This is a genomic window from Streptomyces parvus (assembly GCF_032121415.1).
Classification (GTDB): Bacteria; Actinomycetota; Actinomycetes; order Streptomycetales; family Streptomycetaceae; genus Streptomyces; species Streptomyces globisporus_A.
The window spans coordinates 282038-506697 of the sequence record NZ_CP135079.1; the positions used below are offsets into that span (position 1 = coordinate 282038).

Annotated in this window: 202 protein-coding genes and 11 pseudogenes (2 of these 213 running past the window's edge); 104 read left to right on the forward strand and 109 right to left on the reverse strand. The window is 72.3% G+C overall.

All coding sequences use genetic code 11. The features are described from left to right. From RNL97_RS02210 to RNL97_RS02240, 7 genes are all read right to left on the reverse strand, one after another. On the reverse strand, nt 1-1182 hold the 5' portion of the coding sequence (locus RNL97_RS02210) for an acyl-CoA dehydrogenase family protein (RefSeq protein ID WP_313751599.1). It extends 831 nt beyond the left edge of the window; only the first 1182 of its 2013 coding nucleotides appear in the window; it begins with the start codon at nt 1180-1182; the stop codon falls past the left edge of the window. 73 nt (nt 1183-1255) lie between these two features. Beyond that, a complete protein-coding gene (locus RNL97_RS02215) occupies nt 1256-2512 on the reverse strand; it encodes a beta-ketoacyl-[acyl-carrier-protein] synthase family protein (RefSeq protein WP_313750299.1) in 1257 nt (418 codons plus the stop codon). Further along, complete coding sequence (locus RNL97_RS02220) at nt 2496-3530, reverse strand: beta-ketoacyl-ACP synthase 3 (protein WP_032766032.1); 1035 nt, start codon at nt 3528-3530, stop codon at nt 2496-2498. Before RNL97_RS02220 ends, RNL97_RS02215 begins: the two co-directional genes overlap by 17 nt. A 199-nt stretch (nt 3531-3729) precedes the next feature. Then, nucleotides 3730-4662, reverse strand: a complete 933-nt coding sequence (locus tag RNL97_RS02225) for a carbohydrate kinase family protein (RefSeq protein ID WP_313750300.1) — start codon at nt 4660-4662, stop codon at nt 3730-3732. Further along, entirely contained in the window at nt 4646-6073 is a 1428-nt protein-coding gene (locus tag RNL97_RS02230; protein WP_030587097.1) for an MFS transporter, read from the reverse strand. Before RNL97_RS02230 ends, RNL97_RS02225 begins: the two co-directional genes overlap by 17 nt. Next, nucleotides 6070-6678 (reverse strand): helix-turn-helix domain-containing protein, encoded by a 609-nt coding sequence (locus RNL97_RS02235; RefSeq protein WP_313750301.1) that lies wholly within the window; start codon nt 6676-6678, stop codon nt 6070-6072. The genes RNL97_RS02230 and RNL97_RS02235 overlap by 4 nt, the downstream gene beginning before the upstream one ends. Before the next feature lie 78 nt (nt 6679-6756). Then, nucleotides 6757-7326, reverse strand: coding sequence for a PadR family transcriptional regulator (locus RNL97_RS02240; protein WP_030587107.1), 570 nt, complete (start codon nt 7324-7326; stop codon nt 6757-6759). A 151-nt stretch (nt 7327-7477) separates the two neighbouring features. Between RNL97_RS02240 and RNL97_RS02245 the strand changes: the two genes are divergently transcribed. Further along, on the forward strand, nt 7478-7903 hold the full coding sequence (locus tag RNL97_RS02245; protein ID WP_030587110.1) for a nuclear transport factor 2 family protein: 426 nt from the start codon (nt 7478-7480) through the stop codon (nt 7901-7903). Between the two features lie 10 nt (nt 7904-7913). Here the strand turns inward: RNL97_RS02245 and RNL97_RS02250 are convergent, their stop codons facing one another. Further along, nucleotides 7914-8786, reverse strand: a complete 873-nt coding sequence (locus RNL97_RS02250) for a substrate-binding domain-containing protein (protein ID WP_243313111.1) — start codon at nt 8784-8786, stop codon at nt 7914-7916. Between the two features lie 224 nt (nt 8787-9010). On the opposite strand from RNL97_RS02250, the gene RNL97_RS02255 reads away from it, so the two are divergent. Next, a complete protein-coding gene (locus RNL97_RS02255) occupies nt 9011-9868 on the forward strand; it encodes a M12 family metallo-peptidase (RefSeq protein WP_030587116.1) in 858 nt (285 codons plus the stop codon). 19 nt (nt 9869-9887) lie between these two features. Here the strand turns inward: RNL97_RS02255 and RNL97_RS02260 are convergent, their stop codons facing one another. The 7 genes and pseudogenes from RNL97_RS02260 to RNL97_RS02290 form a co-directional block, all read right to left on the reverse strand. Next, nucleotides 9888-10865, reverse strand: coding sequence for a YihY/virulence factor BrkB family protein (locus RNL97_RS02260; protein ID WP_234313442.1), 978 nt, complete (start codon nt 10863-10865; stop codon nt 9888-9890). A 138-nt stretch (nt 10866-11003) separates the two neighbouring features. Continuing rightward, nucleotides 11004-11321 (reverse strand): cupin domain-containing protein, encoded by a 318-nt coding sequence (locus RNL97_RS02265; protein WP_243313115.1) that lies wholly within the window; start codon nt 11319-11321, stop codon nt 11004-11006. An 83-nt stretch (nt 11322-11404) separates the two neighbouring features. Continuing rightward, nucleotides 11405-12409 (reverse strand): annotated as a pseudogene (locus tag RNL97_RS02270) (LacI family DNA-binding transcriptional regulator); the annotation flags it as partial. Nucleotides 12410-12567: 158 nt separating this feature from the next. Then, entirely contained in the window at nt 12568-16578 is a 4011-nt protein-coding gene (locus tag RNL97_RS02275) for a discoidin domain-containing protein (protein ID WP_243313116.1), read from the reverse strand. A 215-nt stretch (nt 16579-16793) separates the two neighbouring features. Then, entirely contained in the window at nt 16794-17984 is a 1191-nt protein-coding gene (locus RNL97_RS02280; protein WP_030587130.1) for a S8 family peptidase, read from the reverse strand. A gap of 99 nt (nt 17985-18083) precedes the next feature. Continuing rightward, nucleotides 18084-19217, reverse strand: coding sequence for a type III polyketide synthase (locus tag RNL97_RS02285; protein ID WP_267882068.1), 1134 nt, complete (start codon nt 19215-19217; stop codon nt 18084-18086). Between the two features lie 19 nt (nt 19218-19236). Next, the gene (locus tag RNL97_RS02290) at nt 19237-20457 is read right to left on the reverse strand and encodes a cytochrome P450 (RefSeq protein ID WP_030587136.1); all 1221 of its coding nucleotides are present in this window, start codon (nt 20455-20457) and stop codon (nt 19237-19239) included. A 479-nt stretch (nt 20458-20936) separates the two neighbouring features. Here RNL97_RS02290 and RNL97_RS02295 point away from each other — a divergent pair, with 479 nt between their 5' ends. Then, the gene (locus RNL97_RS02295; RefSeq protein WP_030587139.1) at nt 20937-21470 is read left to right on the forward strand and encodes an EF-hand domain-containing protein; all 534 of its coding nucleotides are present in this window, start codon (nt 20937-20939) and stop codon (nt 21468-21470) included. A gap of 87 nt (nt 21471-21557) precedes the next feature. On the opposite strand, the gene RNL97_RS02300 is transcribed toward RNL97_RS02295, so the two are convergent. Beyond that, nucleotides 21558-21974: an acyl-CoA thioesterase gene (locus RNL97_RS02300; protein ID WP_030587142.1), complete on the reverse strand. Its 417-nt coding sequence runs from the start codon at nt 21972-21974 to the stop codon at nt 21558-21560. A gap of 200 nt (nt 21975-22174) precedes the next feature. Between RNL97_RS02300 and RNL97_RS02305 the strand changes: the two are divergent. Together RNL97_RS02305 and RNL97_RS33020 are read left to right on the forward strand one after the other, a co-directional pair. Further along, a pseudogene (locus RNL97_RS02305) lies at nt 22175-23877 on the forward strand (carbohydrate binding domain-containing protein); the annotation flags it as partial. A 9-nt stretch (nt 23878-23886) separates the two neighbouring features. Further along, nucleotides 23887-24150 carry a hypothetical protein gene (locus tag RNL97_RS33020; RefSeq protein WP_391738045.1) on the forward strand — a complete coding sequence of 88 codons (264 nt, stop codon included), beginning with the start codon at nt 23887-23889 and terminating at the stop codon, nt 24148-24150. A gap of 25 nt (nt 24151-24175) precedes the next feature. Here the strand turns inward: RNL97_RS33020 and RNL97_RS02310 are convergent, their stop codons facing one another. The 6 genes from RNL97_RS02310 to RNL97_RS02335 form a co-directional block, all read right to left on the reverse strand. Beyond that, complete coding sequence (locus RNL97_RS02310; RefSeq protein ID WP_030587146.1) at nt 24176-25240, reverse strand: aldose epimerase family protein; 1065 nt, start codon at nt 25238-25240, stop codon at nt 24176-24178. Between the two features lie 31 nt (nt 25241-25271). Next, nucleotides 25272-26303 carry a LacI family DNA-binding transcriptional regulator gene (locus RNL97_RS02315; protein WP_030587149.1) on the reverse strand — a complete coding sequence of 344 codons (1032 nt, stop codon included), beginning with the start codon at nt 26301-26303 and terminating at the stop codon, nt 25272-25274. A 43-nt stretch (nt 26304-26346) separates the two neighbouring features. Then, nucleotides 26347-27396 (reverse strand): ABC transporter permease, encoded by a 1050-nt coding sequence (locus RNL97_RS02320; protein WP_243313117.1) that lies wholly within the window; start codon nt 27394-27396, stop codon nt 26347-26349. Continuing rightward, the gene (locus tag RNL97_RS02325) at nt 27393-28367 is read right to left on the reverse strand and encodes an ABC transporter permease (RefSeq protein ID WP_030587155.1); all 975 of its coding nucleotides are present in this window, start codon (nt 28365-28367) and stop codon (nt 27393-27395) included. The genes RNL97_RS02320 and RNL97_RS02325 overlap by 4 nt, the downstream gene beginning before the upstream one ends. Beyond that, nucleotides 28364-30010: a sugar ABC transporter ATP-binding protein gene (locus tag RNL97_RS02330; protein ID WP_243313118.1), complete on the reverse strand. Its 1647-nt coding sequence runs from the start codon at nt 30008-30010 to the stop codon at nt 28364-28366. The genes RNL97_RS02325 and RNL97_RS02330 overlap by 4 nt, the downstream gene beginning before the upstream one ends. A 134-nt stretch (nt 30011-30144) precedes the next feature. Then, the gene (locus RNL97_RS02335) at nt 30145-31227 is read right to left on the reverse strand and encodes an ABC transporter substrate-binding protein (protein ID WP_243313119.1); all 1083 of its coding nucleotides are present in this window, start codon (nt 31225-31227) and stop codon (nt 30145-30147) included. Between the two features lie 574 nt (nt 31228-31801). Between RNL97_RS02335 and RNL97_RS02340 the strand changes: the two genes are divergently transcribed. Further along, nucleotides 31802-34150, forward strand: a complete 2349-nt coding sequence (locus tag RNL97_RS02340; RefSeq protein WP_313750302.1) for an AbfB domain-containing protein — start codon at nt 31802-31804, stop codon at nt 34148-34150. Nucleotides 34151-34271: 121 nt separating this feature from the next. Here the strand turns inward: RNL97_RS02340 and RNL97_RS02345 are convergent, their stop codons facing one another. Both RNL97_RS02345 and RNL97_RS02350 read right to left on the reverse strand, forming a co-directional pair. Beyond that, nucleotides 34272-35900, reverse strand: coding sequence for an alpha/beta hydrolase (locus RNL97_RS02345; RefSeq protein WP_234313448.1), 1629 nt, complete (start codon nt 35898-35900; stop codon nt 34272-34274). 265 nt (nt 35901-36165) lie between these two features. Beyond that, nucleotides 36166-39531, reverse strand: coding sequence for a LamG-like jellyroll fold domain-containing protein (locus tag RNL97_RS02350; RefSeq protein ID WP_313750303.1), 3366 nt, complete (start codon nt 39529-39531; stop codon nt 36166-36168). 224 nt (nt 39532-39755) lie between these two features. On the opposite strand from RNL97_RS02350, the gene RNL97_RS02355 reads away from it, so the two are divergent. From RNL97_RS02355 to RNL97_RS02370, 4 genes are all read left to right on the forward strand, one after another. Further along, nucleotides 39756-40172 carry an ATP-binding protein gene (locus tag RNL97_RS02355; RefSeq protein WP_030587168.1) on the forward strand — a complete coding sequence of 139 codons (417 nt, stop codon included), beginning with the start codon at nt 39756-39758 and terminating at the stop codon, nt 40170-40172. A gap of 92 nt (nt 40173-40264) precedes the next feature. After that, complete coding sequence (locus RNL97_RS02360) at nt 40265-42628, forward strand: FHA domain-containing protein (RefSeq protein WP_243313122.1); 2364 nt, start codon at nt 40265-40267, stop codon at nt 42626-42628. Between the two features lie 9 nt (nt 42629-42637). After that, nucleotides 42638-43471 (forward strand): hypothetical protein, encoded by an 834-nt coding sequence (locus tag RNL97_RS02365; RefSeq protein ID WP_032766037.1) that lies wholly within the window; start codon nt 42638-42640, stop codon nt 43469-43471. A 6-nt stretch (nt 43472-43477) separates the two neighbouring features. Continuing rightward, nucleotides 43478-44491 carry a serine/threonine-protein kinase gene (locus tag RNL97_RS02370; protein ID WP_243313123.1) on the forward strand — a complete coding sequence of 338 codons (1014 nt, stop codon included), beginning with the start codon at nt 43478-43480 and terminating at the stop codon, nt 44489-44491. A gap of 64 nt (nt 44492-44555) precedes the next feature. Here the strand turns inward: RNL97_RS02370 and RNL97_RS02375 are convergent, their stop codons facing one another. After that, a complete protein-coding gene (locus tag RNL97_RS02375; RefSeq protein ID WP_313750304.1) occupies nt 44556-45854 on the reverse strand; it encodes a streptophobe family protein in 1299 nt (432 codons plus the stop codon). Nucleotides 45855-46044: 190 nt separating this feature from the next. Between RNL97_RS02375 and RNL97_RS02380 the strand changes: the two genes are divergently transcribed. Further along, nucleotides 46045-47412 carry a DUF6777 domain-containing protein gene (locus RNL97_RS02380; RefSeq protein WP_030587177.1) on the forward strand — a complete coding sequence of 456 codons (1368 nt, stop codon included), beginning with the start codon at nt 46045-46047 and terminating at the stop codon, nt 47410-47412. A gap of 30 nt (nt 47413-47442) precedes the next feature. Here RNL97_RS02380 and RNL97_RS02385 read toward each other — a convergent pair whose 3' ends face one another. The 4 genes from RNL97_RS02385 to RNL97_RS02400 form a co-directional block, all read right to left on the reverse strand. Then, nucleotides 47443-47784, reverse strand: a complete 342-nt coding sequence (locus tag RNL97_RS02385) for a DUF1232 domain-containing protein (RefSeq protein ID WP_030587179.1) — start codon at nt 47782-47784, stop codon at nt 47443-47445. A gap of 72 nt (nt 47785-47856) precedes the next feature. Next, entirely contained in the window at nt 47857-48129 is a 273-nt protein-coding gene (locus RNL97_RS02390) for a WhiB family transcriptional regulator (protein WP_030587181.1), read from the reverse strand. 131 nt (nt 48130-48260) lie between these two features. Continuing rightward, nucleotides 48261-49364 (reverse strand): PP2C family protein-serine/threonine phosphatase, encoded by a 1104-nt coding sequence (locus RNL97_RS02395; protein ID WP_030587184.1) that lies wholly within the window; start codon nt 49362-49364, stop codon nt 48261-48263. 52 nt (nt 49365-49416) lie between these two features. After that, a complete protein-coding gene (locus tag RNL97_RS02400) occupies nt 49417-50250 on the reverse strand; it encodes a Scr1 family TA system antitoxin-like transcriptional regulator (protein ID WP_030587187.1) in 834 nt (277 codons plus the stop codon). Between the two features lie 213 nt (nt 50251-50463). Between RNL97_RS02400 and RNL97_RS02405 the strand changes: the two genes are divergently transcribed. After that, complete coding sequence (locus RNL97_RS02405; protein ID WP_030587190.1) at nt 50464-50829, forward strand: ATP-binding protein; 366 nt, start codon at nt 50464-50466, stop codon at nt 50827-50829. Nucleotides 50830-50845: 16 nt separating this feature from the next. On the opposite strand, the gene RNL97_RS02410 is transcribed toward RNL97_RS02405, so the two are convergent. Beyond that, entirely contained in the window at nt 50846-51571 is a 726-nt protein-coding gene (locus RNL97_RS02410; protein ID WP_243313128.1) for a ribonuclease H family protein, read from the reverse strand. A 63-nt stretch (nt 51572-51634) separates the two neighbouring features. Then, nucleotides 51635-52429 carry an SDR family NAD(P)-dependent oxidoreductase gene (locus tag RNL97_RS02415; RefSeq protein ID WP_313750305.1) on the reverse strand — a complete coding sequence of 265 codons (795 nt, stop codon included), beginning with the start codon at nt 52427-52429 and terminating at the stop codon, nt 51635-51637. Between the two features lie 190 nt (nt 52430-52619). Here RNL97_RS02415 and RNL97_RS02420 point away from each other — a divergent pair, with 190 nt between their 5' ends. Continuing rightward, on the forward strand, nt 52620-54518 hold the full coding sequence (locus RNL97_RS02420; protein ID WP_030587198.1) for an ABC transporter ATP-binding protein: 1899 nt from the start codon (nt 52620-52622) through the stop codon (nt 54516-54518). Between the two features lie 87 nt (nt 54519-54605). Here the strand turns inward: RNL97_RS02420 and RNL97_RS02425 are convergent, their stop codons facing one another. Continuing rightward, nucleotides 54606-54872, reverse strand: a complete 267-nt coding sequence (locus tag RNL97_RS02425; protein ID WP_030587200.1) for a hypothetical protein — start codon at nt 54870-54872, stop codon at nt 54606-54608. 153 nt (nt 54873-55025) lie between these two features. Between RNL97_RS02425 and RNL97_RS02430 the strand changes: the two genes are divergently transcribed. The 3 genes from RNL97_RS02430 (at nt 55026) to RNL97_RS02440 (ending at nt 58136) form a co-directional block, all read left to right on the forward strand. Then, complete coding sequence (locus tag RNL97_RS02430; protein ID WP_030587203.1) at nt 55026-55679, forward strand: class I SAM-dependent methyltransferase; 654 nt, start codon at nt 55026-55028, stop codon at nt 55677-55679. A 318-nt stretch (nt 55680-55997) separates the two neighbouring features. Then, complete coding sequence (locus RNL97_RS02435) at nt 55998-56594, forward strand: carbonic anhydrase (RefSeq protein WP_030587206.1); 597 nt, start codon at nt 55998-56000, stop codon at nt 56592-56594. A gap of 72 nt (nt 56595-56666) precedes the next feature. Next, entirely contained in the window at nt 56667-58136 is a 1470-nt protein-coding gene (locus RNL97_RS02440; protein WP_030587209.1) for a SulP family inorganic anion transporter, read from the forward strand. Nucleotides 58137-58379: 243 nt separating this feature from the next. Here RNL97_RS02440 and RNL97_RS02445 read toward each other — a convergent pair whose 3' ends face one another. Then, complete coding sequence (locus RNL97_RS02445) at nt 58380-58940, reverse strand: TetR/AcrR family transcriptional regulator (RefSeq protein WP_030587212.1); 561 nt, start codon at nt 58938-58940, stop codon at nt 58380-58382. A 114-nt stretch (nt 58941-59054) separates the two neighbouring features. On the opposite strand from RNL97_RS02445, the gene RNL97_RS02450 reads away from it, so the two are divergent. From RNL97_RS02450 to RNL97_RS02475, 6 genes are all read left to right on the forward strand, one after another. After that, the gene (locus tag RNL97_RS02450) at nt 59055-59747 is read left to right on the forward strand and encodes an SDR family oxidoreductase (protein ID WP_243313130.1); all 693 of its coding nucleotides are present in this window, start codon (nt 59055-59057) and stop codon (nt 59745-59747) included. A 153-nt stretch (nt 59748-59900) separates the two neighbouring features. After that, a complete protein-coding gene (locus RNL97_RS02455) occupies nt 59901-60905 on the forward strand; it encodes an NADP-dependent oxidoreductase (protein WP_243313132.1) in 1005 nt (334 codons plus the stop codon). 225 nt (nt 60906-61130) lie between these two features. Further along, nucleotides 61131-61409 (forward strand): hypothetical protein, encoded by a 279-nt coding sequence (locus RNL97_RS02460; protein WP_030587221.1) that lies wholly within the window; start codon nt 61131-61133, stop codon nt 61407-61409. Further along, nucleotides 61402-62454 (forward strand): polyprenyl synthetase family protein, encoded by a 1053-nt coding sequence (locus RNL97_RS02465; RefSeq protein ID WP_243313133.1) that lies wholly within the window; start codon nt 61402-61404, stop codon nt 62452-62454. Before RNL97_RS02460 ends, RNL97_RS02465 begins: the two co-directional genes overlap by 8 nt. Before the next feature lie 36 nt (nt 62455-62490). Continuing rightward, nucleotides 62491-63654 carry an oxygenase MpaB family protein gene (locus tag RNL97_RS02470; RefSeq protein ID WP_243313136.1) on the forward strand — a complete coding sequence of 388 codons (1164 nt, stop codon included), beginning with the start codon at nt 62491-62493 and terminating at the stop codon, nt 63652-63654. A gap of 203 nt (nt 63655-63857) precedes the next feature. Beyond that, nucleotides 63858-65726 (forward strand): glycoside hydrolase family 18 chitinase, encoded by a 1869-nt coding sequence (locus RNL97_RS02475; RefSeq protein ID WP_243313138.1) that lies wholly within the window; start codon nt 63858-63860, stop codon nt 65724-65726. Between the two features lie 210 nt (nt 65727-65936). Here RNL97_RS02475 and RNL97_RS02480 read toward each other — a convergent pair whose 3' ends face one another. From RNL97_RS02480 to RNL97_RS02490, 3 genes are all read right to left on the reverse strand, one after another. Further along, nucleotides 65937-66374 (reverse strand): DUF2267 domain-containing protein, encoded by a 438-nt coding sequence (locus tag RNL97_RS02480; RefSeq protein WP_030587228.1) that lies wholly within the window; start codon nt 66372-66374, stop codon nt 65937-65939. Between the two features lie 102 nt (nt 66375-66476). After that, nucleotides 66477-66875: a DUF2267 domain-containing protein gene (locus RNL97_RS02485; RefSeq protein WP_030587230.1), complete on the reverse strand. Its 399-nt coding sequence runs from the start codon at nt 66873-66875 to the stop codon at nt 66477-66479. Nucleotides 66876-66973: 98 nt separating this feature from the next. Next, nucleotides 66974-67405 (reverse strand): Hsp20/alpha crystallin family protein, encoded by a 432-nt coding sequence (locus RNL97_RS02490; protein WP_030587232.1) that lies wholly within the window; start codon nt 67403-67405, stop codon nt 66974-66976. A gap of 139 nt (nt 67406-67544) precedes the next feature. Here RNL97_RS02490 and RNL97_RS02495 point away from each other — a divergent pair, with 139 nt between their 5' ends. Then, nucleotides 67545-68225 carry a hypothetical protein gene (locus RNL97_RS02495; protein WP_030587234.1) on the forward strand — a complete coding sequence of 227 codons (681 nt, stop codon included), beginning with the start codon at nt 67545-67547 and terminating at the stop codon, nt 68223-68225. A gap of 61 nt (nt 68226-68286) precedes the next feature. Here the strand turns inward: RNL97_RS02495 and RNL97_RS02500 are convergent, their stop codons facing one another. Then, a complete protein-coding gene (locus RNL97_RS02500) occupies nt 68287-69069 on the reverse strand; it encodes an SAM-dependent methyltransferase (RefSeq protein ID WP_030587236.1) in 783 nt (260 codons plus the stop codon). A 132-nt stretch (nt 69070-69201) separates the two neighbouring features. After that, entirely contained in the window at nt 69202-69357 is a 156-nt protein-coding gene (locus RNL97_RS02505; protein ID WP_199814225.1) for a hypothetical protein, read from the reverse strand. 350 nt (nt 69358-69707) lie between these two features. Between RNL97_RS02505 and proP the strand changes: the two genes are divergently transcribed. Further along, nucleotides 69708-71216 (forward strand): glycine betaine/L-proline transporter ProP, encoded by a 1509-nt coding sequence (proP, locus tag RNL97_RS02510; RefSeq protein WP_243316271.1) that lies wholly within the window; start codon nt 69708-69710, stop codon nt 71214-71216. A 48-nt stretch (nt 71217-71264) separates the two neighbouring features. Here proP and RNL97_RS02515 read toward each other — a convergent pair whose 3' ends face one another. Beyond that, nucleotides 71265-72218 (reverse strand): 5'-nucleotidase, encoded by a 954-nt coding sequence (locus tag RNL97_RS02515; protein ID WP_030587242.1) that lies wholly within the window; start codon nt 72216-72218, stop codon nt 71265-71267. A gap of 210 nt (nt 72219-72428) precedes the next feature. Here RNL97_RS02515 and RNL97_RS02520 point away from each other — a divergent pair, with 210 nt between their 5' ends. After that, complete coding sequence (locus tag RNL97_RS02520; RefSeq protein ID WP_243313145.1) at nt 72429-74489, forward strand: neutral/alkaline ceramidase; 2061 nt, start codon at nt 72429-72431, stop codon at nt 74487-74489. Nucleotides 74490-74504: 15 nt separating this feature from the next. Here the strand turns inward: RNL97_RS02520 and RNL97_RS02525 are convergent, their stop codons facing one another. The 4 genes from RNL97_RS02525 to RNL97_RS02540 form a co-directional block, all read right to left on the reverse strand. Beyond that, on the reverse strand, nt 74505-75005 hold the full coding sequence (locus tag RNL97_RS02525) for an NUDIX hydrolase (protein ID WP_030587248.1): 501 nt from the start codon (nt 75003-75005) through the stop codon (nt 74505-74507). Nucleotides 75006-75035: 30 nt separating this feature from the next. Then, the gene (lnt, locus tag RNL97_RS02530; protein ID WP_313751601.1) at nt 75036-76628 is read right to left on the reverse strand and encodes an apolipoprotein N-acyltransferase; all 1593 of its coding nucleotides are present in this window, start codon (nt 76626-76628) and stop codon (nt 75036-75038) included. 126 nt (nt 76629-76754) lie between these two features. Next, nucleotides 76755-77318, reverse strand: a complete 564-nt coding sequence (locus RNL97_RS02535) for a hypothetical protein (RefSeq protein WP_030587255.1) — start codon at nt 77316-77318, stop codon at nt 76755-76757. Nucleotides 77319-77416: 98 nt separating this feature from the next. After that, nucleotides 77417-78202 carry a glutamate racemase gene (locus RNL97_RS02540; RefSeq protein ID WP_030587258.1) on the reverse strand — a complete coding sequence of 262 codons (786 nt, stop codon included), beginning with the start codon at nt 78200-78202 and terminating at the stop codon, nt 77417-77419. Nucleotides 78203-78260: 58 nt separating this feature from the next. On the opposite strand from RNL97_RS02540, the gene RNL97_RS02545 reads away from it, so the two are divergent. Beyond that, nucleotides 78261-79433, forward strand: a complete 1173-nt coding sequence (locus tag RNL97_RS02545) for a glycosyltransferase (protein WP_313750306.1) — start codon at nt 78261-78263, stop codon at nt 79431-79433. Nucleotides 79434-79478: 45 nt separating this feature from the next. Here RNL97_RS02545 and RNL97_RS02550 read toward each other — a convergent pair whose 3' ends face one another. Then, nucleotides 79479-80786: a TerD family protein gene (locus tag RNL97_RS02550; protein ID WP_313750307.1), complete on the reverse strand. Its 1308-nt coding sequence runs from the start codon at nt 80784-80786 to the stop codon at nt 79479-79481. A 259-nt stretch (nt 80787-81045) separates the two neighbouring features. On the opposite strand from RNL97_RS02550, the gene RNL97_RS02555 reads away from it, so the two are divergent. The 3 genes from RNL97_RS02555 to RNL97_RS02565 all read left to right on the forward strand — a co-directional run bounded on the left by RNL97_RS02555 (nt 81046) and on the right by RNL97_RS02565 (nt 84921). Next, the gene (locus RNL97_RS02555; RefSeq protein ID WP_030587266.1) at nt 81046-81531 is read left to right on the forward strand and encodes a DUF6643 family protein; all 486 of its coding nucleotides are present in this window, start codon (nt 81046-81048) and stop codon (nt 81529-81531) included. 172 nt (nt 81532-81703) lie between these two features. Continuing rightward, a complete protein-coding gene (locus RNL97_RS02560; protein ID WP_030587269.1) occupies nt 81704-82324 on the forward strand; it encodes an Rv1733c family protein in 621 nt (206 codons plus the stop codon). A 167-nt stretch (nt 82325-82491) separates the two neighbouring features. Then, a complete protein-coding gene (locus RNL97_RS02565) occupies nt 82492-84921 on the forward strand; it encodes a right-handed parallel beta-helix repeat-containing protein (protein WP_243313151.1) in 2430 nt (809 codons plus the stop codon). Here RNL97_RS02565 and RNL97_RS02570 read toward each other — a convergent pair. Continuing rightward, nucleotides 84888-87332 (reverse strand): hypothetical protein, encoded by a 2445-nt coding sequence (locus RNL97_RS02570; RefSeq protein WP_313750308.1) that lies wholly within the window; start codon nt 87330-87332, stop codon nt 84888-84890. The genes RNL97_RS02565 and RNL97_RS02570 overlap by 34 nt on opposite strands. 244 nt (nt 87333-87576) lie before the next feature. On the opposite strand from RNL97_RS02570, the gene RNL97_RS02575 reads away from it, so the two are divergent. The 5 genes and pseudogenes from RNL97_RS02575 to RNL97_RS02595 all read left to right on the forward strand — a co-directional run bounded on the left by RNL97_RS02575 (nt 87577) and on the right by RNL97_RS02595 (nt 91784). Further along, nucleotides 87577-88437: a DeoR/GlpR family DNA-binding transcription regulator gene (locus RNL97_RS02575; protein ID WP_030587278.1), complete on the forward strand. Its 861-nt coding sequence runs from the start codon at nt 87577-87579 to the stop codon at nt 88435-88437. A gap of 51 nt (nt 88438-88488) precedes the next feature. Beyond that, complete coding sequence (locus RNL97_RS02580) at nt 88489-88941, forward strand: SRPBCC family protein (RefSeq protein WP_030587281.1); 453 nt, start codon at nt 88489-88491, stop codon at nt 88939-88941. 122 nt (nt 88942-89063) lie between these two features. Continuing rightward, nucleotides 89064-89429: pseudogene (locus RNL97_RS02585) on the forward strand (hypothetical protein); the annotation flags it as partial. Nucleotides 89430-89694: 265 nt separating this feature from the next. Continuing rightward, entirely contained in the window at nt 89695-91239 is a 1545-nt protein-coding gene (locus RNL97_RS02590) for an SDR family oxidoreductase (RefSeq protein WP_030587287.1), read from the forward strand. A 65-nt stretch (nt 91240-91304) separates the two neighbouring features. After that, nucleotides 91305-91784 (forward strand): SRPBCC family protein, encoded by a 480-nt coding sequence (locus tag RNL97_RS02595; protein WP_030587290.1) that lies wholly within the window; start codon nt 91305-91307, stop codon nt 91782-91784. An 18-nt stretch (nt 91785-91802) separates the two neighbouring features. Here the strand turns inward: RNL97_RS02595 and cds1 are convergent, their stop codons facing one another. Then, nucleotides 91803-92936 carry an L-cysteine desulfhydrase Cds1 gene (gene cds1, locus RNL97_RS02600; protein ID WP_313750309.1) on the reverse strand — a complete coding sequence of 378 codons (1134 nt, stop codon included), beginning with the start codon at nt 92934-92936 and terminating at the stop codon, nt 91803-91805. A gap of 235 nt (nt 92937-93171) precedes the next feature. On the opposite strand from cds1, the gene RNL97_RS02605 reads away from it, so the two are divergent. Both RNL97_RS02605 and RNL97_RS02610 read left to right on the forward strand, forming a co-directional pair. Continuing rightward, a complete protein-coding gene (locus tag RNL97_RS02605; protein WP_006122602.1) occupies nt 93172-93489 on the forward strand; it encodes a hypothetical protein in 318 nt (105 codons plus the stop codon). 326 nt (nt 93490-93815) lie between these two features. Then, nucleotides 93816-94334 carry an ATP-binding protein gene (locus RNL97_RS02610; RefSeq protein ID WP_030587296.1) on the forward strand — a complete coding sequence of 173 codons (519 nt, stop codon included), beginning with the start codon at nt 93816-93818 and terminating at the stop codon, nt 94332-94334. 61 nt (nt 94335-94395) lie between these two features. Here RNL97_RS02610 and RNL97_RS02615 read toward each other — a convergent pair. Together RNL97_RS02615 and RNL97_RS02620 are read right to left on the reverse strand one after the other, a co-directional pair. Further along, nucleotides 94396-94530: pseudogene (locus tag RNL97_RS02615) on the reverse strand (SHOCT domain-containing protein); the annotation flags it as partial. 127 nt (nt 94531-94657) lie between these two features. Continuing rightward, nucleotides 94658-95872 carry an ROK family protein gene (locus RNL97_RS02620; RefSeq protein ID WP_030587299.1) on the reverse strand — a complete coding sequence of 405 codons (1215 nt, stop codon included), beginning with the start codon at nt 95870-95872 and terminating at the stop codon, nt 94658-94660. Nucleotides 95873-96111: 239 nt separating this feature from the next. Between RNL97_RS02620 and RNL97_RS02625 the strand changes: the two genes are divergently transcribed. Then, nucleotides 96112-97242 (forward strand): MFS transporter, encoded by a 1131-nt coding sequence (locus RNL97_RS02625; protein ID WP_030587302.1) that lies wholly within the window; start codon nt 96112-96114, stop codon nt 97240-97242. Between the two features lies 1 nt (nt 97243). On the opposite strand, the pseudogene RNL97_RS02630 reads toward RNL97_RS02625, so the two are convergent. Both RNL97_RS02630 and RNL97_RS02635 read right to left on the reverse strand, forming a co-directional pair. Continuing rightward, nucleotides 97244-97402: pseudogene (locus RNL97_RS02630) on the reverse strand (response regulator); the annotation flags it as partial. A gap of 79 nt (nt 97403-97481) precedes the next feature. After that, nucleotides 97482-98201, reverse strand: coding sequence for a TetR/AcrR family transcriptional regulator (locus RNL97_RS02635; RefSeq protein ID WP_030587304.1), 720 nt, complete (start codon nt 98199-98201; stop codon nt 97482-97484). 127 nt (nt 98202-98328) lie between these two features. Here RNL97_RS02635 and RNL97_RS02640 point away from each other — a divergent pair, with 127 nt between their 5' ends. Continuing rightward, nucleotides 98329-98784 carry a nitroreductase family deazaflavin-dependent oxidoreductase gene (locus RNL97_RS02640; RefSeq protein WP_030587307.1) on the forward strand — a complete coding sequence of 152 codons (456 nt, stop codon included), beginning with the start codon at nt 98329-98331 and terminating at the stop codon, nt 98782-98784. Nucleotides 98785-98839: 55 nt separating this feature from the next. Here the strand turns inward: RNL97_RS02640 and RNL97_RS02645 are convergent, their stop codons facing one another. Further along, nucleotides 98840-100054 carry a geranylgeranyl reductase family protein gene (locus tag RNL97_RS02645; protein ID WP_030587311.1) on the reverse strand — a complete coding sequence of 405 codons (1215 nt, stop codon included), beginning with the start codon at nt 100052-100054 and terminating at the stop codon, nt 98840-98842. A 195-nt stretch (nt 100055-100249) separates the two neighbouring features. On the opposite strand from RNL97_RS02645, the gene RNL97_RS02650 reads away from it, so the two are divergent. Together RNL97_RS02650 and RNL97_RS02655 are read left to right on the forward strand one after the other, a co-directional pair. Further along, nucleotides 100250-101614 carry a dipeptidase gene (locus tag RNL97_RS02650; protein WP_313750310.1) on the forward strand — a complete coding sequence of 455 codons (1365 nt, stop codon included), beginning with the start codon at nt 100250-100252 and terminating at the stop codon, nt 101612-101614. Between the two features lie 132 nt (nt 101615-101746). Continuing rightward, complete coding sequence (locus RNL97_RS02655) at nt 101747-102433, forward strand: MBL fold metallo-hydrolase (protein WP_313750311.1); 687 nt, start codon at nt 101747-101749, stop codon at nt 102431-102433. A gap of 6 nt (nt 102434-102439) precedes the next feature. Here the strand turns inward: RNL97_RS02655 and RNL97_RS02660 are convergent, their stop codons facing one another. Together RNL97_RS02660 and RNL97_RS02665 are read right to left on the reverse strand one after the other, a co-directional pair. Continuing rightward, the gene (locus tag RNL97_RS02660; protein ID WP_243316273.1) at nt 102440-103477 is read right to left on the reverse strand and encodes an NUDIX hydrolase; all 1038 of its coding nucleotides are present in this window, start codon (nt 103475-103477) and stop codon (nt 102440-102442) included. Nucleotides 103478-103848: 371 nt separating this feature from the next. After that, nucleotides 103849-104461, reverse strand: a pseudogene (locus tag RNL97_RS02665) (hypothetical protein); the annotation flags it as partial. A gap of 43 nt (nt 104462-104504) precedes the next feature. Between RNL97_RS02665 and RNL97_RS02670 the strand changes: the two are divergent. The 3 genes from RNL97_RS02670 (at nt 104505) to RNL97_RS02680 (ending at nt 106144) form a co-directional block, all read left to right on the forward strand. Beyond that, the gene (locus RNL97_RS02670; protein ID WP_234313444.1) at nt 104505-105239 is read left to right on the forward strand and encodes a hypothetical protein; all 735 of its coding nucleotides are present in this window, start codon (nt 104505-104507) and stop codon (nt 105237-105239) included. Between the two features lie 177 nt (nt 105240-105416). Beyond that, the gene (locus RNL97_RS02675) at nt 105417-105983 is read left to right on the forward strand and encodes an alpha/beta fold hydrolase (RefSeq protein ID WP_313750312.1); all 567 of its coding nucleotides are present in this window, start codon (nt 105417-105419) and stop codon (nt 105981-105983) included. After that, nucleotides 105980-106144, forward strand: coding sequence for a hypothetical protein (locus tag RNL97_RS02680; RefSeq protein WP_313750313.1), 165 nt, complete (start codon nt 105980-105982; stop codon nt 106142-106144). Before RNL97_RS02675 ends, RNL97_RS02680 begins: the two co-directional genes overlap by 4 nt. 163 nt (nt 106145-106307) lie before the next feature. Here the strand turns inward: RNL97_RS02680 and RNL97_RS02685 are convergent, their stop codons facing one another. Next, a complete protein-coding gene (locus tag RNL97_RS02685; RefSeq protein ID WP_030587332.1) occupies nt 106308-107237 on the reverse strand; it encodes an ROK family protein in 930 nt (309 codons plus the stop codon). Between the two features lie 208 nt (nt 107238-107445). Between RNL97_RS02685 and RNL97_RS02690 the strand changes: the two genes are divergently transcribed. Then, on the forward strand, nt 107446-108474 hold the full coding sequence (locus tag RNL97_RS02690) for a LacI family DNA-binding transcriptional regulator (RefSeq protein WP_030587336.1): 1029 nt from the start codon (nt 107446-107448) through the stop codon (nt 108472-108474). Between the two features lie 106 nt (nt 108475-108580). Here RNL97_RS02690 and RNL97_RS02695 read toward each other — a convergent pair whose 3' ends face one another. After that, nucleotides 108581-109414 (reverse strand): alpha/beta fold hydrolase, encoded by an 834-nt coding sequence (locus tag RNL97_RS02695; RefSeq protein WP_243313167.1) that lies wholly within the window; start codon nt 109412-109414, stop codon nt 108581-108583. Nucleotides 109415-109506: 92 nt separating this feature from the next. On the opposite strand from RNL97_RS02695, the gene RNL97_RS02700 reads away from it, so the two are divergent. Next, nucleotides 109507-110058, forward strand: a complete 552-nt coding sequence (locus tag RNL97_RS02700; protein WP_030587342.1) for a CGNR zinc finger domain-containing protein — start codon at nt 109507-109509, stop codon at nt 110056-110058. Nucleotides 110059-110317: 259 nt separating this feature from the next. Then, nucleotides 110318-110782 carry an NHL repeat-containing protein gene (locus RNL97_RS02705; protein WP_313750314.1) on the forward strand — a complete coding sequence of 155 codons (465 nt, stop codon included), beginning with the start codon at nt 110318-110320 and terminating at the stop codon, nt 110780-110782. 17 nt (nt 110783-110799) lie between these two features. Here the strand turns inward: RNL97_RS02705 and RNL97_RS02710 are convergent, their stop codons facing one another. The 6 genes from RNL97_RS02710 to RNL97_RS02730 all read right to left on the reverse strand — a co-directional run bounded on the left by RNL97_RS02710 (nt 110800) and on the right by RNL97_RS02730 (nt 115315). After that, nucleotides 110800-112098, reverse strand: a complete 1299-nt coding sequence (locus RNL97_RS02710) for a DUF6986 family protein (RefSeq protein WP_030587345.1) — start codon at nt 112096-112098, stop codon at nt 110800-110802. A gap of 170 nt (nt 112099-112268) precedes the next feature. Continuing rightward, the gene (locus tag RNL97_RS02715) at nt 112269-113231 is read right to left on the reverse strand and encodes an electron transfer flavoprotein subunit alpha/FixB family protein (RefSeq protein WP_030593797.1); all 963 of its coding nucleotides are present in this window, start codon (nt 113229-113231) and stop codon (nt 112269-112271) included. 69 nt (nt 113232-113300) lie between these two features. After that, nucleotides 113301-114086, reverse strand: a complete 786-nt coding sequence (locus tag RNL97_RS02720; protein ID WP_030593795.1) for an electron transfer flavoprotein subunit beta/FixA family protein — start codon at nt 114084-114086, stop codon at nt 113301-113303. A 196-nt stretch (nt 114087-114282) separates the two neighbouring features. Further along, on the reverse strand, nt 114283-114792 hold the full coding sequence (locus RNL97_RS02725; protein ID WP_030581084.1) for a flavin reductase family protein: 510 nt from the start codon (nt 114790-114792) through the stop codon (nt 114283-114285). A 43-nt stretch (nt 114793-114835) separates the two neighbouring features. After that, nucleotides 114836-114916 carry a putative leader peptide gene (locus RNL97_RS33025; RefSeq protein WP_351449023.1) on the reverse strand — a complete coding sequence of 27 codons (81 nt, stop codon included), beginning with the start codon at nt 114914-114916 and terminating at the stop codon, nt 114836-114838. A gap of 72 nt (nt 114917-114988) precedes the next feature. Continuing rightward, nucleotides 114989-115315, reverse strand: a complete 327-nt coding sequence (locus tag RNL97_RS02730; RefSeq protein WP_030581081.1) for a TlpA family protein disulfide reductase — start codon at nt 115313-115315, stop codon at nt 114989-114991. Nucleotides 115316-115545: 230 nt separating this feature from the next. On the opposite strand from RNL97_RS02730, the gene RNL97_RS02735 reads away from it, so the two are divergent. Then, nucleotides 115546-116268, forward strand: coding sequence for a lysophospholipid acyltransferase family protein (locus RNL97_RS02735; protein ID WP_030581078.1), 723 nt, complete (start codon nt 115546-115548; stop codon nt 116266-116268). Nucleotides 116269-116326: 58 nt separating this feature from the next. On the opposite strand, the gene RNL97_RS02740 is transcribed toward RNL97_RS02735, so the two are convergent. From RNL97_RS02740 to RNL97_RS02755, 4 genes are all read right to left on the reverse strand, one after another. After that, complete coding sequence (locus tag RNL97_RS02740; RefSeq protein ID WP_313750315.1) at nt 116327-116923, reverse strand: transglutaminase-like domain-containing protein; 597 nt, start codon at nt 116921-116923, stop codon at nt 116327-116329. A gap of 76 nt (nt 116924-116999) precedes the next feature. Continuing rightward, a complete protein-coding gene (locus tag RNL97_RS02745; RefSeq protein WP_199814179.1) occupies nt 117000-118061 on the reverse strand; it encodes a threonine aldolase family protein in 1062 nt (353 codons plus the stop codon). Further along, nucleotides 118058-118825: an SDR family NAD(P)-dependent oxidoreductase gene (locus RNL97_RS02750; RefSeq protein WP_030581069.1), complete on the reverse strand. Its 768-nt coding sequence runs from the start codon at nt 118823-118825 to the stop codon at nt 118058-118060. Before RNL97_RS02750 ends, RNL97_RS02745 begins: the two co-directional genes overlap by 4 nt. Nucleotides 118826-118851: 26 nt before the next feature. Further along, nucleotides 118852-120249, reverse strand: coding sequence for a DUF6421 family protein (locus tag RNL97_RS02755; RefSeq protein ID WP_313750316.1), 1398 nt, complete (start codon nt 120247-120249; stop codon nt 118852-118854). 294 nt (nt 120250-120543) lie between these two features. Between RNL97_RS02755 and RNL97_RS02760 the strand changes: the two genes are divergently transcribed. Beyond that, nucleotides 120544-121227 carry a glycerophosphodiester phosphodiesterase gene (locus RNL97_RS02760; protein WP_078651998.1) on the forward strand — a complete coding sequence of 228 codons (684 nt, stop codon included), beginning with the start codon at nt 120544-120546 and terminating at the stop codon, nt 121225-121227. Between the two features lie 32 nt (nt 121228-121259). Here RNL97_RS02760 and RNL97_RS02765 read toward each other — a convergent pair whose 3' ends face one another. Then, a complete protein-coding gene (locus RNL97_RS02765) occupies nt 121260-121805 on the reverse strand; it encodes a GNAT family N-acetyltransferase (protein WP_030581060.1) in 546 nt (181 codons plus the stop codon). Nucleotides 121806-121986: 181 nt separating this feature from the next. Between RNL97_RS02765 and RNL97_RS02770 the strand changes: the two genes are divergently transcribed. The 5 genes from RNL97_RS02770 to RNL97_RS02790 all read left to right on the forward strand — a co-directional run bounded on the left by RNL97_RS02770 (nt 121987) and on the right by RNL97_RS02790 (nt 125410). Continuing rightward, nucleotides 121987-122619, forward strand: coding sequence for a DUF5134 domain-containing protein (locus RNL97_RS02770; protein ID WP_313750317.1), 633 nt, complete (start codon nt 121987-121989; stop codon nt 122617-122619). Nucleotides 122620-122717: 98 nt separating this feature from the next. Next, on the forward strand, nt 122718-123653 hold the full coding sequence (locus tag RNL97_RS02775; RefSeq protein WP_030581054.1) for a M56 family metallopeptidase: 936 nt from the start codon (nt 122718-122720) through the stop codon (nt 123651-123653). 69 nt (nt 123654-123722) lie between these two features. After that, nucleotides 123723-124418: a phosphatase PAP2 family protein gene (locus RNL97_RS02780; protein WP_243313177.1), complete on the forward strand. Its 696-nt coding sequence runs from the start codon at nt 123723-123725 to the stop codon at nt 124416-124418. Then, nucleotides 124415-125107, forward strand: coding sequence for an HAD family hydrolase (locus RNL97_RS02785; RefSeq protein ID WP_030581048.1), 693 nt, complete (start codon nt 124415-124417; stop codon nt 125105-125107). The genes RNL97_RS02780 and RNL97_RS02785 overlap by 4 nt, the downstream gene beginning before the upstream one ends. Before the next feature lie 126 nt (nt 125108-125233). Next, nucleotides 125234-125410 carry a hypothetical protein gene (locus RNL97_RS02790; protein WP_199814176.1) on the forward strand — a complete coding sequence of 59 codons (177 nt, stop codon included), beginning with the start codon at nt 125234-125236 and terminating at the stop codon, nt 125408-125410. Nucleotides 125411-125707: 297 nt separating this feature from the next. Here the strand turns inward: RNL97_RS02790 and RNL97_RS02795 are convergent, their stop codons facing one another. Then, the gene (locus RNL97_RS02795; RefSeq protein ID WP_030581045.1) at nt 125708-127201 is read right to left on the reverse strand and encodes an LVIVD repeat-containing protein; all 1494 of its coding nucleotides are present in this window, start codon (nt 127199-127201) and stop codon (nt 125708-125710) included. A gap of 158 nt (nt 127202-127359) precedes the next feature. On the opposite strand from RNL97_RS02795, the gene RNL97_RS02800 reads away from it, so the two are divergent. Together RNL97_RS02800 and RNL97_RS02805 are read left to right on the forward strand one after the other, a co-directional pair. Continuing rightward, the gene (locus tag RNL97_RS02800; protein WP_030581042.1) at nt 127360-128046 is read left to right on the forward strand and encodes a DUF305 domain-containing protein; all 687 of its coding nucleotides are present in this window, start codon (nt 127360-127362) and stop codon (nt 128044-128046) included. Nucleotides 128047-128208: 162 nt separating this feature from the next. Further along, a complete protein-coding gene (locus RNL97_RS02805; protein WP_313750318.1) occupies nt 128209-129630 on the forward strand; it encodes an FAD-dependent oxidoreductase in 1422 nt (473 codons plus the stop codon). A gap of 14 nt (nt 129631-129644) precedes the next feature. On the opposite strand, the gene RNL97_RS02810 is transcribed toward RNL97_RS02805, so the two are convergent. The 3 genes from RNL97_RS02810 to RNL97_RS02820 all read right to left on the reverse strand — a co-directional run bounded on the left by RNL97_RS02810 (nt 129645) and on the right by RNL97_RS02820 (nt 131813). Further along, nucleotides 129645-130388 carry a class I SAM-dependent methyltransferase gene (locus RNL97_RS02810; protein ID WP_030581036.1) on the reverse strand — a complete coding sequence of 248 codons (744 nt, stop codon included), beginning with the start codon at nt 130386-130388 and terminating at the stop codon, nt 129645-129647. Between the two features lie 77 nt (nt 130389-130465). Further along, the gene (locus RNL97_RS02815; protein WP_030581033.1) at nt 130466-130924 is read right to left on the reverse strand and encodes a hypothetical protein; all 459 of its coding nucleotides are present in this window, start codon (nt 130922-130924) and stop codon (nt 130466-130468) included. A gap of 172 nt (nt 130925-131096) precedes the next feature. Then, a complete protein-coding gene (locus tag RNL97_RS02820; RefSeq protein ID WP_313750319.1) occupies nt 131097-131813 on the reverse strand; it encodes a cupin domain-containing protein in 717 nt (238 codons plus the stop codon). 230 nt (nt 131814-132043) lie between these two features. Here RNL97_RS02820 and RNL97_RS02825 point away from each other — a divergent pair, with 230 nt between their 5' ends. From RNL97_RS02825 to RNL97_RS02840, 4 genes are all read left to right on the forward strand, one after another. Next, nucleotides 132044-133129, forward strand: coding sequence for a WD40/YVTN/BNR-like repeat-containing protein (locus RNL97_RS02825; protein WP_030581028.1), 1086 nt, complete (start codon nt 132044-132046; stop codon nt 133127-133129). A 67-nt stretch (nt 133130-133196) separates the two neighbouring features. Beyond that, entirely contained in the window at nt 133197-133874 is a 678-nt protein-coding gene (locus RNL97_RS02830; protein ID WP_030581025.1) for a uracil-DNA glycosylase, read from the forward strand. Next, nucleotides 133871-134998, forward strand: a complete 1128-nt coding sequence (locus tag RNL97_RS02835; protein ID WP_313750320.1) for an N-acetylglucosamine kinase — start codon at nt 133871-133873, stop codon at nt 134996-134998. The genes RNL97_RS02830 and RNL97_RS02835 overlap by 4 nt, the downstream gene beginning before the upstream one ends. 176 nt (nt 134999-135174) lie before the next feature. After that, a complete protein-coding gene (locus RNL97_RS02840) occupies nt 135175-136107 on the forward strand; it encodes a sirohydrochlorin chelatase (protein WP_078651997.1) in 933 nt (310 codons plus the stop codon). 134 nt (nt 136108-136241) lie between these two features. Here the strand turns inward: RNL97_RS02840 and RNL97_RS02845 are convergent, their stop codons facing one another. The 3 genes from RNL97_RS02845 to RNL97_RS02855 form a co-directional block, all read right to left on the reverse strand. Continuing rightward, complete coding sequence (locus tag RNL97_RS02845; protein ID WP_313750321.1) at nt 136242-137303, reverse strand: lactonase family protein; 1062 nt, start codon at nt 137301-137303, stop codon at nt 136242-136244. A 153-nt stretch (nt 137304-137456) separates the two neighbouring features. Beyond that, the gene (locus tag RNL97_RS02850; RefSeq protein WP_030581014.1) at nt 137457-137726 is read right to left on the reverse strand and encodes a hypothetical protein; all 270 of its coding nucleotides are present in this window, start codon (nt 137724-137726) and stop codon (nt 137457-137459) included. Nucleotides 137727-137736: 10 nt separating this feature from the next. Beyond that, nucleotides 137737-139236 (reverse strand): FUSC family protein, encoded by a 1500-nt coding sequence (locus tag RNL97_RS02855; protein WP_030581010.1) that lies wholly within the window; start codon nt 139234-139236, stop codon nt 137737-137739. A gap of 310 nt (nt 139237-139546) precedes the next feature. On the opposite strand from RNL97_RS02855, the gene RNL97_RS02860 reads away from it, so the two are divergent. After that, entirely contained in the window at nt 139547-140056 is a 510-nt protein-coding gene (locus RNL97_RS02860) for an Lrp/AsnC family transcriptional regulator (protein WP_030581008.1), read from the forward strand. 252 nt (nt 140057-140308) lie between these two features. Then, entirely contained in the window at nt 140309-141529 is a 1221-nt protein-coding gene (locus RNL97_RS02865; RefSeq protein ID WP_462983223.1) for a serine/threonine-protein kinase, read from the forward strand. 31 nt (nt 141530-141560) lie between these two features. On the opposite strand, the gene RNL97_RS02870 is transcribed toward RNL97_RS02865, so the two are convergent. Further along, entirely contained in the window at nt 141561-142553 is a 993-nt protein-coding gene (locus RNL97_RS02870) for an aldo/keto reductase (RefSeq protein WP_313750322.1), read from the reverse strand. A gap of 104 nt (nt 142554-142657) precedes the next feature. Next, a complete protein-coding gene (locus RNL97_RS02875) occupies nt 142658-143563 on the reverse strand; it encodes a glycoside hydrolase family 16 protein (RefSeq protein WP_243313191.1) in 906 nt (301 codons plus the stop codon). A gap of 273 nt (nt 143564-143836) precedes the next feature. Here RNL97_RS02875 and RNL97_RS02880 point away from each other — a divergent pair, with 273 nt between their 5' ends. Both RNL97_RS02880 and RNL97_RS02885 read left to right on the forward strand, forming a co-directional pair. Then, a complete protein-coding gene (locus RNL97_RS02880) occupies nt 143837-144400 on the forward strand; it encodes a DNA polymerase ligase N-terminal domain-containing protein (protein WP_030580996.1) in 564 nt (187 codons plus the stop codon). A gap of 698 nt (nt 144401-145098) precedes the next feature. After that, entirely contained in the window at nt 145099-146475 is a 1377-nt protein-coding gene (locus tag RNL97_RS02885) for a geranylgeranyl reductase family protein (RefSeq protein WP_313750323.1), read from the forward strand. A gap of 213 nt (nt 146476-146688) precedes the next feature. Here RNL97_RS02885 and RNL97_RS02890 read toward each other — a convergent pair whose 3' ends face one another. The 4 genes from RNL97_RS02890 to RNL97_RS02905 form a co-directional block, all read right to left on the reverse strand. Continuing rightward, entirely contained in the window at nt 146689-147723 is a 1035-nt protein-coding gene (locus tag RNL97_RS02890; RefSeq protein ID WP_030580991.1) for a hemolysin family protein, read from the reverse strand. After that, nucleotides 147720-149078: a hemolysin family protein gene (locus RNL97_RS02895; protein ID WP_243313200.1), complete on the reverse strand. Its 1359-nt coding sequence runs from the start codon at nt 149076-149078 to the stop codon at nt 147720-147722. Before RNL97_RS02895 ends, RNL97_RS02890 begins: the two co-directional genes overlap by 4 nt. Nucleotides 149079-149453: 375 nt before the next feature. After that, nucleotides 149454-150389: a M56 family metallopeptidase gene (locus RNL97_RS02900; protein WP_030580985.1), complete on the reverse strand. Its 936-nt coding sequence runs from the start codon at nt 150387-150389 to the stop codon at nt 149454-149456. 2 nt (nt 150390-150391) lie between these two features. Continuing rightward, the gene (locus RNL97_RS02905) at nt 150392-150823 is read right to left on the reverse strand and encodes a BlaI/MecI/CopY family transcriptional regulator (RefSeq protein ID WP_030580982.1); all 432 of its coding nucleotides are present in this window, start codon (nt 150821-150823) and stop codon (nt 150392-150394) included. 245 nt (nt 150824-151068) lie between these two features. Here RNL97_RS02905 and RNL97_RS02910 point away from each other — a divergent pair, with 245 nt between their 5' ends. From RNL97_RS02910 to RNL97_RS02920, 3 genes are all read left to right on the forward strand, one after another. Further along, complete coding sequence (locus RNL97_RS02910; protein ID WP_030580979.1) at nt 151069-151644, forward strand: TerD family protein; 576 nt, start codon at nt 151069-151071, stop codon at nt 151642-151644. A gap of 32 nt (nt 151645-151676) precedes the next feature. Further along, nucleotides 151677-152258: a TerD family protein gene (locus tag RNL97_RS02915; RefSeq protein WP_030580976.1), complete on the forward strand. Its 582-nt coding sequence runs from the start codon at nt 151677-151679 to the stop codon at nt 152256-152258. Nucleotides 152259-152369: 111 nt separating this feature from the next. Further along, nucleotides 152370-153122, forward strand: a complete 753-nt coding sequence (locus RNL97_RS02920; RefSeq protein ID WP_313750324.1) for a hypothetical protein — start codon at nt 152370-152372, stop codon at nt 153120-153122. On the opposite strand, the gene RNL97_RS02925 is transcribed toward RNL97_RS02920, so the two are convergent. From RNL97_RS02925 to RNL97_RS02935, 3 genes are all read right to left on the reverse strand, one after another. Next, nucleotides 153040-153789: a gamma-glutamyl-gamma-aminobutyrate hydrolase family protein gene (locus RNL97_RS02925; protein ID WP_243313205.1), complete on the reverse strand. Its 750-nt coding sequence runs from the start codon at nt 153787-153789 to the stop codon at nt 153040-153042. The two genes, RNL97_RS02920 and RNL97_RS02925, sit on opposite strands and share 83 nt — an antisense overlap. Nucleotides 153790-153837: 48 nt before the next feature. After that, complete coding sequence (eat, locus tag RNL97_RS02930) at nt 153838-155307, reverse strand: ethanolamine permease (RefSeq protein ID WP_030580967.1); 1470 nt, start codon at nt 155305-155307, stop codon at nt 153838-153840. 152 nt (nt 155308-155459) lie between these two features. Next, the gene (locus tag RNL97_RS02935) at nt 155460-156254 is read right to left on the reverse strand and encodes a FadR/GntR family transcriptional regulator (protein WP_050500013.1); all 795 of its coding nucleotides are present in this window, start codon (nt 156252-156254) and stop codon (nt 155460-155462) included. A 73-nt stretch (nt 156255-156327) separates the two neighbouring features. On the opposite strand from RNL97_RS02935, the gene RNL97_RS02940 reads away from it, so the two are divergent. From RNL97_RS02940 to RNL97_RS02950, 3 genes are read left to right on the forward strand one after another with little or no spacing between them, the layout of a single operon-like run. Further along, nucleotides 156328-157692 carry a glutamine synthetase family protein gene (locus RNL97_RS02940; RefSeq protein ID WP_313750325.1) on the forward strand — a complete coding sequence of 455 codons (1365 nt, stop codon included), beginning with the start codon at nt 156328-156330 and terminating at the stop codon, nt 157690-157692. Nucleotides 157693-157742: 50 nt separating this feature from the next. Further along, entirely contained in the window at nt 157743-159125 is a 1383-nt protein-coding gene (locus RNL97_RS02945; RefSeq protein ID WP_313750326.1) for an aldehyde dehydrogenase family protein, read from the forward strand. 5 nt (nt 159126-159130) lie between these two features. Further along, on the forward strand, nt 159131-159916 hold the full coding sequence (locus RNL97_RS02950; RefSeq protein WP_030580957.1) for a 3-oxoacyl-ACP reductase: 786 nt from the start codon (nt 159131-159133) through the stop codon (nt 159914-159916). A gap of 64 nt (nt 159917-159980) precedes the next feature. On the opposite strand, the gene RNL97_RS02955 is transcribed toward RNL97_RS02950, so the two are convergent. Together RNL97_RS02955 and RNL97_RS02960 are read right to left on the reverse strand one after the other, a co-directional pair. Continuing rightward, on the reverse strand, nt 159981-161186 hold the full coding sequence (locus RNL97_RS02955) for a helix-turn-helix domain-containing protein (RefSeq protein WP_030580954.1): 1206 nt from the start codon (nt 161184-161186) through the stop codon (nt 159981-159983). Further along, complete coding sequence (locus RNL97_RS02960; protein ID WP_199814175.1) at nt 161183-161335, reverse strand: hypothetical protein; 153 nt, start codon at nt 161333-161335, stop codon at nt 161183-161185. The genes RNL97_RS02955 and RNL97_RS02960 overlap by 4 nt, the downstream gene beginning before the upstream one ends. Before the next feature lie 186 nt (nt 161336-161521). Between RNL97_RS02960 and pgfA the strand changes: the two genes are divergently transcribed. From pgfA to RNL97_RS03020, 12 genes are all read left to right on the forward strand, one after another. Then, complete coding sequence (pgfA, locus tag RNL97_RS02965; RefSeq protein WP_243313210.1) at nt 161522-162505, forward strand: cell envelope lipid trafficking protein PgfA; 984 nt, start codon at nt 161522-161524, stop codon at nt 162503-162505. 251 nt (nt 162506-162756) lie between these two features. Then, complete coding sequence (locus RNL97_RS02970; RefSeq protein WP_243313211.1) at nt 162757-163926, forward strand: glycosyltransferase family 4 protein; 1170 nt, start codon at nt 162757-162759, stop codon at nt 163924-163926. Then, the gene (locus RNL97_RS02975) at nt 163923-164642 is read left to right on the forward strand and encodes a class I SAM-dependent methyltransferase (RefSeq protein WP_243313213.1); all 720 of its coding nucleotides are present in this window, start codon (nt 163923-163925) and stop codon (nt 164640-164642) included. The genes RNL97_RS02970 and RNL97_RS02975 overlap by 4 nt, the downstream gene beginning before the upstream one ends. Beyond that, complete coding sequence (locus tag RNL97_RS02980) at nt 164639-168925, forward strand: alpha-(1->3)-arabinofuranosyltransferase domain-containing protein (protein WP_199814174.1); 4287 nt, start codon at nt 164639-164641, stop codon at nt 168923-168925. The genes RNL97_RS02975 and RNL97_RS02980 overlap by 4 nt, the downstream gene beginning before the upstream one ends. Continuing rightward, nucleotides 168925-170253, forward strand: a complete 1329-nt coding sequence (locus RNL97_RS02985; RefSeq protein ID WP_030580940.1) for a condensation protein — start codon at nt 168925-168927, stop codon at nt 170251-170253. Before RNL97_RS02980 ends, RNL97_RS02985 begins: the two co-directional genes overlap by 1 nt. Further along, the gene (locus tag RNL97_RS02990) at nt 170250-170975 is read left to right on the forward strand and encodes a class I SAM-dependent methyltransferase (protein WP_030580937.1); all 726 of its coding nucleotides are present in this window, start codon (nt 170250-170252) and stop codon (nt 170973-170975) included. The genes RNL97_RS02985 and RNL97_RS02990 overlap by 4 nt, the downstream gene beginning before the upstream one ends. 4 nt (nt 170976-170979) lie before the next feature. Beyond that, entirely contained in the window at nt 170980-171873 is an 894-nt protein-coding gene (locus RNL97_RS02995) for a hypothetical protein (protein ID WP_030580934.1), read from the forward strand. A 78-nt stretch (nt 171874-171951) separates the two neighbouring features. Further along, nucleotides 171952-172170 (forward strand): Trm112 family protein, encoded by a 219-nt coding sequence (locus RNL97_RS03000; protein WP_030580931.1) that lies wholly within the window; start codon nt 171952-171954, stop codon nt 172168-172170. Beyond that, nucleotides 172167-172937 carry an FkbM family methyltransferase gene (locus RNL97_RS03005; RefSeq protein ID WP_030580928.1) on the forward strand — a complete coding sequence of 257 codons (771 nt, stop codon included), beginning with the start codon at nt 172167-172169 and terminating at the stop codon, nt 172935-172937. The genes RNL97_RS03000 and RNL97_RS03005 overlap by 4 nt, the downstream gene beginning before the upstream one ends. Nucleotides 172938-172985: 48 nt before the next feature. Continuing rightward, nucleotides 172986-173717 carry a GntR family transcriptional regulator gene (locus tag RNL97_RS03010; RefSeq protein ID WP_030580925.1) on the forward strand — a complete coding sequence of 244 codons (732 nt, stop codon included), beginning with the start codon at nt 172986-172988 and terminating at the stop codon, nt 173715-173717. Nucleotides 173718-173884: 167 nt separating this feature from the next. Beyond that, on the forward strand, nt 173885-175180 hold the full coding sequence (locus RNL97_RS03015; RefSeq protein ID WP_313750327.1) for an amidohydrolase family protein: 1296 nt from the start codon (nt 173885-173887) through the stop codon (nt 175178-175180). A gap of 64 nt (nt 175181-175244) precedes the next feature. Continuing rightward, nucleotides 175245-176639 (forward strand): amidohydrolase family protein, encoded by a 1395-nt coding sequence (locus tag RNL97_RS03020; RefSeq protein WP_313750328.1) that lies wholly within the window; start codon nt 175245-175247, stop codon nt 176637-176639. Nucleotides 176640-176805: 166 nt separating this feature from the next. Here the strand turns inward: RNL97_RS03020 and RNL97_RS03025 are convergent, their stop codons facing one another. Next, the gene (locus RNL97_RS03025; RefSeq protein ID WP_313750329.1) at nt 176806-178704 is read right to left on the reverse strand and encodes a serine/threonine-protein kinase; all 1899 of its coding nucleotides are present in this window, start codon (nt 178702-178704) and stop codon (nt 176806-176808) included. 157 nt (nt 178705-178861) lie between these two features. Here RNL97_RS03025 and RNL97_RS03030 point away from each other — a divergent pair, with 157 nt between their 5' ends. Continuing rightward, entirely contained in the window at nt 178862-179623 is a 762-nt protein-coding gene (locus tag RNL97_RS03030) for an IclR family transcriptional regulator (RefSeq protein ID WP_030580912.1), read from the forward strand. 13 nt (nt 179624-179636) lie between these two features. Here the strand turns inward: RNL97_RS03030 and RNL97_RS03035 are convergent. After that, nucleotides 179637-180074, reverse strand: a pseudogene (locus tag RNL97_RS03035) (DUF1345 domain-containing protein); the annotation flags it as partial. Here RNL97_RS03035 and RNL97_RS03040 point away from each other — a divergent pair. After that, nucleotides 180065-180556 (forward strand): annotated as a pseudogene (locus tag RNL97_RS03040) (hypothetical protein); the annotation flags it as partial. The pseudogenes RNL97_RS03035 and RNL97_RS03040 overlap by 10 nt on opposite strands. Here RNL97_RS03040 and RNL97_RS03045 read toward each other — a convergent pair. The 4 genes from RNL97_RS03045 to RNL97_RS03060 all read right to left on the reverse strand — a co-directional run bounded on the left by RNL97_RS03045 (nt 180553) and on the right by RNL97_RS03060 (nt 185707). Further along, complete coding sequence (locus RNL97_RS03045) at nt 180553-180720, reverse strand: hypothetical protein (protein WP_199814173.1); 168 nt, start codon at nt 180718-180720, stop codon at nt 180553-180555. The pseudogene RNL97_RS03040 and the gene RNL97_RS03045 overlap by 4 nt on opposite strands. A gap of 3 nt (nt 180721-180723) precedes the next feature. Further along, on the reverse strand, nt 180724-183249 hold the full coding sequence (locus tag RNL97_RS03050) for an ATP-dependent Clp protease ATP-binding subunit (protein WP_313750330.1): 2526 nt from the start codon (nt 183247-183249) through the stop codon (nt 180724-180726). A 101-nt stretch (nt 183250-183350) separates the two neighbouring features. Then, nucleotides 183351-185075, reverse strand: coding sequence for an acyl-CoA dehydrogenase family protein (locus RNL97_RS03055; protein ID WP_030580901.1), 1725 nt, complete (start codon nt 185073-185075; stop codon nt 183351-183353). 65 nt (nt 185076-185140) lie between these two features. Further along, nucleotides 185141-185707 carry a PadR family transcriptional regulator gene (locus tag RNL97_RS03060; protein ID WP_030580898.1) on the reverse strand — a complete coding sequence of 189 codons (567 nt, stop codon included), beginning with the start codon at nt 185705-185707 and terminating at the stop codon, nt 185141-185143. 167 nt (nt 185708-185874) lie between these two features. Between RNL97_RS03060 and RNL97_RS03065 the strand changes: the two genes are divergently transcribed. Together RNL97_RS03065 and RNL97_RS03070 are read left to right on the forward strand one after the other, a co-directional pair. Further along, nucleotides 185875-186762 (forward strand): SDR family oxidoreductase, encoded by an 888-nt coding sequence (locus tag RNL97_RS03065; RefSeq protein WP_313750331.1) that lies wholly within the window; start codon nt 185875-185877, stop codon nt 186760-186762. 39 nt (nt 186763-186801) lie between these two features. After that, nucleotides 186802-187026: pseudogene (locus RNL97_RS03070) on the forward strand (ornithine decarboxylase); the annotation flags it as partial. A 5-nt stretch (nt 187027-187031) separates the two neighbouring features. Here the strand turns inward: RNL97_RS03070 and RNL97_RS03075 are convergent. Together RNL97_RS03075 and RNL97_RS03080 are read right to left on the reverse strand one after the other, a co-directional pair. Then, the gene (locus RNL97_RS03075; RefSeq protein WP_387977096.1) at nt 187032-187760 is read right to left on the reverse strand and encodes a GAF and ANTAR domain-containing protein; all 729 of its coding nucleotides are present in this window, start codon (nt 187758-187760) and stop codon (nt 187032-187034) included. Between the two features lie 580 nt (nt 187761-188340). Continuing rightward, a complete protein-coding gene (locus RNL97_RS03080) occupies nt 188341-188817 on the reverse strand; it encodes an STAS domain-containing protein (RefSeq protein ID WP_030580889.1) in 477 nt (158 codons plus the stop codon). A 199-nt stretch (nt 188818-189016) separates the two neighbouring features. Between RNL97_RS03080 and RNL97_RS03085 the strand changes: the two genes are divergently transcribed. From RNL97_RS03085 to RNL97_RS03105, 5 genes are all read left to right on the forward strand, one after another. Then, the gene (locus tag RNL97_RS03085; RefSeq protein WP_030580886.1) at nt 189017-189754 is read left to right on the forward strand and encodes a GAF and ANTAR domain-containing protein; all 738 of its coding nucleotides are present in this window, start codon (nt 189017-189019) and stop codon (nt 189752-189754) included. Between the two features lie 261 nt (nt 189755-190015). Further along, nucleotides 190016-190342, forward strand: a complete 327-nt coding sequence (locus RNL97_RS03090) for a hypothetical protein (RefSeq protein ID WP_030580883.1) — start codon at nt 190016-190018, stop codon at nt 190340-190342. Nucleotides 190343-190398: 56 nt separating this feature from the next. Then, nucleotides 190399-190875: a DUF5709 domain-containing protein gene (locus tag RNL97_RS03095; protein ID WP_243313230.1), complete on the forward strand. Its 477-nt coding sequence runs from the start codon at nt 190399-190401 to the stop codon at nt 190873-190875. 42 nt (nt 190876-190917) lie between these two features. Beyond that, nucleotides 190918-191586, forward strand: coding sequence for an HAD family hydrolase (locus RNL97_RS03100; protein WP_030580877.1), 669 nt, complete (start codon nt 190918-190920; stop codon nt 191584-191586). Nucleotides 191587-191757: 171 nt separating this feature from the next. Then, complete coding sequence (locus RNL97_RS03105) at nt 191758-192552, forward strand: SigB/SigF/SigG family RNA polymerase sigma factor (protein ID WP_030580874.1); 795 nt, start codon at nt 191758-191760, stop codon at nt 192550-192552. Nucleotides 192553-192582: 30 nt separating this feature from the next. On the opposite strand, the gene RNL97_RS03110 is transcribed toward RNL97_RS03105, so the two are convergent. Next, on the reverse strand, nt 192583-193767 hold the full coding sequence (locus RNL97_RS03110) for a zinc-dependent alcohol dehydrogenase (RefSeq protein WP_030580871.1): 1185 nt from the start codon (nt 193765-193767) through the stop codon (nt 192583-192585). Between the two features lie 154 nt (nt 193768-193921). On the opposite strand from RNL97_RS03110, the gene RNL97_RS03115 reads away from it, so the two are divergent. Next, the gene (locus RNL97_RS03115) at nt 193922-194458 is read left to right on the forward strand and encodes a cysteine hydrolase family protein (RefSeq protein WP_243313235.1); all 537 of its coding nucleotides are present in this window, start codon (nt 193922-193924) and stop codon (nt 194456-194458) included. 29 nt (nt 194459-194487) lie between these two features. Here the strand turns inward: RNL97_RS03115 and RNL97_RS03120 are convergent, their stop codons facing one another. Genes RNL97_RS03120 through RNL97_RS03135 form a run of 4 tightly spaced genes read right to left on the reverse strand, consistent with a single transcriptional unit; the run spans nt 194488 to nt 196760 of the window. Continuing rightward, nucleotides 194488-195519, reverse strand: coding sequence for an iron-containing redox enzyme family protein (locus tag RNL97_RS03120; protein ID WP_243313237.1), 1032 nt, complete (start codon nt 195517-195519; stop codon nt 194488-194490). Continuing rightward, nucleotides 195516-195758: a CDGSH iron-sulfur domain-containing protein gene (locus RNL97_RS03125; RefSeq protein ID WP_313750333.1), complete on the reverse strand. Its 243-nt coding sequence runs from the start codon at nt 195756-195758 to the stop codon at nt 195516-195518. Before RNL97_RS03125 ends, RNL97_RS03120 begins: the two co-directional genes overlap by 4 nt. A 13-nt stretch (nt 195759-195771) precedes the next feature. After that, nucleotides 195772-196491 (reverse strand): HemK2/MTQ2 family protein methyltransferase, encoded by a 720-nt coding sequence (locus RNL97_RS03130; protein WP_243313238.1) that lies wholly within the window; start codon nt 196489-196491, stop codon nt 195772-195774. A 44-nt stretch (nt 196492-196535) separates the two neighbouring features. After that, nucleotides 196536-196760, reverse strand: coding sequence for a hypothetical protein (locus tag RNL97_RS03135; protein WP_243313240.1), 225 nt, complete (start codon nt 196758-196760; stop codon nt 196536-196538). Nucleotides 196761-196908: 148 nt separating this feature from the next. Here RNL97_RS03135 and RNL97_RS03140 point away from each other — a divergent pair. Then, nucleotides 196909-197162, forward strand: a pseudogene (locus tag RNL97_RS03140) (DNA alkylation repair protein); the annotation flags it as partial. A 180-nt stretch (nt 197163-197342) separates the two neighbouring features. Here the strand turns inward: RNL97_RS03140 and RNL97_RS03145 are convergent. From RNL97_RS03145 to RNL97_RS03160, 4 genes are read right to left on the reverse strand one after another with little or no spacing between them, the layout of a single operon-like run. Further along, nucleotides 197343-198488: an XdhC family protein gene (locus tag RNL97_RS03145; protein ID WP_030580849.1), complete on the reverse strand. Its 1146-nt coding sequence runs from the start codon at nt 198486-198488 to the stop codon at nt 197343-197345. Further along, nucleotides 198481-200634, reverse strand: a complete 2154-nt coding sequence (locus RNL97_RS03150) for a xanthine dehydrogenase family protein molybdopterin-binding subunit (protein WP_313750334.1) — start codon at nt 200632-200634, stop codon at nt 198481-198483. Before RNL97_RS03150 ends, RNL97_RS03145 begins: the two co-directional genes overlap by 8 nt. Next, complete coding sequence (locus tag RNL97_RS03155) at nt 200631-201623, reverse strand: FAD binding domain-containing protein (protein WP_243313244.1); 993 nt, start codon at nt 201621-201623, stop codon at nt 200631-200633. Before RNL97_RS03155 ends, RNL97_RS03150 begins: the two co-directional genes overlap by 4 nt. After that, a complete protein-coding gene (locus tag RNL97_RS03160; RefSeq protein ID WP_243313245.1) occupies nt 201620-202204 on the reverse strand; it encodes a (2Fe-2S)-binding protein in 585 nt (194 codons plus the stop codon). The genes RNL97_RS03155 and RNL97_RS03160 overlap by 4 nt, the downstream gene beginning before the upstream one ends. 177 nt (nt 202205-202381) lie before the next feature. On the opposite strand from RNL97_RS03160, the gene RNL97_RS03165 reads away from it, so the two are divergent. Both RNL97_RS03165 and RNL97_RS03170 read left to right on the forward strand, forming a co-directional pair. Further along, a complete protein-coding gene (locus tag RNL97_RS03165) occupies nt 202382-202984 on the forward strand; it encodes a TetR/AcrR family transcriptional regulator (RefSeq protein ID WP_030580836.1) in 603 nt (200 codons plus the stop codon). 104 nt (nt 202985-203088) lie between these two features. Beyond that, the gene (locus RNL97_RS03170) at nt 203089-204189 is read left to right on the forward strand and encodes a hypothetical protein (protein WP_313750335.1); all 1101 of its coding nucleotides are present in this window, start codon (nt 203089-203091) and stop codon (nt 204187-204189) included. A 57-nt stretch (nt 204190-204246) separates the two neighbouring features. Here the strand turns inward: RNL97_RS03170 and RNL97_RS03175 are convergent, their stop codons facing one another. Then, complete coding sequence (locus tag RNL97_RS03175; RefSeq protein WP_313750336.1) at nt 204247-205233, reverse strand: alpha/beta fold hydrolase; 987 nt, start codon at nt 205231-205233, stop codon at nt 204247-204249. Nucleotides 205234-205374: 141 nt separating this feature from the next. On the opposite strand from RNL97_RS03175, the gene RNL97_RS03180 reads away from it, so the two are divergent. Beyond that, nucleotides 205375-205983 (forward strand): helix-turn-helix domain-containing protein, encoded by a 609-nt coding sequence (locus tag RNL97_RS03180; protein ID WP_313750337.1) that lies wholly within the window; start codon nt 205375-205377, stop codon nt 205981-205983. On the opposite strand, the gene RNL97_RS03185 is transcribed toward RNL97_RS03180, so the two are convergent. After that, nucleotides 205958-206881 (reverse strand): AEC family transporter, encoded by a 924-nt coding sequence (locus RNL97_RS03185; RefSeq protein WP_313750338.1) that lies wholly within the window; start codon nt 206879-206881, stop codon nt 205958-205960. The genes RNL97_RS03180 and RNL97_RS03185 overlap by 26 nt on opposite strands. Nucleotides 206882-207229: 348 nt before the next feature. On the opposite strand from RNL97_RS03185, the gene RNL97_RS03190 reads away from it, so the two are divergent. The 4 genes and pseudogenes from RNL97_RS03190 to RNL97_RS03205 form a co-directional block, all read left to right on the forward strand. After that, nucleotides 207230-208075: an MIP/aquaporin family protein gene (locus RNL97_RS03190; protein ID WP_030580819.1), complete on the forward strand. Its 846-nt coding sequence runs from the start codon at nt 207230-207232 to the stop codon at nt 208073-208075. A 28-nt stretch (nt 208076-208103) separates the two neighbouring features. Then, nucleotides 208104-209621: a glycerol kinase GlpK gene (gene glpK, locus RNL97_RS03195; protein WP_030580816.1), complete on the forward strand. Its 1518-nt coding sequence runs from the start codon at nt 208104-208106 to the stop codon at nt 209619-209621. A 54-nt stretch (nt 209622-209675) separates the two neighbouring features. Then, nucleotides 209676-210203 (forward strand): GNAT family N-acetyltransferase, encoded by a 528-nt coding sequence (locus RNL97_RS03200; RefSeq protein WP_313750339.1) that lies wholly within the window; start codon nt 209676-209678, stop codon nt 210201-210203. A 6-nt stretch (nt 210204-210209) separates the two neighbouring features. After that, nucleotides 210210-210794: pseudogene (locus tag RNL97_RS03205) on the forward strand (siderophore-interacting protein); the annotation flags it as partial. Between the two features lie 39 nt (nt 210795-210833). Here RNL97_RS03205 and RNL97_RS03210 read toward each other — a convergent pair. Together RNL97_RS03210 and RNL97_RS03215 are read right to left on the reverse strand one after the other, a co-directional pair. After that, nucleotides 210834-213110, reverse strand: coding sequence for a protein kinase domain-containing protein (locus RNL97_RS03210; protein WP_313750340.1), 2277 nt, complete (start codon nt 213108-213110; stop codon nt 210834-210836). Nucleotides 213111-213261: 151 nt separating this feature from the next. After that, nucleotides 213262-214224: an oxygenase MpaB family protein gene (locus tag RNL97_RS03215; protein WP_313750341.1), complete on the reverse strand. Its 963-nt coding sequence runs from the start codon at nt 214222-214224 to the stop codon at nt 213262-213264. A 143-nt stretch (nt 214225-214367) separates the two neighbouring features. Between RNL97_RS03215 and RNL97_RS03220 the strand changes: the two genes are divergently transcribed. The 3 genes from RNL97_RS03220 to RNL97_RS03230 all read left to right on the forward strand — a co-directional run bounded on the left by RNL97_RS03220 (nt 214368) and on the right by RNL97_RS03230 (nt 216540). After that, nucleotides 214368-214970 (forward strand): TetR/AcrR family transcriptional regulator, encoded by a 603-nt coding sequence (locus tag RNL97_RS03220; RefSeq protein ID WP_030580803.1) that lies wholly within the window; start codon nt 214368-214370, stop codon nt 214968-214970. A gap of 99 nt (nt 214971-215069) precedes the next feature. Further along, nucleotides 215070-216419: an OFA family MFS transporter gene (locus RNL97_RS03225; protein WP_313750342.1), complete on the forward strand. Its 1350-nt coding sequence runs from the start codon at nt 215070-215072 to the stop codon at nt 216417-216419. Next, nucleotides 216388-216540 carry an MFS transporter small subunit gene (locus RNL97_RS03230; protein WP_313750343.1) on the forward strand — a complete coding sequence of 51 codons (153 nt, stop codon included), beginning with the start codon at nt 216388-216390 and terminating at the stop codon, nt 216538-216540. Before RNL97_RS03225 ends, RNL97_RS03230 begins: the two co-directional genes overlap by 32 nt. A gap of 54 nt (nt 216541-216594) precedes the next feature. On the opposite strand, the gene RNL97_RS03235 is transcribed toward RNL97_RS03230, so the two are convergent. From RNL97_RS03235 to chvE, 4 genes are all read right to left on the reverse strand, one after another. Further along, on the reverse strand, nt 216595-218562 hold the full coding sequence (locus RNL97_RS03235; RefSeq protein WP_030580799.1) for an acyl-CoA dehydrogenase family protein: 1968 nt from the start codon (nt 218560-218562) through the stop codon (nt 216595-216597). A gap of 178 nt (nt 218563-218740) precedes the next feature. Continuing rightward, complete coding sequence (mmsB, locus tag RNL97_RS03240; protein WP_243313254.1) at nt 218741-219979, reverse strand: multiple monosaccharide ABC transporter permease; 1239 nt, start codon at nt 219977-219979, stop codon at nt 218741-218743. Then, on the reverse strand, nt 219969-221603 hold the full coding sequence (mmsA, locus tag RNL97_RS03245; RefSeq protein WP_030580792.1) for a multiple monosaccharide ABC transporter ATP-binding protein: 1635 nt from the start codon (nt 221601-221603) through the stop codon (nt 219969-219971). Before mmsA ends, mmsB begins: the two co-directional genes overlap by 11 nt. Next, the gene (gene chvE / locus RNL97_RS03250) at nt 221600-222709 is read right to left on the reverse strand and encodes a multiple monosaccharide ABC transporter substrate-binding protein (RefSeq protein WP_030580789.1); all 1110 of its coding nucleotides are present in this window, start codon (nt 222707-222709) and stop codon (nt 221600-221602) included. The genes mmsA and chvE overlap by 4 nt, the downstream gene beginning before the upstream one ends. A 277-nt stretch (nt 222710-222986) precedes the next feature. Between chvE and RNL97_RS03255 the strand changes: the two genes are divergently transcribed. Both RNL97_RS03255 and araB read left to right on the forward strand, forming a co-directional pair. After that, nucleotides 222987-224033, forward strand: a complete 1047-nt coding sequence (locus RNL97_RS03255) for a LacI family DNA-binding transcriptional regulator (protein WP_030580786.1) — start codon at nt 222987-222989, stop codon at nt 224031-224033. Between the two features lie 232 nt (nt 224034-224265). Next, nucleotides 224266-224660, forward strand: the beginning of a protein-coding gene (araB, locus tag RNL97_RS03260) for a ribulokinase (RefSeq protein ID WP_030580784.1). It continues 1318 nt past the right edge of the window; the window shows 395 of its 1713 coding nt (coding positions 1-395); it begins with the start codon at nt 224266-224268; its stop codon lies off the right edge, out of view.

Consider the following 224660-nt stretch of genomic DNA (forward strand, 5'->3'; position numbering starts at 1 on the left):
GTTGTTCTCCAACAACCCCTGGGCTCCGCACCGTTCGCGGCATTCGACGATGACGTCGCGGGCCTGCCAGGTGATCCATCCCTTGGCGACGGCCACCAGGCGTTCCGCCTCGTCCCGGTCGGTCTCGGAGGCCGACTCCCAGCCGTCCAGGGCCCTGCGGTGCAGCAGGCTCATCGCGTAGACGGTGGCCATCGCTCCGGCCAGCGGGCCGTGGTGGGTGCGGTGCGCGTACACCGGGATCCGCCGGGCGGCACGCGACCCGGAGATCATCCGGTGGCCGGCGTAGCGGACGGCGATGGCCAGGGTGACCCGCGCGGAGCCGACCGCGCAGGCGCTCATGGAGAGCTTGCCGGGGGTGACCCGGCCGATGGAGGTGAGGAACCGCCTTCTGCGGTTGGGGACTTCGCTGTGGAACCGGCCGTCGTCCCCGATCCGCCCCTGCTGTCCGGCGAGCAGCGCCGCGCGCGGGACGAAGCAGCGGTCGAAGGAGGTCAGGCAGTGGTCGACCGGGGAGCCCATCCGGGCGGGCAGCCGCCGCACCCGGACACCGGGCAGGGCGCGGTGGGCGTCGGTGAGCGGGGCGAGGAAAAGGAAGACCCCGTGGTCGGTGCCGTCGGCGAGCAACCGGGCCGCCACGACACCGGACTTGGGACCCCCGGCCGGGCTGGTGTTGGGCATGAACTTCTGCGCCCCGGCGTGCGGGGTGTGCAGGACGAAGCCGTCGCGTTCGCGGTCGTACGTCGCGGTCGTCTCGATGGCCGCCGCGTCGTTGCCGTGCGCCACCTCCGTACAGAGGAAGGTGCCCACGCGCCGCAGGGCGAGGAAGTCCGACACGTCGCGCCGGGTGTCCGCGTCGTGGTCGAGGAGGCTGCCGAGGAAGAGGTTGTAGTGGATGCCCGCCACGGTGGTCAGCGCCGGGTCGACGGGGCCGAGCCACTCGTGGAGGGCGGCGAGCGCCCGGGGGTCGGAGGCCAGTCGAGCGCCGCTGTCGAGCGCGTTGTTGAGGATGCGCAGCCGGTGGTAGGCGAGGGCGAGCCGTTCGTCGGGGGTGCCGCCGCCGGGGCGGCGAAACGGTTCTGTAGTCAGCAGGCGGCGCCAGAATCCGTGCTCCTGGCGGAAGTTCGGCCCGAAGAGCACTGCGGTGAGCAAATCGTTCGTGGACGGCGAGGCCGCGTCGTTCATGGTTACGGTCACAACACAGTAACGATCAAGGAACGGCGAGGACACCCCCGCCGTCCCGAAATGCCGCCGTATATCAGGCGCGTTGGAAGGCCAGTGCGACGTTGTGGCCGCCGAAGCCGAAGGAGTGGCTCAGGGCCGTCTCGACCCTCCCATGACGGGGTTCCTTCGTCACGCAGTCGAGGGGGAAGGCGTCGGGGAGCGCGTCCAGGTTGGCGATCGGCGGGACGGCGGAACGTTCCAGCGTCAGAACGGTGGCCACCGCTTCGATCGCGCCCGCCGCCGCCAGGGTGTGTCCGGTGACGCCCTTGGGCGCGGTGACCGGCGGCCGGTGCGGGAAGAGCCGGGAGATGAGGGTGGTCTCCATGGCGTCGTTGAGGGGGGTGGAGGTGCCGTGGGCGTTGATGTGGTCGACATCGCCCGGCGCCCAGCCCGCCTGGTCGAGCGCCGCCCGCACCGCCCGCTGCGCGCCCTGTCCGCCGGGGTCCGGGGCGGTGGGGTGGTGGGCGTCGGTGCTGGAGCCGGCCCCGGCGAGCAGGGCACGCGTCCGGCCGCCCCGGGCGCGTACCCCTTCCTCGCGCTCCAGGACGAGCATGGCGGCGCCCTCGCCGATGACGAAGCCGTCCCGGTCGGCGGCGAACGGGCGTGAGGCGGCGGCCGGTTCGCCGCTGCGGGTGGACAGCGCGCCCATCCGGGCGAACGCGGTGACGACCAGCGGGGTCAGCACCGACTCCGCGCCGCCCGCGACCACCACGTCGCAGCTGCCGCCGAGCAGCAGATCGCGGGCGACGGCGACGGCCGTGGCCCCGGAGGCGCAGGCGGTGGCGGGGGCGAGACTCGGGCCGCCCGCCTTCAGCGCGATGGCGACCTCGCCCGCCGCCGCGTTCGGGATCATCATCGGCACGAGGAGCGGGGAGACCGCCTCGGGACCGGAGGCGGCCAGCCTGGCCGCGTTGTCGACGAGTACGGAGACGCCGCCGACGCCCACGCCGAGCACCACACCGACCCGGGTGCCGTCCCACCGGGCCGGGTCCAGGCCGGCGTCGGCGACCGCCTGCCGGGCGGCCACCAGCGCCAGCTTCACGAACCGGGCCATCCGCCACACCGACCGGCCGCCCACCGCCGCGTCCAGGTCGATGCCGTCGACCGGACAGGCGAAGTCGACCGGCAGGCCGGCGAGTTCACCGATCCGCCGGGCGGTGGACCGCCCGGAGCACAAGCCCTCCCAGAAGCTGTGCTCGTCCGCCCCTGCGGGTGTCACGAGGCCGACCCCCGTCACCGCGACGGCGGTGCCGGCTCGGGCCTCGGTGCCCTGATCAGCGGGGAGCGACATGCTGTGTTCCTTCCATAGAGTCCATACACATGGTCTGCGGGGTCCCCGGCCAGCGAAGTGCCGCCGAGCCCCAGGTCAGTCCGCCCCCGAAGGCGGTGAGCAGCACCCGGTCGCCGGGGCGCAGACGCCCCCCGTCCGCCGCGTCGGCCAGGGCCAGGGGGATGGAGGCGGCGCCGGTGTTGCCGACCCGCTCCAGATGCGTCACGCAGCGCTGCGGCGCGATGCCGACCCGCTCGGCGACGGCGCGCAGGATCCGGGCGTTGGCCTGGTGCGGCACGAAGCGGTCGACCTCGGCCGGGTCCCAGCCGACCCGGTCCAGGAGCGTCCGGCAGGAGTGGGTCATCCGCTCCACGGCGTGCTGGTAGACGGTGCCGCCCTGCATCCGGAAGAACCCGTCGGCCAGGCCCGGCGGCTTCCCGCCCGCCCGCGCGCGGGCCCCGCCGCCGGGGACGGTGATCAGGTCGTAGCCCGTACCGTCGCTGCCCAGGTCGAACGCGAGCAGTTCCCCGGGGTCGCCGCGGCGCCCGGCCGCCACCAGTGCGGCGCCCGCCCCGTCACCGAAGACGACGCCCGCCGAACGGTCGGCCGGGTCGAGCCAGGTCGAGTAGACGTCGGCCCCGACGAGCAGGATCCGCCCGTAGAGGCCCGAGGTGACCAGCCCGTGGCAGACGGCGAGTCCGTAGACGAAGCCGCTGCACACCGCGGCGATGTCCAGCGCCGGTACGGTGCCGAGCCCCAGCCGGGCCGCGAGCGCGGGGGCGGTGCCGGGGCAGAGGTGGTCGGGGGTGGCGGTGGCGAGGACCACCGCGTCCACGCCGCCCGCCGCCGGGACGTGGGCCAGCAGCCGGGAGGCCGCCTCGAAGGCGAGGTCGCCGGTGGCGACGCCCGGTCCGGCACGGTGCCGGCTGCCGATGCCCGTGCGGCGGCGGACCCAGGCGTCGTCCACGCCCCAGTCGGCGGGGAGCCGCTCATTGCCGACCGGCTCCCCCGGCACCCACCCCGCCACGCCCTGCAGCACCGCCGTGCGCGCCCCGGCCGCTAAGCCGGCCGACCGCGTCCCCGGCTCCGTCCCGCTGTCGGCCGCCCGTCTCCTCGCCACCCGTCGCCCCGATGCCACCCGTCGCCCCGATCCCGTTGTCGTACTGCATCGGGTTGACGAACGGCGGAACGCCTCACGAGGGTGCGTTCGACTGCGCCGAACGGGTCATGACGTGGCGTCAGTTGGCACCGAGCGCCTGGCGCAGCTCGTCCGGCCCCGGCGGATTGGCCCCGGCCCGGGAGACGGTCACGGCGGCGGAGGCGACCGCGTGGCGCAGGACGTCCGCGACGGTGTCCCGGTCCACGGCGTGCAGCCGGTCCCTGGCGTCCGGGCCCAGGAGCCCGTGCGCGGCGAGGGCGTGGAGGGCCCCCGACATGAAGGCGTCGCCCGCGCCGACGGTGTCGGCTACCTCGACCGCCGGGGCCCCGATGGTGATCCGGCCGCCGGGGAAGAGGGCGAACGCGCCCGCCCCGCCCCGGGTGACGAGGACGAGCGCGGGGCCGGCGGCGAGCCATCGCTCGGCGATCCGCTCCGGCTCCTCGCCCGGGTGCAGCCACCGCAGATCCTCGTCGCTGGCCTTGACCACGTCGCTCAACTCCACACAGCGCTCGACGCGGTCCACGGCCCGGCCGCGCTCGCCCATCAACTCGGGCCGCACGTTGGGGTCGTAGCTGACGGTGGCGGCCGCCCGCAGCGACTCGAGCGCGGCCAGGACCGTCGCCGCGCCGGGCTCGACGACAGCCGCGATGGAGCCGGTGTGCACATGCCCCGGCGCCCGGTCGAGCGGAACCGGGCCCAGGGTCCAGCCGATGTCGAAGGCGTACGTGGCGTGCCCCTGGGCGTCCAGGGTGACCACGGCCGAGGGGGTCGGCCCGGCGGCGCCGTCGGTGCGGACCTCGACCCCGGCGGCGGCCAGATGGTCCCGGATGAGCAGCCCGTGGCCGTCGGCGCCCAACTGGGTGAGCAGAGTGGCGTGATGGCCGAGCCGGGACAGTCCGTACGCGACGTTCGCGGGGCTGCCGCCCGGGTGGACCCGGTCGGCCCGGTCCGGCAGCCGGACGATGTCGGCGACGCATTCGCCGATGACCAGCGGCTCAAGTCGGTCGAGCATGGGGGTGGGCCTCCTGGGGTGCGGTGTCGAGGGGTGGTCCGGCGGGAACGGGGGCGACGACCGGGCTCCGGGCCGCGCCCGGGGTGGCCGGAGCGTTCGCCGGGGCGGCACGCCGGACCCAGAGCAGCGCGCCGGCCAGCACGGCCGTGGCGGCCAGCAGCCAGGGCAGCGGGCCCGGGGGCAGGGCGCCCGCGCCCAGTCCGGCGCCGGCGGCGACCAGTTGCAGGGAGAGCGACTGGACGGAGAGGGCGGTGGCGCGGCCGGAGGCGTCGACGCGGCGGTGCAGCAGATCGTTCTCGTTGGGGCCCGCGGCTCCGAGGCCCAGGTAGACGAGTCCGTAGCCGGTGACGGCGACCGTCGTGGCGAGAGGGCTCGTCGTGTGCGTGGTGAGGCCGAGCAGGGCCAGCCCCAGCGTCACCAGCCCGAGGCTCGCGAGTACCGCGCGCTCGCCGCTGCCGGTGAAGCGGGCGACGAGCGGGGCGAGCTGGCTGCCGAGGGCGGAGGCCAGGAACCCGGCGCAGGCGAGCCCGGCGAAGACCAGGGCCCCGGATTCGGCGGCGCCCATGAGGGCGGCGGCCCGGCCGGGGGTGAGGAGTTCGACGGCGGCGAGGGCGGCCCCGGCGGCGCTCGCGGTGAGCAGGACGCGCCGGATCAGGGCGTCCCGGGCGCCGAGCCGGAGCCCGGCGGCGACGGCGGCGGGCACACCGCCCACGACCCGGCGCAGGGTGGTCCGGGGCCGGGTCGGTTCGGGCAGGGCGCTCAGCACGTAGAGCACGAAGACGCCTTCGACCAGCGCACCGAGCAGGGCGGGGACGGAGAGCGGGATGACCAGGCCGCCGGTCGCGCCGGCCAGCCACTCCCCCACTCCGGGGGCGAAGCCGAGCAGCCAGGGCAGCCCGCCGCCGAGCAGGGTGCCGAGCGCGAGGGCGGCCGAGGTGGCGGAGCTGCCGCGCGCCAGGCCCGTACGGAGATCGGCGTCGGGTCCGGCGTGGGCGTGGACGGTGTCGACGTACCAGGCCTCGGCGGGCCCGCTGGACAGGGCGCGGGCGAAGCCCATCAGGCCCATGCCGAGCGCGATGGCCCAGCCCGCCGCGCCGAGGCCGATGAGCGTGAAGGCGGTGAGGTTGAGCAGTCCGGCGATGGCCAGGACGGGGCGCCGCCCGATGACGTCGGAGAGGCCGCCGGTGGGCAGCTCCATCGCGGCGGCGGTGAGGGAGTGGACGGCGTAGAAGCCGGCGATGGCGGCGAGGCCCATGCCGCGTTCGGTGAAGAGGAGCACGCCCGTGGCGATGGACATGCCGATGGGGAGCCAGAAGAGGAAGGAGACCGTGACGTAGCGGCGGCGCGCGGTCGTGCCGTCCAGGCCGCCGTGGCCCGGGGAGACGGAGGCGGGGGCCGGCGCGCGGGTCATGAGCCGTCTCCGGCAGCCGTGGCCTCCGGGGCCAGCGGGAGCCCGGCGGTGAACAGCACGACCTGTTCGGCGCGGGGGTCCTCGGCGTCACGGGCGGTCAGCTCGGCCGTCTTCGCTCGGAGCACCTCCCACAGCTCGGCGAGGGACTCCGGGGTCAGCCGGGGCATCAGGTCGCTGACGCCCGACGGTTCCTGCCACTCCTCACTCAGCCGGCCGCTGGCCAGGTCCGCCTCGTGGCGGTCCAGGGACTGCTGGAGGTGCTCGACCTGGCGGCGGCGCAGGACGCTGAGGATCACGCTGCCGCCGGGGCTGCGGTGCATCGCCTCATTGCTCCACGAGGTGACGTCGTGCAGGGATTTCCAGCGGCGTTCCCGGCTGTCGCGGTGGTCGGCCTCGGCGACGAACGCGTACTTGGCGAGCACGCGCAGGTGGTAGCTGGTGGAGGCCGAGGACTCCCCCGTCCTGACCGCGAGCTCGCTGGCGGTGGCCGGGCCGTGCTGCCGCAGCAGTCCGAGCAGGGTGAGGCGCAGGGGGTGGGTGAGGGCCTTGAGAGCGGCCCCGTCCTGTACCGGATCGAGTACGCGACCTCTGTCTTCGCTGTCCATGGCAGCAGCGTAGGACGACAGGGGCACTTTCCCAAAGAGTTTTTGCAGAATATCTTTGGGAAAGGTGGGGACCGGATGTCAGCCCTCCTCCCCGGCCGCTCGCCGCGCCCGCAGCACCTCGATCACGTCCCGGCACCAGTCGCGGTTGGCCCGTTCGAAGTCCCGCCCGCGGCGGCAGGTGAGATACGGGCCGACGCGAGCCCCGCGGAGCAGGAACTCCGCCTCGTCCAGGCCGCCGCGCATCCTGCGCAACTGCTCCTCGAACAGCGCGGCCTTGGCCTCGGCGAAGGCGTACCGCTCGGTGAGCCGCTCGATCAGTACGCCGGTGCCGAGATGGTCGGCCGCCTGGACCTGGACCAGCAGGTCCTCCCGCAGGAACGCGGGCTTGGCAGCGGTGGACGCGAAGCTCTCCAGCTCGGCCAGCCCCTCCCGGGTGACGCGGAACAGCCGCTTGTTGGGACGCCCCTCCTGGACGACCTCGCGCCCGGCGACCAGACCCTCCTTCTCCAGCCTGGCCAGCTCCGCGTAGACCTGCTGCGGCAGGGCGTGCCAGAAGTTCGCGACACCCGCCGCGAACGCCTTCGTCACCTGATAGCCGCTCAGCTCCTCGTCGAGCAGCGCCGCCAGCACCGCATGGCGCAACGCCATCGGACCGCCTCCCTCTCAGCCGGGCCGGAGCAGATCCCCGTCCACCCCTGTCCGGAACGCCGGCCCTCATGATAGTCATGAAAATGACTAGTCACTTTCATGACTATGCGGCGCTCCTCAGCAAGGGCGCGCGCCTCATCGAGGAGGACACATGACCACCGCAGTGGACCGCTTCCGCACCGCCGTCGACAACCGCGACCTCGGCGCCCTGGACGATCTGTTCACCGAGGACATCCGGCTCTACAGCCCGGTGAAATTCACCCCGTTCGAGGGCCGGCCGGCGGTACTGGGGCTGTTCGGCGTCCTGCTGCGCACCTTCGAGGACTTCCGGTACGTCGGCGAGTTCGCGGGCGCCTCGCAGACGAGCGCCGACGGGAGCGAGGCCCCGTCGGCGGTCCTGCTCTTCAGGGCGACGGTCGCGGGCAAGGAGATCCACGGCATCGACCTGGTGCACCTGGACGAGGACGGACGCATCAAGGAGTTCACCGTGATGGTCCGACCCGCCTCCGCCGTCCAGGCGCTGGGCGAGGCGGTGCTCGCCGGACTGGTCGCCGACGGTCTCGCCCCCGCCCCGTAGAACCCGGGACTCAGCTCGCCCGCGCCGCCTCCAGGGCGTCCGCGACCAGGCCCAGGAAGCGGGCGTGGTCGCGGGGCCCGTAGAGGGGCTCGGGGTTCCAGGGGACGACGGGCGTCGGCGTGCCCTCACTCCCCCGCAGCTCTTCCAGGGGCGCGGCGTGTGCGCGGATGTCGGTCAGGATCACTTCGGGGCGCAGCGCGAAGGTGTCGGCGCGGTCGAGCGTGGACCAGTTGGCCCCCGGCCCCTCGGCGGGCTCCACGAGCCGGACGCCCAGTTCGGTGAGGACCCGCAGCTCGGGCCACATCCTGGGGCGTGCGACATGGGCCTGGTCCGGGCCGGCCGGGGAGAGGGCGAGCACCCGGGGCGCGTCGGCGGATGTGGCGGCGACGACGGTGCGCAGCCGCTCCCGGGCGGCGTCGAGGTCCTGGTCGGCGTCCGGTCGCCCGGGGGCACCGAGCGAGCGGGCCAGTTCGGCGAACCGGTCGCCGATCTCGCCGAACGTACGGGCCTGGCTGACGTCGAGGACGACCACCGGGACCCGCTCCTCCAGGGGCTTGGCCGTCTCGGGGGCCAACCCGTAGACATGGCCGCCGCCGTAGCTGACGGCCACCACGAGGTCCGGCTCGGCACTAAGCAGCCGCTCGACGTCCAGGGCGCTGCCCGCACCCACGTACGCGACGTCGGTGAGCGGCAGGCTCCCGGTCTTCGCCGTGTCGGGGCCGGGTCCGTCGTGGTCGGAGCCGAAGATCGCCACCGGCCGGATCCCGAGGTCCCACAGGGTCGCCCCGGCCTGGACGTAGGCCAGCACCCGTCCGGGCGGCAGGGGCGCCGTCGACTGCTGACCCCGGTCGTCGGAGAACCGCCATTCGCTCTGGTCCGTCACGTCACACACGCCCCTCTGCCGCCGACTGCCGTTCCACTCGTACGAGTTCGCACACGTGTACCTGCCCACCTCCTCATCGCCACACCCCTCTGGGCGTCGAATAGACGGCCCGCCGGCGGGGGCGGGCACAACAGGCGCGTGAAGTCACCGAGTGTTAGAAGTAAGTCACTCCCAGTTATCGGGCGGCGTCCCTGCCGGCCCCTTCCGGACGGAGTCGACTCCCCATGCGCGCGAACCTTGTGAAGGCAGTCCTGGCCGTCGGCATCGGCGCTTCGCTCTGCGCGGCTTCGGCGGACACGCCGGCCGCCGCCACGACGACCGCCACGGCACGCACGGTGACGGAAACGACGAGGGCGGCGCCCTGTCCCGTGGTCGACGTACTGGTCCTCTACACACCGAAGGCCGCGCGGCAGGTGGGCGGCGAGCACCGGGTGCCCGCCTCGGCCCAGCGGATCGCGACCCGGATGAACCGGTCCCTGGCGGGTGGCGGACTCTGCGGGATCATCCGCGTCGTCCACCCGCACACCGTGACCGGTTACCAGGGGCCGGAGGAGTTCCGTTCCGCGCACGCACTCCTCAAGGACCACACTTCGGCGGGGGTCGGACGCCATGCGCACGAACAGCGGGCGCGGTACGGAGCCGATCTGGTCACGCTGATCGTGGACCGGCCGGAGCGGGGCGGCGGCACGGCGGACTACACGCCCGCCCTGGACAGCTCCACGGACGAGTACGCCTACGCGGTCGTCGACGTGGACGGGATCGGCCTGGATTCGGCGAGCCACGAGATCGGCCACAACCTCGGCCTCGCCCACGACCGTACGACGCTGGCGGGCAACCCGGACGGATCGATGAGCGTGAGCCGGAACCGCCCGTACAACACCGGGTGGGTCACCGAGGACGGCAAGCGCTACACGATCATGGCGTACCGCTCCGCGTGCGGGGGCCACTGCCGCCGTATCAGCCGGTTCTCCAGCGCGACGGGGACGTGGCGGGGCCACCGGCTGGGCGACGCGGAGAACGACGGCGTACGGGTGCTGCGCGAGACCATGCCGATCGTCGCCGGGTACCGCACCAGGAGCTGAGCCGAGGGAGGCGCCCGGCTCAGCCCGCGGCCGGGACGGGCCCGTCCGCGTCCCCGCCGGACGCGTCCCCGTGCACGTCGGCCTCCTTCGCGCCCGTGCCGGGTTCCCAGCGCGGTTCGGGCCGCCGCAGCTCGACGTTGAACTGGGCTCCGGCCAGCAGTGAGAGGTTGGCGAACCAGACCCAGATCAGGAAGACGACGAGCCCGGCGAGCGATCCGTACAGCCTGCTGTAGCTGCCGACCTGGGTCGCGTAGAGGGCGAACAGCGCCGATGCGGTGAGCCAGCAGACCGCGGCGAGTACCCCGCCGGGCAGGCCCCGGCGGACGCCCCGCGCGGAGCGGGGGCCGGTGCTGAAGAGGACCATGATCAGGCAGGCGACGAGGAAGACCAGCAGCGGCCACTTCAGCGCCGCCCACAGGGTTTCCCCCTCGTGCGGCAGGCCGATGCGACGGCCGAGCCAGCGGGCCAGCGGGCCGGTCATGACGAGGGCGAAGGCACTGGTCATCAGGAGGAGGAGCAGGCCGATCGCCGAGACGGCGATGATGTGCGCCTGGCGCAGGGGCGGGCGGTTGTCCCGGACGCCGTGCATCGCGTGCATCGCCCGGCGGAAGACCGCGAGATAGCTGCACGCGGACCAGACGGCGCTCACGGACCCGGTCGCGACGAGCAGCCAGACGGCGGAGCGCTGCTCGGTGGCCGCCTCCAACGGCCTGCGCAGCGCCTCCCCGGACTCTGCGGGCGCGAACGCCGTGATGTCGGAGATCAGGGCGCTGGTCGCGTCGGGGTTGGCGAGGCCGATCACGGACACGGTGACCAGGAGCGCCGGGAGCAGGGCGAGGATGGCGTAGTACGTCAGGGCGGCGGCCCAGTCGGTGATGTCGTCGTTCCACAGCGAGACCGGGGTACGGCGCAGAGCGGTGAGCCAGGGGCGGGGCGGTGCGGCGTGCCCGTCGGTGGGGGCGGTGCTGTCCGCGGCGGACGCGATCTGGGTGGGCAAGCTGGCACTCCGGGGACGTGGGTGGCTGCGGCGACCGGGGTGACCTGCCCGTTCCCGGGCGTGCCGACCCCACTCGATCCTCTCCTGCCACGTCGCGGCCGGGGCACACCTGGGGGTGTGCCGACAGCCGGCGGCCGGTCAGTCGTTGACGGCGGTGAGCAGCACCACGGCGTCGCTGAGCGCCAGCAGCCCGTGCCGTTCCTGCGGGATCGGGTGCAGGGTCCCGGCAGGCAGTTCCGTGTCGCCGGACGCCGCGGTGAGGCGGACGCCGCCGCGCAGGACGAGGAGCGAGGCGGCGGGCGGCGCGTTGTGCTCGTCGAGCGCGGTCCCCTCGGTGAGGGCGATCACCGTCTGCCGCAAGGGGGGCTCCTGGAGCACGAGGTGGGCGCTGCGGCCGTGCGCGGAGGCGCGGGCGGCGGTCAGATGTTCCTCGGCGAGTGCGTTGAGGTCGTCCATGTGCCCCACTGTGCCGCAGCCGCACGCGCCCCGCGATCCTGGCGGGCCCCGACGGCGGCGGATGGACCGGCGGTCCGGACTCGCCGGGGCGCCTGCGCCGTGGAGCCCCGGACCACCAGCTCCGGCTCGAACAGCAGCTCGTCCGGCGGGAGCGATCCTCCCTGGATGCCCGCGCAGAGCAGTTCCACGGCGGCCCGGCCCATGGCCTCGATGGGCTGGCGGATGGTGGTGAGCGGGGGTTCGGTGCAGTTCATGAACGCCGAGTCGTCGTAGCCGACGACGGAGATGTCGGACGGGACGCCGAGGCCGCGCCTGCGGGCGGCGCGGACGGCGCCGAGCGCCAGGGGATCGCTGGCGCAGACGATGCCGGTGACGCCCCGCTCCAGCAGCCGGGAGGCCGCCGCCTGGCCGCCCTCCAGGGAGAACATCGAGCGCTCGACGTGCGCCTCGGCCAGCTCACCGCCGGTGGCCGACGCGACGGAGCGGGCCGCGGCGAGTTTGCGGCGGGAGGGCACATGGTCGGAGGGGCCCATCACGACACCGATGCGCTCGTGGCCGAGGGAGGCCAGATGGCGCCAGGCCCGCTCGATCGCGACGGCGTCGTCGCAGGAGACGCAGGGGAAGTCCAGCCCCTCTATGGGGGCGTTGATCAGCACGACGGGGATACGGCGCTCGGCGAGCCGGTGGTAGTGCTCGTGGGCCTCGTCGGCCTGGGCGAACAGCCCGCCGGCGAAGACCACCCCGGAGACCTGCTGCTGGAGCAGGAGGTCCACGTAGTCCGCCTCGGACACCCCGCCCTTGGTCTGGGTGCAGAGGACGGGGGTCAGCCCCTGCTGGGCGAGGGCGCCGCCGATCACCTCGGCGAAGGCGGGGAAGATCGGGTTCTGCAGTTCGGGCAGGACGAGGCCGACGAGCCGGGCGCGCTCGCCCCGCAGTCGGGTGGGGCGCTCGTAGCCGAGGACGTCCAGGGCCGTCAGCACGGACTGCCGGGTGGTCCGGGACACCCCGGGCTTGCCGTTGAGCACCCGGCTCACCGTGGCTTCACTGACCCCGACCTTCTTGGCCACCTGAGCAAGTCGTCGCGTCATGCCGCAAGGTTAACGCAATCAGCGCAAACAATTGACTTATCAACGCAAGTGATGCACGCAGAGGAGGCGCTTCCCAGCCATCGGGAAGCACCCCCCTTGCGATCACTCCGCGCCGTCTCTCCGCGCCGTCTCTCCGCGGGAGGACGAGCCCTCCCGGGTCACGGGTTGATATTGATCTTGAACCCGGGTGCGGTGTTCCTGATGTCCTGGGCGTTGTCGCTGAACTTCAGTCCGTTGAAGGTGACTTCACCGACGGCCGGGCCCTGCCCGGCCTCCGGCATCTCGTTGGCCCACAGCCCGAAGCCGGACTTGGCGTCGAACGCGTCACCGCTCTTGCGCGCCCCTGAGACGGAGATGTCGCTGAGCACGGTGTCCTTGATCGGGAACTGGGGCTGTCCGCCGACGTAGTTCGTCTGGAACATGATCCCGCTGTAGGTGGGGTCGACGATGTCCACGTTGTCGATGCGGATGCCCTGGAAGACCTTCGACGCCGAGAACAGCCAGATGCCGGGGAAGGTCTGCGATCCCCAGAAGTGCCCGCCCGCGCGCACGATCGAGACGTTCTCGATCGTCGTCGGTTCGCTGCCGAATCCGTTCATCGGGTAGCCGAAGTCCAGCGAGCTGACCGTGATACCGGAGTACACCAGGGTGTCGGCGATGTGGATGTTGCGGAACGTGTTGTCGTACCCGCCGTAGACGGCGATGCCCGCCGCACGCCAGGTGAGAATCGAGGTCAGGTTCTCGTAGACGTTGTTCTTCATGTCCGCTCCCCCGGCGTCGATCGCCGAGAAGAGCGCGAAGCTGTCGTCACCGGTGGCCCGCGCCTCGTTGTTGGTCACGAGGTTGTCGGTGGACCCGTTGGTCATGTTGACGCCGTCGGCGAACATGTTGCGGATCCGGGAGTTCTTGATGGTGATGCGGTCGGTGTTCGCGCCCCAGTAGAGGCACACCATGTGCTCGTTCCAGATGTTGTCGATCACGACGTCCGAGACGTTCGAGAAGTCGAAGACCTTGCCCGGCCCGTCGATCCGTGACGTGTAGTTGCCGAAGTACGCGAAGTTCGCGAACGACGACCCCTTGGCGCCGGCCTCGGCCCGGAAGCCGACGTCCGTGTTGTCCTGCGTCGCCGGGGCGTTGAAGCGGGTGTACCAGGGTCCGGCCCCGACGACCTTCACGGCCTTGCCGTAGACCTGGAACTTGCTCGCCGTCCTGTACTCCCCCGCCGGGAGGTAGACGCCCACCAGGGTGCCGGTAGTGTCCATGCGGACCTTGTCCAGGGCGTTCTGGACGTCCTGGTGGGTGAAGCCGGCCGGCACCGTGTACGTGGCGGGGTTCGGGTTGGCGACCGGGGCGACCTGCTCCAGGTTGATGAAGTCGATCGCGTACGTGGAGGTGTTGGCGCTGTCCTTCTGGAGCCGGATCTTCGACCCCGCCGGGACGGTCCTGCCCAGCATCACGTTCGCCTCGTCGTAGATGTGACGGGGCGCCCCGGAGCCCGGGGAGTTGCCGGGAGCGGTCTCGTTCCCGTACAGCCAGGCGTACTTCGAGGTGAGGTCGATCGCCTTGAGGAAGACGCCGTCGACGTAGACGTTCAGCGTGGAGTCGATGCCGCCGCCGCCCGGGGCGTCGGGGACGGAGAACCGGGTGACCAGGGTGTTGGTGGAGGCCCGGGTGGTGAACTCGACGTAGTCGCCGGTGTTGTCAAGGGTGACGGCCTTGCGGCCGGATGCCTCGCCCGCGATGTCGCCGACGGTCCGGTTCGGGCCGACGACCCGGGCGCCGCCGCCGGTCGTGCCGTCCTCCGCCTCGTACATGTCGTAGGGCATGCTCGCGCCGCGTCCGATGAAGAGGGCCTGGGTGGAGGTGTTGTTCCCGCGCTTGACCGGGAGTTCGTTGGCGTCGGCCGCGATCACGGTCCGTACGGAGTAGGAGCCGTTGGCGGCGGTCCAGGTGCCCAGCGGGACCGGTGCGGTGGTGGTGCCCGCCGCGATGGCCCCGTTGTGGGCCCCGGTAAGGGTCTTCACCGTGGCGCCCTTGCTGTCGACGAGGGCCAGCGTGATGCCGTGCGCACCGCTCGCCGAGGCCACCGTGCCCTGGTTCTTGAGGGCGACGGAGAAGGCCACCGTGTCGCCGGCGGAGGCGGCCGACGGCGTGGTGGTGACCGCGGCGGCCACGAGGTCGGAGCTGGAGACCGGCTTCACGACCAGCGGGGAGGCGCTGGTGTACGTGTTGTCGGTCTCGTTCTGCTCGATGACCTCACCCGCCGGGTCGGCGACCGCGCTCAACTCGTAACTCCCCGCGTTCCGCGCCCCGACGGAGGCGGTCACCTGGGTGGAGGCGCTCGACGCCAGGGCGCCGACCGAGGCGGTGGCGACCTTGGTGGAGCCGAGCCGGAGCTCGACCTTGCTCGCCGGGGCGGCGAGCGCTCCGGCGTTGCGGACGGTCGCGGTCAGGGTGATCTCGTCCGTCTCCACCGGGGCGGCGGGGGCGGCGCTGACACCGGTGACCTGGAGATCGGGGTTGGCCGCCGGGGCGCCCAGGACCTGGAATTCGGCGACCTGGCCGGCGCCGGAGCCGCTGTTGGCGGTGAACTTCAGCCGGACGTCCGCGACGCGGGCGGAGACCGGGATGAACACCGCGTTGCCGGACGCGGGGCTGAAGGCGTAATCCTTGGCGGCGGAGAGGGAGTTGAAGGAGGAGGAGCTCTGCTCCCGGCCGAGCACCTCGATGCGCTGCGTGCGCGGTCCCCAACTGCTGTCGGGGTTGAGCTTGACGACGACGCTCTCGGTATCGGCGTTGGAACCGAGCTTCACGGTGAGCGTGTTGGGGTAACTGCCGAACGCACCCTCCCAGTAGGTGGAGGTGCTGTTGTCGTTGGCGTTCTCGGCGACGTAGGTGTGGACCACGGAGGAGGCAGTGATCGGCTTGTTCACGGCGAGGTTGGACGCGGAACCGCTCTGCCCGTCGCGGGTGACGGTGTTGCTGTTGGCCGAGACGTTGCCCGCCGCGTCCTTGGCGCGGACGAAGTAGCTGACGCTCCGGCCGGCCGGACGGGTGTCGGTGTACGTGGTGACGTCACCGGCCACGCCGGTGAGCAGCGTGTCGTTCGCGTAGACGTCGTAGCCCGTGACGCCCTTGTCGTCCGTCGACGCCTTCCAGGTCAGCCGGATCTGGCCGGTGGCGGGCTCGGTGAGGGCGAGGTTCGTCGGCGCGGTCGGGGCCTGCGTGTCGCCCGTGGTGGGCCCGTAGATCTCCAGTTCGGCCACCTGGGCGGCCTGTGCACCGGAGTTGGCGGTGAACAGGACACGGACGTGGCGCGCCGTCGTGGCGTCGAAGCTGATCGTCGCCGACTGTCCGCCCGCCGCGTCGAAGCGGTAGGCCTTGGAGGCGGTGAGGTCGGTGAAGTCCGAGCCGTTGGCGCTGCTCTGGAGCTTCAGGGTCTGACTGCGCGCCGCCCACCCGTCGGGCAGTCGCAGCACCACCCGGTCCACGCCCAGCGACGCGCCCAGGTCCGCCTGGATCCACTGCGGGAACTGGTCGTCACGGCTCGCCCAGTGGCTGTCGCGGTTGCCGTCGTTGGCGTTGGCCGGGGTCTGTGAGTCGTTGCTGCTACTGGCGGTGAGGGGCTTGCCCGCGGCGAGGTCGGCCGAGGAGTCCTGGGCGCCCCGGACCTCCAGCTCGGAGAGCTGGGCGGCCGGCCAGCCGGTGTTGGCGGTGATGTTGACGCGTACGAAGCGGGTCAGGGTGGCCGGGAACGCGATGGTGACCTCGTTGGCGGCTCCGGGGGCGAAGGTGTACGTCGCGGAGTTCTTCAGGGTCGCGAAGCTGGTGCCGTCCGCGCTGCCCTGGAGGGACAGCGTCTGGGTGCGGGTCTCCCAGCCCGCCGGAAGAGTCAGCTTCACCTCGTCGACCCGGGTGCCGGCGCCCAGGTCGGTCTGGACCCACTGGGGCAGTCCGCCTCCGGCGCTCTCCCAGTACGTCGACCGGTTGCCGTCGGTGATGTTGGCCGCGCCGTACTCGGCGTGGGCGCTGCTCGCCGCCGCGGCCCGGCCTGCGGCGAGGTTGGGGCCGTCGGCCGCCGCAGCGGCGAGCGACGGTATGCCGATCATCAGAAGACTGGTCGTGACGACGGCGGATATCGCCCGCCACCTCCAGCGTTGGGCTCTCATAGCTCCCCGATCTTCGGCCTCGGCGCAGGGCGCGCCGAGGGCGCGGCTCTGTGACCGCAGCCAGGGAACACGGATTTCTGCATACGCTGCGGCCTGTTTTGCGTCGTGCCGTCAGAGAATTGCAGAGAAATGAGAGGCCGTCCACCGTTCCGACAACAGCCGGACGGGCAGTCCGGCCCCGTCGCGGGAGACCGGACAGCCCGTCCGACGGTTCGTCAGAGGCCGCCGGTGTACAGCAGGCGGTCGGGCGAGCCCTGGCCGAGGCCGGAGAGCACGTCGGGGGTGGCCGTGTCGTTGAGCCACCGCGCGACGGCGGCGGGCGAGGCGGAGGGGTTCTCCTGCTTGTAGAGCGCGGCGACGCCCGCGACGTGCGGGCTGGCCATGGAGGTGCCGTTCAGCGAGACGGTGCCGCCGCCGAGCCGGGCGGAGACGATGTCCGCCCCGGGGGCGTACAGCGCGAGGCAGGAGCCCCAGTTGCTGAAGGAGGTCTCCCCGTCCTGCCGGTCGCTCGCGCCGACCGCGACCACGCCGTCGGCGGCGGCCGGCGAGACGTCGCAGGCGTCCCGGTCGTCGTTCCCGGCGGCCACGACGGGCAGCACGCCCGCGTCGCCGACGGCCTCGACCGCCGCGTCGACCGCGCTGGAGCGGGCGCCGCCGAGCGAGGCGTTCAGCACACCGGGGGTCTTGGTGCGCTCGGCGTCCTTGGCGACCCAGTCGAGCCCGGCGAGGATGCCGGCCCAGGTGCCCCTGCCCTCGCAGTTCAGGACGCGTACGTTCACCAGCGAGGCGTCCTCGGCGACGCCTGAGGTCGCACCGCCCGCGGTGCCGGCGACATGGGTGCCGTGTCCGTTGCAGTCCATGCCGTCGCGGCCGTCGCCGACGGCGTCGTATCCCTTCACGACCCGGCCGCCGAACTCGCTGTGCGCGGCGTCGATCCCGGTGTCGACGACGTACACCTTCACACCGTCGCCGGTGGCCGTGGTGGTGAAGGTGTCGTCCAGCGGCAGGGCGCGCTGGTCGATGCGGTCGGTGCCCCAGCCGGCCGCGGGGGCCCGGAAGAGGCTTCCCGCCCTGGGCGCCTCCACGGCCACCTCGGCGTTCTCCTCGACGGCGAGGATGCCGGGAACGGTGCGTACGGCTTCGAGTTCGGAGGCGGTGAGCGTGGCGGCGAAGCCGTGCAGGACGTTTCCGTAACGGAACATGGGGCTGAGCCCGAGCTCCCGCAGGACGGTGTCCGGCGAGAGTTCGGGCTTCAGGGTGACGATGTACTGTCCGGGTACGGCCCGGGTGGACTGCTCCACCACGACCCCTTCCGGTCCGCTGTCGGCCGAGGCCGGGGCAGGGATGGCGATCATCGGGGCGATCAGCGGCAGGACGGCCGTGGCCCAGCGGGCGGGCAGGCGCATGCATTCTCCTCGGGAGGGGGATCCGTTCGCGGAGCGAGTGCATCCGCGAAGCGCGAACATCCGTTCCTTCGTCCCCGCCCGCCGGTCGCCTTAGCCGGTTCAGCCGGACAGCGCAACGCCGGCGGTCAGCTCCAGTTCGTCGAAGCCGGCTCCGACGGACGGGCGGAGGCCGTCGCGGGTCCAGCGGCCCACGGCCGTCTCGGCGGTGATGCCGGGTCCGAAGCCGGCGATGAGTCCCTGCGCGGACTCGGCGGCCCCGCCGTCGTCGAAGAGCCTGGCCAGCGCGTCGAAGACGACGGAGCTGGCGATGTTGCCGCGTTCGGTGAGGGTGGCACGGCTGTAGCGGAACATCTCCGGCGGCAGCTTCAGGAAGTGGCAGAGGTCGTCCAGGATGCGCGGCCCGCCCGCGTGGACGATGAAGAAGTCCATGTCCGGGACGGACCAGCCGTGCAGGTCGACCAGGTTCTGGAGGACCGGGGCGAGCATCTCCATGGTGCCGGGGACGCGCTTGTCCAGCAGGAAGTGGAATCCGGTGTCGCGGACCGCGTAGGAGATCCAGTCCTCGGTGTCGGGCACCAGGTGCGAGCCGTTGCGCTCCAGCCGCATACCGGTGCCGCCCTGTCCCCGGACGACGGCGGCGGAGAGCGCGTCCCCGAAGAGCCCGTTGGAGAGCAGCGAGCCGACGCCGATGTCGGTGGGCTGGTAGCACAGCGAGCAGAACTCGCAGGAGACGATGAGGACGTTGGCCTCGGGGTAGGCCACACAGAAGTCGTGCGCGCGGTTGATGGCCGCGCCGCCCGCCGCACAGCCGAGCTGGGCGATGGGCAGTTGGCGGGTCTCGGGCCTGAAGCCCATGGTGTTGATGAGCCACGCGGTCAATGAGGGCATCATGAAGCCCGTGCAGGAGACGTAGACGATCAGGTCGATCTCGGACGGGTCGGTCTCGGCGTGGGCGAGGGCCTGCCGGACGACGTCGGGCACCCGCCTCTTCGCCTCGGTCTCGTACACCCGGTTGCGGAGCTCGAAGCCGGGGTGCTTCAGGGTCTCCTCGATGGGCTGCACGAGGTGCCGGGTCTGGACGCCGGTGTTCCGGATGAGCCGCAGGACGAGCTCGCGCTGCGGGTGCCCGGCGTGGGTCTCGCGGGCCAGGTCCAGGGTCTGCTGCATCGTGATGACGTGCTCGGGCACAGCGATGGCGGGTCTGCACAGGGTCGCCATGGGTTCTCCTCGTATCTCGGAGCGGAGGCTCTCGTCACCAGGTGACGGGCAGAGCGAGCGGGTAGCGCCAGATGGACGTCGTGTTCCACTCGATGTCCTCGGGCGGCACGTCCAGACGCAGGGCCGGGAAGCGGGTCAGCAGGGTGGAGAAGGCCACTTCCAGCTCCATGGTGGCGAGCGGCGCGCCCAGGCAGTGGTGGGCGCCCCAGCCGAACGTCATATGGGGGATGGACGGGCGGTCGGGGTCCAGCTCGTCGGGGCGGTCGAACTTGGCGGCGTCCCGGTTGGCCGTCAGATAGGACACGTGGACCACGTCCCCGGCCTTGATGAGGACACCGGCGAGCTCCACGTCCTCCAGGGCGATGCGCGGGATGCCGACGCCCTTGCGGAAGGGGATGTGGCGCAGCAGCTCCTCCAGCGTGCGGGGCAGCCGCGCCGGTTCGGCCTGGAGGGAGTGGAGGAGTTCCGGGCGGGTGAGCAGGGTGTAGGCGATGTTGCCGAGCTGGTAGGTGGTGGTGTCCTGGCCGGTGATGAGCAGGACCATCGCCATGACGGCCAGTTCGTCGTCGTCCAGCAGTTCGGCGCCGTCCCGCGCGGTGGCCAGGGTGCTGATGAGGTCCTCGCCCGGGGAGCGGCGCCGGTCGGCGGTCAGCTCCTGGAAGTAGCCGCGCAGTTCCGCCTTGGCGCGTACGGCGTCCTGCTTGCCGGCGGCCCCGACGTTCATCATGGTCATGGCGTGGGCGCGGAGCCAGGGGCGGTCGGCCTCGGGGATGTCGAGCGCCTCGCAGATGGTGATCAGCGGCAGCGGCGAGGAGACCCGGGCGACGAAGTCGGCCGGTGCGCCCTCCTCGGCCATCTCGTCCAGCAGCCGGTCGACGACGCGCTGGGTCCCGCCCCGCATCTGCTCGACGCGGCGCGGGGTGAAGCTCTTGGCTACCAGGCTGCGGAGCCGGCTGCTGGCGGGCGGGTCCATGAGGTTGATGGACTCGGCCTGGACGATCGGCTCCGGGGTCATCCGGGGGAAGTCACGGCCGAGGACGGCGCTGCGGCTGAACCGCCGGTCGGTGGTGACCGTCCGGACGTCCTCGTAGCGGGTGACCAGCCAGGCCTCGCCCTCGCCGTACGCCATCCGGATACGGGACACCGGCTCCTCGGTCAGCAACTGCCTGAGCTGGGGGTCGAACTCGAGCTGCTGTGCGTAGTCGAACGGGCAGGTCCGTACGGTTTCCTTGTGTCGCACCGAGGTGTTCTCCACCGAGGTTCTCCCAATGACCGCTTCGAGGAAGGGGGGCGTGCCGGAGCGGGACCCGGCACCAGACCTCCCCTCTGTCCCCCGTCACCCTCCGAAACATGCAGTCACGCTGCGCAGTCAGCCGATCAGAGGGGCGCACGCCCCGGCGCTCGGCGCCGGGCGTCTTGCAGGTGGGCAGAGCGGCGTCGTCCTTCTCGTTCCAGCGGAGAAGATCACCTGGTGCGGAACCGCTCGCGGCGGGCGGGGCGCATCCGGCCGGGGCAGGGCGTTTCGTTCGGCTCACACCCGGGGGGCGTGCGGGGTCCGTGAGCGCCCTCCGTCTGCCTCGACTCGACGTTTACGCGAGAGGGGGTACGTCCTTCAGGTGAAGGGATCACCGCTTTCGCCGTGTACACCGCCGCCCGGCCGGAGAGTGGGTGGGCCGGCCCGGCAACCGGGCCGTGGCCGGCGGAACGTGACGTGCGGAGAAGGGTGACGGATTCATGGGCACTGAGGCCACCAGGCGGGTCGCGCTCGTTTTCTCCCTGTTCGACGCCAATGCCAACGGCGTCCTGGAGCAGGACGACTTCGATCTCATGGCCGAGCGGGTCGTCCGAGAGGCGCACGCGTCGGACCGGGCGGCGAAGGACGCGATGCGCGCGGCGTTCAGGCGGTACTGGACGACCCTGCTGACCGAGCTGGACGCCGACGGGAACGGCGAGATCAGCTTCGAGGAGTTCACGGCGTGCGTGCTGTCGCCGGAACGGTTCGACGCCACCATCGCCGTGTTCGCCGAGGCGCTGGCAGCCCTGGGCGACCCGGACGGCGACGGGCTGATCGAGCGCCCCCTGTTCATGGCGCTGATGCGGGCCATCGGGTTCGAGCCCGAGAACGTCGACGCGCTCTTCGACGCCTTCGAGCCGACGGACGGTGACCGGATCCGGGTGGAGACATGGGTCGCCGGGATCAAGGACTACTACGCCCCGGGCAAGGCCGGCATCCCCGGGGACCACCTGGTCGTCGGCACCGCGGTCTGAACGTCCGCCTCCGGGAGGGATGAGGGAGGCGGACGCCCCGCACTCCCGGGGGCTCGGGCGTCCCGTCGCGGCCCGCCCGTCAGCAGGTCAGCCCGTCAGCAGGTCCGGGTTGCCCGCCAGCGCGGCCAGGCGGCCCTGCGGGTCCGGGACGAGGCGGCGTTCGGTCAGGTCGAGGACGCCGGCCACTCCGGTGATCTCCGCGGCCACCGTGCCGTCCTCCTTGAGGATCTGCTGCTCCAGGGTGAAGGTCTTGCCCGTGCCGTAGGCGAACCGGCAGGTGACCCGTACGCGCTCGCCGCCGCGCAGCTCGCGGCGGTACTTGACCGTCACCTCCAGTTGCACCGGGCCGACTCCGTCGGCCAGCAGCTTCTCCTGGGGCAGTCCGGCGGCGCGCAGCAGTTCCCAGCGGGCGTGCTCCGCGTACTGGAGGTAGACGGCCTGGTTCAGGTGGCCCTGGGTGTCGAGTTCGTAGCCGCGCACGGTCACGTCAACGGAGAAGGTCATGACCGTGCGAACGCCTGGGCCCGGCCGTCCATTCCGGGGCCGGACCCGCGTGCCGGATCCCTTTACGCACCTGTCATGCACCGGTAACTTCCTCCCCCGCAAGGGATTGCAGCAACATTCCGGCAGAGCTTGCCGCCGGATCGTGTTCACTCACCGAACCCCGAGGCGCGTCAGGGTTCTCCCCTCCCCTGGAGACACGTATGAGACGCACTCCTCACCGGCTGCTGCGCGGTCCGCTCGCGGCTGCCGTGGCAGCGGCCGGGCTGCTGGGACTCCTCACCGCCGTACCGCAAGCGCGTCCCGCCCCGACGAGCGAACCCGTCGCCTCCTCCTCCGCCGCCGAGACCACGGCGACCGTCTTCTACTCCGCGAAGACCCGCGACTGGTCGGCCTACTACCTGCACTACTCCCCCGACGGCGGCTCCTGGACCAACGTCCCCGGCACCCGGATGGAGGCCGCCTGCGCCGGCTGGGCCAAGTTGACGGTCCCGCTCGGGGGGCGGGCGGACTGAGAGCGGCCTTCACCAACGGCTCGGGCACCTGGGACAACAACGCGGGCAGGAACTACGACCTCGGCACCGGGAACATCACGGTCCAGGAGGGGACCGTGGCGCACAGCGACCCCTGCGCGGGTGGGGGCCCTGAGGAGGCCGACGGCCCGAACACGGCCTCCGTCTACTACGCGACCTCAACCGTCGGCTGGTCCACCGTCAATCTCCACTACCGCCCCCACGGGGGAGCGTGGACGGCCGTCCCCGGCATCGGCATGGAAGCCGCCTGTACGGGCTGGGTGAAGCGTACGGTCGACCTCGCGACCGCCACCGGCCTCCAGGCCGCGTTCAACAACGGCAACGGGGTCTGGGACAACGACAACGGCGGCGACTACACCTTGGCGGCCGGGCTCACCACGGTGAAGGACCGCAGGGTGACGGCCTCGGCGAAGGACCCGTGTACTGCCGAGGAACCGGACACCGAGGCGCCGTCCGCACCCACCGCGGTGAAGGCCGCCGCCGACGGGGTGGCCGTCGTGGTCACATGGGAGCCCGCCACGGACGACCGGAGCGTGACGAAGTATCAGGTCACCAGGGCCGGTGGGACGAAGGGCACGGTGGTCACCGACACCGCCTCGACCGTCCTCTCCGACACGGGGCTTGAGTCCGGCACCGCCTACCGCTACACCGTCCGGGCCGTCGACGCCGCCGGGAACGTGTCGGCCGAGTCCGTCCCGGCCTCCGTCACCACCGGTGAGAAGCCCACCGCCCCGGCCACCGGCACACCGCTGGGCACCGACCCCCGGAAGGACCCGATCTACTTCGTGCTCACCGCCCGCTTCGACGACGGTGACTCCACGAACAACCGGGGCGGCAGCCAGCACGAGAAGTCCGGCAACGCCGCCGACGACGACCTCCGGGATGAACATCATCGACATGCGGATGCACATGAACTTCGGTGACGCTGACAACGCGTTCCACAACGGCAAGGACTCCGACGACGCGACCAACGACCCCACGTACAACGGCGTCTACGTCGACAGCCACGGCTACGGCCCCAACAAGAGCAGCGAGCGCTACACCGGCGGTACGGACGCCTGGGCCGAGAACATGTCGCTGATGTGGACCTTCCGGGGCATCCCGACGCTCTACTACGGCTCCGAGATCGAGTTCCAGAAGGGGATGAAGATCGACTGCGGCCCGACGTGTCCGCTGGCGACGACCGGGCGGGCCCATTTCGGGGACCACCTGGCCGGTGACGTGACGGCCTCGGACTTCGGCAAGGTCTCCTCCGCCACCGGCAAGGTCGCCGACACCCTGGCCGCCCCGCTCGCCCGCCACCTCCAGCGGCTCAACGAGATCCGACCGGCCGTGCCCGCGCCCAGATGGGCCAGTACTCCACGGAGGGCATCAGTGGCTCCATGGCGTACAAGCGCCGCTACACCGACGCGGCGACCGGCACGGACAGCTTCGCGCTGGTGACGGTATCCGGGAGCGCCACCTACACCGGCATCCCGAACGGCACGTACAAGGACGCCGTCACGGGCGGCACCGAGGAGTTCACCACGGGCATCCTCACGGTCCCGGCCCCCGGCAAGGGCAATCTGCGCGTGTACGTCCTGGACCTCGGCGGAAGGAACGCCGCGCCGGGGAAGATCGGCGCGGCGGGGCCGTACCTGAAGTAGCCGGCCCGGCCGCCCGGATGCGCGCCTACCGGGCCCGCAGGTGCGGGAAGCGCCATTCGGTGCGGCTGTGCAGGACGGTTCCGGGGCGCAGCACCGTGCTCGGGTGGCCGGGGCGGTTGGGTGAGTCCGGGAGGTGCTGGGTCTCCAGGCAGAGGGAGCCGTGGCGCTGGTGGCGGCGGCCGGTGCCGTCGGTGAACGCGCCGTCGAGCTGGTTGGCGGTGTAGACCTGGAGGCCCGGTTCGGTGGTCCACAGCTCCAGGGTGCGCCGGTCGCCGGGGGCAGAGAGGCGGGCGGCGCGGCGCAGGGTGCCGGGGGCCGCGGGGCGCAGGATCCAGCAGTGGTCGTAGCCGCCGGCCTGGTCCAGTTGGGTGTCCGGGTGGTCGAGGCGTTCGCCGATGCGGTGGGGGGTGGTGAGGTCGAAGGGGGTGCCGGCCACCGGGGCGGGCGGGCCTTCGGGGATGGAGCCGGCGTCGACGGGGAGGTAGGCGTCGGCGTCGACCTGGAGGGTGTGGCCGAGGATGTCGTCGTCGCCGAGGTTGAGGTAGGAGTGGTTGGTGAGGTTGACGACGGTGGGCCGGTCGGTGGCGGCCGTGTAGTCGACGGCGAGGGTGCCGGTGGTGTCCAGGGTGTAGGTGGCGGTGACGTCGAGCGCTCCGGGGAAGCCCATGTCGCCGTCGGGGCTGTGCAGGGTGAGCCTGAGGACGGCGGCGGTGCCGGTGCGGTGCCCGGTGGCCTCCCAGATCTTGGTGTGGAAGCCGTCGGGGCCGCCGTGCAGGGCGTGGCCGCGGTCGTTGGCGGGGATGTGGTGCGGGGTGCCGTCGAGGGTGAAGCGGCCGTGGGCGATGCGGTTGGCGTACCGGCCGACGATCGCCCCGAAGTACGGGTTCTTGTCGGCGTAGTCGTCGAGCGCGGGCAGCGAGCGGACGACGGGGCCGGGTTCGCCCGCGGTGTCCGGCACGGTGAGGCTGTGCAGGACACCGCCGTAGGTGAGGATCTCGGCCCGGACGCCGGTGCCGGAGTCGAGGGTCCAGAGGTCGGTCTCGCTCTGCCCGTGGGCGCGGCCGAACGGTTTGCGGTGCACGGTGGGCATGAGGAGTTCCTTGGGGGTGCGGAAGGGGCCGCTAGCGGGCCGGACCGGAGGCGTCGCGCGGCGTGGTGGATTCGCGGGCGACGAGGCGGTAGCCGGGGCGGGGCCGTCGGGGTTCGGCTACCGGGGTGCCGGCGAGGCGTTCGACGAGGCTGTCGACGGCGAGCCGGGCGATGGCCGCCTTGTCCGGCGCGATGGTGGTGAGGGTGGTGGCCCCGTACCGGCTCTCCTCGATGTCGTCGAAGCCGACGACGGCGATGTCCTCCGGGATGGTGAGGCCGCGTTCGGTGATGGTGCGCATGGCCCCGATCGCGATCAGGTCGTTGTACGCGAACACGGCGTCGGGGCGTTCGCCCCGGTCGAGGAGGGAGGCCATCGCGGCGGCCCCGTCCTCGCGGCCGTAGCCGTCGGTGACGACGATCAGGGACTCGTCGGGGGTGATGCCGGAGGCGGCCAGCTCCTCGCGCCAGCCGCGCAGCCGGAGGTGGGCGGGCTGGCGCTCCCGGCCGGTGCGGGAGCCAAGGAAGGCGATACGCCGGTGGCCCAGCGCGATGAGGTGGGCGACGGCCTCGCGGGCGGCGGCCACGTTGTCGATGGCGATGTGGTCGTACGGGGCCTCGTACTCGCGTTCGCCGAGCAGCACCAGCGGCGCGGTCTCGGTGCGGGCCATCAGGTCCTCGGTCTCCAGGTGGATGGGGCTGAGGATGAGCCCGTCGATGACATGGGAGCGGAACCCCTGGCAGACCAGCAGCTCCTTCTCGCGCTGGCCCGCCGTGTGGTCGACCAGGACGGTGTAGTCGTGCCGGGCCGCCGCGTCGACGACCTCACCCGCCAGCTCCGCGAAGTACGGGTTGCCGAACTCGGGGACGGCCAGCGCGATGATGCCCGTGCGGCCCTTGCGCAGATGGCGGGCGGTGAGGTTCGGCCGGTAGCCGAGCTCGTCGATCGCCTGCTGCACCTTGGCCCGCATCTTCGGGGTGACGTGCTGGTAGTTGTTGACCACGTTCGACACGGTCTTGATGGACACGCCCGCCCGTTGAGCTACGTCCTTGAGGCTGACGCCCACGGCACTCCTTGTACTTGGTTCGACTCGGCCCGATCCGTACGGCTCAGGTGGTTCTCCGGCTGCGTGCGAGGTAACGCTGCGCCACGACGACAACGATAAGGAAGCCGCCGCTGACCACCGACTGGTACGAGGAGTTGAGCGAGCCGATCTGGTTGATCAGGTTCTGGATCACGGCGAGCAGCAGGACACCCCAGAGGGTGCCGCTGACCGAGCCCGCACCGCCGATGAGGAGCGTGCCGCCGATGACGACGGCGGAGATCGCGTCCAGCTCCATGCCGACCCCGACGATGGTGACACCGGAGGAGAGGCGGGCGGCGTTCAGCGCTCCGGCGAGTCCCGCGAGCAGCCCGCTGAGGGTGTAGACGAGGATCTTCGTCCGGGCGACGGGCAGCCCCATCAGGGTGGCCGCGTCGCTGCTGCCGCCGACCGCGAACAGCGTCTGCCCGAACGAGGTCCGCTGGAGAAGGACGCCGCCCGCCCCGAAGAGGGCCAGCGCGATGAGGACCGGGTGGCCGAAGCCCCAGACGCTGCCCTGGCCCAGCTCGGCGAAGGCGGAGTCCTTGGGCACCAGGTAGGTGGTGGCCCCCTCGTCGGTGAAGGCGAGCAGCATGCCGCGCGCCGCGAGGAGACTGGCCAGCGTGACGATGAAGGGGGCCATGTTGGCGCGGGCGATGAGCACCCCGTTTACCAGGCCGATCGCACCGCAGACCACCAGGGGGACGAGCAGGGCGGCGAGGAAGCCCCACTGCGAGGCCCAGGCGGCGAGGACGCCGCCGAGGGCGAAGACGGAGCCGACGGAGAGGTCGATACCGCCGGTGATGATGACGAGGGTCATGCCGAGCGCGACGATCGCCAGGAACGAGGCCTGGACGGTGACGCCGCGGGCGTTGTCGAGGCTGGCGAACGTCGGGTAGACGAACGAGGCGATGAGGATCACGGTCAGCAGGACCGCGAGGACGCCCTGGCGCTGGACGAGTTCCCCGATGCGGGATCCGGTGGAGCGCTCGGGACGGGGTTCGGGGCGCGAGGGAGCGCTCTTGAGGGGCGCCGGGGCCTTCGCCGCGGGCACGGTGGCCGGTGTGGTCTTGTTCATCGGGACCTACGCTCCCGGGCGACGTAGACGGCGGCGATGATGATGGCCGCCTGGGCGATCTGTGCGGTGGAGTCCGGCAGGTCGTGCTTGACGAGGGTGGCGCGCAGCAGCTGCATCAGCAGAGCGCCGGCGACGGTCCCGAGCACGCGGATGGAGCCGCCGTTCAGCGGGGTGCCGCCGACGACGACCGCCGTGATGGCGGACAGCTCCATGAGGGTGCCGAGGGAGGACGGGTCGCTGGCGGTGAGCCGTGCGGTGGCGAGGATGCCGGCGAGGGCGGCCATCACACCGCAGAGGATGTAGACGCCGATCAGGACGCGCTTGACGGGCAGTCCGGACAGGGCGGAGGCCGAGCGGTTGCCGCCGATGGCGACGATCTGCCGGCCGAAGGTGGTGCGCTGTACCAGGAACGCGACGGCGAGCGCGAGGACGCCCGCGATGAGGACGACCGTCGGGATGCCGAGGAAGGAGCCGGTGCCGAGCGCGAGGATGTCCGGGTTGACGATCTGCTTGAGCCGGCCGTCCGCCATGACGAGGGCGAGCCCCCGGCCGCCGACGAACAGGGCGAGCGTGGCGACGATGGGTTGCAGCCCGACGAGGGAGACGAGCGTCCCGTTGATCGCGCCGACCACCGCCCCGGCGAGCAGGGCGATCAGGAGCGCGGGGACCAGTCCGTAACCGAGGTAGAGGGGCAGCAGGGCGGCGGCGAGCGCCATGGTGGAGCCGACGGAGAGGTCGATGCCCTCGGTGCCGATGACCAGGGCCATGCCGAGCGCGACGATCACGATGGGCGCGACCTGGACGAGCTGGGTGCGCAGGTTGTCGGCCGTCATGAAGTGTTCGGTGAACAGGGCGTTGAACAGCAGGACGACGGCGACGGCCGCGTACACCCCGTACTCCTGGTACCAGGCGGGGTCGCGGAGCCGGGCCGCCGGCTTCGCGGGGCGTGGCAGGGTGGCCTGGGTGGTCATCGGAGATCCTCCTGGCCGGCCGGGGCCTTCCCGCCGGTGTCGGGCGTGCGGTCGGCGGGCGCGGCGCCGGGTGTGTGGTCGGCGAGTACTTCGAGGAGGCGGCTCTCGTCCACCTCGTCGCCGGCGAGTTCACCGGCGACCGCGCCGCCGCGCAGGACGACGATGCGGTCGGCGCCCTCGATCAGCTCCTCGATGTCGGAGGAGATCAGCAGCACGGCGAGCCCTTCGCGGGCGAGTTCGTCGATGAGGGACTGCACCTCGGCCTTGGCGCCGACGTCGATGCCCCGGGTGGGCTCGTCGAGCAGCAGGACCTTGGGCTCCAGGCAGAGCCAGCGGGCGAGCAGCACCTTCTGCTGGTTGCCGCCGGAGAGTTCGCCGACCTTCTGTTCGGGGCTGGACGCCTTGATCCGCAGTCGTTTCATGAAGATGTCGACGATGCGGTCCTGCTTGGCGCGGGAGACGATCCCGGCCCTGGAGAGCCGGGGCATGGCGGCGAGCACGATGTTCTCGCGGACGGAGAGTCCGGGGACGATGCCCTCGGCCTTGCGGTCCTCGGGGAGCATGCTGATGCCCGCGCGGATGGCGGCGGCCGGAGTGGGGCGGCCGATGCGCCGGCCGTCGACGGTGATCTCCCCGCCGTCCAGGGGCAGCGCGCCGGTCAGCGCCTTCGCGGTCTCACTGCGTCCGGAGCCCAGCAGACCGCCGAGTCCCAGCACCTCACCGGCGTACAACTCGACGGATATGTCGTGCAGTTGGTGACGTCGGTCGAGGCCGGTTGCGGTGAGGACGGGGGTGCGGGCGGCATCGTGCCCCTCGGCGGCGAAGCCGGTGAGGCCGTCGCGGCGGACCTCGGCCATGTCGCGGCCGAGCATCATCGACACCAGCTGCATGCGCTCCAGCGGGGCGAGTTCGCCGGTGTGGATGTGGCGGCCGTCGCGCAGCACGGTGACCCGGTCGCAGATGCGGTACAGCTCGTCCATGCGGTGGCTGACGTAGAGGACGGCGATGCCCTGGCCGCGCAGGTTCTCGATGACCCGGAACAGGGTCTCGACCTCGCGGGGCTCCAGCGAGGAGGTCGGCTCGTCCATGATGACGACCTGCGCCTGTACGGAGACGGCCCGGGCGAGGGCGACCATCTGCCGGGTGCCGACGCCGAGCGTGTGCAGGGGCCGCTTGGGGTCGACCCGGACGCCGAAGCCGTCGAGGAGTTCGGTGGTCTCGCGGTTCATCCGGGTGAAGTCGATGAGCCCGAAACGGTTCTTCGGCTCCCGGCCCAGGAAGATGTTGCGCGCCACGCTCATCAGCGGGACGAGGTTCACCTCCTGGTAGATGGTGGAGATCCCTGCCTGCTGCGCCTCGAAGGGACGGGCGAAGCGGACGGGTTCGCCGTTGACGCGTACCTCGCCCTCGTCACTCCGGTAGACGCCGGTGAGCACCTTGATGAGGGTCGACTTGCCGGCCCCGTTCTCGCCGACGAGCGCATGGACCTCGCCCGCGCGCAGGGCGAAGGAGACGTCGTCCAGGGCGACGACGCCCGGGAACCGCTTGCTCACCGAGCGGGCTTCGAGTACGGGGTCCCCCACGGCGGTGGCCCCGGGCCCTGCGGTCTCCGGGTGCTGGGGTGCCTCTTGGGTTGGTGCCATGAATCCTGGCCTTCCGGTGGTACGGGAACGGTCCCGGGCCGCCGCGTCGCCCCCGGGGGATGCCCGGGGCCGAGGCGGCGGCCGGAGTGCCGGTCGGAGTGCCGGTGCGGGTTCCGGTGGGAGCGCCGGCCGGGTCAGTACGCCCCGCCGAGCGATTCCTCCGCGTTGGCCTCGTCGTACGCGCGGTCGGTGATGATGACGTTCTCCGGGATCTCCTCACCGGCGTAGAACTTCTGCGCGGTGGCGAAGGCGAGCGGACCGAAGCGGGGGTTGGACTCGATGACGGCGTTGTACTCGCCGTTGACCAGGGCCTGGACGGCGTTGCGGGTGCCGTCGACCGAGACGATCTTGACGTCCTCGCCGGGCTTCCTGCCGGCCGCCTTCAGCGCGGTGACGGCGCCGAGGCCCATCTCGTCGTTCTCGGCGTAGACGGCGGTGATGTCCGGCTTGGACTGGATGAGCTGCTCCATGACCTGCTGGCCCTTGTCGCGGGCGAACTCGCCGGTCTGCTGGGCGACGATCTCCAGGCCGGGGGCCTTCGCCTTGACCTGGTCGACGAAGCCCTTGGTGCGGTCGGTGGTGACGTTGTTGCCGGAGGCGCCGAGGAGGATCGCGACCTTGCCCTTGCCGCCCGTGACCTTGATCATCGCGTCGGCGGCGCGCTTGCCCTGCTCGACGAAGTCGGAGCCGAGGAAGGCCACGTAGTCCTTGCAGGCGGTGGAGTTGACCTTGCGGTCGATGGTGAGGACGGGGACCTTCTTGGCGGCCGCCGCCTTCAACGCGGGCTCCAGACCGTCGGAGTTGAGCGGGGCGACGATGAGGAACTGCGCGCCCTGGGACAGCATGTCCTGGATGTCGCTGATCTGCTTGGACAGCTGGGACTGGGCGTTGGTGGTGAGCAGCTTCCTGACGCCGATCTTCTTCGCCTCGTCCTTGATGGACTGGGTCTCGGCGATCCGGAACGGGTTGGCCTCCTTCTCCGACTGGGAGAAGCCGACCACGGCGTTCTTCAGGTCCAGCTCGGGCGCACCGTAGGTCTCCAGCGTGCAGCCCGAACCGGACGACGATTCGGGGGACTTGGCCTTCTGCGCCGCCTGACTGCTGTCGCCGCCCGCGTTGTTGGAGGTCTCCGACTTGGCGCAGCCGGCGGCGGCCAGCGTGGTGGCGGCGAGGACGCAGGCCACGGCGAGGGTACGGGATCGACGCTGGATCATCATGCGCGGAACGCTCCTTGGCGGGTTGACGGCACGCTGATCGGCGTGCGGTCGGGCATGCGGGACGAGGCATCGGCCACGGGGCAGCTGACGCCGCTGCATTCCTCACACCCCTGCTCCGGACTGCGGGAACAGCGGTCGTGAGAGCCTGCGCAGCCTGTCGGCAGCTCGGTTTACAACGTTATATAGGCGGCGCGGCACGGGCGGCAAGAGCGTTGTCGATGCGTTTCCAAAAAGTGTCGGCCGACCGCCCCGGCCGTCTCCCGGCCGACGACTCGCCTTGCGGCCCCGGCTCTGCGCGGGGTCTGGACACCCGCCCGACCCCGTGCTGTCATACCGCCGGACGCCTGATTTCTAACGTTGCAAGAACGGCTCTCGCCCGACCGCCCCGCCACGCGACGGCGGTCCTCGGCATGCGCAAGGTGCTCGGCGTGGACGGCAGGTCCATGGCTGACAGCGCGCACGTCGTCCAGTACGACGAAACGGGACGGCCGACCATCTCTGGCGGCTGCTCCGAGAGCCCTCCCCACGTACCACCCGCCCTTCCCCGTACGAGCGTAGAAAGGGACGTCCGACCATGCGACCAACACCCGCACCCCGCCGCCGCGCCTGGTGGCGGAGATTGACGGCCACCACCGGCCTCGCCCTGGTGGCCACCGCCCTCGTGGGGACCGGCACCGCCCCGGCCGCCGCCGCGCCCGCCGCCTGGGAGCCGAAGCCCGCGCCCATGACGACGCCGTGGACGAACCAGGTCCCCGTCGACAAGCCGCTGCCGGAGTATCCGCGCCCGCAGCTGACCCGCCCCGACTGGACGAACCTCAACGGCATCTGGGACTTCGCGGTCACCGGCCGTGACGCCGGGCAGCCCGCGACGTTCCCGGAGCAGATCCGAGTGCCGTTCGTCGCCGAGTCCGCGCTCTCCGGCATCCAGCGCCGGATCACCGAGAACGACAAGCTCTGGTACAAGCGGACCTTCACCGTCCCCGCGAACTGGAACAACCGCCGGGTGAAACTGCACTTCGGGGCCTCGGACTGGCACACCACGGTCTGGGTCAACGGCACCCGGGCCGGGGCGCACAAGGGCGGGTTCGACTCGTTCGCGTACGACATCACCCCGCAGCTGAGCGGCGGCACGAACACGGTCGTGGTCTCCGTCCACGACCCGAGCCAGACCGGCGGCCAGGCGGTCGGCAAGCAGCGCATCACCGATGTGAAGCCGCACCCGGGTGGCGGGATCTTCTACACCGCGGCCTCCGGCATCTGGCAGACCGTCTGGCTGGAACCGGTGGCCTCCGCCCACATCACCCGCCTCGACATGACGCCGAACCTGGGGAACAACACCCTGCGGGTGAAGGTCCAGACGGCGGGCGCGGCGGGCCGGAGCGCCCGGATCACCGTCTCCACCGGCGGTACGGTCGTGGGCACGGCGACCGGCGCGGTGAGCGGCGAGATCCCCGTACCCGTACCGAACCCCCGGCTGTGGACGCCCGAGGATCCGTTCCTGTACGACGTGAAGGCGGATCTCCTCGACGGCTCGGCCGTCAGCGACACCGTGGGCAGCTACACGGGCATGCGGTCCGTGGGCATCGGCAGGGTCGACAACGTCCTGCGGCCGTTGCTCAACGGGAAGTTCGTGTTCCAGACGGGCACCCTGGACCAGGGGTACTGGCCGGACGGCATCTACACCGCGCCGAGCGACGAGGCGCTGAAGTACGACCTCCAGGCGCACAAGGACCTCGGGTTCAACATGGTCCGCAAGCACATCAAGGTGGAGCCGCAGCGGTGGTTCTACTGGGCGGACAAGCTCGGTCTTCTGGTGTGGCAGGACATGCCCTCGATGGACACCGGAAAGGTGCCGGACGGGCCGGCGCGCACCCAGTGGGAGGCGGAGTACCGCGCCGTCATCTACCAGCACCGCAGTTCGCCCTCGGTGGTGATGTGGGTCAACCAGAACGAGGGCTGGGGGCAGTACGACCAGGCGAGGATCGCCGACGAGGTGAAGGCCCAGGACCCCTCGCGTCTGGTCAACAACATGAGCGGGGTCAACTGCTGCGGCTCGGTCGACGGCGGCAACGGCGATGTGGTGGACCACCACATCTACGTCGGCCCGGGGAACACCGCGCCGAGCGCCACGCGGGCGGCCGTGCTGGGCGAGTTCGGCGGGCTCGGCTACAAGGTGCCGGGCCACGAGTGGTATCCGGGCGGCGGCTTCAGCTACGAGGACCAGCCGAGCGTCGCCGCGCTCGACAACCGTTTCGTCGGGCTGCTGGACGCCATCCGGATCGGCCAACTGCCCGCCGGGCTCTCCGCGTCGGTCTACACCGAGATCACGGACGTCGAGAACGAGGCGAACGGGCTGCTGACGTACGACCGCCAGGTCGTGAAGGTCGACACCGCCCGGGTGAAGGCCGCCAACCAGGCCCTCGTCCAGGCGTCCCGCAACCCCGCTCCCCCGGTGAACCTCCCCACCGGGCAGAACACGTCGCTGCGGGTCACCACCCCCGGGCACACCACGAAGCATCTGCGCCACTACGACGGGCTGGCCTTCACCGAGGTCGTGAACAGCGGGAGTTCGGCCGTGCTGAAGGCGGACGCCACCTGGAAGATCGCCCCCGGGCTCGCCAACAGCAACTGCTACTCCTTCGAGTCCCGGAACTACCCCGGCGAATTCCTCCGCCACCGGGAGTTCCGGGTCCGCCGCGACGCCAACGACGACTCCGCGCTGTTCAAGGCGGATGCGACGTGGTGCGCGGTCGCGGGCGACGGCGGGGTGCGGTTCACCAGCGCCAATCTGCCCGGCAGCTATCTGCGCCACATCGGCTCCGAGGTGTGGCTCGCCACGCCGGGCGGCGGGCAGCCCTTCGACAACCCGGCGCTGTTCACCGAGGACACGACGTGGGCGGTGGACGCGCCGTGGGCGCCGTGAGCTGACCGGGGCAGGGGCCCGGCGGCGGTGGACCAGGTTCTCTCCGTCGCCGCCGGGCCCCTGCTGCTCGGGGTCCCTCCTGAGGGGGCCGGCCGGGTGCCGTACGGCCGGGCTCAGCGTGTCAGAAGCGGTTCGGGGCGCGTTCCGGGACCGGGGACCCGGGGAGCGCGTCCGGCTTCTCGTTCCGGCGTGCCTGCGCGTTCGACGCGGCGGTCGCCTTGCAGGTCACGTCCTTCGCGGGCAGCTTGCCGGTGGCCAGGTAGCGGTTGACCGCGCCGTCCGTGCAGGCGTTGCCGCTCGGGTAGACACCGTGGCCTTCGCCGCCGAGGACGGTGACCATCTTCGAGCCCCGCAGCTGGGCGTGCAGGGCCTGGGCGCTGGGCAGCGGGGTCTGCGAGTCCCACTCGTTCTGGACGACCAGGGAGCCGACCTTGTTCTTGATCACGGTCGCCGGCTCGGCGGACTTCCCCCAGAAGGCACAGGGCTTGATGCTGGACGCGAAGTCCCCGAAGAGCGGGTAGCGGCCCTTGTCCTCGATGGCGTCCCGCCGGTAGGTCTCCGGATCACGCGACCACGCGGCCGAGTTGTCGCCGCACACCACGGCCCAGAAGCTGGCCGTCATGTTGTCGGCGGGTGTCTCGGCGGCGAGTGCGGCCTTTCCGGCCCACTCGGGCGCCGGGGTGCCGTCGCCCTCGATGATCCGGGCGAGCTTCTTCGCGGCGGCGGGCTTGCCCTCCGCGGCCTTCTTCAGCTCCACGACCGCCTCGGAGGCGGACTGCGGGGTGAAGGCCAACGCGCGCATCCCCTGGCGGATGTCGTCGCCGTCGGTGGGCTGTCCGTCCACCTCGATCGGGTCCGCGTCGGCCCGCGCGACGAGCTCCCAGAAGGTCCGGTCGACCTTCTTGGGGGTGTCGCCGAGGCCGTACGTCTTCGAGCGCGCGGCGGCCCACTCGGTCCACCGGTCGAACGCGGGTTCCGCGCCCTCGGCCCACCACTGGATCATCCCGCGCCAGGCGCGCTGCGGGTCGACCGCGCTGTCCAGCACGAACCGGTCGGCCCGGGCCGGGAAGAGCTGGGCGTAGACGGCCCCCAGATAGGTGCCGTAGGAGTAGCCGAAGTAGGAGATCTTCTTCTCGCCGAGGATCGTCCGGACCAGATCCATGTCGCGCGCGGTGTTACGGGTCGTGATGTGCGGGAGCCGGTCCCCCGTCTTCTTGCGGCACTTGTCCGCCACCGTGCGGGCCCAGGCGACGTCCTTGGCGTACGTCTCCGCCCTGTAGGGCCGCAGCCAGTTCTCCTGCTCCTGCGTGAGGTTGCAGGTAACCGGGCTGGAGCGGCCGACACCGCGCGGGTCGAAGCCGACCAGGTCGTAGCTCTTGAGTACGGACTCGGGCAGCTCCTCCTTCATCATCAGGGGCATCCACAGCCCCTCTCCGCCGGGGCCGCCGGGGTTGGAGAGCAGGATGCCGCGCCGCTTGCCGGGCTCGGCGGTCCTGATCCGGGATATCGCCAGGTCGATCCGCTTGCCTCCGGGCTTCCGGTAGTCCAGCGGCACCTTGACGGTGGCGCACTGGTACGCCGCCGAGGTGTCGGGGTCGCACCGCTTCCACGTGGGCTTCTGCTTCGCGTACCGGTCGAGCACGCTTTTGGCGGCGGGCGAGGAGACGGCCGAGGCAGTCCCGGCCGAGGGGGCGGCAGCCGGGGCCGCGGTGGCCGTCGAGGCGGCGAGCGCCGGGGCCAGCGTCGCCATGGCGCTCACGGCCACCAGGGGCGCGAGACGTCGTCTGCGCACGATATCGATCCTTCCGGTCACATGTTCGGACAGGAGGATCTTGCCGGACCTGGCACGTCTGCGTATCCCTCCTGGGGCCTCACCTCTTCTACGCCTCGGGAATGACGGCAACGGGCGTGAATGGTCCGCGGGTTGGAGAACCATTCACGCCACGGCGGGGTCCGCTTCCCTCCCGGCGCGTCCGGTGGTTCCGGATGCGCCGGGAAGGGCCCCGTCCTTGCGGTTACGGCTTCTGACGGCCGTGGAGCGCGGACACCTCTTCGGCGGTCAAGGCCTTGTCGTGGACCTCGACCTGATCGACGGAGCCGTTCCAGAAGTCGGTCCTGGCGCCGTCGTACCGGGCCCGGCCGACGGAGAGCGGGCCGGTGCTCACATCGGCCGGACCGGCCTCGGTGGTGGCGGCGGGCTTCCCGTCGACGTACAGCGTGATCTCGTCACCCTTGCGGACCCCGACCAGGTGGTACCACTTCCCGGTCTCCGGGGTGAGCTCCAGGCGGGCGCGCTTGCCGCCCGGGGTGGAGAAGGCGAACGCCCCCTGGCCGTACTGGAGGTAGAAGGGGTTCTCGGTGCGCCGGCCGTCCTGGCTGACGACGGTGGCGTAGTTGGCGGGTACGGCGTCGAGCGAGGCCCACGCGGAGACGGTGTAGTCCTTGGTGGTGTCCACGACCGGACCGGCGCTCTGTGCGTAGCTCCCCTCGCCGTCGAACTTCAGCGCCGAGCCCGTCACGCCCGGGGCCCAGGAGGAGCCGCCCTCCAGGGTGAGATGGGCCTTGTTGGGGCCGCTGTCGCGGGCGGTCGTGCCCTTGTTGTCGTCGAGCGACCAGGAACCGCCGCCCTTGAGCTCGTCGCGCTCACCGGCGCCGGCCCCGGCGGCGATGACCTGGCGGTTGATCTCCCGGACCTTCTTCGGGTCGACCTTGATCTCTCGACGGTCGTACGTCCAGAACCCGTTGAGTTCGTTCTCCAGGTCGCTGACCTGGGTGTAGACGGACCCGGACAGTTCGGCGCCGGCCGCCGCCAGGTAGTACGTACGGGTGTTGTCGACGTACTTGGCGGTGAGGGCAGCCTTGTCCGCCACCCCGGAGTAGATGTTGGCCGGGGCGCCCGGCCACATGTGCCCCGGCGTCCGCAGCGTGAAGCCGCCGTGCTCGCCGTCCATCGCGGCGCGCCGGTCGTCCGGGAAGGCCGGGTCGTTGTTCACGTAGTCGTGGTGGTCGATGATCTCGCCCTTGCCGGAGTCACCCTTGGAGGCACAGCAGTTGACGCCGCTGTGTGCGTTGACCACGCGGGACGGGTCCAGCGCCTTGACGTCATCGGCGATCTTGCCGGTCTCCGTGCGGTCCCACTCGCCCCAGCCCTCGTTGAAGACGATCCAGCCGCTGATCGAGGGGTGGTTGTGGAACTGCTGCATCAACTCCTCGCCCTGGGTGAGGAAGGCGTTCTTGCCGGCTTCGTTGTCGATGTCGGCGTTGACGAAGTCCTGCCACACCAGCAGTCCGAGCCGGTCGGCGTGGTAGTACCAGCGCGGCGACTCGACCTTGATGTGTTTGCGTACGGCGTTGAAGCCGAGGTCCTTCTGAGCCTTCAGGTCGAAGGTGAGGGCCGCGTCGCTGGGCTGGGTGTACAGCCCGTCGGGCCAGAAGCCCTGGTCGAGCATGGCCAGGGAGAAGAACGGCTTCCCGTTGAGGACGAGCTTCTGGTAGCCGCCCACCTTGTCGACCTTCAACTGCCGCATGCCGAAGTAGCTTTCGACGCGGTCCTTGGAGCGGCCGTCGGTGAGGGAGACGTCGAGGTCGTACAGGTAGGGGTCGTCGGGCGACCAGAGGTGCTGGTTCGCGAGCTGGAGGCCGAGCTCGCGGTTGGCGGGGCCGCTGACCGTGCCGACGACCTTGCCCTTGCGGTCGCGGGCGACGGCGGTGATCCGGGCGTCGCCGGACGCCTTGGCGGAGTTGACGGTGACCGCGAGCCGGCCGGTGTCGATGTCCGGTGTGGTGGTCAGGGAGTCGATGGCTGCGGGGGCGACCGGCTCCATCCACACGGTCTGCCAGATGCCGGAGGTAGGGGTGTAGACGATGCCGCCGGGGTTGGTGGACTGCTTGCCCTTGGGCTGGTTCGGTCCCGTCGTGTCGGTGACGGCGACGACGATCTCCTGGGGACCGCTGCCCAGAAGCGCGTCGGTGATGTCGGCGCTGAACCCCGTGTAGCCGCCGGTGTGTTCGGCGACCTTGGTGCCGTTGACCCAGACGGTGGAGCGGTAGTCGACGGCGTCGAAGTTGAGCTTCAGCCGCTTGCCCTTGCCGCTGCCGTTCCCCTTGCCGCCCGTGCCGATCGACCAGTTCTTCGGCACGGTGACGAGCTTGCGGTAGAACATGTGGTCCTCGTCGCGCTCCAGGCCGGAGAGCTGGGACTCGACCGGGAACGGCACGGTGATCTTCTCGTCGAGCTTCTTGCCGAAAACCGGCTGCTCGCCCTCGGTGGCCCCGGCGAACTCCCAGGGCCCGTTGAGGTTCTTCCACTGGTCACGGACCTGCTGCGGCCGCGGGTACTCGGGCAGCGGGTGGTTCTTGTCCAGCTTGTCGCCCCAGGGGGTGGTGAGGCGGTGCGTGGAGAGGTTCTTCGCGGTGCGCCCGATCTCCGGGACCGTCTCGGACCCGGACTTCAGACCGGCCTTGCCGTCATAGGCGACCTTGACGCGCTGGTCCTTCTGGACCGGTGCGGCGAGATCGATGACCAGCGCCCTCGGGTTGTCCGAGGCACGGTTCACCGACTTCACCGGCATCGGGGAGGTGTCGACCTCGATCTTGAGGTGCTCCTTCACCTTCCGGTACTCCGTGACCCGGTCCCTGAAGGTGGCCTGGAGGCGCTTGCCGTTCCGCGCGACGCTCAGGGCGACCGGGTAGACCTCGAAGTCGGGGGGCGGGGTGAACGCGGACTCGGGGACGATCTGCTTCTTCAGGCCGTCGGCCTCCCAGCGCAGGAACATGCTGGCGCCGCCGGTGTCCTGGAACATCTCCAGCTTGAAGTCGTGCTTCTCCCCCGCCTTCAGGGCGATCGGCTCGCTGCGCTGCTCCTTGTCCCAGTCCGGCTCCCAGTGGTCGATGACAACGTTGCCGTCGAGGAAGAGCCGGAACCCGTTGTCGCCGATGGCGGAGAAGGTGTACTCGCCGTTCTCGGGGGCCTCGATCTGTCCGGTCCACCGGGCCGTCGTGTGCTCGGTCTTCCCGGTCGCCGACTCGAACGTACCCGTGAGTCCGGGGAAGTTGATCTCGGGGTCGAGGGTGGTGGCGCCGAGCTCGGCGAAGTCGCGGGCGCCCGGGGCGGACATGCTGAAGTACTCGCCCTTCAGCCCGCGGACATCGGTGACCGGGTCGTCGGCCTTGAAGGCCTGCGCGGTGGCTTCGGCCGGTACGGCGGGTGTGGCGGCCGCCGTCGGCACCAGGGTGGCACCGACCGGTACGAGCAGCGCCGCAGCGCAGATCAGGGCCCTGAACAGGGCGCGGGGGCGCGGGTGTTGTCGTCTCAAGGCGTCGTCCTCGTCGAAGAGCCGGGGGTGCCTCCGTCCAGCGAGGCACTGCACATAGTCGAACATTGAGCCACAACAGCAAACACTGCACAACGGTCGTGCACGCGAAATTTTCAACGATAGAAAGAGCGGGCCCCGCACCAGGAACGATGCGGCCTCAGGATCGGCCGAGGGGGGCGAACCGGGCCGCTCGGCGTACGGAGCGCACGTTCTGCCGCCGGTCTCCATGAAATGCCGTTTCGGGGGTACCCGGACTCCAGCCAGAAAGCTCACGTGACGGGGTGAACGCTATGAACGACCGCATTCTGATGACGTTGTCACCGGACGGCGAGACCCGTACCGATTTCGTCTGCCGACCGGAGAAGGCAGCCGACGCGCGGGACGCCGTCAGCGCCTTCGTCGCCCGGCTGCATCCCGCGCCGACCTCGCACATGGTCCAGAACCTCCTGCTCCTCGTGACGGAGCTGGTCACCAACGCCGTCCGGCACGCGGGGGCCGTCACCGCGCTGTGGCTGACCGCGGACCGCAGGGGCGTCCATGTCCGGGTCACCGACCCGAGCCCCGCGCACCCGCAGGACCGGACGCCCGACCTGACCGGGCGGACCGGTGGATTCGGCTGGCCGATGGTCCAGCGGCTGGCCCAGGAGGTACGGGTCCGCGAGGCGGTGGGCGGCGGGAAGGTCATCCTCGCCACCGTGCCGCGCTGACCGCGCGCGGAAATCCGGAGCGACTCCCCGACGGTGGGCGCCGAGAACCTCGACGACGGGCGCCGATCAGTACCTATCGATAGAATTCACCCATGGGAGAGCGGCCCGCAACGCCGACTGCGCCCGAACTCGTTCTGGAGACCGATCTGGGCTCCACGGTGATGAGTCCGAGCCGGGACTACCATGTCGGGCGCGACCCCGAGAGCGACATCGTCATCGACGACGACCGGGTCTCCTGGCACCACGCGATCCTGCACCCCGAAGACGGCCACTGGACGCTCGAGGACGAGGACAGCACCAACGGCACGTACACCGCAGGCCGGCGCATCCGCGCCTCGGACGTCGGCGCGGGCAGCGAGATCCGCTTCGGCAATCCGAGCGACGGACCGCGCGCCGTCCTGCTGGGCCGGGAACCTCCCGCCGCAACCCCCTCCACCGACCGCCCCTCGGCGGTCTCGATGCCTGCGGCGACGGGCACCTTCCGGCAGCCGACGACGGTACGGCCGCTGCCCGCCAAGACGGTACGGATCGGCCGCGACGCGGGGAACGACCTCGTCATCGACGATCTGGCCGTCTCGCGCCACCACGCCGAACTGCGGGCACTGGCCGACGGCACGTACGAGATCGTCGACCTCGGCAGCCACAACGGAACCTTCCTCAACGGTCAGCCGGTCGCCCGCGGCCCTGTCGGTCCCGGCGACATCGTCGGTATCGGCCACTCGGCGTTCTGCCTGGTCGGCGACTCCCTCCAGGAGTTCGTGGACACCGGTGAGGTGTCGCTGGACGTCCAGGACCTGGAGGTGACGGTCGGCCGCGCGGGCAAGGGCGGCAAGACCCTGCTGGACAAGGTCTCCTTCCCCGTCGGCGAGAAGTGCCTGCTCGGTGTGGTGGGCCCCAGCGGTGCGGGCAAGTCCACGCTGCTCAACGCACTCACCGGCCAGCGCCCGGCCGACCGGGGCACGGTGCTCTACGACGGCCGTGACCTCTACCGTGACTTCGCCGAGCTGCGCCAGCGCATCGGCCTCGTCCCGCAGGACGACATCCTGCACGCGCAGCTGACCGTGCGCAAAGCCCTCGGTTACGCCGCCGAGCTCCGCTTCCCGCAGGACACCGCGAAAGCGGAGCGGCAGGCGCGGGTCACCGAGGTGATCCGGGAACTCGGCCTCGAACAGCGCGCCGACCAGCCGATCCACTCGCTCTCGGGCGGCCAGCGCAAGCGGGTGAGCGTGGCCCTGGAGCTGCTGACGAAGCCTTCGCTGCTCTTCCTGGACGAGCCGACCTCCGGGCTCGACCCCGGCATGGACCGCTCGGTCATGCACATGCTGCGCGGACTGGCCGACGACGGCCGCACCGTCATCGTGGTGACGCACAGCGTGCTGAGCCTGGAAGTCTGCGACCGGCTGCTCGTCCTCGCGCCCGGCGGACGCATCGCCTACTACGGCCCGCCCGAGGACGCTCTCGCCTTCTTCGGTTTCGAGGAGTGGCCGGAGGCGTTCGAGGCGTTCGAGAACGACCGCGACCGCGACTGGGCGGCCACCTACGCCGGATCGCCCTTCCGCCGGCAGTACATCGACAACGCCTCGGCCCAGCCGCATCTGCCGTCCGCCGCGCCCGGAGCGATGGTCGCGCCACCGCCCAAGACCCGCAACTGGGGTGCGCAGCTGAACACTCTGGTGCGCCGGTACGCGTCCGCGCTGGGCGCGGACCGGACGTTCCTGATCATCATGATCGCGCTGCCCTTCGTCATGGGCGCCATGGCCCGCGCGCTGGCGGGAAGTCGGCTCACCCAGGAGACGGCGATGAACGCCCTGCTGATCCTGTGCGTGGGCGGAGTGCTGACCGGAGCGGCCAACGCGGTACGGGAGTTGGTCAAGGAACGAGTGATCTACCAGCGCGAGAGAGCCGTCGGCCTGTCCAGATCCGCGTACCTGATGTCGAAGATCGTGGTGCTCGGAACCATCACCGTCCTCCAGGCCGTGGTGCTGACCCTGGTGGGTCTGATGGGTGTCGATCTCGGCGCACCGGGCGGTGAAGGGGTGTTCCTGCCACCGCTCGTGGAGATCACGCTGGCCGTGGCCCTGCTGTCCTTCACCGCGATGATGCTCGGTCTGCTGGTCTCCGCGCTGGTGCGCAAGGAGGAGGTGACGATGCCGCTGCTCGTCCTCCTCGCGATCGTCCAGGTCGTCTTCTGCGGCGCGCTGCTCAAGCTGCACGGTGTTCCGGGCGTGGAGCAGCTGTCCTGGCTGGTGCCGTCGCGGTGGGCGCTCGGTGCGATGGCCGGGACGATCGACCTGGCGCGGATCGTGCCGGGCGAACTGACCTCCGATCCGCTCTTCGAGCACTCGGCGGGGATCTGGCTGCTCAACATGGGCATGATGGTCGTCCTCTCGCTCGTCTTCGGATACGTGGTCGCGAAACTGCTGAGGCGGCACGAGCCCGCGGTCATGCGGAAGTGAGCTGGTTCCATGGCGACCCCGACCCCGGAATTCCGCCCGACGCACGTCGTTCCGCCGGACGGGCTGCCCGCGTGGGAGTCCCCCGACACCGCCCGCCCCACCGATCCGCTGGACGCGCTGCTGCCGGTGGAGCTGCGGGACCGGCGCGGGGACTGGGCGTACGTCGCCTGCTCCAACGGCTGGTCGGCCTGGGTCGACGGCCGCCTCCTCGTCTCCGTACCGCAGCAACCCCCGGCACCGGGGGCGCCGATGGCACGCACCGCGGATCCGCGACCGCTGCTCGCCAGGGCGGAGGAGTCGCTGAGCCGGTACCGTCGGGCGGCCCAGGACCTGGCCGAGGGCCGCAGCGACGGGGAGGGCTTCCGGCAGCGGACGCGGGGGCTGCGGGTCGGGATGGTGGTGGACGGGGAGTCGGTGTGGCTGTACGACGCCGAGCACGAGCGGTGGGTCTTCTGCGACGGGGCCCGGCTGAGCACGTACGCGGCGGAGGCGGGCCCGGGGGCGGCGGCACCGGTCTCCGCGTCCGGGGAGGCGGAGACGCCGGAGCCCTTTCGCGTAACGGCCGGCGAGGGCCCGGAGCCGACGCGGGTGGTTGCGCCTGACGGCCCCGAGCCCACTCGTGTGGTCCCGCCCGAAGAGCCCGAGGCGACACGGGTGGCCCCCTCTGACGGCCCGGAACCGACGCGCGTGGTCCCGCCCGAGGGACCCGAACCCACTCGTGTGGTGACCCCCGACGACTCCGAACCCACCCGCCTCGTCGCCCCCGAGCCCACCCGGGCGATCACCGTCGCCGGGCCCGATGAACCGTCCGGCGGCGGGGCGTCGGGCGATGCGGGGCGGTGACGGGCGATGGCGCCGCCTCCCCCGTCGCACGACGCCGGGGTGCCCACCGGGCGCGAGGACGATCTCGTCGGCAAGCGGATCGCGAGCTATCTCGTGGAGGCCGAGATCGGCCGCGGCGGCATGGCCGTCGTCTACCGCGCCAAGGATCTGCGTCTTGACCGGATCGTCGCGCTGAAGCTGCTCGCCCCCGAGCTGGCCCGTAACGACACCTTCCGGCAGCGGTTCACGCACGAGTCGCGGGTGGCTGCCGCGATCGACCACCCCCACATCGTGCCGGTGTTCGAGGCGGGCGAGACGGAGGGGCTGCTCTACATCGCCATGCGGTTCGTCGCGGGAGCGGATCTGCGCGTCCTGATCGACCGGCGCGGGCCGCTGGACCTGACGGCCGCCGTCCGGATCGCCGCCCAGGTCGCGTCCGCGCTCGACGCGGCCCACGACCACGACCTGGTGCACCGGGATGTGAAGCCCGGCAACATACTGGTGGCCGCGGGCACCGACAGCGACCACCCGGAGCACGTGTACCTGACGGACTTCGGGCTGACGAAGAAGTCGCTGTCGCTGACCGGGTTCACCACGGTCGGCCAGTTCGTCGGCACCCTCGACTACGTGGCGCCGGAACAGATCTCCGGGCGGCCGGTGGACGGGCGGTGCGACGTGTACAGCCTCGCCTGCGTCGTCCAGGAGACCCTGACCGGGGCCCCGCCCTTCCAGCGGGACGACGACATGGCGCTGCTGTGGGCCCACCAGTACGACCCGCCCGCCCCGCCGAGCGTACTCCGGCCCGGGCTGCCCGCCGCCGTCGACGGCGTTCTGGCTAAGGCGCTCGCCAAGTCCCCGGAGGACCGTTACGAGACCTGCCTGCGGTTCGTCGCCGCGCTGCGGGCCGCGGCGGCGGGCATCGGCCCCGGCGGGCACCCGTCGACCCGGGTGGACGCACCGGCCGGCTCCTGGTCGGCCGCACCCGAACCACCGCCCGCCCCGCCACGCTGGGCCGCCCCGGTGTTTCCGGGGGCCGGCTGAGCGAACAGACGGGGCGCCTCCGGGGGTGGGGTGCACGGCCGGCTCAACACCGCACGCCGGTTGTTCAGGCGCCGGAGCCGGGTCCTGGCCCCGGTTCCACGACCTCACCGCGCCGGTGCACCCGGGTGGCCGCCAGACCGCCCACGAAGCCGGTGACCAGGCCCCACAGCACCGTGAACCCGAGCGCCGTCCACAGTTTCGCGCGCAGCGACACCTCCCCGCCGAGTCCCCCGCCCAGGTCCCCCAGGCCCAGGAGGGAGAGCCCGTAGTGGGCGGATATCCGGGCGGTGAGGCAGATGAACAGCACCGTCAGGGTGAGCGCCGCCGCCATGTGGACCGCGTGCTGCCACAGGCGCGTCCGGGCGGGCGACCTCGCCGCCATGAGGAACGCGGCGGCCAGCACCAGCACGGCGACGACGACCACGAGCCATCGGACGCGCCCGTCCTGTTCGGCGAGGGTGCTCAGGTTCAGGGTGGAGAGGTCGGGGGTGCGCAGGACGGTGTCCAGCACCTGGGGCATGGGCAGCCCGAAGGGGCCTTCGACCTTGCCCTCCCAGGACGCGCCGAGGCCGAGGGTGAGCGCGAGCCAGACCAGGTTGGGCAGTCCGAGCAGGAGCACCGCGGCGGTTTCGGCGGGGTGGCCGCGCGTGATCATCACGATGATTCCGGCGAGGACACCGAGCGCGACGCAGGAGAGGAGCAGCACGACCATGGCGAACGCAGCGGGGCGTACGGCTTCCTGGAAGCGCAGCAGCCGGGCGGGGAGCGGGGCGCGGCGCGAGACGATCAGGGCCAGCACGAGGACCCCGGCCAGCCACAGCAGCCCGAAGACCAGGGTGAGGGGGATCTCCGCCCGGAATCCGATCTTCGGGTCCTCGCCGAGGAGGTCCCCGCCCCCGTTGCCGGTGAGGTCCTCGGCCGAGAGGGTGAAGGTGTGCCGGCCGATCAGCGAGAGGACGATCAGCGCGACGATCCACAGGGCGGCGACGCGGCCCGCCCAGCCGGCCAGTTCACGGCCTCCGGCGACGGCCCGGTGGTGCAGCGGACGGAGGAAGCCCCGGGCGACGAGGAGCGCGCCCGCGAGGGTGACCGAGAGCGGCAGGACCGAAAGGTCGGCCTGCGTCCCCACGAGGGAACCGGCGTCCCCGGACAGCCCGACGGAGCCGCCCGCCGCCATCACCACCACCGCGGCGACGACGGCCGGGAAGGCGCCGCCGGGCAGCCCGGCCGCACCGGCGGCCCAGAGGCCGAGCGCCGCGGTCACCACCATGGCCAGCACACCGGTGAGGACCGCCAGGAGCGCGTCGCGCCAGCCGTGCGGGGTGCGTGCACTGTTCTCGTCGTTGCTCGCCCGGACGTTCACGACCCCACGCTAAGCAGCGCCCGGACGCTTCGCTCCCCGAGGAAACGGTTGCCTCCTCCGCTTGCGGGGAGCGCCGGGGCGGAGCAGACAATGGGGCGAAATGCCCTGGATCGTCACTCTCTGGCCCCGGTGCGGAATCGAGGTCGGGCGGGGGCTCCGGGGCGGGTACCGACAACGGGGAGCAGAGCCCGTGAGTGTCCAACCGCCGCCTTCCGGCCGCCCCACAGGACCGCCGTCCGGCCCGCTCTCGGGCCCCTCGGATTCCGGCCCCACCCCGCCCCCTCCGACCGTTTCGGGCCCGCCGCCCGGCCCGCCCAGCGGCGGCGACCACGGTGGGCCGAACGGCCCCGGTGGCTCGGGCGGACCGGGTGACGGGGGCGGTGGGGGCGGCCCCGGGTCTTCCGGTGGTGGTCCCGGCGGCCCGGGCGGCGGCTCGGGTGCCGCCCCCGGTCCCCGCCCCGACCGTCCCTGGTGGCGTTCGGTGCCCCGGATCGCGGCGATCGCGACGGCTCTGGTGGCCGCGGTGGTCCTGGTGGTCGTGCTGACCCGGCCCGAGGGCGGCGGCGGGTCGAAGGAGGGCGGCGAGGTCTTCCTCCAGGCGGCGGGCGAGTCCGGGGCGGATCCGTTCACGGAGTCCACGGCGAACGACGACGCCGCCGCGCCCGGGACCGCCAGCCCCTCCGTCGCGCCGAGCCCGTCGAAGACCGGCGCGCAGGTGACGCGGGGCGTGGACGGCGCGGCCCCGGGTCTGTACGGCGGCACGCAGAAGATCGCGAGCTGCGATGTGGAGCAGCAGGTCAAGGTGTTGCAGTCGGCGCCGGACAAGAACCGGGCGTTCGCCTCGGTCCAGGGCATCGAGCCGTCTGCCGTCCCCGGCTATCTGCGCGGGCTCACCCCGGTGACGCTGCGTATGGACACCCGCGTCACCAACCACGGCTACCGGGACGGCGAGGCCAACGCCTATCAGGCCGTGCTCCAGGCGGGTACGGCGGTCCTCGTCGACGACCGGGGCGTCCCCAGGGTGCGGTGCGCGTGCGGGAATCCGCTGCTGCCGCCCGTCGCCCAGGAGGACCCGCGGCAGAGGGGCAAGGCGTGGCCGGGCTACCGGGCGTCCGGCGTGGTCGTGGTGGAGCCGGCCGAGAAGCCGGTGAAGGAGTTCGTGATGGTCGATCCGGAGAACGGCGACTGGTTCAAGCGGCCGGCCGGCGACACGGGCGACGGCGACAAGAAGACGGATCCGCCGAAGAACGCCTCCGAGTCCCCCTGCCCGCCCGGGTCGGACCCCTGCCCCGCCTCGTCCGGAACGACCCCGTCGGAGCCCGCGCCGGACGATCCGGCGTCGCGGCCCGGTGAGGATCCGGCGACCTCCGAGCCCCCGCCGGACGCCCCGGCGACCTCGGAGCCGCCGCCCGACGACCCGGGGACCGAGCCCGCGCCGGAGGACCCGCCGGGCTCGCCCGACTCGCAGTCGGCCCCGCAACCGCCCGCCCCGGACACCGCGGCCCCGCGGGATCCCGGCGCGGAGACACCCCCGCCGGGCGCGCCCGTCTTCGACTGAGCCGGTGAGGAGCGGCGGTCCGCCCGCCCCTCAGCCCACGGCGTCGGGGCGGCGCTCCGCCGGGGGCGCCTGGGTCTTCGTCCGCGCACCCGTTCCCGTACGCACTCCGGCGGCCGACGCGGCCGCGCGCAGGGAGCGCAGGGCGACCAGCAGGAAGCCGATGTCGTCGAGGTAGACGGGGTCGGGCAGCAGGTCGACCGGTGACACGGTGTAGATGACGGCGGCCCAGACGAGCGCCTTGCTGCGCAGCGGGATCCCGGCGTCGACCAGCAGCTTCCTGGCCCTGAAGACGCGGACCAGCAGCACGACGGCCACGGCCAGCATGATGAGCGCGGCCACGGCGCCGAGAACGAGCCAAGCGGTGGTGTCCATGGCTCATCGTGTACCCACTCGTTCCCGGATCACGAACACCGCTCCGGGCGGCGGCACTGTGCGGCGTACGGGTCAGGCCCCGCGTCCCCGGGCCTCCGCGCGCCTGCGGCTGCGGCGCTTCAGGGCGCGTCGCTCGTTCTCGGACAGGCCGCCCCAGATACCCGAGTCCTGTCCGTTCTCCAGGGCCCACTCCAGGCAGGCGGCCTGGACGGGACAGGTCCGGCAGACGGCCTTGGCCTCCTCGGTCTGGACGACCGCGGGTCCGGTACTCCCGATGGGGAAGAACAGGTCCGGGTCCTCCTCGCGGCAGGCGGCGTGCAGGCGCCAGTTCTCCGTGCTGCTCAACTCTGCTCACTCCCGAATGTCGTGATGTCGTCAGTCGGTTGCCGTATGTGTCTTCCGTGCGGGTGACCGACGATCGACGCCTCAAACACGTATCGGCGGACAGAACCGGCCGCAGGAGCGCGTAGGGCCCGCTACGCGTGCGGGGGGACCGGGGGGCGGTGGAGGGCGAGGAGGGCCTGATCGTCCTGGATCCGGCCCCCGGTGTGCTGGCCGACGTCCTCGATCAGCAGATGGAGGATCTGTGCCGGGGAGGCCGGGTAGCCGACCAGCGCGCGGTGGTGGACGAGGAAGGGCAGCCGGACGGACGCGTCGTAGAAGACCCCGGATTCGTCGCGGGCCTCGGTGACCCCGTCCGTATAGCAGATGAGGGTGGCCCCGGGCGGAAACGGGAACGTGTCGACCGGGCACGACCAGGCCCCCAGGCCGCTCATACCGAGCGGGGGCGCCTCCTCGGAGGGTTCGAGGACGGTGGCCCGGCCCTGGGCGTCCAGGAGCACCGGCGGTGGATGACCCCGGTTGACGACCCGTACGGCGCCGAGGTCGTCGGCGAACTCGGCGATCAGCGCGGTGGTGAACCCCTCCTCCTGCTCCTGGCCGCCGCGCCTGCCGCCCTCGCGCAGGAGGGCCCGCTCCAGCGCGGCGACCAGGCCGGGCAGGTCCTCCGCCTCGTCCGCCGCGTACCGGAAGGCCCCCAGGTCCGCGCAGACCGCGCTCACCGCGCCCAGGCCCTTGCCCCGGACGTCCCCGACCATCACGCGCACCCCGTGCGGGGTGTCCTGGACGACGTAGAGGTCGCCGCCGATCATGGCCTCGTTCTCGGCGGGCACGTACCGGGCGGCGATCCTGAGCTCCCCGAGGCGTGAAGGGGGACGGGGCAGGACGGCGCTCTGGGCCACGGCGGCGATATGGCGGGCGCGCCGGGCCTGGGCGTCCCGGCCCTCCAGGGAGCGGTTGATGAGGACGGCCAGCACGGTTACGGCCAGAAGGGTGAGCTGGTCGGCGACGCCGCGCTGCCAGCCGAAGGTGCCGTCGTACCAGGCGAGGACCGCGTGGACGGCCATGGCGAGGGCCCCGATCGCGATGATGCCGCGCAGGCTCAGCAGCGGCGCGGCGGCGACCGGGGCGGCCATCAGCAGGGGCGCCGAGGTGACATCCGTCGGGGTCACCAGGTCCAGCACGACGCCCAGCACGATGACCCCCAACGGGATCCACTTGGCCCTGCGCGACTGCACCACTCCCCCACGCTGTACGGGGTCGGGTCCCGCCGCATCCCGGCAGCGGACGCGGTCACTCCGGAAGCGGGGTCCCCGGGCCGGGCGCGGCGGCGCACGCGGCGTCGAGCCGGATGCGGTGGGCCATCACGGCCTCGGGATCGTCGATGAGGTCGACCCGCACGCCCGGGGTCTCCAGCACCGCCTGGTCCCCGATCTCGGGTGCGGGCACCCGGAGGATGTGCAGGGGCGGTACGCCGGTCAGGGGGTGCGGCGGGTGGTCCAGGGGCACCACCTGGACGGTGACGTGCTGCTCCCGCACGGCCTCGGCCAGCGCGGCCCGCTGCCCCTCCATGGTCTCCCGGTCGCCGACCCGCGTATGGAGGGCCGCGGCCGGGAACAGGGCCCACAGGGCGGCCCCGCGCTCGCACAGCCGGCGACGGCGCTCGCGCAGCAGCTCGACCCGGCGTTCGCGGCGGGCGGGGCTGTCCCCGGGGTACTGGGTGCGGTAGAGAGCGGCGGCGTACGCGGGGGTGCGCAGCAGTTCGGGCACGAGCGCCGGGTGCCAGGTCCGCACGAGGCTCGCCGAGGACTCCACGCCGATGACCTCCTGCTGCCAGGTCTCCATCGCGTCCCGCCAGCGGTGCCACCAGCCGGGCAGGTTCGCGGCCGCGAGCCCGGCCATGATGGGTTCGGCCACGGCGGGCGGCACGCCGTAGCAGCGCAGCAGTTCGCCGACCTGTCGGGCATCCAGTCCGGTCTCCGCGCGTTCGATACGCCGTACGGTGGCGGGGTGGGCGTCCAGCGCCTCGGCGGCGGCCCGCAGGCTGACACCCGCGCGTTCCCGCAGCATGCGGAGTCGGACCGCGAGGACGCGGTGTTCCACCGTGGGGCCGGACCGGGCTCGCATGCGCATACCTTCTTCGTCGAGCCCCGTGGCGGAGCATTACACACTCTGTCGCTTGCAAAGTATGCGTTTTGCGTCGAGAGTGCATACATGTCGGAAATAGTCAGTTGCGCGGAGCGTGCCCCCGATGACGGAGGTGTCCGAGGTGCACACAGCTGGTGGGTCCCCCGATTGCCCGGGGGTGTGCCGGAGGCCCGGCACCGGGTCCAGGAGGCCATGCGGGCCTGGGGCGAACCGGCCGAACGGATCGAGGCGGCGGCTCTGATAGTGACCGAACTGGTCACCAACGCGGTGCAGCACACCAGCACCCGGCGGATCCGCTGTCGGCTCCTGCGCTCCACCCAGGGCGTGCGCATCTGCGTGTGGAACCGCGGCCGGGCCCGGATCCCGGCCCCGGCCTCCCCGGCCGACTCGGCGGGCCTTCCCGTCGGCGAGGCGCCGACGGCCGGCGATCTGGAGGCCGACGACGCGCTCGACCGTCTCAGCGAGGACGGCAGGGGGCTTCTGCTCGTCGACGCGCTGGCGGCCCGCTGGGGCACCCGCGCCGCACTGGCGGGCCGGCTCGTCTGGGCCGACCTCTAGACCCCTCCCCTCCTCGTCAGGCGGGAGCCGTACGGCACTCCGGGTGACCCCAGCCGTTCGGGTTCTTCGCGATCGGCTCCTGGGCCGCGTACGGCTTGCCGCAGTGGCACCGGCCCGCGAAGCGCGCCTTGATCGTGCCGGTGGACCGCCCACTCCGGGACGCGCCCCCGGCGCTCCTCCCCTTCGCGCCGCGCGAGCCGCCGCTCGACGCCCCGGCCGCTTCCGCACGGCCCTTCGTGGACCGCGCGGGCGCGGGCACCGGCAGGGCCGTCGCACCGTGCGCCGTACCGGCCGGAAGCTGGGTGACCGCGACCTCGCTGGCCGCCTGGTCGGCGATCGCGTTGAGCGGGTCGCCGTCCACCTGGTGGGCGGGAACGTAGCGGAACGCCACCGAGCGGTCGGTGAGCAGGGCGTCGATCCGCGTGACCAGCTCGCGGTTGGCGACGGGCTTGCCGCCGGAGGTCTTCCAGCCGTTGCGCTTCCAGCCCGGCAGCCACTTGGTCACCGCGTTCATGGCGTACTGCGAGTCCATCCGCACCTCGACGGGTACCGCCGGGTCGGTGGACTCCAGCAGCTGCGCCAGGGCCGTCAGCTCGGCGACGTTGTTGGTCGCGGTGCCCAGCGGACCGGCTTCCCAGCGCACGGGTTCGCCCTGCGCGTCGGCGACGACCCACGCCCAGGCGGCCGGCCCGGGATTCCCCTTCGACGCCCCGTCACACGCGGCGATGATGCTCTCGTTCATCCCTCGATCATGCCAGCCCCGCATGACCGCTCCGACCGGCCGAGGTGCGCCCGGCCACCCCGGTCAGGGCAGGATCGAGTCCACGTAGCCGCCGTCGACCCGGACCGCCGCCCCGGTCGTCGCCGAGGCCTGCGCGGAGCTGAGGTAGACGACCAGGTTCGCGATCTCCTCGGGCTCGATGAGCCTCTGGAGCAGGGACTGCGGCCGGTGCAGCCGCCTGAACTCCCGCTGCGCCTCGTCCCAGGGCAGCTCCTTGTCGACCAGCTCGTACACGAAGTCCTCCACGCCGCCGGTGTGCGTGGGTCCGGCGATCACGGAGTTCACCGTCACGCCGGTGCCCGCGGCCTCCTTGGCGAAGCCCCGGGAGACGGCGAGCAGCGCGGTCTTCGACATGCCGTAGTGGATCATCTCGGCGGGGATCACGATCGCGGAGTCGCTGGCGATGTTCAGCACCCGGCCCCAGCCCTGCCCGGTCATCCCGGGAAGGTAGTGGCGGACGAGGCGCACGGCGCTGAGCACGTTCGTGTCGAAGTAGGTCTTCCACTCCGCGTCCGTGATCTCCAGCGGTGGCCGGGATCCGAAGATGCCGAGGTTGTTGACGAGGACGTCGGCCGCGGGCACGGCCGCGTACAGCAGCTCGGCTCCCTCCTCGGTGGTCAGGTCGCAGGCCACGGTGGCCACGGAGGCGCCCGGCACCGCGGCACGCACCGACCGCGCCGCCTCGTCCAGCCGCCCCTGGGTCCGCCCGGTGAGGACGACCCCGGCGCCCGCCCCGGCCAGCCCGGTGGCGATGGCGAGGCCGATGCCCTGCGAGGACCCGGTCACCACCGCGTTCCTGCCCGTCAGATCGATACGCACGCCGCTTCTCCTCATCCGCTCGTCGAGGCCGTCCCCGCCAGGCTCGCACCCGCGCTCCCGGCACGCCCATCGGCCTTGACCTCAAGCAATCTTCAGGTTTTAGCGTTCTCAGTGACCCCGGGGCCGCACGGCCCACGGGGATCCGCAGGCCGTCGGGCGATCCGGGGGCCATCGATTTCGGAGCGCCCCCATGGACATGGAAGTCACGGCGTGGCATTCGCTGCACAGCGCGATGAACGCCCAGCAGGACCGCCGGCCCTTCTCCCGGGCGTCCTTGCGCCGCATCATGCTCTTCGCCGGGCCCCACCGACGCCGGATCCACCGCTTCCTGCTGCTGAGCGTCCTGACCGCACTGCTCGCGGTGGCCACTCCGCTGCTGGCCGGGAAGGTCGTCGACGCGATCGTGAACGGTGAGGACACCGGCACGGTCACCCGGCTCGCCCTGCTCATCGCGCTCATCGCCGTCGTCGAGGCCGGTCTCGGCCTGCTCACCCGCTGGCTGTCGGCGACGCTGGGCGAGGGCCTGATCCTGGACCTGCGCACCGCCGTCTTCGACCATGTGCAGAAGATGCCGGTGGCCTTCTTCACCCGGACCCGGACCGGCGCCCTGGTCAGCCGGCTCAACAACGACGTGATCGGCGCGCAGCGGGCGTTCAGCAACACGCTCTCCGGCGTCGTCTCCAACCTCGTCACCCTGCTGTTGACGCTCGCGGTGATGCTCACGATCTCCTGGCAGATCACCCTCCTCTCGCTGGTGCTGCTCCCGGTGTTCGTCGTACCGGCCCGCCGGATGGGAGCCCGGATGGCCGGACTCCAGCGGGAGGCGGCCGACCACAACGCCGCGATGGGCACCCAGATGACCGAACGGTTCTCCGCCCCCGGCGCGACCCTCGTCAAGCTCTTCGGCCGCCCCTCGGACGAGTCGGCCGAGTTCGCCGCCCGCGCCGACCGGGTGCGGGACATCGGCGTCCGTACGGCGATGGTCCAGTCGGCGTTCATCACCGCCCTCACGCTCGTCTCCGCCCTGGCGCTTGCCCTGGTCTACGGCCTCGGCGGCTTCTACGCCCTGCGCGGCAGCCTGGAGCCGGGGGCCGTGGTGGCGCTCGCGCTGCTGCTGACCCGGCTCTACGCGCCGCTCACCGCCCTCGCCGGGGCCCGGGTCGAGGTGATGAGCGCGCTCGTCAGCTTCGAGCGGGTCTTCGAGATCCTGGACCTGAAGCCGCTGATCGAGCAGAAACCGGATGCCCGCCGGGTGCCCGCCGGCCCGGTCTCCGTGGAGTTCGACGAGGTGTCCTTCGGCTACCCCACCGCCGAGAAGGTCTCCCTGGCCTCGCTGGAGGAGGTCGCCACGCTCGACGACCGGGGCGGCACGCCGGTCCTGCACCAGGTCTCCTTCCGGGCCGAACCGGGCCAGACGATCGCCCTGGTGGGCTCCTCGGGCGCGGGCAAGTCGACGATCGCGCAATTGCTGCCCCGGCTGTACGACGCGGACGCCGGTTCCGTACGGCTGAACGGTGTCGACGTACGCGACCTGAGCGCCGACTCGATCCGGGACACCCTCGGCATGGTCACCCAGGACGGGCATCTCTTCCACGAGTCGGTGCGGGCCAACCTGCTGATCGCCCGGCCCGGCGCCTCCGAGGACGAGATCTGGGACGCCCTGCGCCGCTCCCGGCTGGACGGCCTGATCGCCTCGCTGCCCGACGGGCTCGACACCGTGGTCGGCGAGCGCGGCTACCGGCTCTCCGGCGGGGAGCGCCAACGCCTCACCATCGCCCGGCTGCTGCTGGCCCGTCAGCGGGTCGTGATCCTCGACGAGGCGACCGCGCACCTCGACTCCACTTCGGAGGCGGCCGTCCAGGAGGCGCTGGCCGAGGCGCTGTCGGGCCGCACCGCACTGGTGATCGCCCACCGGCTCTCGACCGTACGGGCGGCCGACCGGATCCTGGTGCTGGAGGCGGGCCGGGTCGTCGAGAGCGGCACGCACACGGAACTGCTGGCCGCCGGCGGACGGTACGAGGAGCTGTACCGCACCCAGTTCGAGCGCCCGTCCTCGGACGGGGAGCGACCGGCCCAGCCGGTCGGCTGAGCCGGGGCCCGGGGCCGGGCCCGCGCTCGCCCCCGTACCCACGCTCGTACCGACGCCCTCCGGCCGGACCCCACCGGCCGGAGGGTGTCAGCGCGTGCCGATGCGGGCGAAGGAAGGCCGCTCGGCGGTCCGCAGCCTCCGCAGGGCGTGGCCGCCGCACCGGCGCCATTCCTTCGGCGACACCCGCGGGCGGTGCCCGTTGGTGACGAGGGCGTTCACCGAGGTCATCGGGTCCGCCGCCATGGTCTTGGCCAGCAGCACGCCGACCACCAGCGGGAGCAGCGTGACGGCCAGGGCGGAGCCGGCGGTGGTGACGTGCTCTATACGGGGGCGGCGCGGCGCTTCGGAGGTCATACGGCCATCGAACAGCGGCCCGGGAACCCGAGCATCGGGGAAGGTACTCAGGAGCGGAGGACCGGCATACTCAGGTGCTCGCCGGGGGACGCTCACAGCGGCCGGGCACATGTGGCTCCCGGCCGGCCGCCGGACCACGGAAGGACCGCCTCGATGGGTGACAGCCAGGGACGTGCGGACGAGGGTCACGGGAGTCCGGCCGCGGCCGTGTTCGACGCGCTGGGCGCGGAGTACGAACGGGCCTTCGCCGCTTCGGCCGCTCACCGGGATTCGCTGGAGCGGCTGCTGGCGGACCTCGCCCCGGGCAGCCGGGTGCTGGACGTGGGCAGCGGTACGGGCCGGCCGGCAGCGAAGACCCTGGCGGAGGCGGGGCACCGGGTGCTGGGCGTCGATGTGTCGCCGGTGATGACCGCGCTCGCGGCCCGGCAGGTTCCGGGTGCCGAGTTCCGGTGCGCCGACATCCGTGATCTCCCACTGGCGAAGGGCGAGTTCGACGCGGTCTGCGTGTACTTCTCGCTGCTGCAGCTGGAGCGCGGCGAGCAGGCCGAGCTGCTGGAGCGGCTCGTGCGGTCGCTGCGGCCCGGCGGACTGCTGGTCGCCGCGACGGTGCCGGTGGACGTCGCGGGGGTCGACTCGGTGTTCATGGGGCAGCCGGTCCGGGTCTCCAGCTTCGCCGCCGAGGAGTTCACCGCCCTGATCGCTCGGGCGGGGGTCGCCGTGGAGTGGACGCACAGCGCGCTGTTCACCCCGGACCACCCGGCGGGCGCACCCGAGCCCCATGTCTTCGTGCACGGCCGGCGCATCTGACGTCTCAGGCATACCTCTTGGAACTCTCCACTCATTGGCTATCACAAAGAACAAGCCGAATGAATGACTTGGGTGGCGCATTTACGTTCCTTCACGAGAAGGTAATGCGATAGCAAAGTTCCGGTCTATATGCTCAGCTGTAGTCGTATCCGTACGGAGTGGCCGGAGCGAGCCTCACGACGGCTGCCCTCCGGCAAACCTCAAGGTGAGGAACCCCTCGCCCCCTCCGAACAGGTATACGGATACAACTAGCGCATTCGTCGATATGACCCGACCACACCGCTCCCCGGCACCGCCGGATGCAGGAGGCAGGCCACCATGCAATCTCTCGTAGAACACGCCCGGACATTCACCGAGCATGTCGCCGCGAACGCAAAGGACTTCGAACGTCTCGCGGACGGCCAGACCCCCGAAGCACTCTTCGTCACGTGCTCGGACTCGCGTGTCGTTCCCTCGCTGATCACCGGCGCCCGCCCGGGTCAGCTCTTCGAACTCCGTACCGCGGGCAATATCGTCCCGCCCTATCCGGGCCAGGACCGGCCCACCGGTGAGGCCGCCACCATCGAGTACGCGCTGCGCATGCTCCAGGTGCGCGACATCATCGTCTGCGGGCACTCCCACTGCGGCGCGGTGGGCGCGATCCTCCGCGGCGACGACCTCTCCGCCATGCCGGCCGTCCGCCACTGGCTGGAGCACTCCACGGACGGCCGTACACCCCCCGCCGACGCCGGGGACCTCCCCGGCGCGGTCCAGGCCCACGCCCTCGCCCAGCTCGACACCCTGCGGGGCTACCCCGCGGTGCGCGAGCGGCTGGCCGAGGGCTCCCTCGGCCTGCACGCCTGGTACTACGAAGTGCACACCGGCTCCGTCAGCGTGCACCGACCCGAGCGCGGCACCGAGTTCGCCCGCCTTTGACGGCTCTCCCTCCCCCCACGTCCCCGCGCTCGGCCCCGGCCGGGCGCGACCGTACCCACAAGGGAAGCCATCGTGATTTCCGCGAAGGACCTCAAGAAACCCCACGTCGTACGCCGTGACCTGCTGGCGTCACTCGTCGTCTTCCTGGTCGCGCTGCCGCTGTGCGTCGGCGTCGCCGTCGCCTCCGGAGTCCCGGCCGAACTGGGCCTGGTCACCGGCATCGTCGGCGGACTCGTCGTCGGCCTCCTCCCCGGAAGCAAACTCCAGGTCAGCGGCCCCGCCGCCGGACTCACCGTCCTCGTCTTCGAAGCCGTCAGGGAATTCGGCCTGAGCACGCTCGGCCCGATCGTGCTGGCGGCCGGACTGCTCCAGGTCGTCCTGGGCGTCGCGCGCTTCGGCCGCTGGTTCCGCGCCATCTCCGTCTCCGTGGTGCAGGGCATGCTCGCCGGCATCGGCCTGATCATCGTGCTGGGCCAGGTGTACGCCATGGCCGACCTCGAACAGCCGGGCAGTGGTCTCGCCAAACTGGCCGGGCTCCCCCAGCTCGCCATCGACATCGTCACCGATCAGGAGGCCCTGACCGCCTTCGGGCTCGGCGCCGGAACGGTCGCAGTGCTGCTGCTGTGGCCGAAGCTGCCGGCCCGGGCCCGGATCGTCCCCGCGCCGCTCGCCGCGGTCGCCCTGGCCACCGCCGTCGCCTCACTGGCGGGGCTGCGGCCCGCGGTGGCCGATGTCAACGGGCTGCTGCACGCCATCGATCTGCCCGGCGGGGCGGAGTTCTCCCGGCTCGCCGATGTGGCGGTCATCGGCACCGTCCTGGCCTTCGCCCTCATCGCCTCGGCCGAGAGCCTGTTCAGCGCGGCGGCCATCGACCGGATGCACGACGGCCCCCGTACCGACTACGACAAGGAACTGGTGGCCCAGGGCGTCGGCAACACCATCTGCGGGGCGCTCGGCGCCCTGCCGATGACCGCGGTCATCGTCCGCAGCGCCGCCAACGTCCAGGCCGGGGCGACCACCGCGCTCTCCCGGGTCGCGCACGGTCTGTGGCTGCTGCTCTTCGCCGCGCTCCTGCCCGCCGCCGTCGGGATGATCCCCCTGGCCGCGCTCGCCGGTGTCCTCGTGCACGCCGGGTGCAAGCTGGTGCCGGCCAAGGAGTTCGGCCCGCTCTGGCGCGAACACCGCGGGGAGGCCGTCCTGTTGGCGGTCACGGCGATCGCCGTCGTGGTGACCAACCTCTTCGAGGGGGTCGTCCTCGGCCTGCTGCTGGCGGTGGTCAAGTCGGCCTGGGAGACCTCGCACGTCCAGCTCACCACCCATGAGCTCACCGGCGGCCGGGTCGTGGTGACCCTCACGGGGAACGCCACCTTCCTCCGACTGCCCCGCATCCTGGAGCAGTTGGAGAAGCTCCCGCAGGACCAGCCCATAGAGCTGGACCTCACCGGACTGCGCCACCTCGACCACGCCTGCCGGGTCGCCCTGGAGAACTGGGCCCGCCGGCACAACAACGCGGAGATCGAACCGGTGACGATCCGCCAGTAACTCCCCGCCGGGGCCTCTCGTTCGGAGCCGAACGAGAGGCCCCGGCAGCGCTTCGTCGCCTCGGGCGATCTCGCCGGGTGGTCGGCCTCTTCGCGGGTGAAACCGGCGGCCGTCGAACAGCTCGCGAGGACCCGGCCCGCCGCCCGGCACACGCTTCCGCAGGGGGCGGCGTACACCTCGTCCGGCCGCAGATGCCTCACCGCCCATGAGCACAGTCCATGTGCGCCCGCACCGCGCCCTCGATCAGCCTGCTTCCGTCAAGGCCGCGCGCGCGGCGTCGAGGATCTCTTCGGAGAGCGGGGAGCCGCTGGTGGCCCGGGACAGGACCAGCGCACCGAACAGGGTGCAGAGGCGGGCAATGCCGTCCTGGCCGTCGGTGGCGAGGAAATCGGCGAAGTCGGCCACCCCCTCGGCGTAGACGCGGCGAGCCTCGTGCCCCCCGCCGTCGCGCGCGATATCGGTGGCGAGCGCCGCGACCGGGCAGCCCTGTGCCGGGGCGTCGCGGTGTTCGACGGAGAGGTAGGTGTCGATCAGCGCCTGCTGGGCGGCCTCGCGCTGCCCTTCGTGCTGCTCCAGCCCGGCGCTGTGGCGCTGGGTGAGCTCGGCGAAGGCGTGGGCGGTGGCCTCGTCGACGAGTGCCTCCTTGGAGGCGAACTGCTTGTAGAAGCCGCCGTGGGTCAGACCGGCCGCCTTCATCAGGTCGGCGACGCTGACCTGCGTGCCCTGCTCCCGGAACAGCCGGGAGGCGGTATCCACCACCCGCCTGCGGTTTTCCTCCGCCTGCGCCTGCGATACGCGGCCCATGGCCACCTCCCGTTCGGATGTCGGCTGGCATCTATCGTAGACCCATGTTTAGATTGCATACATAATCTAATTTGCTGCGGGCGGCCGACGGCGCCCACCAGGACAGGAGCGAGCATGGAACTCAAGAACACGGTCGCGGTCGTCACCGGCGCCAACCGGGGGCTCGGGCGGCATCTCGCAGCCCAGCTCGTCGAGCAGGGCGCGAAGGTCTACGCGGCGGCCCGCCGTCCCGAGACGGTCGACCTGCCGGGCGTCACCCCGCTGCGCCTCGACGTCACGGACCAGGAGTCGATACGGGAGGCCGCCCGCACCGCCTCCGACGCGACGCTGCTGATCAACAACGCCGGCATCTCCACCGGGGCGACGCTGATCGGCGGCGACCTGGACGAGGTACGTCGCGAGATGGAGACGAACTTCTTCGGCCCGCTCGCCGCCACACGGGCCTTCGCCCCCGTCATCGAGGGCAACGGCGGCGGCGCCGTACTCAACGTCCTGTCCGCCCTGTCCTGGTTCCACCCGGCCGGTGTCGGCTCCTACGCGGCTTCCAAGGCCGCCGCCTGGGCGCTGAGCGACGCGACCCGTGAAGAGCTGGCACCGCGCGGGATCGCCGTCTCCGCTCTGCACGTCGGTTACATGGACACCGACATGGCCGCAGACGTACCCGCCGACCAGAAGGTCGCCGCCGCCGACGTCGCGGCCCAGGCCCTGCACGGCATCGCGACCGGCCTGCCCGAGATCCTCGCCGACGAGACCAGCCGGTACGTCAAGCAGAGCCTGTCCGCGGCACCCCAGCAGAACGCGGGCTGACGCCCACCTCGGACGCGGCCACCTCGGCGCTTCTCTGACAGGGACGTCTCATGCGTCACACGGTCGCCTCCGTGGAGGCCGGCCTGACTGGGGGATTCCCGGACCGAACGACGACCCTCGCCCTCACGGACGGGACACGGAACGGAGACGACGATGAAGGCCTTCGTGGTCGAGAAGTACGGCGGCCCAGCCGGGATGCGCGCCGCCGAGCTACCTGACCCCCGGGTGGGCGCCGACGACGTCCTCGTCAAGATCCACGCGGCGGGCGTCAACCCGCTGGACCTCAGGATCCGCAACGGGGACTTCAAGGCGTTCCTGACCTACCGCCTCCCCCTCGTTCTGGGCAACGACCTCGCCGGGACGGTCGTCCGGGCCGGCCCGTCCGTCACCCGCTTCGCGGTGGGCGACGAGGTCTACGCCCGGCCCGGCAAGGACCGTATCGGCACCTTCGCCGAACTCATCGCAGTCCATCAGGACGACCTGGCACCCAAGCCGGCCACGCTCACCATGACCGAGGCCGCCTCCCTCCCCCTGGTCGCGCTGACCGCATGGCAGGCACTGGTCGAGCGGGCCCACGTCCAGCCGGGTCAGAAGGTCCTCATCCACGCGGGCGCGGGCGGCCTCGGCTCCATCGCCGTCCAGCTGGCCAAGGCGCTGGGCGCCCAGGTGGCCACCACCGTGAGTACCGCCAAGGTCGACCTGGCCGAGGACCTCGGCGCGGACGTCGTCGTCGACTACCGCACTCAGGACTTCGAAGAGGTCCTCGACGGCTACGACGTCGTCATCGACAGTCTCGGCGGAGAGAACCTCGCCAAGTCCCTGCGCGTCCTCAAGCCCGGCGGCACGGCCATCAGCGTCGCGGGCCCGCCCGACCCGGCCTTCGCCCGTGAACTAGGGCTGAACCCGTTCCTCCGCCTGGCCATGACCGCCATCGGCTTCACGACCCGGCGCGACGCGAAGCGCCGCGGCGTGACGTACTCGTTCCTGTTCATGAAGGCCAGCGGCGACCAGCTGCGCGAACTCACCCCCCTCATCGACGCCGGGAAGGTGCGTCCCGTCGTCGACCGCGTCTTCCCGTTCGACGAAACCCTCCGGGCCATGGAGTACGTCGAGAAGGGCCGCGCGAAGGCTGGGAAAGTCGTCGTCTCCATGACGTGAGCGCGGGCACAGCCCAGCCGGACGCCGAGGCAGCCGGTACGCGAACGGCTCGGAGCCCGCGTACTCCTCATCCTCCGCCCCCTATCAGCCGCTCCACCTCAATCGCACAGGGGAGCGCCTCGCTCACTCGATCGTGGGTTTGGCATATCGGGTGCCCGGTGCGTAGCGATCCTGTGGACAGGAGGCGCGGCCTGCGCCGTCGTGAGCATGGGGGCGGGGAGCGGTATGACGAGCACATCGGGACAGAGCGAGACTTTCGACGAGCGTGCGGTGCTGGTCGTGGCAGGGGCAGCTGACCTGGCGCTGAGCACGATCGGTTCGGCCCTGGGCGCGGTCCGAGGGCTGCTGCGCCGTTCGGACGCCGCCGAGCTGGCGGCGGAGGCCGAGCATGAGCTGATGGCGCGCGGGCGCCTGGTGCTCGACCGGTACGCAGCCCCGCCCCCTGCCCATCTGGAGATCCTGGCCCGGCAGGCCGTAGCGCGGCGGGCCGCCGAAGATGTCTGACCGGTGGGACGCGGCAGCATTCAAGTCCAGGGTCGACGAGGTACTGCGTCAGTTCGTCGCCCGGGAAGTGGACCTGTTCGCGGAGATCGATCCCTCACTCGCTCCGGTGGCCGCCCAGGTGGAGGCCGCCGTCCAGGACGGCAAGCGGTTGCGGGCCGCGTTCTGCTACTGGGGATGGCGGGCAGTGGGCCAGCCGGACAGCTTCGCGCTGCTGCGGGCGGCCGCGTCCCTGGAGCTGATCCATGCCGCCGCGGTCGTCCATGACGACCTTATTGATGACAGTGCTCTGCGGCACGGCCGTCCCACCGTTCACGTCGCTCTGCGCGGAGCCGTGCGTGGGCGTCCCCGTTCCGCGGCGGCCGCCAGGTCGCTGGCGATGCTGGTCGGGGACCTGCTGATGGGGATGGCCGGGCAGTTGTTCTCCACCAGCGGTCTGCCCGCCGCCTATCTGGGCCGGGCCCGTCCGCTGTGGTCGGTTCTGGGCCGGGAGCTGATCGCGGGCGAGTGCCTGGAGATCCTGCGTACCGGGGGTGAGCCGGACACCGAAGCGTCACTGCAGGTGATCCGGTACAAGACCGCCAAGTACACCGTCGAGCAGCCTCTGTTGATCGGTGGCGCGCTGGCCGGGGCCGGCGGGCGGCTGCGCGAGGGCTACTCCGCCTACGGCCTGCCTCTGGGCGAGGCGTTCCAGCTCAGGGACGACCTGCTCGGGCTGTTCGGAGACCCCGAGCGCACAGGCAAGGCCAACGCGGACGACGTGCGCGGGCAACGGCCCACAGCGTTGCTGGCGGAGACCTGGCGCATCGCCGGTGACGGCGACCGGACCCGACTCCGGACCCTCCTGGGCCGACGCGGCCTGGACGAGGCCGGGCTCCAAGCCGTACGCGAGGTGATGTGCCGGTTGGGAACTCCCGCTCTCATCGAAGACATGATCGCGGCCCGGGTTGAGGAAGCTCTCGGCGCCCTCGGGGGCCTCGACGTTCCGGCGGGCGCGGCCGACGCACTGAGCGCGCTGGCTAGATCGGCCGCCGTCCGCCTTTCCTGACCCTGCTCGCCGCCTCAACGACAAGGAAACTACGCCATGAAGTACACCGAGGCCTCGATGAACGTCCTGCGGCAGGGCGGTGACGAACTGGCCGACGCCACCGTCGCGGCGCTCTTCGAACGCGGAGAGGTGGGCAAGTTCAACACCTTGATGCGCTACGTGTCGACCGCGGGCGCCCCCCTTCCGGACGGGCTGCCCGATGTCGCCCGGGAGTACCTTCAGACCACGAGCGCCCCGCCGGACTGGGTCGACTGGGAGGTGATGGAGAAGGCCCGGCTGTTCTTCATCGACAACAACGTGCATATCTCCACAGCTCTGTCGTTCGCCTCCATGCCGGCCTGCTACGTGGTCCCGCACGTGGCGAGGCTGCTCTCGGCCACCCACGGACTGAAGTATCCCTCCAAACGGATGGCGGAGACCGGCCAGTTCACCGTCTACCTGATGCAACCCGACGCCTTCGAGGCCGGTGGCCGCTTCATCCCCGCCGCCCAGAAGGTCCGTCTCCTGCACGCCTCCATCCGCCATCACCTCCAGCGCGAGAACCGCTGGGACACCAGCGCGCTGGGAACGCCGATCTGTCAGGAAGACATGATCGGCGGGCAGATGTTCTTCTCCCTGCTCGTCCTCGACAGCCTGCACCGCCTCGGCATCCACATGTCCACCGAGGGCGCGGAGGCCTACTACTACGCCTGGCGCGTGGTCGGCGCGATGCTGGGCGTCAGCCAGCAAGCCGTACCCCTTACCCTGGACGACGCCCGCGCCTTCCTGGACCTGTACATGATCCGGCACATGGGGCCCTCCGAGGAGGGCGCGCTACTCACCCGGCAGCTCATCGACCTCTACGAGGAGGTCGTACCCGGGACCCTCTTCGACCCAGTGGTCTCCGCACTCATTCGGCACCTGACCGGCGATACCTGCGCCGACTGGCTCCGAGTGCCCCGCTCCTCGTGGGACACCGCCGTCAAGGCCGTGCCTCATCTCCTCGGTGTCCTGGAGACGATCGAAGACCGCTCCCCCCTGGGGGCCAGAGCCCTGGACCGCCTCGGCCGTCTCACCACCCTCCTCGAACTGTCCTCACTCACCCGCGGACGCGTCATGCACTACGCCATCCCCGAACAGCTCAAGGACGCATACGGCCTCACCTCCGAGTCAACCCGCGCCCGCCGCTGGAATCCGCCCGCCGCCACCTTCTCGAGGTGATGCACGGACCGTTCGGTCCCTCACGTGGGTACTTGGCGGAGTCCCAACTTTTCCTTGGTCCACACCTCTTGACGATTGGTCTAGTCCTTCTTAGGGTCACGGCAACGCTGCGAGGCTGCCGAAGAGAGCTACGTGCTTGTGGCCACGCAGGGTTGGACGGGCCAGGGATTCCCCTGCCCCCTGGAGCCACTCATGGAGCAGCCTTGAGTACAGAAACACGATGGCGCCGTACCAGATCCCCGCAGAGCGCCTCCCCCAGCAAGCGGTCCAAGGCCATCGCGGGAGCCACGGCGCTGCTCGTACCGCTGGCCGCCATGGTGGGCCTCGCGAGCCCGGCGGAGGCAGCGGCCTCGGCCACCGCCGTATACACCAAGGCATCCGACTGGGGCAGCGGCTTCGAGGGCAAGTGGACGGTGAAGAACACCGGCACCACCACGCTCTCCACCTGGACCGTCGAGTGGGACTTCCCGGCGAACACGAAGGTCACCTCCGCCTGGGACGCCACCGTCACCAACTCCGCGAATCACTGGACCGCCAAGAACCTCGGCTGGAACGGCACCCTGGCCCCCGGCGCGTCCGTCTCCTTCGGCTTCAACGGCTCCGGCTCCGGCGCGCCCTCCGGCTGCAAGCTCAACGGCAACCCGTGCGACGGCGGCTCCACCAACCCCGGCGACAACGCCCCCTCCGCTCCGGGCAAACCCACCGCGAGCGACATCACCAACTCCTCGGTGAAGCTGTCCTGGTCGGCCGCCACGGACGACAAGGGCATCAAGAACTACGACGTCAAGCGCGACGGTGCCACGGTCGCAACCGTCACCGGCACCACGTACACCAACACCGGCCTGACCGCGGGCACGGACTACAGCTACTCCGTGGTGGCCCGCGACACCGCCGACCAGACCGGCCCGGCCTCGGCCGCCACGACGGTCCGTACCACCGGTGGCGGTGGCGGCGGCGAGAACCCCGGCGGTGACGGAAAGATCAACCTGGGCTACTTCACCAACTGGGGCTCCTACACGGTGAAGAACCTCGTGACCTCCGGCTCGGCAGCGAAGATCACGCACATCAACTACGCCTTCGGCAACGTGCAGAACGGCAAGTGCACCATCGGTGACGCGTACGAGGACTACGAGAAGTCCTACACCGCCGCCCAGTCGGTCGACGGCAAAGCCGACGCGTGGGACCAGCCGCTGCGGGGCCACTTCAACCAGCTGCGCAAGCTGAAGGCGCAGTACCCGCACATCAAGGTCCTCTGGTCGTTCGGCGGCTGGACCTGGTCCGGCGGCTTCGGCCAGGCCGTGCAGAACCCCGCCGCCTTCGCCCAGTCCTGCTACGACCTGGTCGAGGACCCCCGCTGGGCCGATGTCTTCGACGGCATCGACCTGGACTGGGAGTACCCCAACGCCTGTGGTCTGACCTGTGACACCAGCGGCCCGGCCGCGTTCAAGAACATGATGCAGGCCATGCGGGCCAAGTTCGGCCCGAACAACCTGCTCACCGCCGCCATCACCGCGGACGGCTCCACCGGGGGCAAGCTCGACGCCGCCGACTACGGAGGCGCCGCCCAGTACATCAACTGGTACGACGTGATGACGTACGACTACTTCGGTTCCTGGGCAGCGCAGGGCCCGACGGCCCCGCACTCCCCGCTGACCTCGTACCCCGGCATCCCGGCGCAGGGCTTCAACTCGGCCGACGCCATCGCCAAGCTGAAGGCCAAGGGCGTCCCGGCTTCCAAGCTGCTCCTGGGAATCGGCTTCTACGGCCGCGGCTGGACGGGGGTCACTCAGTCGGCTCCGGGCGGTACCGCCACGGGCCCGGCCGCCGGAGTCGAGCCCGGCAACCAGTACTACAAGGTCCTCAAGACGACGTGCCCGGCCACCGGCACGGTCGGGGGCACGGCGTATGCCCACTGCGGAAACGACTGGTGGAGCTACGACACCCCGGCGACCGTCGGCACCAAGATGGCGTGGGCCAAGAGCCAGGGCCTGGGCGGCGCGTTCTTCTGGGAGTTCAACGGTGACACGGCCAACGGCGAACTCGTGACGGCCATCAACAGCGGCCTCAAGTAGTCCCCGTACGGCCCCGGGCCCGCCCGCCCCGAACCGGAGCGGGCGGGCCCGGCATGCTGCGGCCGGAGCGAGCAGATCCGCCGTCCCGAGGACATCGGCCGGGATCACCGGCTGTGGGTGCTGGGCCCGGCTGAGGACCGCTGAACCTGGAGAGCTTCGCGGCACGGCTTCGCGGGACCCGGGATCCGGGTCCCGCGAAGCCGTGCCCGGTCAGGCCGCCTGGGCGAGGAGTTCCGCGCGGCCGAAGAGGAGCGCGTAGCCGGGCGGCAGGCAGCTGACGACCTCGGCGACGAGATCGTCCCCCACCAGGGCGGCGATCTGGCTGAGGACCACCCCGGCGTCCCACCGGGCGGTCGCCGGCGTGCCTCCGGTGCGCTCGGCGAGTTCGGCGACGAAGGCGGCCCCGGCCAGCTGCTTCACGGCCGGGACTTCCGCGGTGAACACCCGGGCGGCCTCCTCGGGCAGGGCGGTGGCGAGCGCGACGCGTTCGTCGCCGGTGATCTGGCGGCCGAGCGCGCCGAGCACGGCACACAGGCTCTCCTCGGCGCGTTCGCGCGTGGGGTAGGCGCCCTCGTACCGAATTTTCTCCAACAGCAGGCCAAAGGTCGTGTCCATCGGTGCGTCGGCGTTCCGAAGCTCGTGGATCATCGTGGCGGCAGCCCTTCTCGTCCGTACTGCTCGTGTCGATGCGCTGTCCACCCCCGCGGCTCGTCGTCGAGCAGGCGCGGGGGCGGACAGCGGTGGATCAGGTCAGGTGCTCTTCGGATGCCCGCCGAAGAGCAAGTCATACCCGGGCGGCAGTTGAAGCAGGATGCGCCGGGTGAGTTCCTCGCCCGCCGCCTCGGCAGCGACGCTGAGGACGGCTCCCACGTCCCACCGGGCCGTCTGTTCGCCGGCTCCCTCGATCCAGGCCGCGGTGGCACGCACGAACCGTTCCGGGGAGAGAGGCTCGACGGCCTGGAGCGGGTTGAGCAGGATCAGGGCCATGGTCTCCGGGAGCCGGGCGGCCAGTTCGGCCCGTTCCCCGCCCACCAGGTGGGCGCCGAGGAGAGCCAGGACGACGCGCGCGGCGCGTTCGGCCTCCCCGTGCGTCTCGTACTCTCCGCGTTCCTGGACGCGGTCCAGGAACGCTTCCCATCGCAGGGTCACCGCAGCCGCCTCCCAGGGGGGTGCGGGCGGGGGCCGGGCCCGGGGTGAAGAAGGGGAGGTCCGTCCCGGCCCCCGCCGCTGTCGCGGGCCGACCCGGGTCAGCCCTTGATCTGCTTGCGCCGGGACTCCCCGCCGATGGCGATCTTGCGAGGCTTGGCGCGTTCGGCGATCGGGATGCGCAGGGTCAGCACACCCGCGTCGTAGTCGGCGTCGATGCGCTCGGTGTCGAGCGTGTCCGCGAGGACGATCTGGCGGGAGAAGACGCCCAGCGGACGCTCGGAGAGCTCCATCTGCACGTCGTCGGCGTTCACCGCCGGCCGTCGTTCGGCCTTGACGGTCAGCATGTTCCGCTCGACGTCGATGTCGATCGCGTCCGGCGAGACGCCGGGAAGATCGAAGGCCACCACGTACTCGTCGCCCTCCCGATACGCGTCCATCGGCATCGCCGAGGGGCGCGACCAGGTGCCGGGGCGCAGGAGTTGCTCGGTGATCCGGTCGAGTTCACGGAAGGGGTCGGTACGCATCAGCATGACGGAAACACCTCCAGTCGATCAGGCGGACAGCCCGCGCTTTTCACCTGACACCGTTGTAGCATGTCATCCATTCGATGACAACTGACCGTGTCACCGAAAGGATGACCGCATCGTCGAGCACAGCGAGGAGACCCCCGTGACTCCCACCACCCAGCCCGAGCCGCCCCACCGCCCCGCCCCGGACGCCGTCTCCTTCCTTGCGGCGTGGGGGGCCCTGCAGACCATCGACGAAGCCGTCCGCGACGCACACGGCAGCGCCGGGAACGCCGCCTCCCCGCCGCCCGTCACGGAGCGGGCCCAGGCCCTGGCATCGCTCCAGCTGTTGCGCGAGGTGCGGGAGCAGCTCGCGGGCTGGGAGACCGGTCTGATCGAGACGGCCCGCGCGGCCGGAGCGAGCTGGGCCGACCTCGCCGACCCGCTGGGCGTCGCGAGCCGCCAGGCCGCCGAACGGCGCTATCTGCGCCTGCGCCCCGGCTCCGAGGGCAGCACCGGGGAGCAGCGGGTCCGGGCGACCCGGGACCGCCGGGCAGGAGACCGGTCGATCACCACATGGGCCCGGCAGAACGCGGCGGATCTGCGGTCGCTCGCGGGGCAGATCACCGCGCTGACCGATCTTCCCGCCGCGGCGGACCCCTCACTCGCCCGGCTCCGCAAGGCGCTCGGCGCCGACGACGCCGCCGCCCTGGTCACCCCGCTCACCGCACTCCACTGCCATCTCACCCCGGGGCACGGGGAGTTGGCGGACCGCGTGGACGCACTGACGCGGCACACCGGTCGGCTGCGCGAGGACACGGCTGCCCGCCGACGCGGCGACTGACGGCACAGAGGCGGGCCCGGGCGCACTCGCCCGGGCCCGCCCGTACGACTGCCCCTACCGGCTACGGCTTGCGGGCGACGAGGCCCCACTGGTCGACCGGCACCGCGTCGTCCTCCTCGGGCCGCCAGCGGTCGATCGGGACGAAGCCCGGCTCCACCAGCTCCAGGCCCTCGGCGCAGCCGGTGATCTCCTCCGGTTCCCGGACGAGGTAGGGCGGGTTGTCACCCGACGCGTACGCCTCCTGCGCCGCCAGCGTCTGCGGGGTCTTCACCGTGTCGCAGAGCACCAGATGGCTTCCCGACGGCATCCGGGCCAGATACCGCTGGACGACCTCGATGCCCTCGGCCGGAACGAGGTGCCCGAGGGTCGAGAGCAGGAGCACGGCGACGGGCTCGGACAGGTCGAGGGTCTTCGCCGCCTCGTCCACCACCGTGTCCGTCGCGGAGAGGTCGGCGTCCACATAGGCCGTGCGTCCCTCGGGCGCGCTGGTCAGGAGCGCCTCCGCGTGGGCGAGGACGATCGGGTCGTTGTCGACGTAGACGATCCGGGACTCCGGCGCGATGCTCTGCGCCACCTCATGGGTGCTGTTCGCCACCGGCAGCCCGGTGCCGACGTCCAGGAACTGGCGTACCCCCACCGAGGCGAGATAGCGGATGGCGCGGATCTGGAAGGCGCGGGAGGCACGGGCGATGTCGACCATCTGCGGGTAGGCCCCGCTCACCGCATCGGCCAGCTCCCGGTCCACCGGGTAGTGGTCCTTGCCGCCCAGCCACGCGTTCCAGACGCGCGCCGAGTGGGGAATGTCGGACCGGATCCTGCGGCGGAATTCGTCGTCGACGCTCATGGCTCTCCTCTACCCGCTTGCCGTACCTGGCGGTTGGCCGGACGAACCCCGACCGGCCCCCTGCCGGCGACCGTACCTCGCGCCCGGGCACCACGCGGCGGCGGGGGGGCGAACATGCGCGCAGACGGAGGCTCAGAGGATCCGGCCGACCAGCCCGAAGATCCAGCTGATCAGGACGGCGAGCAGGATGAAGAACCCGATGGTGATCACACCGCACCAGGACCAGCCGCCTCCCGCCTCCAGCCCGTGGCCGTCCCGCCCGCCCAGCTCCCCGTCGAACAGATCCATGATCCACCCTCCCCCGTGCACGGAACCCCCCGGTTCCGCAGGGACGCAATCTCTCACGCCGTCCTCCGCCCGTCGAGCCGGGTCGGGGGGCGAGCGGGAGCGGCATCACGGCAGTCGGGCCCACCCGTGGTCCGTAGACCGTGTGGTCGGTGCCGTACCCCTCACCCATGCGCACCGTCCGGGAGGCCGCCCCGCCGCGGCGGGGCCAGAATCGGAGGCGCTGAGCTCCGGGACGCCCCGTGCCCACGGCGGCGGTCGTCCTCGCGGGCGGAGAGGGCGGACCGATGGCGGGACCTGCACGCCGGGGGCGTACTCCTCGGCGCGAACGTGACAACGCGGCCGTGGAGCGTATGGTCCGCACCCTCATCCGGCGGCGGAAGAAGTCGTTCCGCGAGGACGACGTCACCGTCACCGATCCGCCGAAGGTCCGGCGCGCCGTGACGGCGGCGGCCCTCGGCAACACCATGGAGTGGTTCGACTTCGGGGTCTACGCCTATCTGGCCGGGACGCTCGGCAAGGTCTTCTTCCCCTCCAGCTCGCCGGGCGCCCAGGTGGTGTCGACGTTCGCGACCTTCGCGGCGGCCTTCCTGGTACGCCCGCTGGGCGGGCTGGTCTTCGGACCGCTGGGCGACCGGGTGGGGCGGCAGAAGGTCCTCGCGCTCACGATGATCATGATGGCGGCGAGCACCTTCGCCGTCGGGTTCCTGCCCACGTACGCGGCCGTCGGCTTCGCCGCCCCGCTCCTGCTCCTGGTCTGCCGCCTGGTGCAGGGCTTCTCCACCGGCGGCGAGTACGCGGGCGCCACGACATACATCGCGGAGTACGCCCCCGACAAGCGGCGCGGGTTCCTGGGCAGCTGGCTCGACTTCGGCACGTTCGTCGGCTATTCGCTGGGCTCGGGTCTGGTCACCGTGCTCACCGCCGTTCTCGGCACGGACGGGATGACGGACTGGGGCTGGCGCATCCCGTTCTTCGTCGCGGGCCCGATGGGCATCATCGGGCTGTACATGCGGCTGAAGCTGGAGGAGACGCCCGCCTTCCAGAAGGAGGAGGCCTATCAGGCCACCGAGTCACGCTCCGGCTCCGGGGACGATCCGGTCGAGGAGGCCCGGCAGTCGGGCAAGGGGCGGCTCAAGGAGATCTTCACGAAGCACTGGGAGGCCGTGCTCGTCTGCATGGGTCTGGTGCTGCTGTACAACGTCACGAACTACATGGTGACGTCCTATCTGCCCACGTACATGTCCTCCACTCTGGGCGAGCCGGAGACCACCTCGCAGCTGCTGGTGCTCGGCACGATGCTGCTGGTGGTGCTGCTCATCACCACCGTGGGCCGGACCTCGGACCGGTGGGGCCGCAGACCCGTCTTCATGGCGGGCAGCGTGGCCCTGATCGCGCTGTCCGCGCCCGCCTTCCTGCTGATCCGGCAGGGCGGCATCCTGCTGCCCGCCCTCGGGTGCGCGGTGCTCGGGCTGCTGCTGGTCTGCTTCGCGGGAACGGCGGCCTCGACGCTGCCCGCCCTGTTCCCGACGCGGCTGCGGTACGGGGCGCTGTCGATCGCCTTCAACATCTCCGTTTCGCTCTTCGGCGGTACGACCCCGCTGTTCGCCTCGGGTCTGGTGGAGGCCACGGGCAACGAGATGGTGCCCGCGTACTACCTGATGGTGGCCGGGGTGATCGGTCTGGTGGCCACCTTCTTCCTGCACGAGACGGCGGGACGGCCGCTGCGCGGTTCCGGCCCGATGGTGGAGACGCCCGAGCAGGCTCGCGAACTGGTGGCACGGAGCCGGACCGCGGCGGGCCGCCAGGCGCGCGATGTGTGGCTGCGGGTGCGGGACCTGTGGCGAGGGCCGCCGCACTGACGGGACGCGCGTACCCCCGTGAGGCGCCTGCGATCCGGGTACGCGCGCTCAGGCGTCCGGGACCGCGGTGGCCGCCGGCTCGTTCAGCTTCCCGAACGGTACGTGCACGCTCGGGGTGGTGCGCGAGGTGCTCACCAGGTGGCCCTGCTGGTCGTCGAAGAAGATGTGCGGCTTCAGGATGCCCATGATCCGGCCCTTGTCGATGCCGCCGAGGAAGAACGCGTCGTTGACGGTCACGCCCCACCCCTTGAGGCTCTGCACCGCCCGCTCGTGCGCGGGCGCGTTGCGGGCCGTGACGATGGAGACGTGCAGGCGGATCCGGTAGTCGGGGTCCTTCCGGCGCTCCTGCTCCTCCCGCTGCTGGATCCGGTTCACGTTCGCCAGGAAGTCCCGCAGCGGCCCGGCGTCGTGCGGGACGGCGGCGTTGGCGACCTCGTGGGCGCGGAACTTCTCGATCCCGCCCTCCTGGAACACCTGCTCCGAGGCGTCCGTGGCGAGGACCCCGTCGAAGTCGAAGGAGATCCGCAGGTCGTGGTCGTCCGCGTCGTCCTCGTAGGGGGCGCCGAGGACGTGGCCTGCGGGGAGCCCGGCGGCGACCGCCTCCCGGACGTCCCCCTCGTGTGCCGACAGGAACAGGGACATGTTCAGGGCGGGCATGAACCGGTGGGGCGAGCGGCCCTGCATGAAGATGGCCCGGCTGATGGGCAGTTGGTGACTTTCGATGGAGCGCATGACCCGCAGCCCGGTGTCGGGGTCGTTGCGCGACAGGACGATGACCTCGACCAGGGGGTCGTTCACCCCGCCGAGGTCGTTCAGCGACAGCAGCCGGCGGATGAAGGGGAACGCGGCCCCCGGGCGGAGCGGGTCGCCCACATGCTTCTCCTGGTAGGCGCGGTAGCTCTCCTCGCCCTGCTCCCGGAAGACGGCGTCCGACTCGGTCAGGTCGAACAGAGCGCTGGACGCGATCCCGATGACCAGCCGGTCGGCGAGTTCGTAGTGCACGGCAGTTCCTCCGGTCGGCCCTGTGCTGATGCGCCCCCACTATCGCACCGTCGCACGGCTGTTCCCCACGGACCGCGTTCCTTTACTGGCCGGTAGACATCTATGCGACGCAGGTCACACTGCTCTACGGTCGGGGCACTGCCCCGGCCCCCCACGTCGGTGAGCCGCCGACCGGGCCCCGGCATCCCGTCTCCCGCCCCAGGAGGTCCCATGCCACCCCCCACCGTCCGCCGCTCCCGGCGCGGGCTCCCCGTCGCACTGCTCGCCGCCGCCCTCGGAGCGGTCACGCTCGGCGCCCCCTCCCCCGCGTCCGCGTCGGACACCGCCGAGGAGACGGGCCATCTCGTCGGGCGCGGCATCGCCGATGTCACGGGCGAGGCGGCCGAGACGGGGATGATGGGCTACTCCAGCTTCGACCAGAAGACCTCGGGCATCCACCAGCGGCAGCGGTCGCGCGCCTTTGTCGTCGTCGACCGGGCGAGCGGCAAGCGCGTGGTGTACGTCAACGCCGACCTGGCGATGATCTTCCAGTCCGTCCGGCAGGGCGTCATGGCCCGGTTGAAGGAGCGTTACGGCAGCCTGTACGGCGAGGAGAACGTCCTGCTCTCGGCCACCCACACCCACTCGGGGCCCGGCGGGTACTCCCACAACGTCGCCTACAACCTCTCCGTCCTCGGCTTCCAGAAGGAGACCTACCGGGCGATCGTCGACGGCATCACCGAGTCCGTGGCCGAGGCGCACGAGGACCTCAAGCCCGGCACGATGAGCCTGGGCACCGGGACCCTGACCAACGCCAGCGTCAACCGTTCGCGGGAGGCGTTCGACCGCAATCCGGCCGCCGACCGGGCCGCCTTCCCCGACGGCATCGACCCGGCGATGACGGTGCTGCGCTTCAAGCAGGGCGACAAGGACGCGGGCGCGATCAGCTGGTTCGCCACCCACAACACCTCGATCACCAACAAGAACACGCTCATCAGCCCCGACAACAAGGGCTACGCCTCCTACGCCTGGGAGCACGACCACGAGGGTGTCCGCTACCTCGACGACACCCCGGGGTTCGTCGCGGCCTTCCCCAACACCAACGCCGGCGACATGTCCCCCAACCTCAATCTGAAGCCCGGCTCCGGGCCCACCGAGGACGAGTTCGAGAACGCGCGCCTCATCGGCGAGCGCCAGCTCGACAAGGCCCGCGAGATCTACGACGACGCGCGGCCCGTCGCCGGAGGAGTCGACGCCCGGCTCGCGTACGTCGACATGGAGAACGTGACCGTACGGCCGGAGTACACCCCGGACGGCGAGGAGCACCGCACCTGCCCCGCCGTCGTGGGCGCGTCCACGCTCGCGGGCAGCGTCGAGGACGGCCCGGCCATCCCCCTCTTCGAGGAGGGCATGCGCACCCCGATCGCCCCCATCCTCGAAGCGCTGCGCGTCGACACCCCGTCCTGGCTCGCCACCTGCCAGTACCCCAAGGCGAGCCTGGTCCCCACGGGCCTGCTGAGCAACGTCCACCCGGTCACCCCGAAACGGCTCCCCCTGCAGATCATGAAGATCGGCGAACTGCATCTGGTGGCCGCCCCGGGCGAGTTCACGATCGCCTCCGGCCTCCGCGTACGCCGCACGGTGGCCGAGCAGCTGGGCGTGCCGCTGGACCGCGTCCTGCTCCAGGGGTACGCCAACGCCTACAGCCAGTACGTCACGACGCCGGAGGAGTACGACACCCAGAACTACGAGGGCGGCTCCACGCTGTACGGCCGCTACACCCTGCCCGCCTACCAGCAGGAGTACGCCCGCATCGCCCAGTCCCTGCGCGCGGGGACGGCCCTGGAGCGGGGCACGATGCCGGCGGACGAGTCGGGGCGGCAGTTCACCTTCCAGACGGGGGTCGTGTACGACAACCCGCCCTCGGGCACGGTGTTCGGCGGCGTCCTCAAGGCCCCGGAGAGCTCGTACGCGCGCGGCTCCACCGCCACCGTCGAGTTCGCCACCGGCCACCCGAAGAACAACGTCCGCCGGGGCTCCACCTTCCTGGAGGTCCAGCGGCTGGAGAAGGGCGCTTGGAAGCGGGTGCTGGACGACGGCGACTGGGAGACCACCTACCGCTGGACCCGGCTCAACGGTCTGACCGGCACCTCGAAGGCCACGATCAGCTGGAAGATCGCGCCGGACACCGCACCCGGCACCTACCGGATCGTCCACCACGGGGACGCGAAGAACCTGCTCGGGAAGATCACGCCGTTCACCGGGGCGACAGGGACCTTCACCGTGGAGTAGAGGTGACGGCGGCCTTCACCGTGAAGGAGGGGTGCAGGTCGTGCGCGGGGTGGGCTGGAACCAGGCGGGGCCCTCGGTGAGGGCCTGCTTGATCCGGAACAGGGCGAACTCGCCGAGCGGCGGAAGCCCGTCGAGGGGGAACCAGCCCACCTCCAGCGACTCGTCGTCGTTGACCCGCGCCTCGCCGCCGGTCGCCCGGCAGCGGAAGGTGATGTCCAGGTACTGGCATCGGTCGCCGTTGGCGTACTGCACAGGCTCCAGCGCCTGGGTCAGCACGACCCGTTCGGCCACGCAGTGCACGCCCGTCTCCTCCAGCACCTCGCGCTCCGCCGTCGCCGCCGGCTCCTCCCCGGGCTCGGAGATACCCCCGATGACCGACCACTTCCCCGTGTCCGCGCGCCGGCCCAGCAGCACGCGGCCCTCGTCGTCGAGCACGATGGCCGTCACGCCGGGCAGCAGGAGCAGCTGGTGCCCGGCGGTGGCTCGGATGTCACGGATGAAGTCGGGGGTAGCCATGGACCCGAGCCTACGTGGCCGGTCGTGGTGCTACTTCCCGGTGCCCCGCACCTTGCGGGCCCGGAGCGCCGAGACGCCGGCCCAGCCCAGGCCCGCCAGGGCCAGCAGCGCGATGACGCCCTCGGGCAGCGGGCCCATCCGGGTGGCGGGGGTGAGCGAGGAGCGCAGCGGGACCTCGTCGACGAGGGCGTCGGGGGTGAACATCCCGCTCTTCTCCACGATCGTGCCGTCGGGCCGGATCACCGCGCTGACCCCGCTGGTGACCGGGACGACGACGGCCCGGCCGTGCTCGACGGCCCGCACCTGGGACATGGCCAGCTGCTGGTAGGTCATCTCGCTGCGGCCGAAGGTCGCGTTGTTGCTCGGCACGGCGATCATCTGCCCGCCGTGGGTGACCGTGTCGCGTACGGCGTCGTCGAACGCGGCCTCGTAACAGGTCACGAGCCCCACCTTCGTCCCCGCGAGGTCGAAGACGCCCACCACGGTGCCGGGGACGAACTCGCGCTGTACCCGGTCCACGTCCTCGCTGAAGAAGCGGGCCACCGTGCGCATCGGCATGTACTCGCCGAACGGCTGGATGTGCCGCTTGTCGTAGGTGTCGACGGGGCCCCGGTCGGGATCCCACTCGATCAGCGTGTTGCGGAGGCTGTCGGACCCCTTCTCGACCACCGAGCCGACGACGGTGGGAGCGCCGATCGCCTTGACCGCGTCGTCGATGACCTGGCGGGCGTCCGCGTTGAGGTAGGGGTCGAGGTCGGAGGAGTTCTCCGGCCACAGCACGAAGTCCGGCTGCTTCTCCCTGCCCGCCTTCACCTCCTCGGCCAGCTCGGCGGTGCGCCGGGCGTGGTTGTCGAGCACGGCGCGGCGCTGTGCGTTGAAGTCGAGTCCGAGGCGCGGCACGTTGCCCTGGATCGCGGCAACGGTGGCTGTGCCGTTCTCCGCCGAGTCGTCGACCAGGGGCAGTGCCGCGAGGGCGCCCGCGATGGGTACGAGGACGCTCGCGGCGGCCCCGGCGACGGCTGCGCGGGGGACCTTCCCGGTGGATCGGTACGCCATGGCCTGGCGCACCGCCTCGTAGAGGCCGAACCCGCACAGGACGACGGCGAAGGAGAGCAGCGGGGTGCCGCCGAGCGCGGCGAGCGGGAGGAAGGCGCTCTCGGACTGGCCGAAGGCGATCTTGCCCCAGGGGAAGCCGCCGAACGGGATCCGGGCGCGGACCGCCTCGTCCAGCGTCCAGACCGCGGCGGCCCACACGGGCCAGTACGCGAGGCGGGTCACCGCGGCGACACCCAGGCACCCCACGGCGATGAAGAGTCCCTCGGCGGCGGCCAGCGCCAGCCACGGCACCGGGCCGACGTCCTCGCCGGTCCAGTGCAGCAGCGGCAGCATGAAGCCGAGGCCCGACAGGAGGCCGAGGCCGAACGCGGCCCGCAGCCGGCGCCCGCGCAGCACCCAGCCGAGCAGCGCGAACCCGGGCAGCACGAGCCACCACACGGTCCGGGGCGGGAAGCTGGCGTAGAGCAGGAGCCCGGACAGCACGGCGGCGGCCGGGCGGAGGAGCCGCCGCGGCAGCCCGGCGGCCCGGGGTGCCGCCGGGGGCGGCGAATCGTCGACGGGGGTCATGGTGGCGCTCACCCGCCGGAGTCTACGGTGGGCGGCTGTGAGCGGCGGCGTTGACCTGCGCGGGGCCGGGTCACCGGCGGGGCTGCCCGGCCACCGGACGGGGTGCTCGCCGCCGGGGCGGCAGGGTCAGTCGCCGGGCGGTTTCCCGGGGGACGGCAGGTGCAGGCGTTGCCGGATGAACCGTACGGCCGTCTCGGCGTCGTCGACCGTGACGGTGAAGGTCCGGCCGTCACCGAGACGCAGAGCCATTCCCTCGCCCTTGCGGACCACCACGGCGGTGCCCTGTTCGGGGCGCCAGCGGTAGCCCCAGCCGCCCCACTCGCGCGGATTGATCCGGGGGACGAACTCCGCGCCCGTGACATGGCTGAGCAGGATGCGGCGGCGCGGCAGGCCGGCGTGGCCGCAGCGGACCTCCAGGCTGTCCCCGTCGACCTTGACGGCCACATGGACGAAGGCGAGCGTGCCGAAGAGGATCAGCAGTCCGGCGGCGAGGCAGCCGATCACGGACATGAGCAGCGGGGCGATGCCCGAGGTCCAGGCTCCGTCGACGGCGAGCTCGATGCCGAGCGCCACGCATCCCGCCCCCGCGAGGGCCAGCAGCCACTGGAGCCGGTTGGTGGCGCGGCCGTTCCACTCCGTGGGCGGCGCCTGCCTCGACCCGTGCCTCGCACTCTCGGGGTGGTCGGTCATGTTCAGCAGCGTAACCGCGTTCCGGGCTCCCGGCCGTGGCTGCGGGGGCCGATCGGGCTAGGGCGGATCAGGCCCGGGCATCGCCACCGGCCGTACGGTCAGCGGACGGGTGCCCCGGCGGCCAGGATCCGGCCTTCCGCGTAGGTCAGGGCGGCGTCCGGGAGCGCGGCGACCCGGCCTGCCCGCAGCACGGTGAGCGCGCCGGAGGGTGCGTACGTCGGGGCGGGTTCCGCGCCGATCCGGCGCAGCGCCTGGGCGGCGACCGCTCCGGCGGAGGCGTGCAGGGCGAGCGGCGGGCGGCCGGGCCGCTGCACGGCGTCGCGGATCCGGGTCGCGACCAGCTCGTAGTGGGTGCAGCCGAGGACGACGGCCCGTACGTCGGACGGGGTGAGGGCGGCGGCCGCGGCGACGGCCCGGTCGATCGCTGCCTCGTCGCCGTGCTCCACGGCGTCGGCGAGTCCGGGGCACGGGACTTCGGTGACTTCGGCGGAGCCGCCGAACTCCGCGATCAGTCCGCGCTGGTAGGGGCTGCCGGTGGTGGCCGGGGTGGCCCAGATGGCGACGGAGCCGCCGCCCGCGGCCGCGGGCTTGATCGCGGGGACCGTGCCGATGACCGGCAGGGCGGGCTCCAGCTCGGCGCGGATCGTCGGCAGGGCGTGGACGGAGGCCGTGTTGCAGGCGATGATCAGCGCGTCGGGGTGCTGGGCGGCCGCGGCACGGGCGACGTCCAGGGCGAGGGCGGTCAGGTCCTCGGGGGTGCGGGGTCCCCAAGGCATCGAGCCGGGGTCGGAGGAGAGCACCAGCTCGGCGTCGGGCCGCAGGCGGCGCACGGCGGCCGCTGCCGCCAGCAGGCCGATTCCGGAGTCCATGAGCGCGATCTTCACCCGGTCACCCTAGCCGACAGGCCTTGCGAACCGGGCTCGGTGGGGCAGACTTCGGCGGATGAGCGCCGTTGCCTGGACCGCCGTGGGTTCGCTGATCGCGTGGGTGTGGCTGCTGCTGGGGCAGGGCTTCTACTGGCGGACGGACCAGCGGCTCCCCCGGCGCACCGACCCGGCGCGCTGGCCGTCGGTCGCGGTGGTCGTGCCGGCCCGCGACGAGGCGGCGATGCTCCCGTTGAGCCTGCCGTCGCTGCTGGTCCAGGACTATCCTGGGGCCGCCCGGATCATCCTCGTCGACGACTGCAGCAGCGACGGCACCGGGCAGCTGGCCCGGGACCTGGCCGCCCGGTACGGCGGTCTCCCGCTGACAGTGGTGACGCCCGGGGAGCCCGAGCGGGGCTGGACGGGCAAGCTGTGGGCCCTGCGGCACGGGATCGCGGTGGCCCGGCGGGACAAGCCGGACTTCCTGCTGCTGACCGACGCGGACATCGCGCACGAGCCGGACAGCCTGCGCGATCTGGTGGCCGCGGCCGGCCCCGACGGCTTCGACCTGGTGTCGCAGATGGCGCGGCTGCGGGTGGAGAGCGTCTGGGAGCGCCTGGTGGTGCCCGCGTTCGTCTACTTCTTCGGGCAGCTCTACCCGTTCCGCCGGGTCAACAGCGCCCGGTCGCGGACGGCCGCGGCGGCGGGCGGCTGCGTCCTGCTGCGTACGGAGGCCGCCGAGCGGGCGCGGATCCCGGAGTCGATCCGGCAGGCGGTGATCGACGATGTGTCGCTGGCGCGGGAGGTGCGGCGCAGCGGCGGCCGGATCTGGCTGGGGCTCGCGGAGCGGGTGGACAGCGTGCGGCCGTATCCGTGTCTCGCGGATCTGTGGCGGATGGTCGCGCGCAGTGCGTACGCGCAGTTGCGGCACAGCCCGCTGCTGCTGGCGGGGACGGTGCCGGGGCTGCTCCTCGTCTATGCGGCGCCGCCCGCGACGCTGCTGGCGGGGGTGGCGACGGGTGACGCGGCGGCGGCCTGGGCGGGCGGTGCGGCCTGGGCGGTGATGACGGCGACGTATCTGCCGATGCTGGCGTACTACCGGCAGTCGCTGTGGCTGGGCCCGCTGCTGCCGCTGACGGCGGTGCTGTACCTGCTGATGACGGTCGACTCGGCCGTGCAGCACTACCGGGGGCGGGGCGCGGCGTGGAAGGGCCGGACCTACGCGCGCCCGGAGGCCGCACCCGACCGGTGACGACTCCGCCGCGAGGCGGCGGCCGGTTCGGGCGGGCGCGGGTCGTCACTTGCGGCCGGGCGTCCAGTTCATGCCCCAGCCGTAGGCGGCGTCGATGGTGCGCTGGGGGCTGACGCCCCGGTCCGGGACGAGGTAGCGGACCTCGCGCTGCACGGTGAGGTCGCCGCCGTCGTTGGTGAGGAGGGCGAGGGCGCAGACAGTCGAGGGCACGGTGCACTCGTCGAGGGAGAAGTCGACGGCTGCGCCGTTCTGCGGCTGGAGGGTGACCGTGGCATGGAGGTCGGCGAAACTCCGGGCGCCCTCATAGACGGTGACGAAGATCAGTACGCGCCGCAGCAGGTTCTTGTGATCGAGGTTGATGGTCATGTTCTCTCCGGTGGAGAGCGCACCGGTGCGGTCGTCGCCGTCGAGATGGATAAAGGGCGGCTGATTCAGAGAACCGAACGCGTTTCCGAGAGCCTGTACAACTCCCTTGCGTCCGTCGGTGAGTTCGTAGAGCGCGCAGAGATCAAGATCGAGGTCGGCGTGCATGGCGACGGCCCGTCCGAGTTTCGCTCCCCACCCTTTGAACTGTTTGCGCACCTCCCAGTTGAGGTTGATGCGCAGCGCACCGGAGGTACCGCCCTGCTTGGCGAGCGAGACGGACGGAGCGCTCTTCGTCAGCGTGATCTTGGTCAGCCGTACGGGCCGCGTGACGGGCGGGGCCGCGGGAGCGGGCGGAGCGGGGCACTGCGGGGCGGCCGGGGCCGGGGAAGGCACGGGAGCCGGGGCCGGGGCGGGCGGCATGGAAGCCTGCGGGGCGGGCGGGGCCTGCTGCGGTTCGTCCACGGAGATGCCGAAGTCCGTCGCCAGTCCTTCGAGACCGGTGCTGTAGCCCTGTCCCACCGCGCGGAACCTCCAGGCGCCCTGACGGAGGTACAGCTCGCCGAGGATGAACGCGGTCTCGACCGTGGCGTCCGAGCTGTCGAAGCGGGCCAGCTCCGCGCCGCTCGCCGCGTCGGTGATCCGTACGCAGAGCCCGTCCACCCGGCCGAAGCTCCCGCCGTCGGCCGATGCCGCGACGACGATGCGCCCGATTCCCGGCTCGACCTTCCCGAAGTCGACGAGGAGGGTATCGGTGACCCGGTCGGGAGCGGCCTGCTTGCCCTCGTGCCGGACCGCCCCGGAGGCGTGGGCCGGCTGGTTGTAGAAGACGAAGTCGGCGTCGTCGCGGACCTTTCCCGCCACCAGCAGCAGCGCGGAGGCGTCGACGTCCGGGACGCCGGGTGCGGCACGCCATCCCAATTCGACGCGCACGGTGCCGGAAGGCACCGGAACGTTGGCCCCTTTTTGCATGGTCATGATCGCCCCCATCGCGAGTCCGGCTGCCCGCAGGCATTTCCCCGACAACCTAATCCCCGGCCCGCCGGAGCGTGCCCCCGCCGGCCCCGCCACCTCCCGGCGATCTGCCGGTAACCCCCCGTGAACTTGGCCTTTACACGATCAGTAGACGTCAGTGCGCCCTTTTTTGCCAAGTTCGCTCGCATTGGGGATCGAGGTTCACTCACATCGCGGAAAACAACCCTCTTATCGGGCTCCCCTTCCAGCACATCGTGGGCTTAACTTAGGTGGCATGACGTCCCCCCGCTCCACCTTCGGCGGCGGCTACTACGCCGCGTCGTTCCCCGACACTCCGATCTACGACTCCTTGGTCGCGGAGCGGGGAACCCCTCAGATCGCCCCCATCCGTGTGCCGGCCGCGTACGACACCGGTAACAGCTACCTGCCGGCCCTGCCGTCGGCGCTGCCGGCCCTGCCCGCGGCCCCGTCGCAGCAGACCGGCTCCTACGGCTACCCGCAGCAGCAGCCGGTGCCGCAGTACCAGCAGGCTCCGGCGCAGCAGGCGCCGATGCAGCACGCCCAGCTGCAGCACGCGCCCGCGCCGTACATCCCGCAGCAGCCCTCTGCGGTCCGCGGCTATCCGCAGCAGCCCCAGCCGCAGCGCCCCTCGCCCGCCACCGGGTACGAGTCGATGCGTCCGGCCGCGCCGCGCCCCGTACCGGCCCAGTCGCCGTACGAGGACCCGTACAACCGGCCGTACCAGAGCCGGGGGTACTGAACCGCCACTCCGCCCTGCGGCACGGTGCGCCGGGGGACGCACCGAGCAACCTCCGACGGCTGAGCGCGGTCCTACGTACGGAGGCCGGGCTCGGCATCTCGACGATCCACCGCACCACGGGCCCGCCGAGGCAGGCCGCGGGGACATCGATCGACGGGGACGGGGGCACGGGGTGAGGGGGCAGTGGGCACTGCTGCGGGGGCTGTTGAGCGGGCGGGACCATCCGCTGCGCCGCGCCACCGACCGCCGCGAGGCCTGGGTGGCGCTCGGAGCGCTGCTGCTCCTCGTGATCGGGGCCCCGGTCGCGGGCTGGGTGGGCGGTTCCATCGCCGATGACGCCCTCCAGCGGTCGGTACGCGCCCAGCACCAGGAGCGCCACCCCGTCGAGGCGGTCGTGGTGGGCCGGGTCCCGGGACGGGAGCGGTACGGGGGTGATCCCGAGGGCGGCTCCGAACGGGCGGCGCGCGTACGGGTGGTGGCGTCCTGGCAGGCCCCGGACGGCAGTCCGCGCACCGGAGAGGTGGCCACCGCGTCGGGGCCCGGCGTCCCGGGGTCCTCGCTGCGGATCTGGACGGACGCGGCGGGCCTTCCGGTCCCCCCGCCGATGGACGGGCGCGCCGCCCGGTCCCACGCGGTGCTGGGCGGCATCGGTACGTTCCTGCTCGCCGCCGGATGTGTCGAGGCGGGCCGCAGGGCGGTCGTAGGGCACATGGTGCGGCAGCGGTACGCCCGTCTCGACCGGGAGTGGGCCGCGGCGGGCGCGGACTGGGGCCGGGCCGGAACGGGCGGCTGACCACGGTCTCCGCCGGCCGGACGCGGCCGTCGGCGGCATCGCCGCGCGGGGCCGACTCGTCAACTCCCGGCCCTCACGCGCGCTACGGTGGTCCGACCCCGTCCGCCTTCCCGGCGACGGACGGGCCCGAGGCAGCGCACAGCACGAGGTGGGGGCACGGCAACGCCATGGCACAGGGCACGGTCCAGGTGACGCACACCGGCACATCGCGATGGCGCCGCCGCACCGGCGAGTACGCCTCCCTCTCCGCGGCCCTGGAGGCGGCGGCCGAGGGCGACGTCCTCACCGTCGCGCCCGGGACCTACCGGGAGAACCTCGTCATCCCGCGCGCGGTGACGCTGCGCGGCCCGGAGGGCTCGGCCGGCTCCGTGCGGATCGCGCCGCTCGACGGCGTACCGCTGACCGTGCGCGCCTCGGCGGTCGTCCAGGGCCTGCACATCGAGGGCCAGGACTCGGCGGCCCCGGCGCTGCTGGTCGAGGACGGCACGGCGGAGCTGACGGATCTGCGGATCGTGACCCGGTCCGCCGCGGGCATCGAGGTGCGCGGCGCGGCCCGGCCCACCGTGCGGCGCTGCACGGTCGACAATCCGGCCGGGGTCGGCATCGCCGTACTGGACGGCGCGGGCGGGGTGTTCGAGGAGTGCGAGATCGTTTCGGCGGGCCAGTCCGGGGTGTCGGTCCGCGACGGCGGTCACCCGCGCCTGGACCGCTGCCGGATCCACCACGCCTCCGGAGCGGGCATCGGCGTCACGGGCGACGGCAGCGGTCTTGAGGCGTTCGGCTGCGAGGTGTACGAGATCAAGGGCAGCGGTATCCAGGTCACCGCCCGCGCCTCGGCCCATCTCACCGACTGCACCGTGCACCGCACCTCGGCGGACGGCGTCACGCTGGACACCGACGCGGTGCTGACGCTCGCCGACTGCGACATCCACGACATCCCGGAGAACGCCGTCGACCTGCGGTCGCGTTCGGTGCTCACGCTGACCCGTTCCACGGTCCGCAGGTTCGGCCGCAACGGACTCTCGGTCTGGGACCCGGGGACCCGGGTCGACGCCAACCAGTGCGAGATCCACGACAGTACGGGCGACTATCCGGCGGTCTGGGTCAGCGACGGGGCGACGGTGATACTGGACGCCTGCCGGGTGCACGACGTGCCCGACGCGCTGTTCGTCCTCGACCGGGGGTCGCGCGCAGATGTGGTGGACAGCGATCTCTCCCAGATCCGCAACACCGCCGTGTCGGTGAGCGACGGGGCGACCGCACAGCTCGACGACTGCCGGATCCGGGAGGCGTCCACGGGCGCCTGGTTCCGTGACCACGGCAGCGGCGGCACCCTGAACAACTGCACCATCGACGCGGCGCAGACCGGGGTCATCGTCACCAAGGGCGCGGACCCCACCATCGAGCGCTGCACGGTCACCTCCCCCGCCGAGGCGGGGTTCTACGTGTCGGCCGAGGGCCGGGGCACCTTCGACGGCTGCCGGGTGACGGGCAGTCAGGGGTACGGCTTCCACGTCATGGAGGGCTGCCGCACGACCCTGACCCGGTGCCGTACCGAGCGGTGCGCGCGGGGCGGTTACGAGTTCCCCGAGGGGGACGGCGGCTCCACGGCCGGGCCGGTGGCCCGGGACTGCACGAGCGACGAGAGCGGTCTGCGGACGGCTTCGGCCCCGCCTCCCCCGGTGCTGACGGCCACGCAGTCGACGCCGGGGCTGCTGGGTGCGCTGCCCGGGCAGCGCGCGGTCGAGCCCGCCCCCGAGCCGGTCGCCCCGGCGGAGCCCGCCCGGGACTCCTCGGCGGTCCTCGGTGAACTGGACGCGCTGGTGGGCCTGGACAGCGTCAAGCGGGAGGTGCGGGCGCTCACGGACATGATCGAGGTGGGCCGGCGCCGCGCGGAGGCCGGGCTGAAGGCCGCGTCCGTCCGCCGCCACCTCGTCTTCACCGGCTCCCCCGGTACGGGCAAGACCACGGTCGCCCGGCTGTACGGGGAGATCCTGGCCTCGCTCGGCGTGCTGGAGCGCGGCCATCTGGTCGAGGTGTCCCGGGTCGACCTGGTCGGCGAGCACATCGGCTCGACGGCGATCCGGACCCAGGAGGCGTTCGACCGGGCGCGCGGCGGGGTGCTGTTCGTCGACGAGGCGTACGCCCTCTCCCCCGAGGACTCCGGCCGGGACTTCGGGCGGGAGGCCATCGACACGCTGGTGAAGCTGATGGAGGACCACCGGGACGCGGTCGTCGTGATCGTCGCGGGCTACACCCAGGAGATGGAGCGGTTCCTCACCGTCAACCCCGGGGTGGCCTCACGGTTCTCCCGGACCATCACCTTCCAGGACTACCTCCCCGAGGAGCTGCTGCGGATCGTCGAGCAGCAGGCCGAGGAGCATGAGTACAGCCTGGCGGCGGGGACCGGGGAGGCGCTCCTGAAGCACTTCACGGCGCTCCCCAAGGGCCCCGCCTTCGGCAACGGCCGCACCGCCCGCCAGACCTTCGAGTCGATGGTGGAGCGGCACGCGGGCCGGGTCGCCCAGCTCGCCGAGCCGAGCACGGACGACCTGACCCTGCTCTACCCGGAGGACCTCCCCGACGTGTCCTTCTGAGTCCGCGCGTCCGCCTGCCGGGGGACGAGCGGGCCCAGCTCCTCCAGGAGGTCGGCGCGCGCGTCGGCGAAGGCCGGGTCGGCCTGGTAGTCGGAGTGCCCGAGGATCGGCTCGGGCAGCGGGAGCTTCGTGGTCCGCCCGTAGGCCAGCGGGTCCTTCAGGGGGCCCCGGTCGACGCCCGGGTCGGGGTCGGCATCGATGCGGACGGGGCCGCCGATCGGGTCGGTGGCCCGCCACAGATTGCGCCAGCAGTGCACCGAGCGGTGCAGCCCGAGCAGCGGCTCGGGACCGAAGTAGGCCGGGAACCACCGCCCGTACAGCCGCTCCAGGGGTGAGCCGTAGGTGAGCAGCGCGACCCGCGGGCGGGTGGCGTCGGGCAGCTGCCAGACGGCGGAGGCGGCGAGCACGCTGCCCTGGGAGTGCCCGGAGATGACGAGCCGGCCCCGGGGCGTGGTCGACGTCCAGGCGGCCATCCGCGAGGCGAGGTCGGGGACGGCGCGCTCGGCGTAGCACGGGGGCGCGAAGGGGTGGGCGGCGCGGGGCCAGAAGGTGCCCACGTCCCAGAGGATGCCGATGGTCCGGCGGGCCGAGGCGTCCTTGTAGGCGCGGCGGCCACCGGCGACGAAGAGTATGAAACCGAAGCCGATCAGCCAGGAGCCGGTGGACTGGGCGGCGTCGGCGAACGATTCGAGGAGCGGCCCGCTTCCGTCGGCGGCCCGGCCCGGCACCTGGTCGCTGTACCAGGATCCGGCGACGGCGCCCGCACCGAGCAGCAGGGTGGCGGTGGAGAGCACGCCGACGATCCAGGGCGCGGAGTCGGTGAGGGCGGCGGCGGCGCGGATCCGGGCGATCCGGCGGGTGCGCCCCTCGTCGGGCGGTTCGGGGGCGTACTCCGCCTCGATGAGCGGGCCCAGGCGGCGGGCGGTGCGCGCGGTGCGGACGACCAGCACCAGGACGGGGACGAGCAGGAGGAGCAGGAGCATGGGGATGACGGAGGCCTGCCAGCTGAGCAGGACCGGCGGTCCGGCGATGTCGGAGCTGCGCCCCATGCCCGGGGTGCCGGGGCCGTCCAGCCAGTCGGCGACACGCTGGGCCACCCCACCGGTCATCACACCGCCGAGGGCGCAGGCGAGCATCGCGACCGCGGGGCCGCCGAGCCCGTACAGGACGGTGCGGGGTTCAGGGGTGCGCCGGTAGAGGCCGCGGGCGACCACGGCGAGGGCGATGACGAGGATGCCCTCGCCGAGGGCGAGGAACCGGAAGGCGGCCTCACCGGGCAGGGCGCCCGAGGACTGCCAGTCGGGGCGCGACCAGGACGCGTACAGCACGGCGAGGCCCAGCAGGGCCAGCGCGGAGCCGGGCAGATAACTGATCAGGGCGCCGTCCAGGCGGGTGTCGCGGGTGCGTTCGCTGCGGCCCCGGCGGCAGACGACCCACACGACGACGAGCGCGCACAGGACGATGCCGCCCTCGACGGCCGTGCCGATGAACCGGGGCACCGGTCCTTCGGCGCCCCGGTCGTGTCGTGCGGCGGCGCCGGCGACGGCCGCGGCGACGGTCAGGAACCCGGCCGCCGTGTGGGCGGCGCGGAGCCGGGCGACGAGCCGCCGGCCGTACCAGAATCCGGGCCTGCCGAGCGCGGGGCGGACCGGAACGGCTTTGCGCGGATCCTCCCCGGCCTTCGGGCCGGGTGCGTCCTGGCCGTGGTCCGCCACCGCCCCGGAGGGGCCGTCCGCGTCGACGTCCTCCTGGTCCAGGGGGCGTTGGGACTCGTACGCGCTCCAGGTCCGGTTGGACAGGTACCACAGGAGGCCCACCAGGGCCGCGGGCACGACGGCGGCCAGGGCGAGGCGGCGGCCGGGCTGGGACCACCAACCGCCCTGACGCTCCGACAGGAAGCCGAGCCAGGAACGGCGTTCGGCGCAGGCGTCGGCGCCCGCGCACTGCCAGGCCAGCAGGTCGAGGGCGACTTCGCAGGCGGCCGCCGTGAGCAGCACGGTGAGGCTGAGCGCCACGAGCCGCACCAGGACGCCGTACAGCCGGACCGCGCGGGTGCGGCCGGTGGCGGTGGGCCGCATCCAGTGGGCGAGGTTGACCACCATGAACGGCAGGAGCAGCAGCCACAGCGCACGGGAGCCGTTGCCGGAGGTGAGGCCGGACCAGCAGTACGCCTCGGCGACGGGCTCGTTGCGGTAGCGCTCGGGGTGCTTCTCGCCGTGAGCGTCCTCGGTGCGCCGGTACACGGCGGCGGTCGTGTCCCCGGTGACCCGGACGGTACGCGGGTCGTCCAGCATCTCCTGCGGGGTGGCGCCGCCGACACCGTGGACGAGCAGTTCCAGTGCTGTCCCGGCGTGCTGCGGGGGCTCGGTTGCGGGCGGGGTTGCGGACGGGGGCGGGGTGGCAGGAGCCAAGGGGGGACTCTTTCTCGGGCGAGCGGCACAGCGGGTACGGGTGCGGGCAGGGCGGCGGCGGGCGGACCTGGGAGGTGGAGAGCGGCGGGCCCGCCCGGAGCCACGATCCGCGGTCCGGAGCGGCCGCGTGAGCGGTCTCACGGAATCTCCCCAGGTGATACGCCGGACATGCCTGCGTGGCAGGATGAGCGTGTCCCGCAGACCGCTGCGGACGGTACGGCAGAGGGAAGGACCGGACCCGGCGTTGAGCGAGAATCAGAACCTGCTCGCGGAGCAGCGCCGTGCGCTGATTCTCGACGAGGTGCGCAGGCGTGGCGGGGTCCGGGTCAACGAGCTGACCCGCAAGCTGAACGTCTCCGACATGACGATCCGCCGGGACCTGGACGCGCTGGCCCGCCAGGGCGTCATCGAGAAGGTCCACGGCGGAGCGGTACCGGTCGTCGAGGCGAGCACGCACGAGCCCGGGTTCGAGGCGAAGTCGGCGCTGGAGCTGAGCGCCAAGGAGGACATCGCCCGGGCGGCGGCGGCCCTCGCGGTGCCCGGCAGTGCCATCGCGCTCTCGGGCGGGACGACGACGTTCGCGCTGGCCCGGCATCTGCTGGACGTGCCGGATCTGACGGTGGTGACCAACTCGGTGCGGGTGGCCGATGTGTTCCACGACGCGCAGCGTCCGGCCGGGGGACGCGGCGCGCGGCCCGGGGCGGCGACGGTGGTGCTGACGGGCGGGGTGCGCACCCCCTCGGACTCCCTGGTCGGGCCGGTCGCGGACCGGGCCATCGGCTCCCTCCACTTCGATGTGCTGTTCCTCGGCGTGCACGGGATCTCGGCCGAGGCGGGGCTCTCGACGCCCAATCTCGCGGAGGCGGAGACCAACCGCCGTTTCGTCCGGGCGGCACGCCGGATCGTGGTGGTGGCCGACCACACCAAGTGGGGCACGGTGGGTCTGAGTTCCTTCGCCGCTCTGGAGGAGGTCGACACGCTGGTCACGGACGCGGGCCTGGCTCCGGAACTGCGCGCGGAGATCGAGGAGCATCTGCCGGGCCTGCTGGTGGCGGGCGACGTTCCAGCCGGGACCGCCGACGTCCCGCCCGCCACCGAGGGCTGACACGGATTCCGCTCGGCTCGCGGTGTGCGGGAGTCCGCCTAGGATCGGGCTGTGGCCGTCTTCCGGATCGAGCGCTTCTCCCCTCTCCCCGCAGCCGAGGCCTGGCGCCGGGTGACCGACTGGGAACGGCACGCCGCGCAGGTGCCGTTGACCGCGATCTCGGTCCCGACCGGGCTTCCCTCGCAGCTCGGAACGGTCTTCGTGGCGCGTACGGGGCTGGGCCCGCTGACGTTCGACGATCCGATGGAAGTGGTGCGGTGGACGCCGCCCGCCGGGGGCCGGGCCGGGGTGTGCCGGCTGGAGAAGCGGGGCGCCGTGGTGCTGGGCCGGGCCTCGATCGACGTGCTGCCCACGGATTCCGGTTCCCATGTGGTGTGGGTCGAGGAGCTGCGGGTGCGGCTGGTGCCCCGGTGGGGTGACCCGCTGCTCGCCTCCGCCGGACGACGCATGTTCGGCAAGGTCCTGGACGCCCTGCTCGCCTCCCCCGGCGACGCGCCCGGGTGAGGCGGCGAGCGGCCCGCGCGGGTGGGGAGCACGCGCGCCGCGTACGGGTGATGCGACCGTCACACGATTGACTCGTTTGTCGGTATGACACCCCCGCCAGGGCCCCGGAAGGCACCGATTCCATGCCGATCCACCAACCGCAGCAGCGGACCGACGTACCGAGCGACCGCACGGCCGTGCAGCAGGCCGAGGCCGCCCTTGTGGAGCACTGCCCTCGCCTGGTGCGGCTCGCCCATGTCGTCCTGCCGCCCGCGCTCGGCCGGCACCGCCGGGTCCTGACCGCCCACGCCGTCGTCCAGCGGGCCCTGCCCGCGGCCGGGAGCAAGGCGTCGAGCCCGCGCGTTCCGGCCCCGTCCCGCCGGACCGGCCCTCCGGCGGGCGCGGAGGGCGCCTCGGCGGATCGGGGCCCCTCGGGTGGGGCGTACGGGTGGGTGCGGCTGCGGGTGCTGCGGGCGGCGCCGGCCCACGAGCGGCGGCCCCGCTGGTACGTCCTGGCCGCGGGGAGCCGGGCGGTGACCCGAATGGAGGTGAGCGGGGCGGTGCGGGGCGCGGCGGGCGGGCAGACCTTCGCGGTGCGGGCGCTCCGTGACGCCGACGTGGCGCTGACGCCGTCGCTGCGCGAGGGCGGGACGCTCACGGCGGTGCACTGAACCGGCGCGCGGCGCCCGGGCCGTCACCGTACCGATGGCATGGATGCCGCCGTACGGAGTCCTCGACCGGTCCCGGGGGCCGTTCGGTGTCACACTCGGACAGGTGACGGATCTTGAGGACGGCCCCGGTGGAGCAGTTCCCCTCTGCCTGGTGACCGGGGCCACCGGTTACATCGGCGGCCGGCTGGTGCCAGTCCTGCTCGACTCCGGGCGCCGGGTGCGCGCCCTGGCCAGAACGCCGCAGAAACTGCGCGACTACCCGTGGGCTGACCGGGTCGAGGTGGTACGGGGCGATGTCACCGACGCCGACTCCCTGGCGGAGGCGATGCGGGGCGTCGATGTGGCGTACTACCTGGTGCACGCGCTCGGCACCGGCTCGGCGTTCGAGGAGACCGACCGCAGGGCGGCCCGGATCTTCGGCGAGCAGGCACGGGCGGCCGGGGTGCGCCGGATCGTGTATCTGGGCGCGCTGACCCCGACCGGGGTGCCGGAGAAGGACCTGTCGCCGCATCTGCGCTCACGGGCCGAGGTGGGGCACATCCTGCTGGCGTCCGGGGTGCCGACCGCGGTGCTGCGCGCGGCGATCGTCATCGGCTCGGGATCCGCCTCGTTCGAGATGCTGCGGCATCTCACGGAGCGGCTGCCGCTGATGGTCACCCCGAGCTGGGTGCGGACCCGGATCCAGCCCGTGGCCGTACGGGACGTGATCCGCTACCTGGTGGGGTGCGCGGCGCTGCCGACCGAGGTGAACCGGACCTTCGACATCGGGGGCCCGGACGTCATGACGTACCGGGACATGATGCAGCGCTATGCGGCCGTGGCGGGGCTGCGGCCGCGCGTCATCCTGCCGGTGCCGATGCTCACCCCGACGCTCTCCAGCCGCTGGGTCGGTCTCGTCACTCCGGTGCCCAGCTCCATCGCCCGGCCGCTCACGGAGTCGCTGCGCCACGAGGTGGTCTGCGCCGAGCACGACATCAAGGAGTACGTCCCCGATCCCCCGGAGGGGACCATCGGCTTCGACCGGGCGCTGCGACTGGCCCTGAAGCGGATCCAGGAGGCGCGGGTCGACACCCGGTGGTCCAACGCCGCCGTTCCCGGCGCGCCGAGCGACCCGCTGCCCACCGACCCGGACTGGGCGGGCGGCAGCCTCTACCGCGACGAGCGGGAGATGGCCGTGCCGGTCGGGCCCGAGGCGCTGTGGCGGGTCATCGAGGGCATCGGCGGCGAGACCGGATGGTACTCTTTCCCGCTGGCCTGGGCGGTACGGGGCTGGCTCGACCGGCTCGTCGGCGGGGTGGGGCTGCGGCGCGGCCGACGGGACGCCCAGCATCTGCGAGTGGGCGACTCGCTGGACTTCTGGCGGGTGGAGGAGATCGTGCCGGGCGAACTGCTGCGGCTGCGGGCCGAGATGCGGGTGCCGGGCCTGGCCTGGCTGGAGCTGTCGGTGCGCCGCGACGAGCGGGGCCGGACGGTGTACGGGCAACACGCGCTGTTCCATCCGCTTGGGCTGTTCGGCCACGCGTACTGGTGGAGCGTATGGCCTTTCCACTCGGTGGTGTTCGGCGGGATGGCGCGCAACATCGCCGAGGCGGCCGCGGCGGAGGAGAGGCGGCGCGGACCGGCGCCCGGCAGTGGTACAGACAACTGACGGTCGGGCCGCTAGGGTGTGCGCTCCACAGGCCCAACACCGCGGACCGCCGGGAGGTGCACGGGATGGCACGCCGACTCCGTACCGTGGGCAGGGAATTCACCGACTCGGCGCCGATGCGGCTGGTGTTCGCCGCCGAGGTGTCCGCGCCGCCGGACGTGGTGTACCGCGCGCTCGCCGACGATGTCGCGTCCTGGCCGTCCTGGTTCACCGCCGTCACCCGGGCCACGTCCACCGACACGGGCGCGGGCCGGGAGGTGCGGCTGCGGGGCGGGATCCGTTTCCGCGAGACGATCGTCATCTCCGAGCCGGGCAGCTGCTACGCCTACCGGGCCGACGAGACCAACGCACCTGGTCTGCGGGCCCTGCTGGAGGAGTGGCGGCTCACTCCGGAGGGGTATGGCACCCGGGTGCAGTGGACCTTCGCGGCCGACGGGACGGGGCTGTTCCGCCTGGTGCTGAGCCTGGGCCGGGCCGGGGTGGGCCGGTCCTTCCGGGGTGCCGTGCGCCGCCTGGACACGCGGCTGGCGACGACGACGCCCTGAGCGGACCGGGTGCGGCCGTCAGCAGGGCCAGGCGCCGGTGGCGAGGAAGTCGTCGATGACGGCGGCGTAGGGAGAGATGTCCAGGCCCTGTTCCTCCAGCCAGGAGTCGGAGTAGTACTTGTCCAGGTAGCGGTCGCCCGGGTCGCACAGCAGCGTGACGACGCTGCCCTGCTCGCCGTGTGCCACCATCTCGGCGATCAGCTTGAACGCGCTCCACAGTCCGGTGCCCGTGGAGCCGCCCGCCTTGCGGCCGATGGCCCGCTCCAGGGCGCGGACGGCGGCGACGCTGGCGGCGTCGGGCACCTTCATCATCCGGTCGATGGCGCCGGGCACGAAGCTGGGTTCCATGCGGGGGCGGCCGATGCCCTCGATCCGCGAGCCGCGGTCGCTGGTGGCGTGCGGGTCGTGGTGGGTCCAGCCGTCGAAGAAGCAGGAGTTCTCCGGGTCGGGCACGCAGATGCGGGTGTCGTGCTGGAGGTAGTGGACGTAGCGGGCGATGGTCGCCGAGGTGCCGCCGGTCCCGGCGGTGGCGACGATCCAGGCGGGTTCCGGGTAGCGCTCGAGCCGCAGCTGCTGGTAGATCGACTCCGCGATGTTGTTGTTGCCGCGCCAGTCGGTGGCGCGCTCCGCGTAGGTGAACTGGTCCATGTAGTGCCCGCCGGTCTCGGCGGCGAGCGCCGCGGACTGTTCGTACATGGTGCGCGAGTCGTCCACGAAGTGGCACTGCCCACCGTGGAATTCGATGAGGCGGCACTTCTCCGGGCTGGTGGTGCGCGGCATCACGGCGATGAACGGGACGCCGATCAGCTTGGCGAAGTACGCCTCCGACACCGCGGTCGAACCGCTGGACGCCTCGATGACCGGCTTGCCCGGCCGGATCCAGCCGTTGCAGAGCCCGTACAGGAAGAGCGAGCGGGCCAGGCGGTGCTTGAGGCTGCCGGTGGGGTGCGTGGACTCGTCCTTGAGGTACAGGTCGATGCCCCACGCCTCGGGCAGCGGGAAGCGCAGCAGATGGGTGTCGGCGGAGCGGTTCGCGTCGGCCTGGACCTTGCGGACGGCCTCCTTCAGCCAGGACCGGTACTCCGGGTCGCTGCGGTCGACGTCCACGGTCGCCCTGGCCCCGCTCCCGGCTGCGTGTTCACTGGTCTCCATGGGCCTGCTCCTGTTGGTCGTCGATCCGGTGCTCGCGCCTCCCACGATATGCACCCCACCTGCACAAACAGTCACTTTGATGGCCCATAGCGCTGCCTTTGACCGCTGCGCGCGGGGCGGTTGTGACGGGCGGTGCGGGCGGCCGTGCCGCGGGCTTCCGGGCCCTCTGGCGGTCCGGCCCGCGTCCGGGCACACTGCAACAGCAGGAGTGGCGACGAAGGGGGGCGCATCCGCGATGGCGGACGTCGAGTTCAGTGCGTCGGGGGTCAGGATCGAGCGGTTCACCAGGTCGCTGACCAGGGCCGGTCAGGTGGTGGTGAAGGACGGCCGGCTGTCGCTCCTCACGAGCAACGGGCGGGAGATCGACAGCGCCCCGGTGGGCACCGTCAGCGCCCGTAAGTGGTGGTTCATCGCGGCGGATTCCGTCATCGCCCGGGTGAACGGGGTGCGCTACCGGTTGACGATGGGGCAGCGCAACCGCAGACGCGACGGGGCGGCTCCGCTGCGGCGTTTCCTGGAGACGCTGCGCAGTGCGCGCGGCCGCCGGGACTGAGCCGGCTGTACGTTCACGGCGGGCCGACTGACGAGCCCGCCGGTACGGGCGTCGGCGAGCCGGCTTCCGGGCCTGCCGGTCCGCGCACGGCGACCGATTCCCGGGCCGTCGGGCTCCGCCGCGAGTTGCGGAGCCACAGCCCCTGGGCCACGCTGGATCCACGTCACTGAAGGTGCACCCTCGGTGACAGAGCGATCCGCTCCACGGACCGGGTCGCGCGACACGAGCAGACACGACAAGAGCAGAGCGGATTCGGCAGTCAGTCGTCCGCCGGACCCGTTCGTGTCTCTTCTCTTCTTCCGGACCTATTTCGGGGAGTCGCAGCCGTGATCAGCGAGCCAAGCAGGCACTGCACGGTGGAGCTCCAGGCCCTGCCGTCGCGGATCGGTCAAGTCCGCAGAATCATCTCGGCGCAACTGCGCTACTGGCATCTCGATCCTCTGATCGACCAGGCGGCCCTGGGCGTCACCGAGCTTCTCACCAACGTTCACCGGCACGCACAGCCGGACAAGTCATGCACCGTCGACATCGAGCTGCTGCTCGACCGTCTGACGGTCTCCGTCCACGACCACGATCCGCGCCTGCCCACGGTCAACGAGGCGGATTCGTTCGCCACGTCGGGCCGCGGCCTGGCGCTGATCGCCGCCGTCAGCGAGAGCTGGGGCGTGCGGCCGATCGGCTCGGCCGGGAAGGCCGTCTGGTTCACCCTGCCGGCGGTCACCGGCGCCTCGACCCTGCCGCCGCTCGCGGTCTACGGGTCGATGACCGACGGGCCGTTCGGGTCCGTGACCATCACCCCCGACGACATCGCGGCCGTGCCCGCCCGGTCGGCCGTCGTCGGCTGACGCAGGCGGTCCCGCCCGGTCGGCCGGCGCAGGCCCACCGGGCGGCACCGGGGCGACGGTGTCACGCCGGGCCGCCGCCCGCGGTCCGGCCGAACTGCTCGTCCGGCACGGACAGTCGGCGCCAGTACTCGTCCTCGTCGATCTCCCCCGCGGCGAACCGACGGCCGAGCAGCGCGATCGGCGAGGACGGGCCGGGGGCGCCGCTTTCGAGCCTGCCGGGACGAGGTGCTCCGGGGCGTCGTACGCGAGGCGGCCGTGGGAGTACTGCGGCGCGAGCAGCGAAAGTCCCGCGCTTCCCCGAGCGATGACCGCCCGGCAGCCGCTCAGGCCAGCGCGGCGAGCGGGTCGTCGAGGACCGGCTGCCAGGCCAGTTCGGCGGCGCCCACCAGGCTGTTGTGGGCCAGGGTGCACGGCAGGATCGGCACGCTGCCGCTGCGCCCCCACAGGCTCCGGTCGGCGACGACGGCGCGCAGCCGCTCGGGGTCCGCCTCCAGCAGGTCGCGGTGGAGCCCGCCGAGGATGATGCGGTCGGGGTTGAGGATGTTGACCAGTCCGGCGAGCCCCAGGCCCAGGCGGTCGATCAGCGCCTCGGCGGCCTGCCGAACCGCCGGGTCGCCGTACTCCGTGCGGAGCAGGTTCCCGGCCTGCTTGAGGAGGGACTCCTCGGGGCCGGGTTCGCGGCGGGCGGTGGTGAGGAAGGCCAGCGGGTCGGTCTCCACGTCGAGGCAGCCGCGCCCGCCGCAGTGACAGGGCCGGCCCTCAGGGTTGACCGTGAGATGGCCCACCTCCAGGGCGAGGCCGGAACTCCCGCTGTGCAGGCGGCCGTCGAGCACGAGGGCACCCCCGACGCCCCGGTGTCCGGTGGCCACGCACAGGAGGTGCTGGGCGCCCCGGCCCGCGCCGTGCCGGTGCTCGGCCAGCGCGGTGAGGTTGACGTCGTTGCCGGTGAACGCGGGTCCGGTGATGCCCGCCCGGCGTACGCAGGCGGCGAAGATGTCCCGGACCGGGGAGCCCGCGGGCCAGGCGATGTGCAGCGGGTTGAGGGCGGTCCCTTCCGGTTCGGCGACCGCCGACGGCACGGCGAGTCCGGCGCCGACGCAGCGCAGCCCGCTCGCGCGGAGCAGTTCGGCTCCCGCTTCCACGACTTCGCCGAGCACCTGCGCGGGGTCGGCCATCACCGCGACACAGCCCGGCGATGTGGCGACGATCCGGCCGCCGAGCCCGACGAGCGCGGCCCGGAAGCCGTCGGCGTGCACCTGGGCGGCGAGGACGACGGGGCCGGTCTCCAGGACGGACAGCCGGTGCGAGGGGCGGCCCTGGGACCCGGCCGCCGAACCGGGGCTGGAGTCGACCCGGATCAGCCCGAGCGCCTCCAGTTCCGCGGCGACCGCCCCGGCGGTGGCGCGGGTGACGCCGAGTTCGGAGGTGAGGACGGCCCGGGTGGGGGCGCGTCCGGTGTGGACCAGTTCCAGTGCGGGCCCCAGCGCGCTGCGGCCCCTCTCCAACTTGGTCCGGGTGGTGGTCGCCTTGCCGTTCATGGGGGCGAGTCTCCCATGATCCGGAGGCTTCCCGGACGCCCAGGGCCGGTCCGGGGATCCCGTTCCGCCACGGCCGTGCACCCGGAGCACAGGGGGGTGCAGCGGTGTTGCGTCCGTCGCGGGAGCGCCCCTATGCTGAGTTTGTGCCGCAACTAAACAAACTGCGGACGGCCCTACCCGGGGGACCCGGCGGAGACACCGCCCCACCCGCGTCGGCCCGCCTCCGTACCGCGCTGACCGTGTTCTTCGCCCTCGACGGGTTCCTCTTCGCCGGCTGGGTGGTCCGTATCCCGGCCATCAAGCAGCAGACCGGAGCCTCCGCCTCCACCCTCGGCCTCGCCCTGCTCGGCGTCTCCGCCGGTGCGGTGATCACCATGATGCTCACCGGACGGCTCTGCCGCCGCTACGGCAGCCATGCCGTCACCGTGGCCTGCGGCGTCCTGCTCCCCCTGAGCATCGCCCTGCCCGCCCAGACCCACTCCGCGCTCTCCCTCGGCCTCGTGCTGCTGGTGTTCGGGGCCGCGTACGGCGGGATGAACGTGGCGATGAACAGCGCCGCCGTCGATCTCGTCGCCGACCTGCGCCGACCGGTGATGCCGAGCTTCCACGCGGCGTTCAGCCTCGGCGGGATGGTCGGCGCCGGGCTCGGCGGCCTGGTCGCGGGTGGTCTCTCCGCCTCCACCCATCTGTTCCTCCTGGCCGGGACCGGCCTGCTGGTCACCGCGTTCGCCGGGCCCTCCCTGCTCCGCCACCGCCCGGCCCCCGCCGCCGTGGAGGCCGCCGGCCCGCGCGAGCCGAAGCAGCGGCTGTCACCCCGGGCCCGCCGGATCGTGGTGCTCTTCGGCGTGATCGCCCTGTGCACGGCGTACGGGGAAGGGGCCCTCGCGGACTGGGGCGCGCTCCACCTGGAACAGGACCTGGGCGCGCACCCCGGGCTCGCCGCCGCCGGATACGCTCTGTTCGCCCTGACGATGACGGCGGGCCGGCTGACCGGGACCCTGCTCCTGGAACGGCTCGGCCAGACCCGCACGCTGGTCCTCGGCGGGGCGACGGCCGCGGCAGGGATGCTGCTGGGTTCGCTGGCGCCGACCGCATGGCTCGCCCTGGCCGGCTTCGCGGTGACCGGGCTCGGCCTCGCCAACATCTTCCCCGTCGCCGTGGGGCGCGCGGGCGAACTGGCCGGTTCCAGCGGCGTCGCCGCCGCCTCGACGCTCGGCTACGGCGGAATGCTGCTCGGCCCGCCCGCGATCGGCTTCCTCGCCGACTGGTTCTCGCTGCCGGTGGCGCTGACCACGGTCGCCCTGCTGGCCGCGGCGGCGGCCGCTCTGGGCTACGCGGCCCGCAACGCCACGACGGGTGCGCCCGTCTGAGGTCGCCGGTGATCCGCCGGGCGGCGGCCAGTCCGTCCAGGCTGGGCATGCGGGTGTCCATCAGCACGATGTCGGGGCGCAGTTCGCGCACCAGGCGGACGGCCGCCCCGCTGTCGGCGGCCTCCCCGGCGACCTCGATGTCGGGCTGCGCGTCCAGCAGGGCGCAAAAGCCCCGCCCGTACCAGCACGGCCTGGAAGCCCGGGGAGGGGCGGTGCCCGGTCAGGCAGCGCCCGGCCCGTCAGACCGCAGCGGCGTCGCGCAGGCCCACCGAGCGGGCCAGCTCACCGGCGGCCTGCCGGAACAGCTGCTCGCGTTCCTCGACGACCCGGTTGAACTGGCCGAACAGCTCGAAGGAGATCAGGCCGAACAGCTGCGCCCAGGCGGCGACCAGAGCGGCCACGGACTCGGGCGGGACGCCCTCGGCGAATTCGGCGGCCATCCGCTCCGCGTCGGGGCGCAGCGCGTCGGCGAGCGGCGGCAGGGTGAGGTCGCCGGCCCGGAACGCGCCACGGACGATGTCGATGAAGACCAGGCCCACGCGCGCCGCGGGCCCCACCGTGTCCATCGGGGCGATGTAGCCGGGGACGGGCGAGCCGTAGATCAGGGCGTACTCATGAGGGTGGGCGAGCGCCCATTCCCGTACGGCACAGGCGACGGCGACCCAGCGCTCGGCGGGCGGCACCGCCCGCGTCCGCTCCCCCGCCGCCTGTTCCGCCACCGCTTGCTCCGCGGCCGCGCCGATCGCGTCGAACGCGTCGACGATCAGCGCGGTCAGCAGGTCGTCGCGGCTGGGGAAGTAACGGTAGAGCGCGGAGGAGACCATGCCCAGCTCGCGGGCGACGGCCCGCAGCGAGAGCTTAGGCGCGCCCTCCTCGGCGAGCTGCTTCCTGGCCTCGTCCTTGATGGCCGCGGTCACTTCGATACGGGCGCGTTCCCTGGCCCCTCGGATGGTGCTCATGCGGTCAGTCTGCCATGCGAGCGGAGCAGCGACCATGAACGAGAGCAGTGCTCTTGCTTTGGATCACCCTTCCGTGCACACTGATCTCAAGCGAGAGCACCGCTCTCCCCATAGTCCGGGAGTCATCATGTCGCAGCAGCCCTACTACCTCCGGGCGAGCGCCACCGCCAACCGCTTCAACAAGGTCGTCGGCCGGCTGGCCCGGCACGGGCTCAGCCTGATGGGCTCCGCCGAGCTGTCGGTGCGCGGGCGCAAGAGCGGCCAGATGCAGCGCGTCCCGGTCAACACGCACACCTTCGAGGGCGACCGGTACCTGGTCTCGGCGCGCGGCCACTCGCAGTGGGTGCGCAACATGCGCGTGGCGGGCGGCGGGGAGCTGCGGCTGGGGCGCGAGATCAGCCGCTTCACCGCCGTGGAGATCCCCGACGACGCGGAGAAGGCCCGGATCATCCGGGCCTATCTGGAGCGGTGGGGCTGGGAGGTCAACCAGTACTTCCAGGGGATCACGGCGAAGTCCACGGACGCCGAACTGCTGGCCGCCTCACCGGACCACCCGGTCTTCCGTATCACCGTCGAAGCATGACCGCGCCCCCGTGGCCGTGCGGGCAACGGGGGCGCGGTCGCGACGGGTGGGGCCGCTAGCGGTCCATCGCGTGGAGCGCCCGCTGCGCCAGCGGGTGCGTACGGACGAGCTCGGCCAGCGACGTCGTCCCCCGGGTGATTCCGGCGAACGACTTCCAGGCCGGGCGGAACCCGGTCAGCACCGCGTGCAGCAGGCCCGGCCGGCGCTCGAACAGCTTGAGCATGCGGCGGCCGACGCCCATCTCCACACCGAGACCGGCCTTGATGGCGAAGGCGTAGTTGAGGGCCTGGCGCCGGGCGTCCACCGCGTCGTTCGCCTCGGCGATCCTGACCGCCCACTCCCCCGCGAGCCGGCCCGAGCGCAGCGCGAAGGAGATGCCCTCGCGGGTCCACGGCTCCAGCAGTCCGGCCGCGTCTCCGCAGACCACGACCCGGCCGCGGGAGAGCGGCGAGTCGTCGCTGCGGCAGCGGGTGAGATGGCCCGAGGAGATGGCGGGCTCGAACCCGGCGAGGCCGAGGCGGGCGATGAAGTCCTCCAGATACCGCTTGGTGCCCGCGCCGTCGCCGCGCGCCGAGATGACGCCCACGGTGAGGGTCTCGCCCTTGGGGAAGACCCAGCCGTAGCTTCCCGGCATCGGGCCCCAGTCGATGAGGACCCGGCCCGCCCAGTCCTCCGCGACGGTGGCCGGAACGGGGATCTCCGCCTCCAGGCCGAGGTCGACCTGATCGAGCTTCACCCCGACATGGGCTCCTATCCGGCCAGCACTGCCGTCCGCGCCGACGACCGCCCGCGCGAGCACGGTCTCGCCACCGGCCAGCACCACGGCGACCGTTCGCCGGTCGGGCACGGCGGGACCGTGCTGCTCGACCCGCACCACCGATGCGCCCGTGCGCAGTTCGGCCCCGGCCTTCTGCGCCTCCTCGACCAGCCCGGCGTCGAACTCGGGGCGGTTGATGAGCCCGAAGAGCATGCGCCGGGAGCGGCGGGTGCGGGCCAGCTTGCCGTTGAGCGAGAAGGTGACCGCGTGGATACGGTCCTTCAGGGGCAGTTCGAACCCGGGCGGCAGGGCGTCCCGGGAGAAGCCGATGATGCCCCCGCCGCAGGTCTTGTAGCGCGGCAGTTCCGCCTTCTCCAGCAGCAGGACCCTCCGGCCCGCCACGGCTGCCGCGTACGCCGCCGATGCCCCGGCCGGTCCGGCGCCGACCACGACGACATCCCACACCAACGACTCTTCCGGCTCGCGTCCGGCGTCTGCGTTCTCGCTGCTCACGATGTGCTTCTGCTCCTGATCCGACCAGTGGCCCCAAGCTGCTCACGGCATCCTACGGCGCGCTACGGGCCGGCCCTCCTGTGGGAGGATCGGCCATGATTTCGTCGTACATGCGTCGTCGCACGCACGGCGTCGCACACGGTCGCGTACACACCGCGCCCTACCCCTAACGTCGCACCCACGAGGAGCGTGCCCATGACCGCCCGTCCGATTCCCGAGACCGTCGCCTCGCTGATGCCCCGTGCCCGGGAGGAGCTGGCCGAACTGGTGGCGTTCCAGTCGGTGGCGGACCCGGCGGTGTTCCCGAGGAGCGAGTGCGAGGGCGCGGCCAACTGGGTCGCCGACGCGCTGCGCGCCGAGGGGTTCACGGACGTCGCCCTCCTGGACACCCCCGACGGGACGCAGTCCGTCTACGGCCATCTGCCGGGGCCGGCCGGGGCGCCGACCGTGCTGCTCTACGCCCACTACGACGTGCAGCCGCCGCTGGACGAGTCGGCGTGGATCTCTCCGCCGTTCGAGCTGACCGAGCGCGACGGGCGCTGGTACGGGCGGGGCGCGGCCGACTGCAAGGGCGGGTTCATCATGCACCTGCTCGCGCTGCGCGCCCTCAAGGCGGACGGCGGCGTCCCGGTCTCGGTGAAGGTGATCGCCGAGGGCTCCGAGGAGCAGGGTACCGGCGGCCTGGAACGGTACGCGGAGGCACACCCGGAGCTGCTCCGCGCGGACACGATCGTCATCGGGGACACCGGCAACTTCCGGGTCGGGCTGCCGACGGTGACGGCGACGCTGCGCGGGATGACCATGCTGCGCGTGCAGTTGGACACCCTCGAAGGGAACCTGCACTCGGGGCAGTTCGGCGGCGCGGCCCCGGACGCGCTGGCCGCGATGATCCAGCTGCTGGCCTCGCTGCGCGCGGAGGACGGGACGACCACGGTCGACGGTCTGACCGGTGACGCCGACTGGGACGGCATCCAGTACCCGGAGGCGGAGTTCCGGCAGGACGCCAAGGTGCTGGACGGGGTTGAGCTGATCGGCACGGGCACGGTCGCGGACCGCATCTGGGCCCGTCCCGCGGTCACCGTCATCGGCATCGACTGCCCGCCGGTGGTCGGCGCGACCCCGTCCGTGCAGGCGAGCGCCCGGGCCCAGATCAGTCTGCGGGTGCCGCCGGGCCACGACGCGGCCGAGGCGACGAAGCTGCTCACCGCCCACCTGGAGTCGCGGGCCCCCTGGGGAGCGCGCGTGAAGGTGGAACAGGTGGGCCAGGGCCAGCCGTTCCGGGCCGACATGAGCAGCCCGGCGTACACGGCGATGGCCGAAGCGATGCGGGACGCCTACCCGGGCCAGGAGATGCAGTCCTCCGGCATGGGCGGCTCCATCCCGCTGTGCAACACCCTCGCGGCCCTCTACCCGGAGGCGGAGATCCTGCTGATCGGGCTGAGCGAGCCCGAGGCGCAGATCCACGCGGTGAACGAGAGCGTGTCGCCCGAGGAGCTGGAGCGGATGTCGGTCGCCGAGGCGCTGTTCCTGCGCAACTACGCGGAGTCGAAGAAGGTCTGATCCCGGTGGGCGGGCCCCGGCGTCTCCGGCCCCCGGGGCCCGCAACGGCATTCGGAAGGGCTTCGCCGTCGGCGAAGTCGCCCGGAGCGTAGATCCGTGCGGCGCAGGTCCGCCCCTGCGTACGTTCGCCGTATGGATCTCGTCGAGGTACTCCCCCAGTTGCACATGTTCCGCTTCCGGATCGGTCAGGCGTATCTCTGGCGCGACGGGGCGGACCTGACGTTGATCGACGCGGGCGACATCGAGTCGGCCCCCGCGATCGAGGACGCGGTCCGGGCACTCGGCCACGACCCGGCCCGGATCCGCCGCATCCTCATCACCCACGGCCACCGCGACCACTACGGGGCCGCGCGGGAGCTGGCGGACCGGCACGGCGCCGAGATCCTCGCCCACGCCCGGGACGCCCCGGTGATCCGGGGCGAGCGCCCGGTACCGGAGCCGGACCTGCTGGACTGGGAACGGCCGCTGTACGCCCATGGGTTGACGTGCCCCGAGGCCCCGCCCACCCGGGTCCACCGCGAGTTGACCGGCGGCGAGGTGCTGCCGTTCGGGGACGGGGCGCGGGTGGTCCACGCCCCCGGTCACACCCCGGGCTCCATCGCGCTCCATCTGCCGCGCCACGGCGTGCTGTTCACCGGGGACGCCGTCGCCTCCGTGGAGCGGGTGATGCTCGGCGTGTTCAACGTGGACCGCGCCGGGGCGGCCGCCACGTTCCGGCGACTGGCCGCGCTCGCGCCCCGAACCGTCTGCTTCGGCCATGGCGACCCGCTCACCGAGGACGCCGCCGCGGTGATGGAGGCGGCGGCGAACGGCGGATGAGCCCGCTCAGCCCACCGGCACCCCCGCCTCCAGATTGAGCACCGTCTTCCGCTCGCGCGCCCGCAGGGCCCAGCGCAGCCGCTCGTACCGGGTGGGCGGCAGCATCCCCGCGGCCTCCTCCTCGGTGACGAAGCGCCAGCCGCGCAGCTCGGAGCCCGGCAGCAGCAGCCTGCCGGCGTCCTCGGAGCGGAGCAGGCCGCCGTCGAAGAGGAAGCGCAGCCCGCCGTAGCCGGGCGGGCGGGGCGACTCCCAGTCGACGAGCAGCAGGGTGGGCACCCGGTCGAGGCTGAGGCCTATCTCCTCGGCGACCTCACGGATCCCGGCCTGCGCGGGCGCCTCCCCCGCCTCCACGACCCCGCCGGGGAACTCCCACCCCGGTTTGTACGTGGGGTCGACGAGCAAGACCCGGTCCTGCTCGTCGAAGAGCAGGACCCCGGCGGCCACCGTCTCGCCGGTCGGCTCGGGGCTCTGCACGATGGGGCACGGCGGCGCGCTCCCGGTGCGCACGGCGTCCGCGATCCGCTCGGCGGTCTCCCGGGGAGTGAGGGCGCTGTTGTCGACCACATGCGCGTCCTCGGCGATCCAGCCGAGGGCGTCGCGGTAGGGGCCGATGTGCTCGTACGCCCACCGGCGCGCCCGGTCGTTCTGCTCGTCGTCGCCGGGAGACTCCTCGCGGCCCGCGATTCGGCTGCGCAGGATCGTTTCCTCAGGTGAGAGCGCCACATGCCGGACCGGGATGCGCCGGGAGGCGAGCCCGCCGAAGATCTCGTCGCGGTACTCCTGCCGCAGCAGTGTCATCGGCACCACCAGCACCCCGGGCACCTCGGCGAGCAGCGCCGCCGCCGTGTCCACCACGAGCCGCCGCCAGATCGGCAGGTCCTGGAAGTCGGCGACCTCGGCGAGCCGCTTCTGCGGCAGCAGGGCGCGCAGTTCCGCGCCGGTGACCTCCGGGTCGTACAGCGTGCTGTTCGGAATCAGATCGATCAGTTCGCCGGCGACGCTGGTCTTGCCCGCGCCGAACGCACCGTTGATCCAAACAACAATCACTAGTACTCCAGGGTGGGAAGGCCGCTCAACAGCGGCGGAGTGGATGTCGCGGGATCGTCCGGGAGACGGGTGGAAAGGCGGTGACCACAGCCCGCTCCCCCTTCCGTCTCCCACACCTCCTGGAGATACCCAACGATCCGCTCCTCCATTGCGATCGTCACCTCGCTGTACGTACCCTCCACACCGGGCAGCTCATGCCGGCCGAGGCCGAGGCGAGCCGGGGAGTGGCCGCGTCCGGGTCGGCGTCGAGGACCTGCGTGGTCAAGGCGCCGGACACCTCGCGGGAAGCGGCTGCCTCCCGCCGGAACCCGGGGACGGCCGCCCGGCGGCCCGGTTCGCTCCGTGCGTGTCCCCTGCGGGACGGCCGTTCAGTCGCGCCACCACGGCTCGCGCACATAGAGGCTCTCCTCGCCCCCCCCCGCACCGTTGGGGGCTTCCTCCGTGTCCAGGTTCCAGTCCACGACGCCGTTTCCCTTGCGGCCGAGCTCCATCAGGCGGTTGCTCCCGGTCCGTGTGCCGTCGGTGACCTGGCGGCGGACGATCGAGGTCCACGCCTGCCCGTCCAGCGCGGCGACGAAGGCCAGCACGGGAGTGCGAGGGTCGTCAGACCCAGGGCCGCCCCCTGCTCCAGGGCTGCCACCCGACGCAGCCCTGGCGACGGCCGATAGCCGCCGTCGCCGTGTGATCCGGCAGTCGCCCGTCGGCCGGCGGGGTGTCCGTGCGGGCGCCGTCTGCCGGTGCGGTACTCCACCACGAAGCCCTTGCGCAGCGCGTAGGCGGCGATTCCGGCGCCCAGCCCCCACCAGGGGCCGAAGAAGCACGCGACCACCACCCCCATCGCGACCGGGTTGACGAAGGTCAGCGCCACCCGCTGGAGCGCCCGGAGAAGGCCGCCCCCCAGCGGAACCGCGACGCGAAGAGGGAGAAGACGACACGGGAGACGACGACAGCCGGCACGGAGGCGAGAAGCGGATCGGGTATCGACCGCGTACAGGACGCCCTGCTCGCAGCGGGCGTGGCGCTGGTGTTCAGTCAGTTGCTCTTCCCGCCGCACCCGCTCGCACTGCTGAGACGGGCCGAGACCGCCACGCTGAAGGGGCTGGGCCATGCACTGGAGTTGACGGCACGGGCGCTGGAGGAGTCGTCGGAGGAGCGGGAAGCCCAGCAGTGGGAGGAGGCGCGCCCCCTCTACTCCCTGCTGAACGATCTCGGCGGAACACGGAGCGACGCCATCGCCGTTGCCCGGCGTACGCCCCGCTGGCGGGGCCGGCGGGAACCCGTCCTCCAGGAGATCGCGGCCACGAGGTACCTGGACCTGCTCGGCAACAGCTGCCTCACCCTCATCCGCGGTGCCGCAGCTCTCGACACGGTGCACAGACAGACACTCGCCCCCACGGTACGGGGGCTGTCCGGGGTCCTGGAAGCACTGGCGACCGCTCCCGGAAGCCATGCCGTGTTCAGGCACGCCATCCGCCGGACCCTCGGCATCGTCCGGGGAGCTCCGGACACAGGTCCGGCCCTCCCGGTCGCGGTGTGGGAGAGCGTACGGCTGGTCGCCGCGGACATCCTGGTCTTCGCGGGCGCCGACGCGAACGAGGCCGAACGGGCGGTGCGCGACGGATCCTTGGACATCACCATCACAGCCCGGTCGAATCCACGGCGGCAGCCGGCCCGGCCGCGGCGCCGGAGGTGGCGCGGGCGACGAGGCCACGGCCGTTCGGCGCACGAGGTTCAGAATTCGATGCCGCGGGACCGATGATTTTCCGGCCGGTCCGCCGTCCCCTCTGCGTCAGAGGCACGGCACCTCCATGTGAAGCGGAGAGCACTACATGTCAGCAACTCGCCAGTCGGCGGTCACCGTGAAGTCGACGGTTGTCTCGAGCGACGGAACCCCATCGCGTCTGAGCGGTCCGGCAGCGGGCCCGCGGTGATCCTGGTGTCCTCGGCGCTGGCCGACCGCTCCGACACCAAGAAGCTCGCCGGCCTCCTCGCCCCGTACTTCACCGTCGTCAACTATGGCCGCCGCGGCCGGGGTCCCGGCGGCAACAACGCCGGCTACACGGTGCGGCACGAGATCGATGACATCGCGGCGCTGATCGAGCATGCGGGCGGTGCTGCCTCGGTGTTCGGCAGTTCGGCCGGTGCGGTACTCGCCCTGCGCGCCGCGGCGGCCGGCCTCAACATCCAGCGGCTCGCGCTCTACGAGCCGCCCTTCGCCGTCGCCCCCGGCGACTTCGGACCGCCGCAGGACTTCGCACGGCACATCGACGCTCTGATCGCCGAGGACCGGCGCGGCGAGGCGGTCAAGGCTTTCATGACCAAGGCCCAGGGCATGCCCTCGTTCATGGTCGGATCGATGCGACTGATGCCCGGAGTGCGGTCGAACCTCAAGGCAATGGCCCATACCCTGCCCTACGACATCCGGTCATGGGCGACACCCAGCAAGGCAGCCCCCTCGCAGCCGAGATGTGGGCGCCCGCGACCGCGCCGACCCTTGTCATGACCGGCTCGAAGAGTCCGGACAGCTTCCGGAGGGCCGCGCGAGCGGTCACGGAGGCGCTGCCCGACGCCGACCACCACGCGCTCCAGAGCCTCGATCATGGAGCGGTGGTCACGGCGCCCAAGAAGCTCGCGCCGAAGCTCATCGAGTTCTTTCAGGGCTGAGCTTTTCTTTGATCCTCTGGCTTCGATCGGCACCCGAACCTGATCACCCGGGCGACGCAGAACGGGCCGCCCGGCCGCCACCGTGTGAACGCGGTACGCGGCCAATCGATCCAGGAGGCGCCCGGCCTGACGAACGGGCGCCTCCTGGAAGCCGTCGCGGCCCCTAGCGCAGGGCGATGGCCGCCGCCGCGGCCCCGACCAGGCCCGCGTCGTTGCCCATCACGGCGGGTGCCACCGTCAGCCGGCGGAGGTAGGAGAGCGTGGCGTACTCGCGCAGGCTGCGGCGCAGCGGTACGAAGAGGACGTCACCGGCCCCGGCCACTCCCCCGCCGACCACCGCGATGTCGAGGTCCGCCAAGGTCGCGGTGGCGGCGATACCGGCGGCCAGCGCCTGGGCCGCGCGCTCGTAGGAGGCGATGGCGACCGGGTCCCCGGCGCGGGCGGCGACGGCCACCGCGGCGGCCGTCGCGTCGCCGTCCGGGCCGGGCCGCCAGCCGTTCTCCAGGGCGCGGCGGGCGATGTTGGGGCCGCTGGCGATGCCCTCGACGCAGCCGCGCGCACCGCAGGGGCACGGGTCGCCGTCCAGGTCGACGCTGATGTGGCCGATGTGCCCGGCGTTGCCCGAGGGGCCGGGGCGCAGGGTGCCGCCGAGGACGAGCCCGCCGCCCACGCCCGTCGACACGACGAGGCAGAGCGCGTTGTCGTAGCCCCGGGCGGCGCCGAGCCAGTGCTCGGCGGCCGTCATCGCGACCCCGTCGCCCACCAGCGCGACCGACAGCCCGCCCGCCGTCTTGTGCACCCGCTCCACCAGCGGGAAATCCCGCCAGCCGGGGACGTTGACCGGGCTGACCGTGCCGGCGGCGGCGTCCACCGGACCGGCGCTGCCGATTCCGACGGAACCGGCCCTGCCCCACAGCGGCGAGGCCATCAGCTCGCCCAGCACCTCGTCCACCGCCCCCATGACCGCCTCGGCGCCCTGCCGGGCGGGCGTCGGCCGCTGCGCCCGTCCGAGGAGGGATCCGTCGCCGTCCACCAGCGCTCCGGCGATCTTGGTGCCGCCGATGTCGAGCGCGGCGACGAGGTCGGTATGCATCGGTGTGGGCTCTCCGGATCGGTGAAGGGGCGGGACCTGCGGGTTCCGTCCATAGTCTGCACAGTCTCCATTCTGTTGACAACGTTGTCCAGGGCCTATGCTCGACGCCACGGCCTTCGAGTACCCCCGCGGCGCCCCGTCCCGGCCCCGCTCGGCCCCGGCCGGAGCACCGCAAGCCCCGCCCGTATCCGACGACAGGACAGCGCACGTGGACCGGACCGCCCGTCATTCCGAGACCCGTTACGGCAACCGGCCGACCATGAAGGACGTGGCGGCCCGGGCCGGAGTCGGCCTGAAGACGGTCTCCCGGGTGGTGAACAGCGAGCCCGGCGTCACGCCCGACACCGAGCGCCGCGTGCAGGAGGCGATCGACGCGCTGGGCTTCCGCCGCAACGACAGCGCCCGGGTGCTGCGCAAGGGGCGTACGGCGTCCATCGGACTGGTCCTGGAGGATCTGGCGGACCCGTTCTACGGTCCGCTGAGCCGCGCGGTGGAGGAAGTCGCCCGCGCGCACGGCGCGTTGCTGATCAACGGTTCCAGCGCCGAGGACCCGGAGCGGGAGCAGGAGCTGGTGCTGGCGCTGTGCGCCCGCCGCGTCGACGGTCTGATCGTGATCCCGGCAGGCGACGACCACCGCTATCTGGAGCCGGAGATCAAGGCGGGCATCGCCACGGTCTTCGTGGACCGCCCGGCGGGCCATGTGGACGTCGACATGGTGCTCTCCGACAGCTTCGGCGGGGCCAGGGAGGGCGTGGCGCACCTCATCGCGCACGGTCACCGCAGGATCGGGTTCATCGGTGACCAGCCGCGGATCCACACGGCCACCGAGCGTCTGCGCGGCTATCACGCCGCCATGCGGGACGCCGGCATCACCGTCGAGGACGGCTGGGTCTCCCTCGGCTCCACCGAGCCGGAGCGGGTGCGGGCCGCGGCCGAGGGGATGCTGAGCGGGCCCGAACCGGTCACCGCCCTGTTCGCGGGCAACAACCGGGTGACGGTGACGGCGGTGCGGGTGATCGCGGAGCGGGAGCGGCCGGTGGCGCTGGTCGGGTTCGACGACATCGAGCTGGCCGACCTGCTCGGCATCACCGTGATCTCGCAGGACGCGGCAGCGGTCGGCAGGACCGCCGCCGAGCACCTCTTCCGCCGCCTCGACGGGGCCGACCACGCCCCGGCGCGGGTCGAGCTGCCCACGAGGCTGATCCCGCGCGGCTCGGGCGAACTGCCGCCCGCCTGAGCCGGATCGGGCCCCCGCGCGGAACTCCCGGGTCAGCAGCGCCAAGAGCCGCGCGGGGCCGGAGACCCGCCGCCCCGGAAGGCCTCGAACCCCGGGACACTCGCCGTCAGGCCCGGGCGGCGACCGGCCGGAACTCCCGGGTGAGCAGCGCCAGGAGCCGCGCGGGCGCGTCCTCGGGGGTCGCGTGGCCCGCGCCCTCCAGCCAGTGCAGCTCGGAGTGCGGGATCAGCGCGTGCAACTGCTCGGCGAAGGGCGGCGGCAGGAAGCCGTCCTCGCGGCCCCAGATGATCCGGGTGGGTACCGGTACGGACCCCAGCAGGTGCTGGAACTCGTCGGTGGCCGCCTGCTCCAGCTGTCCGTACTGGCGGTAGTACGCGGCCCTGCCCTCTTCACCGCGCCACGGGTCGAGATGGGCGGCCAGGACGTCCGGCCGGTAGCCGGGGTGGCTCGCGAACCGCAGATGACTCTCGGCCAGCGCCTCGTGCGCGTAGACGGGCAGTTGCTCGAAGAGGCGGGCGTTCTCCCGTACCAGCCTGAACAGCCCGGTCCCCCAGTCGCCGCAGCCCACCGCGTCGACCAGGGTGAGATCGGCGTACCGGGCCCCTTCCAGCAGCAGCGCCCGCAGCGCCACGGCCCCGCCGATGTCGTGGGCGATCACCCTCGGGTTCTCCAGCCCCCAGTGATCCAGCAGCCCGGTGAACACCCGCGTGTGCGCGGCCAGCCGGAGATCCTGCCCCGCGCGCTGCTCCGACTGCCCGAAGCCGAGCAGGTCGAAGACGTAGACCTGGTGGTCCTGGGCGAGCGCCGGTGCGATCTCGCGCCAGATGCGCGACGAGAACGGGGTGCCGTGGAGCAGGACGACCGGGTCGCCCTTCCCCAGCACGTCCCAGCGGACCGTCCCGTCCGGGGTCTCGAACGTCCTGGTCAGATTGCCGTTCATGACACGCCTCCTGATGTCGGGTGCAGAATCCTGCCGGACTTCGACGTTACCAGAGCGGTCCACTTGTCGGTAACGTTGGTAGAGTGGGGATCATGCGACGGAACCCGGCACCCGTGGAACTCGAACCGGTCGAGGCGTTCTGCAACACGGCGACCTTTCTCCACGGGGAGGACGAGCTCGCCCGGCCCGGGACGGCGGGCGGATGGCTGCGGGCGCACGGGTATCCGGAAGCGGTCGCCCCGGCCGAGCTGGCGGCGCTCACGGAGGCCCGGGAGACCGTACGGGCCTTCCTGGTGGAGCGGACCTCCCCCGAGGCCCTCGACGCCCTCAACCGGCTGATCCACTCCGTGGCGGGCCCCCCGGCCGTGCGCCCGGACGGCACACTCGCCCTGCGCCCGGCCGACGACGGGCCGCCGGCGGCGGAGATCGTCCGCACGGTGCTCGAAGCCCTGCTGCGCGACGGCCTGACCGGGCGTCACGCGACGCGGCTCAAGGCCTGCGCGGCGCCGGAATGCCGCTGGGTGTTCTACGACCGGGCGCCGTCGTCGAACGGCCTGTGGTGCGACATGGACGTGTGCGGCGCCCGGCACAAGATGCGGGCCTACCGCGCCCGTGGCGGCGCCACCGCACGCCGGGACGGCTGAGGGACAGCGTGACCATGACCGGGCCCCGCCGCCGGACGGCAGCCGCAGCACGGTGTGTTGTCGCTGGTGGTCGGAGATGCACAGGGACGCCACGCCATGCGCCGGGGGCACCCGTCCGCCGCGCCAGGCGCGGTCCCGGGTGCGGCAGGGCGACCGGCGCTGCGCACAGCAGCAGCGCCGCGGCCATCGCCGCGAGCCGCCAACGCGGCCGCCTGCGCCCCTGCTTCGACGCTGAAGGAATCGACGGGGTCCGGCGAAGGTGCTCGCAGACGGCAGCGGCCAGGTCACCGTCCACACCACCGGACTGCCCCACCCCAACGGGCTCGCCCTGGACAAGGCGGGGAGCCTCTTCATGGCGGGACTTCGCCAACGACCGCGTGGTGAGGGCCCCCGCCGACGGCGGCCCGCAGACGACCGTGCCCACGACCGGTCTGTCCCGGCCGACCAGCCTGACGTTCGTCCGAGGAGGGGACCGGTTCGTCTCCCACAGCGGCAACGACCGGGTGGGGCGGTTGGCGGCGGACGGCAGCGGACCGTCCCGGCGATCGGGCTCAACTCCCCGTACGGCCTGGTCTTCGACCCGGCGGGCGCGCTGCACATCGCGGACTTCGACAACAGCCGGGTGGTGAAGCTGCCGGTGCGCGGCGGCCGGCGGACGGTGCCGGTCGCGGGCCTGCGCACCCCGGCGGGACTGGCCACCTCCTCGGGGCGCGAAAGCTACTGACGCTTCTCCTCACGGCTTCAAGGAGCGGTGACCGTGAGGTCGCCCCGGCGCGGCGAGGCGAAGGCGTCCAGGTCCGCGCGGGTCAGGCCGGTCAGCCGGGCGACCTCGGCGGTGTCCAGCGCGCCGCAGTCGATGCCGCGCAGCAGATAGCCGCTGAGGGCCTTGGCGGTGGCGGGTTCGTCCATGACGTCACCGCCGGCCTTGGCCACGTAGGCGGCGAGACGCGCGGCGGCGGGCTCCAGGCCCTCCCGGTAGAAGGCGTACACGGCCGCGTAGCGCGTCGGCAGGTGGCCGGGGTGCATGTCCCAGCCCTGGTAGTAGGCGCGGGCCAGGGCACGGCGGGTGAGGCCGTAGTGGAGCCTCCAGGCCTCGTGGACCTGAGCGGTCGGGCCCACGGGCAGGACGTTGGTGGAACCGTCGGAGACGCGTACGCCGGTGCCCGCGGCCGCGACCTGCATGACGGCCTTGGCGTGGTCGGCGGCGGGGTGGTCGCCGGCCTGGTAGGCGGCGCTGACCCCGACGCAGGCGCTGTAGTCGAAGGTGCCGTAGTGCAGCCCGGTCGCCCGGCCCTGCGCGGCGTCGATCATGCGGGCGACGGCGGCGGTCCCGTCGGCGGCGAGGATGGACTGGCTGGTCTCGATCTGGATCTCGAAGCCGATCCGTCCGGCGTCGAGGCCGTGGGCCTTCTCGAAGGCTTCGAGGAGCTGGACGAAGGCGGTGACCTGCTCGGGGTACGTGACCTTCGGAAGGGTCAGCACGAGCCCTTCGGGGAGCCCGCCCGCCTCCATCAGGCCGGTGAGGAACACGTCCGTGGTGCGGATGCCCCGGTCGCGGACACCGGCCTCCATGCACTTCATCCGGATGCCCGCGTACGGGGCGGCAGTGCCGTTCGCGTACGCCTCGGAGACCAGGCGCGCGGCCCGGGCCGCGGCCTCGTCCTCCTCCGCGTCCGGGCGGGGGCCGTAGCCGTCCTCGAAGTCGATGCGCAGGTCCTCGACGGGCTCGCGCCCCAGCTTGGCGCGTACGCGGTCGTGGACCGGGCCCGCCAGCTCCTCGGGGATGCCGAGGACGGCGGCGAACGAAGCGGCGTCGGGGGCGTGTTCGTCGAGGGCGGCCAGCGCCCGGTCGCCCCAGGAGCGCAGGGTGCCGGGCTCGAAGACGTCACCGGGTACGTAGACGGTGTGCACGGGCTGGCGGGTGCCGGGGTCTCCTGGGTAGCGGCGGGCGAGTTCCGCGTCGACCGCCGTGAGGGAGGCACTGATCTCCTCGCTGACCGCACCGGCGAGGCTCGTTGCCACCTTCTCCTGCTGACCCATGACCGCACCCTCCACACTCTCGCTGTTTCCGCTTCCCGGAATCAACAATCCGTATAGTGAAGTTATAAGGCCGCTCGACCCGCGTCAATGGTCGCCCGGAACGGCACCGGGCCGCGCGGTGGGGTTCACCGTGCGGCCCGGGCGGGGTGGAGCGGGGTGGTGCTGGGGGATCAGCCCTTGCGGGTGTTGATCTCCTCGGTGAGCTGGGGAACGACCGTGAAGAGGTCACCGATCACGCCGTAGTCGACGAGTTCGAAGATCGGGGCCTCGGCGTCCTTGTTGATCGCGACGATCGTCTTCGAGGTCTGCATCCCCGCCCGGTGCTGGATCGCACCGGAGATACCCGAGGCGATGTACAGCTGCGGCGAGACGGACTTGCCCGTCTGCCCGACCTGCGAGGTGTGCGGGTACCAGCCCGCGTCCACCGCCGCACGCGACGCGCCCACCGCGGCACCCAGCGAGTCCGCGAGCGCCTCGATCAGCGGGAAGTTCTCCGCGCCGTTGACGCCACGGCCACCCGAGACCACGATCGCCGCCTCGGTCAGCTCCGGGCGCCCGGTCGACTCCCGCGCCGTCCGCGAGACCACCTTCGTGCCCGTCGAACCCTCACCGAACGAGACCGCCAGGGCCTCGACCGCACCCGCGGCGGCGGCCGGCTCGACCGGAGCGGAGTTCGGCTTCACCGTGATCACCGGAACACCCCTGGAAACCCGGGACTTGGTGGTGTAGGAAGCGGCGAACACCGCCTGCGTCGCCACCGGACCCCCGTCCCCGGCCTCCAGATCAGTGGCATCGGTGATGATCCCGGAACCGATCCGCAGCGCGAGACGCGCGGCGACCTCCTTGCCCTCCGCCGAGGACACCACCAGCACCGCCGCCGGCGACACCGCCTCGAACGCCGCCTGCAGCGCGTCGACCTTCGGCACCACCAGATAGTCCGCGAACTCCGGAGCGTCGGAGACCAGCACCTTCACCGCACCGTGCTCACCCAGCACACCAGCAGTCGCCTCGGCACCCGCACCCAGGGCCACGGCCACCGGGTCACCGATCCGACGCGCCAGCGTCAGCAGCTCCAGCGTGGGCTTACGGACCGCACCATCCACATGATCGACCAGAACCAGAACTTCAGCCATGACAACGCACTCCAGACAGACGAGAGAAGAGAAGGAGGGGAAGGGAGAGCAAGGACTACGCGTGCGGGATCAGATGAACTTCTGGCCCGCGAGGAACTCGGCGAGCTGCTTCGCGCCCTCACCCTCGTCCTTCACGATCGTGCCCGCCGTACGCGCCGGACGCTCGGTCGCCGAATCGACCGCCGTCCACGCACCCGCCAGACCCACCTCGCCCGCCTCCAGCTCCAGATCCTCCAGATCCAAAGACTCCACCGGCTTCTTCTTCGCCGCCATGATCCCCTTGAACGAGGGGTAACGCGCCTCACCGGACTGGTCGGTCACCGACACCACCGCCGGCAGCGACGCCTCAAGCCGCTCGGTCGCCGTGTCACCGTCACGCCGCCCGGTCACCACACCCTCGTTCACCGACACCTCGGACAGCAGCGTCACCTGCGGCACACCCAACCGCTCCGCCAGCAGCGCCGGCAGCACACCCATCACCCCGTCCGTCGAGGCCATACCACAGATCACCAGGTCGTAACCGGTCTTCTCGACCGCCCTCGCCAGCACCAGCGACGTACCCATCACATCCGTGCCGTGCAGATCGTCGTCCTCGACGTGAACCGCCCTGTCCGCACCCATCGACAACGCCTTGCGCAACGCGTCCCTGGCATCCTCCGGACCCACCGTCACCACGGTGATCTCCGCATCGTCCGCCCCGTCCGCGATCTGCAACGCCTGCTCGACCGCGTACTCGTCCAGCTCCGACAGCAGACCGTCGACATCCTCACGGTCCAACGTCAGGTCATCGGCGAAACGCCGGTCACCGGTCGCGTCGGGCACGTACTTCACACAGACAACGATCCTCAAGCTCACGCCGGCTCTCCTACTGCATCGTCATTTCCGGGCTGCCTTGTTGCACGCAGCATAGGCGCCTTGTCGGGCCGGATCCGGTCAGGACGACCGAGGCTCCGAGGCCGATATTACTCGCCAGTACACCCAGACTGTTACCCCTGAGCAAGCGCACCGCACTGTGACCTTGCCAACGCGGCAGAGCCGTGCGTGCGTGGGCTCAGTCTCGCAGAGCCGTGAACCGTCCCTGGTGATAGACCAGCGGGCGACCGGTCCCCGAGGGCGAGCCTGCCACGGCTTCGGCGATGACGATGCGGTGGTCCCCCGCCGGAACGCGGGACACGACCCGGCAGACCAGCCAGGCGGACACGTCCGCCAGGAGCGGAACGCCTTCGGGGCCGCTGCTCCAGTCGGTCGACGGGCCGAAGCGGTCGGCTCCGCTGCGGGCGAAGGTCGCGGCCAGTTCCTGCTGGTGCTCGCCGAGTATGTGGACGCCGACGTACGCGGCCCCGGACAGCACGGGCCAGCTGGAGGACGACGTGCCGATGCCGAAGGAGATCAGCGGGGGTTCGGCGGCGACGGAGGTCAGCGAGGTGGCGGTGAAGCCGACCGGGCGCTCCCCGGCGGCGGTGATCACGGCGACGCCCGCGGCGTGGCGGCGGAAGACGGAGCGGAAGAGTTCGGGCGTGGCGGCCGTCGGTGCGGAGGCGAGATCGGGCGTTGCCGTCATGGACGTGTCCTTCTGCGGGAGTGGCATACGGGTCCGTGGGTGCTCAGACACCCGGACAGCGCGCGCTCGCGTAGCGTGCGAGGTCCACATGGACCCGGCCGTGAAGAAGGAGTTCTGGCGGCATAACGTCAGACTGACGATGCGTGGTGCGTGCAGTCAAGCGGGTTCCGGAATGTGGGAGATGCGTCACGGTCCGTCATATGGCGTGCCCCAGCGCCGCGACGACGTCGACCGTGCGGGGCTGGCCGGATGCCCGGCGGACCACCTCGCCCTGCGCGTCGAGCACCAGGACGGTCGGCGTTTTCGTGATGTCCAGTTCCCGCACGAGCGTGAGATGAGCCTCGGCGTCGATCTCGATGTGGGCGACCCCGTCGACCATCCCGGCCACCTCGGTGAGCGTGCGTCGGGTGGCCCGGCACGGCTGGCAGAAGGCGCTGGAGAACTGGACGAGCGTGGCGCGCTCCCCCAGCTCCGCGCCGAGTCGGGCTGCGTCGAGTCGCTGTCCGCGGGTCCGGCGGTCCACCTGGTGCCTCCTGATCAGAGCTCTTCGTACGGGCTCAGCACCGACTGCCGCCCCGGCATTCCCACAGCGTGCGGGTCACACGCACGTGACGAGAATCTCGCGGTCCACGTCCGCCGGGACTGGCCAGCGGCTCGCGCATGGGGCACCATCGCCACAATGCCGAAAACCTACGGCTGCGTAACTTCCGCCGGGAGAACCCTCCCGAGCCACTGAAGAAGGGTCTTCCCCAGATGGCAGAACTCGTCTATCGACCGGTCATCGGCGCCGCTCGCACCATGTTCAAGGCGCTCGACCTGAAGATCGACACTCAGGGTTCGGAGCACATCCCGAAGACCGGTGGTGCGGTGCTGGTCAGCAATCACATCAGCTATCTCGACTTCATCTTCACCGGCCTCGGCGCTCTTCCGCAGAAGCGGCTCGTCCGGTTCATGGCGAAGGAATCGGTCTTCCGGCACAAGATCTCCGGTCCGCTGATGCGGGGAATGAAGCACATCCCCGTCGACCGCAACCAGGGCGAGGACGCGTACGCCCACGCGCTCCGGTCGCTGCGTTCCGGTGAGATCATCGGCGTGTTCCCCGAGGCCACCATCTCCCAGTCCTTCACGCTGAAGAGCTTCAAGTCGGGCGCCGCGCGCCTGGCCCAGGAGGCCGGGGTCCCGCTGATCCCGATGGCGCTCTGGGGCACGCAGCGGATCTGGACGAAGGGCCGGCCGCGCAACTTCAAGCGCAGCCACATCCCGATCACCATCCGGGTCGGCGAGCCCGTGGAGGCGCCCGCCGACCAGTACGCGGGCGCCATCACCCGGCGGCTGCGGGAGCGGGTCCAGGAGCTGCTGGAGGCGGCGCAGCGGGCCTACCCGGTGCGCCCGAAGGACGCGAGCGACACCTGGTGGGTGCCGGCCCACCTCGGCGGTACGGCCCCGACCCCCGCCGAGGTGCGCGAGCTGGGCTGACCGGCCCCTCTCCCGCCTCTTCCCTCCCGAGCCCCCGGTGAGCACGTACGCCGGGGGCTCAGAGGTGTGTGGGAAGGGTCCGCAGGAGTTCCGTGCGGTCCCGGGCGCTCCTCAGCGTGTGGAGGATCTCCGGTGGCGGTGCGGCGTACACGGCCGGGTAGTCCACCTCCCCGAGGTGCTCGCGTACCGTCCACGCCAGCCGCTCCTCCTCCAGCGAGAACTGCGCGTCGATGCCCGGTCTGTTGCCCCGGGGGTCCACCCGCGCCCAGTGGTCGTGTCCGGGCAGGCGGAGCGCGACCAGGCCGTGGACCACGGGGTTGCCCCCGTCGTCGTCGGCGAGGCGCTGGTAGCAGAGGCCGGCCGGGATGCCGTGGGCGCGGAGCAGCGCGGTCAGCGCGATGGACTTGGCGTAGCAGATGCCGTTGCGGGTGGCGAGGACGTCGGAGGCGCGCCAGGTGACGCGTGGATCGCCGGAGTCCGCGGAGTGCGGGACGGTGTCGCGTACGTATGTGAAGGCGGTTCGGGCGTATGTGTATGCGTCGTCGGCCTCGCGCGCCAGGTCGGCCGCCACCTCCCGCACCCGGGGGTGTTCATGGTCGATGGCTTCGTCGGCGGCCAGATAGGCGGTGTCCGGGGACTGCTGGATCAGGTGCATGGTCCCGGAGCGTACGAAGCGGCCGACCGGAGATCAATTGATTTCCGGTCGGCCGCATATTCATGCACGGTGTGCGCTAGCGCGTCATCTCTTCCTTGAGCGCCTGGAGGAAGGCATCGACGTCGTCCTCGCGGGTGTCGAAGGCGCACATCCAGCGGACATCGCCGGCCGCCTCGTCCCAGAAGTAGAAGCGGAAGCGCTCCTGGAGCCGTTCGCTGACGGCGTGCGGCAGCCGGGCGAACACGGCGTTCGCCTGGACCGGATAGAGGATCTCGACCCCGTCGATCGCCCGGACCCCCTCGGCGAGGCGCTGGGCCATGGCGTTGGCGTGCCGGGCGTTGCGCAGCCACAGGTCCTTGGCGAGCAGCGCCTCCAGCTGGACGGAGACGAAGCGCATCTTGGAAGCGAGCTGCATGGAGAGCTTGCGCAGGTGCTTCATCGCGCGGACCGCGTCAGGGTTGAGCACGACGACGGCCTCGCCGAACAGCGCGCCGTTCTTCGTGCCGCCGAAGGACAGCACATCGACGCCGACCGTGTTGGTGAACGTCCGCATCGGCACGTCCAGGGAGGCGGCCGCGTTGGCTATCCGGGCCCCGTCGAGGTGCACCTTCATGCCGCGCTCGTGGGCGTGGTCGCAGATGGCGCGGATCTCGTCGGGGGTGTAGACGGTGCCCAGCTCGGTGTTCTGGGTGATCGAGACGACCTGCGGCATGGCCCGGTGCTCGTCGTCCCAGCCGTACGCCTGCCGGTCGATGAGCTCGGGGGTGAGCTTGCCGTCCGGAGTGGGCACGGTGAGGAGCTTCAGCCCGCCCATCCGCTCGGGCGCGCCGCCCTCGTCCACGTTGATGTGCGCGGACTCGGCGCAGATGACCGCTCCCCAGCGGTCGGTGAGCGCCTGGAGGGCGACCACGTTGGCTCCGGTGCCGTTGAAGACCGGGAAGGCCTCGGCGGTGGGGCCGAAGTGGCTGTGCATGACGCGCTGGAGATGGCCGGTGTAGTCGTCCTCGCCGTAGGCGACCTGGTGGCCGCCGTTGGCCAGCGCGATGGCCGCGAGGACCTCCGGGTGCGCTCCGGCGTAGTTGTCACTGGCGAAGCCGCGTACCTGCGGATCGTGGTGACGTCGCGCGTCGGTCCTCACGGTTGCGGGGTCAGCCACAGGCGCTTTCCGTTCACTTCGGGGGCGGGCTCGTCCCAGACACCGGCGATGGCCTCGGCCAGCTCCGTGACGTCGGTGAAGCCCGCGAACTTCGCATTCGGGCGCTCGGCGCGCATCGCGTCGTTCACCAGTGCCTTGACCACCAGAATGGCAGCAGCGGTACGCGGTCCGTCCTCGCCCCCCGCCTTGCGGAAGGCGTCGCCGAGCGCGAGGGTCCACGCCTCGGCCGCGGCCTTGGCGGCGGAGTAGGCGGCGTTGCCCGCGGTGGGCTTGCTGGCTCCGGCGGCGCTGATCAGGAGGTAGCGGCCCTTGCGGCTGCGCTCCAGTGGCTCCTGGAAGGCCAGCGAGGTCGACTGGACGGTGCGGATGAGCAGCTTCTCCAGCGCGTCCCAGTCGGAGAGCACGGTCTCCTGGAACGACGGGCTGCCGCGCCAGCCGCCGACGAGGTGGACCAGGCCGTCGATGCGGCCGAACTCCGCCTCGGTGCGCTTGGCCCAGTCCCGGGTGGCGTCGAGGTCGAGCAGATCGACGGTCTCACCGGTGACGGTCGCACCCCCGTGGGCGTACCGGGCGGCGTCGACCGCCTCGGCGAGCCGTTCGGGGTTGGCGTCGCAGCCGACGACCGTGGCGCCCGCCTCGGCGAGTCGCAGCAGCGTCGCCCGGCCGGCGGGTCCCGCCGCTCCGGCGACCGCGACCACGGCTCCTTCGAGCGCACCCGTCCCCTCGCCCCTGCCGTTTCCGTTCATGGCCACCGCCTCCTCGGGAGAATGGTTCACGCGGCTGCCCGCTCGTCGTTCGCCGCGGTGATTCCCTTGGTGGAGGCAATCACGTGCTTCAGCTTCTTGGCGAGCGCCTCATAGAACATGCTCAGGGGAAACTCGTCCGGAAGCACGTCGTCGACGAGCTTGCGAGGAGGAAGTGTGAGGTCGAGGGCGTCGGGGCCCTTGGCCCATCGCGATCCCGGGTGCGGGGCGAGGTAGGTGGAGACGAGGTCGTACGCGGCGAACCAGTGGACCAGCTTGGGCCGGTCGATACCGTCGCGGTAGAGCTTCTCGATCTCGGCGCAGAGCTGGTTGGTGACCTGCGGAGCGCGGTCCCAGTCGATCTTCAGGGTGTTGTCGGTCCAGCGGACGACGTCGTGCTTGTGGAGGTAGGCGAAGAGGAGCTGGCCGCCGAGGCCGTCGTAGTTGCGGACGCGCTCGCCGGTGACGGGGAAGCGGAACATCCGGTCGAAGAGCACCGCGTACTGCACGTCGCGGCCGTGGGCGTTGCCCTCGGACTCCAGCTTCACGGCCTCCTTGAAGGCGGTGAGGTCGCAGCGCAGCTCCTCCAGGCCGTACATCCAGAACGGCTGGCGCTGCTTGATCATGAACGGGTCGAACGGCAGGTCGCCGTGGCTGTGGGTGCGGTCGTGGACCATGTCCCACAGGACGAACGCCTGCTCGCAGCGCTGCTGGTCGCCGACCATCTCGCGGATGTCGTCGGGCAGCTCCAGGCCGAGCAGCTCGACGGAGGCCTCGGTGACGCGGCGGAAGCGGGCGGCCTCGCGGTCGCAGAAGATGCCGCCCCAGCTGAAGCGCTCGGGGGCCTCGCGCACGGCGATGGTCTCCGGGAAGAGCACCGCGGAGTTGGTGTCGTAGCCGGAGGTGAAGTCCTCGAAGGTGATCCCGCAGAAGAGCGGGTTGTCGTAGCGGTTCGCCTCCAGGTCGGCGAGCCACTGGGGCCAGACCATCTTGAGGACGACCGCTTCGAGGTTGCGGTCGGGGTTGCCGTTCTGCGTGTACATCGCGAAGACGACGAGGTGCTGGAGGCCGTCGGCCCGCATCTTCGCGGGCTGGAAGGCGAGCAGCGAGTCCAGGAAGTCGGGGACGCGGAAGCCGTCGGCGGCCCAGCGGCGCAGGTCGGTGACGAGCGCACGGTGGTAGGCGGCGTCGTGCGGGAGGAGCGGGGACAGCTCCTCGACCGCACCGATGACCCGGTCGAGGACGCGCTCGACGTCGGCCGGGGAGGGGGCGCCGTCGGCCTCGAAGTCGATGGATCCGTCCTTGGACTGCCAGGGGCGGATCTCCTCGACGGCATCCCTGAGCACGGGCCAGGCCGGGTGCTCGACGACCCGCTGGGCCGTAGCTATCGCGCCGTCGGTGGTGTCGTGCACAAGAATTTCCGTCATAACACTTCCTCCACGGGAGAACCTCGCGTGGCATCACCGTAGCCGGGCAGGGATCCCGCCGACAAGTGGAGACCTGAAAATTATCCTGCGTACCCCCTATGGTCACCGCTGTTTTTCCTGCGGGATGCCGGGTAGAAGCGCGTTTCCCGCAGCACCGCTCGGAGCCGGGCGACCGGGCCCGCACGGCGTGGGACATCCCGCACCCGGGCCGCTACCCTCCCCAGTGCCGTATTGCCGTACCTCAGCGCGGGCAGGAGCAGTCGCCGGGAAGCCGCCGACGGAAACGAGGTCGCCTTGTCATTTCTCACCCTGGGTCATCGCGGAGTGATGGGCGTCGAGCCCGAGAACACGCTGCGCTCCTTCGTCCGCGCCGAGGCGTCCGGCATGGACGCCATCGAGCTGGATCTCCACCTCAGCAAGGACGGCGCGCTCGCCGTGATGCACGACGCGGACGTGGACCGCACGACGGACGGCACCGGGCCGATCGCGGCCAAGACCCTGGCGGAGCTGCGCGAGCTCGACGCCGGCCGGGGCGAGCGGATCCCCGTCTTCGAAGAGGTGCTGGAGGCCGTCTCCTCCCCGCTCCAGGCGGAGATCAAGGATGTGGCGGCGGCCCGCGCGCTGGCGGACGTGATGCTGGAGCGCGATCTCGTCGGCCGGGTGGAGGTGTCCTCGTTCCACGACGAGGCCGTCACCGAGATCGCCCGGCTGGTGCCCGGCGTCCGGACGGTGCTCATCGCCAGCCGCTGGGGCGCGGACGTGGTGGACCGGGCGAAGGCTGCGGGGGCGGCGACGCTCGCGCTCAACATCCGCCGCCTCACCCTGGAGGTGGTGGAACAAGCACACGCCGAGAGCCTGAAGGTGATCGGCTGGGTGGTGAACACCCAGGACCACCTGCGCCTGGCCCGGGCCCTGAACCTGGACGGCGCGACGACGGACTTCCCCGAGATCCGCCGCACGGGCCGCTTCACCGCCTGAGGGCGGGCCGGGGCCGGTCGCCCGGCGGTCCGTCAGATGTTCTTGGCGAGCAGTTCGAAGGTCAGGTCGTCGCGGAGCGGGATGCCGAAGCGCTCGTCGCCGTACGGGAACGGGGTGAGCGCTCCCGTACGGCGGTAGCCGCGCCGCTCGTACCAGGCGATCAGGTCGTCGCGCACCGAGATGACCGTCATGTGCATCTCGCGGACGCCCCAGCCCTCCTTCGCCGTGCGCTCCGCCTCGGCGATGATCAGCTTGCCGAGTCCGCCGCCCTGGAGGCCGGGCCGTACCGCGAACATGCCGAAGTAGGCCGCTTCGCCCCGGTGTTCGAGCTGGCAGCAGGCGACGAGTTCGCCGCCGCGCTCGACCGCGAGGAGCCTGCTCGCCGGAGCGTCGATGACATCGCGCACACCGTGTTCATCGGTCCGCTGCCCCTGGAGGATGTCGGCCTCGGTGGTCCAGCCGGTGCGGCTGGAGTCACCGCGGTAGGCGGACTCGATCAGTGCCACCAGCGCCGGGACGTCGGCCTCGGTCGCGTCACGGAAGGTCAGCCGGGCCGAGTCGGGCGTGGCGGTGTCCATGGGGCTCTCCGTTTCTCTGCTGCCGTACGTCCGGTCGAGGGTAACGCGACCCGGAGCGCCCCCGACGGGCCCCGGAGCGCCCCCTTCACTTCCCTGTGCGCCGGGTTCGGCTGCGCCGGCGTGGGCAGCGATGGGGCGACCCGCAACAGTGCCGTACGTCCGACCGGGGGGAGGCGCGCCCGTGCACGGAGAGGCTCCGACCGGCTGGCTGCTGATGGTGTTGTGCGCGGTGAGCGGCGCCTACTGCCTTCTGCGCACCCGCACCGGGACGCCACGGGAGCGCCGCACGGCGCGCTCGGAGGCGCTCATGGGTTTCGGGATGGCGGCGATGGCCGTTCCGGCGGGGGTGCTGTCACCCCCGGGCTGGGCCTGGGCGGTGTACGCGGCGCTGTTCGGCGCGGCCGCGCTGCGGGCGCTGCCGCCCGCGCTGCGCGGCGGCCACCATCTGCACCATCTCGTCGGCTCGCTGGCCATGGTCTACATGGCCGTGGCGATGGCCCCGGCGGTGACGGGGAACGGCGGGGACGGTCATGCCGGGCACGGGGCGGCGGGAGCCGGTGGCATACCCGTGCTGACCGGGATTCTGCTCGTCTACTACGCGTTCTATGTGCTGGGCTCGGCCGGTCGGCTCCTCCCCGCGGCTGTCGTGACACCGGCCGGCGGCACGGGTGTCGTGACACCGGCCGGCGGCACGGGCGCCATCGGCCGCGGGCCGGGCGGTTTCGGGGGCAGGACGGACGGGCGGCCCGAGCTCACGACGGCCTGCCGACTGACGATGGGCATCGGCATGTTCGCCATGCTTCTCACCCTGTGAGACGGGAAGTGGGACAGAAGCCCTGTCACACAGTGGCCTGCGTCACTTGGCCGTCGGGGCCGTACCCCCGGTCGGCCCGCCCCTCATAAGCTGAAGCCATGCTGGTCTCCCTCGCACTGCTGCTGCTCGGTGCACTGACCGCCCTGGTGACCCCGCGCGTGATGGCGCGGGCCCGGTGGCCGGAGCGCGAGCCGGTCGTGGCCCTGTGGGTCTGGCAGTGCGTGGTGGCCGCGGTCCTCCTGTCGTTCGCCCTGTCCATGACGCTGAGCGCGGCCGCCGCCTGGCAGGCGGTGCGCGGCCACGTCTTCGCCCCCGCCCCGCACGCCGTCGTCGAGGCGTACGCCCTGGCGGCGTACGGGCCGTGGTCGGCGGTCATCGCCGTGCTGCTGGCGCTGGGCGGGGTGTGGACCGGTGCGATGCTCCTGCGGGAGATCCGGCGGGCGCGGCGACGCCGCCGGCAGCGTCGGGCGGAACTGCTGGTGCGCGCCCCGCTGATGCCGGGCGAGGAGCCCGGAGCCGACCGCCTCGTGGTGCTGGAGGGCGAACGCCCCGACGCCTGGTGGCTGCCCGGCACCGCACCTCAACTCGTCATCACGACCGCCGCACTGGGGCGCCTGAAGGGCCGTCAGCTCGATGCCGTGCTCGCTCATGAGCAGGGGCACGCCCAGGCCCGGCACGACTGGTTGCTGCACTGTTCGTCGGCGCTGGCGATCGGCTTCCCGCAGATCCCGGTGTTCGCCGCGTTCCGCGACGAGATGCACCGGCTGGTCGAGTTGGCCGCCGACGACGTGGCGTCGCGCCGCTTCGGCAGACTGACCACCGCGCTCGCCCTGGTCGGACTCAACGAGGACCGCGGGGTGTTCGGCCCCTGCCCCACCCCCCAGGCTCAAGTGCCCCTCCGGGTCAACCGGTTGCTGGCACCGGTCGAACGGCTGACGGCGGGCCGCAGGCTCCGGCTGACGGCCGCCGCCGCACTGGTGCCGGTCGTCCCGGTGGTCGTGGCCTTCGTCCCGGGACTCCGCGCCCTCGGGTAGCCCCGGGACCGGCCACGGTTCCCTACCCGGGTTGGCCTTCGGGCGGTGTCCTCCGCGAGGATCATCCCCATGCCCTCCCCCCGCTTCCGCTTCCGTTCACCGGACCGTTCCCCCCGTGCCACGCCCGCCCTGTGGACCGGAGCCGCCGTCGGCACGGCGTCTTCGGTGCTGCTCGTGCTGGTGGCGGTGCGCTGGTCGCCCCTGATGTCCCTGGACCGGTCGGTCGCCGACGCCCTGCACCGGCACGCCGTGACCGACCCCGGTCTGGTCCGGGTGAACCGGGTGCTGACGGACTGGGTGTGGGATCCCTGGACCATGCGCGCCCTGATCGCGGTGGCCGTGGTCGCCCTGTGGTGGCGGGGGGCGCGCCGGCTCGCCCTGTGGGTGGCCGCGACGAGTCTGCTCGCCTCCCTCCTCCAGCAGGGGCTGAAGGCCGCGGTGGGCCGGGAGCGCCCGCGGTGGCCCGACCCGGTGGACTCGGCCCAGTTCGCGGCCTTTCCCTCCGGGCACGCGATGACGGCCGTCGTCAGCTGCGGGCTGCTCCTGTGGCTGCTGCGGCTGCACGGCGCCGGCCCCGGGCTGTGGGGCACGGCACTGGCCGTGGCGGTGGTCTCGGCGGTCGGCGTCGCCGCGACCCGGGTATATCTGGGGGTGCACTGGCTGACCGATGTCGTGGGCGGTGCGCTGCTGGGGGTGGCCGTGGTGACGTTGAGCGCCGCCGGGTACGCCCGGTACACGGCGCCCCTGAAGGGATCGCACCGATGATCGAAGGTGTGCTGTTCGACTTCTCCGGAACGCTGTTCCGGATCGAGCCGGTCCGGGACTGGCTCGCCGCCGTGCTGCGGGAGGAGGGCGTCGACGTGCCGCAGGAGGATTTCGAGCCGTACGTGACCGGGCTCACGGAGGCCGGTGCTCTCCCGGGCGGTCCGCCTCCGCTCCGGGTGCCGGAGCGGCTGGCCGACGCGATGGCCCGCCGGGACCTGACCCCGGCGCTGCACCGCGAGGCGTACACCGGACTGGCCCGGACCGTCGCGCTGCCCGATCCGGGGCTGTACGACGCGCTGTACGACCGCCACATGCGGCCGGAGGCCTGGCGGGCCTATCCGGACGCGGTGGAGGTCCTGGAGGGACTGCGGAGGGCGGGGATCGCGGTCGGCGTGGTCAGCAACATCGGCTGGGACCTGCGTCCGGTCTTCCGTGCGCACGGGCTCGACGACCTGGTCGACGCCTATGTGCTGTCCTTCGAGCACGGGCTCCAGAAGCCCGCAGCGGAGCTGTTCAGCATCGCCTGCACGAGGATCGGCCGGGATCCGGCCGATGTGGTCATGGTCGGTGACGACCGGATCGCGGACGGGGGTGCCGCCGCCCTGGGCTGCGAGGTCCGGTTCGTGGACCACCTGCCTGTGTCGGACCGGCCCGACGGTCTGCGTTCCCTGGGGCTGGTCCCGGCCTGAGGCCCGCCGCGGGCAGGGGCCGGGCCCCGGCGGGACGACGGAGACGGGGGGATCGGGCCGGGGTGTGAGGCATATCCCGCCGCGGAAGGGGTAAGGGGAGCCGCTCGTGGTCGTAGCCTGGGGGGCATGTCCCCGATGTCGTCTTCCGTATCCACTCGTTCCGCAGCCGAGGTCAACGCGGAGATCCGCGACCTGTGGCAGCGTTCGGGCGGGTCCCTGACGCCGCAGGACGAGGCGGAGTACCAGCGGCTGCTGGTGGAGTGGGCCGCCGCTGCCGGCGGGAGCGTCCGTACCTCCGTCTGACCGCCGCACCCCCGTGACCAGGAGCCTGTGGGAGATCGCGCCCGATCCGGCGATCCCCCGCGTCGCCGGATCCGGGCACACCCCCGGCGTGCCGCGTGGGACACGGCCGTGGACCGCGCCGGGGACCGGAGTTGCGGGATCCGCCGTCGCAGGGATCCAGCATGTCCCCACCCCGCTCATCGGTCAATGAATTTCCGCTCCGCACGCACCGGGGCCGGTGTCTCCCGGGCGGAAGACCGCCCGGGAGACACCGGCCCCGGAATGGCTGACGAACCTGCTGTGCGACGCGCTGAGGGATCAGCGGTCGAAGTAGTCCGGCTGCGTCTGCACGTTGAGCTCGTCCATCGTGACCCGCTTCGCCGGGTCGGTACGGCGGTCCTCCAGCTTCAGCACGTCGAAGCCCTTGGCGATGTCACTGGAGTAGATGTGACCGTTGTAGTAGTACGCCGACCAGGGGCCGGCCGTCGTGACCTGGTCGAGGGTGACCGGGCCGCGCTCGAAGAAGGCGATCTCCTCGGGCTTGGCCGAGTCGGTGAAGTCCCAGACGGAGATGCCCCCCTGGTACCAGGCCTGGACCATCAGGTCGCGGCCCTTCACCGGGATGATCGAGCCGTTGTGGGCGACGCAGACCTCGGCGTCGGCCTGGTGACGGTCGATCTTGAAGTAGCTCCGGAAGACCAGCTTGCGCTTGTCGCCCTTGCCGACGATGTCGTAGATGCCGTCGGCACCGCGCTTCGGACCGATCTGCTCGTTGCAGGTGGCCGCGCCGCCGCCGCCCAGCTCGTCGGTGAAGACGACCTTGTTCGCACCCTGGTTGAAGGTCGCCGAGTGCCAGAACGCGAAGTTCACGTTGTCCTGGACCCGATCGATGATCTTCGGGTGCTCCGGGTCCTCGATGGAGAACAGCAGACCGTCACCCATGCAGGCCCCGGCCGCCAGGTCCTTCGACGGCAGCACCGTGATGTCGTGGCAGCCGGTCGTCTTGGAGACGCCGGGGTTCTCGGGCGCTCCCGGGTTGCCTCCGTCCGGGAAGAGCACCGGGAAGTCGATGACCCGGGCCTTCTGGGGCGCCTTGAGCGGCACCTTGATGATGGAGATCCCGTCGTGCGGCGGCTTGCAGTCCGGGAACGTCTCGTTGGGCGAGTACGAGGAGACGTACACGTACACGTTCTTCTTGCCGTCCGGCACCAGCGTGTGCGTGTGGGAACCGCAGGCGGTCTCCACGGCGGCGATGTACTTGGGCTGCCGCTTGTTGCTGATGTCGAAGATCTTCATGCCCTCCCAGGAGGACTTCTCCGTGGCGGGCTGGGAGGTGCTGGAGCAGGAGTCGTCGCTGCGCGAGGAGTCCGTCGACAGGAAGAGCAGGTTCCCGGAGACCGAGATGTCGTTCTGCGAGCCGGGGCAGAGGACCTCGGCGACGGTCCTGGGCTTCTTCGGCTTGCTGATGTCGTAGATGACGAAGCCGTCGTAGTTCCCGACGTACGCGTACTTCCCCTGGAACGCGAGGTCGGTGTTGGTCCCCTTGAGGGCGCCCTTCGGCACGTTCGTCAGGTGCTTGATGTTGGAGCTGTGGACGATCTCGTCCACGCCGGGTATGTCACCCCCGGATATCGCGGCCCTGGCCTCGGCCTGGTCGCTCTTGGAGACGGAACCGCGCTCGGCCGGGGCATCGCCCGGATCGGGGGTCGCGGCCGCTGTGGTGGCCGTCAGCAGCGTGGCGAGGAGTCCGGCTGCGGCTGCCACCGCGCCCAGACGTCTGCGCCGCACGCGGGTGGTGTGCAACGAGGTCACTGCGTCCTCCCTTGTATCCGTTCGGGATCGAACGGTTATGGAACCCCCGGCAGTATCGTCCCTCACATGTACACATCAACAGATGGCAACGCAGACGTAATAAAAGTTTTTGATCTTCGGCCGGTGGAAGCGTGTTAGGACGGTCTGCAACAAACCCTGTGGCACAGGAGGTCACCGTGTTCATCCATCGCCGGACCGCAGCTCTGCGCTCAACCGCTCTCGCGGCGGCGGCGGTTGCCGCCGCGCTCGTCCTGGGAGCCTGCGACGCGGACAGCGGTGACGGAGCGTCGGGCAAGGCCAAGGACGCGGGTCCCGGCGTGATCGCGCCCGGCAGACCGGGCGAGCCCGCCCGGACGCTCTCCGCCGAGGAGGCCGCCGAGGAGACCGGTCAGGACACCGCCAACTCCGCGGACTTCCGCTATGCGCAGATGATGATCGAGCATCACGCACAGGCGCTCGTGATGACCCGACTCGCCCCGGAAAAAGCCTCCGAGAGCACCGTCAAGCGGCTCGCGGAACGCATAGCGGCGGGCCAGAAGCCGGAGATCGGCGCGATGGAGGGGTGGCTCAAGAGAAACGGCGGCGACAAGCGCAAGCAGCACCACGACCACTCCGGGATGCCCGGCATGGCGACCGAAGCCCAGCTGGAGAAGTTGCGCGGCGCCGAGGGCGAGGCGTTCGACAAGCTCTTCCTGGAGCTGATGATCACCCACCACCAGGGGGCGGTCACGATGGCCACGGAGGCGCTCACCGAGGGGAACGACATCTTCGTCGAGGAGATGGCGAGCGATGTGGTCGCCCAGCAGACCGTGGAGATCGACCGGATGCGCGGAATGATGGACTGAGCCCCGAGGGCCGACCCACTCGGCCGCGCTGCCCGTGGACATACCCACTCGGCCGGGCTGCCGGGGGAAGAGGCCGATCGGCCGCGCTGCTCCGTGCGCCCGGCGGTGCGGATCGGCCCGGCGGTGCCATCCTGGAGGGAACCTCCGGGAAAGAGGTGCGCCGTGCTCTCCGTCGCCGTCGTCGGGTCCGGCCCCAGCGGGGTCTACACCGCCCAGGCCCTCCTCCAGCAGTCGCTGGTGCCGGATGTGCGCGTGCACGTCCTGGACCGGCTGCCCACCCCGTACGGACTCGTGCGGTACGGGGTGGCCCCCGACCACGAGAAGATCAAGTCGCTGCAGAACAGTCTGCGGACGGTCCTGGAGGACGAGCGGGTCACCTTCGTGGGCAACATCGGCGTCGGCGGTGCGGACGGGGTCTCCCCCGCCCGGCTCGCGGAGCTGTACCACGCGGTCGTCTACTGCGTCGGGGCATCGGCGGACCGCGCGTTGGCGGTACCGGGCGAGGAGCTGCCGGGCAGCTACTCGGCCACCCGCTTCGTCTCCTGGTACAGCGCCCACCCGGACATCGGCGCCGACCCGTTCGCCCGGGACGCCCTGGACGCCCGCTCGGCCGTCGTGATCGGCGTGGGCAACGTGGCGGTCGACGTGGCCCGGATCCTGGCGCGCGGCGCCGGCGAACTGCGCCGCACCGACGTGCCTCGCGCCGCGCTGCGCGCGCTGGAGGAGAGCCGGGTGCGCGAGGTGCACATCGTGGGCCGCCGGGGCCCCTCCCAGGCCCGGTTCACGACCAAGGAGCTACGGGAACTGGGGGCGCTGCCCGGGGCGCGGGTCGTCCTCGACCCGTCGGAGCTGGCGCTCGACCCGGCGTACGCCGCTGCGGACGGCCTGCCCGGAGCCCTGCCGCTGCCCGCCGTGGTGCGGCGGAACCTGGAGGTGCTGCGCGGCTGGTCAGCGGCCGGCGGGGCGGGGGCCGCCGGGGCCGGAGCGGGCCGGGCGCCGGGCTCGGCGGATGCCGGACGCCGTATCCGGCTGCGGTTCTTCCTGCGGCCGGTGGAGCTGCTGGAGCGCGGCGGACGGGTGGCCGGGGTGCGGTTCGCCCGGACGGCCCCGGACGGGGCGGGGGGCGTACGGGACACCGGTCGTTACGAGGACGTCGAGGCGCAGCTCGTCCTCCGGGCGGTCGGCTATCGAGGGGTGGAGCTGCCGGGGCTGCCGTTCGACCCGGTGCGCGGGACGGTGCCGCACGTGGCGGGCCGGGTGCTGCGGGACGGGGTGCCGTCGCCGGGTGAATACGTCGCGGGGTGGATCAAGCGGGGGCCGACCGGGGTGATCGGCTCGAACCGGTCCTGCGCCAAGGAGACGGTGGCCTCGCTGCTGGCGGACGCGGCCGCCCTGACGCGGCGTACGGCGGCGGACGATCCGCTGGGCGTGCTGCGGGGGTGGGGGCTGCGGCCGGTGGAGTGGGCCGGCTGGCTGTCGATCGAGCGCGCGGAGGCCGAGCTGGGCCGGTCGCTGGGGCGCGGCCCGGTGAAGATCTCCGACTGGGCGGGGCTGCTGGCGGCGGCCCGGGACGAGAAGGGCTGAGCGGCTCCGCGCGGTCACTCCCGGGTCGCCACAACCAGCCGGGCACGGGGGCTGCCGTCGGGGCGGCGGCCCAGTTCGGTGAGCGGCGTCAGCCGCACGACGAATCCGGCCCGCGTCAGGTCCTCCAGCACATCGCCGAGCCGGAACGTGCGGTAGTACATGACGAACCGCGGGCGCCACAGGGCGTTGCGCACCCGCATCGCCGCGTCGAAGCCGAGCAGCGTCCAGTAGGCGCGGGATCCCACCGGGGGCGGTGCGCCGATCGGGAAGACGAACCGTCCGCCCGGGCGGAGCGATCCGTACACCTCGGCGAAGAGGCCGAAACGTTCGGCGGGCAGGAAATGGCCGAACGCCCCGAAGCTCACGGCGAGATCGAAGGCGGGCGCGAAGGGCAGGGAACGGGCATCGGCCCGCACCCAGTCCACTGCCGGCCCCTCCCCCGCCGGTCGCTCTCCCCCGGGCGGGAAGGCGGTCCGGGCCTCGGCGAGCATCCCCGCGCTGAAGTCGACCCCGACCACCCGCTCACGGCACAGCTGCCGCAGTACGCCGACTCCCGCGCCGGTGCCGCAGCAGACGTCGAGTCCGGTGTCGAAGGGGCCGAGTCGGCGCACCTCGTCGGTGACGGCGTCGAGCACGCGGTCCGGGGTGCGGTAGGGCGTCCGGTCGAACTTCGGGGCGAGGAGGTCGTAGCCGCCCTCGATCGAGGAGAGCGCCTGAACGGCCAGTTCGCGCACGGTGGGGCCCTGTTCGGTAGACATCACGGGCCACCCTACCGACGCGGAGGCCCCCTGCGGTCACGCGCTGCCGTGCCGCCCGGGGCGGGAGGGCCGCCGCGTCAACGGCTTTCGGGAAGACGCCGCTTGAGGGTGATGGCGGCGTCGACGGCGTAGGCCTGGGTCCAGCTGCGGCCGGCCCCCGACTTCCAGGTGACGTGGACCGTGGAGCCGTCGGTCCGGGCGCTCTCCACGGTCATGGCCCGGTCGCCGTCGCGTACGTCGCCGCGGCGCAGTTCGCCCGCCTCGACCGTGACGGGGCGCTCCGCCGGCGCGTTCTCGGCCTCCTCGGCCGCCCGGAGGAGTTCGGCCGCCAGCGCGCGGGCCGCCTCGGGGGTGCAGGACCAGACGAGCTCGCCCGCCGGTGGCCTGAGGCGGATGCCGATACGGGGAGCGGGGGCGGGGTCGTCGTCCGGGGCGGGGCCGTCCGCGGCGGCCGTGGCCGGCATGTGCTCGCCCACGGTGACCGTGATCGGCACCGGGCGGCCGTCGGCGTCCGTGATCCCGGTCCCGCTGCTCATCGTCGTCTCCTCGGTGTGACTGGCACCATCCGGCCCTGGCTGTTCCCGACCGCCACCGGGCCGTCCCGGGACTTGCCCCGGCAGCTGTCCGGCCGCCACCCAGGATGTCAGCACCCGGCCGCCGGGCGTACGGGCGGCCCCGACGTCGGCCGGGGCGGCTCGGCGGGGTGGCTCAGGTGCGGTAGACGTCCAGGCGGCCGCACATGCCGAACCTGCCGTACGCCGAGGGGCGTTCGGCGTGGACGCGGGCTTCGGCGAGGTGGCTGGCCTCGCCGCGGTCCAGGGCGTCGAGCTGGTCGGCGGTCGCGGCGGCTGCCGTGGCGGCCCCGTTCTGCCAGCGGGTGCGCCACTGGGCCGTACGGGGGCGGACGAGCGCGGCGGCGGCCCGGTGGAACGCGGCCAGCGGCTCCGGATCGCCGTCCTCCACGGCCTCACGCAGGGCGAGGAAACCCTCCACGGCCAGGTCGCGCCGGGCCCGCGCCGCCGCTTCCTGGACAGCCTCCTCGGCGTCTCCCGGGAGCGCCACCGCCGCGCGGTAGCCGTCCGGGTCCGACAGCCTGCCGGGCGGCAGCGTGAGCACGGCGTCGCCCGCCTCGGGCAGCCCGCTGTTCTGCATGAGCACGATGAGACGCAGCCCGTCCTCGTTGACCAGGCGGTGGATGGTGCCCGGGGTGAACCAGACCAGCGCTCCGGGCGTCAGCGGTGTCTCCCGGTATCCGCCGGTCGTGAGGGTCTGCACGGAGCCGCTGCCGCCGACCACGACGTACCCCTCCGAGCAGGTCAGGTGGAGATGCGGGGTGCCTCCGCGCAGTCCGTCGGCGGCGGGCCAGTCGTAGACGTTCAGATGCGAGACGGCGACGGCGCCGGGCAGTCCTTCGAAGGTCACCAACGGAGGCTCCTGGGTCTCGGCGACACGGTCATCCGACCGCACCGCAAGCGCTTTCTACGATTCTCGGACGCTAGGGCCGCCGCCGGACACCGGTCAAGGGAACCGCGCACGCGGACAGCGTTGAGCCCCCGTGCCCCAAGCCGGCGGCGGGCGTGTGCGCGAGCCACTGTCAGTGGCCGGGTGCAGACTGGCACTGTTCCGGCACAACGGCGTATCGGAGGTCCAGGACGATGACCGATGTATTGCTCACCGCAGGCACCCGCAAGGGTCTTTTCATCGGCCGCAGACGCGGCGGGACCTGGGAGATCACGGGTCCCCACTTCAACGCGCAGGCCATCTACTCGGTGGCCGTGGACACCAGGGGTGACACCCCGAGGATCCTGGTCGGCGGGGACAGCGCGCACTGGGGGCCGTCGGTCTTCCACTCGGACGATCTGGGTGAGACCTGGGTCGAGCCGCGACAGCCCGCGGTGAAGTTCCCCAAGTCCACCGGCGCTTCGCTGGAGCGCGTCTGGCAGCTGCATCCGGCGGGCCCCGAGGCGCCGGACGTGGTCTACGCGGGCACGGAGCCGGCCGCTCTGTTCCGTTCCGAGGACCGGGGCGAGTCGTTCGAGCTGGTCCGTCCGCTCTGGGAGCACCCGACCCGCTCGCGGTGGGAGCCGGGCGGCGGCGGTGAGGGACTGCACACCGTCCTGACCGACTCCCGGGACGCCAAGTCGGTGACCGTGGCCGTGTCGACGGCGGGGGTGTTCCGGACGAAGGACGGCGGGGCGAGCTGGGAGCCGTCGAACAAGGGCGTCTCCGCGGTCTTCCTCCCGGACCCGGACCCGGAGTTCGGGCAGTGCGTCCACAAGGTCACCCGGGACGCGGCCGACCCGGACCGGCTCTATCTGCAGAACCACTGGGGCGTGTTCCGCAGCGACGACGCCGGTGGCCACTGGAGCGACATCGGCGCGGGGCTGCCCTCCGACTTCGGGTTCGCCGCCGTCGCGCACCCGCACCGCGGCGACACGGCGTACGTCTTCCCGATCAACGCCGACGCCGACCGGGTCCCGGCGGAGCACCGCTGCCGGGTGTTCCGGACGACCGACGCGGGGCGCACCTGGGAGCCGCTCTCCGAAGGCCTGCCGGACGGGGCGCACTACGGCACGGTGCTGCGGGACGCTCTGTGCACCGACGACGCGGATCCCGCCGGGGTCTACTTCGGCAACCGCAACGGCGAGTTGTACGCCAGCGCGGACGACGGGGACAGCTGGCAGCAGCTCGCCTCCCATCTGCCGGACGTCCTGTGCGTACGGGCGGTGACGCTCGGCTGACGGGCGGTCGGCCGGAGCACCGACGGCAGTTGATCGGAGTGGTCGTATCAGCAGTAGAGTGCGGGCCGTGGCAGCACGACCGTTGAAAGAGATCATCGAGCCGGGGTGGGCCGACGCCCTCGAACCCGTCGCCGAACGCATCGCCGCTATGGGCGACTTCCTCCGCGCGGAGATCGCCGCGGGACGCACGTACCTCCCCTCCGGGGCTCATGTACTGCGGGCGTTCCAGCAGCCGTTCGAGGAGGTGAGAGTGCTGGTCGTCGGCCAGGATCCGTATCCCACCCCGGGGCACGCGATCGGGCTGAGCTTCGCGGTGGCCCCCGATGTCCGGCCGCTCCCCGGCAGCCTGGAGAACATCTTCCGGGAGCTGCACGCGGATCTGGGTCTGCCCAGGCCGTCCAACGGCGATCTCACTCCGTGGACCAGGCAGGGGGTGCTGCTCCTCAACAGGGCGCTCACCACCGCGCCTCGGCGGCCCGCCGCCCACCGGGGCAAGGGCTGGGAAGAGGTCACCGAGCAGGCCATCAAGGCGCTGGTGGCCCGGGGCACTCCGCTGGTGTCGGTCCTGTGGGGGCGTGACGCCCGCAATCTGCGCCCACTGCTGGGGGACTTCCCGGCGATCGAGTCCTCGCACCCCTCCCCCATGTCCGCGGACCGGGGTTTCTTCGGCTCGCGGCCGTTCAGCCGGGTCAACGAACTGCTGGAGCGCCAGGGAGCGCGGCCGGTGGACTGGCGGCTTCCGTGACGCACGGCGCGCCGCCCGCCGATCCGGCCGGTCCGGGTGCGTATGTCCTCGGGGTCGACTCCGGGGGCTCCGGGCTGCGGGTGGCGCTCGGCCGGGTGGGCGAGCCGGGGCCCCTCGCGTCGACGGTCTGCGCCGAGCCGGTACGGACGGGCCCGGGCGGCATCGACGCCGGGCATCTGCTGGCTCAGCTGCTGCCCGCCGCCCGGGAGTTGCTGGACCGGGCACCGGCCGACGCGGCGGCCGGTGCCCGGAGCGACGGCGCGTCGGCGCACGAGGTCGCGGCGGTGGCGGTCGGCGCCGCCGGGATGGCCACGCTGGGCAAGCGGTTGCGGGCGGAGCTTCCCGGCGCGCTCGCGGACGCCCTGGGGGTACGCCGGGTGGCGCTGGCCGCCGACGCGGTGACCGCCTACGCGGGCGCGGTGGGACAGCGCCCCGGCGCGGTCGTCGCGGGCGGCACGGGCATGATCGCCCTCGGTACGGACCTGAAGGAGTGGCGCAGGGCCGACGGGTGGGGTCATCTTCTGGGTGACAGTGGCGGCGGCGCGTGGATCGGCCGGGCCGGGCTGGACGCGGCGATGCGGGCCCATGACGGACGGCGGGGCGGTTCCGCCGCGCTGCTGGACCGGCTGCGGGCCGTGTTCGGGCCGGCGGAGGCGCTGCCGGGGCTGCTCTACCCGCGCTCCGACCGGCCGGCCGTGCTGGCCTCGTTCGCACCGGAGGTGGCGGCGTGCGCCGGAGCGGATCCGGTCGCCGCGGATATTCTGCGGCAGGCCGCGGGCCATATCGCCGAGGCGGCCGCGGCCGTGTGCCCGGTGCCCGCCGCGCCGCACGGTGAGGCGGGCGAGGACGACGGGGCCGGCGAAGTGGCCCTGACCGGCGGCCTGTTCCGGATGGGCGAGCCACTGATCGCACCCCTGCGCGAGGAGCTGGCGCGGCTGCTGCCCGGGGCCCGGGTGAGCACCGCGACGGGCGATCCGCTGACGGGCGCTCTCCGGATCGCGGGCGCCCTGGCGGGCGGGGACCTGCGCCTGCCGCGTCACCCGACGATGTTGTCCGTGCCCCTGGAGCAGGAACCGGGACAGCTCGGGGAGGCGGCGGTCCAGGACGAGCCCCGGGTGGGGTGAACCAGCGGCGGGGCGGGGAGGACGGAGAAGTACGGACGGGCGAACCGGCTGAACAGCGAGCCGACAGACAGGGACACTCCGGTGGTTCATCACTCATCGGACATAAGCGGATAGTTAACGCTCGACCTGCCCCTCCCCGAACAGAGGGGCAGGTAAAACCAGTAGCATGCGGCGCCATGAGCACCCCCACTGGGCCCGCTTCCGGCCTGCCTGTACGAATGCCGCGACCTCGCCAGTCCGGACGGCACCGCCGCCCGGAGCCCGTGGTCGCACCTGAGGGCGCTGCCGCGCTCGTTCTCGCCGTTCCCGGTACCCCTTCCTCGGCCACGCGCAGCCTGGCCGAGGAAGTGATCAGCATCGCCCGTTCCGAGCTGCCCGGCCTCAACGCCCGGATCGGCTACCTCGACGGCGACGATGCCGAGTACCCGACCCTTTCCACCGTTCTCGCCCACAACGCCGCCGAGCGCGTCGCGCGCTTCGATCAGGCCGTCGCGGCCGGCCGTGAGGTCGCCGAGCCCACCGGCCCGTCCGCCGTCGTGGTCCCGCTGCTCGCGGGTCCGGACAGCGCGCTGATCCGACGGATACGGCAGGCCGTGATGGACAGCGCTACGCAGGCCGAGCTGACCGATGTGCTCGGCCCGCACCCGTTGCTCGCCGAGGCCCTGCACGTACGGCTGTCGGAGGCCGGTCTCGCGCGCGCCGACCGCGCCCGGCTGTTCACCGTCGCCACGGCCGCCGACGGCATCGTGCTGGCCACCGTGGGCGGCGAGGAGGCCGTGCAGGCCGCCGGGATCACCGGCATGCTGCTGGCGGCCCGGCTCGCCGTGCCGGTGATGGCCGCCGCGCTGGACGTGGAGGGCTCGGTCGCCTCGATCGCGGAGCAGCTGCAGGGCTCCGGCTCCGCACAGCTGGCGCTGGCGCCGTACCTGGTGGGCCCGGAGGTCGACCCCGGCCTGCTGGACGCCGCCGCGAAGGAGGCGGGCTGCGCGACGGCCGAGCCGCTGGGCGCCTACCCGGCGATCGGCAAGCTCGTGCTCTCCCTGTACGCCACGACGCTGGGCATCACGCCGGCGACGCCGCAGGGCGCCCAGGGGGCTCAAGCGCACTGACCGGACGCCGTCGCCGTCGGGCGGCGGCTCGGGAAGCCGGACAGCGCAGCGGGCCCGGACCGGGGATTCTTCTCCGGTCCGGGCCCGCTGCGCTGTTTCCGGGCCGTCGTGGCGGGCGAGGGCGGCGCCGGGGGTCAGACGAGGACGACGCAGGAGACCGCGGGGACCTCGACGGAGCCCGCGTGCCGGGGGATGCCCGTCTCGGCGTCCACGGCGAACCAGCTGACGTTCCCGGAGTGCTCGTTGGCCGCGTACAGCCACTGGCCGCCGGGGTCGAGGGTGAGGTCGCGCGGCCAGCGCCCGCCACAGCCGACGGTGGCCGCCAGGGCCGCCTTCTCGCCGCTCTCGTCGAGGGTGAGCACGGAGATGCTGTCGTGCCCCCGGTTGGCGGTCCACAGGAAGCGCCCGTCGGGGGCGACGACCACCTCGGACGGGTAGGTGCGCACGGCCGCGTCGGCCGTCTCGTGCTCGGGCAGCACCGAGGTCCTGCCCAGCACGTCGAGGCGGCCCGTCACCGCGTCCCAGCGGCACACGGTGAGCGTCGGCTCCAACTCGCCCAGGACGTAGGCGAGGGCGCCCGAGGGGTGGAAGGCCAGATGGCGCGGGCCGGTGCCCGGGCGCAGCGCCGTCTCGCCGTGCAGTCGCAGAGCGCCGGTGGCGGGGTCCAGGGCACAGACGCGTACGGAGTCGGTGCCGAGGTCCACGCTGACCAGCCAGTTCCCGGAGGGGTCGGCGAGGACCTGGTGGGCGTGCGGGGCCTCCTGGCGGCCGGTGTCGGGGCCGCTGCCCTCGTGCCGGAGCACCGAGGCCGCCGCCCCGAGCGACCCGTCGGCGAGGACCGGCAGGGCGGTGACGCTGCCGGAGGTGTAGTTGGCGGTGACCAGGTGGTTCGCGGCGAGCGCGAGGTGGGTGGGCGCGTCGCCCTCGACAGCCTGTGCGGGGCCCAGGAGCGTCGGTACGTCCTCGTCGACGGCGAAGGCGGCGGCGACGCCCGGGGCACTCTCGCCGACCGCGTACAGGACCGTACCGCCCTCCCGGGGGCCGACCGCGAGGAAGGAGGGGTCGGGCACGGCGCCCGTGGACCCGAGCAGGGTCAGGGCACCGGTCTCCCGGTCCACGGAGGCGGCGGTGATGCCGAGCCCGCCCGCCGAGGTGAACGACCCCAAGAATGCCCGCCGGGCGCTGTTGCCGATCATCGCGCTACCCCTCTTCACCGTCGCCGCGATCTTCACGGGCGACGGTAGCAGGCAGCCCCCCGCGGTCCAGACCAATCCAGGGCTTCGCCGTGCGGGGCGGACGGTCACACGCTGGGTGAGCGCCCGGCGCCTTTCAGCCGGCGCGAGAAGGGGTCAGCGGTCATCCCAGTGACCGTCGTGAGCCGCATGACGGTGGCCGTCGTGCGCACAGTCCCAGTGGTCGCCGTGCGGGACCGCCACATGCCCGCAGCTCTCACCGTGGACGTGGTCATGACCGGCATGCTCGTGATGTCCGGCGGCCCGGCACTCGTCCACGCGGCCTTCGTGCTCGCGGCGCAGATGACCGTCGTGCACGTAATCGACGTGATCGTCGTGAGGGACCGCCACATGCCCACAGCCTTCGCCGTGCGGGGACGGTGCCAACCTCCGAACGTCAGGCGTTCGTCGATGCCGCCGAGGGAGCGTGGCTCAGCGGGCTGACGAGTGCGGCGAGCGCTCGCTCCAGACCGTGCAGGTGGGCCAGGGCAGGGTCCACGGCGACGCCGGGCAGCTCGGGCAGGTGGAAGCCCCGGGCACCCTCGGGGGCGGTCAGGGCCTCGACGGCCGCCTCCACCCGGGAGCACGCGGCCGACAGCCGCGCGTCGTGCGAGGCGTCCGGGTCGGCGGCGATGGAGGCCAGCCCCCGCACTTCCCGTACGCAGTCGTCCAGCAGCGCGATCACCTGGCGGGCGCGCGCCTTGCGGGCCGGCAGCGGGCTCAGGGGGTGCACCAGCGGCGCGAGGGAGAGCCGGACCCGGCCGAGCAGCACCTCCAGCTCCGCGACGCGGGGGGCGGGGTCGGCGAGCGTCGACCCGGCGAGCCGGTCGGCCGCCTCGGCCGTGCAGGCGTGGACGCACCGCAGCGCCTTCTGGATCCAGGCGTCGGTGACGGCGTGGGTGGTGACGGGAAGGACCAGCAGCACGGCGAGCACCGCGCCGAGCGCGCCGACGGCGGTCTCCGCGACGCGCAGCCAGAGCAGGGCGGCGTCCAGGACGCCCAGCGCGCCGTAGAGCATCCCGGCCATCACCGTCACGAAGAACATCATCCAGCTGTACGAGACCGCCGCCGTGTAGAAGATGCCGAAGACGCCGACCGCGACGACGACGGCGGTCGGGACGGCCGCGCCGTCGAGCGGGATGGCAACGGCGAAGCCGGAGACGATGCCGATGACGGTCCCCAGGACCCGGCGGAATCCGCGGACGAGCGTTTCGCCGCGGGAGGTGGTGTTGACGAAGACCCACCAGGTGGCGCCGACCGCCCAGTACCACCGCTCGTCGGACAGGACCTGTCCGATGCCGAGCGCGAAGGCTCCGCCCAGGGTGGCCTGGACGGCCTGCCGGGTGGTGACGCGCAGTCGGCCCCGGATCTCCGGCGGAGCGGGCTGGGCGGGGACGGGGAGCCGTCGCTCGTAGCACCACAGGCCGAAGCGCACGGTGGACGAGGCGCACAGGGAGAGCGTCACGGCGGCGTACAGCTCGGGCAGCTGGCCAGGCACGGTGTGCAGGAACTGGGCGGCGAAGAACATCATGAACGCGAAGACGCCCAGCGCGTGCCCGCGCGGCCCCCACCGCCGGGCGTACACGCCCGCACCCATCACGGCGAGGAAGATCAGGTCCCGGGCGACGGGCTGGTCGTGCAGGACCGCCGCGACCGCGAGGACGGGCAGACCGGCGACGGGCAGCAGGGCGGTGGTGACCGCCTGTCCTCGCACCGTCGGGTCGGTCACGGTGAAGAGGGCGAGCAGCGCCGCGAGGCCGCCGGTGACGGCCGCCACGAGTGAATGCCCGACGAGCCCGCACAGCGCGACCGCGAGGCCGATGCCGACCACGGCACGGGAGGCGAAGCGCAGCCGGACCCGCCCCGGGTCCGGCGCCACGAACACCCTCTTCAGCACGCTTCCACCCCTTCCGCGTCACCGCAGAACTCGCATGAAAAAGGCGCCGCGGAAGTCCGCAGCGCCATCGACGCCACTATTGCAGCATCCAGCGGGCGCACGGATCAAACCGAGAGGGATATGCTGTACCAATGGACCAGTGAAATGGTCGACGAGTCGGCCACAAGCATGCCAACGGACCATCCGGGGGCCTGGGTACGCGTGCTCATCCCCGGAGCAGCCTGTCGCGGCCTCGGCGGCCCGGGGCGGCCCCCTCACCCTGGGTACAGTCGGGGCCGGACAGGACGGCTCGGAAGGAGATCGGCGGATCATGGCGGTGGACGCTCTCGACACCCGGATCCTGCGCCTGTTGATCGAGCAGCCGCGCACCAGCGTCCGGGAGTACGCGCGCATCCTCGGCGTCGCCCGCGGCACCCTGCAGGCCCGGCTCGACCGGCTGGAGCGCGACGGCGTGATCACCGGCACCGGGCCGGCCCTCTCCCCCGCCGCGCTCGGCCACCCCGTGCTCGCCTTCGTCCACCTGGAAGTCACCCAGGGGCATCTGGTCGAGGTGGGCGAGGCGCTGGCGGCCGTGCCCGAGATCATCGAGGCGTTCTCGACGACGGGTGGCGGCGATCTTCTGACCCGGGTCGTCGCCCGGGACAACGGGCACCTGGAGGATGTGATCCAGCGGCTGATTCAGCTGCCGGGGGTCGTCAGGACCCGGACCGATGTGGCGCTGCGCGAGCGGGTGGCGCACCGGGTGCTGCCGCTGGTGGAGTCCGTGGGACGGGCGGCGGGCGACCGGGACCGGCCGGGATCCGGGCCCCTTCAGGGCTGACCCGCCAGGGGTTCCGGTGGACGGCTCGGTGGCTGGAGTACGCCCGTCCTGGGCGGCGGCCGAGCCGCGGCGGACCGGGAGGTGTGGCGGGCCGTCAGCCGAGCCTGCTGAAGGGGCCGTCGGGGCATCGGGGGTCCGCCGGACCGATATCCTGATCATGTCGTTCGCCGCACCGCCCAGGACTCCGCCGGAGACCGGGGGCCCCGGGGGGCCGACAGCCGGAGCGGGCCACAATTCGAGATAGGTGTACAGGTGCTGGTAGCTGGTCGGTACCGATTGGTATCCCCCATCGGTCGTGGCGGCATGGGCGAGGTGTGGCGCGCCACGGACGAGGTCCTGGGACGGGCCGTGGCCGTGAAGCTCCTGCTGGGGGACCAGGCGGACGCCTCGTCGACCGCCCGCTTCCGGCTGGAGGCCCAGACCGCCGCCCGGTTGAGCCACCCGCACCTGGTGGCGGTGTTCGACTTCGGCGCCTGGGAGGACCGGTTCTTCCTGGTGATGGAGCTGGTCGAGGGGCAGAGCCTCGGAGACCTGCTCGCCGCCCAGGAGCGCGTCCACCCCGAACTGGTCGCCCGAATAGCCGGTCAGGCGGCCGCCGGGCTCGCCGCCGCGCACCGCCAGGGCATCGTCCACCGCGACATCAAGCCGGGCAACCTGATGCTGGACGCGGACGGTTCGGTGAAGATCGGCGACTTCGGGATCGCCCAGTTCGTCGACGACCCCTCGACCGCGCTGACGACGGCCGGCCACATCGTCGGCACGAGCCTCTACCTGGCCCCCGAACGCGCGCTGGGACGTACCGCCGACTCCGCGTCCGACATGTACTCCCTGGGCTGTGTCGTCTACCAACTGCTGCTCGGGCAGCCCCCGTTCCGCTCCGACACGGCGACCGCGACGCTGTACCAGCATGTCGACACCCCGCCTGTCCCGCTGCGGCAGCGCGGTGTGGACATCTCCGCCGCCTTCGACTCGTATCTGCTCGGGCTGCTGGCCAAACAGCCGGAGGAGCGGCCCACCGCACAGCAGGTCTCCGACTGGTTCCGCACCGACGCCTGGCGCGGCCGGCCGGAGCCCCTCCCCCAGCAGACGCCCACGTCGCACCGGGCGACCGCCCCCCTGGCCCCGAAGCCCTCCCCCGCGGCCCCGCCCGCACCGGTCGGCCCGACGACGTACCGGCTCCCGGGGCCCACGGGGCGCAGACGGCAGGCGCCGGCCCGCTCGGCTCCGGCCCGCCGTCGCAGCACCCGCGAGGCGATCCGGCGGCGGCCCAGGGTGGCCAGCGCCATCGCGGGCACGGCGACGTTCCTGGCCGCCGTGTATCTGGGGATGATCCTGTTCTCCCCGGAATCCAGCTCCGCCGGTACGCCGGACCAGAGCCCGTCGTCGGCCCCCTCGGCCCCCTCGCAGGACGGCGGCGACGGGCAGCCGGACCATCAGCAGGGCGGGGACGGGGAGGACGGGCAGGACGGCTGAGTCCCGCGCGCCGCTCCCGGGCCCGCCGCCGTCACCAGCGGTCGTGGACCTCTGCGCGGATCGACCGGTCGTACAGCTCGCGCACGGCGTCCAGCGTGCTCTGCGGCAGCGGCGCCAACGCGGCGGCCGCCGCGTTGGCGCGGGTCTGTTCCACCGAGCGCGCTCCGGGGATCACACTGGTGACGCCCGGCTGCTGGATGATCCAGCGCAGCGCGGTCTGCGCCGGGGTGGCGCCCTGCGGGGCCAGCTCGGCGAACTCGGCGGCCGCGGCGACGCCGGTTGCGTAGTCGATGCCGGAGAACGTCTCGCCCTGGTCGAACGCCTCGCCGTGCCGGTTGTACGTCCGGTGGTCCTCGGGGCCGAAGACGGTGTCCTTGGTGTACTTGCCGGAGAGCAGTCCCGAGGCGAGCGGGACCCGGGCGATGATGCCGACGCCCGCGGCGGCGGCCGCCGGGAGGACCTCGTCGAGCGGCTTGAGGCGGAACGGGTTGAGGATGATCTGCACGCTCGCGACGCCGGGGCGCGCGATGGCGGTCAGTGCCTCGGCGCAGGTCTCGACGCTCACCGCGTAGGCGGCGATCCGCTCCTCGGCGACCAGGGTGTCCAGGGCGTCGTAGACGGCGTCGGAGGAGTAGACGCTGCTCGGCGGGCAGTGCAGTTGTACGAGGTCGAGCGTGTCGGTGCCGAGGTTGGCCCGGGAACGGTCGTTCCAGGCACGGAAGTTGTCCAGGACGTAGTTCTCCGGCACCTGGTCGGCGCGGCGGCCCATCTTGGTGGCGACGAAGACGTCCGCGTCGGGGCGGTTCTTGAGGTAGCGGCCGATGAGCTGTTCGCTGCGGCCGTCCCCGTACACGTCCGCGGTGTCGAAGAAGGTGACGCCGGATGCGACGGCCGCGTCGAGGACGTCGAACGCGTCGTCCTCCGCGACCTCTCCCCAGTCGCCGCCGAGTTGCCAGGTGCCCTGTCCCACGACCGAGACGTCACGGCCGGTCCTGCCGAGTGTGCGCTGTTCCATGGGGATCATGCTATTCCGCTTCTCGTGCCGGACGGGGCGGGCGGGGTGGACGGCGGCAGGAGCACCTCTGCCGCCGTCCACGCTGGGGGGGGCTCCCGGTCAGCCGCCGGTCGTCACGAGGTCGTCACCCGGACGTAGTCGACGACCATCTGCTGCGGGAACTGGGTGGAGCCGTCGGGGTCGCCGGGCCAGTAGCCGCCGACCGCGAGGTTCAGGATGAGGAAGAAGGGCTTGTTGAACACCCACTGGTTGCCGCCCAGGTCGGCGGGGGTGCGCCGCTGGAAGACGTTACCGTCGACGGACCAGGTGATGGAGTCGGGCGCCCAGTCGACGGAGAAGGTGTGGAAGTCGTCGGCGAACGCCTGCCCGCCGGGGAGGGTGTACGCCGCGCCGATACCGCCCGAGCCGGAGTAGCCGGGGCCGTGCAGGGTGCCGTGGACCGTGCCGGGCTCGAAGCCGACGTTCTCCATGATGTCGATCTCGCCGCTGTCGGGCCAGCCGACGTTGCCGAAGTCGTCGCCCAGCATCCAGAACGCGGGCCAGATGCCCTGGCCGCGGGGGATCTTGATCCGGGCCTCGACATGGCCGTACGCGGCGGCGAACTTGCCGGAGGTGTTGAGCCGGGAGGAGGTGTACTCGCACGCCCCGTACCAGCACTGGTAGTTGCCCGGGTTCTCCTTGCGGGCGGTGATCACGAGGTTGCCCTGGCCGTCGAGCGCGGCGTTGCCGTTGCCCGGGGTGTAGTACTGCCGCTCGTGGTTGTTGACGTTGTCACCGGTCTCGATCTGCCACTTGCCGCCGTCCACGCCGGCACCGGCCGGGCCGTCGAACTGGTCCTCGAAGGCGACGGCCATGGTCCCCGGTCCGGGGGCCGGGGCTTCGGCGGCGGGTGCGGCGGACGCTCCGCCCGGGAGTGCGGTGAGGATGGCGGAACAGCAGAGCAGCGAGGCCGCGTAGAGGGCGACGCGGCGGCGCCGGGAGACGCTGCGCGCCGTGGAGTGCGTGGAGTGCACGGTCATCACATCACTTCGCGTGGGGGGACATGCGCATGCAGGGCATGCGCATGACAGGTCAACGCCGAGAGGTGAACGGTTGGGGCGATCACCTCGGGCGCATACTTCAATTCTTGATTTAAGGGAGTGCCACAGGAGCCGTCAATAACTTGGTCCGGACCGGAGAAGGAAAGGCATGTTTCATCGGCATATGCGTCCGAAGGCAGCGGCCTCGTCGTGCGGTTCCTCCGGGGCGGCGGCAGAGTGGAGATACGGAGCGGGCGGCGAAGGGAGCACGACGTGGAGAACGACGGCACACCGCGGCCCCACTTCGTCGTACAGATCCATGACGCGCGACGGCTGCACTTCGACTTCCGGCTGGAGGTCGACGGCGTACTGAAGTCCTGGGCGGTGCCCCGCGGGCCGTCGGAGAACCCCAGCGACCGCAGGCTGGCCGTCCCGACGGAGGATCACGCTCTGGAGTACCGCGAGTTCGAAGGGGTCATCCCCCGGGGCGTGTCCGGGAGCGGCACGGTCATCGTCTGGGACCAGGGCACCTACCGGCCGCTCGGACACGACGGGCAGGGCGACTCCGTCCCCTTCGCCGAATCCCTGGAGCTGGGTCACGCGACATTCTGGCTGTACGGGTCGAAGCTGCACGGCGAGTACGCGCTCACCCGCATCCAGAAGGGCGACGAGCAGGACAGCGGCGGCCACGAGGCCTGGCTGCTGATCAAGGCCAACGACCGTCTCGCCGTACGCGGCAGGCCGGGTTCGCCGGACCCGTACCATGCCCGGTCCGCCCGTACGGGACGGACGCTGCACCAGGTCGCCGCGGCGGCGGCCCGGGGCGGCGAGGGCTGACGCGCGGTCCGGGGAGGTCTTGCCCTTTCGCGGTCCCCGGCACGCGGATGATGCGGCAACTCCTCGATCCGTGCGCGCAGTTCCCGGTCCGGACGGGCACCTGCGGGCCGGGGACACGGGGTCGGGATTCGGGGTGCCCGTCCCGGGCCGGGGCGGTCCGGCGTCGGGGTCGCGGGGCCCGGGGAGATCGCGCACGAGGCGCGGGAGCGGGTCGGACACCTGTACCGGCGCACTGGGCAATCCGGCGGAACGCCGCCGCGGAGGCATCCGCGTCCACGCGGGCCCGCAGAACGGCCGGTTCCCGCTCGTGCGGGGCGCCGAGGCCGGCCTCGACGGCCTGCGGGAGGTGCCGGGGGTCGGGACGGTCGAGCAGTTCCCGCCGCCGCTCGGGTTCGCGGGTGAGGTGCCACAGGAACGCCGTCGCCCGGTCGCGTACGGGGCGCAGCTCGGGCGCCACCCGGGCTCTGGCCAGGGCCGATCGCGTACGGTCTCCGCCGACGGCGTCCAGCGCGGCCGAGGGGGCCGTGGGCCATCGGGTCGTCCGGCCGGGTCGTCACCGGCGGAGCGCAGACGGCCGGTTCGCTCCGCCGCCCCGGTTGCCCGGACGCCGGGTACCGCCCCGGCCCGTCCTGATCGATGATGTTGCCCGGGGCCGCCGCCCCGGGGCAGAGCAACAGCCGTGGGAGGAAAGGGTTGTCATGCGGGAACAGCCGACGGACCCGGCGACGACGGACACGGACGCGGGGGACGCGTCCCGTACGGATACGGACGCCCAGGTGATCGTGGTGGGGGCGGGCCCGGCCGGATCCTCGGCCGCGTACCACCTGGCGCGGGCGGGGGTGGACGTGATCCTGCTGGAGAAGGCCCGCTTCCCCCGGGAGAAGGTCTGCGGCGACGGTCTCACCCCGCGGGCGGTGTACCAACTGATCCGGATGGGCGTCGACATCACCGCACCGGGCTGGACGCGTTCGCGCGGGATGCGCTGGGTGGCCGGGAAGCACCGGGTGCACATCGAGTGGCCGGCGCTGGGCCGTTATCCGGACTTCGGCCTCTCCCGCAGCCGCCACGACTTCGACGACATCCTGGCCAGGCACGCCGTGGCGGCGGGGGCCCGGCTGTACAGCGGCTGGAAGGCGGAGCGGCCGCTGACGGACCGGGCGGGCCGCGTCACCGGGGTCGCCGCGTCCTCGGACTCCCCGGACGTTCCGGAGCCGGTCGACTTCCGCGCGCCGGTCGTCATCGCCGCCGACGGGGCGTCCGCCCGCCTCGCCCTGGCGCTGGGTCTGGAGCGGGACCCACGACGGCAGATCGCGACCGCCGCCCGGCGCTACTACCGCAGCCCCGAACGCTCCCGGGAGAAGTACCTGGAGCTGTGGGCCGACCTCCGCTTCCCCGACGGGGGCCCGTACCTCCCCGGCTACGGCTGGATCTTCCCGATGGGCGACGGCCGGGTCAACGTCGGACTCGGGGCGCTCCCCCACCGGCGGCACGGCAAGGCGGACCTGCGCGCCACCCTCGACCAGTGGCTGGCCCGCACCCCGCGGGAGTGGGGGCTGCGCGAGGAGAACGCGGAGGGCCCGGTGCGCAGCGCCGCCCTGCCTCTCGGTTTCAACCGCCATCCGCTCTACGCCCGGGGGCTGTTGCTGGTCGGCGACTCCGGCGGGATGGTCAGCCCCTGGAACGGTGAGGGCATCGCCCAGGCGATGGAGGCGGGCGAGGTGGCCGCCGAGACCGCGGCCCTCGCCCTGGCGCACGCCCGAGGCCCCCGCCGCGAACAGGTGCTGCGCGGCTACCCGGTGGAGATGCACCGCCGCTGGGGCCGCCACTACCGCCTGGGCAACACCGCGGCCGATCTGATCTTCAGCCGCTCGGGCTTCCAGCCGGTGCTCAACCGGTACGTCATGGGCTCGCCCTTCCTCCTCGACCTGCTGGCCCGGCTGCTCACCGACCTCACGGACAAGCCCTCGCGCGATGTGGCCGACCACGTCCTCAACACGGCGTTCCGCCTGGTCCCGGCGCCGGGACCGGGTCCGCGGCCGGGGCGGCACGGCGGCCCCCCGGGCCGGAAGCGCTGAGTCCGCGAGCCGGTTCCAGAGGGCGGGGCGGGCTGCTGCGCCTGGAGCACCACCACGCGCCGTACCCCTTCGATCCGGGCGGTACCCGATCCACGATTCCCAGCGGGCTTTCAAGGACCAGGAGCACGACGCGGACAGCGCCCCGGGCCGGCCGTCTCCCCCACGGTCACCCGAGAGGAGACGGCCGGACACGACGTCCCCCTGGGCCATGCCCTAGGACGCGGCCCCGGGGGGCGTCCGCGGGTGCAGGAGCCTGGCGAGCAGGTCGTCCAGGCTGACCAGTCCGGTGAGCCGGCCCTCCCCGTCCCGTACGACGGCGATGGTGGCCCGCCGCTCACGCAACTGCTCCACCGCGTGCGCCGCGGTGGCGTCCGGGGCGAGTTCCGGGACCGGGCGGGCCAGGGCGCGGGCGAGGACGTCCCGGCCTCCGGCGCGGGCCACGAGGGCGTCCCGGGCGTGCACCGACCCGAGGACCTCCTCCCCGTCCCGTACCAGCAGACGGGTGCGGTCGGCCTCGGCGGCGGTGGACAGGATCCGGTCGAGTCCCGCGTCCGCCGGGACGGTCGCGATCCGTTCCACGGGGATCCGGAGTTCGGAGACCGGGGTCGCCGGCTCGGTCAGGGACCGGGTCATCAGTCCGGAGTCGCCCGTGCTGATCAGCCCGAGACGCTCGGACTCCTCGATCAGATGGGTGAGCTGGTCGCGGTTGTGCACCGAGGTGAGTTCGTCGCGCGGGGTGACCCGGCACAGCCGTACGAGGGCGTTGCTGACCGCGTTCAGCAGCCGGATCAGCGGGCGTACGGCGCCCACGAGAGCCCGGAAGGCCGGGCTCAGGAGCATCGCCGAGCGCTCCGGGTGGGCGATGGCCCAGGATTTCGGGGCCATTTCGCCGACCACCATGTGCAGGAAGACGACGATGACCATCGCCAGCGCGAAGGCGATTCCGTAGCTGAGGGCGGCGGGCAGCCCGAGCCGCTCCAGCAGCGGGTCCAGCTCGTGGGAGATGGCGGGCTTGGACACGGAGCCCAGGCCCAGGGTGCAGATGGTGATGCCGAGCTGGGCGCCCGCGAGCATCAGCGACAGCTCGCGCATCCCGGCGAGCGCCGCCCCGGCACCGCGCTGCCCGCGGGCCACGGCCTGCTCCATGCGGTGGCGCTTGGCGGCGACCAGGGCGAATTCGGCGGCGACGAAGAACCCGCTGCCGATGAGCAGCAGGACGGTCACGAAGAGGGCCAGGGGGAAGCTCATGCCTGCGGCTCCTGTCCGGTGCGATCGCCCTCGGCGGTCGGATCGGCGTCGGCGGTGCGGTCTTCGCGCTCGATGCGGACGTACTCGGCGACGTGCCGGTCGAGGGAGCGGACGGCGATCCGGACGCCGGGGACGGTCAACCGGTCCCCCACCGTCGGGAAGCGGCCGAGCCGGTCGATGATCAGTCCGGCCAGGGTGTCGTAGTCGTCGCTCTCCTGGGGCAGTTCGATCCCGGTGGCCTCCTCGATCTCGTCGAGGCGGCGGCCCGCGTCCACGATCCAGCCGGAGCCCTCGGCGACGGCGAGTTCGACGACCGTGTCGGACTCGTCGGCGATGTCCCCGACGAGTTCCTCGGCGATGTCCTCGTACGTGACGATCCCGGCGAGACCGCCGTGCTCGTCCAGGACCACGGCGAACTCGTCGTCGCGCTCCCGCATCTGCGCGACCGCGGCCGGGAGCCTGAGCAGCTCCGGCAGCAGGAGGGGGCGGCGGGCCAGGGAGCCGACGGTGGCGCGGCCGATCTCCGCGGCGGGCAGCCGCATCAGTTCCCGTACGCCCAGGACGCCTGCCGGGTCGTCGGGGTGGTCACCGAGTACCGGGTAGTTGGAGTGGCCGTGGCGGGCGATCAGCTTCACGGCCTCGGCGGCCAGGGCGTCCCGGCGGACGAAGGCGACGTCGGCGCGCGGGATCATCACCTCACCCAGGGTCCGCTCGGAGAACTCCAGGGCGTGGTCCATCAGTTCGGCGGTCGCGGCGGGCAGCTCGCCCTGCTCGTGGGATTCGCCGATGAGGTGGCCCAGCTCCTCCAGGGTGGCGCCGTGGTGCAGTTCCTCGACGGGTTCGATGCCGAGCCGGCGCAGCAGCCGGTTGGCCGCGCTGTCGAAGATGTGGATCACCGGGCCGACGACCCGGAGGTAGACCAGGGTGGAGGCGGCCAGGGACTTCGCCATCCGCTCGGGGATGGCGAGGGCCAGGTTCTTGGGGGCGAGTTCGCCCAGGACCATCTGGATGACGGTCGCCACCACGAAGGACAGCACGACGGAGATGCCGGAGACCACGCCGTCGGGGAGGCCGGTGCCGCTGAGGACGGGGCGCAGCAGCGCGGAGACGGACGGTTCGGCGAGGAAGCCGACGACGAGTCCGGTGACGGTGATGCCGAGCTGGGCGCCGGAGAGCATGAACGAGAGGCGTTCCAGCACCTTCACGGCGCGGGCGGCCCGCTTGTCACCGGCCGCGGCCTCCCGGGCGAGGGTCAGCCGGTCCGCGGAGACGTACGCGAACTCCTGGGCGACGAAGTAGCCGGTCCCGGCGGTGAGGACGAAGACGGCCAGGAGGCCGAGCAGTGCGGCGGTCATCGGGTCCTCGCCCCGTGGGAGCGGCGGCCGGCCCGGCCCGTGCCCGCGTCGGCGGATCGGATGCGGTGGAAGTCAGGCCCCAAAGAGCGAAGGTCGGGCCCCGAAGGGCCCGTACTGGCAGACAACGCGTGGCTCCTGTCCGGCTGGATCGTCCAGCCACTGTGTGGAGGGGGTCGGCCCGCTCCGCCGCACCGGTGCGTTTCCGGTCCTGCCCACGGTCGGGCCTGCGGTCCATGAACTCTACAGCGGAGTAGATGGGCGGCTCGGGGGCGGCTTCCGTGGTGAGAACCGTACGCCAATGGGCATATTCAGAGAGGAAACGGACACCTCGCGCGGTCACGCCGGGTCGAGCGCCGGGCGGAATCCTCGGGCCCCTTACAGCGGGGTCGCCGCCTCCAGGACGAGGAACAGGGCGACGGCCGCGTTCAACGCGGACAGCGCGGAGACGGTCGCCCCGGCCGCGGCGACGAGCGCGGCAGCCCCGGCCGGGGTGAGGGCCGGGGGCCAGCCGCGGTCCGGCGGCACCGGCCCCAGGAGCGCCGCCACCCGGCGCGGCACCGGGCCCGCGGTGGCGAAGGCGGCGAAGGCCGCGCCGCCGGGCACCGGACGGGCGACGAGCGCGGCCTTGCCGACCGCGCGGGCGGTCAGCCGGCGGTCGCCGGTGACCCGGGCCGCCTCCTCGTCCGCCCAGCGCTCCGTGCTGTAGACCAGGGCCCCGAGCAGCGGCCACAGGAGGGGGTTGACGCAGCGGGCCAGCCGGGTCGCGAGCAGCAGCCGGTGGTGGCGCCCCGTCAGGTGGGCCCGTTCGTGGGCGAACAGCGCCCGGTGCTCTGCCGGTTCGAGAGAGGCGAGCATGGCCGTGGAGACCATCACCCGCCCCGGGGAGCCGGGGAGCGCGTAGGCGTACGGGCTGGCGTCGGGCAGCACGGCGACGTCGTCGTCCCCTCCCAGCCCCCGCAACGCCCGGTGGGCCCGGGCCCGGAAGCGGAAGTGGCGGTGGACGGTGAAGCCGCAGGCCGCGGTGACGACCACGAGCGCCAGGATGGACGCCTTGCCGGCGAACGCGTCGTGCGGCACGGCCTCGCGGACCTCGTCGTCGGACCAGCCGTCGGGCAGCGGGTTGCCGGGCAGCTGGGCGGTGCCCACGACCACCAGCAGCCCGAGGCACAGCAGGCTGCAGGAGGCGAGGATGACGGCGACGGTGGTCAGCAGCCGGGCGGCCCTGCGAGGGTGCAGATGCTGCTCGGCCAGGCGTGCGATCGGCAGCGCGGTCAGGGGCAGCACGAGGGGCAGGTAGACGAAGACCCCCATCGTCAGCGCTCCGGCCGGTCCGAGGGCGCGCCGGTGCCGTCGGGGCCGCTCTCGGCGAGCAGGGACCGCAGCAGGTCCTCGTCGTGGGAGGAGAGGACGGAGACGAAGCTGGAGAGCACCGCGTCACGGTCGCTCTGCTTGTCGAGGAGCCGGCGCATCCGCAGGGCGGCGAGCCCCGCCTCGTTCGCCACGGGCTCCCACAGGACGGGGCGCCCCCGTCCGGTGCGCGTGACGGCCTGCTTGGCGTGCAGCCGGGTCAGGATGGTGATGACGGTGCTGTACGAGAGGCCGGCGCCGAGCCGCTCCTGCACCCAGGCCGCGGTCACCGGTTCGCTCGCCTCGCCCAGCACCGACAGCACCTGGGCCTCCAGCTCGCCCTGGCCGCGCCTGCGGGCGGGCGCCTCCCGTTCGCCACCGGCTCTTTCGGCGTCCACGGTACGGCCCCTTTCTCCGTCTCGCCGCCCGGGTCTCTCCGTTCGGCCGCCCGGCCGTGGCACTGGACCCGCCGGGCATCGGGAAATCGTATCCAGCCGGCGGAGGGGCCGGCCACCGACCGGCGCGGGAACGCGCACGCCCGGCCGACCGGACCGCTCTCCCGCCCCGGTCCGACCGCCTCCTGGCCATGGAAATCTACAGTGCTGTAGATTTTCCTCACTGCCGCTGGACAAGGGAGAAGATCATGGGTGTGAGCCTCGCCAAGGGTGGAAACGTCTCGCTGAGCAAGGAGGCTCCGGGGCTGACCGCGGTCCTCGTCGGTCTGGGCTGGGACGTCCGCACCACCACGGGCTCCGACTACGACCTGGACGCGAGCGCCCTGCTCTGCGACGAGGCCGGCAAGGTGCTGTCAAACGGGCACTTCGTCTTCTACAACAACCTGAAGAGCCCCGACGGTTCGGTCGAGCACACCGGTGACAACCTCACCGGTGAGGGCGAGGGCGACGACGAGATCGTCAAGGTCGACCTCGCCGCGGTGCCCGCGACCGTCGCGAAGATCGTGTTCCCGGTCTCGATCCACGACGCCGAGAGCCGGGGCCAGAGCTTCGGCCAGGTCCGCAACGCGTACATCCGGGTGGTGAACCAGGCGGGCGGCGCGGAGATCGCCCGCTACGACCTGAGCGAGGACGCCTCCACCGAGACGGCGATGGTCTTCGGCGAGCTGTACCGGCACGGCGCGGAGTGGAAGTTCCGTGCGGTCGGGCAGGGTTACGCATCCGGGCTGAGCGGCATCGTCGCCGACTACGGCGTCAGTCTCTGAGCCGCTCGGACGCGATCACGGAAGGCGGAACGATGACGATCAACCTCACCAAGGGCCAGCAGGTCAGCCTCACCAAGTCCGGCGGCGGCGAGCTCGACGTCGTACGGATGGGTCTTGGCTGGAAGTCCGCTCCCCGCAAGGGATTTCTGGCGCGGCTGACCGCCCGCGAGATCGACCTGGACGCCTCGGCGGTGCTCTTCGCGGGCCGGGCCCCGCAGGACGTGGTCTTCTTCCAGCATCTGACCAGCGACGACGGCTCGGTCCAGCACACCGGGGACAACCGGGTCGGCGGGGCGGGCCAGGGCGGTGACGACGAGTCGATCGTCGTCGACCTGCGACGCGTGCCGGCCCATGTGGACCAGATCGTCTTCACGGTGAACTCGTTCACCGGCCAGACCTTCGAGGAGGTCGAAGCGGCGTTCTGCCGGCTGGTCGACGAGAGCAACGGACAGGAGCTGGCCCGGTACACGCTGACCGGCGGGGGGCGGCACACCGCCCAGATCATGGCCAAGGTCCAGCGGACGGGCTCGGGCTGGCAGATGACCGCGATCGGCGCACCGGCGGACGGGCGGACCTTTCAGGACCTCATGCCCGCGGTCGCCCAGCACCTCTGACCCCGTCCGGCCGCGGCGCGGGGGTGCGCACGTGCCGCGTGCGCACCCCCGCGCCGCCTTCACGACCACCCACTCCACACGTATCGGCACACGTATCGACCGAGGGACAGCATGGGCAGACCTTCCCGGCTCGGGGACGAGGACAGATCCGACTACGCGAGCGCGCTCGACGAGGTGATCGCCTCCCCGGAGATCCGACGCCTGCTGGAGCGCTCGGGCGTCCCCGCCGACCGGCTGCGCGTCCGGGGCCTGGCGGCCGTGGCGCGCACGGCGACTGCCGCCGACGCGGAGTACCGGAGGTACGCGGCCGTGCGGCTCCACGCGCAGGGCGGGCGGCGGGACGCCCGGACGGCGCCGCTCTCCGGTCCCGGTGATCAGGAGCGGTCGGGGGCCGGGGTGTTGGCGGTCCTCGGGGTGCTGACGCCGGTGCTCGCCGCCGTGGCCGCGGCGACGTTCCTGCTGCTCGGGTACGGTCTGCGGCTCGCCGACACGCTGCCCGCCCTGGCGGACACCCTGGTCGGCGTCGGCTGGTTCAGCGTGGCGGTCGCGGGGGTCGCGGCGCTGGTCAGCGTGGTCGCCCTCTACCGGACGGCGGCGCGGCAGTCGGCGGCGGGCGTGGTGGCCGTACCCGATCCGTCCGCCGCCGATTCTCCCGCGCTCGCCCAGGCCCGTCGGGCGTGGCTCGTGGCGCTGCGCGACCGGGGGATCCGGCCGCTCCTCCTCCAGGAGCTGGCCGAGGCGGCGTCCGCGCAGGGTGCGGGCGAGAGGCGCGGGTTCGGCTTCAGCTCACCGGCGTTCGCGGGGCCCGACCACTCCGGGCCGGAGTTCGAGGGTTCGGCGCCACCCGCTCCCCGGCAGCCCTGACCAGGGCGCCCATGACCCGGGTGTCCCGGCCCATCTCCGGGTGCCACTGCACCCCGAGCACCAGGCTGCCGTGGCCCGGGAGTTCCAGTGCCTCCACGGTCCCGTCCGGGGCGTGGGCGGAAGCCACCAGGCCGGCGCCCAGGCGGTCGACCGCCTGGTGGTGGTAGGCGGGCACCATGGCGGTCTCGGGGACGGCGTCCGCGTACACGGTGCCGGCCACAGGGGCCACCGGGTGGCTGCCGAAGACGCCGAGGCCGCCGGTGTGGTCCTCCAGGTGCTGGATCAGCGTGCCGCCGCGGGCGACGTTGAGCAGTTGCATGCCCCGGCAGATGCCGAGCAGGGGGACGTGCTGGTCGATCGCCGCCCGGATCAACGCCAGCTCCCAGGCGTCGCGTTCGCGGGCCGGGGGGCCGGTACGGGGGTCGGGGACCGCCCCGTACCGGGCGGGCTCGACGTCCGCTCCCCCGGCGATCACCAGCCCGTCCAGGGCGGCGACGGTGTCCCGGGCCGCGTCCTCGGCGTCATCGGGCGGCAGCAGCACCGCGAGCCCGCCCGCCGCCCGGACGAGGCGCGGATAGGCGGCGGGCAGCAGCACCGCGGGCATCTCCCAGACACCCCACCGGGCCGGGTCCTGGTAGGTGCTGATGCCGATGACGGGCCGGGGCATGGAACGTACTCCTTCGGTCGGGGGATCGCGTCGGCGGCCGGGGGGCGCTCAGTCGCGGGCGAGTTCGGCCTCGGCCGCCGCCAGTGCGGCGAACTCCTCCTCCGGGGCTCCCGCGACCAGCCGGTGACGGCTGTAGAGGGCGAAGTAGGCCAGCGCCACCGCGTACACGGCGAGCGCGATGAACGCCGCGTCGCGGTCCACCAGGAAGGTCGCCACCAGGGCCGAGCATGCCAGAGCGAAGGCGACGGACGAGGTGAGCGCGCCGCCGGGGGTGCGATAGGGGCGCGGCAGCTCCGGTTCGCGGCGGCGCAGCACCAGGTGGGAGAGGGCCATGAGCGCGTAGCTGATGGTGGCGCCGAAGACGGCGACGTTGAGCATCCGGCCGCCGTTGCCGCTCCAGGCGGCGAGCGTGAAGCCGATGACGCCGGGGATCAGCAGGCCGAGGTAGGGGGACTTGCGGCGGTTGGTGAGGGAGAGGAAGCGGGGCAGATAACCCGCCCGGGAGAGGGCGAAGAGCTGGCGGGAGCCGGCGAAGATCAGGGAGAAGAAGGAGGCGACGAGCCCGGCGAGGCCCGCGTAGTTCACGAAGCGGCTCAGGGCGGTCGGTTCGCCGTCGCCCTGGAGGGCCACCACGAGCGGGTTCCCGGCCTCCTTGATGGCGTTCGCGCCCTGGGCTCCGGTGGCCGAGACGAAGGTGATCAGGGCCAGGAAGACCAGTACGGCCAGCGAGATGGCCAGGGCCCTGGGCATCGAGCGGACCGGGTCCTTGGCCTCCTCGGCGGCGAGCGGCACACCCTCCACCCCGAGGAAGAACCACATGCCGAAGGGGAAGGCGGCCCAGATCCCGAGGAGTCCGTACGGCAGCCAGGAGGAGGAGCCGAAGGCGGAGGCGTCGGCCGGGATGTCGTTGAGGCGGCCCGCGTCGAACTCGGTGAACGCGCCGACGGCGAAGACCAGCAGCGCGGCCACCGCGATGGCGGTCACCACCAGGCTGAAGCGGAGCGCCTCGCCGACGCCCCAGAGGTGGATGCCGATGAAGATCGCGAAGCAGGCGAGGTAGACGGGCCAGCCGGAGGTGAGGCCGAACAGCCCGAGCGATTCGACGTAGTCGCCGATGAAGAGGGAGATGGCGGCGGGCGCGAGGATGTACTCGATGAGGATGGCCGTCCCCGTCAGGAAGCCGCCCCAGGTGCCGAGCGCCCGCCGCGCGAAGCCGTAACCGCCGCCCGCCGTGGGGAGGATGGCGGAGAGCTCGGCCAGCGCGAAGACCAGACACGCGTACATGACGCCCATCAGGACCGTGGCCACGGCGAGTCCGCCGAAGCCGCCTTTGGACAGGCCGATGTTCCAGCCGGAGAAGTCGCCGGAGACCACGTAGGCCACGCCGAGTCCGGTCAGCAGGAGCCAGCCGGCGCTGCCTCGGCGCAGGGTCCTGCGGTGCAGATACGCGTCCGTGCCGGACTTCGCCGGGCCCGCGTCACCGGGTGGTCCGGCGGGTGTTTCGGTTCCCTGAGCCATGAGGCGCTCCAGATGTGTGTCGACTTCATCGTTGGAACTGCTTCGATCAAAGGTTCGTCGGCACACCTTTGTGGAACGTGGCGGCGCCTGGCAAGGGGCGTGCGTTAAAGAGTGGTTACGGATTCGCCTCGCCGGGCGCCGTCGGCCCGGGCTCAGGCGAGGAAGCCGCGCAGCAGGGCCGCCGTGCCGCCGCAGTGTTCGCGCATCATCTCGCGCGCGGCGTCCGGGTCCCGGTCGAGGACCGCCCCGACGACGGCCGCGTGCTGCTGCTGGGAGTGCTCCAGGTTGCGCACCAGCAGCGGGATGCCGTCGAGGAGTCCGTTGAGGGTGGCCCGGACGGCGGCGTACTGGGCGGCGAGCGTGCGGGAGCCGGAGAGTTCGGCGAGGGTGAGGTGGAGCAGGGTGTCCTGGCGGCGGTAGTCCTCCAGCCGGGCGCCCCGGGTGGCGTCGAGCGCCCCCCGCAGCCGGGCTTCGCCGTCGGCCGCGAGCCCTTCGGCGCACAGGCCCGCCGCCCCGGCCTCCAGCACCTCACGGAAGCGCAGGGTGTCCTCGACGTCGACGGCGGCGATGCGGCGGCGCAGTTCGTCGCTGCCGTCGGCGGCGGTGCGCGGCAGGACAAACGTTCCTCCGTAGCGGCCGCGGCGGCTCTCGACCATGTTCTGGTCCTGGAGGACCTTGAGGACCTCGCGCAGCGTCACCCTGCTGATCCGCAGGTGCTGGGACAACTCCCGCTCGGAGGGCAGGCGTTCGCCCGGCGGCACGAGGCCGAGGCGCAGGAGCTGGAGGACCTGTTCCAGGGCCTCCTCGAAGCCGTTGCCCGCGCGGACCGGGCGCAGCACGGAGTCCAGCGGGCCGGACGCGGGATCGCCCGCGCCGCCCACCGCGCCTTCCGTCTCCCCTGCCCGTGCCGCCGGACGGGTGTCGTCCGCTCTTCCGCTCGTGGCCACTGGCGGATCCCCTTCCCAAGCAATGGTTCTCTGTCATACCTTATGCCTCCCGGTTCACCCAAGGAGGCATCCCGTGGCAGACCGCACACCCCCGCTCGGCGTCGACGAGCTCCGCTCACGGGTCGCGGACGGGTCGATAGACACCGTGGTGCTGGCCTTCCCGGACATGCAGGGCCGGCTTCAGGGGAAGCGGTTCGCGGCCGGGTTCTTCCTCGACGAGGTGCTGGAGCACGGCACCGAGGGCTGCAACTACCTCCTGGCCGTGGACACCGAGATGCGGACCGTCGACGGTTACGCGATGTCCTCGTGGGAGAACGGCTACGGCGACTTCGGCATGGTCCCCGACCCCGCCACCCTGCGCCCCGTCCCCTGGCACGAGGGAACCGCCCTGCTGATCGCCGATCTCGCCTGGCACGACGGCAGCCCGGTGGTGGCGGCCCCCCGGCAGATCCTGCGGCGCCAGCTCGACCGGCTGGCGGAGCACGGCTGGACGGCCCAGGTGGGCACGGAGCTGGAGTTCATCGTCTTCCGGGACAGCTACGAGGAGGCCTGGGACCGCGACTACCGCGGGCTGACCCCGGCCAACCAGTACAACATCGACTACTCGATCCTCGGCACCGGCCGCATCGAACCGCTGCTGCGCCGGATCCGCAACGAGATGCAGCAGGCGGGGCTGACCGTCGAGTCCGCCAAGGGCGAGTGCAACCCCGGCCAGCACGAGATCGTCTTCCGCTACGACGAGGCGCTCACCACCTGCGACCAGCACGCCGTCTACAAGACGGGTGCCAAGGAGATCGCGGCCCAGGAGGGCGTCGCGCTGACCTTCATGGCCAAGTACGACGAGCGCGAGGGCAACTCCTGCCACATCCACCTCTCGCTGACCGACGCGGACGGCGAGAACGTGATGGCGGGAGACGGCCCGGACGGCATGTCCGAGGTGATGCGCCACTTCCTGGCCGGGCAGCTCGCCGCCCTGCGCGACTTCTCCCTCCTCTACGCACCCAACATCAACTCCTACAAACGCTTCCAGCCCGGCTCCTTCGCCCCCACCGCCGTCGCCTGGGGCGTCGACAACCGCACCTGCGCCCTGCGGGTCGTCGGCCACGGGCGCTCGATGCGCTTCGAGAACCGGCTGCCCGGTGGCGACGTCAACCCGCATCTGGCCGTCGCCGGGCTGGTCGCCGCCGGACTGTACGGGGTCGAGCACCGGCTGGAGCTGCCCGAGGCCTGTACGGGCAACGCCTACACCGCCGACCACGACCAGGTGCCGACGACCCTGCGCGAGGCCGCCGACCTGTGGGAGGCAAGCTCCGTCGCCAAGGAGGCGTTCGGCGAGGAGGTCGTCGACCACTACCTGAACATGGCCCGGGTCGAACTGGCCGCGTACGACTCCGCGGTGACCGACTGGGAGCTGCGCCGCTCCTTCGAACGCCTCTGATCCTTCGAACGCCGCTGACCACCACCCGCTTCCCTGATCGGGGTCCGTACGTGTCACAACCCACCCTGGACGTCCTCGACCCGGCGACCGCCGAGGTCATCGCCACCGTCCCCGCCGCCTCCGCCGCCGATGTGGACGCCGCCGTCGTCCGCGCGGCGGCCACCCAGCGCTCCTGGGCCGCCGCCGCGCCCGCCGACCGGGCCCGGCTGCTGCGCCGCTTCGCCGTCGTCGTCGACGAACACCTGGAGGAACTGGCCCGGTTGGAGGTCCGGGAGGCCGGTCACACCATCGGGAACGCCCGGTGGGAGGCGGGCAACGTCCGCGATCTGCTCGACTACAGCGCGGGCGGGGCCGAACGGCTGCTGGGCCGGCAGATCCCGGTGGCGGGCGGCATCGACTTCACCGTCCTGGAGCCGCTGGGCGTCGTCGGGGTCATCGCCCCGTGGAACTTCCCCATGCCGATCGCCGCCTGGGGCCTCGCCCCGGCGCTCGCGGCGGGCAACGCCGTCCTTCTCAAGCCCGCCGAGACGACCCCGCTGACCGCTCTGCGGCTGGCCGAACTCGCCCTGGAGGCGGGCCTTCCCGAGGGTCTCTTCCAGGTGCTGCCCGGCGAGGGCCCGGTGGCCGGGAGCGCGCTGGTCGAGCACCCGGGCGTCGCGAAGATCGTGTTCACCGGCTCCACCCGGACCGGCAAGCACATCATGACCCGCTGCGCCGAGCGCGTGAAGCGGCTCACCCTGGAGCTGGGCGGCAAGAGCCCCAACGTCGTCTTCGCCGACGCCGATGTGGAGGCCGCGGCGGCATCCGCCCCGATGTCCTTCCTGGACAACGCCGGCCAGGACTGCTGCGCCCGGACCCGGATCCTGGTCGAACGCTCCGTGTACGACCGGTTCCTCGATGCCCTCGTCCCGGCCGTGTCCGCCGTGGTGGTGGGCGACCCGGCCGACGAGAAGACCCAGATGGGGCCGCTGATCTCGGCCGTCCAGCGGGACCGGGTCCGGGGGCTCGTCGACGGCGGCCGGAAGGCCGACGGTGTACGGGCGGTGCTCGGCAAGGCGCCGGAGGGACCCGGGTTCTGGTATCCGCCGACCGTCCTCACCGGGGTCGCGCCCGACGCTCCGGTGGCCGTCGACGAGGTCTTCGGGCCGGTGGCCGTGGTGCTGCCGTTCGAGGACGAGGCGGACGCGGTGCGGCAGGCCAACGCCACCGACTACGGGCTCGCCGGCTCGCTCTGGACCCGGGACGTGGGCCGCGCGCTGCGCGTGAGCCAGGGGCTGCGGGTGGGGAACCTGTCCGTCAACTCGCACTCCAGCGTGCGCTATTCGACCCCCTTCGGCGGTTACAAGCAGTCGGGCCTGGGCCGCGAGCTCGGCCCGGACGCCCTGGCCGCCTTCACCGAAACCAAGAACGTCTTCATCAGCACGGAGGCCTGAGCACCATGACCGACACTTCTTCCGTCTGCCGCCGCCTGGTCGGCCGCACCGCCGTCGTCACCGGGGCCGGCAGCGGCATCGGTCTGGCCACCGTGCGGCGGCTGGCCGCCGAGGGCGCCCATGTCGTCTGCGCCGATGTGGACGAGGAGCGCGGCAAGGCCGCCGCCGAGGAGGCCGCCGGGCTCTTCGTCCGTACGGACGTCACCGACGCCGAGGAGGTGGACGCCCTCTTCAAGGCCGCCCACGACACCTACGGTTCACTCGACATCGCGTTCAACAACGCGGGGATCTCCCCGCCCGACGACGACTCCATCCTGGAGACCGGCCTGGAGGCCTGGAAGCGGGTTCAGGAGGTCAATCTGACCTCGGTGTACCTCTGCTGCAAGGCGGCCATCCCCTACATGCGCGCACAGGGCAAGGGCTCCATCATCAACACGGCCTCGTTCGTGGCCCGGATGGGTGCGGCCACCTCGCAGATCTCGTACACCGCGTCCAAGGGCGGGGTGCTCGCGATGTCACGCGAGCTGGGGGTGCAGTTCGCGCGTGACGGCATCCGCGTCAACGCGCTCTGCCCGGGGCCGGTCAACACCCCGCTGCTCCAGGAGCTGTTCGCCAAGGACCCGGAGCGGGCCGCCCGGCGGCTGATCCACATCCCGGTCGGCCGGTTCGCCGAGCCGACGGAGATCGCCGCCGCCGTGGCGTTCCTGGCGAGCGACGACTCCTCGTTCGTGAACGCCACGGACTTCCTGGTCGACGGCGGGATCGCCGGGGCGTACGTCACCCCGGTCTAGACCCGGCACGGACGCACCGCGGCCCGCAGGTCTCCGGGACGTGCGGGCCGCGGTGGTTGTCGCCTCAGTCCCGGGCCGGGGCCAGGTCGCCCCGCAGCCGCTGGGCGCGGAGCACGAGCAGCATCTCGAAACGCTGGTCCGGTTCGTCGATGGCGTCGCCCCACAGCTCACGGATCTGACGCAGCCGGTAGCGGGCGGTCTGGGGGTGGACCCCGAGGCGGGCGGCCACCTCGGGGGCGCCGCCGGGGGTCTCGATCCACGCGAGCAGCGTCTCGGCCAGCCGCCGCGACTGGGTCGGACTGAGTCCGTCCAGCGGGGCGAGGCACCGGCGGGCCGAGGCGTCGATCAGCTCCTGGGCCGGCAGCAGGACCAGCTCCTCCACCCGCTCGGTGCAGTGCAGCACCTCGCCCTGCGGGAGCTGGTCCTTCTTGATCAGCTGGACCGCGGTCTCCGCCCAGCGCAGCGAGGTCGCCGCGGCGGCCAGCGGGACCGCCGGGCCGATCGCGCCGGACCAGCCCGCAGTGGCCCGCCGCAGGGTCTCCGCGCGGCCCGCCGTGTCCGGGTCCGGGATCACGATGCGCGGCTGCTCGCTCTCCATCTCCAGCAGGATGCCCTGGCCGACGGCCGGGGCCACCGCCTCCCGGGCGGGACGGATGAGCACACCCACCGCGATCGTCTCGGGAAGCTCCCAGCCGATGCGGGCGGCCCGCTCGGCGAGGGTCCGGGTCGACTCGACACGGTGCTCCATGAGCAGCATCTCGATCAGCTGGCGCTGGAGGCGGAGGCGTTCGCTGGCGCGCCGGGCCGCCGCCTCGGCGTAGCCCCGTACCGACTGTTCCACGAGCCCGTCCAGATACTCGAATCCCGATTCGGCCAGCTCGTACATGGCGGGCGCGGGGATGTCGACCTGCTGGCCGATCTCGGCGAGCCTGCGCCAGGTGAGCCGGACGCCGAAGCGGTAGATGGCCTGGAGCGAGTCGAGGCTGCGGCCCTCCAGGCCCTCACCCCGTCCGAACTCCTGGAACATCTCCGGCGGCACCCGGGGGTGCGCGCCGGAGGTGAGGTTGTCGACGAACCCCTCGATGGCACGGCGGATGCCGACCAGGGCCAGCGGCTCCCCGGACTCGTCCTCGACCAGATGGAGGTAGGGGTAGTCCCGGCGGATCGCGTGCAGGATCGTCTGGGCGAGCTCCGGGGCCTCGGACAGGGCGATGGTGGCGAACCGGTCCAGTTGGGTCCGGGGCACCTCCTGCCAGGCGGTGCGCGTCACGGAGCCGCCGGTGCGGTGTCGTAGCTGATCAGAGGCGTATTGGGCTGGTCGGGGGTGGCGTCGAGCAGTGCCACGACACCGACCGCCGCACCTACGGCGAGCGCCGCGGCCGCCACGGCGGTGGAGAGAGCGGCGATGAGTCTGCGCATAGTCGGGTCAGCTCCTTGCTGGAGGCGATCCCCACCCCGTTGAGCCGGGCCCCTCCGGCTCGCACACAGTGTCGACAGGTCATTGACATCTCGTCAAGGCCTTGCTTACTGTTCACGCCAATCAAGGGCTGACCGGCCCGGGGCCCGTGCACCTCCGCGAAGAGATTTCGACCCAGGAGTGCCCGGATGCGCCGCAATGCTTCACCCCTCTCGCTCGTTCTGCTGGGGGCGGGGGTCTTTCTGCTCGTCCTCGCACCACTGCTCGTCTGGTATGTCCAGCCGCATGCCAAGCGCACCCCCATAGACACCGACACCACCACCGTGTTCACCGGTACCGGCAGCTATTTCGACACCGGCAAGGTGGAGACGGTCGACGACGAGACGATCACGATCACCCGGCAGGTGCGCGGGGACGTGGCCGACAGCGAGAAGAGCGGCAACGCCGTCTGGGACGTGTCCACGTCCGTGGACCACAACTCGACGCTGCCCGCCTCCGATCCCCGTGACGCCCTCCAGTGGACGCTGGAGCGCTGGGTGACCGACCGCACCACCAACGAGCCGGTGCACTGCTGCGAGGAGACCCCGACGTTCGACGGGGAGGCGTACCTCAAGTTCCCCTTCGACGTCGAGAAGCGCGCCTACCGCTGGTGGGACAGCACGCTCGGCGGTGTCGTGCGACTCTCCTTCGAGGGCGAGAAGAAGATCCAGGGCTACGCCGGCTACCTGTTCAAGGGCGAGGTCGAGCCGACGAAGACCGGGGTGCGTCAGGTGCCCGGGGTCCTCGTGGGCAGGAAGAAGACGCCCCAGGTACTGGCCGAGGAGTGGTATTCCAACAGCGGCATCGAGCTGGTCGTGGACAAGCGCACCGGCCGCATCATCAACGCGGCGATCGGCCCGAAGAAGACCCTGCGCGCGCCCGGCTCGAAGAGGGACGCCGTGGTGCTGCTGGAGAGCAAGCGGGTGGAGTTCACCGAGGCGACCCAGAAGAAGCAGGTCGAGCTGGCGTCGGCGGACAGCAAGCGGCTGGCGACGCTCGGCGAGACCGCGCCGATGGGAGCGGCCGGGATCGGTCTCGTACTCACGGTGGTGGGGGTCGTCCTCGTCGGCCGGGGGCGTCGGGAGGCGCCGGAGGGCCAGAACACTCACATGATGACGAGTACGCACACCTGAGTTACCCGCAAGTTGTTGCGCCGGTGAGTAGCCGGGCGGTAACCCGTGCCGAAAACTGTCTATCCCCACCAGAGCACGGCCCCCCGGTCTTTCCCTTTCCGTCACATCATGTGCGATCCCCGCCCCGCCCCGTACGCCCCTCCGTTCCCGTCCCCTACCCTCCCGTCCTCTCGCCCCTCGCGGACAACCCTCTCCCCCCTCTTTCCGCTCATCCGCGAGTTCCCGCAACCCGAGCCGAGTTGGAGCGCCCAATGCCCCAGCACGTACCTCCCCCACTGCTCGATGCAGTCACGCGCCAGGGTCAGGGCCCGGCGTCCTCCAGGGTCCCCGCGGCCCCGCGACGCATCGTCTTCCTCGCCCACCGCGACCTGGGCAACCCGGCCGCCGGCGGCTCCGAGCTGCTGATCGACCGGCTTGCCACGGGCCTCACCGAGCAGGGCCACGACGTCACCCTCCTCTGCGGCGGCCAGGCCTCCCGCAGGCCCTACCGAGTCGTCTCGGCGGGCGGCGCCCTGGGTCACTACCTCGGTGCGCGGTCCGCCTTCGCCAGGCAGGTCGGCGACTGCGACCTGCTGGTCGAGGTCTGCAACGGCATGCCGTACCTCGCGCCCCTGTGGCACCGCGGGCCGACCGTGTGCCTCGTCAACCATGTGCACACCGACCTGTGGGACCTGCGGTTCCCGATGCCGGTGGCGCGGGCCGGGCGGCGGCTGGAGCACTGGGCCCTGTCCCGGGCCTACCGCGACCACCTGATGATCGCGGTGTCCCCGTCCACGGCGGGCGCGTTGCGTGACCTGGGCGTGCCCGACCACCGGATCAGGGTGGTGCACAACGGCGTCGAGGAGCCGAGCCCGCAGGGCGACCGGTCCGAGACCCCGCTGTTCGTGGCGCTCGGCCGGCTCGTCGACTACAAGCGCATCGACCTGCTGCTCCAGCTGTGGGAGCGGGTCCGGCCGGTCACCGGTGGCCGGCTCGTCATCGTCGGCGACGGCCCCGAGCGGGCCCGTCTGGAGCGGCTCGCCGGTCCCGGTGTGGAGTTCGCCGGCCATGTCACCGAGGCGGAGAAGCACCGGTTGCTCTGCGCGTCGTGGATGCTGCTGCATCCGGCGGCCGTCGAGGGGTGGGGGCTGGTCGTCACGGAGGCCGGCGCACGCTCCACCCCGACCCTGGGCTTCGACGTACCGGGGCTGCGCGACTCCGTCGAGGACGGGGTCACGGGCATCCTCGCCCGGGGGGCGTCCTCCTTCGCCGCGGCCTGGTGCGCGCTCGCCCTGGACGACGAGCGGCGCGAGGCGATGGGCAAGGCGGCCCGGGAGCGTGCCGCCGCGTTCCGGTGGACCAGCAGTGTCCGGCAGTTCATGGCGGTCGCCGCCGAGGCGACCAGCGGCGTGAACGCCCCGGCGATCGGTGCGAGCGCGTGAAAGACCCTTCCTTCCGGCGCTCGGTCGCCCTGTTCCGCGCCTTCATGCGGGAACAGGGCGACCCGGCGACGGCGTACACCCTGCTGGCCCGCGACGCCGCGGACCAGGTGGAGCGGTACGGTCCGGTCCGGGGCAAGGTCGTCGTGGACATCGGCGGCGGCGACGGCTACTTCACCCGGGAGTTCCGTCGGCGCGGTGCGCACGGCTACCTCTTCGAACCGGACACGGCCGAGCTCAGCCCGGGCGAGCGCGCGGACACCGTCGTCGCCGACGGATATCTGCTGCCGCTGGCCGACGGTGCGGCGGATGTCTGCTTCTCCTCCAACGTGCTGGAGCACGTCGCCGATCCGCACACCTTTCTCAGCGAGATGGCCCGGGTGACCCGCCCGGGCGGTCTGATCTACGTCTCCTTCACCAACTGGTACTCGCCCTGGGGCGGCCATGAGTGGGCGCCGTGGCACTATCTGGGCGCCGAGCGCGCCCGGAGCCGCTACGAGCGCCGCACCGGCCGCCCGGCCAAGCACCGCCTCGGCGACAACCTCTTCCGGATCGGCGTCGGCGAGACGCTGCGCCATGTCCGAAGCCGTACTGACGTGACCGTCGTGTCCGCACGGTCGCGTTACTGGCCCGTCCTTCCCCAGCTCGTGCCGCGGATCCCCGTACTGCGGGAACTCGCCACCTGGAACCTCCTCCTCATTCTCCGGCGGTGTTCATGACCAGCGCTGTCCACCCACCCCGGCCCGCGGCCCCGGACGACCCGGGTCCCGAGCCCACCGTCCCCGCCGACGGCCCGCCGCACGCGCGCTCCCGGCGCTGGCTCCTGGGGTTCTGGGCCGCCGTCTTCGCGGCGTTCCTGGCGGTGTCGCCGGGTCGGATGACCTTCGACACCAAGCTGGGTGTCGTCACGGCTCCCGGCCGGTTCCTCGGTGACCTGGGCGAGCTGTGGCACAGCCGTTCCGGGTTCGGCGGGATCGCCGACCAGTACATCGGCTATCTCGTGCCGATGCTGCCGTACTACGGCACCGCGGAACTGCTGCGGGTGCCCACCTGGCTCGCCGAGCGGCTGTGGCTCTCGATCATCGTGGCGACCGCTTTCTGGGGTGCGCTGCGGCTGGCGGAGCGGCTGCGGGTGGGCTCACCGGCGGCCCGGCTGCTCGGTGCGGTCGTCTACGCGCTGTGGCCGACCTACACCATCGTGGTGGGTTCGACGTCGGCCGCCGCGTTGCCGGGCGTCCTGCTGCCGTGGGTGCTGCTGCCGCTGACGAACCCCCGCCTGACGCCGCGGACCGCGGCGGTCCGGTCCGCGCTGCTGATCCCGCTGATGGGCGGGGTCAACGCCGCTTCCACGCTGGCTTCCCTGCTGCCGGTCGGGCTGTATCTGCTGTCCCGGCCGGGCGGGCCGCGCAAGCGCGGGCTGCTGCTGTGGTGGATACCGGGCGTGATCATGGCGACCGCCTGGTGGATCGTTCCGCTGCTGTTGCTGGGGACCTTCGGCGAGAACTTCATGCCGTACGTGGAGTCCTCGTACACCACCACGACCACCATGTCGGCGACCGAGGTGCTGCGCGGCGCCGGCAACTGGGTGGGCTATCTGAACTTCGGCGAGGCCTGGCTGCCGGCCGGATGGACCGTCGCGACCGCGACCGTCACCATCCTGGGTTCGGCGCTCGCCGCCGCCCTGGGTCTGGCGGGTCTGGCGCGGCGTGATCTGCCCGAGCGCCGCTGGCTGGTGCTGACCGTGCTGTCCGTCGCGCTCGTCACCCTCGCCGGGTACGGCGGGGCGCTGGGCGGTCTGTTCCACGGCACGGTGCAGGACTGGCTGGACACCTGGCTGGTGCCGTTCCGGAACATCTACAAGTTCCAGACGGGTCTGGCGCTGGCGCTGGCCCTGGGGCTGGCGCACATCGTCGGCGTCGCCACGGTGGCCGCCGCCCGGCGGGACCGCAACCCGGCCCGGATACGCCGGCTCGCGCCGGTCGTCGCAGCCGCCGTCGTACTGCCCGGTCTCGCCTGGCCGTACGTCAACGGCTCGATCCTCCAGACGGGTTCGTTCCAGAAGGTCCCCGACTACTGGGAGAGCACCGGGAGTTGGCTCAAGAACAACTCGCCGGACGATCGCGCGCTGGTCGTCCCGGCGACCGCGCACGGCATCTACACCTGGGGCTCCCCCATCGACCAGCCGCTGGACGTGCTGGCCGAATCGCCTTACGCACAGCGTGATTACGTCCCCTTCGGCACGCCCGGCAACCGTCGGGCGATGGACGCCGTCGAGCAGGCCCTGACCTCCGGCGGCGAGGTCCCCGGGCTCAGCGAGTACCTGAACCGGGCCGGGCTGCACTATGTGGTGGTCCGCAACGACCTGGACCCGGACCAGCTGGGCTACGTCCCGTCCACCACGGTGAAGCGCACCCTGGAGGCGTCCGGCTACAGCCGCGTCAAGGGGTACGGGCCGGTGATGACCGCCGGCCGGATCGCGGCGGACACCCCCGTGCAGGTCGAGGGCCTGTACCCGCGCCAGCGGGCCGTGGAGATCTACGAACCGCCCAAGGGGACCGAGCGGCCCGGGAGGGCGCAGGCCGCCCCGGTCGCCTCGACGGCCGTGGTCAGCGGTGGCCCGGAGTCGCTGCTGCCACTGTCGGCGAACGGCGCCATCGAGGGCCGGCCGACCGTCCTGGCCGGTGACGCGCACCCGGGTCTGGGGCGGCCGTCGCTGTACGCGGCGGGCGACGGGCTGCGGCGCGCCGACACCCGGTTCGGCCTGGTCAACTCCAACACCTCGTACACGTACACCGCCGACGAGCGCAACGCCGCGGAGTCGGCGCAGGACCCGGGCCGTGAGCCGCGGCAGATCCTGCCGACGTCCGGGTCGAAGCACCAGACGACTGCGGTGATCCGCGGGGCGAAGTCGGTCAGCGCGTCCTCGGTGGGCAACTGGCTGTTCCATCTGCCGCAGTACGACCCGGTCAACGCCTTCGACGGCAACCCGGCGACCGGGTGGGCGGAGGGCTCTCCCGGCACGCCCGAGGACGAGTGGGTGCGGGTCGACTTCTCCGCGCCGACGGACATCCCCGGCTCGATCCAGGTGACGCCGCTGCCCAGCGGCAATGTGCGGGCCGCGCCGACCGTGATCCGGGTGGAGACCGACAAGGGCTCCAAGGACAGCCCGCTGCGGACCGACGGTTCCGCGCAGCAGGTGGCCTCGCCCGCCGGGCAGGCCGCCTGGCTGAAGGTGACGATCCTGGAGTCCCAGCAGGGGCGGCCGGGGCTGACCGGCGCCGGATTCACCGACATCGCCGTCCCCGGCGTGCAGGTGACCCGGATGCTGGAGCTGCCGAACGACGCGCCGCGTGCGGGCGCCGATGCGACGATGTTCTCGCTGCGGCGGGGCAGCGACCCCGGCGGTCTGTCGTCCGTGGCCGCCGAGGTCGGTCTCGGCCGGCAGTTCACCGTGCCGGAGGCGGGCGCCTACACCGTCTCGGCGACCGCGCTGCCGGTGCCCGGAGAGGCGCTCGACAAACTGCTGTTCGAGCTGACGGGCGAGCGGGACAAGATCGAGGTGGCCGCCGACTCCACGGCGCGCCTGGGCACCAACCTCAGCCCCCGCAACCTGACCGACGGTGACCTCACCACGGCGTGGATCGCGGGCGAACGCCCCGTACTGCGGCTGAACTGGCCCGAGAAGCGGCCGGTCGGCGAGATCGTGTTCGCCGCGGCCGGGGGACTGTCGGCCCGCGCCGAGCAGGTCCAGATCAGTTCGCCGGACGGTACGGCGGTGGCCTCGGTGGACGAGAACGGCATGGCCCGCTTCTCGCCGGTCAACACCGACCGGATGGACATCACCATCTCCAGGACGGCGCCGCTGACCGTGCACAACCCGGTGGCCGACGGCCAGTTGCAGCTGCCGGTCGGGCTGAGCGAGGTGTACGTCCCGGCGCTGGAGGAGTTCCGTTCGCCGCAGCCGAAGCCGGACCAGAAGTTCAGCCTGCCCTGCGGCAAGGGGCCGGTCCTCTCCGTCGGCGGCACGTACATGGAGACCAAGGCCGAGGGGCGGGTGCGGGATCTGACCCAGCGCAGGCCCATCGAGGTCTCGCTGTGCACCGACGACAGCAAGGTCGAGCTGGCCGCCTCGTCCACCACCGTGCAGGCGGGGGACGAGGGTCCGCTGGCCATCACCGACGTCTCGCTGAGCAACGGCACCACCGAGGCCGCCGCGGCGACGCCGCGCACGGTGGACGTCGAGCAGGGCGAGGGCGACCGGCGGACCGTCGAGGTCGGCGCCGGTGAGGCCTCCTACCTCCAGATCCACGAGAACCACAACAAGGGGTGGAAGGCCACCCTGGACGGCAAGGAACTGACGCCGCTGCGGATCGACGGGTGGCAGCAGGCCTGGCTGGTGCCCGAGGGCGAGGGCGGCACGGTCACCCTGGAGTACGAGCCGGCCACGGTCTACCGGTGGGGTCTGATCGGTGCGGGCGTGCTGTTCCTGGCGCTCGTGGCGCTCGCCCTCATCGGCCGCAAGGGCTCCGGTCGGGAGGAGACCGAGGAGCAGCCGGCGCCGCCGGGGCCGGGTCTGATCCTGGGCACCGTCGCCCTCACCCTGGTGGGGGTGGTGATCGCCGGTCCGGTCGCCGTGGCTGTTCCGCTGCTCGCCGTCCTGGCGCACTTCCGGCCGCGGCTGCTCGTTCCGGTGGCGTTCGCGGCGATGGCCGCCGCGGGGGTCGTCGCCGCGGTGGGCACCGGGGAGAGCACGACGACGGGCGAGGGCGCTTTCGGTGCCACAGCTCAACTCCTCGCCCTGATCGGGCTGTTCGCCGCACTGGTCACGGTGGGACGGGAACCGCTCGGCAGGCGTGCGGTCCGCCCCGGCCAGGACGCGGCCGAGCCGGCCCCGGCGGGCGGTGACCGGCCGACGGTCCAGCTCCCCGCGCAGCCCGCACCGCCGTCCGGCCGGACGCTGTCCGCCGACGGCAGGCACCCGGCGAAGGGAGAGGACGCCTGATGGCGACCACGCACCACCAGCGGGCCCCGGGCGGCGGCCAGCCGCCCGGGCGGCCCGTCCGGGTGCCGTTCCCGGTCGTCGACGAGGTGGCCCGGCACTGTGCGCAGGACGCCGAGCCGAGCACCGTGCACATCGAGATCCATCTGCCGGGCCGGGTCGACGAGGAACGGCTGCGCTCCGCGTTCGCCGCCGCGCTGGCCCGGCACCCCCGGGCGCTGATGCGGGAGCGGCCCCGGGGGCCGTTGGCGCGGCGGTACGAGTGGGAGCTGACCGAGGCCCCGGACACGGACCCGGTCTCCTTTCCGCCGTGCGCGCCCGGTGCGCTGGAGCGGGCGCGGGCCGGGGCGCTGGACCGCGCCCCGGCGCTGACCGCCTCGCCACCGCTGCGGCTCGACGTGGTCCGGGAGCCGGACCGCGAGGGGTGCGTGCTGCTGTTCACCGTGCACCACACCGCCCTGGACGGTCCGGCGTGCATGCGGCTGGCGGCGACGGCCGCGGAGATCTACAGCGGGTCTCCCGTTCCGCCGTCGCCCGCTCCGGCCCGCCCGGCCGCCGCCCCGCTGCCACGGCAGTCCCGGACCCCGGCGCTGGCCCGGCCCGCCCAGGTGGCGCCGGGCTCGCCGGGGCCCGCCCCGGTGCCGGGAAACGCCCTGCTGGTGGCCGAACTCCCGGTCCCGCGCCGGGAGTCCGGCGCGCCGTACACGGTGAACGACCAGCTGATGGTGGCCACCGCCCTGACGGTGGCCGACTGGAACCGGGCCCAGGGTGCACCGGGGGCGGACCGTCGGCCGCTGCGGATCACCATGCCGGTCGACGACCGCACCCGGGGCCCGGAGATGCCGATCGGCAACGGCACCCGGCTGGTGGAGGTCGGCTTCACCGCGGCCGAGTCGGCACCGGGTACGGACATGGCGGCGCTGCTGCGGACGACCGCTGAGCGGACCCGGGCGCTCAAGGCCCAGCCTCGCTCTCAACTGGGGCGCGGGGCCGGGTTGTTGACCGTGCCGTTGCTGCCGGTGGCGGCCCGTGCCGCCCTCACCCGGGGGCTGCGGGTGGCGGCCGGTCCGTGGACCTCGACGACGCTGCTGAGCAACATCGGCCGGATTCCGTACCCGTTGGACTTCGGTGACGCGGGCCGGGCCACCGCCGTGTGGTTCTCCGCGCCCGCCCGGATGCCCCGGGGACTCACCTTCACCACGGCGTCCACGGGCGGCCGGCTGCACCTGGCGGTGCGCTGGTCGCGCACCCTGCTGGGCGAGCGCGACGGTGCGAGGCTGCTCGACCTGTTCACCCGCCACCTGGCCGCGACGTCCTCGGAGGCCGTATGACCGGCACCCCGTCCCCCTCCCCCGGGCTGCGGGACTTCTACGAGAACCCTTCCGTCCCCGTCGCCTCGGGCGACGGGCGCACCCTGCGGCAGGCCCGGCTGCTGGCCGACGCGCTGGACGCTCCGGGGCAGGTGATCCTGGACATCGGGTGCGGGGACGGTACGGCCGCGGCCACGGCGGCCCCGTTGCTCGCCGGGCACCGGCTGATCGGGGTCGACTGGTCGCAGGACGCGCTGCGCAGGGCCCGGCCCCGGATGGGCCATGTGGTGCGCGGCGAGCTGGAGCACGGCGGGCTGCCGCTGGCCGACGGATGTGCGGACGCGGTGCTGTTCAGCGAGATCCTGGAGCACCTGGTCGACCCGGACCAGGCGTTGGACGAGCTGCGGCGGGTGCTGCGGCCCGGCGGCCATCTGATGCTGTCCACCCCGAATCTGGCGGCCTGGTACAACCGGGCGCTGCTGCTCGCCGGGGTGCAGCCGGTGTTCTCGGAGGTCAGTCTGCGCGGGATCCACGGCCGACCGGGCTCGGAGGTGGTGGGGCATCTGCGGCTGTACACGGCCCGGGCGCTGCGCTCGTTCCTGACGGCGTCCGGCTTCACCGACGTGACGGTCAAGGGCGCCCCCTTCCACGGGGTGCCGCGTCCGCTGCGCCTGCTGGACCGGGCGGCGTGCGCGGTGCCCGGGGCGTCCTCCATCCTGCTGGCCCACGCGCGGCGGAGGTAGCCGCATGTGGTGGGGTGTCGGCGCGGCGCTCGTCGCCAACGCGCTGTACAGCGTGGGGTTCGTGGTGGAGAAGCGGGCCCTGGGTTCGCTGCCGGCGCTGTCGGCGGGCCGCCCGCTCCAGGTGATCCGGGTGCTGGCGACCAGCCCGCTGTGGATCGTCGGCGCACTGGCGCTGGCGGCCGGGTTCGGGGCGCAGCTGGTCGTCTACCGCGCGCTGCCGATCGCGGCGGCGCAGGGCATCTTCGTCTCCGGCCTCGTGCTGCTCCTGCTGCTGTCGTCGGCGGTGCTGGGCGAGGAGTCGACGGGCCGCGAACGCTATGCGCTGGGCGGGGTCCTGTTCGCCCTGCTGATGGTGGTGGCCTCGGTCCGCGAGGGCGAGGACGTGGTGAGCGGCGGCGCCCCGTGGACGCTGGTGCTCCTGGTCTGTGTTCCGGCGCTCGCGGCGGGCGTCTGGCTGTACGCACGCGTCGAGAGCCGGGCGGCCAATCGGCACCGGGTCCCGACGAGCGGCATCGGGTACGGCGTGGCCGTCGGCCTGCTCTACGGGGTCAGCTCACTGGCGATCAAGGGCACGTCCAGCCGTCTGACCAGCACCGATCTCGGTGAGGCCGCGCTGTCGCTGCTCGGGTCCCCGTATCCGTATCTGCTGCTGTTCACCGCGGTGGCCGGTCTCGTGATGTCGCAGACGGCGCTGCAGCGCTGCCGGGCGTCCCTCATCGTGCCGGTCTGCACCACGGTGACCTGTCTGTTCACCGCGGTCCTCGGGACGTTCGCGTTCGGCGAGAGCCTGCCCGAGGATCCGCTGCTGCTTGCCCTGCGGGTGGGCGGCACGGCGCTCGCCCTGTCCGTCCTGCTGGCCATGCCGCGGCACGATCCGCAGCCCGCCGCACCGTCCTGACCCCGGACACGCCCCCCGTAACCGCCCCCGCTTCTGCCTCTCCCCCGACTCTCTCCCCCGACATCGAGGAGCCGCCCGATGACCCCCGACGACCCCCTGCTGACCATCCTGGCCTGCCCGCTCGACAAGGGCCCGCTCTCCCTGCTGCCCGAGGAGGAGGCGCTGTACAACCCCCGGCTGCGCCTGAGCTACCCGATCGTGGAGGGCATCCCGCAGCTTCTGCCCTCGTCCGGCCGGAAGGTCGAGGCGGAGGACCACGAGCGGCTGCTCACCCGGCTCAAGGCCTCGGCCACGTGACCACGTTCGCCGCGGCGGTGGCGTCCCGGCTGCCCGAGGGCCTCGTCGCCTCCGCCGCCGTCGCCCTGTACCCGCGCTTCGAGCCCGAGCTGCGGCGGCTGGCCGACTTCTGCCCGGCGGACGGCGTCGCCCTCGACATCGGGGGCTGGTACGGCCCATGGTCGCGGCGGCTGGCCGCCCGCTGCACCGAGGTGGTCACCGTCGAGCCCGTGCCGCATCTGGCGGAGCGGCTGCGCCGGACGCTGCCGTCGAACGCCCGGGTGGTCCAGGGCGCGGCGACGGACCGGGAGGGCACGGCCCAGCTGTGGTTCCCGGAGGGCGACCGGGGCGACCGGGGGGTGTCCTCGCTGGCCCGTCGCGACATCCACGCGCACAGCCTGGAGGTGCCGTCGATCACCGTCGACGGTCTGGGGCTGCGCGGGGTCGGCTTCGTGAAGATGGACGTGGACGGCGGCGAACAGGCGGCGCTGCTCGGCGCGGCGGAGCTGCTGCGCCGGGACCGGCCGGCGCTGCTCATCGAGCTGGAGAGCCGGCTCGGTCCGATCGCGCCGGCCGTCGAGCTGCTGACCGGCCAGGGTTACGCGGGCTGGCTGCTGGCGGGTCGGCGGTGGATTCCGCTGGACGGGTTCGATCTGGTGGCCCATCAGGCGCGGACCGAGCATCTGGTGCACCAGGGTCTGCTGCGCCGCGCCTTCGTCCCGCACCGGGAGCGGTACATCAACTCGGTGCTCTTCCTGCCGGACGGGCGGACGCCGGGCACGTCCTGAGCACGGCGGCCCCCGCGTATCCTCGGCCGGGGGCATGCCGAACGGAGGATGGCGTACGTGGCGGGCAGCAGTGCAGGGCGGGGCCGAACGCGGCCGGACGGTGCCGGAGGCGAGCGGGCGGAGGCCCCGGAGCGTAGGTCGCTCAGCGCCCGGGCACGGGACGCGGTCCGGGAGCGGATCGTCGACCGCCGCTACCCGCAGGGCGCCCGGCTGGTGGAGCGGGAGGTGGCCGAGGAGCTGCGGATGTCCCGCGTCCCGGTCCGCGAGGCACTGCGCGCCCTGGTGGGCGAAGGGCTCCTGGAGCTGCTGCCGCACAGCGGAGTCCGGGTGCGGCGGCTGGAGCGGGCCGATGTGGAGCACCTGTACGAGGTGTGGGAGCCGCTCGCGGTCCAGGCTTCCCGGCTCGCGGCACGGCGGGTGGCGGGGTCCGCCCCGGTGGAGCCGCCGGGCGTCACCGCGCTGCGGACCTCCCTCGACCGGGCTGAGGAGGCGGCGTCCGACGACGAGGGCACGCGTGAGGTCGCGGCCCACACCGCCTTCCACGAGGACATCGTGGCCCTGAGCGGCAATCCGATGCTGGCCCGCACCATGGAGCAGCTGAGCGGACAGCTCCAGCTGCTGTTCGGGATGCGGGAGGAGCCGCAGCACATGCGGGCCCAGCACGCGGTCATGTTCCGGTACATCGCGGCGGGCGACGAGGAGTCGGCCGCGGCGAGCACGCTGCTGCACGTGCGGGACAGCCGGGCCGTGGCCCTGCGGTCCCTGTTCGACGACGCCTGATTATTTGTATACCAATAACTCCTACCCCTTGGGAACCTCGCGAGGGCAGAGCGCATTTGCTGCACGTTTCCTGCACGACCAGGGAGCGGAATTACTCCTTCCCTGAATCATGAGGGTTCTGGTATACAAAATGCTCCCGCTCGCTTCCGCGACCCAAGGAGCCCCCCATGTGCGTCGAGAACACCCCGCCCCCTTCCGGCCGGCTGACCAGGCGGGGTGTGCTCGCCGGTGCCGCGGCCCTCGCCGGAACCTCGGCCGTGCTGACCGGGACGGCCCGGGCCGCGTCCGCGTCGTCCGCCGCCCGGCACGGGTCGCCGGGGCGGGGCGGCGATCTCGTCGTCGAGGGCGGCAGGCTGCTCGACCCGGTGACGGGCGAGGTCACGGAGGACGCGGTCGTGGTGATCACCGGGGGCATCGTCCGGGCGGCCGGCCCCCGGGGACGGGTCGGCCGGGTCCCCCGCGGCGTACCGGTGCTGCGGGCCCACGGGCAGTGGATCCTGCCCGGCCTGGTGGACGCCCACATCCACCTCAACACGGCGGCCGAGGCGCGCGACGCGGTCCTCAAGGGCGCGACCAGCGCGCGCAGCGGTTCGACCAACTTCTACCAGGACATCGCCGTACGGGAGTTGGCCCGGCAGGCGCCGGAGCAGGCGCCCCGCCTCCGGGCGGCGGGCGTCTTCGTCACCCCGGATCTCGGCGACACGATCCTCGCCGACCCGGACCTCGCGCCACTCGCCCGGCTGCGGGACGGGGTGCGCTCGGCCGAGGCGCTGCGCCGGGTGGTCGAGGTCAACCTCGCGCGCGGGGCCGACACCGTCAAGACCCGGGTGAACGAACGGGCCGGGCTGCCCGAGCAGGACCCGCTGGTCCAGGTGTACGACCACGAGCAACTGTCCACGATCGTGGCGGCGGCCCGGCGCGGAGGCAAGGGGGTGCTCTGCCACAGCTACAGCGAGAAGGGCTGCCACGACGCGGTCACGGCCGGGATCCGCTCCCTGGAGCACGGGGCGTTCGTCGGCGAGCGCACCCTGCACGAAATGCGCCGCAGGGGTACGTACTTCACGCCGACACTCACCGCCATCGCCGGGCTCGCCGAGTCCTCGGACCCGGTCCTGGCCGAGCGCGGCCGCGCCTATCTCCCCGTCCTGAAGCAGGCGGTCCTGGCCGCGCACGAACTGGGCGTCCCCCTCGCGGCGGGCACGGACTCCTCGGGCGGAACGGTGGACCCGATCGGCCGTGAGGTGGAGCTGATGCACGCGGCGGGGCTCTCGGCCCTGGACGCGATCCGCACGGCGACCACGGGTGCCGCGAAGCTCCTCGGGTTCGACTCCACGGCCGGCCGGCTGGCGCGCGGCTTCGCGGGCGACGTCCTCGTCGTGGACGGCGACCCGCTGGCGGACCTCGGCGTGCTGAGCCGCCCGGCGCGTGTGGTCCGGGCAGGGTTCGCGGTACCGGCCGCCTGACCCGGCGCCCCTTCTCCCCCCCTCACCCCCCTTCAGCCCTCCCCTCTCCCCGAAGGAGTTCCCGATGCACGCCGAGTCCACCGCTTCCCCCGCCGCCGGTCTCTCCCGGCGCTCGATGCTGGCCGGAGCCGCCGCCGTCGCGGGCACCGCGGCGACGCTCAGCGCCTCGGCGGCCTCGGGGGCCCGGGCTGCCGAGGCCCGGCCCGCCGGGGCGGCCGCCGCACCCGCCGCCGCCGACCGGATCACCGAGCAGCCCGACCGCGCGGGCGGCCACGCCCGCGCCACGGTCTTCAGGAACGTCCGGCCCTACGGCGCGCAGCACCCCGTCGACCTCACCGTCGTGGGCGGGGTCGTCACCGCCGGCCCCGCCCCGCGCGGCGCGAACGTCGTCGACTGCAAGGGCCGGATCGCGCTGCCGACCCTGGTCGACGCGCACATCCACCCCGACAAGACCGCCTGGGGCCAGCCCTGGGTGACCCGGAACCCGGCGAGCTCCATCGCCGAGTACACCGAGGAGGACGTGAAGCTGTACCGCGCGCTGCGCACGCCGCTGAAGAAGCGCGCGGAGCGCCTGATGGGCCATGCCGTCACCCAGGGCACCCGGGCGATGCGGGCCCATGTCGACGTCGCTCCCGCCTACGACCTGGTAGGTGTCGAGGGCGTCGGTTCCGCCCGCCGGGCGCTGCGGCACGCGCTCGACGTGGAGATCGTCGCGTTCCCCCAGCACGGGGTGGTCCGGACACCGGGGACGAAGGAGCTGCTGGAGGAGGCCGCGCGCACCGGGGCGATCGACCGGGTCGGCGGCATCGACCCGATCGGGTTCGACGAGGCGCTCGACGAACAGCTCGACATCGTCTTCGGTATCGCGGACCGGCACGGCGTGGGCGTCGACATCCATCTGCACGAGCGGGCCGCGACGGGGATGGAGTCGCTGCGCGCGATCATCGACCGTACCGAGGCGCTGTCTCTCCAGGGCAAGGTGACGGTCAGTCACGTCTTCTGTGTGCCCGGGCTGCCCGAGCGGGAACTCGACCGTCTCGCGGCCGACCTGGCCGGTGCCGGGATCTCGCTGACGACGGTCGCCCCCTCCTCGGACCTCGTTCTGCCGATCGACCGGCTGCGGGAGCACGGCGTCGAGGTGGGCCTCGGCTCCGACGGCGTACGGGACTCCTGGAGCCCCTTCGGCAACGCGGACATGCTGCACCGCTCGCACCTGCTGGCCTGGGTGCGGGACGCCCGCCTCGACGAGGAGCTGGAAGCGGCCTTCCGCTCGGGGGCCGATGGCGGGGCCCGGCTCCTGGGGCTGCCGGAGGCGGACCTGAAGCCGGGTTCGCCGGCCGACTTCCTGCTGGTGCGCGGGGAGTGCCTGCCGCAGGTCGTGGTGGACCTGCCGCGGCGCGAGATGGTGGTGCGGGGCGGGCGGATCGTGGCCCGGGACGGGGAGCTGGTCGGGCACTGACCCCGCGTACGGCCGGGAACCCGGCCGAAGGGATAAGCCACACCGCGCAGGGGCGCGGCGGCGCCCGTGTCACGGAGAAAGCCGACGCCCATCTCGTCGGTCTGAAGCCCGCCCGCCCCGGCGCGCCGTGCTGACCGGGGCGGACCGGCTGTCCCCTGACGGGCTGTCAGTCCATCTGTGCTTCCTCGGCGTTCCGCCAGACCGTCAGATCGATGGCGATGTAGCGGCTCGGATCGTCGGCGCCCGACTCGCCGCGGTAGGTCACCACGGCGACGTGTCCGGCCTTGCTGAGCACGCAGATCTGCGATCCGGACGTGAGCTGTTCGAGCTCGATCTTCTCGGTGAAGCGGGTCTCCTGGCGGCAGACCTCCAGCGAGCCCTTCTGGGAGTTCTTCAGCACCACCAGTTTCCCGTTGGCGCTGCCCACCCTCTCGTCGCCGAAGAGGTCGTCCCGGTAGAAGTAGAAGTCCCCCTTGCCGTAGCTGACGCCGCTGCCGTCGTCCTCAAGCGGCCGGGGCGGATGGTCGGCGAGCTTCAGTGCGTAGTTCGCCGTCACGTCGATGCCCTGGTACGAGACCGGCCGCGGGTCGGCCGGCTTGTCCCGGGCCTTGTCCGCGGAACCGCTGCCGCCCGAACCGCCGTTGGAGGACGAGGTGGCCCGGTCGCCCTTGCCGGACGTGTCGGAGTCCTTCGGCAGCAGGTTGCCGATGACTCCGAGGACGACCAGCGCGCCGAAGACCGAAGCGCCGATGATCAGGCCCGTCCGCTTGGGGCGCGGCGCGGCGGGCTGGAAACCGGTCGAGCCCCAGCCCGGCTGCTGGAACCCCGACTGCTGAAAGCCCGGCTGCTGAAAGCCCGGCTGCTGGAAGCCGGAGGGCTGGGGCGGCGAGGTGGGGTGCCCCTGCTGGTACGCGCTCTGCTGCCACGGGCCGGGCGGCACGCTCCGGGGAGCGCCCGGGGCTCCGGGAGAGCCGGGCGTGCCCGGTGTACCGGGTGCCCCCTGCGTACCGGGGCCGGTCTGCGTCGGCGCGGAGGCCACCGCGTAACCGGTCGGGGTGTAGTGGGGGCCTCCCGGCGGCGGGGTCGGCGCGCTCCCCGGGGCGAACTCGGTGGGCGTCGGCGCGGCGCTCGGCTGCGGGGGCGGCGTCGGCGCGGGGGCGGGCATCCGCAGCCGCTCGGTGATCGACCCGGCGACCGACCGCGGAAGCCAGTCCTCGCCCTGGCGCAGGGGTTCGGGCGAGATCTCGTGGCACATGCGGATGATGTCGGCCAGGGCGGGGCGGTCGGCGGGGTCACGGCTGAGGCAGCGGCTGACCAGGGGGCGGAGTTCGTCGGGCAGCCGGCTGAGGTCGGGGTCCTCGTGGACGATCCGGTAAAGCACGGCGTGCGAGGGCCCCTCGCCGAACGCGGGCACGCCGATCGCGGCGTAGGCGGCGATCTGCCCCAGGGCGAAGACGTCGGTGGCCGGGGTGACGGTGCCGGCCGCCGCCTGCTCCGGCGCCATGAACGCCGGGGTGCCGACGCTGACACCCGTACCGGTCAGGGCGGTCGTGTCGGCGGCCCGGGCGATACCGAAGTCGATGACCCGCGGGCCGTCGGCGGCGAGCAGGACGTTCGCGGGCTTCAGATCACGGTGCACGATGCCCGCACCGTGGATGACTCCGAGCGCCTCGGCCACCCCGACCGTCAGCAGCAGCACACTGCGCAACGGCAGTCCGCCGTGCCGGGCCACCGCGTGCGCCAGCGAGGGGCCCGGCACATAGGCCGTGGCCAGCCAGGGCTGCGCGCCCTCGGTGTCCGAGTCGATGACCGGCGCGGTGTACAGCCCCTGCACCCGCTGCGCGGACCGCACCTCCTGCTGGAAACGCCGCCGGAACTCCGGGTCCTCGCCGAACTCGGGCCGGATCACCTTGAGCGCGAGAGGCCGCCCGCCTGGCGTGTACGACAGATACACCTTGCCCATGCCGCCCGCGCCCAGCACGGCGGCCAGCCGGTAACCCCCCACCACCGCCGGGTCGTCGGCCTTCAGCGGCTGGAACGGATCGGTCGAAGACGCGCTGCTCATCAGAAACCATCCCCCTGGTCACGGCAGTCCGGAGCCCGCACGCGCCCCGAAGATCAGACGAGAGCGTACCGAATGCCGCGGCGGGTCGTCCGCCGCGCGTGCGCCGGGCCGAAGAACCGGCCTTGCCGCACCCCGGCCCCGGGTCCATGCTTGTGCCATGGGTGACCAGGCCGGCCCCGAGCCGACGGCGTCCGTCCGGCAGGACCTCCGGTTGCTGGAGGCTGCTGGGGCACACCCGGACGGCGCCTCCGTGCGGCAGCTGGCCCGGGCGGCCGGGCTGCCGGAGCTCACCGCCCAAAGGCTCCTCCACGAGCTCGCCCGGGACGGCTATCTGGACGAGCTGGACGACGGTGCGTTCGCCCTCCACGAGCGGGGCCCCCGGCTGCAGCCCGCCGCCGACGGCCCGACAGCGCGGGAACGCCTCCGTCCCCTGCTGTCCTCGCTGCGCGACAGCCTGTCCGCCGCCGTCTATCTGACGCTCTACGACGAGGGCGAGATCCGGGTGCTGGAGATCCTCGACAGCCCGCGGGCCCCACGGGTGGACCTCTGGGTGAGCTTCCAGGACGCCGGACACGCCACAGCCCTCGGCAAGAGCGTGCTGCGCGAGCTGGACGAGGAGGCGCGCGCCAACTACCTGTCCCGGCACTCCCTCACCGACCTCACCCCCCGCACCATCACACGCCGGGAGGAGTTGCTGCGGCAGCTCGACGGCGCCCCCGCGGGCCCGCTCTCGATGGACCGGGGGGAGTACGCGCGGGGTACGACGTGCGCGGCGGTGCCGGTGTACAGCGGTGACCAGGTCGGTTCGATCGGCATCTCGTTCCGGTCGGACCGGATGTACCGGACCACCGAGGTCAGGGCGCGGTTGCTGGAGTCGGCGCAGCGAGTGACGCGCCGGCTGACGCTCCCGGGGCGCTGACCGCCCCGGCCCCTCAGCCGGTGACGATGCCGGCGACCAGGTTGATCGTGGTGGCCAGGATGCTGGCGCCGAAGAGGTACGACAGCAGGCAGTGGCGGAGGGCGACGGCGCGCATCCTGGAGGTGGAGACGTTGTTGTCGGAGACCTGGTAGGTCATGCCCAGGTTGTAGCTGAAGTAGGGGAAGTCGATGTAGCGCGGCGGTTCCTTCGTGTTGAAGTCGATCCCGCCGCCGGGCGTCCGGTGGTAGATGTACGCGTAACGGCCTGCATACATCAGGTGGAGCGCCGCCCAGGACATGAACACGCCGCAGAGCGCCAGGGCGGCCGCCGCGTGACTCAGGTCCGCGTCGTCGATCAGCAGCAAGAGCACGATGCCGACCAGACCGGAGAGGGCGGCCGTAACGACGGCGAGTTCCTCGGCGAGGGGCCGGAACTCCTCGCGCCTCCCCGCGCCTGCTGTCCGAGCCGGCCATCGTCGCCGGGATGGCGCGCGCCGCCCTGCCGGACAGCCAGACCCCCTGGGACTGGTACATCGAGGACCACGACCGGATCCGGGACACCATCTACTCCGACAACGACCGCTACCGGGGCATCAAGAACCTGCGCACCCTGATCTTCATGAACCGGGCCGACATGCGCGAGCGCGGGATCGCCGACATGGGGCCGGTCGACATCACGAGTACGGCGAAGGACGGCAGCGGACGGTTCCTGAACGGCTACACGGCGATCCCGTACGACATTCCCCGCGGCTGTGCGGCCGGCTACATGCCGGAGATGAACGTGCTGTGCGCGCTGGGCGACTAGAGCACCCAGAGCGACCAGCCGATCATGAAGCACGTCAAGATCACGGTGGTTCCGGGCGCCTGGGGCCTGACCGAGAGGCACTCGTTCAGGCCCCAGGGCTTTTGTTCGGGACCGAGTCCACGGGCCTAGTCGGTCTTCTTCTTCCGGTCCCGGGCGAGGCCCATCTCCTCACGGTCCTCCTCCAGACGCTCGCCGAGTCGCTTCTCGTCCGGGCGGCGGGGCATTCCGCGGCTGTGGCCGGTGTCCGGGTCGCCCTCGACCTCTTCGTTCGACTTGTGGTGGTGATGGGACATCGCTCACTCCTTGCCGTCGGGGGTGTCGGCGGCGGGAGTCTCTCCGGCACCGTCGCCCTTGCGGATGGTGCAGTGCAGGGAGTCGTCGACCACGTCGGCGACGATCGTGTCCCCGGGTTCGGCTTCGCCGCCGAGCAGCAGGGAGGCGACGCGGTTGTCCAGTTCCGTCTGGATCGTGCGGCGCAGCGGGCGGGCGCCGAACTCCGGCTGGTAGCCGTGGGCGACCAGGAGCTTCTTCGCAGCCTCGGTGACCTCCAGGGTCATGCCCTGGGCGTGGACGCGGTGCTTGCTGCGGTCCAGGAGGTGGTCGACGATCTCGGACAGGTCGTCCTCGGTGAGGCTGTGGAAGACGATGATGTCGTCGATGCGGTTGAGGAACTCGGGGAGGAACCGGCCGCGCAGGTCCTCCATCAGCTCGTCCTTGAGCTCGGCGGCGTCGCCCTTGTGGGCGAGGATGCGGTGGGCGCCGATGTTGGACGTCATGATGACGACGCAGTGGCGGAAGTCGACGGTGCGGCCCTGCCCGTCGGTGAGGCGGCCGTCGTCGAGGATCTGGAGCAGCGTGTTGAAGACGTCGGGGTGCGCCTTCTCGACCTCGTCGAACAGGACGACGCTGTAGGGGTTGCGCCGCACCTTCTCGGTGAGCTGGCCGGCCTCGTCGTAACCGACGTATCCGGGAGGGGCTCCGACGAGCCGGGCGACCGTGTGCTTCTCCTGGAACTCGCTCATGTCGAAGCGGATCATGCGGTCGTCCTCGCCGAACAGCAGCTCGGCCAGTGTCTTGGCCAGCTCCGTCTTGCCGACGCCGGTGGGGCCGAGGAAGAGGAACGAGCCGACGGGCCGGTTGGGGTCGCCCATGCCGGCGCGGTTGCGCCGTACGGCTTCGGAGACGGCGGTGACGGCTTCGCCCTGGCCGACGATCCGGGCGTGCATCCGCTCCTCCAGCTTGAGGAGTTTCTCCTTCTCGCCGGCGGTGAGCTGGGAGACCGGGATGCCGGTACGGCGGGAGACGACGTCGGCGATGTCGGAGGAGGTGACCGAGACGACGCCCTCGCGGCGCTCCTCGATCCCGGCGAGTTCGCCCTCCACCTCGGCGATCTGCCGCTTCAGGCCGGACGCCTTCTCGAACTCCTCACCGGCGACGGCCTCGTCCTTCTCGCGCCGCAGCCTGGCGAGGCGGTCCTCGCGGCTGACGACCTCGGTGGAGCGGTTCGCGCTGCGCAGCCGTACGCGGGCACCGGCCTGGTCCATCAGGTCGATGGCCTTGTCGGGCAGGAAGCGGTCGCTGATGTAGCGGTCGGACAGCTCGGCCGCCGCCGTGAGGGCTCCGTCGGCGAAGCGGACCTGGTGGTGGGCTTCGTAGGCGTCCCGCAGCCCTTCGAGGATCTGTACGGTCTCCTCGACGGTGGGCTCCGGCACCAGGACGGGCTGGAAGCGGCGCTCCAGGGCGGCGTCCTTCTCGACGTGCTTGCGGTACTCGTCGATCGTCGTCGCGCCCACGACGTGCAGTTCCCCGCGGGCGAGGGCGGGCTTGAGCATGTTGCCCGCGTCCATCGAGCCCTCGCCCGTGGCGCCCGCGCCGACGACCGTGTGGAGTTCGTCGATGAAGAGGATGATCTCCCCCTCGGCCTTCTGCACGTCCTCGATGACCTTCTTCAGCCGCTCCTCGAACTGGCCGCGGTACTGGGCTCCGGCGACCATGCCGGACAGGTCCAGGGAGACGACCCGCTTGTCCTTGAGGGTGTCGGGGACCTCGCCCGCGACGATGCTCTGGGCCAGGCCCTCGACGATGGCGGTCTTGCCGACGCCGGGCTCGCCGATGAGGACGGGGTTGTTCTTGGAGCGCCGCGAGAGGATCTCGATGGTCTGCTCGATCTCCTCGGCCCGCCCGACCACGGGGTCGAGCTTCCCCGCCTTCGCCTCCTCCGTGAGGTCCCGGCCGAACTCGTCCAGGGTCGTCGCGGGCTGCTGCCCGCCGGAGGCGCCTTCCTGCCCCGCCGCCCGGTCGGCCGAGCCGCGCAGCTTCCCCACGTCGAGGTCGTCCGACCCCAGGAACCGGCCGGCTCCGGAGTCCGCGTCGTCGATGAGCGCGCCGAGGATGTGCTCGGGGCCGATGTAGGACACGCCGGCCGCCTGCGAGCGGGCGTAGGCGGCTGTAAGGGTCCGCTTCGCCGCCGGGGTGAGCCCCGGCTGGGCGGACGGCTCGGCGGACTCCCGGGGCAGCACCTCGTCGAGCCGCGCGGCGAGCGCGTCGGGGTCGACCCCCGCCCGGGACAACAGCCCGCGCGAGGGTTCGACCTGGGTCGCCGCCCACAGCAGGTGCTCGGTGTCGAGGTCCGCGGTGCCGTCCTCGGCGGCCTTGCTCGTCGCCCGGCCCAGCAGTTCGTGGGAGGACTCCGTCAGCAGCCGCCCGATCGGGACGCGCTGCATCGCGGGTGGCGACGAAGCGGGCGACATACCGAAGAACCGGTTCAGCAGATCGCTGAACGGATCGGACGGACCGAGGGGTGAACCGAACGCCATCGACATGTCAGCTCCAAGGGCAGCGAGGGGGTCCTCCCACTCAAACGCGATGTCCACCGCCCCGCAAACGGAGCGGAGCCCCCGACGCCGCCCCGGCCGGAGGCGGTCTACTGCTCCATCTCGTACGCCCCCGACAGCGCCTCCACACGCTCCCAGATCCGCGCCGAACGGGCCGCGTCGACGACGGGACGGCGGACCGCGCCCAGCGCCCAGTTCTGCTGGTCCTCGGTGGCGGAGTCCTTGCCGTGCAGTTCGACGGCGTGCGCGGAGAAGTCGCGGACGAGGACGGCGAACAGTTCGTCCAGCAGTTCCTCGTCCAGGCCGGTCAGCCGGGCCTGCTCCAGGATCAGCTGGCCGTGGACGACCAGGGCGAAGAGCTGGCCGACGGCGAGGAGGAGGTCGAGGTCGCGGCTCTGCTCCTCGTCGGGGGCGGCCGTCCCGACGAACGTGCACAGGGCGTCGGCCTGCTCGCGGAAGCGGGCGACGTTCGGCACCTCGGCGTACGCGTCGAACGCGGTGCGCCAGTCGTGGAAGCGGACGGAGCCGAGACCGCGTGCCGGTCCCTGCTGGAAGAGGAACGCGTCGTCGGCGGCGTCGAGGCGGGTCGGGACGGCCGGGTGGTCGACCGGCGCGAGCAGGTGGTTCCGCATGAACTTCAGGATCAGCGCGAGGTTCACGTGGACCGTGCCCTCCAGCTTCGGCAGGCCCCGGATCTCGATGGCGGCCTGGGCGAAGTAGTTGTCCTTCTCGAAACCCTTGGCGGCGATGACGTCCCACATCAGGTCGATGACCTTCTCGCCCTCCGTGGTCACCTTCATCTTCGTCATCGGGTTGAAGAGGAGGTAGCGGCGGTCGTCGGGCCCGGCGGAGCGGAAGTAGTCGACGGCGCGGTCGCTGAACAGCTTCATCCCGACGAGCCGGACGTAGGCGTCGGTCAGCTCGCGGCGCACGTGCGGGAAGGCGGTGACGGGACGGCCGTAGAGGATGCGGTTGCTCGCGTGCGTGACCGCCTCGTACATCGCGTGCTCGCAGATGCCGATGGAGGCGGTGCAGAGGTTGAACTTGCCGACGTTGACGGTGTTGAGCGCGGCGTCGAAGGCGGCGCGGCCGGTGTGCAGGATGTCGGCGGGCGCCACCGGGTAGTCGGCGAGGCGGAACTCGCTGACGTACTTGGAGGAGTCGACGACGTTCTTCACGAGCCGGTACGCCTCGTGGCGGCTGTCGGCGGCGAAGAAGACGTAGCCGTCGGGGCCCTCGACGTCGGTGCGGCGGCCGAAGACCGAGACGAGACCGGCGGCGTTGCCGTTGCCGATGTAGTACTTGGAGCCGGAGGCCCGGAAGCCCCCCTCGCCGTCCGGCGTCAGCAGCATGTCGGTGGAGTAGATGTCGGCGCCGTGGGTCTTCTCGGAGAGGCCGAAGGCGAACACCTCGCCCTGGGCGAGGAGTTCGGCCGCCCGGGCGCGGGCCTCGGCGTTGTCGCTCTGCCAGACCGGGCCGAGACCGAGGATGGTCACCTGCCAGGCGTACCAGTAGTCGAGGCCGTAGAAGCCGAAGATCTCGTTGAGTGCGGCGATCCGGGCGGTGTCCCAGCGCTGGTCGTCCTTCGCCGCGGCGGAGGCGGGGGTGAGGAAGGTGGCGAACAGCCCTTCCCGCGCGGCGAAGTCGAGGAAGTCGCCGAGCCAGGCGCGGGAGCGGTAGTCCTCGATCAGCCGGCGCTTGCCGCGCGCCTCGAACCAGTCGACGGTGGCGCGGAGCAGCCTGCGGGTCTCCGGGTCGAAGTGCTCGGGGTCGTAGGTGCGCGGGTTGAACAGGAGCGACGCGGACACGGCCATGAGGGGTGCCTTCCGGGAGGGTGAGGGTTTCTTCGGTGGTACGGAGGTGGCGGGCGGCACGCCGTTCAGGCGCCGGGGCCCGCGGCTTCGAGCCGGTGGAGCGTGGCGAGTACGTCGTCGAGCCAGGCGATCGTCATGCGCTCGTACGCGATACCGCCCCGCAGCACGACGTGCTGGAGTTCCTGGCCCGCGTCCGGCGGCGCGGGGGCGTCCGGCCCGGTGAAGTCGCGCAGTTCCCCGGCGAGGTAGTGCGCGAGCCGGTCGCGGTGCACCTGGCGGTGGCGCTCGACCTCGTCGATCAGGGCGGCCGGGTCGTCGAAGGCCGCGCCCCGGATCTTCACGGCGAGATCGTGCCGCAGGCTCTCCGGCTCGATGGGCTTGTGCAGCCACGCGGCGAGGGCGGCCCGGCCCGGCCCGGTGACGGAGTACTCCTTCTTGTCCGGCCGGCCCTGCTGCTCCACCTCGCGGACCAGGAGGAGGCCGTCGGCCACCATGCGGCCCAGGACGCGGTAGATCTGCTGGTGGGTGGCGGTCCAGAAGTAGCCGATGGACCGCTCGAACCGCCGGGCCAGCTCATAGCCGGAGCCGGGCCGCTCCAGCAGGGAGACGAGGATCGCGTGGTCGAGGGCCATACGGCGATCCTTCTATGCAACTCGTTGCATAGACAAGTCGTGGAGCCCGGGTGAGACACGGCTCACCCGGGGTGCGCCATGAGTGCAGGGGTGTTTCGGTCGGGTGGAGAGGGGCACCCGGAGCCCCGGCCACCGTCGAGCAGAGAGCCGAGCAGAGAGGCAGCACCATGACGAGGGGCGAACAGCCGCAGGACCCGAACCATCTCCACCCCCGCCCGGACTTCCCCCAGCAGGACCAGGAGCATCCCGGCTGGACCGGGCCCATGGACCCCCCGCCCGACCACGGCGAGGACTCCTACCGGGGCAGCGACCTGCTCGTCGACCGCAAGGCACTGATCACCGGCGGGGACTCGGGCATCGGCCGTGCGGTGGCCCTGGCCTTCGCACGGGAGGGCGCGGACGTGGTGCTGACCCACCTTCCCGAGGAGGAGAAGGAGGCCGCCGAGACCGTCCGGCTGGTGGAGGAGGCCGGGCGGAAGGGCGTGGCGGTCGCCTGCGACATCCGGGACGAGAAGCAGTGCCGCTCGCTCGTGGAACGGGCCGTGTCCGAGGGCGGCCGCATCGACATCCTGGTGAACAACGCGGCGTACCAGATGTCCCAGCCCGACGGGATCTCCGCGATCTCGACCGAACAGTTCGACCGGGTGGTGCGCACGAACCTGTACGGGATGTTCTGGCTGTGCAAGACCGCCCTTCCGCACATCCCGGCGGGCGGCTCGATCATCAACACCACGTCGGTGCAGGCGTACAAGCCGAGCCCGCATCTGCTCGACTACGCCATGACGAAGGGGGCGATCGTCACCTTCACCCAGGGTCTCGCCCAGATGCTCGCCGCCGACGGCGTCCGCGTGAACGCGGTGGCCCCCGGGCCCGTCTGGACACCGCTCATCCCGGCCACGCTGCCCGACACGGCCGAGTTCGGGAAGCAGAGCCCCCTGGGCCGTCCCGCGCAGCCCGCCGAGATGGCACCGGCCTATGTCTTCCTCGCGTCGGCGAACGCCTCGTTCATCACCGGCGAGATCATGAACGCCACCGGCGGCACGCCCCTTCCCTGAGCCGACGACGAGCCTGATCGGCCCGCGCCGATCAGGCTCGTACGCGCGGTGCCGGACTACGCCGTGTTCCTCGGGGATGTCCTCGCCACGGGCGGTCTCGACAGCCGTCGCGAGACCTCAAGCGTGCTGCGGCGCGCCGAGGACCTGATGGCCGACGCGGTCCACGGGGAGCAGACCTTCTTCTCCACCTGCGGCAGCTCGCCGTGTGTCAAGGCGGCCATGTTCGGCGTCGCGGCCCCCCACCAGGAGCTGCTGGTCGGCCGCGGCGGTCAGCCCCGGGGCTGGATGCGGCCCTCGGGCGGGACCTCGCCGGTGATGCTGGCGATCAACTCGGCACAGAGTTCGCGCAGTTTGATGTTGCGGTGCTGGGACGCCGTGCGCAGGACGTCGAAAGCCTTCTCCGGGGTGCAGCGCTGCTGGCCGACCACCACCCCGATCGCCTGGTCGATGACGGTGCGCGAGCGCAGCGCGGCCTCCAGGTCCGCGGCGAACTCCTCGGTGTCCGCGATGCGCTGGGCCAGCGCGATGGCCCCGGTGGCCTGCGCGGTGAGGAGCCTCAGCGCCGTCAGGTCGGCCGTGTCGAAGGCGTGCGGGACGGGCGCGTACAGATTGAGGGCCCCTGCCGTGTGGCTGTGCGGTGCGATCGGCAACGACAGCGAGGAGCGGGCGCCGCAGACCGCGGCGTAGGCGGGGTAGTCGGCCCAGCGGCTCTCCCGCAGGGTGTCGGGCACGCTGACCTCCCGGCCGGTGCGCATCGCCTGGAGGCACGGGCCGTCGTCCTGCCCGTACTGGGCCTCGTCCAGCTTCGTCGCGGCGGCCCCCACGCTGGAGACGGTGACGGGACGCCCCAGCCTCTCCAGCGTGATGCCGCAGGCGTCGGCCTCCTCCACCAGGGCGAGGGCGCTCCGGGCGAGGGCACGCAGGAAGTCGTCCAGGGACGTGGTCTCCAGGAGCAGCGCGGTCGTGTCCGGCACCTCGGCCACGGGCCTGTCAGTCATGATCATCTCGTTCTGGGCGGGGACCCGCCGCGGGAAAGGGGCGGGCAGAGCTGGGCGGCGCGGTCCGGGCCGCGGGGACAGGGCAGCCGCCACCAACGCACCGGCGAGCGGAGTCCGGGCGTGGGGCGGTGAGGGAGTCAGTCGGGGAAGCGCGCCGGCCGCGGACGGGCGGGCGCGCCGACGACCGGCGGGCGAAGGACCGTCGGCGGACCGAGCGCAGGGAGGCACCTCGTCGCGGGTGGCCGGTTACGGGGCGCCCGTGCAGACGGATGCGCGGCACCACAAGCGTCAACGACCGGAGCCGCGACCGAGGCCATGAGGGCGGCGCGGCCAAGGGGAGAGAGGTTCACGGGAAACTCCACGGAAGCAGGAAGAATTCTCACGGGCCGTTTCCTGACCTCCAGCGCATCATTATGCCCTCTCGTGTCCGGCGCGGTCGGCCCGGCGTCGCCAAGCCGCACCGCTCCGGCCGGAAATCGCCCTGGCACTACGGAAGCGCTGCTCAGCGGGGGTTCGGCCCCGGGAACCGATCCCTTTCCAGTCCGCCGAGTCCATAGTCCCGGGTCCGCGGCTCCGACGGTCAGCGCTCACCCGGGACGCGGGGCCGGGACGTGTCCGCGTACGGGCCGAGCGGCCGCGGCGAGGCCCCGGTGGACGGCGGCGCGCTCCATCGGCCGCCGGGCTTCGCGTTACGGGAGGCCACCGGCTCCGGCCGGCACCCCCGGCTGCGCAGCTCCGCTCCCGGGAGGGTGGCGGCGACCCGCAGTACGCGGTGGAGCCCGGCGGCGCTCAGGATCTCGCGGGCCTGGTCGTACCCCGCCACCACGGCCGTCGAGATGCCCCGCTCCTCGGCCTGGCCCCGTACCCGCAGGAGGAGCCCCACGGCCCGGGGGGTGAGCAGGGAGGTGCGGATGTCCACGATGACCGCCCGGGGGCCGCAGCACGGCAGCAGGCGGACGATCTCGCGCTCGATCGCCGACTCGTTGTCGAGGTCGACCACTTCGCCCAGTTCCACGACCAGGTGGGCGGCGTCGAGGTGATAGCTGAGCAGGAACATGGGCACTCCAAGGAAGCAGGGCTGAGTGCGCGGCCGCTTCCTGACCTGCGTGGGGCGCGTATGCCCGCCCCGCGGCACTCGACACCTGTCCGCCGACGACAGGCGAGGGGCGGTGCCACCACCCCCGGGAGGGAGGGGCGCGGCACGCCCCGTACAGTGCCATGCTGGTCCCAGGGTCCAGGCCCGGAAAGGAGCGATCATGGCTGATGACGGAGTGCTCACGCCGGGTCCGCCCGACCTCGTCTCCCTTCTGCTGGACACGGACACGCTGGACGAGTTCCTCCGGGCACTGGCCCGGAGCGCCCTGCACATGTCGCCCACGGCCGACGGGTGCGGGGTCACCCTGGAGCGTCAGAACCGCCCCCTGACCGTGGCGAGCGCGGGTATCAGCGCCCCGCCGCTGGACGAGGCCCAGTACGGGCAGGACGACGGCCCCTGCCTGGAGGCGCTGCGCGAGGGGCACGAGGTCAGCGTGAGCGACATGCGCGAGGAGCGCCGGTGGAACGGCTACCCCGCCTTCGCGGTCGCCTCCGGGACCCGGTCGTCGCTGTCCCTGCCGATCGCGGCGCACTCCCATACGGCGGGCGCCCTGAACCTCTACTCGCCGAAGGAGAACGGCTTCGCGGACGCCGATCTGAGCGGGCTGCGCGCCCTCGCCGCCCAGGCGACGGGGGCCGTCGCCCTCGCCCAGCGGCTCTCGGACACCCGGACCTTCACCTCCGACCTGGAAGCCGCTCTCCAGTCACGCGCCGTGATCGACCAGGCGGCCGGGATCGTCATGAACCAGCGCCGCTGCAGTTCGGAGGAGGCGCTGCGGACCCTGCGTACCGCGTCGCAGCATCGCAACGTGAAACTCCGGGACCTCTGTGCGCAGTTGGTCGGCAGCGTCTCCGGCACGCCTCCCACCGGCGGCCGCGTCCTGCGCCCCCGTCCGTGACCTGAGGGCGGACACGTACGGTCGAACATCGGCCGGGCATGTTTGGCATTCGTCGCGGGGGTACCCCTGCAGCAGGTATCCGGCGTACGCGGAGCTCAGGCGCCGACCGGTTGGGAGAACAGCCATCGGCGCCGTCCGCCGGCTTCAGGGGCACCACTCCTTGTCACGCCTCCAGGGGCGTCCTTTCCGTGCGCGTTGTTTAGTGGGATCGGTAGGGGAAACGCGGAGATCGTCCCCCCGAGACAGAGTGAGGAGCACGTCATGCCGGCCGGATCGAACAAGAAGCGGGAACGGCAGTACGAGCACATCAAGGAGAGCCAGGAGGAACAGGGGGCGTCGAAGGGCCGCGCGAAGGAGATCGCGGCCCGGACCGTCAACAAGGAGCGCGCCCGGTCCGGCGAGTCGAAGACGGCGAGCAGGACGTCGACGCAGGACAGGAAGTCCGCCTACGAGCGTGGCGGTGAACGCTCCCACAAGGGCGCGCAGGGTCCCACGAAGGACCAGCTCTACGCCGAGGCGAAGAAGAAGAACATCGACGGGCGTTCCTCCATGAACAAGGAACAGCTCCGCAAGGCCCTCGGACGCTGACGGCCGGCCCCACCCGGGTCCGACAGCCGCCCGCCCGCACGACGGAGGAGCAGAAGATGCCCGCAGACGCACGCGGTGACGATGTGTACCAGCCGCAGGACGACGACGGCTCCATCCCCCCGAACGACGAGCTCGACCTGGAGAACACGCTCGGCGAACGGGACCTGGACGACCAGATGGAAGAGGGCTACAGCCCTCCCGAACGCCCCCTCGGTGTGACCAAGTTCGGCACGACGGGGGCGGAGGAGCGCCGCGGCGAATCGCTGGACCAGCGGCTCGCCCAGGAGGTCGACGATGTGGAACCGCCCGCCGGAGACGGCATCGGCGACCTCGCCGAGGGCGAGGGAGAGCCCCGGGAAGGGTCCACCGCCGAGCCCCGGGCAGGCCGGCTCAGCGGCGCGGACGACGCGACCGGGCGGGAGAACGACGTCTTCGCCGAGGACGTGGGCATCGACGGCGGAGCCGCTTCGGCCGAGGAAGCGGCCGTCCATGTCACGGACGAGGCGGACATCCCCCAGGGCCGCGACGCCTGACGGCGGGGGAAGACGGGCGAGCGGCGAGAGGAACGGCTGAGCATGGCAGGCGCGGCGATCTTCGATGTGGACGGCACGCTCACGGACACCAACCACCTGCACGTCGTGGCGTGGTGGGAGGCGTTCCGGCAGGCCGGGCACACGGTGCCGATGCCGGACATCCACCGGGCGGTCGGGCTCGGCTCCGGTGACCTGATCGAGCGGCTGCTCGGTGCCGATCGGGATCCCGAGCAGGACGAGGCCATCAGCTCCGCGCACACGGTCCTCTACGGAACGTACTTCGACCGGCTCCCCGCCTTCCGGTGTGCGGGCGATCTGCTGCGCACCCTGGCCGGACGTGACTGGCGGATCGTCCTCGCCACCTCGGCGAGCGGGGCGGAGCTCGCGGCGCTGCGGCGGGCGGTGGACGCGGACGAGGCCATCCGGGCCACGGCGAGTTCGGACGACGTGGAGCACGGCAAGCCGTCCGCGGAACCCGTGGAGCTGGCCTGCCGCCTGGTCGGCGCCACTCCGGAGCAGGCGGTGTTCGTGGGCGACACGGTGTGGGACATGGAGGCGGCGACCCGGGCCGGGGTACGCGCGGTGGCCCTTCTGTCGGGCGGTATCCCGCGCGCCGACCTGGAGCGGGCGGGGGCGGACGCGGTCTTCCGGGACGTCGCCGATCTGCTCGCCCACCTCGACGACAGCCCGTTCGGTCCGGGCCCCGCCTGACTCGCCCGGACCGGAGCCTCGGGGCATCCTTGTTTAGCACCCATTTCACCGGGTATGGGGCGTTTCGTGCTTCGGACAAGAGGCGCGCCCGTGGGAATCCGGGCCGTATCTGTCCGGCCCGGTGTCCTTCCCGCGGCGGCCCTGACGCATCGTCGACGAGGAGTGACCGCCATGCAGGCAGCAGCCGCCCCCGAGCCCGACCGTCCCACGGACGCCGCGTCGCCCGACCGGGCGTTCCAGAGGCTGCGGGCGCTTCCTCCGGGGCCGGAGCGCGACGCGGTGCGCGAGGAGACGATCTGTACGTGGCTCCCGATGGCCCACCGGATCGCCACCCGGTTCCGCAACCGCGGCGAAGCCATGGATGATCTGCGGCAGGTGGCCGCGATGGGGCTCGTCAAGGCGGTCGACCGCTACGACCCCGAGCGGGGCAAGGCCTTCGAGACCTATGCCGTACCCACCATCACGGGCGAGCTGAAGCGGCACTTCCGCGACCACACCTGGGACGTCCATGTGCCGCGCCGCGTCCAGGACCTCCGCAACCGGGTGCGGGTCGCCCGGCGCGAGCTGGCGCAGAGCAGCGGGGGCGGGTCCCCGACCTGCGCCGAGATCGCCGCGGCCACCGGGCTCGGCGAGGAGGACGTGCTGCTGGGCCTGGAGGCCCTGGAGAGCTACAGCGCCCTCTCCCTGGATGCCGAACCCGCCGGTGTGGAGGGCGGTTCGCCCCTCGGCGACCGGCTGGGCTCCTGCGACAGGGCCCTGGACACCGCCGTCGACCGCGAGGCCGTCAAGCCGGGGCTGCGGGAGCTTCCGGAGCGGGAGCGGACCATCCTGTACCTCCGGTACTTCCAGGACATGACCCAGGTGCGGATCGCCGAACGCCTCGGCATCTCCCAGATGCACGTGTCGCGCCTGCTCAGCCGGTCCTGCGCGCGCGTGCGCGAGGGCGTGCTCCAGGAAGCCCTCTGAAGGCAGGGCCCCCTGGCGGGCCTGGGCAGGTCAGGGGATGAGCAGGGTCTTGATCATGCCGTCACCCTTCTTCCGGAACGTGTCGTACGCCTGAGGACCCTCTTCGAGCGGCAGGTGGTGGGTGGCGAAGGAGTCCACGCCGAGCGGGTCGCTGTCGATGAGCAGGGGCAGAAGGTCGTCGACCCAGCGTTTGACGTTGGCCTGGCCCATGCGGACCTGGATCTGCTTGTCGAACAGGGTGAGCATCGGCATCGGGTCGGCGGAGCCGCCGTACACGCCGGAGACGGAGATCGTGCCGCCCCTGCGCACCAAATCGATGGCCGTGTGCAGCGCGGCGAGCCGGTCGATGCCCGCTGTCTCCATCAGGCGCTGGGCGAGCGCGTCGGGCAGCAGCCCGACCGCCGTGTGTGCGGCCTTGGCCACGGGCGAGCCATGGGCCTCCATGCCCACGGCGTCGATCACCGCGTCCGTGCCACGCCCGTCCGTGAGGTCGCGGACGGCCTCCCCGAGGTTCTTGCCGTAACGGCGCAGGTCGAGGCAGGTGGCGCCGTACCCGCTGACCCGGTCGAGACGCTCGGGGACCAGATCGACACCGATGACGAGGCCGGCGCCCCGGTGGAGGGCGATCCGGGCGGCCATGGCGCCGATCGGGCCGAGGCCGAGGACGGTGACGCTGCCGCCGGGCGGGATGCCCGCGTACTCCACGGCCTGCCAGGCGGTGGGCAGGACGTCGGAGAGGAAGACGAAACGGTCGTCCGGCGGACCGTCCGGGACTTTGATGGGCAGGGCGTTGCCGAACGGGACCCGCAGATATTCGGCCTGTCCTCCGGGCACCTGGCCGTAGAGCTTGGTGAACCCGAACAGGGACGCTCCCGTGCCGCGCTCGCGCACCTGGGTCGTCTCGCACTGGGAGTGCAGCCCCTGCCCGCACATGTAGCAGTGACCGCAGGACACGTTGAAGGGGATCACGACCCGGTCCCCCGGTGCGACGGCGGTGACTTCGGGTCCGACCTCCTCCACCACGCCCATGGGCTCGTGCCCGAGGATGTCGCCGGGGTCGAGATAGGGGCCGAGCACTTCGCACAGGTGGAGATCGGAGCCGCAGATGCCCGTGGACGTGATCCTCACGATGATGTCCGTCGGGTCCTGGATCCGCGGGTCCGGGACGGTCTCCACGCGGACGTCCCGCTTTCCTTGATAGGTCAACGCGCGCACAGTCGCACTCCTTTCCGTACAGTCCGGTCGCCTTCGCGGGTTTTCCCGCAATGGCCGAACGCCGGGTTCCCAACACGTCCGGAACCAAACAGACGGCGGCCCGGTCGACGGGTCGCCGTCCGGCCTTTCGAGAGGATTCTGAGAGGATGGAGCCATGGGAAACAGCGCTCTCATCGTCATCGACATGATCAACACGTACGACCACCCCGACGCCGAGTTGCTCGTCCCCTCCGTCCGCAAGGCGCTCCCGCACCTCAGGCGCCTGATCGACCGCGCTCGCGCGGAGGGCGTACCCGTCATCTACGCGAACGACAATTTCGGCCAATGGCGCTCCCATCACGGCGAGATCGTCGAGACGACTCTCGCGGGCAAGAACGCGGAACTGGTCGAGCCCCTGCTGCCGGACGACGATTCCCTTTTCGTCGTCAAGGCCCGGCACTCCATTTTCTACGAGACGCCGCTCAGCTATCTTCTCTCCGAATTGCAGGCGGACCATGTGGTGCTCTGCGGTCAGGTGACGGAGCAGTGCGTGCTGTATTCGGCGCTCGACGCGCATATCCGCCATCTGCGGGTGACGGTGCCCAGGGATGCCGTGGCGCATATCCACGGCGATCTCGCCGAGGCCGCCCTGCGCATGATGGAGCGCAACATGGGGGCCACGGTCCTCGACGCGGACGACCTCTCCTTCTGAATCCGCCCTTCTTCTTGCGCCCCGCCTTCTCAGGGCGTCAGCGGTGTGCGCAGTGCCGATCGGCCCTCGCGCCACGCCGCCAGCAGGTGGTCGCCGAGGAGGTCCTCCAGGTAACCGGTCGCCTCGATGCCCAGCACGACGTCGGCCGCCAGGCCGGGCTCGTCCTCCAGCAGGCCGCCGATCACCTCGTGGCGCACCACCTGTTCGTGGACCGCGTCGGCCTCCACGTGCTCGTCGTAGAAGCGCTGGGCGGCGGGGCCCGCGCCGACGCGGCGCAGGGCTTCGGCCAGCCGCCTCGACCCGGGGGACGAGGTGATCTCCACGGTGGCGAAGTGCCCGACCAGGGCGCCCCGCAGCCGCCGGTGCAGGCCGAAGAGGGACATCATGTTGACGATGGGCAACGCCTGGGCGGGCGCGGCGTCGAGGTAGCGGCCGTACCGGGCGTCGAGGCCGAGGTCGGTCATCAGGTCTGCGAAGAGCTGGGCGTGGACGTCCTCCGCCCGTCCCGCACCGAACTCGTCGAACTCGACGGCGACCATGCCCGCCTTCGCCCGTCCCTGGAGCCTGGGCACCACCCACAGATGCGGATCGGCCTCCTTCAGGTGGTAGAGCGAGCGCACGGCGGCGTACTCGCGCAGCTGCCACAGCTCGCCCTCCCGCCGGAGGTGGTGGCTGACGCTGTGGCCGTCGTCCCCGACGGGTTCCAGCTGGAGCGCTTCCACCGCCTGCGCCACGTCCGTGCCGCCGGAGCCGGCGTCGCGGCGGAGCGCGTCCAGGAAGACGTCCTCGGCCGCCGCGCGCACGCCGAGCAGGGCGGGGTCCCATTCCAGGCGCTCGTCCACGCCGGCGAACCCCCGGTAGTGGAGCTCGTACAGGACGTACAGGAGGAGGTGGAGGTCGTCCCCGTACGGATCGGAGCGGCGGACCGCGTCGGCGGCCGGCAGGCGGGTACCGCTGCCCGCCAGCACGGCGAGGACGCTCTCGCTGAGGGGTCCGCGCGCCGGAGGGAGCGCGGGGGGCGCCGCCGGGCTGTCTCGGGGCGTGGTGGCCTGGGTCGTCACGGTCGGGGCTCCTCCTCGTTCTCCTCGGGCTGTCGGCCGCCGTCGTCCGGGCGGCTTTCCGCAGGCCCGGCGGCGGGCTTGCGGCGGCGGTGGCTGGTGTCGCACCAGGGGTAGGCCCGGCTGCGACGGCAGGTGCAGATCGCGACGACGAACCGGTCAGACCGCGTCGTCGTGCCGTCGTCGCCGACGACCTCGACCGGCCCTTCCACCAGGACCGGGCCTTCCCGGTTCACCACCACACGGCGTGGTGTCTCATTCCTTCCGGCCACGGATCACCACCAGTTCCTCCCTGTCCAGCCGGTCCCGCAGCAGGCCCCGCTCCCGCAGCCAGGCGGCCCGGCGGCGGGTGACCGGTCCGAACGGAATCGTCACCCGGTCGGTCACGGAGACGTCGAGACCGGCCGCGGACAGCCTGTCGACCGTCTCCTCCGGGCGGCTCAGCCCCGACTGGACCAGCAGGAGCAGACCACCGGGGCGCAGGGCGGCGAAGGCGTCGTCGCAGATGCGGTCGAGGATCACCCGGCCGTCGGGGCCCGCGTCCCAGGAGCGGCCGGGCCCGTGGCGCGGCACGGCCGGGCCGGGGGCCGGAACGTACGGGGGGTTGCTGACGACGGCGTCGAACGTACGGCCCGGCAGGGCCCGGAGAAGGTCTCCCCTGCGTACGGTGACGGGCAGCCGGGCGAGCGCGGTGTTCAGCCGTGCGGACGCCACGGCGCGGCGACTGATGTCCACCGCGGTGACGCGGGCGCCGAGCCGGGCGGCGTGCAGGGCCAGCGCACCGGTCCCGGTGCACAGGTCCAGCAGATCCGTGCCCGGCCCGATCCCCTCGCGGCGCATGGCGAGGGCCAGCAGAAGCGTGTCGGTCTGCGGGCGGTACACCCCCGGAAGCCGCACGATGCGGCCCGGACGCGGGGCCGCCCCGCCCGTCGCCGGGGCCGTGACGGCAGTGTCCGGCAGGGCTTGGGGTGTCATCGGGTCGTCCTCGCCCTCGGAGAGCCGAACCCCTCGGCCGCCGTTCAACGGCCGGACGTCCCGTCCGGGCGGTCCCACCGCTCCAGACGGACCGCGTCGGCCTGCCGACGCCGTCCCTCGTCCCTGCGGCCCTGGTCGTCGAGCGCCTTGCCGTCCGACTCCTCGGCCAGGCCGCGGGCCTTCAGGATCTTGGCCCGCAAGATCCTGCGTACGTCGCGCATCGTGTCCTCCTGTGCGGTCAGCAGTAGTTCCACCGTCGAGCGGTTCATGTCTCCTCGCCAGCGGGGCAGAGCCGCCGGAGGTGGTCCGTCACCGGGCGGTCCGGTGCTCGGTGGCTCGCGCCGCTGTATCGGAGTGACCCCGTACGGCTCCGCCAAACGTGCGATCCGCCGTTCGGGGGGGCGTCGTAGGCTGAACCTGCCGTTCCGACCGACTGACAGGAGACCGAGGGCCGCGGAGAGTCCCACCGACGCGACGGTGGCGGAGGTCGTCGCCGAGCTGGCCGCGCTGGAGGACCCGCGGGCCCGCGCGGTGAACGAGAAGCACGGCGACGATCACGGGGTGAACCTCGGCAAGCTGCGGGCCGTCGCGAAGCGGCTGAAAACGCAGCAGGAGCTCGCGGTCCGGCTGTGGGAGACGGGTGTGACACCGCGGCGATGCTGCTGGCGCTCGACCTCTCCGGGCTGTACGTCCCCGTACGCACCGGACTGGATCCGAACCGTCCCCTGCGGAGAGGCGAGGACGGCACCGGGCGCCGCTGTGCCGCCCACGCCGGTTCCCCGCGCCCGCCGCACCGCCGCCGGCCCCGTCCTGCTCTTAGGGTCTCGACGTCCCCGCGGCGCCGGGCAGCCTCAGAGCCGGCTGACGACCCGCCGTTCCGGGCCGGCCTCCCGGTGGATGGGCTCCCTTCCCCCGGTCAGCGGCAGGCCCGTGCCGCCGCGCCGGGCCGCGACGATCTCGGCCGCGATGGCCAGTGCCGTCTCCTCCGGCGTACGGGCTCCGAGGTCCAGGCCGATGGGCGACCGCAGCCGCTCCAGCTCGACGTCGCCGAGGCCGGCCTCGCGCAGCCGCCGGGTCCGGTCCTCGTGGGTGCGGCGCGACCCCATCGCGCCGACGAACGCGGCGGGCATCCGCAGCGCCTCCGTGAGCAGCGGTACGTCGAACCGGGCCTCGTGCGTGAGGACGCACAGGACGGTACGGGCGTCGGTGCGGGTGCGCCGCAGATAGCGGTGGGGCCAGTCGACGACGACCTCGTCGGCTTCGGGGAACCGGGCGGGCGTGGCGAAGACGGGCCGGGCGTCGCACACCGTCACATGGTGGCCCAGGAACTTGCCGGCCCGGACCAGCGCGGCTGCGAAGTCGACCGCACCGAAGACGATCATGCGGGGCGGCGGGACGCTGGTCTCGACGAGCAGGGTGAGTCCGCCCGGGCAGTGCGAGCCGTCCTCGGAGAGGGCGACGGCGCCGGTGCGGCCGGAGTCCAGCAGGGCCGCTGCCTCGGCCGCCGCCGTACGGTCCAGCTCCGGGTGGCCGCCGAGCCCACCCTCGTGGGAGCCGTCGGCGCGGACGAGCAGGGGACGCCCCAGGAATCCGTCCGGGCCGTCCACCACCCGGGCGAGAGCCGCCGCCTCACCGGACACCGCGGCGGACAGCGCGGCCCGCAGCACCTCGCGCTCCGGTGCGCCGGGCCGTACCGGCGTGACCATGATGTCCAGGACGCCGCCGCAGGTCAGGCCGACGGCGAAGGCGTCCTCGTCGCTGTAGCCGAACCGTTCGCGAACGCTCTCGCCCGTTGCCAGGGCCTGCGCGCACAGTTCGTAGACCGCGCCCTCCACACAGCCGCCGGAGACGGAGCCGATCGCTGTGCCCTCGCTGTCGACGGCGAGGGCGGCCCCCGGCCCGCGTGGCGCGCTGCCGCCGACGGAGACGACGGTGGCGACCGCGAACTCCCGGCCCTCCGCCATCCATCGGTGCAGCTCACCGGCGATGTCAAGCATCCAGCGCTCCCCCGGCGGGCTGCGGCCCGGTCGCGGCGAGGACCCGGTCGGGGCGGATCGGCAGATTCCGGTGGCGTACGCCGGTGGCATGCCAGACCGCGTTGGCGACGGCCGCCGCCGCGCCCACGATGCCGATCTCCCCGACGCCCTTGATGCCGACCGGGTCGTCCGGGTCGTGGTCGTCCACCCAGTCGACCTCGATGGCGGGGGTGTCGGCGTGCGTGGCCACGTGGTAGCCCGCGAGGTCGGGGGCGTAGTGGCCGCCGGTGTTGCGGTCGCGGACCGCCTCCTCGTGCAGGGCCATGGAGATGCCCCAGGTCATCCCGCCGACGAGCTGGTTGCGGGCGGTGAGCGGGTTGACGATCCGGCCCGCCGCGAAGATGCCCAGCATGCGCCGCACCCGGATCTCGCCGGTGGCGGTGTCCACGGCGACCTCGGCGAACTGGGCGCCGAAGGAGTGGCGTTCCTTCTGCGCGAGTGCCCCGAGGGCCTCGGTGGTGTCGGACCGCACGGTGATCCCCTCCGGCGGGATGGATGGGGTCATCGCGAGCCGCTCCCGCAGTTCGGCGGCGGCCGCCGTGACCGCCCAGGCCCAGGAGCGGGTGCCCATGGATCCGCCGGCGATCATCGCGGGGCCGAAGTCGCTGTCGCCGATGCGGACCCGGACCTGTTCCGGTGCGGTCTCCAGCGCGTCGGCGGCGATCAGGGTGAGCGCGGTGCGGGCTCCGGTGCCGATGTCGGCGGCGGTGATGCGTACGGTGAAGGAGCCGTCCGCCTCGGCCGTGACCAGGGCCGTCGAGGGGGCGGCCCCGGCGCCGAAGGAGGCCGCCGCCGTGCCGGTGCCCAGCAGCCAGCGTCCCTCGCGGCGGATGCCGGGGCGCGGGTCGCGGTCCGCCCAGCCGAACCTGCGGGCTCCCTCGCGGAAGCAGGCCGCGAGGTTGTTGCTGCTGAACGGGAGTCCCGAGACGGGGCCGACGTCCGGCTCGTTGCGCAGGCGCAGCTCGATCGGGTCGATGCCGCCGCGTTCGGCGAGTTCGTCGAGGGCCGCCTCGATCGCGAAGGACCCCGGGGCCTCCCCCGGTGCGCGCATCCAGGTCGGGGACGGCACGTCGAGCCGGACGACGTGGTTGGCGGTGCGGTGGGCGTCGGCGTCGTACAGCACCCGGGCCACGCCCGCGCTGGGCTCGACGAACTCGTACACCGTGGACGTCTGGTTCAGCGATCGGTGTTCCAGGGCCAGCAGCCGGCCGTCGGGGGCCGCGCCGAGCCTGACCCGCTGGGTGGTGGGGCTGCGGTAGCCGCCCAGCGAGAACGTCTGACGCCTAGTCAGCACCACGCGTACGGGACGTTGCAGGGCGGTGGCGGCCATCACGGCGGACACCTGGTGGGCGCGCAGCCCCTTGCTGCCGAAGCCGCCGCCGATGTGTTCGGAGCGCACCCGCACCGAGGAGGGGTCGAGCGAGAACACCGTGGCCAGTTCGCCCTGGACCCAGCCGGCGCCCTGGTTGGAGTCGACGACCTCCAGCCGGCCGCCCTCCCACCGGGCGGTCGCCGCGTGCGGCTCCATCATGCTGTGCTGCTCTTCGGGGGTGGTGTACTCCGCGTCCACCACGAACGCGGAGGCGGCCAGTTGGGCGTCCAGGTCGCCCTTCTCCGTCTCGGCGGGCATATGGCCGGCGGCGGGGTAGGCGCCGGGGTGGCCGGCGTGGAACGCGGTGTCGTGCGGCTCCTGGTCGTACGACACCACGAGCGCTTCGGCCGCCTCCCTGGCCTCCTCGGGGGTCTCGGCGACGACCAGCGCGACCGGCCAGCCGGCGAACGGCACCCGGTCGTGCTGGAAGACGGCGCAGGTCGGGTCGGGCGGGGTGCCGAGCATGCCGACGTAATCGACGTTGAGGCGGGGGGCGTTGCCGTGGTGCAGCACGGTGAGCACGCCCGGCATGGCGAGGACCGGGGCGGTCTCCACATCGAGGATCCGGCCACGGGTGACGGTGGACAGCACGAGCCAGCCGTGGGCCAGCTCCGCGAAGGGGATCTCGCCCGCGTAGCGCGCGGCACCGGTGACCTTGTCGCGGCCCTCGACGCGGGTGCGGGCGGTGCCGACGGCTCCGCGAAGCGCCGAAGGGCCCGGGGTGGTGGTCGTCATCGGGCGTCCTCCCCGGCGAGTTCGGTCAGGACGGAGACCACGAGATTGCGCATGAGGGTCACCTTGTATCCGTTGTGGGGCAGCGGCCGGGCGGTGGCCAGCTCGGCGTCCGCGGCGGCGGCGAAGGTCGCGCCGTCGGCCGGTGCGCCGGTCAGGACGGCTTCGGCCGCACGGGCGCGCCAGGGGCGGGAGGCGACGGCTCCGAGGGCGAGGCGCGCTTGGCGTACACGCCCGTCCTCGATGGTGAGCGCGGCGGCGACGGAGCCGATGGCGAAGGCGTACGAGGCGCGCTCGCGCACCTTGCGGTAGCGGGAGCGGCCGGCGGCGGGCGCGGCGGGCAGGGTCACATGGGTGATCAGTGCGCCGGGCGGCAGGGCGGTCTCCCGGTGCGGGGTGTCGCCGACGGGGAGGTAGAAGTCGGTGATCGGGACGTCGCCGGGGCCGTCGGCGCTCTCGTAGGAGACGACGGCGTCGAACGCGGTGAGGGCCACTCCCATGTCGGAGGGGTGCACGGCCACGCAGTGGTCGGAGGCGCCGAGGACCGCGTGGTTGTGGTGTTCGCCCGCGACGGCTGGGCAACCGCTGCCCGGGGCCCGCTTGTTGCAGGGCTGCGACACATCGGTGAAGTAGCCGCAGCGGGTGCGCTGGAGGAGGTTGCCTCCGACGGTGGCCATGTTGCGCAGCTGCCCGGAAGCTCCGGCCAGCAGGGCCTGGGTCAACGCCGGGTAGTGACGGCGGACTTCGGGGTGGACGGCGAGGTCGCTGTTGGTGACGGTCGCCCCGATGCGCAGGCCGCCGTCAGCCGTGGGTTCGATGCGGTCCAGGGGGAGTTCGCGGACGTCGACGAGGAGGGCGGGGCGTTCCACGCCGGTCTTCATCAGGTCGACGAGGTTGGTGCCGCCGCCGAGGTACCGCGCGTCCGGGTCGGCGGCGAGCAGGGAGACCGCGCCGGTGACGTCGTGGGCGCGCTGATAGCCGAACTCCCTCATGCGGCGGCCTCCCCGGCGGCGTCGGTGGTGTGCTGCCCGGCGGCCTGTTCCTCGGCGGCACGGGCGACGGCCTGGACGATCGAGACGTAGGCGCCGCAGCGGCACAGGTTGCCGCTCATCCGCTCGCGGATCTCCTCGGGCGTCAGCGGTGGTGGTCCCGCCTCGGGAGCCGGGTCGTCGGTGACGGCGCTCGGCCAGCCGGCCGCGTGTTCCTCGATGACGGCGATGGCCGAGCAGATCTGGCCGGGCGTGCAGTAACCGCACTGGTAGCCGTCGAGATCGAGGAAGGCCCGCTGGACGGGGTGCAGTTCGTCACCCTCGGCCACGCCTTCGATGGTGGTGATCTCGCGGCCCTCGGCCGCGACCGCGAGGCTGAGGCAGGAGACGACGCGGCGCTGGTCGACCAGGACCGTACAGGCGCCGCACTGCCCCTGGTCGCAGCCCTTCTTGGTGCCGGTGAGGTCGAGGCGCTCGCGCAGGGCGTCGAGGAGGGTGGTGCGGTGGTCGATGGGCAGGTGGTGCTTCTCGCCGTTGATGTTCAGGGTGATCGCACGGGACGTCGACGAGGGCGCTGGGGCCATGTTCAGCCTTCTCTGGTGTCGGGTGACGAGGAGAACCCGGGCCTCGGTCGGTGACCGCCGGCCCCGGCCGGGAGTAAAGTAGCCCTAACCGGACCACTGTCCGCTTACCTGGAAAACGTAACGGACAGCTGTCCGGTTAACAAGGACGGGTTTCGGCCACGCACCCCGACCCCGGCCATGCCCCGAGGAGGATCCGTGTCCCAGCAGCCGAAGAAGGACACCGCCCTGCGTTCGGACGCTCAACGCAACCGCGAGCGCATCCTGCGCGTGGCCACGGTCGAACTGACGCTGCGCGCGGATGCCCCGCTGAGCGCGATCGCCAAGAAGGCGGGGGTGGGGCAGGGCACCTTCTACCGCAACTTCCCCCACCGGGAGGCACTGGTCCTGGAGGTCTACCGCTACGAGATGCAGCAGGTCGCCGACGCGGCGTGCGAGTTGCTGCAGACCCGCCCGCCGGAGAGGGCCCTGCGCGAGTGGATGGACCGGCTCGCCCGCTTCGCGATGACGAAGGCGGGTCTCGCGGACGCGATCCGGTTGGTGACCAGCGCGCCGGGCGGACCCGCGAAGCCCGGCCCCACCCCGGTCATGGACGCGGCCGGAACCCTGCTCCGCACCTGCGAGGAGGCCGGTGCCATCCGCCCCGGGGTGACGCCGGACGACTTCTTCCTCGCGATCGCCGGTCTCTGGCAGATCGATCCGCGCGAGGACTGGGAGCCGAGGGCCGGCCGGCTCCTGGATTTCGTCATGGACGGCCTGCGCGTGGGGGCGCCCGGCGGGTGACCGGACCGCCCCCCACCGTTGTCACAGGGCCATGTGATGATGCCCCGTGAGCTGAGCGGACCTGGGGAGGGACCGCGTGCGGACACAGAAGCGGGAGCGGTGAGTTGAGCAAGGGTGGGGCGTCCGTACCGGACGAGGAGTGGGAGCGGTTCCTGAGGGAGTCCGAGGCCGGCAGCCCGGGCGCGCCCGAGGAACCCTCGGCGCGGGCCCGGATGGTGACCCGGCGACTCCAGGAGGAGCCCGGACCGCCGCAGGGGTGGCGGACGCATCAGCCGCCCCGGCCCCGGCGCGCCAAGGGCTGGTACGCGGCCGGCCTGGCGGTCGTCGTGGTCCTGCTGGTCGCCGTGGCCGTCGCCCCCGGCCGGATCGTCGGCTGGTTCGACGGCGGGGACGCGGTGGGCCCCCTGCCTCTGGCCGCGGAGTCGGAACGCCCGGACGGGCCGCCCGCACAGGAGGGGGAAGGACCGCTCCCCACCCCGGAGGAACCGTTCGCAGGATCCCCGGCGGCACGGTGGGCCGACGGCGCGGCAGGCATCCATCTGCCCGCGCCACGGGCGACCGGCTGGATGAGCGAGGCGGAGGTGGGCAAGGCGCTGGAGCGCACCCGGGACTTCCTGGCCGCCTCCGGCCTCGACCCCGCCGTGCTGCGCGGCGAGCGGCCCACGAAGGCCCTGGCGCTCATCAACCCGCACCAGGCGGACGTGCGGGACTACTTGGAGAAGGCGTTCCGCACGCCCGACCGCGAGAACGACCCCCTCCTGCTGTTCAGCCGCTTCCGGTCCGCCGATGTGCGGCCCGTGGGGGACGTGGTCAAGACGCGTGGCCGCGTCACCTTCCGGGAGGGCGAGAAAGGTGCGGTGGAGATGTCCACCGACGTCACCTACGTATACCCGGTCATGCGCACCTCGGGCGACGACGAGGTCGCGCGCACCATCGTGCGCCGTGAGGTGGTGATGAGCTGGGACGACCCCGCGAAGATAGTGATCGAGCCGGGGACGTTCTCCCTCGTCTCCTACAAGGTGGACACCACCAACGGCGGTTGCGACACCTCAACCGGCTATCTGGTCCCCGCGTTCCTCGCCGACCGCACGACCGCCGACGGCGGCGACGGCCCGGCGGTCGACCCGTACGACCGCAGCACGCCGATCGGGGAACGGATGCGGGAGGGCGACGGAGAGGGCTGCGACACCGCCACCCGTTCCTGAGCCTGGCCGGCCCACGTCGGCGCAACGGAGCCGAGCCGCACGGTGGGCCCGCCCGGTTCAGCCCTGGATGGTGGCGAGCCAGCCGGTCAGCAGGTCGTTCACCTCGTGGGGGCGTTCCTGCTGGATCCAGTGGCCGCAGCCTTCCAGGAGATGGGAGCCGGAGAGGGCGGGCAAGGTGGTGGGGTAGGCGTCGATGGCGTCGGCCATCCAGGTGGTGGATGCGTCTTGGGCGCCGCCGATGAACAAGGCGGGCTGGACGATCGGGGCGCCGCGGTGGGGAGCGAGGTCCTCCCAGTCGCGGTCCATGGTGCGGTAGCGGTTGAGGGCGCCGGTCAGGCCGGTGCGTTCGAACTCCCCGGCGTAGACGTCGAGATCGTCCTCGGTCAGCCAGGAAGGAAGCGGACCGGTGGGGAACCGGTCGCGCAGCCGCCCGCCGGGCTCGACGAAGTGCGGGTCGGGCTCGCCCTCGGCCGGCATGGTGTCGGCGGAGAGGGCAGCGTAGAAGCCTGCGAGCCAACCCCGCACATCGGGCTCGATCTCCGCCTCGGCGCGGCCGGGCTCCTGGAAGTAGGAGACGTAGAACTCCTGCTCGGGGCCTCCGATCCGGGCGAAGGCGTCCGTGGGGCGGGGGCCGCCGGGCGGCGCGTACGGGACGCTCAGCAAGCCGACCGCGCGGAAGACCTCCGGGTGGAGCAGGGCGGAAGCGGCGCCGATGGCGGAGCCCCAGTCATGGCCGACCACCACCGCGCTCCTCTCGCCGAGGGCGCGCACGACGGCCACGTTGTCCTCCACCAGGTCGAGCATGCGGTAGTCGCCGATCGCGGCCGGCTTCGAGGAGCGGCCGTAGCCGCGCACGTCGATCGCCACTGCCCGGTACCCGGCCGCGGCCAGGGCCGGGAGCTGGTGGCGCCAGGAGTACCAGGACTCGGGGAAGCCGTGCACGAGCAGGACCAGCGGGCCGCTGCCCTGCTCGACCAGGTGCAGGCGCCCGGCCGGGGTCTCGACGGTGCGGTGGCGCAGTACGGCGGTCGGCTCGACGGGCATGGGGTCTCCTCGGTTCACGGGCGGCCTGCGGATACCGACCGATCATGCGGCGCGGCGGCCCCATGGCGCCATCGGCGTTGCCATTCGGGCAAACTTGCAGGACAGCGGGGTGAAGCGGCACGGCGGGAAGGACCAGGGACGGTGGCAGGGGACGACGTGGCCCAGACCCTCGCGGCGCTGGGACCCAGGCTGCGGATCCTGCGCGAAGGCCGTGGCGTCACCCTCGCCGCCGTCAGCGGCGCGACCGGTATCGCGCCCAGTACGCTGTCGCGGATCGAGAACGGTCGGCGCAGACTCACCCTGGAGGTGGTGCTGCAGTTGGCGAAGGAGTACGGAGTCTCGCTGGACGAACTGGTCGGCTCCGCCCCCGCTGCCGGGCCCCGCGGCACGGCGCAGCGCGGTTTCGGCGATCACAAGACGGTGTTGCCCCTGACCCCGTATGTCGGCGGTCTGCACGCCCACAAGCATGTCCTGCCTGCCGTGGCGGAGTCGCCGGGACGGCCCCGGCAGGTGTCCCACGAGGGCTACGAGTGGCTGTGCGTCCTGTACGGGCGGTTGTGGCTCGCACTCGGTGAACAGGACGTCGTTCTGGCCGCCGGGGAGGTCGCCGAGTTCGACACCCGGGTCCCCCACGGAGTCGCGAACGCCGGCCCCGACGGACCGGTCGAGTATCTGATCATGTTCGGGCCTCAGGGTGAACGGCTGCGGCCGCGCACCCCGCCCGTCAGCCCAGCAGCGCCGCGACGGTGACGAGCACCGGGACCGACAGCAGCGTGGACAGCAGGATGGAGTCCCGCGCGAACCGTTCGGCGACCCGGTAGTGCGAGGCGTACGTGAAGAGGTTCTGGGCGGCCGGGAGTGCCGCGATCACGACGACGTCCAGCAGCGCCTCGCCCCGCAGGCGGATGAGGCCCGCGCCGACGGCCCAGGCGACGAGCGGCTGGGCGACGGTCTTCAGCAGGGCGGACAGGTACAGCGCGCCCCGGTCCTCCCCGCGGCCGGGTCGTTCGGCGCCGCGCAGGGATATCCCGAAGGCGAGGAGGACCGCGGGGACCGACATGTTGCCGATGAGGACGAGCGGTTCGAGCAGCGGGCCGGGCAGGGTCAGGCCGGATGCCGCCACCGCCACGCCGGACAGCGATCCGATCGCCATGGGGTTGCGCAGGGGGGTGGTCAGCCGCCGGAGGAGCGACACCGGCTCCCCGGGACGGCTGAGGTCGAGGACGGTCAGCGCCAGTGGGGTCACCACGATCTGCTGGAGCAGCAGGACCGGAGCGACGAGCGAGGCGTCGCCGAGTACGTAGACGGCGATCGGGATGCCCAGGTTCCCGGCGTTGACGTAGCAGGAGCACAGGGCGCCGATCGCGACCCGTCCGGCGTCCCAGCGCAGGAACGGCCCGGCCACCGCGATGAACACGGCGGCGGCCGCCCCCGTGGCGATGGCCGTGACCAGCAGACGCCGCGACAGGACGACGGACAGGTCGGCGCCCGCGAGCATCGTGAAGAGCAGGGCCGGGGTCGCGACGTTGAAGGCGAGCCGGGTCAGCACGGTGCGGCCGTCCTGCCCCAGGTAGCCCCGGCGCCCTATGACGTACCCGACGGCGATGACGGTGGCGATCACCGTGAATCCGGTGAGAACTCCCTGCATGTCTTCCTTGCGGGTGGATCAGGTGCGGTGGGCGTCCGCCGGGCCGAACGGCTGGTCAGGTGCATGCCGGGACAGCGTCTCAGACCGCTGGCGGCGCTCCTGAGGCGGGGGCGCGGCCGGTCGCGCACGACGCATCGGGCCCCGGGCCCCGGGCCGGGCCAGTCCCCACGTTCCGTCCCGGTCGCTCGGCCCGCCCGGACCGAGCCCGCCTCACCCGTTCGCTCCACCACCGGGACCGCCCACCAGCGCCCCGTTCCCTCCGATATGCCCCTTTCGTCGAATCGCCTTAGCCTGCTGACACTGCTCGGATAGTCGACAGCCGGCGCCGTCGGCGGAGGGCGAGCTTCCATGACTGAGCTACGCAAGAAGTCCGGACTGGTCGGCGAGTTGTCGGCCGAGTTCGCGGGCACGATGATCCTCATCCTCTTCGGCTGCGGTGTCGTGGCCCAGGTGGCGGCGGGCGGAGCCTTGACGGATCCGGCCGGCGGGCTCGGGGACCACGACAGCATCGCCTGGGCGTGGGGGCTGGGCGTCACGCTCGGCGTCTACGTCGCGGCGCGGCTGAGCGGGGCCCATCTCAACCCCGCGGTGACCCTGGCGCTCGCCGCGTTCAAGGGGTTCCCGTGGCGCAAGGTGGCACCCTACGCGGTGGCGCAGACAGCCGGGGCGTTCGTGGCCGCGCTGATCGTCCGCTGGAACTACAGCGAGGCGCTGGCGAAGGCCGACCCCGGGCACACCATCAAGACGCAGGGGGTGTTCTCCACCCTGCCCGCCAACGGCAACCCGGCGCTGCCGGTGCACGAGTGGGGCGCGTTCCGCGACCAGATCATCGGCACCGCCATCCTGCTGCTGCTGATCCTGGCCATCACCGACATGCTCAACACCCCGCCCGGCTCGAACCTGGGCCCGTTCATCATCGGGCTGGTCGTGGTCGCGATCGGCATGGCCTGGGGAACGAACGCCGGGTACGCGATCAACCCGGCCCGTGACTTCGGCCCCCGGCTGGCGAGCTTCCTCACCGGTTACGGCGGGGCGTGGCGGGACCAGTACGGGAATCTCTACTTCTGGGTGCCCATCATCGGCCCGCTGATCGGCGGCCTGTTGGGCGCGGGGCTCTACAAGTTCCTCGTCGGACGCTTCCTGCCGTCCGCCGAACCCGAACCGCCGGGCCGTGTCCCGGCGTCCCAAGACTGAACCACAGCGCCCGGAGAGGCAGCACATCATGGCGGACTTCATCGGCGCGGTGGACCAGGGGACCACCAGCACCCGATTCATGATCTTCGATCACGGCGGCAACGAGGTCGCCAAGCACCAGCTGGAGCACGAGCAGATCCTGCCCCGCTCCGGCTGGGTGGAGCACGATCCCGTGGAGATCTGGGAGCGCACCAACTCGGTGATCCAGAACGCCCTGCGGCACGGCGGTCTGTCGCCGACCGACCTGGTGTCGATCGGCATCACCAACCAGCGGGAGACCACGGTGGTCTGGGACCCGCGCAACGGGCGGCCCTATTACAACGCCATCGTCTGGCAGGACACCCGTACGGACGTCATCGCCGCGAACCTGGAGCGTTCGGGGAAGGGCGAGGTCATCCGCCGCAAGGCGGGGCTGCCGCCGGCGACGTACTTCTCCGGCGGCAAGATCCAGTGGATCCTGGAGAACGTCGACGGCGTACGGCAGGCCGCCGAGGCCGGTCACGCGATCTTCGGCAACACGGACGCCTGGGTCCTGTGGAACCTGACCGGCGGCCCGAACGGCGGTATCCACGCCACCGACGTGACCAACGCGAGCCGCACCATGCTGATGAACCTGGAGACCCTCGACTGGGACGAGGAACTCCTGGACTTCTTCGGCATCCCCCGGGCGATGCTCCCGAAGATCAACCCCTCCTCGCACCCGGATGCCTACGGCTCCACACGCACCTCCCGGCCGCTGAGCGCCGCCATTCCCATCGGCGGCGTCCTCGGCGACCAGCAGGCGGCCACCGTCGGCCAGGTCTGCTTCTCGCCCGGCGAGGCCAAGAACACCTACGGGACCGGAAACTTCCTGGTGCTCAACACCGGTGCCGAGCTGGTCCGTTCGCAGAACGGCCTGCTCACCACGGTGGCGTACCAGTTCGGCGACGAACCGGTGGTCTACGCCCTGGAGGGGTCCATCGCCGTCACCGGATCCGCGGTGCAGTGGCTGCGCGACCAGATGAAGATCATCAAGTCGGCGCCGGAGAGCGAGGAGCTGGCCCGCAGCGTCCAGGACAACGGCGGGATGTACTTCGTGCCCGCGTTCTCCGGCCTGTTCGCACCGTACTGGCGTTCCGATGCCCGCGGCGCGATCGTCGGCCTGGCCCGGTACAACGACAACGCCCACCTGGCGCGGGCCACGCTGGAGGCCATCTGCTACCAGAGCCGCGATGTGGTCGAGGCGATGGAGCAGGACTCCGGGGTCCATCTCGACGTGCTCAAGGTCGACGGCGGCGTCACCGCCAACGACCTCTGCATGCAGATCCAGGCGGACGTCCTCGGCGTCGAGGTCAGCCGTCCCGTCGTCGCCGAGACGACCGCTCTCGGCGCCGCCTACGCGGCGGGGCTCGCCACCGGTTTCTGGCAGAACACCGACGAGCTGCGCGCCCAGTGGCACGAGTCGAAGCGCTGGTCGCCCCAGTGGTCCGAGAAGCAGCGCGCGGAGGGCTACGCGGGCTGGAAGAGAGCGGTGGAGCGCACCCTGGACTGGGTGAAGGTGCCCTGACGCGCTCGCATAGGTTGGGCCGGTCCCTTCCGCCATTCCGACGAGGACCGGCCCATGCCCAGCAGTACCAGCATCCGCCTGATAGAGCCCGCCGACGCCGCCCCGATCGCCGCCCACCGGGTACGGGACGCCGAGGCGTTCCGGCCGTGGGAACCGGCCCAGCCGGACGACTTCTTCACTCCGGAGGGCCAGGCGGAGCGGATCGAGGGCCTGTTGGCGGGGTACCGGGCCGGCACGGTCTGGCCGGGAGCGGTACTCGCCGGTGACAAGGTGGTCGGGCAGATCACCGTCGGGGGCATCCTGCCGCAGCCGCATCTGCGCCGCGGCTCCGTCGGCTACTGGATCGCCTCCGTCGCCCAGAACCGGGGCCATGCCGGGAAGGCCGTCGGGCTCGCCCTGCGGGTGATGCGGGAGGAACTCGGCCTGCACCGCGCCGAGGCGTCCACCAACCTGGAGAACCTGCCCTCCCAACGGGTACTGCGCCGCAACGGGTTCACCCCGTACGGCGTCGCGCACGCCGCGATCTTCCTCGACGGGGGCTGGCGGGACGGGCTGCTGTGGGAGCGGATCCTCGGCGACTGAGCGCCTCCCTGGCGGCTCGCCTCGGGTGCCACCCTGCACGACAGGCCCACGACGCGGAGCGTTACGGCGCACTGGTCGAGAAGTGCGAGCAGTTGGTGTTCCCGCTGACCTGTCTGACGGCCGATCCCTCTGGGAGTACGTGGGGACCTGTCTCCTGACCGGTCCGGGGAGCGCCTCGACGGCCGCCGCCCTCGACGACGCCGGACGGCGGCCGCGGCTGCGGATCGCGGAGGAGGGTGTGCCGGCCGAGGCGCCGCGCGGACACGCCGGACCGGATCGACTGGGCGGCCGGCCCCGCGGATGCCGCGGTCGCCTCGAACGCGCCGGCGTACCGCACCGACGAGGAGGCCGTACGGCTCCTCACGCGGCCGGCCGAGTGGACGGGCACGGCGGTGCTCGTGGATGCCTCGCGCCCCGACGGGCTGAGCCCGCACGCGGCCGAGGCGGCGCTGCACGCGTTCACCGCGACCGGCAGCCCGCTGCGCGACTCCGCCCCCCCGCCTGTTCTCGCGGAGCGGTTCGGGCCGACGGGTCGAGCGGACCGTCGCACTCGGCGGGGGCGCGGAGGCCACGGTCCTGCGACGAGCCTGAACACCGCCCCCGCGTGGGTGGGCGGGGAGGCCGCCGGGGTCAGCCCGACCTCGGCGGCTGCCGTGCGTCGAAGGCGAAGAGGGTGTTCTTCGCCGCGGCCACGAACAGCGCACGTCCCGCGACGGTCACGCGCGGACTGGCGCCCTCCTGGCCCGTGAGTCCGTCGGCCTGCGGGTCCGTCGACCACAGCGTCTTCCCGTCGTCGGGCGAGAGCGCGACCACCCGCCCGGTGGCCGAGCTGAAGTACACCGCGCCGTCACCCGTGGCGGGCCCGGACGCGCCTTCCACGCCCGTCTGCCGCTTCCACTTCTTCCGGCCGGTGGCGGGGTCGAACGCCGTGACGAGACCGGTCTGCCCGCTCACGTAGACGGTGCCGTCCGCCATCCCGGGGGTGCCGTCGTACACCTGGCCGAGCGGGGAGCGGGTCACCTTCCCCGAGGCCGGGTCGACGCGGACCACCTCGTCGTATCCGGCCTGCGCGGTCCCCTCGTAGTGCTGGGAGAGCAGGACGAGAGAGCCGTCGGCGTCGCCCACCGGCACGGCGGGTCCTTCGACCTCGACGGGCCCGCCCAGCTCCCCGGAGTCGAGGGCGAGCGTACGGAGGGTGGGGCTGCGCGGTTCGAGGGCGTCGACCTCCGCGTCGGTCGCGCACATCGCGAGAAGCCGCGGGCCCGCCGGGACGGGCGCGCACTGGGTGCCGGCGGGGAACGGCGCCGTCCAGGCGACCTCGCCGCTGTGGGCGTCCCGGGCCTCGAAGCGGGAGTTGGAGGCGTCGACCGTCACCACGGCGGAGCCGGCCACGACGGCGTCCTCGGTCCGGCCGGTGACGGCCGTCGACTGGGCGCCGGACGGTGTGGACCACAGCTCCTCGCCGCTGTCCGCGTCGAGGGCCACGACCTCGGTGGGCGGGCCCTGCGGGGCGTCCTGGTCGGCGATGCGGTAGCCGACCACGGTGTCGCCGGTGGCGCCCACCATGTACATGCCCTGGGCGGGCACCCCGGGGCTCTTCGCCGTCCACACCGGCGATCCGTCCGCAGGGTTCACCCGGGTCGCGATGACGCCGCCGCCCCCGCAGAACAGCGCGGTCTCGCGTGCGACGCAGCGCAGTTCGTCGGGGATGTCCTCGCGGCCGCCCGGCACGGTCGTGCGCCACGGCTCGAAGCCGTCCGGGAGGGTGCCGCCCGGCGCGGCGGCGCTCCGCCCGGCGTCCGCGCCCCGGGCGTCCGTGCCGTCGCCGTTCCCGTCGGCGCCACCCGTCGTCAGCACGGCGACTCCCCCGCCGATCGCCGCCACCGCGACCGCCGCGGCGAGCACGGGCCGCCACCGGCGACGCAGCCGGCCGCCGATCGCGGGGCCGCTGCTCCCACCCGGAGGGGTAGGGGTGGCCGGGGCCGGGGAGGCCGGTGCGGAGGTGGTCGGAGGCGGGGTCCGCGGTGTCAGGAGGTGGTGCTGGGTGAGCATGTCGCGGGTCCGGCCCGCCCCCGGCCCGCCGGTGGCGGTGGAGCCCAGGTCGGCCGGCAGATCGCGCAGCAGCACGAGGAGTTCGTCCGCCGAGGGGCGCTTCTCGGGCTCCTTGTCCAGGCACGGCTCGACGACCGCGCGCAGGGCATCCGGTACGGCGCCCAACGACGGTTCCTCGTGCACCACTTGGTAGGCCGTGATGTAGGGGCTGTCCGCGTCGAAGGGCCCGTGGCCCGTCGCCGCGTACACCAGGAGCGTCCCCAGCGAGAAGACATCGGAGCGCGGCCCCACGCCGCGCGGAGCCTGCAACTGCTCGGGCGACATGAAGGGCGGTGTACCGATGACCCGCCCGGTCATCGTCAGCGTCTGCTGGTCCACCGCGCGCGAGATGCCGAAGTCGATGACGCGGGGCCCCTCGGCCGAGAGGACGACGTTCGAGGGCTTCAGATCGCGGTGGACGACTCCCACCCGGTGGATGTCGCGCAGCGCCTCGGCCAGCCCGATGGCGAGCCTCCGCAGCTCCGCCCCGTCCAGGGGACCGTCGTCGGTGATGCGCCGGGCGAGCGTGGGGCCCTCGATGTAGGTCGTCGCCATCCACGGCTGGTCGGCCTCGGGTGCGGCGTCGACCACGGCGGCGGTGAACGCGCCGCTCACCCGCCGTGCGGCGGCCACCTCCTGCCGGAACCGGATGCGGAACTCGTCGTCCCCCGCGAACTGCTGGTGGATCAGCTTGATCGCGATGGGCCGGCCTGAACTCGTACGGGCCAGGAAGACCGTGCCCATGCCACCCGAACCGAGCCGCTCCTCCAGCGGATAATCGCCGATCTCGGCTGGATCACCTCCGCGCAGCGACACTCTCCCCGACCTCCCGTCCCCCGTGCGTCCGTCTCTGCCACCACGGGCCTGCTCATCTGTGCTGCACACAAACTAGCCGCAGGGCGGTACGGCGGAGCAAAGCGGGTGACCGACAGGGAGCGGGACCCCGGGGGCTGGCCCGTGGACCGCCTCAGTCGCGAGGGCCGCCTCTCGGCACGTAGTGCTGCGGGAGCCCTCGCCGTTCCTCGGGCGGCAGGTTCCGGGCCGGTGTCTCCACGGGGGCCGACGCGGAGCGGCCCCGCTCGCGGTCCCAGCCCGCCCGGGCGCGCGGGTGGAAGCGGTGCCGCTCGGGGACGTAACGCCAGGCGTGGTGCACCGACCGGCTCAACAGACACAGCAGGCGTTCGTCCTGGGGCGTCCAGCGCAGGCCCAGGCGGTCCCGGACGGTCTGCGGGTACAGGCCGACCGTGATCCACAGGGTCGTCCGGACGAGCGGGACGCGGGCGAGGGCCCAGAGCGGCGACGGCAGCCACCGCAGGAGGGGCGGCCGGGCGATACGGCGCATGTTCAGGACGTCACGGGTCGGCCGGTTGTCCTCCAGGACATGGGCGCACATGTGGTCCCAGTACCGCTGGAACTCCTCCCAGCTGCCGGGGACGGGTTTCATCGAGAGGCCGTACAGCGCGTACCAGCGGACATGCTCGTCGAAGAGCGTGCGCCGCTGCGCCTCGGTGAGGCCGCCGCCGAAACGCTCGGCGACCTGCACGGTCAGCATGAAGAACGTGGCGTGCGCCCAGTAGAAGGTGCCCGGGTTGAGCGCGTGGTACGGGCGGCCGTGCGCGTCGACGCCGCTGACCGAGGCGTGGTAGCCGCGCACCTCGCGGGCCGTACGCGCGGCGAGCGGGCCGTCGTAGACCACTCCCCCGATCGGGTACAGCGAGCGGAAGAGTCGCTCCCAGCGCTCCTCGAAGAAGCGTGAGTGCTCGGCGACGCCCGCGCCCAGCTCGGGGTGCATGTTCTGCATCGATCCGGCCCAGGGGGCGAGGAGGAGACCCCTCCAGTCGCCGAACCAGCGCCAGGTGAGGGAGTCGGGGCCGAGCGGTTCGGGGGTTCTCGGGCCGGTCGGGTGCGGCCCGTTCGGTGACGCTGTCACGTGTACCTCCGCTGGGGTTCTCGTTTACGAGGCCGTGGAGAACAATCTGATGACACCTGTCCTCAGGTTAGAATGTGCGGACACCTGTCGTCAATTACGTGAGCAGCACACGATTACCTGAACAGAACACGGGGGAACCGGAGTTGACGGAACGGAGCTGGGGCGGCACCACGCTCGCCGATCGTCGTGCCGCCCGTCGGCAGACCCTGCTGGACACCGCCGAGCGCCTGGCCGGCGAGGAGGGGTGCGCGGCCGTCACGGTCCGGTCCGTCTGCCGGGAGGCGCGTCTGACGGACCGCTATTTCTACGAGAGCTTCACCGGCCGCGACGACCTGCTCCTCGCCGCCTTCGAGCGGGTCGCCGACGAGGCCCGGAGCGCGCTCGAGGGAGCGGTGGCGATCGGCGGCCCGCAGCGCGAGGTCCGGGCCCGGGCCGCCGTCTCCGCCTTCGTCGCCCTGGTCCTGGACGCGCCGCGCAAGGGCCGCCTGCTGCTCCTGGAGCCCTTCGCCGACCCGGTGCTGGGGGCCCGGAGTCACCTGCTCATGCCGGTGTTCACCGACCTCGTCGGCGGCCAGCTCGCCGGTACGGGGGACGACATCGACCGCCGCCTGACCGCGCACGCGCTGGTCGGCGGTCTGGCGAACCTCTTCGCGGGGTGGCTCCACGGCACGCTCGACGTGCCGCGCGAGCGGCTGGAGGCGCGCTGCGTGGAACTGGTGCTCACGGCGACCGTGTCCGGGAAGTAGCCATCGCCACCACGCGGCGCCATCACCCGGATCGAACAAGGTGAAAGTTTAACCAACAGTCTTCTCAACCGGATGCCCCCTCACTACGGTGAGGGACCCATGAGTCCCCCCATCGCCCCCGTGGGCTGGAGTCGCTGGCTGGTGCCGCCCGCCGCCCTCTCGGTCCACCTCTCCATCGGCCAGGCCTACGCCTGGTCCGTGTTCAAGCCACCGCTGGAGGACGCGCTCGGCCTCAGCGGCACGCAGAGCGCCCTGCCCTTCCAGCTCGGCATCGTCATGCTCGGCCTCTCCGCCGCCTTCGGCGGCACGCTCGTCGAACGCCGAGGGCCCCGATGGGCCATGACCGTCGCCCTCGTCTGCTTCTCCTCCGGCTTCCTGCTCTCCGCACTCGGCGCGGCGACCCAGCAGTTCTGGCTGATCGTCCTGGGGTACGGCTTCGTCGGAGGCATCGGTCTCGGCATCGGCTACATCTCGCCCGTGTCGACGCTCATCAAGTGGTTCCCCGACCGTCCGGGCATGGCCACGGGCATCGCCATCATGGGGTTCGGCGGCGGTGCGCTGATCGCCTCGCCCTGGTCGGCGCAGATGCTGGAGTCCTTCGGCAGCGACAGCAAGGGCATCGCCCTGGCCTTCCTGGTGCACGGCCTGTCCTACGCGGTCTTCATGCTGCTGGGCGTCCTGCTGGTACGGGTGCCGCGCCCGCGTACGGAGCAACAGCGGGCGGACGGCGGCCCCGCCACCGCCGCCGGACCGCAGGTGTCGGCTCGTCAGGCGCTGCGCACCCCGCAGTTCTGGCTGCTGTGGGTCGTGCTCTGCATGAACGTCACGGCCGGCATCGGCATCCTGGAGAAGGCCGCGCCGATGATCACGGACTTCTTCGCGGACACCTCGACGCCCGTGTCGGTGACCGCGGCCGCCGGGTTCGTCGCCCTGCTGTCCGCGGCCAACATGGCCGGCCGGATCGGCTGGTCCTCGACCTCCGACCTGATCGGGCGCAAGAACATCTACCGCCTCTATCTCGGTGCGGGCACGCTCATGTACGCGCTCATCGCCCTGGTGGGCGACTCGTCCAAGCCGCTGTTCGTCCTGTGCGCGCTGGTCATCCTCTCCTTCTACGGCGGCGGCTTCGCGACGATCCCCGCCTACCTGAAGGACCTGTTCGGCACCTACCAGGTGGGCGCGATCCACGGCCGTCTGCTCACCGCCTGGTCCACCGCCGGTGTCCTGGGCCCGCTGATCGTGAACTGGATCGCCGACCGGCAGGAGGAAGCCGGGAAGGACGGCGCGGATCTGTACGGGACGTCCCTCCTCATCATGATGGGCCTGCTCGTCATCGGCTTCGTGGCCAACGAACTGGTCCGCCCGGTCCACCCGTCGCACCATCTCGGCGCCGTCACCGCGCAGAAGGGAGCGCCCGATGTCCGACAGCAGCAGGCAGAGTCCGCCTGACGCCTCCACGGGGAAGGACCCGCGGCCGCTGATCGCCTTCACCTGGCTGTGGGTGGGCGCCCCGCTCGCCTACGGGCTGTACGAACTGATCCGCAAGGCCACCCAGTTGTTCACCGGGTGACGATTCAGCGGCCGGCCCCGGGCCACCGGCCCGGGGCCACGGCCACCCCGGGGTTCAGGCTCCGCCCACCAGGTCCGGGGCGCGGAGCATGGCGTCCGGAATGCCCCAGGCGTCGACGAGTTCGGCGGCCAGGGGACGGATCTTGCGGCAGAGGTCGTTCACCTCGCGGGTGATCGCCTTGGAGCGCTGGACCGTCAGCCGGCCGTGCTCCATGAACCACGCCCGGTCCGCCTCGATCGTCGACAGGGCGAACAGGTCGCACAGCAGACCCAGGGCGACCTTGTTGCCGCCCTCGGGCAGCGTGCGCGTCTTCTCGACGAACGCCTCCAGCACCAGCCGCTCCATATGGGCGCGGGCGACGGCGATGACATGGTCCTGCACCTCGGAGAAGACTGCGCCCGGATCGCGCCCCCGGTCGATGCCGCTCTTGAGCCTGCGGGCCACCCCGGCGAGCATGTGCTCCTCCCGGTAGCGGACCATGGCGAGCTGGTACTCCGAGTCGAGCAGACCGGCCTCCTGATCCCACTCGTCGCCGCCCGGCAGCAGATCGCGGACCCGTTCGAGCAGCTTGTGGGCCGACGTCTTCTCGATGACCGTCTCGACGGCGAGGTTGGTGACGTAGCGGACCATGCCCAGCTGGTCCAGGTCCTCGAACTCGCTCGCGTAGTCGGTGAGCAGGCCCTTGGCGACGAGCTGGAGCAGGACGTGGTTGTCACCCTCGAAGGTGGTGAAGATGTCGCTGTCGGCCTTGAGCGCGGCGAACCGGTTGACGCCGAGGTACCCGGCGCCGCCGCACGCCTCCCGGCACTCCTGGACCACCCGGGTGGCGTGCCAGGTGGCGAGGGCCTTGGTCCCGGCGGCCCTGGCCTCCAGCAGGCGTCGCGCCTGCGGGTCGTCCTCCAGGTCGGAGAAGACGTCGTGGAGCTGGGTGCGGACGACGTCCTGGGCGAAGTGCAGGGCGTACGTACGGGCGATGAGCGGCAGCAGACGCCGCTGGTGCAGTCCGTAGTCGAGGAGCAGCTGCTCCTCCCCCTGCGGGCCGGCTGCGAACTGCCTGCGCCGCAGGGCGTACTTCGTGGCGACCGCGAGGGCGACCTTGGCGGCGCCGACCCCGGCGCCGCCGACGCTGACCCGGCCCTGCACCAGAGTGCCGAGCATGGTGAAGAAGCGGCGGTGGGGGTTGTCGATCGTGCTCTCGTAGACGCCTTCCGGAGTGACGTCTGCGAAGCGGTTGAGGAGCGCTTCGCGAGGCACCCGCACATCGTCGAACCGGATGCGTCCGTTGTCCACGCCGTTGAGGCCCATCTTGCGGCCGTCGTCCTCGATGCGGACCCCGGGCGCCGCCCCGCCGCCGACCCGGATCGGCACGACGAACGCGTGCACTCCCCGGGACTCGCCGCCCACCTCCAACTGGGCGAACACGACCGCGAGTTCGCCGTGTCGGGCCGCGTTGCCGATGTAGTCCTTGCGCGCCTGGTCGCCCTCGGTGGTGATGACGAACTCCTGGGCGTCGGCGTCGTAGCGCGCGACGGTGCCGAGCGCCTGGACGTTGGAGCCGTGCCCCGTCTCCGTCATCGCGAAGCAGCCCATCAGCTCCCCGGTGATCAGGTCCGGGAGATAGGCGTCGTGGTGGCGTTCGGTGCCCAGATGCAGGATCGCTCCGCCGAAGAGCCCGAACTGCACCCCGACCTTCACCAGCACCGACAGATCGCCGAAGGCGAGCGTCTCGAACGCGGCGATCGAGGCCCCGACGTCGCCGCCTCCGCCGAACCGCTTCGGGAAGCCCATGCCGGTCTGGCCCGTCGCCGCCATCTCGACCACGAGTTCGCGCACCCGCTCGCGGTACGCGTCGATGTCGAGCTCGTCGGCCTCGTCCAGCACCGAGGCGTACGTCACCAGATTGGCCCGCACCAGGTCACGGACCTCGGCGTACTCGCCGTCGAGCACCTCGGTCAGCGCCCGGACGTCGATCTCCGGCTGCACGTACCCGCCCGTGGCGGGCGATGTTCTGTCAGTGGTCATACCGTTTCGCTACCCCGCCCGGAGACGATCAAGCGATCGGCCATCCGGTCAGCCCTGCCCGGCGGGGGGGGCCGGCGAGGGGGCCTTCGAGCAGCCCCGAGGCCCCGCCGCCCCCGACCGGACGTGGTCACCAGCCGGCCCCGCCGGCCGGGCGGGCCCGATTCCCGGCCGGCACCGGTCAGGAGCCCGCCCGGCGCTTGTTCCAGACGTCGAAGCCGACCGCGGCCAGCAGCGCCAGGCCCTTGATCACCTGCTGCCAATCCGTGCCGATGCCCACCAGGTTCATCCCGTTGTTGAGGACTCCGAGGACCAGCCCGCCGATGACGGCGCCCAGCACCGTGCCCACACCGCCGCTCATCGACGCCCCTCCGATGAAGGCCGCGGCGATGGCCTCCAGCTCGAAGTTGATGCCCGCCTTGGGCGAGGCCGCGTTGAACCGCGCCGCGAACACCAGCCCGGCCAGGGCCGCCAGCATCCCCATGTTCAGGAAGACCGCGAAGGTCACCTTGCGGTCCTTGACGCCCGACAGCTTGGCCGCGGGCAGGTTGCCGCCGATCGCGTACACGTGACGTCCCACCACCACGTTGCGCATCACGTAACCGAAGCAGACCAGCAGGACCGCGAGGATGAGCAGGACCACGGGCGCGCCCTTGTAGCTGGCGAGCAGGAGCGTGACGGCCGTGATGGCGGCGACCAGGGCGACGAGTTTCAGGACGAACAGGTTCTTCGGCAGGGGCGCCAGGTCGAACTCCGCCTGCCGGGCGCGGTTGCGGATCTCCTGGTTGACCACCAGCACGACCACTGCGAGCCCGAGCAGCAGGGTCAGGTTGTGGTAGTTGGTGACGGGGCCGACCTCCGGCAGGAAGCCGTTCGCCACCTTCTGCAGCCCCTCGGGGAAGGGGCCCAGGGTCTGTCCCTGCAGGAAGATCTCCGTCAGTCCCCGGAACAGCAGCATGCCGGCCAGCGTGACGATGAACGAGGGGATGCCGACGTACGCGATGAAGAAGCCCTGGGCCGCCCCCGCGGCCGCGCCGATCAGCAGGGTCACGACCACGGCGAGGGGCCAGGCGAGCTGGTGCTCCACCATCAGCACGGCTGCGACCGCGCCGACCAGGGCTGTCAGCGATCCCACGGAGAGGTCGATATGGCCGGAGATGATGACGATCATCATGCCGATGGCGAGGATCAGGATGTAGCTGTTCTGCAGGACGAGGTTGGAGACGTTGCGCGGCAGGAGCAGGTCTCCGCCCGTCCAGATCTGGAAGAGCAGCACGATGAGTCCCAGCGCGAACAGCATCCCGTACTGCCGGGTGTTGCGCCGGACGCTCTCCACCAGCAGGCGCGCCACCGCCGGGGCGGCCCCGCGTGACCCGGGGTCCGCGGCGGCCGGAGGGGTGGGGCTGAGGTCAGTGCTCATCGGTGAGTCCTTCGTGGGGTGCGGGGTGCCGGGGCGCGGGGACGGCGGGGTCGTGCGTCATGTACCGCATCAGCAGTTCCTGGTCGGCCTCGGCGCGGGAGCTCTCGCCGGTGATCCGGCCGGCCGCCATCGTGTAGACGCGGTCGCACATGCCGAGCAGTTCGGGCAGCTCGGACGAGATCATCAGGACCGCCTTGCCCTCGGCGGCGAGCCGGTCGATCACCGTGTAGATCTCGTACTTGGCGCCGACGTCGACGCCCCGGGTCGGTTCGTCCAGGATGAGGACCTCGGGCCCGGCGAGGATCCACTTGCTCAGGACGACCTTCTGCTGGTTCCCGCCGGACAGCCGGCCCACCTGGTCGAAGACCGTGCGGGTCCGGATGTTCATGGTGCGGCGGAACTCCTCGGCGACGACGCGCTCCTGGTGGGCGTCGACCACCCCGCGCCGGGCCAGCCGGGACAGCGAGGCGAGGGAGATGTTGCGGCTGACGGAGTCCTGGAGGTCGAGGCCGTAGTGCTTGCGGTCCTCCGTCACATAGGCGATGCCCGCGTCGACGGCCTCCGGGACGGTACGGGTCCGGGCCTCGGCCCCGTCCCTGAGCACCGTTCCGGAGAGGTAGCGCCCGTAGGAGCGGCCGAAGACGCTCATGGCGAGTTCGGTGCGGCCGGCGCCCATCAGCCCGGCGATGCCCACGATCTCGCCGCGTTCCACCCGCAGCGACACCCCGTCGACGACCTTGCGCTGGTGGTCGACGGGGTGGCCCACGGTCCAGTCGCGGATCTCCAGGGCCGGGGCGGGGGCCGGCGGGGCCGCGCAGGGGGTGCGGTCGGGGAAGCGGTTGTCGAGGCTCCGGCCCACCATGGAGCGGATGATGCGCTCCTCCGTGGTCTGCGGGTCCTTGAGGTCGAGGGTCTCCACCGTGCGGCCGTCGCGGAGGACGGTGACGGAGTCGGCGACCTGGGCGATCTCGCCCAGCTTGTGCGAGATGATGATCGAGGTGATGCCCTGGTTCTTCAGTTCGCCGATGAGCCGTAGCAGTTGGGCACTGTCCTCGTCGTTCAGCGCGGCGGTCGGCTCGTCGAGGATCAGCAGTCCGACGTCCTTGGCCAGCGCCTTGGCGATCTCGACCAGTTGCTGCTTGCTCACCCCGATGTCGGCGACCCGGGTCTGCGGATGCTCGTCCAGCCCCACCCGGCGCAGGAGTTCGGCGGCCCGGCGCAGGGTCTGCGGCCAGGCGATGACGCCGCGCCGGGCGGGTTCGTGGCCCAGGAAGATGTTCTCGGCGATCGAGAGCTGGGGGACGAGGGCCAGCTCCTGGTGGATGATCACGATGCCGGACCGCTCGCTGGCGCGGATGTCGCGGAACCGGCACTCCTCGCCTTCGTAGCGGATCTCCCCCTCGTAACTGCCGTGCGGGTGGACGCCGGAGAGGACCTTCATCAGCGTGGACTTGCCCGCGCCGTTCTCGCCGCACAGCGCGTGGACCTCGCCTCGGCGCACCCGCAGGTTCACCTCGCTCAGCGCGTTCACGCCGGAGAACGTCTTGCTGATGGACCGCATGTCGAGCACGGGGCCGCCGGCCGCGTCCCGCTCCGGGCCGGTGGTCGGGGCCGTGGGTGTCACCGCAGGTCCTCGGCCTTCAGGTAGCCCGAGTCGACGAGCACGGAGCGGTAGTTGGACTTGTCCACGCTGACCGGCGGCAGCAGGTGCGCGGGGACGACCTTCTTCCCGTTGTCGTACGTCGTGGTGTCGTTGGTCTCCGGCTTCTTCCCGTCCAGGACCGCCCCGACCATGTCGGACGCCACCTGGGCCAGGGCGCGGGTGTCCTTGTAGACGGTCTGGGTCTGTTCGCCCGCGATGATCGACTTCACGGAGGCGGCCTCCGCGTCCTGGCCGGTGACGACCGGCAGAGGCTTCGCCGAGCTGCCGTAGTCGTCGGACTTGAGGGCCGACAGGATGCCGATGGAGATGCCGTCGTACGGGGAGAGGACCGCGTCGACCCGGGCGCTGGAGTACGTGGAGGTGAGCAGGTCGTCCATCCGCTTCTGGGCGGTGCCGCCGTCCCAGCGCAGGGTGGTGACCTGGTTGAGGCGGGTCTGCCCGGAGCGGACGACGAGGCGTTTGTCGTCGATGTAGGGCTTCAGCACCTTCATGGCGCCGTTGAAGAAGTACTTGGTGTTGTTGTCGTCGTTCGAGCCCGCGAACAGCTCGATGTTGAAGGGGCCTTCGTCCGGCCGGTCCTTCAGGTCGAGCTTGTCGACGATGTAGCCCGCCTGGAGCTCCCCGACCTTCTCGTTGTCGAACGAGGCGTAGTAGTCGACGTGGTCGGAACCGAGGATCAGCCGGTCGTAGGAGATGACGGGGATGTCGGCGTCGGCGGCCTGCTGGAGGACGTTGGAGAGGGCCTCGCCGTTGATCGCCGCGATGACCAGGGCGTCCACCCCCTGGGTGATCATGTTCTCGATCTGGGAGACCTGCTGGTCGGGGTCGTCCTCGCCGTACTGGAGAGTGGTCCGGAAGCCTGCCTTCTTCAGGCTGGCCGTCATGTTCCTGCCGTCGGCGATCCAGCGTTCGGACGACTTGGTCGGCATCGCGATGCCGATGGTCCGGGCCTCGTCGCCGGACTTCTCACGGCTTCCGCCCTCGCTGTTCTGACCGCAGGCGGTCAGCAGCAGGGCGCACGCGCTCGCGGCGGCGAGGAGCGGAAGTGCGGCTCGTCGGTTCGTCATGGTGGTTACCTGGCATTCCCGTCGTTGGGGCGGCTCTGGGGGCGGGGCGTCGGGGCGGCTCTGGGCAGGGGCGAGAAGCCGGCGGGCACCCCGTCGTCGCGGTGCCCGGGGACGCCGTCGACCGGAATCCGTCCACCGGCCACTGGATTGTTAGCGCTCACACATGCTGGGGGCAAGAGGCGTTAAGCTGTTTCTCGAATTCGAGGTGGGCCCGTCGCCCTCGCGGGTCGTCCCGCGGCCGGGCCGGGCCGCGGCCGTCGTCCGGAGGAAGCAAGGCATGACCCGCCCCACCGAGGTCCTCCGCCCACCGACGATGGCGGACGTCGCCCGGGAGGCGGGGGTCTCCCACCAGACCGTGTCCCGGGTGCTCAGCGGCCATCCCAACGTCCGGGCCACCACCCGGGAGCAGGTGACGGCCGCGATCGAACGGCTCGGCTACCGTCGCAACTCCGCGGCCCGGGCTCTGGTCACCCGGCGTTCGCGGACCATCGGCGTCATCGCGGTCGACCCGACGCTCTACGGCCCCGCGAGCACCCTGGCCGGCCTGCAGGAAGCCGCTCGCGACGAGGGGTACCTGGTCTCGACGGTCACCCTGCGCAGCGGCGGCGGCCACGCGCTGGAGGACGCGCTCGACCATCTGGCGGCCTGGGGGGTCGAAGGCGCCGTCGCCATCACCCCCCAGCGCTCCAGCGTGCAGGCCCTCGCCCGGCTGACCCCGCCGTTCCCCGTCGTCACGGTGGAAGGCAGCCACGGGCTCGACATCCCCGGCGTCTCCCTCGACCAGGAGATGGGGGCCCGCCTCGTCACCGAACACCTCCTGGCCACCGGCCACGAGACGGTCTGGCACGTGGCCGGCCCCGAGGACTGGCTGGAGAGCGCCGCGCGCACCGAGGGCTGGCGCGCCGTGCTGGAGGAGCACGGCATCCGGCCGCCGCGCGTGCTGCGGGGCGACTGGAGCCCGCTGTCCGGCTACCACGCGGGGCAGGAGCTGGCGGGGCTGGCCCTGGCGGGGCGGGGCGCGGCCCCGGTGACGGCGGCCTTCGTCGCCAACGACCAGATGGCGCTGGGGGTTCTGCGCGCACTGCGGGAGGCGGGGATCCGCACCCCGCGACACGTGGCCGTCGCGGGTTTCGACGACATCCCCGAGGCGGGGTTCTTCCCTCCCCCGCTGACCACCGTGCGCCAGGACTTCACGGCCATCGGCCGCCGGAGCATCCAGCTGCTGCTGGAGCACATCGAAGGCACCGCGGCGGGCGTGGCGCACATCGTGGTGGAGCCGCAGCTCATCGTCCGGGCGAGCACCCGGTCGCAGGACGGCGCCTGATCCCTACGCCCCTCCGGGCATCCGCACGGCACGCCCCTCCGGGCATCGGCACGGCACGCCCCTCCGGGAATCCGTGCCGTACGCCGCCCGGAATCCGGACGACACACCCCCGGAAGTCCCGACTCACGCCACTCCGGGAGCCCGGACCTCTTGCTTCCAGCGATTGTTAGCGCTAACAATCAGGGGGCGGTGACGCTCCCCGCACCCACTCCCGCAGCAGAGAGTCTCGCTCGTGACCCCTCAGCCCGATTCCCCCGGCAGCCCTCTCGACGGCCGGCCCGACGCCTGCACGGTCGGCGTCGACTTCGGCACGCTCTCGGCACGTGCCGTCGTGGTCCGTGTCCGCGACGGTGCGGAGCTCGGCTCCGCCGTGCACACCTACCGCAACGGCGTCATCGACCGGAGCCTTCCGGGCTCGGCCACCCCCCTGCCCCCGGACTGGGCTCTCCAGGACCCGCGCGACTGGCGGGAGGCGCTCCGTACCGCCGTACCGCAAGCGCTGGCGGCGGCGCACGTCGACCCGTCCCACGTCATCGGCATCGGCACCGACTTCACCTCCTGCACGGTGCTGCCGACCACGGCGGACGGCGTTCCGCTGGCCGAACAGCCCGACTGGGCGGACCGCCC

Excerpts from the sequence above, each read along its gene's own strand:
- RNL97_RS02215 (WP_313750299.1), bottom strand. The coding sequence starts at position 2,512 with ATGTCGCTCCCCGCTGATCAGGGCACCGAGGCCCGAGCCGGCACCGCC.
- RNL97_RS02225 (WP_313750300.1), bottom strand. The coding sequence starts at position 4,662 with ATGCTCGACCGACTTGAGCCGCTGGTCATCGGCGAATGCGTCGCCGAC.
- RNL97_RS02230 (WP_030587097.1), bottom strand. The coding sequence starts at position 6,073 with ATGACCCGCGCGCCGGCCCCCGCCTCCGTCTCCCCGGGCCACGGCGGC.
- RNL97_RS02235 (WP_313750301.1), bottom strand. The coding sequence starts at position 6,678 with ATGGACAGCGAAGACAGAGGTCGCGTACTCGATCCGGTACAGGACGGG.
- RNL97_RS02240 (WP_030587107.1), bottom strand. The coding sequence starts at position 7,326 with ATGGCGTTGCGCCATGCGGTGCTGGCGGCGCTGCTCGACGAGGAGCTG.
- RNL97_RS02245 (WP_030587110.1), top strand. The coding sequence starts at position 7,478 with ATGACCACCGCAGTGGACCGCTTCCGCACCGCCGTCGACAACCGCGAC.
- RNL97_RS02255 (WP_030587116.1), top strand. The coding sequence starts at position 9,011 with ATGCGCGCGAACCTTGTGAAGGCAGTCCTGGCCGTCGGCATCGGCGCT.
- RNL97_RS02265 (WP_243313115.1), bottom strand. The coding sequence starts at position 11,321 with ATGGACGACCTCAACGCACTCGCCGAGGAACATCTGACCGCCGCCCGC.
- RNL97_RS02275 (WP_243313116.1), bottom strand. The coding sequence starts at position 16,578 with ATGAGAGCCCAACGCTGGAGGTGGCGGGCGATATCCGCCGTCGTCACG.
- RNL97_RS02280 (WP_030587130.1), bottom strand. The coding sequence starts at position 17,984 with ATGCGCCTGCCCGCCCGCTGGGCCACGGCCGTCCTGCCGCTGATCGCC.
- RNL97_RS02295 (WP_030587139.1), top strand. The coding sequence starts at position 20,937 with ATGGGCACTGAGGCCACCAGGCGGGTCGCGCTCGTTTTCTCCCTGTTC.
- RNL97_RS02300 (WP_030587142.1), bottom strand. The coding sequence starts at position 21,974 with ATGACCTTCTCCGTTGACGTGACCGTGCGCGGCTACGAACTCGACACC.
- RNL97_RS33020 (WP_391738045.1), top strand. The coding sequence starts at position 23,887 with ATGGCGTACAAGCGCCGCTACACCGACGCGGCGACCGGCACGGACAGC.
- RNL97_RS02310 (WP_030587146.1), bottom strand. The coding sequence starts at position 25,240 with ATGCCCACCGTGCACCGCAAACCGTTCGGCCGCGCCCACGGGCAGAGC.
- RNL97_RS02320 (WP_243313117.1), bottom strand. The coding sequence starts at position 27,396 with ATGAACAAGACCACACCGGCCACCGTGCCCGCGGCGAAGGCCCCGGCG.
- RNL97_RS02325 (WP_030587155.1), bottom strand. The coding sequence starts at position 28,367 with ATGACCACCCAGGCCACCCTGCCACGCCCCGCGAAGCCGGCGGCCCGG.
- RNL97_RS02330 (WP_243313118.1), bottom strand. The coding sequence starts at position 30,010 with ATGGCACCAACCCAAGAGGCACCCCAGCACCCGGAGACCGCAGGGCCC.
- RNL97_RS02335 (WP_243313119.1), bottom strand. The coding sequence starts at position 31,227 with ATGATGATCCAGCGTCGATCCCGTACCCTCGCCGTGGCCTGCGTCCTC.
- RNL97_RS02340 (WP_313750302.1), top strand. The coding sequence starts at position 31,802 with ATGCGACCAACACCCGCACCCCGCCGCCGCGCCTGGTGGCGGAGATTG.
- RNL97_RS02345 (WP_234313448.1), bottom strand. The coding sequence starts at position 35,900 with ATGGCGACGCTGGCCCCGGCGCTCGCCGCCTCGACGGCCACCGCGGCC.
- RNL97_RS02350 (WP_313750303.1), bottom strand. The coding sequence starts at position 39,531 with ATGTTCGACTATGTGCAGTGCCTCGCTGGACGGAGGCACCCCCGGCTC.
- RNL97_RS02355 (WP_030587168.1), top strand. The coding sequence starts at position 39,756 with ATGAACGACCGCATTCTGATGACGTTGTCACCGGACGGCGAGACCCGT.
- RNL97_RS02360 (WP_243313122.1), top strand. The coding sequence starts at position 40,265 with ATGGGAGAGCGGCCCGCAACGCCGACTGCGCCCGAACTCGTTCTGGAG.
- RNL97_RS02365 (WP_032766037.1), top strand. The coding sequence starts at position 42,638 with ATGGCGACCCCGACCCCGGAATTCCGCCCGACGCACGTCGTTCCGCCG.
- RNL97_RS02370 (WP_243313123.1), top strand. The coding sequence starts at position 43,478 with ATGGCGCCGCCTCCCCCGTCGCACGACGCCGGGGTGCCCACCGGGCGC.
- RNL97_RS02385 (WP_030587179.1), bottom strand. The coding sequence starts at position 47,784 with ATGGACACCACCGCTTGGCTCGTTCTCGGCGCCGTGGCCGCGCTCATC.
- RNL97_RS02400 (WP_030587187.1), bottom strand. The coding sequence starts at position 50,250 with ATGCGAGCCCGGTCCGGCCCCACGGTGGAACACCGCGTCCTCGCGGTC.
- RNL97_RS02405 (WP_030587190.1), top strand. The coding sequence starts at position 50,464 with ATGCGGGCCTGGGGCGAACCGGCCGAACGGATCGAGGCGGCGGCTCTG.
- RNL97_RS02410 (WP_243313128.1), bottom strand. The coding sequence starts at position 51,571 with ATGAACGAGAGCATCATCGCCGCGTGTGACGGGGCGTCGAAGGGGAAT.
- RNL97_RS02420 (WP_030587198.1), top strand. The coding sequence starts at position 52,620 with ATGGACATGGAAGTCACGGCGTGGCATTCGCTGCACAGCGCGATGAAC.
- RNL97_RS02425 (WP_030587200.1), bottom strand. The coding sequence starts at position 54,872 with ATGACCTCCGAAGCGCCGCGCCGCCCCCGTATAGAGCACGTCACCACC.
- RNL97_RS02430 (WP_030587203.1), top strand. The coding sequence starts at position 55,026 with ATGGGTGACAGCCAGGGACGTGCGGACGAGGGTCACGGGAGTCCGGCC.
- RNL97_RS02435 (WP_030587206.1), top strand. The coding sequence starts at position 55,998 with ATGCAATCTCTCGTAGAACACGCCCGGACATTCACCGAGCATGTCGCC.
- RNL97_RS02445 (WP_030587212.1), bottom strand. The coding sequence starts at position 58,940 with ATGGGCCGCGTATCGCAGGCGCAGGCGGAGGAAAACCGCAGGCGGGTG.
- RNL97_RS02450 (WP_243313130.1), top strand. The coding sequence starts at position 59,055 with ATGGAACTCAAGAACACGGTCGCGGTCGTCACCGGCGCCAACCGGGGG.
- RNL97_RS02455 (WP_243313132.1), top strand. The coding sequence starts at position 59,901 with ATGAAGGCCTTCGTGGTCGAGAAGTACGGCGGCCCAGCCGGGATGCGC.
- RNL97_RS02460 (WP_030587221.1), top strand. The coding sequence starts at position 61,131 with ATGACGAGCACATCGGGACAGAGCGAGACTTTCGACGAGCGTGCGGTG.
- RNL97_RS02465 (WP_243313133.1), top strand. The coding sequence starts at position 61,402 with ATGTCTGACCGGTGGGACGCGGCAGCATTCAAGTCCAGGGTCGACGAG.
- RNL97_RS02470 (WP_243313136.1), top strand. The coding sequence starts at position 62,491 with ATGAAGTACACCGAGGCCTCGATGAACGTCCTGCGGCAGGGCGGTGAC.
- RNL97_RS02480 (WP_030587228.1), bottom strand. The coding sequence starts at position 66,374 with ATGATCCACGAGCTTCGGAACGCCGACGCACCGATGGACACGACCTTT.
- RNL97_RS02490 (WP_030587232.1), bottom strand. The coding sequence starts at position 67,405 with ATGCTGATGCGTACCGACCCCTTCCGTGAACTCGACCGGATCACCGAG.
- RNL97_RS02500 (WP_030587236.1), bottom strand. The coding sequence starts at position 69,069 with ATGAGCGTCGACGACGAATTCCGCCGCAGGATCCGGTCCGACATTCCC.
- RNL97_RS02505 (WP_199814225.1), bottom strand. The coding sequence starts at position 69,357 with ATGGATCTGTTCGACGGGGAGCTGGGCGGGCGGGACGGCCACGGGCTG.
- proP (WP_243316271.1), top strand. The coding sequence starts at position 69,708 with ATGGTCCGCACCCTCATCCGGCGGCGGAAGAAGTCGTTCCGCGAGGAC.
- RNL97_RS02520 (WP_243313145.1), top strand. The coding sequence starts at position 72,429 with ATGCCACCCCCCACCGTCCGCCGCTCCCGGCGCGGGCTCCCCGTCGCA.
- RNL97_RS02525 (WP_030587248.1), bottom strand. The coding sequence starts at position 75,005 with ATGGCTACCCCCGACTTCATCCGTGACATCCGAGCCACCGCCGGGCAC.
- lnt (WP_313751601.1), bottom strand. The coding sequence starts at position 76,628 with ATGACCCCCGTCGACGATTCGCCGCCCCCGGCGGCACCCCGGGCCGCC.
- RNL97_RS02535 (WP_030587255.1), bottom strand. The coding sequence starts at position 77,318 with ATGACCGACCACCCCGAGAGTGCGAGGCACGGGTCGAGGCAGGCGCCG.
- RNL97_RS02545 (WP_313750306.1), top strand. The coding sequence starts at position 78,261 with ATGAGCGCCGTTGCCTGGACCGCCGTGGGTTCGCTGATCGCGTGGGTG.
- RNL97_RS02550 (WP_313750307.1), bottom strand. The coding sequence starts at position 80,786 with ATGGGGGCGATCATGACCATGCAAAAAGGGGCCAACGTTCCGGTGCCT.
- RNL97_RS02555 (WP_030587266.1), top strand. The coding sequence starts at position 81,046 with ATGACGTCCCCCCGCTCCACCTTCGGCGGCGGCTACTACGCCGCGTCG.
- RNL97_RS02565 (WP_243313151.1), top strand. The coding sequence starts at position 82,492 with ATGGCACAGGGCACGGTCCAGGTGACGCACACCGGCACATCGCGATGG.
- RNL97_RS02595 (WP_030587290.1), top strand. The coding sequence starts at position 91,305 with ATGGCACGCCGACTCCGTACCGTGGGCAGGGAATTCACCGACTCGGCG.
- cds1 (WP_313750309.1), bottom strand. The coding sequence starts at position 92,936 with ATGGAGACCAGTGAACACGCAGCCGGGAGCGGGGCCAGGGCGACCGTG.
- RNL97_RS02605 (WP_006122602.1), top strand. The coding sequence starts at position 93,172 with ATGGCGGACGTCGAGTTCAGTGCGTCGGGGGTCAGGATCGAGCGGTTC.
- RNL97_RS02620 (WP_030587299.1), bottom strand. The coding sequence starts at position 95,872 with ATGAACGGCAAGGCGACCACCACCCGGACCAAGTTGGAGAGGGGCCGC.
- RNL97_RS02635 (WP_030587304.1), bottom strand. The coding sequence starts at position 98,201 with ATGAGCACCATCCGAGGGGCCAGGGAACGCGCCCGTATCGAAGTGACC.
- RNL97_RS02640 (WP_030587307.1), top strand. The coding sequence starts at position 98,329 with ATGTCGCAGCAGCCCTACTACCTCCGGGCGAGCGCCACCGCCAACCGC.
- RNL97_RS02650 (WP_313750310.1), top strand. The coding sequence starts at position 100,250 with ATGACCGCCCGTCCGATTCCCGAGACCGTCGCCTCGCTGATGCCCCGT.
- RNL97_RS02655 (WP_313750311.1), top strand. The coding sequence starts at position 101,747 with ATGGATCTCGTCGAGGTACTCCCCCAGTTGCACATGTTCCGCTTCCGG.
- RNL97_RS02680 (WP_313750313.1), top strand. The coding sequence starts at position 105,980 with ATGACCGGCTCGAAGAGTCCGGACAGCTTCCGGAGGGCCGCGCGAGCG.
- RNL97_RS02685 (WP_030587332.1), bottom strand. The coding sequence starts at position 107,237 with ATGCATACCGACCTCGTCGCCGCGCTCGACATCGGCGGCACCAAGATC.
- RNL97_RS02695 (WP_243313167.1), bottom strand. The coding sequence starts at position 109,414 with ATGAACGGCAATCTGACCAGGACGTTCGAGACCCCGGACGGGACGGTC.
- RNL97_RS02700 (WP_030587342.1), top strand. The coding sequence starts at position 109,507 with ATGCGACGGAACCCGGCACCCGTGGAACTCGAACCGGTCGAGGCGTTC.
- RNL97_RS02710 (WP_030587345.1), bottom strand. The coding sequence starts at position 112,098 with ATGGGTCAGCAGGAGAAGGTGGCAACGAGCCTCGCCGGTGCGGTCAGC.
- RNL97_RS02715 (WP_030593797.1), bottom strand. The coding sequence starts at position 113,231 with ATGGCTGAAGTTCTGGTTCTGGTCGATCATGTGGATGGTGCGGTCCGT.
- RNL97_RS02725 (WP_030581084.1), bottom strand. The coding sequence starts at position 114,792 with ATGACGGCAACGCCCGATCTCGCCTCCGCACCGACGGCCGCCACGCCC.
- RNL97_RS33025 (WP_351449023.1), bottom strand. The coding sequence starts at position 114,916 with ATGCCGCCAGAACTCCTTCTTCACGGCCGGGTCCATGTGGACCTCGCA.
- RNL97_RS02735 (WP_030581078.1), top strand. The coding sequence starts at position 115,546 with ATGGCAGAACTCGTCTATCGACCGGTCATCGGCGCCGCTCGCACCATG.
- RNL97_RS02740 (WP_313750315.1), bottom strand. The coding sequence starts at position 116,923 with ATGCACCTGATCCAGCAGTCCCCGGACACCGCCTATCTGGCCGCCGAC.
- RNL97_RS02750 (WP_030581069.1), bottom strand. The coding sequence starts at position 118,825 with ATGAACGGAAACGGCAGGGGCGAGGGGACGGGTGCGCTCGAAGGAGCC.
- RNL97_RS02755 (WP_313750316.1), bottom strand. The coding sequence starts at position 120,249 with ATGACGGAAATTCTTGTGCACGACACCACCGACGGCGCGATAGCTACG.
- RNL97_RS02765 (WP_030581060.1), bottom strand. The coding sequence starts at position 121,805 with ATGGACACCGCCACGCCCGACTCGGCCCGGCTGACCTTCCGTGACGCG.
- RNL97_RS02775 (WP_030581054.1), top strand. The coding sequence starts at position 122,718 with ATGCTGGTCTCCCTCGCACTGCTGCTGCTCGGTGCACTGACCGCCCTG.
- RNL97_RS02780 (WP_243313177.1), top strand. The coding sequence starts at position 123,723 with ATGCCCTCCCCCCGCTTCCGCTTCCGTTCACCGGACCGTTCCCCCCGT.
- RNL97_RS02785 (WP_030581048.1), top strand. The coding sequence starts at position 124,415 with ATGATCGAAGGTGTGCTGTTCGACTTCTCCGGAACGCTGTTCCGGATC.
- RNL97_RS02790 (WP_199814176.1), top strand. The coding sequence starts at position 125,234 with ATGTCCCCGATGTCGTCTTCCGTATCCACTCGTTCCGCAGCCGAGGTC.
- RNL97_RS02810 (WP_030581036.1), bottom strand. The coding sequence starts at position 130,388 with ATGTCTACCGAACAGGGCCCCACCGTGCGCGAACTGGCCGTTCAGGCG.
- RNL97_RS02815 (WP_030581033.1), bottom strand. The coding sequence starts at position 130,924 with ATGAGCAGCGGGACCGGGATCACGGACGCCGACGGCCGCCCGGTGCCG.
- RNL97_RS02825 (WP_030581028.1), top strand. The coding sequence starts at position 132,044 with ATGACCGATGTATTGCTCACCGCAGGCACCCGCAAGGGTCTTTTCATC.
- RNL97_RS02840 (WP_078651997.1), top strand. The coding sequence starts at position 135,175 with ATGAGCACCCCCACTGGGCCCGCTTCCGGCCTGCCTGTACGAATGCCG.
- RNL97_RS02845 (WP_313750321.1), bottom strand. The coding sequence starts at position 137,303 with ATGATCGGCAACAGCGCCCGGCGGGCATTCTTGGGGTCGTTCACCTCG.
- RNL97_RS02860 (WP_030581008.1), top strand. The coding sequence starts at position 139,547 with ATGGCGGTGGACGCTCTCGACACCCGGATCCTGCGCCTGTTGATCGAG.
- RNL97_RS02870 (WP_313750322.1), bottom strand. The coding sequence starts at position 142,553 with ATGATCCCCATGGAACAGCGCACACTCGGCAGGACCGGCCGTGACGTC.
- RNL97_RS02875 (WP_243313191.1), bottom strand. The coding sequence starts at position 143,563 with ATGACCGTGCACTCCACGCACTCCACGGCGCGCAGCGTCTCCCGGCGC.
- RNL97_RS02885 (WP_313750323.1), top strand. The coding sequence starts at position 145,099 with ATGCGGGAACAGCCGACGGACCCGGCGACGACGGACACGGACGCGGGG.
- RNL97_RS02890 (WP_030580991.1), bottom strand. The coding sequence starts at position 147,723 with ATGAGCTTCCCCCTGGCCCTCTTCGTGACCGTCCTGCTGCTCATCGGC.
- RNL97_RS02895 (WP_243313200.1), bottom strand. The coding sequence starts at position 149,078 with ATGACCGCCGCACTGCTCGGCCTCCTGGCCGTCTTCGTCCTCACCGCC.
- RNL97_RS02900 (WP_030580985.1), bottom strand. The coding sequence starts at position 150,389 with ATGGGGGTCTTCGTCTACCTGCCCCTCGTGCTGCCCCTGACCGCGCTG.
- RNL97_RS02910 (WP_030580979.1), top strand. The coding sequence starts at position 151,069 with ATGGGTGTGAGCCTCGCCAAGGGTGGAAACGTCTCGCTGAGCAAGGAG.
- RNL97_RS02915 (WP_030580976.1), top strand. The coding sequence starts at position 151,677 with ATGACGATCAACCTCACCAAGGGCCAGCAGGTCAGCCTCACCAAGTCC.
- RNL97_RS02920 (WP_313750324.1), top strand. The coding sequence starts at position 152,370 with ATGGGCAGACCTTCCCGGCTCGGGGACGAGGACAGATCCGACTACGCG.
- RNL97_RS02925 (WP_243313205.1), bottom strand. The coding sequence starts at position 153,789 with ATGCCCCGGCCCGTCATCGGCATCAGCACCTACCAGGACCCGGCCCGG.
- eat (WP_030580967.1), bottom strand. The coding sequence starts at position 155,307 with ATGGCTCAGGGAACCGAAACACCCGCCGGACCACCCGGTGACGCGGGC.
- RNL97_RS02950 (WP_030580957.1), top strand. The coding sequence starts at position 159,131 with ATGACCGACACTTCTTCCGTCTGCCGCCGCCTGGTCGGCCGCACCGCC.
- RNL97_RS02960 (WP_199814175.1), bottom strand. The coding sequence starts at position 161,335 with ATGCGCAGACTCATCGCCGCTCTCTCCACCGCCGTGGCGGCCGCGGCG.
- pgfA (WP_243313210.1), top strand. The coding sequence starts at position 161,522 with ATGCGCCGCAATGCTTCACCCCTCTCGCTCGTTCTGCTGGGGGCGGGG.
- RNL97_RS02970 (WP_243313211.1), top strand. The coding sequence starts at position 162,757 with ATGCCCCAGCACGTACCTCCCCCACTGCTCGATGCAGTCACGCGCCAG.
- RNL97_RS02980 (WP_199814174.1), top strand. The coding sequence starts at position 164,639 with ATGACCAGCGCTGTCCACCCACCCCGGCCCGCGGCCCCGGACGACCCG.
- RNL97_RS02985 (WP_030580940.1), top strand. The coding sequence starts at position 168,925 with ATGGCGACCACGCACCACCAGCGGGCCCCGGGCGGCGGCCAGCCGCCC.
- RNL97_RS02990 (WP_030580937.1), top strand. The coding sequence starts at position 170,250 with ATGACCGGCACCCCGTCCCCCTCCCCCGGGCTGCGGGACTTCTACGAG.
- RNL97_RS02995 (WP_030580934.1), top strand. The coding sequence starts at position 170,980 with ATGTGGTGGGGTGTCGGCGCGGCGCTCGTCGCCAACGCGCTGTACAGC.
- RNL97_RS03000 (WP_030580931.1), top strand. The coding sequence starts at position 171,952 with ATGACCCCCGACGACCCCCTGCTGACCATCCTGGCCTGCCCGCTCGAC.
- RNL97_RS03010 (WP_030580925.1), top strand. The coding sequence starts at position 172,986 with ATGGCGTACGTGGCGGGCAGCAGTGCAGGGCGGGGCCGAACGCGGCCG.
- RNL97_RS03015 (WP_313750327.1), top strand. The coding sequence starts at position 173,885 with ATGTGCGTCGAGAACACCCCGCCCCCTTCCGGCCGGCTGACCAGGCGG.
- RNL97_RS03020 (WP_313750328.1), top strand. The coding sequence starts at position 175,245 with ATGCACGCCGAGTCCACCGCTTCCCCCGCCGCCGGTCTCTCCCGGCGC.
- RNL97_RS03025 (WP_313750329.1), bottom strand. The coding sequence starts at position 178,704 with ATGAGCAGCGCGTCTTCGACCGATCCGTTCCAGCCGCTGAAGGCCGAC.
- RNL97_RS03030 (WP_030580912.1), top strand. The coding sequence starts at position 178,862 with ATGGGTGACCAGGCCGGCCCCGAGCCGACGGCGTCCGTCCGGCAGGAC.
- RNL97_RS03045 (WP_199814173.1), bottom strand. The coding sequence starts at position 180,720 with ATGTCCCATCACCACCACAAGTCGAACGAAGAGGTCGAGGGCGACCCG.
- RNL97_RS03050 (WP_313750330.1), bottom strand. The coding sequence starts at position 183,249 with ATGTCGATGGCGTTCGGTTCACCCCTCGGTCCGTCCGATCCGTTCAGC.
- RNL97_RS03055 (WP_030580901.1), bottom strand. The coding sequence starts at position 185,075 with ATGGCCGTGTCCGCGTCGCTCCTGTTCAACCCGCGCACCTACGACCCC.
- RNL97_RS03060 (WP_030580898.1), bottom strand. The coding sequence starts at position 185,707 with ATGGCCCTCGACCACGCGATCCTCGTCTCCCTGCTGGAGCGGCCCGGC.
- RNL97_RS03065 (WP_313750331.1), top strand. The coding sequence starts at position 185,875 with ATGACGAGGGGCGAACAGCCGCAGGACCCGAACCATCTCCACCCCCGC.
- RNL97_RS03075 (WP_387977096.1), bottom strand. The coding sequence starts at position 187,760 with ATGACTGACAGGCCCGTGGCCGAGGTGCCGGACACGACCGCGCTGCTC.
- RNL97_RS03080 (WP_030580889.1), bottom strand. The coding sequence starts at position 188,817 with ATGTTCCTGCTCAGCTATCACCTCGACGCCGCCCACCTGGTCGTGGAA.
- RNL97_RS03085 (WP_030580886.1), top strand. The coding sequence starts at position 189,017 with ATGGCTGATGACGGAGTGCTCACGCCGGGTCCGCCCGACCTCGTCTCC.
- RNL97_RS03090 (WP_030580883.1), top strand. The coding sequence starts at position 190,016 with ATGCCGGCCGGATCGAACAAGAAGCGGGAACGGCAGTACGAGCACATC.
- RNL97_RS03095 (WP_243313230.1), top strand. The coding sequence starts at position 190,399 with ATGCCCGCAGACGCACGCGGTGACGATGTGTACCAGCCGCAGGACGAC.
- RNL97_RS03100 (WP_030580877.1), top strand. The coding sequence starts at position 190,918 with ATGGCAGGCGCGGCGATCTTCGATGTGGACGGCACGCTCACGGACACC.
- RNL97_RS03105 (WP_030580874.1), top strand. The coding sequence starts at position 191,758 with ATGCAGGCAGCAGCCGCCCCCGAGCCCGACCGTCCCACGGACGCCGCG.
- RNL97_RS03115 (WP_243313235.1), top strand. The coding sequence starts at position 193,922 with ATGGGAAACAGCGCTCTCATCGTCATCGACATGATCAACACGTACGAC.
- RNL97_RS03130 (WP_243313238.1), bottom strand. The coding sequence starts at position 196,491 with ATGACACCCCAAGCCCTGCCGGACACTGCCGTCACGGCCCCGGCGACG.
- RNL97_RS03135 (WP_243313240.1), bottom strand. The coding sequence starts at position 196,760 with ATGAACCGCTCGACGGTGGAACTACTGCTGACCGCACAGGAGGACACG.
- RNL97_RS03145 (WP_030580849.1), bottom strand. The coding sequence starts at position 198,488 with ATGCTTGACATCGCCGGTGAGCTGCACCGATGGATGGCGGAGGGCCGG.
- RNL97_RS03150 (WP_313750334.1), bottom strand. The coding sequence starts at position 200,634 with ATGACGACCACCACCCCGGGCCCTTCGGCGCTTCGCGGAGCCGTCGGC.
- RNL97_RS03155 (WP_243313244.1), bottom strand. The coding sequence starts at position 201,623 with ATGAGGGAGTTCGGCTATCAGCGCGCCCACGACGTCACCGGCGCGGTC.
- RNL97_RS03160 (WP_243313245.1), bottom strand. The coding sequence starts at position 202,204 with ATGGCCCCAGCGCCCTCGTCGACGTCCCGTGCGATCACCCTGAACATC.
- RNL97_RS03165 (WP_030580836.1), top strand. The coding sequence starts at position 202,382 with ATGCCCCGAGGAGGATCCGTGTCCCAGCAGCCGAAGAAGGACACCGCC.
- RNL97_RS03175 (WP_313750336.1), bottom strand. The coding sequence starts at position 205,233 with ATGCCCGTCGAGCCGACCGCCGTACTGCGCCACCGCACCGTCGAGACC.
- RNL97_RS03185 (WP_313750338.1), bottom strand. The coding sequence starts at position 206,881 with ATGCAGGGAGTTCTCACCGGATTCACGGTGATCGCCACCGTCATCGCC.
- RNL97_RS03190 (WP_030580819.1), top strand. The coding sequence starts at position 207,230 with ATGACTGAGCTACGCAAGAAGTCCGGACTGGTCGGCGAGTTGTCGGCC.
- glpK (WP_030580816.1), top strand. The coding sequence starts at position 208,104 with ATGGCGGACTTCATCGGCGCGGTGGACCAGGGGACCACCAGCACCCGA.
- RNL97_RS03200 (WP_313750339.1), top strand. The coding sequence starts at position 209,676 with ATGCCCAGCAGTACCAGCATCCGCCTGATAGAGCCCGCCGACGCCGCC.
- RNL97_RS03225 (WP_313750342.1), top strand. The coding sequence starts at position 215,070 with ATGAGTCCCCCCATCGCCCCCGTGGGCTGGAGTCGCTGGCTGGTGCCG.
- RNL97_RS03230 (WP_313750343.1), top strand. The coding sequence starts at position 216,388 with ATGTCCGACAGCAGCAGGCAGAGTCCGCCTGACGCCTCCACGGGGAAG.
- RNL97_RS03235 (WP_030580799.1), bottom strand. The coding sequence starts at position 218,562 with ATGACCACTGACAGAACATCGCCCGCCACGGGCGGGTACGTGCAGCCG.
- mmsB (WP_243313254.1), bottom strand. The coding sequence starts at position 219,979 with ATGAGCACTGACCTCAGCCCCACCCCTCCGGCCGCCGCGGACCCCGGG.
- chvE (WP_030580789.1), bottom strand. The coding sequence starts at position 222,709 with ATGACGAACCGACGAGCCGCACTTCCGCTCCTCGCCGCCGCGAGCGCG.
- RNL97_RS03255 (WP_030580786.1), top strand. The coding sequence starts at position 222,987 with ATGACCCGCCCCACCGAGGTCCTCCGCCCACCGACGATGGCGGACGTC.